Source organism: Niastella vici (assembly GCF_002077945.1).
Classification (GTDB): domain Bacteria; phylum Bacteroidota; class Bacteroidia; order Chitinophagales; family Chitinophagaceae; genus Niastella; species Niastella vici.
Map to the genome: position 1 here is coordinate 1 of NZ_LVYD01000044.1, position 230686 is coordinate 230686.

At 44.1% G+C, this 230686-nt stretch carries 170 protein-coding genes and 2 pseudogenes (1 of these 172 cut by a window edge); 101 read left to right on the forward strand and 71 right to left on the reverse strand.

What is annotated here, in order from left to right; genetic code table 11:
- Nucleotides 1–68 precede the first annotated feature (68 nt).
- The 3 genes from A3860_RS14180 to A3860_RS14190 all read right to left on the reverse strand — a co-directional run bounded on the left by A3860_RS14180 (nucleotide 69) and on the right by A3860_RS14190 (nucleotide 7242).
- Nucleotides 69–1883, reverse strand: a complete 1815-nt coding sequence (locus tag A3860_RS14180) for a RagB/SusD family nutrient uptake outer membrane protein (RefSeq protein ID WP_081147375.1) — start codon at nucleotides 1881–1883, stop codon at nucleotides 69–71.
- Nucleotides 1884–1901: 18 nt separating this feature from the next.
- Nucleotides 1902–5120, reverse strand: coding sequence for a SusC/RagA family TonB-linked outer membrane protein (locus tag A3860_RS14185; RefSeq protein WP_081147376.1), 3219 nt, complete (start codon nucleotides 5118–5120; stop codon nucleotides 1902–1904).
- Between the two features lie 154 nt (nucleotides 5121–5274).
- Complete coding sequence (locus A3860_RS14190) at nucleotides 5275–7242, reverse strand: sialate O-acetylesterase (protein ID WP_081147377.1); 1968 nt, start codon at nucleotides 7240–7242, stop codon at nucleotides 5275–5277.
- 400 nt (nucleotides 7243–7642) lie between these two features.
- Between A3860_RS14190 and A3860_RS14195 the strand changes: the two genes are divergently transcribed.
- Nucleotides 7643–11710: a hybrid sensor histidine kinase/response regulator transcription factor gene (locus A3860_RS14195; protein WP_158085247.1), complete on the forward strand. Its 4068-nt coding sequence runs from the start codon at nucleotides 7643–7645 to the stop codon at nucleotides 11708–11710.
- Between the two features lie 71 nt (nucleotides 11711–11781).
- Here the strand turns inward: A3860_RS14195 and A3860_RS42440 are convergent, their stop codons facing one another.
- Together A3860_RS42440 and A3860_RS42445 are read right to left on the reverse strand one after the other, a co-directional pair.
- Entirely contained in the window at nucleotides 11782–11913 is a 132-nt protein-coding gene (locus tag A3860_RS42440) for an alpha-L-fucosidase (protein ID WP_143774114.1), read from the reverse strand.
- Nucleotides 11882–12025 (reverse strand): annotated as a pseudogene (locus A3860_RS42445) (alpha-L-fucosidase); the annotation flags it as partial. The gene A3860_RS42440 and the pseudogene A3860_RS42445, both read right to left, overlap by 32 nt.
- A gap of 219 nt (nucleotides 12026–12244) precedes the next feature.
- On the opposite strand from A3860_RS42445, the gene A3860_RS14210 reads away from it, so the two are divergent.
- The 6 genes from A3860_RS14210 to A3860_RS14235 all read left to right on the forward strand — a co-directional run bounded on the left by A3860_RS14210 (nucleotide 12245) and on the right by A3860_RS14235 (nucleotide 26223).
- Nucleotides 12245–14401 (forward strand): glycoside hydrolase family 44 protein, encoded by a 2157-nt coding sequence (locus A3860_RS14210; RefSeq protein WP_081147380.1) that lies wholly within the window; start codon nucleotides 12245–12247, stop codon nucleotides 14399–14401.
- A 119-nt stretch (nucleotides 14402–14520) separates the two neighbouring features.
- The gene (locus tag A3860_RS14215; protein WP_081147381.1) at nucleotides 14521–17742 is read left to right on the forward strand and encodes a T9SS type A sorting domain-containing protein; all 3222 of its coding nucleotides are present in this window, start codon (nucleotides 14521–14523) and stop codon (nucleotides 17740–17742) included.
- A gap of 167 nt (nucleotides 17743–17909) precedes the next feature.
- Complete coding sequence (locus A3860_RS14220; protein ID WP_143774098.1) at nucleotides 17910–21137, forward strand: T9SS type A sorting domain-containing protein; 3228 nt, start codon at nucleotides 17910–17912, stop codon at nucleotides 21135–21137.
- Nucleotides 21138–21428: 291 nt separating this feature from the next.
- On the forward strand, nucleotides 21429–22706 hold the full coding sequence (fucP, locus tag A3860_RS14225; protein ID WP_081147383.1) for an L-fucose:H+ symporter permease: 1278 nt from the start codon (nucleotides 21429–21431) through the stop codon (nucleotides 22704–22706).
- 2 nt (nucleotides 22707–22708) lie between these two features.
- Nucleotides 22709–23053 carry an L-rhamnose mutarotase gene (locus A3860_RS14230; protein WP_081147384.1) on the forward strand — a complete coding sequence of 115 codons (345 nt, stop codon included), beginning with the start codon at nucleotides 22709–22711 and terminating at the stop codon, nucleotides 23051–23053.
- An 8-nt stretch (nucleotides 23054–23061) separates the two neighbouring features.
- Nucleotides 23062–26223, forward strand: coding sequence for a glycoside hydrolase family 2 TIM barrel-domain containing protein (locus tag A3860_RS14235; RefSeq protein ID WP_216823443.1), 3162 nt, complete (start codon nucleotides 23062–23064; stop codon nucleotides 26221–26223).
- Nucleotides 26224–26239: 16 nt separating this feature from the next.
- Here A3860_RS14235 and A3860_RS14240 read toward each other — a convergent pair whose 3' ends face one another.
- Nucleotides 26240–27124: a helix-turn-helix domain-containing protein gene (locus A3860_RS14240; protein ID WP_081147385.1), complete on the reverse strand. Its 885-nt coding sequence runs from the start codon at nucleotides 27122–27124 to the stop codon at nucleotides 26240–26242.
- Between the two features lie 274 nt (nucleotides 27125–27398).
- Between A3860_RS14240 and A3860_RS14245 the strand changes: the two genes are divergently transcribed.
- The 3 genes from A3860_RS14245 (at nucleotide 27399) to A3860_RS14255 (ending at nucleotide 33088) form a co-directional block, all read left to right on the forward strand.
- Nucleotides 27399–27836 carry a helix-turn-helix domain-containing protein gene (locus A3860_RS14245; RefSeq protein ID WP_081147386.1) on the forward strand — a complete coding sequence of 146 codons (438 nt, stop codon included), beginning with the start codon at nucleotides 27399–27401 and terminating at the stop codon, nucleotides 27834–27836.
- 442 nt (nucleotides 27837–28278) lie between these two features.
- Nucleotides 28279–31575: a SusC/RagA family TonB-linked outer membrane protein gene (locus A3860_RS14250; protein WP_081147387.1), complete on the forward strand. Its 3297-nt coding sequence runs from the start codon at nucleotides 28279–28281 to the stop codon at nucleotides 31573–31575.
- 31 nt (nucleotides 31576–31606) lie between these two features.
- Nucleotides 31607–33088 carry a RagB/SusD family nutrient uptake outer membrane protein gene (locus A3860_RS14255; protein ID WP_158085249.1) on the forward strand — a complete coding sequence of 494 codons (1482 nt, stop codon included), beginning with the start codon at nucleotides 31607–31609 and terminating at the stop codon, nucleotides 33086–33088.
- 87 nt (nucleotides 33089–33175) lie between these two features.
- Here A3860_RS14255 and A3860_RS14260 read toward each other — a convergent pair whose 3' ends face one another.
- The gene (locus A3860_RS14260; RefSeq protein WP_081147389.1) at nucleotides 33176–33751 is read right to left on the reverse strand and encodes an RteC domain-containing protein; all 576 of its coding nucleotides are present in this window, start codon (nucleotides 33749–33751) and stop codon (nucleotides 33176–33178) included.
- 359 nt (nucleotides 33752–34110) lie between these two features.
- On the opposite strand from A3860_RS14260, the gene A3860_RS14265 reads away from it, so the two are divergent.
- The 8 genes from A3860_RS14265 (at nucleotide 34111) to A3860_RS14295 (ending at nucleotide 44119) form a co-directional block, all read left to right on the forward strand.
- The gene (locus A3860_RS14265) at nucleotides 34111–34839 is read left to right on the forward strand and encodes an RNA polymerase sigma factor (RefSeq protein ID WP_081147390.1); all 729 of its coding nucleotides are present in this window, start codon (nucleotides 34111–34113) and stop codon (nucleotides 34837–34839) included.
- Nucleotides 34790–35998 (forward strand): FecR family protein, encoded by a 1209-nt coding sequence (locus tag A3860_RS14270; RefSeq protein WP_081147391.1) that lies wholly within the window; start codon nucleotides 34790–34792, stop codon nucleotides 35996–35998. Before A3860_RS14265 ends, A3860_RS14270 begins: the two co-directional genes overlap by 50 nt.
- A 245-nt stretch (nucleotides 35999–36243) precedes the next feature.
- Nucleotides 36244–37179 carry a carboxypeptidase-like regulatory domain-containing protein gene (locus A3860_RS41640; protein ID WP_216823444.1) on the forward strand — a complete coding sequence of 312 codons (936 nt, stop codon included), beginning with the start codon at nucleotides 36244–36246 and terminating at the stop codon, nucleotides 37177–37179.
- Complete coding sequence (locus A3860_RS14275) at nucleotides 37076–39658, forward strand: SusC/RagA family TonB-linked outer membrane protein (protein ID WP_262497304.1); 2583 nt, start codon at nucleotides 37076–37078, stop codon at nucleotides 39656–39658. Before A3860_RS41640 ends, A3860_RS14275 begins: the two co-directional genes overlap by 104 nt.
- Nucleotides 39659–39680: 22 nt before the next feature.
- The gene (locus A3860_RS14280) at nucleotides 39681–41264 is read left to right on the forward strand and encodes a RagB/SusD family nutrient uptake outer membrane protein (RefSeq protein ID WP_081147392.1); all 1584 of its coding nucleotides are present in this window, start codon (nucleotides 39681–39683) and stop codon (nucleotides 41262–41264) included.
- A gap of 17 nt (nucleotides 41265–41281) precedes the next feature.
- Nucleotides 41282–42445, forward strand: a complete 1164-nt coding sequence (locus A3860_RS14285; RefSeq protein WP_158085250.1) for an IPT/TIG domain-containing protein — start codon at nucleotides 41282–41284, stop codon at nucleotides 42443–42445.
- 19 nt (nucleotides 42446–42464) lie between these two features.
- On the forward strand, nucleotides 42465–43529 hold the full coding sequence (locus A3860_RS14290) for an endo-1,4-beta-xylanase (RefSeq protein ID WP_158085251.1): 1065 nt from the start codon (nucleotides 42465–42467) through the stop codon (nucleotides 43527–43529).
- 11 nt (nucleotides 43530–43540) lie between these two features.
- Nucleotides 43541–44119, forward strand: coding sequence for a carbohydrate binding domain-containing protein (locus tag A3860_RS14295; RefSeq protein ID WP_081147394.1), 579 nt, complete (start codon nucleotides 43541–43543; stop codon nucleotides 44117–44119).
- Nucleotides 44120–44236: 117 nt separating this feature from the next.
- On the opposite strand, the gene A3860_RS14300 is transcribed toward A3860_RS14295, so the two are convergent.
- Together A3860_RS14300 and A3860_RS14305 are read right to left on the reverse strand one after the other, a co-directional pair.
- Complete coding sequence (locus A3860_RS14300) at nucleotides 44237–45535, reverse strand: MFS transporter (RefSeq protein WP_081147395.1); 1299 nt, start codon at nucleotides 45533–45535, stop codon at nucleotides 44237–44239.
- A gap of 64 nt (nucleotides 45536–45599) precedes the next feature.
- A complete protein-coding gene (locus tag A3860_RS14305) occupies nucleotides 45600–46124 on the reverse strand; it encodes a DUF3859 domain-containing protein (protein WP_081147396.1) in 525 nt (174 codons plus the stop codon).
- A gap of 249 nt (nucleotides 46125–46373) precedes the next feature.
- On the opposite strand from A3860_RS14305, the gene ppnP reads away from it, so the two are divergent.
- The 8 genes from ppnP to A3860_RS14345 all read left to right on the forward strand — a co-directional run bounded on the left by ppnP (nucleotide 46374) and on the right by A3860_RS14345 (nucleotide 63242).
- Nucleotides 46374–46670: a pyrimidine/purine nucleoside phosphorylase gene (ppnP, locus tag A3860_RS14310; protein ID WP_081147397.1), complete on the forward strand. Its 297-nt coding sequence runs from the start codon at nucleotides 46374–46376 to the stop codon at nucleotides 46668–46670.
- A gap of 251 nt (nucleotides 46671–46921) precedes the next feature.
- Nucleotides 46922–50269: a VCBS repeat-containing protein gene (locus A3860_RS14315; protein WP_081147398.1), complete on the forward strand. Its 3348-nt coding sequence runs from the start codon at nucleotides 46922–46924 to the stop codon at nucleotides 50267–50269.
- A gap of 128 nt (nucleotides 50270–50397) precedes the next feature.
- Nucleotides 50398–51003 carry an RNA polymerase sigma factor gene (locus A3860_RS14320; protein ID WP_081147399.1) on the forward strand — a complete coding sequence of 202 codons (606 nt, stop codon included), beginning with the start codon at nucleotides 50398–50400 and terminating at the stop codon, nucleotides 51001–51003.
- 80 nt (nucleotides 51004–51083) lie between these two features.
- A complete protein-coding gene (locus A3860_RS14325) occupies nucleotides 51084–52334 on the forward strand; it encodes a FecR family protein (protein ID WP_081147400.1) in 1251 nt (416 codons plus the stop codon).
- A gap of 177 nt (nucleotides 52335–52511) precedes the next feature.
- On the forward strand, nucleotides 52512–56075 hold the full coding sequence (locus A3860_RS14330; protein ID WP_081147401.1) for a SusC/RagA family TonB-linked outer membrane protein: 3564 nt from the start codon (nucleotides 52512–52514) through the stop codon (nucleotides 56073–56075).
- Between the two features lie 18 nt (nucleotides 56076–56093).
- A complete protein-coding gene (locus tag A3860_RS14335; protein ID WP_081147402.1) occupies nucleotides 56094–57650 on the forward strand; it encodes a RagB/SusD family nutrient uptake outer membrane protein in 1557 nt (518 codons plus the stop codon).
- A 152-nt stretch (nucleotides 57651–57802) separates the two neighbouring features.
- Nucleotides 57803–59989 carry an alpha-N-acetylglucosaminidase gene (locus A3860_RS14340; RefSeq protein ID WP_081147403.1) on the forward strand — a complete coding sequence of 729 codons (2187 nt, stop codon included), beginning with the start codon at nucleotides 57803–57805 and terminating at the stop codon, nucleotides 59987–59989.
- 10 nt (nucleotides 59990–59999) lie between these two features.
- Nucleotides 60000–63242: a GH92 family glycosyl hydrolase gene (locus tag A3860_RS14345; RefSeq protein WP_158085252.1), complete on the forward strand. Its 3243-nt coding sequence runs from the start codon at nucleotides 60000–60002 to the stop codon at nucleotides 63240–63242.
- 116 nt (nucleotides 63243–63358) lie between these two features.
- On the opposite strand, the gene A3860_RS14350 is transcribed toward A3860_RS14345, so the two are convergent.
- From A3860_RS14350 to A3860_RS14365, 4 genes are all read right to left on the reverse strand, one after another.
- A complete protein-coding gene (locus A3860_RS14350; RefSeq protein WP_081147405.1) occupies nucleotides 63359–65302 on the reverse strand; it encodes an SPFH domain-containing protein in 1944 nt (647 codons plus the stop codon).
- Between the two features lie 151 nt (nucleotides 65303–65453).
- Nucleotides 65454–67043, reverse strand: a complete 1590-nt coding sequence (locus A3860_RS14355) for a T9SS type A sorting domain-containing protein (protein WP_081147406.1) — start codon at nucleotides 67041–67043, stop codon at nucleotides 65454–65456.
- Nucleotides 67044–67291: 248 nt separating this feature from the next.
- On the reverse strand, nucleotides 67292–68011 hold the full coding sequence (locus A3860_RS14360) for an SDR family oxidoreductase (RefSeq protein ID WP_081147407.1): 720 nt from the start codon (nucleotides 68009–68011) through the stop codon (nucleotides 67292–67294).
- Between the two features lie 67 nt (nucleotides 68012–68078).
- Nucleotides 68079–68468 (reverse strand): helix-turn-helix domain-containing protein, encoded by a 390-nt coding sequence (locus tag A3860_RS14365; RefSeq protein ID WP_081147408.1) that lies wholly within the window; start codon nucleotides 68466–68468, stop codon nucleotides 68079–68081.
- Between the two features lie 194 nt (nucleotides 68469–68662).
- Here A3860_RS14365 and A3860_RS14370 point away from each other — a divergent pair, with 194 nt between their 5' ends.
- A complete protein-coding gene (locus tag A3860_RS14370) occupies nucleotides 68663–69682 on the forward strand; it encodes a glycosyltransferase family 4 protein (protein WP_081147409.1) in 1020 nt (339 codons plus the stop codon).
- 1 nt (nucleotide 69683) lies between these two features.
- Here A3860_RS14370 and A3860_RS14375 read toward each other — a convergent pair whose 3' ends face one another.
- Nucleotides 69684–70433, reverse strand: a complete 750-nt coding sequence (locus tag A3860_RS14375; RefSeq protein ID WP_081147410.1) for a class I SAM-dependent methyltransferase — start codon at nucleotides 70431–70433, stop codon at nucleotides 69684–69686.
- A gap of 28 nt (nucleotides 70434–70461) precedes the next feature.
- Nucleotides 70462–71244, reverse strand: coding sequence for an MBL fold metallo-hydrolase (locus A3860_RS14380; protein ID WP_081147411.1), 783 nt, complete (start codon nucleotides 71242–71244; stop codon nucleotides 70462–70464).
- 231 nt (nucleotides 71245–71475) lie between these two features.
- Here A3860_RS14380 and A3860_RS14385 point away from each other — a divergent pair, with 231 nt between their 5' ends.
- Together A3860_RS14385 and A3860_RS14390 are read left to right on the forward strand one after the other, a co-directional pair.
- Entirely contained in the window at nucleotides 71476–71757 is a 282-nt protein-coding gene (locus A3860_RS14385) for an HPF/RaiA family ribosome-associated protein (RefSeq protein WP_081147412.1), read from the forward strand.
- A 322-nt stretch (nucleotides 71758–72079) separates the two neighbouring features.
- Nucleotides 72080–73117 (forward strand): response regulator, encoded by a 1038-nt coding sequence (locus A3860_RS14390; protein WP_081147413.1) that lies wholly within the window; start codon nucleotides 72080–72082, stop codon nucleotides 73115–73117.
- Between the two features lie 77 nt (nucleotides 73118–73194).
- Here the strand turns inward: A3860_RS14390 and groL are convergent, their stop codons facing one another.
- The 5 genes from groL to A3860_RS14415 form a co-directional block, all read right to left on the reverse strand.
- A complete protein-coding gene (gene groL, locus A3860_RS14395) occupies nucleotides 73195–74817 on the reverse strand; it encodes a chaperonin GroEL (RefSeq protein WP_081147414.1) in 1623 nt (540 codons plus the stop codon).
- A 99-nt stretch (nucleotides 74818–74916) separates the two neighbouring features.
- Nucleotides 74917–76071 carry a hypothetical protein gene (locus tag A3860_RS14400; RefSeq protein WP_143774100.1) on the reverse strand — a complete coding sequence of 385 codons (1155 nt, stop codon included), beginning with the start codon at nucleotides 76069–76071 and terminating at the stop codon, nucleotides 74917–74919.
- 25 nt (nucleotides 76072–76096) lie between these two features.
- Nucleotides 76097–76912: a porin family protein gene (locus tag A3860_RS14405; RefSeq protein ID WP_081147416.1), complete on the reverse strand. Its 816-nt coding sequence runs from the start codon at nucleotides 76910–76912 to the stop codon at nucleotides 76097–76099.
- 149 nt (nucleotides 76913–77061) lie between these two features.
- Nucleotides 77062–77727, reverse strand: coding sequence for a hypothetical protein (locus A3860_RS14410; protein WP_081147417.1), 666 nt, complete (start codon nucleotides 77725–77727; stop codon nucleotides 77062–77064).
- Nucleotides 77728–77891: 164 nt separating this feature from the next.
- Complete coding sequence (locus tag A3860_RS14415) at nucleotides 77892–78602, reverse strand: polysaccharide deacetylase family protein (protein WP_158085253.1); 711 nt, start codon at nucleotides 78600–78602, stop codon at nucleotides 77892–77894.
- A gap of 233 nt (nucleotides 78603–78835) precedes the next feature.
- Between A3860_RS14415 and A3860_RS14420 the strand changes: the two genes are divergently transcribed.
- The 8 genes from A3860_RS14420 (at nucleotide 78836) to A3860_RS14455 (ending at nucleotide 86946) form a co-directional block, all read left to right on the forward strand.
- Nucleotides 78836–79108 (forward strand): zinc ribbon domain-containing protein, encoded by a 273-nt coding sequence (locus tag A3860_RS14420; RefSeq protein ID WP_081147419.1) that lies wholly within the window; start codon nucleotides 78836–78838, stop codon nucleotides 79106–79108.
- A gap of 52 nt (nucleotides 79109–79160) precedes the next feature.
- Complete coding sequence (locus A3860_RS14425; RefSeq protein WP_081147420.1) at nucleotides 79161–80000, forward strand: universal stress protein; 840 nt, start codon at nucleotides 79161–79163, stop codon at nucleotides 79998–80000.
- Between the two features lie 106 nt (nucleotides 80001–80106).
- Nucleotides 80107–80775, forward strand: a complete 669-nt coding sequence (locus tag A3860_RS14430; RefSeq protein WP_081147421.1) for a BON domain-containing protein — start codon at nucleotides 80107–80109, stop codon at nucleotides 80773–80775.
- Nucleotides 80776–80960: 185 nt separating this feature from the next.
- The gene (locus tag A3860_RS14435; RefSeq protein WP_158085254.1) at nucleotides 80961–82292 is read left to right on the forward strand and encodes an amidohydrolase family protein; all 1332 of its coding nucleotides are present in this window, start codon (nucleotides 80961–80963) and stop codon (nucleotides 82290–82292) included.
- 152 nt (nucleotides 82293–82444) lie between these two features.
- Nucleotides 82445–83569, forward strand: coding sequence for an efflux RND transporter periplasmic adaptor subunit (locus A3860_RS14440; protein WP_081147423.1), 1125 nt, complete (start codon nucleotides 82445–82447; stop codon nucleotides 83567–83569).
- Entirely contained in the window at nucleotides 83566–84828 is a 1263-nt protein-coding gene (locus tag A3860_RS14445) for an ABC transporter permease (RefSeq protein ID WP_081147424.1), read from the forward strand. The genes A3860_RS14440 and A3860_RS14445 overlap by 4 nt, the downstream gene beginning before the upstream one ends.
- A 9-nt stretch (nucleotides 84829–84837) precedes the next feature.
- On the forward strand, nucleotides 84838–85512 hold the full coding sequence (locus tag A3860_RS14450) for an ABC transporter ATP-binding protein (RefSeq protein ID WP_081147425.1): 675 nt from the start codon (nucleotides 84838–84840) through the stop codon (nucleotides 85510–85512).
- Nucleotides 85513–85629: 117 nt separating this feature from the next.
- Entirely contained in the window at nucleotides 85630–86946 is a 1317-nt protein-coding gene (locus tag A3860_RS14455) for a hypothetical protein (protein WP_081147426.1), read from the forward strand.
- 114 nt (nucleotides 86947–87060) lie between these two features.
- On the opposite strand, the gene A3860_RS14460 is transcribed toward A3860_RS14455, so the two are convergent.
- The gene (locus A3860_RS14460) at nucleotides 87061–88170 is read right to left on the reverse strand and encodes an AI-2E family transporter (protein WP_081147427.1); all 1110 of its coding nucleotides are present in this window, start codon (nucleotides 88168–88170) and stop codon (nucleotides 87061–87063) included.
- Between the two features lie 174 nt (nucleotides 88171–88344).
- Between A3860_RS14460 and A3860_RS14465 the strand changes: the two genes are divergently transcribed.
- The 8 genes from A3860_RS14465 (at nucleotide 88345) to ppsA (ending at nucleotide 96881) form a co-directional block, all read left to right on the forward strand.
- Nucleotides 88345–89115: an MlaE family ABC transporter permease gene (locus tag A3860_RS14465; RefSeq protein ID WP_081147428.1), complete on the forward strand. Its 771-nt coding sequence runs from the start codon at nucleotides 88345–88347 to the stop codon at nucleotides 89113–89115.
- 9 nt (nucleotides 89116–89124) lie between these two features.
- Nucleotides 89125–89898 (forward strand): ABC transporter ATP-binding protein, encoded by a 774-nt coding sequence (locus A3860_RS14470; protein ID WP_081147429.1) that lies wholly within the window; start codon nucleotides 89125–89127, stop codon nucleotides 89896–89898.
- Between the two features lie 8 nt (nucleotides 89899–89906).
- Complete coding sequence (locus A3860_RS14475; protein ID WP_081147430.1) at nucleotides 89907–90911, forward strand: MlaD family protein; 1005 nt, start codon at nucleotides 89907–89909, stop codon at nucleotides 90909–90911.
- A gap of 86 nt (nucleotides 90912–90997) precedes the next feature.
- On the forward strand, nucleotides 90998–91816 hold the full coding sequence (locus tag A3860_RS14480) for a universal stress protein (RefSeq protein WP_081147431.1): 819 nt from the start codon (nucleotides 90998–91000) through the stop codon (nucleotides 91814–91816).
- Nucleotides 91817–91823: 7 nt separating this feature from the next.
- On the forward strand, nucleotides 91824–92666 hold the full coding sequence (locus tag A3860_RS14485; RefSeq protein ID WP_081147432.1) for a universal stress protein: 843 nt from the start codon (nucleotides 91824–91826) through the stop codon (nucleotides 92664–92666).
- Between the two features lie 23 nt (nucleotides 92667–92689).
- Nucleotides 92690–93253, forward strand: coding sequence for a GyrI-like domain-containing protein (locus A3860_RS14490; RefSeq protein ID WP_158085255.1), 564 nt, complete (start codon nucleotides 92690–92692; stop codon nucleotides 93251–93253).
- Nucleotides 93254–93262: 9 nt separating this feature from the next.
- Nucleotides 93263–94444 (forward strand): bactofilin family protein, encoded by a 1182-nt coding sequence (locus tag A3860_RS14495; RefSeq protein WP_081147434.1) that lies wholly within the window; start codon nucleotides 93263–93265, stop codon nucleotides 94442–94444.
- A gap of 40 nt (nucleotides 94445–94484) precedes the next feature.
- Complete coding sequence (gene ppsA, locus A3860_RS14500; RefSeq protein WP_081147435.1) at nucleotides 94485–96881, forward strand: phosphoenolpyruvate synthase; 2397 nt, start codon at nucleotides 94485–94487, stop codon at nucleotides 96879–96881.
- A gap of 27 nt (nucleotides 96882–96908) precedes the next feature.
- Here the strand turns inward: ppsA and glgP are convergent, their stop codons facing one another.
- From glgP to A3860_RS14515, 3 genes are read right to left on the reverse strand one after another with little or no spacing between them, the layout of a single operon-like run.
- Complete coding sequence (glgP, locus tag A3860_RS14505; protein ID WP_081147436.1) at nucleotides 96909–98609, reverse strand: alpha-glucan family phosphorylase; 1701 nt, start codon at nucleotides 98607–98609, stop codon at nucleotides 96909–96911.
- Between the two features lie 25 nt (nucleotides 98610–98634).
- Nucleotides 98635–99066, reverse strand: coding sequence for an Hsp20/alpha crystallin family protein (locus A3860_RS14510; protein ID WP_143774101.1), 432 nt, complete (start codon nucleotides 99064–99066; stop codon nucleotides 98635–98637).
- Between the two features lie 57 nt (nucleotides 99067–99123).
- Nucleotides 99124–100710, reverse strand: a complete 1587-nt coding sequence (locus A3860_RS14515) for a sensor histidine kinase (protein ID WP_081147438.1) — start codon at nucleotides 100708–100710, stop codon at nucleotides 99124–99126.
- A gap of 518 nt (nucleotides 100711–101228) precedes the next feature.
- On the opposite strand from A3860_RS14515, the gene A3860_RS14525 reads away from it, so the two are divergent.
- From A3860_RS14525 to A3860_RS14575, 11 genes are all read left to right on the forward strand, one after another.
- Nucleotides 101229–105356 (forward strand): hybrid sensor histidine kinase/response regulator, encoded by a 4128-nt coding sequence (locus A3860_RS14525; protein WP_158085256.1) that lies wholly within the window; start codon nucleotides 101229–101231, stop codon nucleotides 105354–105356.
- A 127-nt stretch (nucleotides 105357–105483) separates the two neighbouring features.
- Nucleotides 105484–108666, forward strand: a complete 3183-nt coding sequence (locus A3860_RS14530) for a SusC/RagA family TonB-linked outer membrane protein (protein ID WP_081147441.1) — start codon at nucleotides 105484–105486, stop codon at nucleotides 108664–108666.
- A gap of 27 nt (nucleotides 108667–108693) precedes the next feature.
- Nucleotides 108694–110529: a RagB/SusD family nutrient uptake outer membrane protein gene (locus A3860_RS14535; RefSeq protein WP_081147442.1), complete on the forward strand. Its 1836-nt coding sequence runs from the start codon at nucleotides 108694–108696 to the stop codon at nucleotides 110527–110529.
- Between the two features lie 44 nt (nucleotides 110530–110573).
- Nucleotides 110574–113933 carry a family 43 glycosylhydrolase gene (locus A3860_RS14540; RefSeq protein ID WP_081147443.1) on the forward strand — a complete coding sequence of 1120 codons (3360 nt, stop codon included), beginning with the start codon at nucleotides 110574–110576 and terminating at the stop codon, nucleotides 113931–113933.
- A gap of 16 nt (nucleotides 113934–113949) precedes the next feature.
- The gene (locus tag A3860_RS14545; protein ID WP_081147444.1) at nucleotides 113950–115434 is read left to right on the forward strand and encodes a glycosyl hydrolase family 28 protein; all 1485 of its coding nucleotides are present in this window, start codon (nucleotides 113950–113952) and stop codon (nucleotides 115432–115434) included.
- A gap of 57 nt (nucleotides 115435–115491) precedes the next feature.
- On the forward strand, nucleotides 115492–124299 hold the full coding sequence (locus A3860_RS14550) for a LamG-like jellyroll fold domain-containing protein (RefSeq protein WP_158085257.1): 8808 nt from the start codon (nucleotides 115492–115494) through the stop codon (nucleotides 124297–124299).
- Nucleotides 124300–124530: 231 nt separating this feature from the next.
- Nucleotides 124531–127617: a glycoside hydrolase family 2 TIM barrel-domain containing protein gene (locus tag A3860_RS14555; protein ID WP_216823446.1), complete on the forward strand. Its 3087-nt coding sequence runs from the start codon at nucleotides 124531–124533 to the stop codon at nucleotides 127615–127617.
- 158 nt (nucleotides 127618–127775) lie between these two features.
- Nucleotides 127776–128843 (forward strand): sensor histidine kinase, encoded by a 1068-nt coding sequence (locus A3860_RS14560; RefSeq protein ID WP_158085258.1) that lies wholly within the window; start codon nucleotides 127776–127778, stop codon nucleotides 128841–128843.
- On the forward strand, nucleotides 128840–129541 hold the full coding sequence (locus A3860_RS14565; protein ID WP_081147447.1) for a LytR/AlgR family response regulator transcription factor: 702 nt from the start codon (nucleotides 128840–128842) through the stop codon (nucleotides 129539–129541). Before A3860_RS14560 ends, A3860_RS14565 begins: the two co-directional genes overlap by 4 nt.
- Nucleotides 129542–129685: 144 nt before the next feature.
- Nucleotides 129686–131098 carry a DUF3500 domain-containing protein gene (locus A3860_RS14570; RefSeq protein WP_081147448.1) on the forward strand — a complete coding sequence of 471 codons (1413 nt, stop codon included), beginning with the start codon at nucleotides 129686–129688 and terminating at the stop codon, nucleotides 131096–131098.
- 151 nt (nucleotides 131099–131249) lie between these two features.
- Entirely contained in the window at nucleotides 131250–132458 is a 1209-nt protein-coding gene (locus A3860_RS14575) for a HupE/UreJ family protein (protein ID WP_216823447.1), read from the forward strand.
- Between the two features lie 143 nt (nucleotides 132459–132601).
- Here A3860_RS14575 and A3860_RS14580 read toward each other — a convergent pair whose 3' ends face one another.
- The 4 genes from A3860_RS14580 to A3860_RS14595 all read right to left on the reverse strand — a co-directional run bounded on the left by A3860_RS14580 (nucleotide 132602) and on the right by A3860_RS14595 (nucleotide 135951).
- Complete coding sequence (locus A3860_RS14580; RefSeq protein ID WP_081147450.1) at nucleotides 132602–133168, reverse strand: peptidoglycan recognition protein family protein; 567 nt, start codon at nucleotides 133166–133168, stop codon at nucleotides 132602–132604.
- 96 nt (nucleotides 133169–133264) lie between these two features.
- Nucleotides 133265–133480: a hypothetical protein gene (locus A3860_RS14585; protein WP_081147451.1), complete on the reverse strand. Its 216-nt coding sequence runs from the start codon at nucleotides 133478–133480 to the stop codon at nucleotides 133265–133267.
- Nucleotides 133481–133884: 404 nt separating this feature from the next.
- Nucleotides 133885–134874 carry a hypothetical protein gene (locus tag A3860_RS14590; protein ID WP_081147452.1) on the reverse strand — a complete coding sequence of 330 codons (990 nt, stop codon included), beginning with the start codon at nucleotides 134872–134874 and terminating at the stop codon, nucleotides 133885–133887.
- Between the two features lie 210 nt (nucleotides 134875–135084).
- Complete coding sequence (locus tag A3860_RS14595; protein ID WP_081147453.1) at nucleotides 135085–135951, reverse strand: RteC domain-containing protein; 867 nt, start codon at nucleotides 135949–135951, stop codon at nucleotides 135085–135087.
- A gap of 310 nt (nucleotides 135952–136261) precedes the next feature.
- Here A3860_RS14595 and A3860_RS14605 point away from each other — a divergent pair, with 310 nt between their 5' ends.
- The 3 genes from A3860_RS14605 (at nucleotide 136262) to A3860_RS14615 (ending at nucleotide 140004) form a co-directional block, all read left to right on the forward strand.
- Nucleotides 136262–137014: a LytR/AlgR family response regulator transcription factor gene (locus tag A3860_RS14605; protein WP_081147455.1), complete on the forward strand. Its 753-nt coding sequence runs from the start codon at nucleotides 136262–136264 to the stop codon at nucleotides 137012–137014.
- A gap of 5 nt (nucleotides 137015–137019) precedes the next feature.
- Nucleotides 137020–138879, forward strand: a complete 1860-nt coding sequence (locus tag A3860_RS14610; protein WP_081147456.1) for a histidine kinase — start codon at nucleotides 137020–137022, stop codon at nucleotides 138877–138879.
- Between the two features lie 228 nt (nucleotides 138880–139107).
- On the forward strand, nucleotides 139108–140004 hold the full coding sequence (locus A3860_RS14615; protein ID WP_081147457.1) for a hypothetical protein: 897 nt from the start codon (nucleotides 139108–139110) through the stop codon (nucleotides 140002–140004).
- Nucleotides 140005–140044: 40 nt separating this feature from the next.
- Here A3860_RS14615 and A3860_RS14620 read toward each other — a convergent pair whose 3' ends face one another.
- The 6 genes from A3860_RS14620 to mgtA all read right to left on the reverse strand — a co-directional run bounded on the left by A3860_RS14620 (nucleotide 140045) and on the right by mgtA (nucleotide 146945).
- On the reverse strand, nucleotides 140045–140347 hold the full coding sequence (locus A3860_RS14620; RefSeq protein ID WP_081147458.1) for an HPF/RaiA family ribosome-associated protein: 303 nt from the start codon (nucleotides 140345–140347) through the stop codon (nucleotides 140045–140047).
- Nucleotides 140348–140371: 24 nt separating this feature from the next.
- Nucleotides 140372–141502, reverse strand: coding sequence for a baeRF3 domain-containing protein (locus A3860_RS14625; RefSeq protein ID WP_081147459.1), 1131 nt, complete (start codon nucleotides 141500–141502; stop codon nucleotides 140372–140374).
- 170 nt (nucleotides 141503–141672) lie between these two features.
- Nucleotides 141673–142668, reverse strand: coding sequence for an MlaD family protein (locus A3860_RS14630; RefSeq protein ID WP_081147460.1), 996 nt, complete (start codon nucleotides 142666–142668; stop codon nucleotides 141673–141675).
- Complete coding sequence (locus tag A3860_RS14635) at nucleotides 142665–143441, reverse strand: ABC transporter ATP-binding protein (RefSeq protein ID WP_081147461.1); 777 nt, start codon at nucleotides 143439–143441, stop codon at nucleotides 142665–142667. The genes A3860_RS14630 and A3860_RS14635 overlap by 4 nt, the downstream gene beginning before the upstream one ends.
- Before the next feature lie 3 nt (nucleotides 143442–143444).
- Nucleotides 143445–144254: an MlaE family ABC transporter permease gene (locus A3860_RS14640; RefSeq protein ID WP_081147462.1), complete on the reverse strand. Its 810-nt coding sequence runs from the start codon at nucleotides 144252–144254 to the stop codon at nucleotides 143445–143447.
- Between the two features lie 168 nt (nucleotides 144255–144422).
- Complete coding sequence (mgtA, locus tag A3860_RS14645; RefSeq protein ID WP_216823448.1) at nucleotides 144423–146945, reverse strand: magnesium-translocating P-type ATPase; 2523 nt, start codon at nucleotides 146943–146945, stop codon at nucleotides 144423–144425.
- 723 nt (nucleotides 146946–147668) lie between these two features.
- On the opposite strand from mgtA, the gene A3860_RS42280 reads away from it, so the two are divergent.
- From A3860_RS42280 to A3860_RS14710, 12 genes and pseudogenes are all read left to right on the forward strand, one after another.
- Nucleotides 147669–147881 (forward strand): LytR/AlgR family response regulator transcription factor, encoded by a 213-nt coding sequence (locus tag A3860_RS42280; protein WP_081147463.1) that lies wholly within the window; start codon nucleotides 147669–147671, stop codon nucleotides 147879–147881.
- A 349-nt stretch (nucleotides 147882–148230) separates the two neighbouring features.
- Complete coding sequence (locus A3860_RS14655; RefSeq protein ID WP_081147464.1) at nucleotides 148231–149304, forward strand: TIGR03032 family protein; 1074 nt, start codon at nucleotides 148231–148233, stop codon at nucleotides 149302–149304.
- A gap of 45 nt (nucleotides 149305–149349) precedes the next feature.
- Nucleotides 149350–150954 carry a T9SS type A sorting domain-containing protein gene (locus A3860_RS14660; RefSeq protein WP_081147465.1) on the forward strand — a complete coding sequence of 535 codons (1605 nt, stop codon included), beginning with the start codon at nucleotides 149350–149352 and terminating at the stop codon, nucleotides 150952–150954.
- A gap of 520 nt (nucleotides 150955–151474) precedes the next feature.
- Nucleotides 151475–151876, forward strand: a complete 402-nt coding sequence (locus tag A3860_RS14665; RefSeq protein WP_081147466.1) for a hypothetical protein — start codon at nucleotides 151475–151477, stop codon at nucleotides 151874–151876.
- A gap of 52 nt (nucleotides 151877–151928) precedes the next feature.
- Nucleotides 151929–152462, forward strand: coding sequence for an AAA family ATPase (locus A3860_RS14670; RefSeq protein ID WP_081147467.1), 534 nt, complete (start codon nucleotides 151929–151931; stop codon nucleotides 152460–152462).
- A 216-nt stretch (nucleotides 152463–152678) separates the two neighbouring features.
- Nucleotides 152679–152972: an ArsR/SmtB family transcription factor gene (locus tag A3860_RS14675; protein WP_081147468.1), complete on the forward strand. Its 294-nt coding sequence runs from the start codon at nucleotides 152679–152681 to the stop codon at nucleotides 152970–152972.
- 50 nt (nucleotides 152973–153022) lie between these two features.
- Nucleotides 153023–156253 (forward strand): annotated as a pseudogene (locus A3860_RS41870) (efflux RND transporter permease subunit).
- A gap of 13 nt (nucleotides 156254–156266) precedes the next feature.
- Entirely contained in the window at nucleotides 156267–157529 is a 1263-nt protein-coding gene (locus A3860_RS14690) for a TolC family protein (RefSeq protein WP_081147470.1), read from the forward strand.
- A 59-nt stretch (nucleotides 157530–157588) separates the two neighbouring features.
- Nucleotides 157589–158806 carry an efflux RND transporter periplasmic adaptor subunit gene (locus A3860_RS14695; protein WP_158085260.1) on the forward strand — a complete coding sequence of 406 codons (1218 nt, stop codon included), beginning with the start codon at nucleotides 157589–157591 and terminating at the stop codon, nucleotides 158804–158806.
- A 66-nt stretch (nucleotides 158807–158872) separates the two neighbouring features.
- Nucleotides 158873–159961 (forward strand): efflux RND transporter periplasmic adaptor subunit, encoded by a 1089-nt coding sequence (locus tag A3860_RS14700; RefSeq protein ID WP_158085261.1) that lies wholly within the window; start codon nucleotides 158873–158875, stop codon nucleotides 159959–159961.
- Nucleotides 159962–160010: 49 nt separating this feature from the next.
- Nucleotides 160011–162713 (forward strand): cation-translocating P-type ATPase, encoded by a 2703-nt coding sequence (locus tag A3860_RS14705; RefSeq protein ID WP_143774104.1) that lies wholly within the window; start codon nucleotides 160011–160013, stop codon nucleotides 162711–162713.
- Between the two features lie 350 nt (nucleotides 162714–163063).
- The gene (locus A3860_RS14710; protein ID WP_081147474.1) at nucleotides 163064–163363 is read left to right on the forward strand and encodes a hypothetical protein; all 300 of its coding nucleotides are present in this window, start codon (nucleotides 163064–163066) and stop codon (nucleotides 163361–163363) included.
- A 241-nt stretch (nucleotides 163364–163604) separates the two neighbouring features.
- Here A3860_RS14710 and A3860_RS14715 read toward each other — a convergent pair whose 3' ends face one another.
- The 4 genes from A3860_RS14715 to A3860_RS14735 form a co-directional block, all read right to left on the reverse strand.
- Nucleotides 163605–163940 (reverse strand): nuclear transport factor 2 family protein, encoded by a 336-nt coding sequence (locus A3860_RS14715; protein ID WP_081147475.1) that lies wholly within the window; start codon nucleotides 163938–163940, stop codon nucleotides 163605–163607.
- 8 nt (nucleotides 163941–163948) lie between these two features.
- Nucleotides 163949–164866 (reverse strand): helix-turn-helix domain-containing protein, encoded by a 918-nt coding sequence (locus A3860_RS14720; protein ID WP_081147476.1) that lies wholly within the window; start codon nucleotides 164864–164866, stop codon nucleotides 163949–163951.
- A gap of 238 nt (nucleotides 164867–165104) precedes the next feature.
- Entirely contained in the window at nucleotides 165105–165911 is an 807-nt protein-coding gene (locus A3860_RS14730; RefSeq protein ID WP_081147478.1) for an SDR family oxidoreductase, read from the reverse strand.
- A 128-nt stretch (nucleotides 165912–166039) separates the two neighbouring features.
- Complete coding sequence (locus tag A3860_RS14735; RefSeq protein WP_081147479.1) at nucleotides 166040–166471, reverse strand: hypothetical protein; 432 nt, start codon at nucleotides 166469–166471, stop codon at nucleotides 166040–166042.
- Nucleotides 166472–166667: 196 nt separating this feature from the next.
- Here A3860_RS14735 and A3860_RS14740 point away from each other — a divergent pair, with 196 nt between their 5' ends.
- Nucleotides 166668–167261, forward strand: a complete 594-nt coding sequence (locus tag A3860_RS14740) for a T9SS type A sorting domain-containing protein (protein WP_081147480.1) — start codon at nucleotides 166668–166670, stop codon at nucleotides 167259–167261.
- A gap of 60 nt (nucleotides 167262–167321) precedes the next feature.
- Here A3860_RS14740 and A3860_RS14745 read toward each other — a convergent pair whose 3' ends face one another.
- Both A3860_RS14745 and A3860_RS14750 read right to left on the reverse strand, forming a co-directional pair.
- Complete coding sequence (locus A3860_RS14745; protein WP_081147481.1) at nucleotides 167322–167798, reverse strand: pyridoxamine 5'-phosphate oxidase family protein; 477 nt, start codon at nucleotides 167796–167798, stop codon at nucleotides 167322–167324.
- A 411-nt stretch (nucleotides 167799–168209) separates the two neighbouring features.
- On the reverse strand, nucleotides 168210–168845 hold the full coding sequence (locus A3860_RS14750; protein WP_081147482.1) for a phosphoribosyltransferase: 636 nt from the start codon (nucleotides 168843–168845) through the stop codon (nucleotides 168210–168212).
- Between the two features lie 546 nt (nucleotides 168846–169391).
- On the opposite strand from A3860_RS14750, the gene A3860_RS14760 reads away from it, so the two are divergent.
- Genes A3860_RS14760 through cysQ form a run of 3 tightly spaced genes read left to right on the forward strand, consistent with a single transcriptional unit; the run spans nucleotide 169392 to nucleotide 173372 of the window.
- Nucleotides 169392–170429, forward strand: coding sequence for a response regulator (locus A3860_RS14760; RefSeq protein WP_081147484.1), 1038 nt, complete (start codon nucleotides 169392–169394; stop codon nucleotides 170427–170429).
- Between the two features lie 29 nt (nucleotides 170430–170458).
- A complete protein-coding gene (gene ligA / locus A3860_RS14765) occupies nucleotides 170459–172540 on the forward strand; it encodes an NAD-dependent DNA ligase LigA (RefSeq protein ID WP_081147485.1) in 2082 nt (693 codons plus the stop codon).
- A 52-nt stretch (nucleotides 172541–172592) separates the two neighbouring features.
- Nucleotides 172593–173372 carry a 3'(2'),5'-bisphosphate nucleotidase CysQ gene (gene cysQ, locus A3860_RS14770; protein ID WP_081147486.1) on the forward strand — a complete coding sequence of 260 codons (780 nt, stop codon included), beginning with the start codon at nucleotides 172593–172595 and terminating at the stop codon, nucleotides 173370–173372.
- A gap of 153 nt (nucleotides 173373–173525) precedes the next feature.
- On the opposite strand, the gene A3860_RS14775 is transcribed toward cysQ, so the two are convergent.
- The gene (locus tag A3860_RS14775) at nucleotides 173526–173909 is read right to left on the reverse strand and encodes a hypothetical protein (protein WP_081147487.1); all 384 of its coding nucleotides are present in this window, start codon (nucleotides 173907–173909) and stop codon (nucleotides 173526–173528) included.
- A gap of 144 nt (nucleotides 173910–174053) precedes the next feature.
- Here A3860_RS14775 and A3860_RS14780 point away from each other — a divergent pair, with 144 nt between their 5' ends.
- From A3860_RS14780 to A3860_RS14810, 7 genes are all read left to right on the forward strand, one after another.
- Nucleotides 174054–175841 (forward strand): DNA polymerase III, encoded by a 1788-nt coding sequence (locus A3860_RS14780; RefSeq protein WP_081147488.1) that lies wholly within the window; start codon nucleotides 174054–174056, stop codon nucleotides 175839–175841.
- 117 nt (nucleotides 175842–175958) lie between these two features.
- Nucleotides 175959–177698 (forward strand): acetate--CoA ligase, encoded by a 1740-nt coding sequence (gene acsA / locus A3860_RS14785; RefSeq protein ID WP_081147489.1) that lies wholly within the window; start codon nucleotides 175959–175961, stop codon nucleotides 177696–177698.
- A gap of 10 nt (nucleotides 177699–177708) precedes the next feature.
- Complete coding sequence (gene pdhA / locus A3860_RS14790; protein WP_081147490.1) at nucleotides 177709–178716, forward strand: pyruvate dehydrogenase (acetyl-transferring) E1 component subunit alpha; 1008 nt, start codon at nucleotides 177709–177711, stop codon at nucleotides 178714–178716.
- A 52-nt stretch (nucleotides 178717–178768) separates the two neighbouring features.
- On the forward strand, nucleotides 178769–179764 hold the full coding sequence (locus tag A3860_RS14795) for an alpha-ketoacid dehydrogenase subunit beta (RefSeq protein ID WP_081147491.1): 996 nt from the start codon (nucleotides 178769–178771) through the stop codon (nucleotides 179762–179764).
- A complete protein-coding gene (locus A3860_RS14800; protein ID WP_081147492.1) occupies nucleotides 179757–180902 on the forward strand; it encodes a dihydrolipoamide acetyltransferase family protein in 1146 nt (381 codons plus the stop codon). The genes A3860_RS14795 and A3860_RS14800 overlap by 8 nt, the downstream gene beginning before the upstream one ends.
- Nucleotides 180899–181156, forward strand: coding sequence for an acyl carrier protein (locus tag A3860_RS14805; RefSeq protein ID WP_081147493.1), 258 nt, complete (start codon nucleotides 180899–180901; stop codon nucleotides 181154–181156). The genes A3860_RS14800 and A3860_RS14805 overlap by 4 nt, the downstream gene beginning before the upstream one ends.
- A 35-nt stretch (nucleotides 181157–181191) precedes the next feature.
- Nucleotides 181192–182031: a universal stress protein gene (locus tag A3860_RS14810; protein ID WP_081147494.1), complete on the forward strand. Its 840-nt coding sequence runs from the start codon at nucleotides 181192–181194 to the stop codon at nucleotides 182029–182031.
- A 39-nt stretch (nucleotides 182032–182070) separates the two neighbouring features.
- On the opposite strand, the gene A3860_RS14815 is transcribed toward A3860_RS14810, so the two are convergent.
- The 3 genes from A3860_RS14815 to A3860_RS41485 are packed head-to-tail and all read right to left on the reverse strand — an operon-like array spanning nucleotide 182071 to nucleotide 183779.
- Entirely contained in the window at nucleotides 182071–183087 is a 1017-nt protein-coding gene (locus A3860_RS14815) for a hypothetical protein (protein ID WP_081147495.1), read from the reverse strand.
- Nucleotides 183068–183577, reverse strand: a complete 510-nt coding sequence (locus A3860_RS14820) for an AAA family ATPase (protein ID WP_081147496.1) — start codon at nucleotides 183575–183577, stop codon at nucleotides 183068–183070. The genes A3860_RS14815 and A3860_RS14820 overlap by 20 nt, the downstream gene beginning before the upstream one ends.
- A gap of 25 nt (nucleotides 183578–183602) precedes the next feature.
- Entirely contained in the window at nucleotides 183603–183779 is a 177-nt protein-coding gene (locus A3860_RS41485; RefSeq protein WP_173820220.1) for a hypothetical protein, read from the reverse strand.
- A gap of 147 nt (nucleotides 183780–183926) precedes the next feature.
- On the opposite strand from A3860_RS41485, the gene A3860_RS14825 reads away from it, so the two are divergent.
- The 5 genes from A3860_RS14825 to polX all read left to right on the forward strand — a co-directional run bounded on the left by A3860_RS14825 (nucleotide 183927) and on the right by polX (nucleotide 189577).
- Nucleotides 183927–184751, forward strand: a complete 825-nt coding sequence (locus A3860_RS14825) for a phosphatidate cytidylyltransferase (protein WP_081147497.1) — start codon at nucleotides 183927–183929, stop codon at nucleotides 184749–184751.
- Nucleotides 184744–185355 carry a CDP-alcohol phosphatidyltransferase family protein gene (locus A3860_RS14830; protein ID WP_081147498.1) on the forward strand — a complete coding sequence of 204 codons (612 nt, stop codon included), beginning with the start codon at nucleotides 184744–184746 and terminating at the stop codon, nucleotides 185353–185355. The genes A3860_RS14825 and A3860_RS14830 overlap by 8 nt, the downstream gene beginning before the upstream one ends.
- 267 nt (nucleotides 185356–185622) lie before the next feature.
- Nucleotides 185623–186597 (forward strand): ribose-phosphate diphosphokinase, encoded by a 975-nt coding sequence (locus tag A3860_RS14835; protein ID WP_143774107.1) that lies wholly within the window; start codon nucleotides 185623–185625, stop codon nucleotides 186595–186597.
- Nucleotides 186598–186606: 9 nt separating this feature from the next.
- Nucleotides 186607–187653: a hypothetical protein gene (locus A3860_RS14840; RefSeq protein ID WP_081147500.1), complete on the forward strand. Its 1047-nt coding sequence runs from the start codon at nucleotides 186607–186609 to the stop codon at nucleotides 187651–187653.
- A gap of 133 nt (nucleotides 187654–187786) precedes the next feature.
- On the forward strand, nucleotides 187787–189577 hold the full coding sequence (polX, locus tag A3860_RS14845) for a DNA polymerase/3'-5' exonuclease PolX (RefSeq protein ID WP_081147501.1): 1791 nt from the start codon (nucleotides 187787–187789) through the stop codon (nucleotides 189575–189577).
- Nucleotides 189578–189604: 27 nt separating this feature from the next.
- Here the strand turns inward: polX and A3860_RS14850 are convergent, their stop codons facing one another.
- Both A3860_RS14850 and A3860_RS14855 read right to left on the reverse strand, forming a co-directional pair.
- Nucleotides 189605–190111 (reverse strand): DUF892 family protein, encoded by a 507-nt coding sequence (locus tag A3860_RS14850; protein WP_081147502.1) that lies wholly within the window; start codon nucleotides 190109–190111, stop codon nucleotides 189605–189607.
- A 45-nt stretch (nucleotides 190112–190156) separates the two neighbouring features.
- Nucleotides 190157–191029 carry a universal stress protein gene (locus A3860_RS14855; RefSeq protein WP_081147503.1) on the reverse strand — a complete coding sequence of 291 codons (873 nt, stop codon included), beginning with the start codon at nucleotides 191027–191029 and terminating at the stop codon, nucleotides 190157–190159.
- 289 nt (nucleotides 191030–191318) lie between these two features.
- On the opposite strand from A3860_RS14855, the gene A3860_RS14860 reads away from it, so the two are divergent.
- The 5 genes from A3860_RS14860 to A3860_RS14880 all read left to right on the forward strand — a co-directional run bounded on the left by A3860_RS14860 (nucleotide 191319) and on the right by A3860_RS14880 (nucleotide 196817).
- The gene (locus A3860_RS14860; RefSeq protein WP_081147504.1) at nucleotides 191319–191987 is read left to right on the forward strand and encodes a BON domain-containing protein; all 669 of its coding nucleotides are present in this window, start codon (nucleotides 191319–191321) and stop codon (nucleotides 191985–191987) included.
- A 77-nt stretch (nucleotides 191988–192064) separates the two neighbouring features.
- Nucleotides 192065–192703: a class I SAM-dependent methyltransferase gene (locus A3860_RS14865; protein ID WP_081147505.1), complete on the forward strand. Its 639-nt coding sequence runs from the start codon at nucleotides 192065–192067 to the stop codon at nucleotides 192701–192703.
- A gap of 15 nt (nucleotides 192704–192718) precedes the next feature.
- Nucleotides 192719–193231, forward strand: coding sequence for a hypothetical protein (locus A3860_RS14870; protein ID WP_081147506.1), 513 nt, complete (start codon nucleotides 192719–192721; stop codon nucleotides 193229–193231).
- Between the two features lie 509 nt (nucleotides 193232–193740).
- Nucleotides 193741–195993, forward strand: a complete 2253-nt coding sequence (locus tag A3860_RS14875) for a hypothetical protein (protein WP_081147507.1) — start codon at nucleotides 193741–193743, stop codon at nucleotides 195991–195993.
- Between the two features lie 167 nt (nucleotides 195994–196160).
- On the forward strand, nucleotides 196161–196817 hold the full coding sequence (locus tag A3860_RS14880) for a dienelactone hydrolase family protein (RefSeq protein ID WP_081147508.1): 657 nt from the start codon (nucleotides 196161–196163) through the stop codon (nucleotides 196815–196817).
- Between the two features lie 22 nt (nucleotides 196818–196839).
- Here A3860_RS14880 and A3860_RS14885 read toward each other — a convergent pair whose 3' ends face one another.
- Complete coding sequence (locus A3860_RS14885) at nucleotides 196840–197487, reverse strand: phosphoribosyltransferase (RefSeq protein WP_081147509.1); 648 nt, start codon at nucleotides 197485–197487, stop codon at nucleotides 196840–196842.
- A 328-nt stretch (nucleotides 197488–197815) separates the two neighbouring features.
- Here A3860_RS14885 and glk point away from each other — a divergent pair, with 328 nt between their 5' ends.
- Nucleotides 197816–198835: a glucokinase gene (glk, locus tag A3860_RS14890; protein ID WP_081147510.1), complete on the forward strand. Its 1020-nt coding sequence runs from the start codon at nucleotides 197816–197818 to the stop codon at nucleotides 198833–198835.
- Nucleotides 198836–198950: 115 nt separating this feature from the next.
- Here glk and A3860_RS14895 read toward each other — a convergent pair whose 3' ends face one another.
- From A3860_RS14895 to A3860_RS14935, 9 genes are all read right to left on the reverse strand, one after another.
- A complete protein-coding gene (locus tag A3860_RS14895; RefSeq protein WP_081147511.1) occupies nucleotides 198951–199670 on the reverse strand; it encodes a ZIP family metal transporter in 720 nt (239 codons plus the stop codon).
- 95 nt (nucleotides 199671–199765) lie between these two features.
- On the reverse strand, nucleotides 199766–200911 hold the full coding sequence (locus A3860_RS14900; RefSeq protein ID WP_081147512.1) for an XdhC family protein: 1146 nt from the start codon (nucleotides 200909–200911) through the stop codon (nucleotides 199766–199768).
- A 45-nt stretch (nucleotides 200912–200956) separates the two neighbouring features.
- Nucleotides 200957–201955: an XdhC family protein gene (locus tag A3860_RS14905; protein ID WP_158085262.1), complete on the reverse strand. Its 999-nt coding sequence runs from the start codon at nucleotides 201953–201955 to the stop codon at nucleotides 200957–200959.
- A complete protein-coding gene (locus A3860_RS14910) occupies nucleotides 201948–203087 on the reverse strand; it encodes a vWA domain-containing protein (RefSeq protein ID WP_081147514.1) in 1140 nt (379 codons plus the stop codon). The genes A3860_RS14905 and A3860_RS14910 overlap by 8 nt, the downstream gene beginning before the upstream one ends.
- A 42-nt stretch (nucleotides 203088–203129) precedes the next feature.
- Nucleotides 203130–203999, reverse strand: a complete 870-nt coding sequence (locus A3860_RS14915) for an AAA family ATPase (RefSeq protein WP_081147515.1) — start codon at nucleotides 203997–203999, stop codon at nucleotides 203130–203132.
- Nucleotides 204000–204003: 4 nt separating this feature from the next.
- Nucleotides 204004–204534 carry an SRPBCC family protein gene (locus A3860_RS14920; RefSeq protein ID WP_081147603.1) on the reverse strand — a complete coding sequence of 177 codons (531 nt, stop codon included), beginning with the start codon at nucleotides 204532–204534 and terminating at the stop codon, nucleotides 204004–204006.
- A gap of 13 nt (nucleotides 204535–204547) precedes the next feature.
- Entirely contained in the window at nucleotides 204548–206920 is a 2373-nt protein-coding gene (locus A3860_RS14925; RefSeq protein WP_081147516.1) for an aerobic carbon-monoxide dehydrogenase large subunit, read from the reverse strand.
- 35 nt (nucleotides 206921–206955) lie between these two features.
- The gene (locus A3860_RS14930; RefSeq protein ID WP_081147517.1) at nucleotides 206956–207462 is read right to left on the reverse strand and encodes a (2Fe-2S)-binding protein; all 507 of its coding nucleotides are present in this window, start codon (nucleotides 207460–207462) and stop codon (nucleotides 206956–206958) included.
- A 50-nt stretch (nucleotides 207463–207512) separates the two neighbouring features.
- A complete protein-coding gene (locus A3860_RS14935) occupies nucleotides 207513–208382 on the reverse strand; it encodes an FAD binding domain-containing protein (protein ID WP_081147518.1) in 870 nt (289 codons plus the stop codon).
- A 355-nt stretch (nucleotides 208383–208737) separates the two neighbouring features.
- Here A3860_RS14935 and A3860_RS40555 point away from each other — a divergent pair, with 355 nt between their 5' ends.
- Nucleotides 208738–209016, forward strand: coding sequence for a hypothetical protein (locus A3860_RS40555; RefSeq protein ID WP_143774108.1), 279 nt, complete (start codon nucleotides 208738–208740; stop codon nucleotides 209014–209016).
- 131 nt (nucleotides 209017–209147) lie between these two features.
- Here A3860_RS40555 and pstB read toward each other — a convergent pair whose 3' ends face one another.
- From pstB to A3860_RS14965, 5 genes are all read right to left on the reverse strand, one after another.
- Entirely contained in the window at nucleotides 209148–209906 is a 759-nt protein-coding gene (gene pstB / locus A3860_RS14945) for a phosphate ABC transporter ATP-binding protein PstB (protein ID WP_081147520.1), read from the reverse strand.
- Nucleotides 209899–210741, reverse strand: a complete 843-nt coding sequence (gene pstA / locus A3860_RS14950) for a phosphate ABC transporter permease PstA (protein ID WP_081147521.1) — start codon at nucleotides 210739–210741, stop codon at nucleotides 209899–209901. Before pstA ends, pstB begins: the two co-directional genes overlap by 8 nt.
- 41 nt (nucleotides 210742–210782) lie before the next feature.
- Nucleotides 210783–211670, reverse strand: coding sequence for a phosphate ABC transporter permease subunit PstC (gene pstC, locus A3860_RS14955; protein WP_081147522.1), 888 nt, complete (start codon nucleotides 211668–211670; stop codon nucleotides 210783–210785).
- Between the two features lie 12 nt (nucleotides 211671–211682).
- Nucleotides 211683–212522, reverse strand: a complete 840-nt coding sequence (locus A3860_RS14960) for a substrate-binding domain-containing protein (protein ID WP_081147523.1) — start codon at nucleotides 212520–212522, stop codon at nucleotides 211683–211685.
- Between the two features lie 215 nt (nucleotides 212523–212737).
- Complete coding sequence (locus A3860_RS14965; RefSeq protein WP_081147524.1) at nucleotides 212738–213037, reverse strand: thioredoxin family protein; 300 nt, start codon at nucleotides 213035–213037, stop codon at nucleotides 212738–212740.
- Between the two features lie 290 nt (nucleotides 213038–213327).
- Between A3860_RS14965 and A3860_RS14970 the strand changes: the two genes are divergently transcribed.
- Complete coding sequence (locus tag A3860_RS14970; RefSeq protein ID WP_081147604.1) at nucleotides 213328–213693, forward strand: response regulator; 366 nt, start codon at nucleotides 213328–213330, stop codon at nucleotides 213691–213693.
- Nucleotides 213694–213810: 117 nt separating this feature from the next.
- On the opposite strand, the gene A3860_RS14975 is transcribed toward A3860_RS14970, so the two are convergent.
- Nucleotides 213811–214407 (reverse strand): hypothetical protein, encoded by a 597-nt coding sequence (locus tag A3860_RS14975; RefSeq protein ID WP_081147525.1) that lies wholly within the window; start codon nucleotides 214405–214407, stop codon nucleotides 213811–213813.
- 285 nt (nucleotides 214408–214692) lie between these two features.
- Between A3860_RS14975 and A3860_RS14980 the strand changes: the two genes are divergently transcribed.
- On the forward strand, nucleotides 214693–215454 hold the full coding sequence (locus tag A3860_RS14980; protein WP_081147605.1) for an SDR family oxidoreductase: 762 nt from the start codon (nucleotides 214693–214695) through the stop codon (nucleotides 215452–215454).
- 178 nt (nucleotides 215455–215632) lie between these two features.
- On the opposite strand, the gene A3860_RS14985 is transcribed toward A3860_RS14980, so the two are convergent.
- From A3860_RS14985 to A3860_RS15005, 5 genes are all read right to left on the reverse strand, one after another.
- Nucleotides 215633–217171 carry a L,D-transpeptidase family protein gene (locus A3860_RS14985; protein WP_081147526.1) on the reverse strand — a complete coding sequence of 513 codons (1539 nt, stop codon included), beginning with the start codon at nucleotides 217169–217171 and terminating at the stop codon, nucleotides 215633–215635.
- Nucleotides 217172–217193: 22 nt separating this feature from the next.
- Nucleotides 217194–218315 (reverse strand): site-2 protease family protein, encoded by a 1122-nt coding sequence (locus A3860_RS14990; protein WP_081147527.1) that lies wholly within the window; start codon nucleotides 218313–218315, stop codon nucleotides 217194–217196.
- A gap of 72 nt (nucleotides 218316–218387) precedes the next feature.
- Nucleotides 218388–218828 (reverse strand): Hsp20/alpha crystallin family protein, encoded by a 441-nt coding sequence (locus A3860_RS14995; RefSeq protein WP_081147528.1) that lies wholly within the window; start codon nucleotides 218826–218828, stop codon nucleotides 218388–218390.
- 116 nt (nucleotides 218829–218944) lie between these two features.
- The gene (locus A3860_RS15000) at nucleotides 218945–221470 is read right to left on the reverse strand and encodes a cation-translocating P-type ATPase (RefSeq protein WP_081147529.1); all 2526 of its coding nucleotides are present in this window, start codon (nucleotides 221468–221470) and stop codon (nucleotides 218945–218947) included.
- 92 nt (nucleotides 221471–221562) lie between these two features.
- Complete coding sequence (locus tag A3860_RS15005) at nucleotides 221563–222285, reverse strand: hypothetical protein (protein ID WP_081147530.1); 723 nt, start codon at nucleotides 222283–222285, stop codon at nucleotides 221563–221565.
- A 230-nt stretch (nucleotides 222286–222515) separates the two neighbouring features.
- On the opposite strand from A3860_RS15005, the gene ftsH reads away from it, so the two are divergent.
- From ftsH to A3860_RS15030, 5 genes are all read left to right on the forward strand, one after another.
- The gene (gene ftsH, locus A3860_RS15010) at nucleotides 222516–224468 is read left to right on the forward strand and encodes an ATP-dependent zinc metalloprotease FtsH (protein WP_081147531.1); all 1953 of its coding nucleotides are present in this window, start codon (nucleotides 222516–222518) and stop codon (nucleotides 224466–224468) included.
- 28 nt (nucleotides 224469–224496) lie between these two features.
- Complete coding sequence (locus tag A3860_RS15015) at nucleotides 224497–225504, forward strand: zinc-dependent alcohol dehydrogenase family protein (protein WP_216823449.1); 1008 nt, start codon at nucleotides 224497–224499, stop codon at nucleotides 225502–225504.
- Between the two features lie 128 nt (nucleotides 225505–225632).
- The gene (locus tag A3860_RS15020; protein WP_081147532.1) at nucleotides 225633–226457 is read left to right on the forward strand and encodes a hypothetical protein; all 825 of its coding nucleotides are present in this window, start codon (nucleotides 225633–225635) and stop codon (nucleotides 226455–226457) included.
- A gap of 29 nt (nucleotides 226458–226486) precedes the next feature.
- Nucleotides 226487–226993 carry a nicotinate-nucleotide adenylyltransferase gene (locus A3860_RS15025; RefSeq protein WP_081147533.1) on the forward strand — a complete coding sequence of 169 codons (507 nt, stop codon included), beginning with the start codon at nucleotides 226487–226489 and terminating at the stop codon, nucleotides 226991–226993.
- 124 nt (nucleotides 226994–227117) lie between these two features.
- Complete coding sequence (locus A3860_RS15030) at nucleotides 227118–227942, forward strand: hypothetical protein (protein ID WP_081147534.1); 825 nt, start codon at nucleotides 227118–227120, stop codon at nucleotides 227940–227942.
- Between the two features lie 31 nt (nucleotides 227943–227973).
- On the opposite strand, the gene A3860_RS15035 is transcribed toward A3860_RS15030, so the two are convergent.
- The 4 genes from A3860_RS15035 to A3860_RS15050 form a co-directional block, all read right to left on the reverse strand.
- Entirely contained in the window at nucleotides 227974–228924 is a 951-nt protein-coding gene (locus tag A3860_RS15035) for a 1-phosphofructokinase family hexose kinase (RefSeq protein ID WP_081147535.1), read from the reverse strand.
- A 101-nt stretch (nucleotides 228925–229025) separates the two neighbouring features.
- Nucleotides 229026–229910 (reverse strand): DUF5777 family beta-barrel protein, encoded by an 885-nt coding sequence (locus tag A3860_RS15040; protein WP_081147536.1) that lies wholly within the window; start codon nucleotides 229908–229910, stop codon nucleotides 229026–229028.
- Between the two features lie 15 nt (nucleotides 229911–229925).
- Entirely contained in the window at nucleotides 229926–230480 is a 555-nt protein-coding gene (locus A3860_RS15045; protein WP_081147537.1) for a YceI family protein, read from the reverse strand.
- A 28-nt stretch (nucleotides 230481–230508) separates the two neighbouring features.
- Nucleotides 230509–230686, reverse strand: the 3' end of a protein-coding gene (locus A3860_RS15050) for an OB-fold protein (RefSeq protein WP_081147538.1). 245 nt of this gene lie beyond the right edge of the window; 178 of the gene's 423 nt are visible here — the last part of the coding sequence; its start codon lies off the right edge, out of view — the gene reads right to left on this strand; the stop codon is at nucleotides 230509–230511.

The window sequence follows — 230686 nt, forward strand, 5'->3', positions numbered from 1 at the left end:
GCCTCAAATTACTTTTGAGACAGCCTCTTCTCAATAACAGCTGCTTATAAGAAAAAACGAGAGACGGTTTAGTAACCCTGGTTTTGCGGGAAAGCTGGTCCTTCCGTAACCCGGTCGATCTGTGACTGCGGTATCGGGCGCAGTTTATGAAAGTCCTGGATATTGGGCGACGCTTCGGGATTCCAGGCTTTCACCCTTCTTACCAGCGATTGCGTGCGCACCAGGTCGAGCCAGCGTTGCCATTCGCCAAAGTACTCACGGCTGCGCTCATCCAGTATAAAATCCAGCGTTACATCAGTGCTTGTAATGGTCACCGCAGCTACGGCCGCCGCATTCTGTGCAACCGTGTTGGTTTTGCGATAGGCCGCCCGCTGTCTTACCACATTCAGCATGGCCGCTGCATTGGTCAAATCGCCAGCCTTGAAAGCGGCTTCGGCTGCAACCAGGTATACATCAGAGAAGCGGTAGATCACTACAGGCCGGGTGCTCGGGTCGTTGAAATTCGATCCCCGGGTTGGGTCCATGAATTTCTTCACCACGGGGAAATAAGCGTTCGACCACATGCTGGGCGGAATAATGATGCCCTTGAAAGGCGTAGTGCCATTGAATTGCGGGGCGCCGGTGATCTCACGGTCGGGCACCCATATGGCGGTATCAACACCTACGGTCATAGAGTAACCAATGCCACGCGAGTTATTGGCAGCCGAAGCAGTGTTTGTTACAGCCGTATTGGAGATCCATACTGTTTGAAAGGTGTTGTCGTAGCGGGAATCGTTCAGCCGGTCGGCAAATGCCTGCTCGAGCAGGTAACGCTTGCCGCTGGTAGGGCCAACCGAGTTGTTGGGCCGGGTGCGGGTATAAGGACGTCCGTTGGCGGCATCGCGCACCATGAGGCTGGTGCCGTTGTTCACAAGCGCGCCCGAACTGTTCTTGTACGAGTTAACACCGCTGTTCGATGGATAGTTCCAGATATAGAACCAGGGCGTAAGGTTTTGCGCCGCGCCGCCAGAGGCAGCGCCGCCTACCGTATACTGGCCATATTTTGGATCATTGCTGTGGTCGCTTACGAACATGGTTTCCTTGCCATAATCATTCGCCATATTAAAAGCATCGCCATAATCCTGCCACAGGTCGAGGCCGTACGCTGCTTTATTGGCAATGATCGATTGACAAATAGTATAGGCCTGTTGAAAATCAGCCTGGTTGTTGTTTAGCCAGCCGCGGGTGAGATACGCTTTTGCCAGTAAATACTGCGCCACCGGTTTGCAGGCCGCTTTACCCAGAAAGGGTGCCGTGGGTTTATTGGGCAATTCGTTGGAGGCCTCGGTAAGATCTTTCAGGATCTGTTCATATACCTGCGCTACGGATTGACGTGAGTCGGCCTGCGATGCCGTGGTATTGAAAGTGGTATGCAACGGTACATCGCCAAAGGTTTGCACCAGGTAAAAATACCAGAAGCCGCGCAGGAATTTGGCCTGGGCCAGGTATTGCTTTCTCACTGAATCCACGAGGTCGATGGTTTGTCCGTATTGCAACACCCCGTTCAGGGTATTGATATCGGTGTAGGCGGTGCCCCAGGCGGCGCCGAAATTACTTCCGTTCAAACCATTATAGGTATACAATTGAATGCCGCTGGCAGAGGCGCCCGATAAATGTTCGTCGGTACCGGCTACCATTTCGGCACTGAAGCCTTCGGTGCCCCAGGCGCTTCGAATGTCGTTGTAAACACCCGCAATACCGCCCAGTACGCCGGAAGGACTATTAAAGAAGGAGGGAACCACGCCCGACTGCGGGTGTTCCTCCAGTATTTTATTACAGCTGTTGGTAAGCAGGGCGGCTGCGCTCAGGATCAATGCTCCGCTTATTATTTTTCGATAGTTCATATTCTAATTTTTTTTGGGTTAGAATTTCATGTTAACTCCAAGTGTGTACTGGCGAATAGGCGGATTGTTCAGGTTCACACTGATCTGCCTGGCAGGCGCGCTCACATCTGAAGAACCGGTGGGGTTTACCGCATTTCCATAGCCGTTGCCTTCAGGATCGATGCCTAAACCCGATCTTACAAAGGGAGAATAAATAATGAACGGATTGGTAGCATTGATGTAGAGCCGCACTGAGCTGATGGAATATTTTTTCAACAACGACGTGGGCAGTTCATAGCCCAGGTTTATACTGCGGCATTTGATGAACGACCCATCCTGGTAGGCCAGGGTAGAACCGAAATTCAACCGGTCGGTACCTGCATCAGGTGCCGGGAAATCGTTGGTAGGGTTGCCGCGCGTCCAGTAATTGGTCTTGATCTGGTTCACACGGCCCTGGTTGAAGAAGGGAAACCCATTGCCACCACCATCGGCGGTAAGATATGGCGCCAGTACCTTCATACCCATACGTGCTACGATCACGAAAGAAAGATCAAATCCTTTATAAGAGAAACGGTTGGTTAAACCGCCTTCCCAGTTAGGCTGGAAGTTACCGATGATCTGACGGTCGGTAGCATCGATCTTGCCATCGCCATTCACATCTTCAACGCGTATTTGTCCGGGATAGGCCTTGGGCGATGTCTGCGCTGTGGTCAATCCTTTAACAGAATCCTCCGTTTGCCAGATGCCCACTTTTTTATAATCATAGATCACGCTCAGTGGTTGTCCTACGAACCAGGCATTCCCCGTGTTCGATTTTTCAGCAGGCGTGGTGAGCATGGTGATCTTTTCCCGGTTGAAGAAGAAGTTCAGATCAGTGCTCCAGGTGAAACCGCCTTTTTCTTTCGAGATAAAATTCTGGCTGCTGAGACTTACTTCAATACCATGTCCTTCGGTTTTACCCAGGTTTTTCAGCGTTGAGTTGGCGCCGTTACTGATGGGCAGGTTTACCGTTAACAGGATGTCTTTGGTTTGTTGTTTATACCAGTCTACGCTACCGGAAATGCGGTTATTGAGCACCCCGAAATCAACACCCACGTTTACCTGTGAAGTAGATTGCCAGCCCAGGGCGGGCGCCGGCAGGGTGGTCACTGTATAAGCGAGTGCCTGTCCCTGTGCAGAAGTACCGTAGTTATAAGTAGAAGCGCTCAGCAATCCCAATGTGGCATAGGGCGCTACGTTGCGGTTACCCGATACGCCCCATCCGCCTCTTACTTTCAGGTTCGATACCTGGGGTATCGATTTCATGAATTCCTCTTCCATCACATTCCAACCCACACCAAAAGCAGGATAGGTAAAATACTGATGGCCGGGCGCCAGGGTAGAGGAGCCGTCTACACGCAGGGTAGCCGTTAACAGGTAACGGTTGTCGTAACCATAATTCAACCGGCCCATGTACGATACAAGCCCCGATTCAGTAAAATAGTTAGCGGCAGGATTCGTATTCGGATCAGCCACTACCGAACCGCTCGCCAGTGAAAAGTTGGTATAGTTGATATAGTCGGCCGGTACGCCCGTTACAGTAAAACGGTTGGCCAGCGTATGATCTTTGTTGATCTCATACAGGGCTGTGAAACCAATTCTATGTTTTTCTGCAACGGTTTTGTCGTAATACAACAGGTTTTGAATATTATACGACCAGGCCTCGGCATTGCTTAAGCTGGCATTCGAGGAAGATTGTACAACAGCGGTGTTCGTATAGGTAAGCGGCCCATTGTATCCATATCCGGCTTCCTGCCGGTAATCGAGGCCTATGTTCACCCGGTATTTTAAACCCGGCATGATCTGCACTTCACCATACACGCTGTTGAAAGTTCTTAAGCGCCTGGTTTTGCTCAGGATGGCATCTTTCCTGGTCTTGAGGGTAAGCGGGCTTATAATGGCGGCATCGATAGAACCGATAGCCGGGTTAAGATTTACCGTACCGTCTGCATTATAAGGCTCTGCCAGGGGTGTTAACCGAACCAACCCGCTGGGCACGCCGCCGCCGCCCGGTGTATTGATATAGCTCAAAGTGTTCATCGAGTTGATGCCCACTTTCACATATTTGCTGATGCGGTGATCGAGCGTAGTACGTATATTGTACCGTTCAAATTTCTGGTTGGGAATAATACCGGTTTCATTATAGTAACCCAGGCCCATTCCATATTGCGTGTTTTCGCTTCCACCCGAAATACCAATTTGGTGGTTGGTAGTAAATCCATTTTGATAAATGAGGCTTTGCCAGTCGGTTGAAACACCTTTTGCCAGGGCCGCCTGTTCAGCAGCGGTAAGCGCATACGAAGTGGTTCCGGGCGAAGTGCGGTTATACGTGGCCGCATCAGCTTTGAACTGTGCATATTCCGGTCCGTTGAACACGGTGTATTTTTTGGTGATCTGCGAAATACCATAGTACCCATCGTAACTGATCACGGCTTTTCCTGTTCTTCCGCGTTTGGTGGTGATCAAAATCACACCTCCTGCGCCCCGCGATCCGTAAATGGCGGTGGCAGAAGCGTCTTTCAGGATCTCGATACCGGAAATATTATCGGGATCGAGGTCATTGATACTTCCGCCAAAGGGAATACCGTCCAGTACCAGCAGGGGGCCATCGAGCGCATCGCTGCTTCCCTGTGAATTGGTTATCGTACGGTTACCACGAATGCGGATCGACCCGCCTGCACCGGGGGTTGACCCATTGCTTACGATCGATACGCCGGGCGTACGTCCCTTTAACTGGGCAATCAGGTTAGGCGCGGGTACTTCCTTCAATGTTTTTTCATTTACCGAAGCCACGGCGCCGGTCACATCTCTTTTCTTTTGTGTACCATAACCTACTACCACTACCTGGTCAAGGTCGATAGCTACGCTGTTCAAAGTAATGTTAAGCGTGGTTTGGTTGTTAACGGCTACCTCTTTTACCGGAAACCCCACCGATGTGACCACCAATGTGCCATCGGGTGGCGTGGTGATCTTGAATTCGCCATTCTTATCGGTAGCAGTACCTGCATTAAGGCCTTTGACTTCCACCGAAGCACCGGCAACAGGCTGGTGCTTTTCATCGGCGACACGGCCTTTTACCGTGATCATATTTTGCGCCATAGCGGGCGCAGCAAGCAAAACAGTCAGTAACAAAAGCAGCGCGCCTGCTTTTGCATTTTTGAAATGCAAGGCAGGGTGGAACCCCTTTTTGTTTTGGTTTTTTGAAATCGGGATTTTCATAACGTTTTTTTAATTGTTTTGAACAATCAATTCCGGATTGTTCCTTACGAAAGTGTTACAGTTTCTCGTGTAGCAGTTTGCTGTTTGATAGTAGATACAGTTTTTACATGTATTGTTGATTTTAAAGGTTACTAATGAATGGTTGCTTAACAGATCAATGATCGGTTCGGAAAGGTGAGGCCGGCAGGCCTTCCTTGTTATATAGATTCGGATTATCGGGATTGTCGGCCCAGGCATAACGCACATACAGTGGTGAAGCAATGGCTTCATTCCACACCTTTACTTTGTTGCCTTCGATTGTTGCTTTGGCCCACACAAATTTTTTATCGGCGCCTGCAATGGCAAACTCGCCCGGCGCTTCGCCATCGTTGGTGATCAGTCCGCCGCCGGTATTGGTGAATGATACTACTATTGTATCTCCGGTTACTTTGGCGCTTTCAAACAGTGGGCCGCTGGCTACGAGCATTGTTTCGCCATACGCTATTTTTTGTGCCAGCAATGCCAGGCGGTCGCCAACTTCTTTTTTATGGTCGGGATGAATGTCGTTCCACTCGCCCAGGTCAATGGTTACGGCCATACCGGTATTGCGCACCTTCAAGGCGTGCAACTGCGCTTCGCGGGTAGCGGCCCACTGGCTTTCGGCAGGCAGGTACTGTACATCGCTGAAATTGGGCAGTTGCACATACAGAAAAGGAAGTTCGCCTTCGCCCCATTTACTGCGCCAGTCTTTGATGAGTGCCGGTATCAGTTTCCCATATTCGGCTGGGTTGCCTGTATTGCTTTCGCCCTGGTACCACAATATTCCTTTTATGGTATACTTCGTTTCGGGGGCCAGCATGGCGTTGTACAATGCGGAAGGGCTGTTTTGCGCCGAAAAACCACTAAACCTGTTCATTTGTGCAGGAACAGCTACTTCGCCCACCTTGTACCACCAGGTGCCTTTAAGATCTATGGTGTCGTTCCCGGTGGTAATGCAATAAGGTTTATCGGGCACAAAGCCGCCCTTTCCTCCATTATTGGTAATACGCACCACCAGCAGGTTCTTCCCCGGCTTCAGGGCGCCTGCGGGCAACACATATCTTCGCTGGGGGTACATATAAGTGGTATTCCCCACCTGTTTTCCGTTCAGGTATACCACATCGGCATCTACAATGCGGCCCAGTACCAGCCTGGCGGGCATGCCGGTCATGGAAGCAGGGATCTCCACTTCCTTCCGGTACCACACGGCGCCATCGAGGTCCCGAACGCCCTGGTCTTCCCAGTAGCCGGGTACTGTTATCGGGCGCCAGTGTGTGGGCACATAGGTGGTATCGTACCATTGGGGAATAGCTGAAAATCCTTTATCTACCGGTTTTGAATAACTATTTGCGCTGGCGCCGCCATGCCGGTTAAAACTGCTGGTATAGGAACTGTCTTTGTTCTTTTGAATGGTGGCCGTAATGTTGGGAAAGGCTGCCAGCCCTTCTTCGCTCGTCCATGCCTGTATGGGTGAACCACCTACCGAGGCATTGATGAGGCCGATGGGAACATGGTATTTATCATAGATGGCTTTGGCAAAAAAATATGCGACGGCAGAAAAATCCCGTACATCCTGCGGGTTGGCGCTCTTCCACGAACCTGCCGGCAGGTCATCGTGGGGTTGTTGCAGATCGGTCATGGTAGGGATCCAGAAGTGACGGATCTGCGGGTTATTGGCGCTGGCAATTTCAGCTGCATACCGTTCGCTGTGCAATGCCATTTGGTGCACCATATTACTTTGCCCCGAACAGATCCAGACATCGCCCACCAGCACATCGTTCAGCCTGAGATGATTGCTGGCATCGATATCCATAGTGTACGGCCCTCCGGCTTTCATGGGCGGCAGCCATACCTGCCATTTGCCGTCGGCCGATGCTTTCGTTTTGTAAGTTTTGCCATTGAAGCGGATGCTCACCTTTTCACCGGGCGCCGACCAGCCCCAGCAGCGCACCCGGGCATCGCGTTGCAATACCATGCTGTCGCGGATCACGCGGGGTAAACGAACCTGGGCAGGAACGTCTATATAAACAAAAAAGGTAACAACGGCATATAATGCATATTTCGCCAGCAGCCTGGCGGGCAGGTATCGTTTTTCTCGTTTCATTTGGCAAAGCAGGCTGTAGTGGAACGCTACAACCCTCTCGTTTTTTCAGAATAAAAGTACCTGACTGCTTTTACTCACTAAGCGTACTTTGTTGCAAACAATAGCAATAATGTTCAAAAGGTGCTTTTTTTAAGGCCTTGAAAACCAGTTACCTGAACATTTTTGCTATAATTCAATAAATTTCTTCCATACCGGTGCCCGGAGCTTTATTATCTTTGGCGCCTTTATTTACCCGCTTAAAAGTTGTACCTTAAGATCATTGCGGAAAAGGTGACTGAGAGCACCTCCGGATAAATAAAGGCTGTTTTATTTCAAACGGGGAATGATGGCATTGGGTAGCACCAGGTTTCGGCCACTTATAATATTGTGTATATGTATTGCTTGCAGAACGCCCTATTCAATGGCGCAATCTGATCCCATTTATTTTACCTCCCTTACTTCCAGGAACGGACTATCATCAAATATCGTCAACGCCATTTTAAAAGATCGCTATGGATTGATCTGGATCGCCACCGAAGATGGGTTGAACCGCTTCGACGGCAACCGCTTTACCGTGTACCGGCATCACGATGACGATACCAACAGTTTACCCGGCAACGACATTACCTGTATTCATGAAGATAAGGCAGGCCGCTTGTGGGTGGGCGCCAACGGCGGATTTTTAAGCCTGTACGACCGTACAAGAGATGCGTTTATAAAAGTGAGTAGTTTCAAAGGCGGCGATACCCTGTCGGCCATTACTGTCAGATACATCTCCAGCGATCATACTGGCATGGTATGGGCGGGCTCGTACAACGGGTTGTACTATATTGACCCCGCAGCCAAAAAGATACTGGCGTTGCCGGCAGCGCTGGAACAAACGCACCAGTTCAATGGCCCCCTTGTGACCAGTATTTTTGAAGATAGTAAAAACCAGATATGGTTTGGCACAACCCGCAACCTTGTTTTGTATGACCCGGAGAAAAAACAGGTATACAATTATGCCCATGATGATGCCGACCCTGCCAGTCTGTGCGATAACAACATTAAAGTGATCACCGAAGACAAAAAAGGCCGGATCTGGATCGGTACTAATAATGGATTGAGCCTGGCTTTACCCAACGGACATTTTAAAAATTTCCTGCACCGGGATAATGATTCCCGGTCGCTCAGCAACAATCTTATTTATGCCATTGAACCCGATGCCAACGGACAGCTTTGGGTGGGCACCGAAGAAGGGCTGAATATCCTGGATAGCACCAACGAAAATTTTACGCGAATTTTGCCCAATAAATGGAATACATACAGTCTTGCCCGTAAATCGGTGCGCACCATTTACATTGACCCGCAGGGCATTTACTGGCTGGGCACTTACCAGGGCGGCATCAGCAAATACGACAGGAACCTGAACCTTTTTCAACTAAAGCAAAGCAATGCGTTTGATGATAACGGACTCAGCTCGCCCGTGGTCACCTCTTTTGCCGAAGGAAAGAACGGGGCGGTGTACATAGGTACCGATGGGGGCGGAGTGAACCTGTTCAACCCGAAAACCGGTTTGTTCTCGCATGTACCACTCGCCTGCAATACCAAAACGCCTTCCGGTTCCCTGCCTGTTCTTGCCTTGCATATGGACCGGGAAGGTCTTTTATGGATCGGCACCTATTCGAATGGGTTATTAAGCTATGCCCCTTCTGCTGGAAATTGCCGGTTGTTCAAACAGGGACCGGGCTCTATCAACAACAATGATATTTTTTGCATTACTGAGGATCATAACGGTAATTTATGGATCGGCACCAATGGCAGCGGCGTCAACCTCTACGATCGCAAAACCGGCGTTTTTCATGTATACAACAACCGCCGCGATGGTAGTAGATATATTCCGATTAACGGGTACATCAGGGCCATTACAGAAGACAGGAATGGTAATATATGGATCGCATCGCATGGGACCGGTATTGTGATGCTAAACCCCGTGACCAATAAAACACGGCTGTTTGACAAGATCAATAGCAATTTGCCGGTAAATACCGTGCTTACCCTTTTATGCGATGGCCGCAATAATATCTGGGTAGGCACCGCCGGAGGTGGACTGAGCCTGTTGAACAAAAAAGACAGCACTTTCACTTCCTATTCAGAGAAAGAAGGATTGCAAAACGCCAATGTATACAAGATCCTTGAAGACGAAAGCGGGCAGATCTGGGTGAGCACCAATGCAGGCATCAGCCAGTTCGACCCCGGCAGCAGCCATTTTACCAATTATACGCGCTATAACGGCGTTCAGAACAACAACTTTGTGCTGGGCTCAGGAGTAAGATCGCAAAGCGGCGAGTTGTACTTTGGCGGACTGGATGGTTTCAATTACTTCAATCCGCGCAGCTTTGTAAAGAACAGGAACGTACCTGCTGTAATGCTTACTGATCTGCGGGTAGCCAACCAGTCGGTAGTTCCCTCGGCCAATGGCCCGCTCAGGGAACAGATCTCCATTGCCCGCGAGATCAGTCTGGATTACAAACAAAATTTTTCGCTGAGTTACGGCGCCATCGATTATACATCGCCCGAACAAAATAATTACTCGTACAAGCTGGAAGGATTTGATAAGGACTGGAACTATGTAGGGCATGGCAAAACGGCTTCCTATACCAATATCGACCCCGGTGATTATGTATTTCATGTGCGGGTACGCAACAGCGATGGTGTATGGAATAACAAGGGCGCTTCAATTGTGATACACATTACACCACCTTTCTGGCGCACGAAATATGCGTATTTTTTCTATGTGGTATTCTTTATCGGCGTGTTCCTGTTTTACCGGTACAAGACTTTGCAGAAATTGCGGAGGAAGTTCGAGGCCGAGCAGGAAAAGCGGCGGGTAGAACAGTTGATGGAACAGCAGAAAAAAGAAGTGGAAGTAGCCCGCGAGCTCGACCAGTTGAAAATAAAATTCCTTACCAATTTAAGTCATGAGTTCCGCACGCCCATATCGCTTATCATGGGTCCGGTAGATAACCTGCTGAACCATATTCACGATAAGGGACCGTTGGGCCAGCTGCAAATGATCAGGCGCAATGCCCGTCGGCTGTTAAACCTGGTAAACCAGTTGCTCGATTTCAGGAAAATGGAGGAGAATGAGCTCACGTTGCATGCTTCGGAAGGTGAGGTGATCGGCTTTATGAAAGAAGTGTTTGATTCGTTCATTGATTTGTCGGAAAGAAAACGCATCCATTATACATTCAACAGTGATATTAAGACGCTGTTCACCCATTTTGACCATGACAAACTGGAGCGCATCCTGTTCAATTTGTTGTCAAATGCCTTCAAGTTCACGCCTGTTAATGGCTCCATAAGTATGGAGGTAAAGCGGGCTGAAGCCACCTCCGATGCGGCTAACACCTGGCTCGGCATCCGGGTATCGGATACGGGGATTGGTATTCCCGATGAACAGCGGCAAAAGATCTTCGAGCGCTTTTTCCAGATCAATTCCACCTCAATATTGAACCAGGGAAGCGGTATTGGCTTATCGATCACCAATGAGTTTGTAAAGATGCAGGGCGGAACGATCGATGTGAACAGCACGCCCGGAACGGGCACTGAATTCGTAGTACAGTTGCCTTTCTGCAATGCCCGGGCGCAAGAGCCCATCGCCACGCCTGCCGCTATTGAAAAGGAACCGGTTGTTGAAGAACCGGCGCCGCTCAATGGCACGAACGGGCATGGTGGCGACATCACGCTGCCCGCTATTTTGCTGGTAGAAGATGATGACGATTTCAGGTTTTACCTGAAGGATAATCTGAAGCACTATTATACCGTGATAGAAGCCGCTAACGGCAAGGAAGGCTGGCAGAAAGCACTCGCGAACCATCCACTGTTGGTGGTGAGCGATATCAATATGCCGATGATGGATGGCATACAACTCATCAATAAAATAAAGCACGACAAACGCACCAGTCATATTCCCGTGATATTGCTCACGGCGCTTACGGGGGAAGAAGAGCAGTTAAAAGGCCTGGCCACAGGGGCGAACGATTACATGACCAAGCCCTTTAATTTCCAGATATTGAACTCGAAGATCAGGAACCTGCTGGTGCTGAACCATTCGCTCAAGACCACGTACAGCAAACAGATCCAGGTGAACGTACCACAGCGCGAGATGGAGTCGCCCGATGCGGTGCTGATGAAAGAGATACGGTTGTACATTGAAGAACATCTTATCGATCCGCGGTTATCGGTTGATCATTTAAGCAAGCACCTGAACATGAGCCGCAGCTCGCTGTACAGCAAAATGCTGCACCTTACCGGTCAAACCCCCATTGAATACATCCGTGCAATAAAGCTCGACAAAGCGGCCATTTTACTGGAAAAAAACAATTTCAATATAGCCCAGGTCGCCTATGCTGCCGGGTTTGCCACGCCCAATTATTTCGCCAGAGCGTTCAAAGCGAAGTTTAACATGTCGCCGTCGGACTATGCGAATAAGAAGAGGAAGGGGTAGGGGCTACTGACTTAGCGGGCGACCGAAGCTATTTCAAACTTAGCTTCACAATCAGATCCGTTTTGTTTTCTTTATTGGCGATTACCAAAACTGGTATTAAACAAACTAAAACCGTCGTGATGTCTTGAAGTTACCACCATGTACCTGCATCCAGCCTGCTTTGCAATAGCTACCCAATTTTTCCCCCGGGAATTTTGAAACAGTGAAAGAGTCTTTTAGTTTTCCATATTCACTCGTGTCCATCCTTTTGTAGAACATAGCCCATTCGCCCTGGCCTAAAACGGAGTACAATCCAAAGTGAATGAACAATCCAAACTTGGAATCTTTCTACCATTGCATGTCATTTTCCGAAAGCAACAGTGAGGAATCTACTACTACCTGGGTGTGCCCATTCGACCGCTGGAATGCCCCCATGCGCATCAAATGTTGCTTTAAATGGTAATAAATGTTGCAGTGACCTTTGCCTGCCCCACCTGGATGTTATTTGGCACTTTACTTGTGTCTGCTACACTTTTATAATCCTCTTACCATACTATGAAACAATTCTCCTTAACAAGTTTGTTGCTTTGCCTGTATATCGCACTCAATGCTCAGAATGTGCAGGTTAGCGTGAAGATCTTCAATAACAGAAAAGCGGTTTCTCCGTATATCTATGGCCGAAACAATTCTATTACAGACTTTGTAGGAAATCCTGTTTCAGCAAGTAACTGGCAGCTGTATAAAGATGCAGGTCTTAATTTCTTCCGGGAAAATGGCGGCAACAACCTTACCAAACACAATTGGAGGCTAAATATCAGCAGTCACCCCGACTGGTATAATAATGTATATACTTCCAATTGGGATTATGCCGCACAAACCCTTCTTCAGAATATTCCAGCTGCCCAGGGTATGTGGGGGTTTCAACTGGTTGGCAAGGCTGCCAGCACAAATGCCAACAATTTCAATGATTGGGCCTATAATAATTCACAATGGTGGTCGGGCGTAAATCAAAACCTTGCAGGAGGCGGTGTTATCAATACCGCGGGCGGCAGCCAGGCCCTGGTGAATGGAGATCCCAGCCTGTACCTGCAGAACTGGAACGAAGATTCTACCACTGGTATCCTGAACCATTGGTTTGGCAATGGTGGTTTGGGCCTTGATTCTACAAAGATCAGGTACTGGAATATGGATAATGAACCGGAAATTTGGTCGGGCACGCACGACGATATAATGCCCGTACAACCCAGTGCAGAAGCATTCATGCAATCTTATTTTGCAGTAGCCAAAAAAGCAAGGGCGCTTTTCCCCGGCATCAAGTTAACAGGACCGGTAAGCCCGAATGAATGGCAATGGTTTAACTGGGGCGCTGCACCGGTTACCGGCTCCGACGGCAAACGGTATCCCTGGCTGCAGTATTTTATTAAACGGGTGGCCGAAGAAGAACAAAGCACGGGCATCAGGTTGTTAGATGTTATCGATCTTCATTTCTATCCTTCAAGCACCTCACCTTCGGATGTAGTTCAATATCACCGGGTGTTTTTTGACAGTACGTATATTTACCCTGAGGCCAACGGCGTACATGTGGTGAATGGCGGATGGGATAACACCATACAGATAGAAAATGTTTTTGGCAGATGCCAGAAATGGCTGAACCAATATATGGGACCTAATAACGGTGTCACTTTTGCGGTATCTGAAACCGCTACGCAGCTTCAAAATAATCCAAATGCCGTAGCCGTTTGGTATGCGTCCATGTTGGGCGAGTTCATGAACCATGGTGTAGAATACTTCACTCCCTGGAATTGGGAAACAGGCATGTGGGAAACCCTGCACCTGTTTAGCCGGTATAACAAAACTAACAGTGTGAAGGCTACTTCCAGCGATGAAACGAATGTATCTGCCTATACAACCGTTAATAACAATAATGATTCAGTAACAATAGCACTGGTGAACAGATCTCAAAGCCTGTCAAAGACAGTTGTCATAAACTTTTCCGATTTCCTTGCTGCAAACCAGGCAGCAAAAACATTAACGCTTAGTAACCTGCCGGTTGGCACAGAAACCTTTTTATCGCATAGCAGCAATGCCCTGCAAACTGCAACCATTTCGCCGCAAAACAATACGTTGCAGGTTACACTGGCGCCCATGTCAATTACTTCTGTGATAGTTACTGGCGCTGCAGCTATACTTCCTCAAAACCTGCTCTCTTTCACCGCATCGAAGGGCGATAATAAAGTGATTTTGAATTTTACAACCACCAACCAATTGAACCTTGCTTCATTTGATGTGGAAAGAAGCGCCGATGGTTCGTCCTTTACTACAATTGGTACGGTAACAGGTGAAGGCGCCAATGGCCAGTATGCGTTCATTGATGCACAACCGCTGCCATCCATAAATTATTACAGGCTTAAACTGATTGACCATACCGGTGGTTATTCGTATAGCAAAATTTTACCGGTGCGCTACGATAAAAATGCTGCTATTACCGTTTTCCCCAACCCGGCTAAAGAGGTGCTAACTGTTCAGTTGCATTTGCCGGCTGGTGCCATATCGCTTCAGATAATTGACGGAATGGGACGCATGATGAAAACGATGTTGTTGCAATCATCGGGTAGCACTTTATCAACAACAATAGATCTCAGTGGGCTTGCTGCAGGGCAGTATTATATTCATGCAGGCAGTGAGATCATAAGTTTTGTAATACAAAAATAAGAAAGGCTGGAATGATCAGGTCTGCAACATTTTTTGCCATGATCTGCAACATTTGAGGCCCTGTTTCAAAAAGCATCAGGGTAGATTTACAGCATTCAATAAACTTAAAGATTGCTTTTATGAAAAAACTTCTATTACCGCCAGCCCTGGCGGGTGTTTTCCTATGTAAAGTATGCTCACATTCCAGGCAAAAGATATTTGCCGTGGCTTTTTCGCTGATTCTTTTTTGCTTTTCACAAACAAAACTAAGTGCGCAAACCTATGGGAATGTAGCCTTTGGAGGAGGTGGTTTTATAACAGGGATCATAGGTCATAAAACATCAGGCGATGTTTACTGTCGCACAGATGTTGGAGGCGCTTACCGTTGGGATGCCGCCAATTCAAAATGGATTCCTTTGCTCGATTGGAATTCTGAGGATGAAACAACCTACCAGGGAGTGGAAGCGCTGGCGCTGGATCCTCAGAACGCAAATAATCTATATTTATTTGCCGGGACTGATTACTTTAATAGTGGAAAAACAGCAATTTTAAAATCCACAGATAAGGGAAATACATTTACTATAATAGATGTAACTTCAAAATTTAAGACTCACGGAAATGCTTTGGGAAGGGGTAATGGCGAACGTCTGGCTGTGGATCCTAATAACGGCAACGTCCTTTTTTGTGGAACAAGAGCCAACGGATTATGGAAGAGTACAGATGCCGGCCTTACCTGGAACCTGGCCTGGAATGGAGTAACAACTACAACTAATGGGAACGGGATCTGCTTTGTATTGTTTGATCCTTCCAGTGTTTCGGGAGGAGTTACCCAAACTATCTATATAGGAGTTTCCCGCACGGGAGCCGGTAACATATACAAAAGTACGGACGGTGGCAGCACTTTCACTGCAATTCAGCCTGATAATTCATTTATGCCCCACAGGGCTGTTTTATCTTCCGATAATTCTACTTTATATGTATCCATGGCGAATAGTGAAGGTCCATCGAACGGTACCAGCGGAAGAGTTTACAAATTGGCTACTGCTACCGGAACCTGGACCAACATTACTCCCAATGGGAATAATTTCCCTTATGGAGGAGTGAGTGTTGATCCGGCAAATAAAAACAGGGTTATTGTTTCGACGGTTAACGTCTGGAGTAACAACCAGTTTGGCGACACATGGGCGGATTTTATTTACTTATCTACCGACGGAGGAAGTACCTGGACCTCAAAGTTGACGCCCACAAGCACCCTGAACACGAATGGCATTGGCTGGATCGCTCCCTATGGGATACATTGGGCAGATTGCATTGACTTTGATCCGTCAAATACGGCAAAAGTAAGGGTTATGTCGGGGAATGGACTTTTTACCTGCGATGATGTCAATGCATCCACCACCTCCTGGAAATTTGATGTAAAAGGACTGGAAGAAACGGTACCCCTTGACGCTATAAGCATTTCCGGTGGTCCTCTAATTATAGGAGTAGGAGACCAACACGGAGCGGTGTATTCTGATATTTATGCCTATCCGGCTCAGATAATTAACCCCTCTCCCAATGCAATCAGTGGCGTAGCCTATGCCGCGAACAACACGAGTAAAGTGGTAATGGTTACAGATAATAAAATAAATTACTCTACCGATCAGGGAGCAACCTTTCCAACATCGGCTACTGTAAATGGTACCTATGGGAAAGTCGCATTGTCGGCAGATGGAAATACAACGCTTCATTGTCCCGGCGGCTCAAGTACCACGTATTATTCAACAAATAATGGCACAACATGGACAAGCACAGGAGTTACTAATGTGCAGGATGCTTGTCCAATAGCAGACTACGTTAATACCAATAAATTCTACATTTATAATCCTGGTACAGGGCAACTTTTAGTCAGTACCAATAAAGGTGTAAGTTTTACCGCTTCATCATCCAATCCCGGTTCAGGTGGTTCAATTCGGGCAAGGGCCGTTCCCGGTAACGAAGGACATGTATGGGTAGCGCTGCCGAATGGATTAACATATACTACAAATAATGGAACTTCATGGACAACTGTTGCCAATGTTACTTATTGCAAAGCTGTTGGATTTGGTAAAGCTGCAACGGGCGCTACTTATCCCGCTATCTATATTTGGGGAACTGTTAGCGGAGTTAAAGGGATGTTCCGTTCTACAGACCAGGGCGCTTCCTGGACACGAATAAATGACGATGCCCATGAGTGGGGAGGTGTGGGGAACGGTAATTTTGTAATGGGCGATATGAACGTATATGGCCGGGCATATATGGGTACAGTAGGACGAGGTCTGGTTGTTATCGAATCAGGAGGTTGTACGCCTACTGCCATCACCCCGTACGTACAGCTTAATGGCGGAAGCTGGCAGCAGACAGCCAGTGGTACTTTAGCTTCAGGTGGCAGCGTGCTGTTCGGCCCTCAGCCGGTAACGGGCGGATCGTGGAGCTGGACCGGTCCGAATAATTTTAGTGCTACTACACGTGAAGCAGGCATTTCAAATATCCAGGTGAGCCAGGCAGGAAATTACGTGGCCACCTATACCAATAGCAGCGGATGCCAAAGCACGCAGACCTTTAACCTCACCGTTACGGGCTCAATACTTAGAGAATACTGGACAGGGATCAGCGGAACTGCTATCAGCAACCTCACCTCCAATGCCAATTATCCAAACAATCCTACGGGTAGCGGGCAGCTCACCAGTCTGGAGGGACCCACAAACTGGGCCGATAACTACGGCGCCAGGATCCGTGGATATATCCATCCTACAGCAACAGGAAGCTACACCTTCTGGGTGGCCGGAGACGACAACACGGAGTTATACCTGAGCACCAGCGCTGACCCGGCCAATGCATCAAGGATAGCTTACGTGAGTGGATGGACGAATTCCAGGGAATGGACTAAGTACAGCACCCAACAGTCTGCTACCATTAACCTGGTGGCCGGTCAGAAATACTACGTTGAAGTGCTACACAAAGAAGGTAGTGGTGGAGATAATGTAGCAGTGGCCTGGCAGGGTCCCGGCATTACACAACAGGTGATCGCCGGAAACTATCTCTCTCCGTTCATTCCCGGTTCTTCAGGCGCCAGAATAGCATCGCAGGTGAACATAATTAATGAGGATGCTGTTAGCCTGTATCCGAACCCGGCCAGTGGCGGACGGTTTACGATCCTTCTTCCGGAAGCTACTGAAAATGCGGTCGTAAGTATTTATGATAACCAGGGCAGAATGGTTTACAAAAAGAATGCTCAGGGCGGTAACAGGATACAGATCAATTCGCGGCTCAGCACAGGGCTTTACATCGTTAAAATAAATTCGAAAGCACGTAGTTTCACTAGGAAGCTCATCGTTAAATAACAAATTTTCTCACAATTATAGGGAATGCTTCGCCGGAAGCATTCCCTTTTTTTATGGCCGTTCGGATCTGCAACATATTTTGCCATGATCTGCAACATTTGAGGCCCATGTTTCAAAGATCATGAGGGTAGATTTACAGCATTCTATTACCAGAAAGATTGCTTTTTATGAAAAAACATTTACTACCGCCGACCTCGCAGGTCAGGCAAAAAACACTTGCTTTTCTATGTTTATTTACCGTATTTAATTTGTTTTCCGGCTATGAAGGGAGGGCCCAAAGCTCCGGCTATGTCTTGAAGAATGCACCTATTGGCGGTGGCGGATTTGTAACCGGCATCGTTACCCACAAAACATCGGGCGACAGGTATTGCCGCACGGATGTGGGCGGCGCTTACCGCTGGGATGCCACGAACAATAAATGGGTGCAGTTGCTCGACTGGCTTGGCGATTCACAAGGTGACCTTTATGGCGTTGAGGCCCTGGCGCTTGATCCGCAGAATGCCAATAATGTTTATCTGCTCTGCGGAACCAATTATAATGGCAATGGAAAGTCGGCTATATTAAAGTCAACCGATAAAGGAAATACTTTTACTTATACCGACCTTACCAATACGTTTAAAGTGCATGGAAATGGAAATGGGCGCGGTAACGGTGAACGATTGGCAGTTGACCCCAAAAATAGTAATATATTATTCTGTGGCACAAGGGCGAACGGCTTGTGGAAGAGTACAGATGCCGGCGTAACCTGGAGCCAGACCTGGAGCGGTGTAACTACCACAACCAACGGCAACGGTATTTGTTTCGTGCTTTTTGACCCTTCAGGCAGCGTAGTGAATGGAGCCAGTCAAACCATTTACATCGGTGTTTCCCGCACCGGGGGGGCGACTATCTACAAGAGTACAAACGGGGGCGCCAGCTTTACCGATATTTCCCCGACCACCAGTTTTATGCCGCACCGGGCTGCCCTGCAGGGAACTACCATGTATGTTACCTATTCAGACAATGAAGGTCCGCAATCAACTAACGGCGATGGAAAGGTATATAAGCTTAACACTGCTACCGGTGTGTGGACAAACGTTACCCCTGCTAGTTGGAAGGACCATGCATACGGTGGCGTAAGTATAGACCCAACTAATGTAAACCGCGTAATAGTTTCTTCCTGTGGCAGTTATACTAACAACCAGTTTGGTACCGGCTGGGGCGACTACGTTTTCCTCACTACCGATGGCGGAGCTACCTGGACGCTTAAAAACGGCACCAATGCCACCTATGATGCTAACGGCATGGGCTGGTCTTGCTGTGGCGCAGTTAACTGGATGGATTGTATCGAGTTTGACCAGGCCAATGTAAACCGCGTGCGGGTTGTAGGCGGAGGCGGCGTATATACCTGTCCTGATATTACCGCCACGAATACCAGCTGGAAATATGATGTGGTCGGCATTGAAGAAACCGCCTTGCTCGACGTAACAAGCGTTCCCGGCGGTTCGGTTATTACCTCTTTCGGCGACGTAACAGGCTTTGTGCATGAGCCGTTGACTTCTATTCCGCAGGTAAAATTGTCTCCTACAGACGGGAATAATCAGAGCATTGCTTATGCGGCCGGCAACACAAACAGGGTGGTAAGAGCTTCTAACGGGGGAAGCGTTATTTACTATTCCAACGATAAGGGCGCTACATGGACGGGAGCCTCTTCCAATATGGGTACTGACGGAAAGGTTTCCATCAGTGCTGATGGAGGCACCATCCTGCACTGCCCCGGAAGTTCTACTACAACCTACTATACCACCAACAACGGAGCAAGCTGGACGGCCTGTTCGGGTGTATCCGTACAATACGCTGCTCCGGTGGCTGACCAGGTAAATGCAAATTATTTCTACATATTCTCGCCGAGAACCGGGGAGTTATTCAGAAGTACCAATAAGGGAGTCAGTTTCTCAGTAGCAGGCACGCCGGGCGCATCAAACGCGAATTATCCATGGGAACCAGACCAGATAAGGACAGTGCCGGGGTTTGAAGGGCATGTGTGGGTGCCGCTTTTCGGCAATGGATTAAAGTATACAACCAACGCCGGAGTATCTTTTACAACTGTTTCCAATGTTACTTATTGCAAAGCGCTGGGGGTAGGAAAAGCGATGCCCGGGGCCAGCTATCCTACTGTTTTCATTTGGGGAACAGTGTCAGGCGTAACAGGCCTTTTCAGATCAACAGATCAGGGTGCTACCTGGCTCAGGTTAAATGATGACGCCCATCAGTTCGCTGGCGCCCCATTGCTCGTAGGTGACATGAACGTTGCCGGAAGGGTATTTATGAGTGCCGGTGGCGGAAGAGGTTTAGTTTACTGGGAGCCTGCTACCTGTACACCTTCTACCATTACACCGTATGTACAGCTTAATGGCGGAAGCTGGCAGCAGACAGCCACTGCCACTGTAAATACAGGTGGCAGCGTGTTGTTTGGCCCTCAGCCCGTCACAGGAGGTTCCTGGAGCTGGAGTGGTCCGAATAATTTCAGTGCTGCTACCCGTGAAGCAGGCATTTCAAATATCCAGGTAACCCAGGCCGGAAATTACGTGGCCACGTATACCAATAGTGGCGGATGCCAAAGCACACAGACCTTTAACCTTACGGTTACCGGCTCCATACTGAGGGAATACTGGACGGGGATCAGCGGAACTGCTATCAGCAACCTCACCTCGAATGCCAATTATCCAAACAATCCTACGGGTAGCGGGCAGCTCACCAGCCTGGAGGGCCCCACAAACTGGGCCGATAACTATGGCACCAGGATCCGTGGATATATCCATCCTACAGCAACCGGAAGCTACACCTTCTGGGTAGCGGGAGACGACAACACGGAATTATACCTGAGCACCAGCGAAAACCCGGCTAACGCATCAAGGATAGCTTACGTGAGTGGATGGACGAATTCGAGAGAATGGAATAAGTACAGTACACAGCAATCCACTACTATTAACCTCACTGCCGGGCAGAAATACTACATCGAAGTGCTTCAGAAAGAAGGTGCTGGCGGCGACAATGTAGCGGTAGCCTGGCAGGGGCCCGGCATTACACAACAGGTGATCGCCGGAAATTATCTCTCGCCGTTTGTTCCGGGTTCTTCGGGTGGCAGAATAGCAACGCAAGTGAACATAATTAATGAGGATGCTATTAGCTTATATCCTAACCCGGCCAATGGCGGACGGTTTACGGTCCTTCTTCCGGAAGCTTCCGAAAATGCGGTCATAAGTATTTATGATAACCAGGGCAGAATGGTTTACAAAAAGAATGCGCTGGGCGGTAACAGAATACAGATCAATTCGCGGCTTAAGGCAGGGCTCTACCTTGTGAAGATAAATTCGAAAGCAGGTAGTTTCACCAGGAAGCTCATCGTTAATTGACAAATCTTTCATTAGTTCCTGGGAATGCTTCGCTGGAAGCATTCCCAGTTTTTTTTGTTAGATGGTTCTCCATGTTTTTTTGAATGGATAAAATTATAAGTTCATAATAGTTTTTGGAAATGAGTTGTAAAAATGCAATGCTGGTTTTACCGCATGATATGCTTTTTTAATAGAAGGTCGGATTTGTATAAAACAAAGTCTAATTCGGGGTACTGTAAAAAAAATGCCATAAGTAAATTTGTCTGGATATTAAGATTGCTGTAATGCTGTTTGGCAATAATACAAGGCTATATGAATAAAAAGCAGAGTACCGTATTTGCGTTCTCTTTGATCACGTCCCTGTTCTTCTTATGGGGTTTTGCACATAATCTTGATCCTGTCCTGATCCCGCATTTGAAAAGATCGTTTACATTGACCATTACTCAGGCTACGCTTGTAGATTCGGCGGTTTTTGCAGCTTACTTTTTAATGGCGCTGCCTGCAGGTATGTTGATGAAAAAATTAGGCTATAAGGCTGGTATTATAACCGGGCTGCTGTTTTTTGCCACCGGCTGTTTTCTTTTTGTGCCGGCGGCCAATATGCAATCGTATAATTTTTTTTTGATAGCCCTGTTTGTAATTGCATGCGGCCTTACAATCCTTGAAACGGCAGCCAATCCTTACGCAACTGTTTTAGGTAATCCCGAAACCGGTGCGCAGCGGCTCAACTTTGCACAGTCCTTTAACGGCCTTGCTGCGGCGCTGGCGCCGGCGATCGGTGTAAGGCTCATCTTAACAAAGGGGGTTACCGATGAAGAATTAAATTCGATGACGGCAACTGCACGAAAACTGGCGCTGGCTGCTGAAGCCTCAACTGTTAAACTGCCCTATATTGTATTGGGCTGCGTGCTCATAGGCATTGCCTTGTTGTTTGCCCGTACCAAATTACCGTCCATAGAAGCTGCTTCCCATGGCACGGCAAGTAAAAACGTTTTTCATGCATTCAGGCACAGGCATCTTGCCTGGGGAGTGGTAGCGCAATTCTTTTATGTAGGCGCGCAGGTATCTGTGTTTAGCCTCTTTATTCTGTATGCTCCAAAGTCTTCCGGTATTTCTGAGATCAAAGCGGGTGATTACCTGAGTATCTGCGGTGTTGCATTTCTGGTAGGACGGTTCGTTGGTACGGCCCTTATGCAAAAGATCAGGCCGAACACGTTACTTGCCTGGTATGCTATTATCAACCTGTTGCTTTGCCTGGTAGCCATATTTGCCACTGGCATTATTACGGTATATGCGGTTATTGGCATCTGCTTCTTTATGTCTGTAATGTTCCCAACCATTTTTGCCCTGGGAATAAATAAGCTCGGCGCCGATACGGAATATGGCAGCAGCCTCATTATCATGTCGATTGTAGGCGGCGCCATTCTGCCCCGTATCTTTGGTTATATCAGCGATGCCACCGGTAATATACAATATGGTTATATAGTACCCTTCTGTTGCTTTGTGGTCATTGCTTTGTTTGGCTACAAAGGTTACGAAGTAAAAACTGAAACAGATAAACCCTCATATAATCCTTCATCTATAGTATAGTTATGAAAAGATTTACCCTTGCGCTGGACCTTGTAGATGATCCCGCGCTTATTACAGAATATGAGCATTGGCACCGGGCCGGGAACGGCTGGCCCGAGATAAAAAAAAGCATAGAAGATGCGGGCATTGCCAATATGGAGATCTATCGTACCGGCAATCGCTTATTCATGATCATGGAAACGGAAGAAAACTTCTCTTTTGAGCAAAAATCAAAAATGGATGCCTCCAATGCTAAGGTGCAGGAATGGGAGCAGTTGATGTGGAAATTTCAGCAACCGCTTCCCTGGGCAAAAGAAGGGGAGAAATGGGTCATGATGAATAAAATATTTGACTTACACCACAAATAACAACAGAAATGAACAGGCAAGCGGTATGTACTATACTTTGTGCTGTATTCGGCATGTTTCAGTCATCTGCGCAGAGTGGCAAAACCCAAAACATAAACGACTGGGAAAATCCTGCTGTTAATGGCATAAACAAAGAGAAACCGCACGCTTACAATTTCCTGTTTGAAGAGAAAGCTGCCAATGCAATGATCCGGTCACTCAATGGAGTATGGAAATTCAAATGGTCCCCCGATCCGCAATCCCGTCCGGTCGATTTTTACCAAAAGAATTATTCAACAGAAAACTGGACTAATATTCTGGTGCCGGGAAACTGGGAGCTCCAGGGTTTTGGCACGCCCATTTATACCAACTTTATCTATCCGTTCAAAAGAGATCCGCCAAAAGTTACAGGCGAACCGGAAAAACACTTCACAAGCTTTCAGGAAAGAGATCCTGTAGGCAGCTATTGTACAACTTTTACGGTTCCCGAAAGCTGGAACAATAAACAGGTGTTTTTAAACTTTGGGGGCGTGCTCTCGGCCATGTATGTGTGGGTAAACGGACAAAAAGTTGGCTACAGTGAAAACTCCATGTCGCCTGCAGAATTCGATATCACAAAATATCTTCAGAAAGGAGAAAATAAACTGGCAGTGGAAGTATATCGTTGGTGCGATGGCAGCTATCTCGAAGATCAGGACATCTGGCGTATGAGTGGTATTTTCAGGGATGTTGATCTAATTGCCCGCCCCAAAACTTTTATCAGCGACTTTTTTGTAAAAGCGGTACCCGACAAAATATTTGAAAACGCTAACCTCTCTGTAGCCCTTACTATTGATAACCGCTCTGCGCAAAATGTTTCGGAGTTGCACGCAGAAGGGGAAGTAACCGGCTATTCAGCACAGGGCAACATCGTTGATCTTGTTTTTAGCGGGAAAGTGCCCATGGTTCAGGCCGCAAAACAGGCATCACTTGATGTAAGATCATTCATATCGCATCCCAGGCTATGGTCGGCCGAAACTCCCGACTTATATCACCTTACCATAAAACTCAAAAACAATAAGAATGAGCTTGTAGACAGGGCTGAATGCTACTTCGGTGTTCGTAAAATAGAAGTGCGGGGCGATGTGTTTTATGTCAATGGAAAAGCGGTTAAACTCAAAGGAGTGAATCGCCATGAGCAACACCCGCGAACAGGAAAACATGTAAGCAGGGCAACCATGGTCCGCGACCTGGAGCTCATGAAACAGGCCAATATCAATATGATCCGCACCTGCCATTATCCTGACGATCCCCTGTTCTATGAGCTTTGCGACAGGTATGGCATCTATGTAATGGACGAAGCGAACCAGGAATCACATGGATTTGGTATTGGAAATAAAGAGATGGGAGATAACCCGGTGTGGAAGACCTCGCATGTTGAAAGAGCTGTTGCATTGGTACAGCGTGATAAAAACCATCCCTGTGTTATTTTCTGGTCTTTGGGAAATGAAGGCGGTCGTGGGCAGAATCTGGTAGCCATGGCCGATACCATAAGAAAGCTTGATACAAGCCGGTTGGTATATTCCGATTCGCAACGTGATGTTGCCGATTTGTACGACGAAGGATATTTGCATCCTGCCGATCTGAAGAATTTAGGTGAAAAAATAAAAGATAAACCGGTATTCATGCGCGAATACCTGCACGTTATGGGGAATTCGGGCGGGAACCTCCAGGAATACTGGGATGTAATTTATGCCGATCCGGGCCTTACCGGCGCTGCCATCTGGGAGTGGGTCGATCAGGGGCTGGCCCGGAAAAAAGATGGTTCCCCGCTGAAACTTACAGAACATCCTGATGATTATCAGCTGAAGGATGATGAATACTGGGCTTATGGGGGCGATTTTGGTGATCAGCCAAACGATGGGAATTTCTGTATTAAAGGGCTGGTTTCATCTGACAGAAAACCATATCCGCATTATTTTGAAGTGCAGAAAGTTTATCAGCCGGTTGTATTTCAGCTGTTAAACGATAAGGACATGACCATCCGGGTTACCAACCATTTCGATTTCCTGCCGCTTCGCAATTTCGATTTTGAATACGAGTATACTTTGAACGGCAAACAGCTGCAAAAAGGGATGCTTCGCTGCGATAACATTTTGCCGGGAACCTCTGCTGATATCGCAATTCCTTCCCTAAAAGTGGCCGATGGAGTGGCTGCTGAAATATGTTTGAATGTTTATGCAAGGCTCAGGAGCGCAACCCCATGGGCCGAAGCGGGTTTTTGTATTGCCCGCGAACAGTTTGTAGTTAAGCCTTTTACCTGTAAAAGAATAACGCCTGCCGGCGGCATGGTTACTGTAACCGGATCAGACACCCACATTGAATTGAAAACAGGGGCCATGTCCTTTACCCTGGATAAGAAAAATGGCTCGTTGGTTAGCTGGAAGGTTGATCAGCAGGAACTGTTGAAAGGAAAGCTGGAGCCCTTTTTCTGGAAAACGCCAAACGATAATCAAAAGTATAGTGGTTATGTGAAAGCGTTGGGTATCTGGAAGAAGGCGGCAGAAAACCTGGTAGTTAAGAATGTTGAATTGTCAAAGCAGGATAATCTGGTAGCTGTAAAATTCGAAATGAATATACCAGCCATTGGTGCAAATTATACGCTGAACTATCAATTAAACGGCCAGGGGAAGTTACAGGTGGAAGCCGCCTATACACCGCTGAGCGATACCATTCCGCTGATCCCGAAATTTGGGATGCGGGTTCGCATTCCGGAAAACTATAGTACTATTGACTGGTATGGCCGCGGCCCCTATGAAAATTACCCCGATAGGAAAACAGGTTCCCTGATCGATCTGTATCGTTCCCAATTAGCCAATTTCATTACAGCCTATCCGGCGCCGCAGGATAATGCAAACCGTTGCGACGTGCGCTGGTTGGCAATGAGTGCACAAAGTAAAGGATCGATAAAAATAACAGGCCTGCAGCCGCTTTGTTTCCGGGCGTGGCCTTATACAGAAGAGGATCTGGAAGTCACAAAGCATGATTACGAACTTCCAATCCGGGATTTTATAAATCTGAATATTGATTTGAATATACATGGAGTTGGCGGCGATGACACCTGGGGCGCAAAAACCATGGATAAATACACCAATGCCGGCAACAGGCCTTATCAGTATGGATTTATACTTGAATATTCAGCCGCAAATTGAAATAAGCCACATTGGTTCAGTGAATGCCTATTGTGTGATTTTGCTCCCGGTATTTCCCGGGGGCAAGACTTGTTTTCTTTTTAAACACCTTTGAAAAATGTTGCAGATTATCGAATCCTGTTGCCTCGGCAATTTGGGAAAGTGATAGTTGGGTGGTCACCATCAGGTATTGGGCCCTTTCAATACGTTTTGTATGAATATAAGACAAAGGCCTTTCGCCGGTGAGCTTTAAGAAAATTCTTGACAAATAATCGGGATGTTGGTTAACAATGTTCGCCAGGTGCTTTACCGTTAAAGGTTGGCCCAGGTTGAGTTGTATAAATCCTAACAGGTCTACCACCTTTGATGGTATTCCTGTTGGTTCGCTCTGTTGAATTTGTTTGGGGTCTATAAACTTTGAAATGAGTTGCAGCAGAATACCTTTCGTTTCAAGAAATAGTTCATAACTCTGCTTGTTGTTAAGTTCTTCATACTCCTGGTAATAGATGTTTTTTTCATAGACCTTTGGGTTGTCTGAACGGTTGATCTTTCTGCCGGGGTTTATCTCGAGTAATCTTTTAAAATTGGCAATGTCTAACTCCGTTGCTTTGATCTTGAAAACAGTACGGCAATGGTGAAATAAGGAAATACCATCCAGTGTATCTTCAAAAAAATGAATAAAATATTGTCCCAGGTGACCCGAACATTGAAGATTACACAAAGTGAAGCTGGGTATAAGATACATATATCCCGGCTCCAGAACCCATGAACCCTTATCGTTGGAAATGCTTCCTTTTCCTTCATCGATATAATACATTCGAAAGTACGGGCTTAGTACATTCTTATAATTCCATTTATTACCAAGCCGAACGTAATCAACGTTTAATAAAGTAAATGAATGTTTAAGTGCTCTCCTGGTCATTTTTAAAGTGTGAATACAACGTCGAATCTATGCATTTTTTTGTAATGTCGGATTTGTATAAAATAAAGTCTTATTCGTATTAATGTAGGTGTTTCCCTTTAGTTAAATTTGTTTAATAGCTTAATTAGCCGCCTGGCACCATTAGGGGGCATCTCATTATCCGTACTATACTATAAGAGCATCATTCCCTGGAGTTATTATGCAGCGCGTGTAAAATGGCGTCGAAATCAATTCAAAGCGCGACCTGCCATCATAAAAAATTTACAGCGGAATTATGTTTAATAAAAATGATCCCCAAATATCAAAGGAGCACAAAGAGTTTTTGGAGAAATGTATTGCTGTCGTGGAAAAGCATTTGAACGACGAAGTGTTTAATGTACAGATCTTACAAAAAGAAATGGGAATGAGCCATTCCACGCTTTACAGACGGATTAAGTCAGTTTCAGGATTGTCAATAAATGCATTTGTGCGATTGATCAGGTTGCAGAAAGCAGCGGAGATCTTGATCAATACCAACTGCAATGCTACCGAAGCCTCATTAATGGCAGGGTTCAATGGGGCGAAATATTTCCGGCAGCAGTTTCAAAAAGTGTTTGGTATGCTCCCCTCTGAGTATATCAAAAAATACCGGACAACTTTCGATAGTCCGCATGCAATTAAAAAAGAAGCCGCTGAAAGTGGTGGGCCAACGAACGATGCCTCAATATTGTAAGTACTGCTGAACCGGTTTTCTCCAATTTATTGGATTTTTATCCTATTCCCTAATTTGACAGATTTGTTCCCCTCGTACTGTTGCATAAAAGTTAATTTTATGATGCAAGGTGTAACCATGCTATTTTACCGGTTACCAACATCCCAAATGCTTTTCGACGCTAAATACACGCTTTAATAACGACACTTTAAAAACCAACACACTATGAACAACAACTTACAACCACCGTAAAACCCTTGTGCCGGACCTGCTAATTATATGCATCATGCTGCTTATGCAGCATGTAACCTTCTGCTGTCCGGTCATTACCCAATATTTTTTTTTAATAAGCAACGCCTCAGTGAAGACGGGAGGCGGTTGCATAGTCCATTTCTATCCCTTTACTGCAGGATGGGAAGCGGGATTTTTTTAAACAAATACCTCATTTAAAACATTCAATCCTATGATTTTTTCTGCATTTTTTGCAGGAACCGGCCATGCCATGCTCACAAGGAGGCGGAACCTGCAAAGACCTGATCCTAATCAATTGGCCTTTTATATACGCACAGGAACATATTGCCTGTTACTATTGGTATGCAGCAACCGGTTACTGGCCCACAACGTAGGCGGGCAGGGCACCAGGGCTATTGAACAAACTATTACTGAAAATGTAAAAACAGATACGGCTATCACTGTACGTGGTGTGGTAACCAATGCCAATGGCCAGCCTGTGGCGGGGGCTAATATCTTAGTGAAAGGGTCGACTCAGGGAACTACCACCAACGAACAGGGCATTTATATAATTAGAAATGTATCGCCCAAAGCCGTATTAACGGTCAGTGCTATAGGCTATGCCGATGAAGTGGTTGGCATAGTGTACCGCACTGCTATTGATATAAAAATGGAAAGATCAGGATCGAATGGCCTGGATGAAGTGGTGGTGGTAGCATACGGTACAGCCCGCAAAAGAGATCTCACGGGGCCTGTAAGCCATATAGGCCCTATTGAAATGCAGGACCGGCCTATTGTTTCTATTGACCAGGCCATGGCAGCCCAGTTACCCGGCGTACAGGTTCAGGCAGTTACCGGATCACCTGGCACGCCGCTGCAGTTAAGGATCCGTGGCGCCGCCTCGGTTTCTGCCAGCAATGATCCACTGTATATAGTTGACGGCGTTCCGGCTGAAAATTTACAGGACATCGATCCTACGACCATTGCCTCGGTCGATGTATTAAAAGACGCTTCTACCGCTGCTATTTACGGGGCCCGGGGGTCGAACGGGGTTGTAATAATAACTACCAAAAAAGGAACAAAGGGTAAATCCCGTATAACCGCCAGTGTGAATTTCGGCAGGCAAACACCGGAACAACTGGTGCCTATGTTGAGCCCGGAAGAATGGATCCAATTTAAAAAAGATCTGATCGATTCAAGCTGGGTGGCTCGTGGCCGCAGCCTTGGTTTGCCCTATAGCGCAACTGATGATATGAATTACCGGGCAAGCCAGCTCACATCCCCTTCAACACCTGTTGCCAATACCCATGCGCTGGCGAATACTAATTATATGTATGACCCTTATTGGAATTATGGAACAGACAGCCTTGATTATGTTGACTGGCAGAAGGCATTTTACCGGCCGGCTTATATGCAACGGTATAATTTGTCGGCATCGGGCGGCAATGATAATGTGTTGCATATGGTTGCAGGCGAATACCTGAACCAGGATGGTATCATTCCTGCGTCGAATTACAAACGGTATAGCTTCCGTTCAAATATAGAAGTTAAACTCACCAATTCAACTAAGATCGGCATGGAGCTGGCGCCTTCTGTTTCTATAACCAACGGCGCCAATGTAGATGGTAAAAATGGGGTAGGTGCGGCTGTTGCAGGTACAGCCCCCGTACAGGAAAAAGGTATGGGTAGCAATTCTGGTACGGTTGGCAGCACGCCTTACCGTTGGGTGGCCGACCAGTTAAGCCCAATATTTCAAATGGAAAATACCTATAACAATACCCAGCTCACTAAAGTGTTAAGCAATGCGTATATCGATACCAGGCTGGCAAAGGGATTAAACCTGCGGGTAACCGGCGGCTGGAACACCAGCAGCAGCGATTATAAAAATTATACGCCCACTTCGGTTGCCAGCTCGCGCAGAACCGATAAGCCCGGAAGTAAAAGCACTTCTATCCGTAACACCGCACGCAATCAGTACTACCTGTTTCAGTCGGTTGCTACTTATAACCTGGCCGTGGCGCAACATGATCTTAAATTAGTGGGTGGTTATTCTGTTGAACAGAATTTCCTGGCCCAAACTTCTCAACGGAACAGCGGTTTTCCGAACGATAACCTGTACACCTTTGATCAGAACTCATCAACCGTAACCACTTCTTCTGCATTTGAAAGCAAAAGAAGGCAATTGTCTTTCTTCGGTCGCATGAATTATGCCTATAATGGTAAGTACCTTGTTTCGGCCACCTTCAGAAGAGACGGTATCTCAAGGTTCATCGGAAAAAATCAATGGGGCTTTTTCCCTGCCGCTTCCGCCGCATGGCGTATCAGCCAGGAGTCGTTTATGGCGCCGCTTTCGAATATTGTTAATGATCTAAAGATCCGGTATAGCTGGGGTATTGCCGGGAACGACCGCATACCTGGCGGCGATTATCCTGCAGTTGGTTTAGTGAATCCAACAAGCTACAATTATAACGGCGCCTTATATACAGGATACTCAGCCACTTCAATTTCCAGTCCCGACCTGAGGTGGGAAAAAACAACCAGCCAGAATATAGGCCTGGATGCATCCTTGTTGAAAAACCGGATCAATGTAACACTTGATGTTTATACCAAAACCACCAATGACATTTTGTTAGCGGCTCCTGTTACAGCCGCCACCGGCTTTAGCACTGAGAACAAGAACATTGGTTCTGTTCGCAATTACGGATTCGAAGTGATGATCGGTACTACAAACATTTCCGGTAAGGATTTCAGCTGGACCACCACCGGTAATTTCTCGTATAATAAGAACAGGGTAATAAAGCTTGCGAATGACAACACACCTATATATAAGGGTTGGGACAATACCGTTAAAATAGGGGTAGATCAGTCACTGTACAGCTATTTTATTTACGATGCTATTGGCGTTTATACCAGCCCCGATATGCTGAACAAGCTTCCTGTTATGAGCACTAACAAACTGGGCGACCCCATTTATCGCGATGTAAATGGCGATGGCAAGATCGATGCCAGCGATATCACCAACATGGGGCATGCCGACCCTAACTTTGTATGGGGGTTAACCAACCGGTTCACTTATAAGAACTTCGACCTGTCGTTCCTGTTGCAGGGACAATGGGGCAACCAGATCTTCAGCTTATTCGGCCGCAATATCGACCGGCCCACTACCGGTTTGGGTAATTATAATGCTAAAAAAGTATGGGCAAACCGTTTCCGTTCCGAGGCGTTCCCCGGCGATGGAAAAACACCCCGCATTGATGCCAGCACTTCCAATTTGTATGATACCCGTTGGTTGTATAATGGTGCGTTCTATAAGGTCAAGAACCTGATGCTGGGGTACACGCTCAACAAACCTGCTTTTTTACGCGGGCTGAACAGCATACGTATGTATTTCAGTGCTGAAAATATCTGGATGCATGATAAGTATGATGGCGGTTTTTCACCGGAAGCATTTCAGTACGATAACCTGGCCGATTGGTCGAGTTACCCTACCACAAAAACATTCAGTGCAGGTATTAACCTTGGACTATAGTGCATTATCCAACTATAAAATCGCAAGCAAAATGAAACTATACTATAAATTATTTACCTTAATTATTTTGAGCACAGCTTTGGGCTCATGTAAAAGGTATCTCGACATAGCCCCAATCTCGAACCAGTCAACAAATAACTTTTTTAAAAGTGAATCAGATATTGACCAGGCGTTGGCAGGTGTATATAATGCGTTACTTCCTTTTCCTGACGTAAACAACTACAATTTATCTGAATGTCATACTAATAATTACATAATTGCAAGTGTAGATGCACAGCGCGACTATTTTACCATCAATCATTTTGACGTTACGCCCCTAATGGGAACAATTGAAGCGTCATGGACAAACTCTTACAAGTTAGTAGGGAGAGCCAATCAGATCCTCGACGTGATAGATAATATTACTTTCCTGGATGATACGAAACGGTTGCGCGAAAAATCGGAAGCCAGGTTTTTAAGAGCGTATGCATATTTCGAACTGGTGAAATTATTTGGCGCCGTTCCTTTGATCGATCATATGGTGACTTCTGCCGAAAGTTTAAATTATGGAAGAACATCAGCCGATAGTATCTACAATTTTATCATAGCCGAATTGCAGGATGCGGCCGACGGATTGCCATACAAGTATGCCAATGCCGCAGATGCAGGAAGGGTTACCAAACTGGCCGCATGGGGATTGCTTGGTAAAGCGCATATGTTTTTAGCGGGGTACCCCTATAAAAAAAGCGACCATTACCAAACAGCGCAGACAATATTAAAAAAAGTGCTGGACCAGGAAAATGTAAACTGGAAGTTTGCACCAACCTATGCCGAGTTGTTTAAAGCAGCCAATGATAATAAGTATCATTTATTTGAAGTGCAATACATTGTGGGCGGCCAGGGCTATGGCAGCCCCATACCTGGTGAAGTGGTGCCCAACGATTTAACAACCAGTTTGCTGCCTTACGGAGTTTATTATATTCAGGGCGCTCCTTCCCGCGATCTCATCAATAGTTATGAGCCCGGCGATAAGCGCATGTTTGCAACCATCGATACATTATACCGGAATAAAACTAATGTATGGACCCGGCGTGACTGGGTTCGCAAATTTTTAGATTCATCGGTTGCGGCTACCACGAAAACGAATTCCGACTGGCCGGTTAATTTTCCGTTGCTTCGGTCTGAAGAGGTAATGTTGCTGTATGCCGAAGCGGTGAATGAAACAAGTGGCCCTACAACGGAGGCGGTTGCCATTCTTAACCGCATTCGCTCAAGGGCTGGTTTACCTGCTGTTACGCCTGCTAACGCGACTGATTTCCGTTTGGCAATGGAAAAGGAAAGAAGACATGAATTTGCCTGGGAGGGTTTATACTGGTTCGACCTGGTGAGGACCAACCGGTTTTTAGATGTGTTAAATCCATTTCTAACAACAAACTATCAAAAAAGCATTGATGCCAACAAATGCCTGTATCCGGTGCCACAGCCCGAGATAAATATAAAACCAGGCTTATACGGTCAAAATAATGGTTATTAAGCGTGTTTTAACAATAAAACTGTTCAGCGACAGTTGTTTAATAGAGGCCTCCTGTATCTACAGGGGGCTTTTCTATAATTCGCCTGCTTAACCGGTTTGCCTTAAAGGGATCTCATTATAGAGCTTCTCCTGTATATACTTTTTATATTTTTTCAGGGCAATCAGCCGGCCGAGCAAACAACTGTAAGAAGTACTTTTTAAGTCGAGCATGCCTGCATTGTTACCGAAAAGTAAAGGTCCCTGGTTATTACATTGCAGAAAACAGGTATCAGTATCAGATTGCAGCAGCTGATAGTTGAGGCAGGCTGTTTTGAAACTGGAAATACAGGTAATGCAGGTGTCTAATTCACGTTTCCAGTATACTTCCCTTTTTGTATAATCTTCCGGCTGAAATAAAACCGATTTGTAGAGTAAGGTGAAATAATCGATCAGGCCGGTGAAACGTGGTTTCTGGCTCTTATAAAAGCAAACTTCCTCCTGTTTATTCATGAACTGGTAATCATTTGCTACCTTTTCAATGTTTAACCATGCCTGCGTTGTAAGAACAAATGCACACTCTATCCATTTCTTTTCATCAGCTGATTGAGATTCACTGGATTGAATTTTCTGCCAGATTATTTTATATAATAACCGGCTTTGTTGCAATAAGAATGAATTTTTCATATGCCCGCGTTTAATAGGAGTTCGACAATCATTTTTCTATAAGTATCGGAAATGAAAGGGGAGGGGATATAAACCCCTGGATTCAATGCACAGGGGCTCGTCAGCAATGTTATAAGGTACCTGGTCTTTCGAAGGATATATTGAACACAAGTTACAACCTGTATACAGCGAAACAGGGGAGCAAATCGTTCAAAATAGGGGTGAAAATGATGCAAAGAATAGTTTTAGAATTACAGGGAGATCGAAATTATCTAATTTGAATTCTCTTCTTCATTTGGAGGTTTTCAGACAGTATTCTCGCTACAGAAAAAAGGTTTTTACAGAAAATTTATTGGATTTAAAATTTATTGTAACCCCTTATGTCAATACCCGAAAGTGTTGCTGAAAAAGAATTGCTGCTACAGGTTGCGCGCGGTAGTGAACAGGCTTTCCGGCAATTGTTTATGTGCTATCACCAGTGGATTATTTCCCATATATTCCGGTTGACCGGTTCCATGGCGCAGGCTGAAGAAGTGGCCCAGGATGTATTTCTCAGGTTATGGCAGAACCGGGAAGTGCTGGCTGGCATCCAAAGGTTTAAACCCTATCTGTTTGTGTTGTCGCGCAACCATGCGGTGAATGTTTTAAAGAAAACAATTAAAGAACGAATGCGGCGCCAGGAGTGGGAGCAGGAGCATGACCTCAATCCCCTGAACAACGAAGAAGATCCAATAGTTACGCGGTACACGCTGCTCGATGAGGCCATTGACCAATTGCCGGCACAGCAGCGGAAAGTATACCTGCTGAGCCGGTACGAACAGTTAACCTATACAGAAATAGGCGAAAGAATGAATATCTCACGCGAAACGGTTAAAAAATACATTCAAATAGCCATTGCATCCATCACCGCTTTTATTAAAAAGAAAATGGCAGAATTAAAATTGCTGCTGATTTTTTTGTTTTTCCTTAAATGCATACCCCCTCTTTTCCTCTTTTTTTTGTCCTATAGCGGGGAGGCTGTAGTGCAACGATTTAGCGATACTCATTTCAAACAGTTGTATGAAAAAAAACAGCGAAAGGCTCAGCCATTTGTTTCAGGGATATTATGAAAAGACCTTAAGCCCTGAAGAAACAGATGAATTATTTCAATTGCTCAATCGCGAAAGCGATGATGAGCAGCTGAATGCCCTTATTCAGCAGGCCTGGCTACAACTCCGGGAAGAAAGGCCTTATTATACAACGGCCAACAGCGACATCATTCTCAATTCCATTATCGAAGACATTCATCACAGAAGAGATGACCGGGTAGAAGAACGCTTGCCGGCAAAACTGTTTACGCTGAAACGCGTAGCTGCCGCAGCCATCGTTGTTCTTTTGGCCGGAGCGGTTTATTTTATATCCCGGCGAACACCGGCCCCGGCCGGCACCGCTTCCACTTCGCCGGCTGTACTTCAAAATGATACCCTGTCTGCTGAAAGTAAGGCCATACTGCGGCTGGCCAATGGTTCGGTTATCGTGTTGGATACATTAAAGAGCGGTGCTACTTCCCGCCAGGGAAACATGCAGATCAGCAAAGCAAAAGATGGGCAGGTCCTTTATAAAGTGGTAGATAGTGCCGCAGGCTTTGCGCCTAATGCCATCAATACCATTTCAACGTTCAACGGCGGTTTATACCAGGTGCAGTTGCAGGATGGTACTAAGGTGTGGCTGAATGCGGCGTCTACCCTGCGTTTTCCTGTTACATTCAGTGGAAGCGCCCGCCAGGTGGAACTCGAAGGCGAAGCCTATTTTGAAGTTGCTAAAAATACCCGTAAGCCATTTATCGTACTATCAAAAAGACAGCAGATCACGGTTTTGGGAACACACTTTAATGTAATGGCCTATGGCGATGAACGCATTTTAAAAACAACCCTGCTGCAGGGCTCCCTACGTGTAAGCAATAACAACGCCGCAGTGCTCCTGAAGCCCGGTGAAATGGCCGTGCTCAACGGCAGTGAACAATTGGCCGTAAACCACGATGCAGATACCGGTGAAGAGATCGCCTGGAAAGAGAACCTCTTTAATTTCAGGGATGCGGGTATAGAAGAGGTCATGCGCCAGGCAGCCCGCTGGTACAACATCAGGGTGCATTACCAGGGCAAAATACCTCAAAATGAATTTAATGGTAAGATCTCACGTACTATAAAGTTGCCGGAATTCCTGAACATTCTCCGCTATAAGGGAATCAATATCAGCGTGGCCGGCCAGGACATTACGATCAGCAATTAAAGTATATCAATTAAAATAATTCGCCACCACAAAATCACAATGCCTATGTAAAAAATTAACTCCGGCATGCATGCCCATAAAAAACCGGGAAGTGTTTGCAGCACGTTCCCGGCACATATCGGGGTACTGCTTATTACCATTGACGATAGCAATTTTAAGTTTAACCCAGACATTTCAAAGTTATGAAATTAACCGCTCCCGTATTATCCGTGCCCAAAACCAAACTATCCAAAGTTTTGACCGCCATGAAATTGATTGTCTTTCTCCTGATTGCTTCACTTTCCCGGGTTAGCGCTGAAGGTTTTGCCCAAAGCATTACCATTCATGAAAAGAACGCCTCCATTCAGGCCGTTTTGCGCAGTATTGAAAAGCAGAGTAATTATTATTTTTTTTACGAAAAGGCCGACTTTCCGCCATCAGTAAAAGTTACCATTCATTTTGATCATGTTCCAATTGAAACCGTGCTTGATGAATGTTTTAAGGACCAGCCGGTAACCTACCGTATTTTCCAGCAAACCGTTGTCATTAAAAAAAATGTCCCGGCCAGTCCTGAGAACACTGGTCTCTCCCCCGATACCACCATCACCATTGTCGGCGTCGTTCAGGATGAAAAAGGCCGCGGGCTCCCTGGCGTAACGGTAACGGTTAAAAATTCTAAGGTCAGCGTAAATACTGATATCAATGGCCGGTACCACATTCCCGCGTCTACCGGCGGCATCCTGGTATTTACGTTTGTAGGTATGCAAAAACAGGAAATAGCCATTGCCGGTAAAACAACCATCAACATCACCCTGAAACTGGCCGCTGAGGAATTGGGCGATGTTGTTGTGATAGGCTATGGTACGCAAAAACGTGGCGATATTAACGGCTCCATATCTTCGGTAAAAGGGGTCAATTTTGCCAATATTCCCCAACCCAGCATAGACCAGTTGTTGCAGGGTAAAGCATCGGGACTTACCATTACGCAAAACTCCGGCGCTCCGGGCAGCAATACCTCTGTGCGCATCCGGGGCGTTACTTCCTTAAGCGGTACCAACGAACCCCTGTATGTCATCGACGGCGTACCCATATCAGGTGATGCCAATAATTCAAGTACCAGCGGACGGTCGCCCCCAAACCGCTGCCGGCTATACTTACACGCAAAGCTCGGTAAGTCCCCTGGCTATGATCAATCCCAATGACATCGAATCTATCGATGTGCTGAAAGATGCTTCTGCTACCGCCATCTATGGCAACAGGGCGTCGAACGGGGTTATCATCATCACCACCAAACACGGCAAAAACGGCAATGCAAAAATAAATTACAATGGCTATGTGGGGCAACAGCAGGTGTCGAAAACCATTCACATGATGGACCTGAAGCAATATGCCAAACTCGAAAACGCGATAAGCGATATTTACAACATCGGCCGCAGGCCTGAATTTGCTGATTCCAGTTTACTCGGAGCCGGTACCGACTGGCAGAGCCATGTGTTCAGAAAGGCTATGCAGCAAAGTCACCAGCTTTCTGTTTCTGGCGGCAAGGACGGATTGAACTACTATGTGTCTGGCGGCATGCTGCAGCAAGACGGGATCGTTGTTGGCTCCGGGTTCAAACGGTATTCGTTCCGCTCCAATCTCGACGCACAGGTAAAGGAATGGTTTAAGCTGGGGCTTACCCTGGCGGGTAACCGTACCTCGGAAGATATGGTGCAGGGCGATAACATTGGTGTCGTTTACAATGCCCTCCTGCAGGCCCCCGATCTTACCGTCTACAACGCTGATGGTTCGTATGCCGGTCCGCCCGCCAGCGACCCGCTTTCCGTGAGCGGCGTCATCAATCCCGTAGCGCAGGCAAAGCAGATCAGCAATCACCTCACGCGAACAAATTTGAACGCCAACCTCTATAATGACATTCGATTCACCAAAGACTTAACCCTCCGGTCTGAATTCGGTGGAGATTTTAACTATTCCGATAACAATCTTTTCACGCCAACGTATACCTGGGGCCGGTTCGTGAATCCCACGGCCTCACTCAACGAACGGTCGCAACAAAGTACTTACCAGATCTGGAAGGAATACCTTACCTACCAGCATACCTTTGCCGGAAAGCATATAGTGACCGCCCTCGCCGGCCATGAAGTACAGGAAGTAAACTGGCGCGGTATGCAAGGTTATCGCCAGGGTTTTTATAGCAACACCGTACAGTCGCTCAACCTGGGACAGGCATCTACCGCCACCAATGATGAATATAAAGGCAGCCAGAGCCAGGAATCTTTTTACGGCCGTGTCATCTATAATTACAGCAACCGGTACAGCTTTACGGCAACCCTCCGCAAGGACAAATCATCCAAATTCGCCCCTGAACACCAGACCGGTTATTTTCCTGCATTCGCCGCATCGTGGAAACTGTCGGATGAAGCATTTATGGAAAACATAAAGACGGTAGCTGATAATATTAAATTAAGGCTGGGCTACGGCCAGGTAGGTAACCAGGAAATTCCCAATTACCTCTATGGCTCGCCGTTGAATGCCTCGGTAACGGGCCTGGGTACGGGCTTTTTACTGAACCAGATCGCCAATCCGAATCTGAAATGGCAAACCTCTATTCAATACAATGCCGGTCTCGACTTCAGTCTGTTTAACAAACGAATTGAAACCAGCGTGGATGTATACAAAAAAACATCGCGGAATTTCTTATTCCAGCTGCCGCTGCCGGCCTACCTGATAGGCAATTTTACTTACCTCGGCGGTATTAACCCGCCTTATGTTAATCTCGGAAGGGTAGAGAACCAGGGCATCGACATCACGCTCAACACGCATAATATCGTAAGTGAAAAGGTAAAATGGAATACGGCTGTTATCTTCTCACACTATAACAATACGGTAAAAGAACTAACCACCGGGCTCGATGAACTGATCGGGAAGGTCACCAACGGCTTTCTCGATGTGGCGGCTACCCGCACCGTGGTTGGCGGCCCTATTGGAGAGTTTTATGGCTACAAAGTGAAAGGCTTATTTAAAACAGACGATCAATTAAGCAAAGCGCCGCAGCAGTTCAATCGCCCCATCGGTAATTCCAGCGCAGGCACCTGGCTGGGCGATGTACAGTACCAGGACCTTGACAATAACAAGGTGATCGATGCCAACGACCGCACTGCGCTTGGTAACCCCAATCCTAAATTCACCTATGGCATTACCAATAACTTTTCCTTTGGTGATTTTGATTTGAGCATTTTCCTGTATGGTTCCTACGGTGCCAAAATTCTGAACCTCCTCGATCGTTCAATGGGGGGCCTTTCAGGACCTTACCAGAATCAATACGCTTCTGTTGCCGGTTACTGGACGCCTGATAACGCCAACTCGAATATTCCAGCCCCGAAAATGGGTACAGACAATCCCAACATCTTTGTCTCTGACCGGTTTATTCACAATGGGTCGTTCCTCCGTATTCAGAACATCAACCTGGCCTGGAACATACCTTCCGGCTGGCTCCGCAAAGCAAAAGTGAGTAGCATGAAGATCTATACCAGTGTTCAAAACCTGCATACGTTTTCCAGTTACAACGGGTATGATCCGGAAGTGGGTTCCACCAACCAAAGCGCTATCCTCACGAATATCGACAACGGCAGGTACCCGCTGGCCCGCACCATCACATTGGGCATGAACGTACAGCTTTAATCACTTAATCACGTAACGCAACATGAAAAAATATAACCATTATTTTAAAATAAGCCTGCTGCTAATTGGTATTTCGGCTGCCGGTTGCAAAAAGGATTTCTTCAACCGCCCGCCTGCCGACACGCTGACCCTTGATAATTTTTACCAGACTACCGAGCAGGTTCAGGCCAGTACCAATGCCCTGTACAATTCACCCTGGTTCGACTGGAACAATAAAGCCTCCTGGAGTATTGCCGAAATGCTTGGCGGCAATGCCCGCACCTATTCACCCGATGTGGTCAATTTCAGTAATTTTTCCGTAACAGGCGACAACATACAGCTGGCAGCGGCATGGAGTGCCCTGTATTCAGTGGTGGCCCAGTCAAATGCGGTTATCAACAACCTGCCCTCGCATGTGGCCGCCACCATACCTGCCGCAGTTGTCAACAACGCACTGGGCGAAGCGCATTTCATGCGGGCCGTGGCTTATTTTTACCTGGTACGTACCTGGGGAAATGTGCCCATCATTACAAACTCGCTCGACAATATCAACAATTACCAGGTCAATACCAACCCGGTAACGGATATCTATAAGTTTATTTTGAACGATTTGAAGTTTGCGGAAGCCAATTGCACCGCAATGATCAGGAATGGCAGCAAAGCGCAGGGACATGTATCAAGCGGTTCCGCCTCGGCCTTTCTCGCAAACGTATATTTATACATGCGCGATTATACCAATGCACGCGCCGAAGCGGAAAAGGTCATCAATAGTGGTGAGTTTAAACTGTACGGCGTCGACATTCCCGGCAAAACCTACGCCGACCTGTTTAAGACTGCCAATAATAACAACGAAGAATCGGTTGCCGCCCTGCAATGGCAGGGGGGAAGCTCTTACGGCCACGGAAATTCGCAGCAGGCTTTTTTTGCCTGGACGTCGCAAATAACAGGCACCGGTGATGGCTATGGTTCGGTTGCTGCTTCCATCGATCTTACCAGTTCTTATGAAGCCGGCGATCTACGGCGCAAACCGACCATCATGTACCCGGGTGATGTGTATCCCGAATTAGACCAGGCTCACGGCGGGTATACCGTACCGTCAAACGCACAGGCGCAGGCCTCTTCGGCATTGTTAAAAAAATATGTGGTGGGCACACCCGCCGACAACGGAGGTTTGGGCGCCGCTTTCTCTACCGGCATCAATACTTACCTCATGCGGTATGCTGAAGTGCTGCTCATTGAAGCCGAGGCGGTGCTGGCCGGTAATGCCTCCACTACCGATGCGGCTGCAGTTGGCCCGGTCAATAAAGTGAGGCAGCGTGCCGGATTAAGCCCGCTTACCTCCGTTACCCAAAGCAATATTATGCACGAGCGCAGGATTGAGCTGGCCATGGAATGCGATTACTGGTTCGATCTTGGGCGGCTCGATGGATTTAATGTAACCTCACATCCCAAAGCCATCGCTATAATCGACAACCAGGAAAGAGGCATTTACAGTACCACTACCCCGGTAGTGGTGTGGTCGCAGAAATACAACATCAGCGATGCCAATTTTGTGCTGCCTTATCCCACCACGGAATCAACGCTTAACCCCAAATTATTACAGGCGCCAGTGCCGTATCATTTTTAATTGTAAACCCTATGCATATGAATTCAGGATATAAATTATTGATGGGCGCTGCGGTAATGTTCGTTTTGCTGATCACAGGCGCCGTGTCCTGTAAGAAAAACAGCGATGCAGCTCCTTCCCTTACCCGCGTTCGTACAGTAACCAAATACGATACCGTGTTAGTAACGCACCGGCAAGACCTTGGCACGTCCTACACCTCGAATGACGTGATACCGGTGCCGTTCGATTCTACGGTAACCTCGGGCCCGCTGGGTGGCCTGTTTGCCATCATAGGTACTAACCTGCAAACCACCACCAGCGTATCCTTCAACGGGTACCCCGTTTATTTCAATCCAACACTGGTTACCAATACATCGATCATTGTCAGAATTCCCGCCGAAACGCCCTGGCAGAACGGCAGCAGTAATAAGCTGGTCGTGACTACGAAATACGGTTCGGCAACGCTCGATTTTACCGTGCTGCAACCTGCGCCCGCCATTACCGGCCTCAGCCAGTTTGCCGGTAACCCCGGCGATACGGTGACCATCACCGGTACGGTGTTCGATAACGCCTCGGTAGTAAAATTCGGGGCTGCTGTTGCAAAAATTGTGTCCACAACCTCCACCGCCATTAAAGTGATCGTACCGGCCAATGCGCGGGGCGTAACAACTGTAACCACGCCTGGGGGCACTTCATCGGGACCTTACGCTTCTTATAACGGGGTGGTGCCACCGATGGCCGTCCCCTTCGGGTTCAAAAGCCTGCTCTACGAGGATGCTGTTCCTTCAAATGGCTACACCTTTGGGTTTATTGGCTGGAATGCTAATACCCAAAGTACCGAACAGGTCAAACGCGGCCAATATTCCATCCGGCTCGATTATACCGGTAATTATGCGGGGTATGCCGTCGGCAGCGGGCCCGGCATCGATTTAACCGGCGCTACCTATATTAAGTTTTCCATTTATGGAGGCTCTACCGGTACGGAAGGAAAAGTAATAAAAGTGGCCCTGAACGATTTCGACCATCGCCAGGTAAGCGTCATCCTGCATGAAAAAACATGGTCTACCTATGTTATTCCTTTGAACCTGTTCCAGGATGCATCGGCGCCGGGCACCCCAACATCACTCAGCTACCTGGGCTTCCAGGAACTGAGCGCCAATGCGCCGGAAACCATTTTCCTCGATGATCTTGGCGTATATTAATAAAATTAAATCCTCCTATATGAAAATGTATTTTAAACTAGCCGTGTGCAGTACACTCATGCTGGCCTGTTCCAAAAAGGAACAGGCCGGTACTCCGGAACCCGGCGGCACAACACCCGACACCACCGGGCTGTATGCACATGCCGGTTTCCCGGTTGGCGCCTCCATTAATATAAACCTGTTAAAGAACAATGCGACTTACTCCGCCCTGGTCGCAAAAGAGTTTAATAGCGTAACGCCCGAAAACGTGATGAAGATGGACGCCATTCAGCCAACGCAGGGCAATTTTACGTTCGGTGAGGCCGACTACCTGGTCAGCTTCGCGAAGCAGCATGGCATGCGGGTACATGGGCATGCCCTGGTTTGGTACCAGGCAGTGCCTGGTTGGGTGACCAATTTCACGGGCGATTCCAGCGCCTGGGAAAACATGCTGAAAACGCATATACAAACCGAAGTCGCGCATTTCAAAGGCAAAGTCGTTTCCTGGGATGTTGTGAACGAAGCGATTGATGAGGACGGCACCCTCCGCAAGAATCTTTGGTTGCAGCACCTGGGCCCCGATTACATTGCCCGCAGCTTTCAATATGCGCACCAGGCAGATCCTGATGCACTGTTGTTTTACAACGATTACGGCCATGAATATTCGTCGGTAAAACGGGCAGCCATTATTACCCTGGTCACGGGGATGAAAAACCGGGGGATCCCGGTTGACGGATTCGGTATGCAAATGCACACCAATACCAGCGTGCCCGATAATGCTATTTCCGCTGCCATAACCGCGGTGGCCAATACAGGCCTGAAAGTACATATCTCTGAGTTGGATATTTCACTGAATCCCAACAACGATCAGAATATGACCTATACGGCCGCGTTAGCATCAGTGCAATCGCAGAAATACCAGGCCCTGGTAAAGGCGTACAATGCATTGCCGGCTGCCCAAAAGTTTGGTATTACCACCTGGGACGTCAGTGACGCTGATTCCTGGATACCGCCCTATTATCACCGCCCCGACTGGCCTCTGCCGTTTGATGCTTCCTATAAACGCAAAGCAGCCTGGCAGGGAATTGTAAATGGATTGAAATAAATAGACCGGTTATGAGTAATAATTTAATTATCCCATTGTTTGCCCTGCTGTTTATACACCTGACAGCAAAGGCGCAAAAGAACCTTGTTACCAATGGCGGTTTTGAAGATGAGCTGTATGGCTGGACGGAATACAGTGCCCGAACAACGCCTTATGTAGTAAAAACAGGGAAAGCCTGCGCCGTTATCATTTCAGCAGATACCAGTAAATGGACCGGTATGCACCAGGTAGTAGCCCTGCCTAAGAACACGCAGTATGTTTTAATAAGCGCCTGGATAAAAGCCGATAACATTGTGCAGGGTATGCCAGCCTGGAGTGGAGGCCTGTTTAATATAGAATTCCTGGATAGAAATGAAGCAAAAGTAAACGGTTCAACAACGCTTATTACCGTTACCGGCGACGAATACTGGAAATTTACAGAAAAGGCTATGCCAGTGCCGCCCGGTGTATCGAAGATCAAGCTCCTGTTTGCGCTGGGGTATGCCACAGGAACCCTTTTCGTAGACGAGGTAAGCGTAAAAGTGATTACTGTAGAGGACTATCAAAAGCATGTTACTGCAATGAACCGGCCAACCGGAACCCGTTTTTAGATCACGTACCCTGCTCTGAGGTGTTTAGAAGAAAAAAAGGCCTGCAGCGAAAGCTGCGGGTTTTTTCGTTATGTGCCCGTGCCAGGCGCACAACGAAATATTTGCGCGGCTTTTTCATCACTGTATTTCTTTATCGATATAAGAAGTGTGTTTTGTATCTCTTACAACTGCATATACGGCAAGGGAGATGAGGATGCATCCTGTAACATACCAGTAAAACAGTGACTCATGGCCGGTTTGCTTGAAGTATAACGCAATATATTCAGCCGTGCCCCCAAAGATCGCAACGGTAAGTGCGTAAGGTAAGCCTACCCCCAGGGCCCTTACTTCAGCAGGAAACAGTTCTGCCTTAACAACGGCATTGATGGAAGTATAACCGCTAATGATGATCAGCGCAGCCAGTATCAGGAAAAACGCACCCCATTCGGTAGTCGTTTTACTGATCGCCGTAAGAATAGGCACGGTATATAAACTGCCCAATATACCGAAGCCCAGCAGGAGCGGTTTGCGGCCTGTTTTATCGCTCAGCATACCGAATAGTGGCTGCATACACGCATAGATGAGCATTAACCAGAAAGTTAGCTGTGTTGAACGTTCCTTGCTGAGGTGTACTGTATTTACCAGGAATTTCTGCATGTAGGTAGTATAGGTATAAAAAGCCAGTGTTCCACCCATGGTAAGCCCTACCACGGTGAGCACTGCACGCGGATGTTCCTTTAATAACGTGATAACAGATCCACGTTTTACATCCTTTTTCTCCACCACAATTGTCTCCTGCATATGCCGGCGGATGATAAGCGCAAACAATGAAAGCGCCGCACCAATTACAAAAGGGATCCGCCAGCCCCAGTCGTGTAACTGTTCAGCAGTCAGGAAAACCTTTTGCAGCAACATTTGTACACCCAGCGCAATAAGCTGACCTCCTATAAGGGTAACATACTGAAAGCTGGAATAGAAACCACGTTTTCCCGCCGTAGCAATTTCGCTTAGATAGGTGGCGGAAGTACCGTATTCTCCGCCCACGCTAAGACCCTGTAATAACCGGGCCGTAAGCAGGATAATGGGCGACAGAACACCGGCAGCAGCAAAGGAAGGAGCCAGGGCTATCATCAGACTGCCTGCCGACATCAGCAAAACAGACAGCGTCATAGCTGTTCTACGTCCGGCCCGGTCTGCAATACTGCCAAAGAGCCAGCCACCGACAGGCCGCATCAAAAAACCTACCGCAAAGATGGCTGCTGTATCAAGCAGCTGGGCGGTTGAATTACCTTTAGGAAAGAATATGGGCGCGAAGTATAAAGCAAAGGCTGCATAGGCGTACCAGTCGTACCATTCAACCAGGTTACCAATGGAACCTGTAAAGATCGCTTTCAGCCGTTTTGCCGTATCGGGTTGCTCAATATTTGTGGTCTTCATATTTTGTAGAGGACCAAAAGTAGCTTAAATCGCTTTTAATTTAAAACACGGCAAAATGAACTGGTCAATATAAAACAAACACCTTGCTGCATACCCGTTTATTCTCAATGTAAATATTCATTTTCCATTCACCTTTTACCATTTCATACGGTTCATCCAAACTATAAGAAGAAGCTGATGGTATATTAGTGGGTCTTTTCGTTTTATATTTAATGCTTTTGAATTTTTCGCCCTTATCATTGGTGATTTTCTCCGGATAGATCCATTCAATTTCAACTTCAATGTCAACAGTATCCTTTGCATTTACAATATAAACAACGCCGAAATTAGCTTTTGGTAAAACCTTGATTGAATCCGACTGGTTAACGATCTCGAAATCTTCTAACCAACGATGATTTCCTGTTGGGGTATTTTTATCTTTTTCGGTTATTCCTTCTTTTACTTTGGCAAGTCCATGGTCAAGCTCTTTAAATTCAAGGGAACCGTAAGATCTGGAATTGACAATAGTTTGCGAAAATGTTGACTGGAAGGTGAGTAGTGTTAGCAATGTAACAACAACTTTCATACAAAAGATCAGGCGTAACCGCATATGGCTGTTTTAGGTTAATGGTTCGGTTTAGCACTTTAAAGATATAGACATAATTGTTTTATTTTTTTAAAAATCTAACCTGTTTTATAAGTGTGTCGTTTTGGCCAATAACCGTGTCGTTTTCAGGAAAATCCGTGCTTTTCCCTGCTGCCAGTTTGAGGCGCGATCCTTGTTTTTTTTACCATCTCATATCATGGAATTAATTAATTTAGCGCATCAAAAAATAAGGACGTTTAATAAATCAATTGTATGAGCAGCTCAGCAGACAAAGTTTCGCATAATGTATATTTTGATGGAAAAGTTCAAAGCCTGGGTATCGAAACAGAGAAGGGGCCGGCAACCGTTGGCGTGATGAAAAAGGGAACGTATGTATTTAACACCAGTTCGTTGGAGACTATGGTAGTTATTTCAGGCAACATGAGTACAAAGGTGAGCGGTGGCGACTGGCTTACGCACAAGAAGGGTGAACCTTTTGAAGTAGCCGCACACACGTCATTTGAAGTAATGTGCGCTACAGATGTAGCATATATCTGTTACTATAGCTAGAAAAATTATTGTTACTGATACCAAGCCTTGTTAGTCGATTGATTTACAAGGCTTTTTTATTGGGTAACCTCCCCAAAGGGTGACACGCCCATTCTCCAGACACCTACAGCGAAACCGTTTTCGTAAATAAAAAACAATTACTTAATATGTAGGCGCATTAAAAATGCGCAACTTCAGTGCTCGGCACAAAAATGCACACAAATACCTGCTTGTAAGATTTTTAAACCGGTTACATTGTTATAACTAACTGCATGAGGCCTAAAAAGATCTGGATTGCGCTACAGATGCTGTATTTGCTTGCACTTTCCTGCAAACAGGAACCCAACACTTTATTTACCGAAGTAGACCCATCCCATTCGCACATCAATTTCACCAACACCATTAAGGAAGATAAAGACTACAACGTTCTTACGTATGAGTATATCTATAATGGGGCAGGAGTGGCGGTTGGCGACCTCAACAACGACGGCTTGCCCGAGGTGATGCTTACCGGTAACATGACGCCCAATAAACTCTATTTGAACAAAGGCAACCTGCAGTTTGAAGATATTACCGGAAAAGCCGGCGTGCCCGGCCGGGCTAAATGGAAAACCGGCGTTGTTATGGCCGATGTAAATGGCGATGGACTGCTCGACATCTATGTTTGCTACTCAGGCCCCGGTACCGACGAGGAGAGGGCCAATGAATTATACATCAATACCGGTGTACAAAACGGCATTCCGGTTTTTAAAGAACAGGCCAAACAATACGGACTGGATGCGCCCGGCACCTATACCACCACCGCTTCGTTTTTTGATATGGATAACGACGGCGACCTGGATATGTTTATGGTAAATCATGCCGACCTGTTCTTTAACCCGTTCTTTAACTCAACCAAACTGCGCAGCACCCGCCACCCTAAATTCGGCAACCGGCTGTACCGGAACGACAACGGCGTATTTTCCGATATCAGCGAACTGGCCGGCATCGACGGCAGCGGTTTGAACTTTGGCCTGAGTGTGGCAGTGAGCGATCTCAATGACGACGGCTGGCCCGACATTTATGTAACCAATGATTACGATGAACGCGACTTCCTGTACCTGAACAACCACAACGGCACATTTCGCGAAGTGCTTACCAAAGCAGCCGGTCATTTGTCGGAATTTGCCATGGGTTCAGATATAGCTGACTTTAACAATGATTACCTGCCCGATATTATGGTGCTCGATATGTTGCCCGAAGACAACCACCGCCAGAAATTGTTAAAAGGCCCCGATGCATACGACCGGTACTCCATGCGCGTACAAAACGGCTACCATTATCAGCAAATGCGCAATACCTTACAACTGAACAATGGTAACGACACCAACGGTATTCCCATCTTCAGCGAAATAGCGCAAATGGCAGGCGTATCGAATACCGACTGGAGCTGGGCGCCCCTGTTTGCCGATTTTGATAACGATGGCTGGAAAGACCTTTTTATCTCCAACGGTATCTTTAAAGATATCAATGACCTCGACTTTGTAAAATTCACTTCAGGCTATTCGCAAAATCCCAATGTTGGCAAAATAAACGATAAAGAGGCCATGTGGCAGCTGATACAACAAATGCCATCAACCAAACTCAACAACTACCTGTATAAAAACAACCAGAACCTGGGGTTCACCAATGTTACAGCCCAATGGGGACTCACCAAAAAAACAGTGAGCAATGGCGCTGCTTATGCCGACCTCGATAACGATGGCGATCTCGACCTCGTTATAAACTCGTTGAACGATAACGTATCGGTATATAAGAACAACAGCCGCGAAACCAGTGGCGGGCATTATATTAAACTGCGCTTAAAAGGAGAAGCTAAAAATACTTATGGGGTAGGGGCCAAGGTGTTTGTTGAAACGGAGCATAACCATCAATTCCAGGAACAATATTTAACACGGGGCTTTCAATCGTCGGTTGACCCGGTAATGCACATTGGTTTGGGCGCCGATAGTATTGTTAAATCGCTACTGATAAAATGGCCGCAGGGTAAAACAACCTTTCTTGGAAATATAAAGGCCGATACTTTATTGGTGATCGATGAAAATTCAAGGCAGGGCTTCAGCGAACCCGAGATCGAATATCCCGGTCCTTTGTTTCAGGATGTTACCCAAACCTGCGGGTTAAATTACATTCATAAACCGTTGGGCTTTGTTGATTTTAAAGTATTTCCCCTGCTTCCCTATCAGTTATCAAAAACGGGCCCCTGTATAGCTAAAGGGGATGTAAACGGCGACGGCCTTGAGGATGTGTTTATAGGTTCATCAAACGGTTCGGCCAGTGAACTGTATCTGCAAACAAAAGCGGGCACTTTTACCATGGCGGCCAGGCAGCCCTGGAACAACAATATAAACATCACCAATACCGATGCCTTGTTCTTTGATGCCGATAATGATAAAGACATGGACCTGTACATCGTAAGCGGCGGCACCGAATACAATCCGGGTAACAAAAATTACCAGGGCCGTTTTTTTGAAAATGACGGCCATGGCAATTTTACCTTGCGCGAAGATGCACTACCGGCCGAAACAGCCAGCGGTGGCTGTGTTCGCGCATCGGATATCGATCACGACGGACGGCCCGACCTGTTCATCGGAAATAAAATTTCACCGGGCGCTTTTCCGCAGTCGCCCGAAAGTTTTATTCTTAAGAACAAAAGCGCCAACGCCCAAATCCAGTTTGTAAAAGACGTACAAAAAGACACCACACTGGCGCATGCCGGTATGGTTACCGATGCTGCCTGGGTCGACCTTAATAAAGACGGTTGGGATGATCTGGTTGCCGTAGGCGAATTTATGCCCATTACCGTTTTTGAAAATCACCAGGGCCAACTGGTAAACGAAACAACCGCCTATGGCCTCGCCAATACCGAAGGCTGGTGGTGCCGCCTGCTGACCGGCGATTTTGATAAAGACGGGAACACTGACCTGGTTATTGGTAACATGGGTAACAACACCCAATTCAAAGCATCGGCTCAGCAGCCGCTAAGCATTGTGTACAAAGACTTTTTCAGCAATGGCAGTATCGATCCGGTCCTCTGCTATTATAATGGCGGTAAACAATGGCCCTATTACTCGCGCGATGAAATGGCTGAACAAATTCCAAGCATCAATAAAAAATTCCTGCATTACAATGACTATGCCGACGCACAATTGACCGACCTGTTTTCGGAAGACCAGTTGCAGGATGCACACACGGTTAATATCAGAATGCTTACCTCGGTATTTGTAAAAAACACCGGTAACAAAAAATTAATAGTACAGCCGCTGCCGCAATATGCACAAATGAGCGCCATAACAGGCATGGTAGCTACCGACATCGACGGTGATGGCAACAAGGATATTATTGCTGCCGGTAATTTTTATCCGTTCAGGGTGCAGTTAGGCCCGCTCGACGCCGGCATTGGCCTTGTATTGAAAAACAACGGAAAAGGTGTGTTCACCCCGTTATTATATGAAAAAACCGGGTTATGCATAAGAGGCGATGTAAGAAACCTGGTGGCAGTGCAGGGCGGGAACAACCATTTTATTGTGGCAGCTAAAAACAACGGACAGTTACAAATATTGAAACTAAAGCACTTTTAAAGTAGGATTTAGGGATTTATAGATTTCGGGATTTTGAGATTTAAAGATTAGGAGATTTATCGGAGATTCTGTCAGGGAAGAAATCTAAAAATCACTAAATCGCAAAATCGAAAAATCGAGAATCAACGATGACGGCCACAAATGACATATTGCCCAACATGTCGGTTAAAGCACTTTTTGAAGCAATCGCTCAAAACGATGAGCAGGCCTTTAAAATGCTTTTTGACCTGTACAGGTCCCGCACCTACGCCGTGGCGTTTAAGTTAACCAAACAGGCCTATGCTTCGGAAGAGATCACGCAGGATGTGTTCATCAGCATTTGGGTAAGCAGGGCGCAACTGACTCATGTAAAAAATGCCGAGGCGTATATTTATACCGTCATATATAATAAAATAAGCAGGTATTTAAAAAAGGAATCCAACCAGGAACGCATACTTCAGTTATTGATCAGGAATGCCAAACCCTATAGCAACGAAACAGAGGAAACGGTTTTTGTGCACGACCAGCAAAAACTGCTAAGAGAAGCAGTGCAGCAGTTATCACCGCAAAAAAAGCTGATGTATGAATTGCACGAGGTGCAGGGAAAAAGCTACGATGAAATTGCCCAAACGTTGCATCTTTCGCCACATACCGTAAAAAGCCATGTATTACAGGCTGTAAAATTTATTCGCAATTGCCTCAAAGACCGCGTGTTGTTCATATTGATGGGGATAGCTTATTTACTTACCCGATAATTTTTTTTATTTCCACTCATCCGTTTTGCGCTAAGCTTACTCTATAGATGTAGGGAGTACAGGAGTGCCCCGAACTATTTATGCACCAGGAAAGAATACAACATTTACTGCAACTGTATGCCGCCAACCAGGCCAGCCGCGAAGAAGTGGAAGAATTATTTGCCTGGCTCAAAAAGCAGGAAGGCGAAGATGCATTAAAGAAATTCATCTTTGATGAGGCGGATAAAGATGTACACAACACAAGGCTTCCCCAAAGTGATTGGGATAGAATATGGCAATCGGTTGAATCGGGTGCAAGGGCAAATACACCTGCTAAAATTGTTCGCCCTTATTGGCTATCACGCGGGCTACGCATGACCGCCGCCGCACTGGTGCTGATAATGGCCGGCTGTGCATGGTTCTATTTTTCACGCTCAAGATCAACTTCAGCGCCCGTAGTTTCCGCTGTTACAATAAAAAAAGATATCTCCCCCGGCGGTAATAAAGCCCTGCTCACGTTGGGCGATGGCACCACCATTGTGCTCGATACCGTACAAACCGGTTTGCTGGCATTGCAGGGGCAAACCAGGATCCTGAAGCAAAATACAGGGCAACTTATTTATAACGCACGTTCCGCATCAGAGCAAAAGGCCGGGGAAGTATTGTACAACACTGTTACTACTCCACATGGCGGTCAGTTTCAGTTGGTATTACCCGACGGTACCAAAGTATGGTTGAACGCAGGTTCGTCACTATGCTTTCCGGCCACTTTTTCAACTCCTGCAAGAAAGGTGCAATTAACCGGTGAAGCCTATTTTGAAGTGGCGCACGCACGCTTAAAGGGAGTAAAAAGACCATTCATCGTTTCGGTGCTTCCGGCAAAAGACGCCGCCCCCCGCGCACAGATCGAAGTATTGGGCACCCACTTTAATGTGAATGCCTATGATGATGAAGAGGCAATAAGAACAACCTTACTCGAAGGCTCGGTGAAGGTATCAAAAGATGCTGCCTCAGTAATTATTAAGCCCGGTCAGCAGGTATCCATATCCCATTCATCCCAAATATCCCATCCCATCCCAGTTAAGACAGAAGGGGTAATTGCCTGGAAGAACGGGTACTTCCGCTTTAAGGAAACCGGCCTTCGTGAACTGATGCGGCAGGTTGAAAGATGGTACAATGTAGAAGTTGAATACAAAACCGATCGCACCGATCAGCATTATACCGGGGTGGTATCGCGTTCGCAAAATATTTCGGCGCTTTTAAAGACCCTTGAGCTAACCGGCACCGTGCATTTTCAGATCGATAACCATATGGCGAAAGGAAAACAAGGAAAAATTATAGTGTTGCCATGATCGGCAACCGGCAATAGTGAAACGGTTAAAAATTAACGACCTATTCACCATTGACCATTGACCATTCACCAAAAAAAACCGGAAGCGTTGGAGCCGCTCCCGGTAACATTAAGGTGTTTCAAAACAAGTCAGACTGTTGGATCGACATTGAATTGTAAACCAAAACTTCACAAAAGTATGAAATTCACAATTTACTGCGCACCATGGCAATTGAACCCGGTGCCATGCAGTAATGAACCTGGATCCGGCGCCACCCGGCCAACCAACCGGTGGCTGCCGGCCAAAATGCTGCTAATTATGAAAATAACTGCTTTTCTGTTACTCGTTGCCTGCCTGCACGTAAGTGCCAGTGGCCTGGCGCAGAAAATCACCATCGTTAAAAAGAACGCCACGCTGGAACAGATCTTTGAACTGATCCAGCAACAGGGGGGATACGATTTTTTATTCAGCAGCCAGGTACTGGCCAAAGCGCACCGGGTAAATATTGAAGCCCGCAATGCTACCGTAAAGGAAGTGCTTGACGTCTGTTTTAAAGATCAGCCACTCATATATATTCTGCACGAAAAGACCATCATCGTAAAAGAAAAAGAAAAGAAGGAAGAAAAAACTACTGCCCTGGCAGTGACCATTGGCACGGCGCCGGAACCAACAGCAGCAGCAACGGGCTCAGGCAATTTAAGGGCAGCCTATGCACCCACTGCACAACCTGTTTCGGGAACGGTGAAGGATGAAAAAGATCAACCTGTTGAAGGCGCGGCTGTTTCTATCAAAAAACTAAACATCGGCACCGTTACCGACCATAAGGGTAAATTTCAGTTCACTGTGCCCAATGGTACGTGGGAACTGGAAATATCTTCGGTAGGATTTCAACCGGTTACAACAACCATCACTGTTGGCGAATCGGCCATCCCCGCCATGAATATTACCATGAAACTGGCTGCTACAGGTTTAACCGATGTAGTAGTAGTGGGGTACGGCACACAACGTAAAAGAGATGTAACAGGGACCATTAGCCGGGTAAAAGGCGAAGATTTTCAAAACCTGCCGGTTACCAATGCAGCGCAGGCGTTACAGGGCCGGGCTTCGGGCGTTGATATAGTAAGCGGCGATGGCGCTCCCAACAGCACACCCGCCATTCGTATTCGTGGTACCGGCACCCTCAACAGCGCCGATCCGCTGGTGGTGATCGATGGCGTACCTGCTGGCAGCCTTACCGATGTAAACCCCAACGACATCGCTTCCATTGAAGTGTTGAAAGATGCTTCTTCATCGGCCATTTATGGTACCAGGGCCGCCAATGGCGTAATACTCGTTACCACCAAAAAAGGAAACTACGAAGAGAAATTAAAGGCAAACATAAACGCCTATACCGGTCAGTCGAAAGTATTGAAGAAACTGGATCTGTTAACAGCACCCGACCTGGTAACATTAAAGAAAGAAGAATTTAACAACGATGGCTCACCTGTTCCCGCCATCTGGAACGATCCCTATTATGCCGTTCAGCGTACCAACTGGCAGGATGCCTTGTTTGGTACAGGTAAAGTAAATAATGTAGATGCATCGCTGAGAGGAGGTAATAAAAACTCGAACTTTAGCTTATCGGGCAATTACTACGATAACAAAGGGATGATCCAAAACTCTTTCTTTCGCCGGTACAGCGCCCGCTTCAATTCAGAACATAAGCTCGGCGGCCGTATTAAAGTAGGTGAAAACTTTTTGTACTCTTCAACCAACGATGCCGGCCCCAATACACGTTCATCACAGGATGGTTTGGTATGGAGCGCCCTTCGTTTTAACCCCGCCATTCCCGTTAAAAAAGACGATGGCACCTGGGGCAGCTCAAAAGCCGATAATGAACTGGGCGACATCAATAACCCGGTGTTCACAGCCGCCAACATTGACCAGTCGAACAGAAATTCACGCATCCTGGCCAATGCCTATGCTGAAATAGAAATTTTAAAGGGCCTGAAGTTCAGGGCCAATTACGGGTTCGACCAAACGCTGAACTACTATTATAATTTTTCCATTGCCACGCCCGATCAAACAAGGGTAAATTCACTCGCTATCTTAACGCAAACGTCTCAAAAAAGAACTTCTTTGCTCGAAGAATATTACCTTACCTGGGATGCTAAGTTGGGTGCAAACCATACCCTTAACGTAACAGGTGGTTATTCGGCCCAGAACCTGAAAAGCAACTGGTTCACAGCCGAACGCCGGGGGTACGACGATGCCAGCTCCGATCAGCGCGTATTGAACAGCGGCAGCAGTGGAAATCAGTTTTCGAGCGGCAATAACAATCCCGACGAAGGGCTGGTCTCTTATTTCGCAAGAGCCAACTATGGTTTTAAAGGAAAGTACCTGCTAACCGCCACCATGCGCGCCGATGGATCGAGCAAATTTCCAACCGGTCAACAATGGGGCTACTTCCCTGCCTTTTCGGCCGGCTGGCGCATTTCGGATGAAAACTTCTTCAAAAACAATATCTCATTTATCAATTCATTAAAGGTTACCGGCGGCTGGGGCCAGTTGGGTAACCAGAATGTTCCCGCCTATCAATACCTCGGTATTATAACACGTGGCGGATCGGGCAGCATTTATGCGTTTGGTACCGGCACCAATGTAGTCGACGGGGCATTTATTACCAGCCTTGCCAATCCTGGTATTACCTGGGAACGGGCCGAAATGACGAATATCAGTCTTGAATTCAGCGCTTTAAGCAATAAGCTAACCGGTACCGTTACCTGGTTCAATAAAAACACCAAAGACATGCTGATCCCTTATCCGCTGGTTGAAACCTATGGCGCCGGAAACGGCTACATACCCGGCGGTGTAGTGATAGTTCCCAACCAAAACATCGGCACCTTAAATAACAGAGGTGTTGAAGTGGAATTGGGCTACCAGGATAAAGTGGGTGAATTGGGGTATTCAGTTAATGTAAATGCCGCCTTCATTAAAAATAAAGTGACCAAACTGTATGGTAATAATAAAGACTATATAGGCGCCGCTTTTTACGGCCGTGAGTCGCTCGAAACTTCGCGTACCTACGAAGGGCAACCGCTTGCTTCGTTCTATGGATTTAAGACCGGTGGTTTGTATCAGAACCAGGGCGACATTGATAAAGATCCCAATATTACCAACGATCCAAACAAAGCGAATATTAAACCCGGTGATGTAAAGTTCATTGATCAAAACGGCGATGGCGTTATTGACGATAAAGACCGCGTAAACCTGGGCGATCCCAATCCACGTGCCACTTATGGCATCAACGGCAGCGCCTGGTACAAAGGTTTTGATTGCAGCTTTTCATTTTCGGGTGTAATGGGTGTTAAGCTGTACAATGCCGATCGCATGGCCGGTTTGGATGCCACGCAGGTATTTAACCTGTACCACGAAGCATTAGGCCGCTGGCATGGCGAAGGCACCAGCAACAGTATTCCACGGGTAAGCCGCACCAATGCCAACTTAAATTACCGCTCGAGCGATCTGTGGATCGAAAAAGGAAATTACCTGGCCTTAAAAAACATTTCATTAGGTTATACTTTTCGTAAACTAAAAATAGCCGACGCATTATTACCCGATACCAGGGTGTATGTAAGCTGCTACAATGTATTCATACTTACTCCGTACAGTGGTTATACACCAGAGTTGGGTTATACCGATGGCAACCGGCAAAGAGGGGTTGATGTGGCGCAATACCCGCCTTCAAGAACACTGATGATAGGCGCCTCTTTTAATTTTTAGTTTTAAAACAACAGCATTATGAAACTTAATCTGGTATATATATACGTTACAGGCTGCATACTATGTATGCTGGTTGCCGGATGTATAAAACATCCGTTGGACAGCGATCCCACGGGCTCCTTTACAACAGCCAACTACTGGCGCAATCAAAACGATGTAATTGCCGGCGTTAATGGTATTTACAATGTGCTTACGCAGGAAGAAGGCGTAGGGCATAACAATTACGCATTCGACGATGCCAGCGACGATATTTCAGTTGACGGCGACCACCCCGATTTTTGGGAAATAGAACGGTTCACCGCAACGCCCACCACTTACCAGCTGCGTCCAACCTGGTCATGGTCGTACGAACAAATAGCCCGTGCCAACAATGCTATTATGTATATCCCCAAAGTGCCCACGATGGATGATGCCATTCGCAACCGGTCGCTGGGCGAAGCTTACTTCTTACGCGCTTACGGGTATTATATCCTGAACCAGATCTTTGGCAGTGTACCATTGATACTCGAAAACAATGTGGCAACCGGTACCTACAACGTTCCCAAGGACAGCATTACTAAAGTGCGCGCACAAATTGAATCAGATCTGTTAAAAGCGGCCGATCTGTTGCCCGAAAAATACGCCGATGAAGATAAAGGCCGCGTGCATAAAGGCGCCGCCTGGGGTATGCTTTGCAAGTTGTATATGATGGAAGATAATGTTGACAAGGCCATTGAATACGGATCAAAAGTGATCACCAGTTCAAACTATGCACTGGCCACCAGTTACCGCGATAACTTTACGCTCGGAAGCCAGGAAAGCAATTCAGAAATTCTGTTTGCCGTATGGAACAAAAACAATTTCAACAACTCTCTTATTAATTATTATTTCACACCACGGGCATGGAACGGTTGGGGTTTTCATCATCCCACGCAAAGTTTTGCCGATGAGTTTGAAACAGGCGATTCGATCCGTAAAAAAACGACGCTGCTCGAGGTGGGTGATTCAATTCCATATCAAACCACACTGATAGAAATAACCGACAAAGATGCCTACCAGATGTTTGCCGGTAAAACAGGTCAGTCAACCGGAAGAATGTTACCCAGCAATTCGCTCACTACCGGGTATAATCTCAGAAAATATACTGCCTATAATCCCGATGGTTCGGGTAGTTTGGATGGCGATCTGAAACAACCCCTGTTACGTACTGCCGATATTTATTTGCTGGTAGCCGAAGCTAAGATCAGAAAAAATGGCGCCGGCGCCGGTGATGCCGAAATTAATGTAGTTAGAAAAAGAGCCGGACTGGCCACTGTAACTGGTGCAGGTATAAATCAACTGATCCATGAAAGGCGTGTTGAACTGGGTGGAGAAAATGTACGTTTTCAGGACCTGTTACGCTGGGATAAAGCAAAACTGATCAACCTCGATACCATTTTCAACAAACCCAAAAAAGCTTCGCCGTTGCAGCCGTATAATGGGGCCGTAGTGGTGCCTGCGCGTGTGTTTCAGCGGCCAAAGAATTACTATGTGCCTGTTCCGCAGGTGGTCATCGATGAAAGCAAAGGCGTAATAACACAGAACCCGAATTATTAACCAATAAGCAATTGGCAATAAGCAACAGGCAATAAGTGAATTCGGTTCCCCTGTCAATTGTCTATTGCCTTTTGGTTTTAAAGTGTTAGTTTGGAGTTTCGGTCCGGTAACCCGGGCCGGAACTTTTTTCACATTGAAATGTTTTTGTAACTATGAAGCATTGGCTTGTTTCTTTCCTGGTAATTTTTCTTTTTGCCCAAACCGCCTTTTCGCAGGTAAACACAGCAGCCCTTACCGCCTTTGTTCAGCGCATAGTAAAAGACAGGTCTTCTTCTTTTATTATTGAAGCTATACCACAGCAGAACGGCAAAGATGTATTTGAACTCGAAAGCCGCAAGGGTAAAATTGTATTGCGGGGAAATAGTGGGTTGTCTGTTGCTGCTGCCCTCAACTATTACCTGCAACAATATTGTAATTGCCAGATAAGCTGGAATGGCATTAACCTGCATTTGCCCGGTCAGTTGCCGGTAGTTACAAAAAAAGTGCACAAAGCCACGCCTTATAAATACAGGTATTATCTCAACTACTGCACCTTTCAATATTCAATGGCCTGGTGGGACTGGGAGCGGTGGCAACAGGAAATTGACTGGATGGCGCTCAATGGTATCAATATGCCGCTGGCGCTTACCGGTGAAGAAGCTATCTGGCAACAGGTATATAAAAAAATGGGCTTTACCGATAATGAGCTGGCAGGTTTTTTCACCGGCCCTGCCTATTTTTCGTGGTTGTGGATGGGTAATATCGACGGGTGGGATGGACCATTGCCACAGCACTGGATGAACCGGCAAAAGGAATTGCAAAAGCAAATACTGGAAAGAGAACGCAGTTTTGGAATGAAACCGGTATTGCCCGCTTTTACCGGTCATGTACCACCCTCGTTCGATCAAAAATTTCCCAATGCAAAAATAAAAAAGACCAATTGGGGCGCCGGTTTTCCGGATGTATATATATTAGATCCGGCCGATGCCCTCTTTGAAAGTGTTGGTAAACAATTTATCGAAGCACAAACACAGGAGTATGGTACCGATCATTTTTACAGTGCCGATACATTTAATGAAAATGTTCCGCCAACAAAGGACTCAGCCTTTTTGGATGCCATGAGTAAAAGGGTTTTTCAGTCCATGGCAGGCGCCGATGCAGCGGCAGTATGGGTGATGCAGGGCTGGATGTTTCATTATAATTCCGATTACTGGCAACCAACACAAATAAAGGCTTTGCTCAATGCGGTGCCTGATGATCACCTGATCATGCTCGATCTCTACAGCGAAAGCCACCCGGTATGGGACCGCACGGAGGCTTATTATGGCAAACCCTGGATCTGGAATATGCTGCATAATTTTGGCGGTAACATCAGTTTATGGGGTAGAATGGCCAACGCCGCAAAGGACCCCTCGGCCGCATTGCACCAGACAGCATCCCGTAAAATGGAAGGTATTGGGTTAACCATGGAAGGCATAGAACAAAATCCGGCGCTTTATCACCTCATGCTCGAAAATGTATGGAATGAAGCGGGTGTCGATCTGGTAAAATGGTTGCCCCAATATGCCACACAGCGATACGGCGTACACAATGAGCTCATTGATTCAGCCTGGCGTATACTCGAAAAAACGGTGTACAATGGCGGCCTGGGTGAAGGCGGGCCCGAATCAATTATAGTTGCCCGGCCTACCATCCATATGTTTGGCGACAGGGTAAGAACAAAACTGGATTACGATCCCAACAAACTGGTTTCGGCCTTAACGCTTTTTATACAAACCATTCCCAGCCTGCAGCAAAGCGACGGCTTTCAATACGATCTTGTTGATATCACCCGCCAGGTACTGGCAAATTATGCTACCCCGCTGCAACAAAAATGGGTGCTTGCTTATTTGCAGAACGATACGGGTTCTTTTACAAAATACACCCGGGAATTTCTGGAGCTCATGGATGATATGGATGAATTGCTGGCTACCCGCAAAGACTTTTTATTGGGAAAATGGATTGCCGATGCCCGCAGTTGTGGCGCCGATGAAAATGAAAAAAAATTATATGAGTTAAATGCAAGGAATGTGATCACCTTATGGGGCAATAAAGAAAGTGAATTGCATGAATATTCCTGCCGGCAATGGGCCGGTTTAATAAAGGGATTTTACAAACCGCGCTGGCAACAGTTCTTCACCTATTTGCAGCAGAAAATGGCCACCGGCGCCAGAATGGAGATGAACGATTTTGAAGCTGCTGTAAAAACATGGGAATGGAATTGGGTTAACAGCAACGATACGTATACAGCCTCACCAACCGGCAATGCCATCGAAGTGTCGAAGCGATTGTATACAAAATATATAAACAGGGTGAAGTGAGATGCTTTTTATGAAACAGTATATCTTATTCTTCACCATGTTAGCTGTTGCCGGTAATGCATGGGCGCAAACCGGTCCTTTACAATACGTAAATACATTTATTGGTACCACTGAGTCGAATGTGCGTACCAAATGGGGCAGTGAAGGCGGAACCTACCCCGGGGCGGTAGCGCCATGGGGTGCAGTACAGTTAACACCCGAAACGCGTACAACCGGCGGCAAAGGCTACGATTATCACGATAGCAGTATCTGTTTTTTCAGCTGTACACAGCATTTGAGCGGCTTCCCGAATGGCTCATCGGGCCGTGTGTATGTTATGCCGGTAAAGGCCGCCGGTAAATTTCGTGTAAATACCTATTCAAGACATTTTTCTCACCAGGCAGAAAAAGCAGCGCCCGGCTATTACCGCGTATCGTTCAGCGATGATCATACGCTTGTTGAAGCCACTGCAGGGGAACGAACAGGCCACTTTCGATTTACTTTTCCGCAAAAGGTAATACCAAAAATATTTATCGGCGATGCCGGTACATTAACCGTAAGGTCAAAACATGAAATAACCGGTACGGTAGGGAATGCATTATTCCGGTTTAATAAAGACTACATAACCCGTGAGGAGGTGCCCGGCGGCTGGTTGCTTACGTTTGCGCCGCAATCGGCGGGGCCCGTTGTAATTGAACTACAGGTAAGCTTTTCTACGGTAAACGTTGAAGGCGCTGTTTTAAATATGGCTGCAGAGAACAGTGGTTTTAATGAACGCCTGGAAGATACCCGCAATAAATGGCGCAAGGCATTGTCGGTAATTACCATTGATGACACCAGTGAAAGCAATAAGACCATTTTTTATACTGCTTTATACCATGCGTTATTAGTTCCCTGGATCGTTAATGACGCAAACGGAAAATACCGGGGCGCCGATGGCCATATTCATCAAACAACAGGCGCCCATCAATACAACACTTTTTCTCCCTGGGATACTTTTAGAACCTTGCATCCATTGCTGTGTTTGTTATTTCCCGGCAGGCAAAAAGATATGGTGGAGTCGATGCTCGATATTTACCGGCAAACCGGCTACCTGCCAACAGAGTCTATGACCGGTAATCATGCCATTGCTATTATTACCGATTCGTGGCTAAAAGGAATAAAAGTGTCGGATGGTTTGCTGGCATTGAATGCCATGAAAAAAAGCATGGCGGTGGGGCCTTTTATTCAATCCGATATGGAAGTTTACCGCAATAGGGGGTACATTCCATTTTCCTATCCCGAATCGGTTACCCGAACCGTTGAATATGCCTACAATGACTGGGCATTGGCTCAGTTTGCACAGGCAATGCAGGATTCGGCCACCTATGATCATTTTAGTAAGGCAGCTTTTAATTATCGCCACCTCTTTAATGCGAAGGAATTATTTTTATTACCACGTAATGGAAATGAATACAAATTACAGCCCGGTACTTTTGGCTATAAAGAAGGCGATGCGTGGGTATATTCCTTTTTTGTACCGCACAACGCAAAAGACCTGGTGAATATAATGGGTGGTGATCAGTCATTTGTTTCCCGGCTCGATTCAGCACTGGGTACTGAGCAGCTGGTGTTCGATAATGAAACCCTGTTCCATGTGCCTTACCTTTTTAATTATACCGATTCTTTCTATAAAACACAGCACTGGGTGCAAAAAATAATACATACCCGCTTTAGTGCAACACCTGGTGGCTTACCGGGTAATGATGATCTCGGCGCTACCAGTAGCTGGTTTGTCTTTAGTGCTTTGGGAATTTATCCGGTATGCCCCGGCCGTGCGGTATATGCTATTGGTACACCACTTTTCAGATCGGTTACTATTCATCTCGATAATGGAAAGCAATATGTGATCAGGGGCGGCAATATTGCTGCGAAAAACAGCTATGTAAAAAATGTATTGCTGAATGGCGTTCCTTACCACCGCTTATGGTTGTCACATGACCTGCTTGAACAGGGAGGCGAAATGGATTTCGTGATGGATGGGGTGCCGCATACCGAATGGGTGACTGATACCACTTTAACCGGCATGTCAGAAACGGTAAGCGATCCCGGCTTTCAGCTGGTCAATTATTGGTTGTCAAAAAACAGGGTGGCGCCGCATGAACCGGTATGGGTACATTTTGAATTGCAAAACACCGGCAGCACAGGTACAAAAAGGGTAACGCTGTTTGTAAATGGAAAAGTAGTTGCGCAAAAGAATTGCCTGGTGCCGGGCAATGCAACAATTACTGACTCTGTAATGTGCCGTTTGTATACGTTTGGAAAAACCAGTGTACAAATTGACGGGGCAACAGCCAAAGAAATTGACGTAAAACGGGCCGCAACCGGGTTCACCGGGCAGCCTGCGATCAGCGCACTGGTAATAAAACCGGTTATCCGTTCCGGTGAATCGCAGTTGATCACTTTCAATGTACAGAATACAGACGGGGAACCCCATACATTTTATCTTCCTGTAAGCATAAACGATTCATTGATTTGTACCGACACCATTTCTTTGCAGCCGGGAGCTATACAGCCTGTTGTACAGCTTGTGCCGGTTAAAAGAACGGGTGTGCTAACGCTTCGTGTTAATAATGCAGCAGCATTATTTAAAGTGTGTAGTGACAATATAGAGACGGCTTTACTTAATTTATCGGCAGTTGCTGCCGGTGACAGTGTAGTGATCGATAGCTCGGGTTTTGGGAATGATGGCGCCATTATGCGAGCCGCCTCGAATAAGCCTTCGACGGCACTCAGTACGCTACGTTTTAACAAAGACTGTTACATACAGGTGCCCAACTCAATACCTGTTGATAGCCTCGGCGAAACAATAACCATGATGTTATGGGTGTTTCCCATTGGAAAGAACGACGGATTGGTTGATCTGTTCACAAAAGGCGATTATCATGTATTGCAGGTAGCCGGTAATAAACAGCTTACTTTTTTTGCAGGCGGCTGGGGCAGGGGAGAATGCGAGGCGCCGTTACCAGCAAACTGGTTCAACAACTGGCATCACCTGGCCGGCGTTTGTGATGGCAATTATTTTAAATTATATATCGACGGCGTATTGAAAGGAACTACCCGTTTGCAGGACCGCATGAATTTATCTGCTCCCAACAAATGGACGATAGGCCGCAATGAAGAATTTCCCGGACAACGGATCTTTGACGGCTACCTGGACCATATAAAAATATTCGCCGCCCCTTTATCGGCAAATGAAATCCTGGCTATTATGAAAAAGGAGCAAATCCACTAGGCGATCTCAGCGGTCCGGGTGTTTCTTCTCAAATTATTTACAAGAAAAGGCCGCCCGGAGAGAGAACTTCGAACGGCCCTTTCGTTTGTGTATGTCGTTTACTGTTTGTTTTGCCGCTATTTATTCTCGATGCTGCCGGTTGTTCCGTCGGTGCCGTTGCCATTGGCTGCACTTTTCCGGAGTTGTTCCAGTAATTGCAGTCCCAGCAGGCCGTTGATCGGTCCGTTGGAGGCGTCACCGCCGCCGCCGATCAGGATATCGGGCATGATCTTGATCTGCTGGGCGCCAATTGCCTCCATCACCTTTAACTGGGTAAAATTGCCGCCACCCATGGCCTCTACCGCCAGTTTATAAGATTCTGCGGAGGACTTACCAATGGCGAGGATCTTCTCGGCCTCGGCATTACCTGTAAGCGAGATCTTTTCCGCATCGGCTTTTGCGATCCATTCTATCTTTTCGGCCTCGGCTTTGGCCAGCAGGCGTGTTTTTTCAGCCTCACCGCTTGCGAGGAGTTTCAGCCGGTCGGCCTCTGCATTGGCCTGCAGGCGAACGCTGTTGGCATCACCGGTGGCCTTTTTCACTGACGCATCGGCGATACGTTCTGCGATCACCACGCCCTGGTCGGCTTTTACGATATCTTTCTGGATCTCGGCAATGGCTGTTTCTTTTTCCAGGCTTTGCCGGGTTTCCTGGGCCTGTTTCTGCGTTTCGAAAGTTACTTTTTGTTCTTCGGCCAGTTTGCGGTCTGTCAGTGTTTTCATCAGGCTTTCTGGCGGAACAATGTCTCCGATCAGGGTGTCAACGCCAAAGACATTGTATTGCTCCAATACGTGGCCGATATGCGTACGGGCCGATTCCTGCCGTTCCTTTCTGGAACCGAGGAATGCGATCACATCGCTGTCCTGTGCAGAGTTACGGAAATAGTTGCCGATGGTGGGTTCCAGCACCTGGCTTACGAGGTTGACCATATTCCCGAACCGGGCGATCACTTTTGGCGCTTCTGTCGTCGGAATATGGATGATCTGTGCTACGTCGAGATTGAACGGGAAACCGTCCTTACTGCGTACAGTGATCGTAGAAAGGTTCTTATCCAGCTGGTGCGCCTCACTTCTGGCGGCGGCCCAGTTCAACACCAGGTTGGTGGTGGGCACCAGTTCCACTTTCAGGATAAAAGGGTTGATCGGGTACTTACCGGGTCCCAGTGGTTCTGCCCAAACACCTTTGCTTCCTTTTGCAACAATATTTCCGTGTTTAAATTCCACGCCACTCAGGTCTACGCCATCGTTGCCTACGTAGCTGATCACCACCCCTACATGCCCAATGGGGATCTCCGTCATCTTTACTGTCTCCATTTTAACAAACCAGGGGTTCAGGAAATAAGAACCGGCGAGAATGACCTGTTCCTGCAGGCCTTTATAACCGCCATTATTGAGAAATCCGTCCACATCCTGGAAGTTGTTGTGTTCGCCGATGATCTTGCCGGCGATCTGTCCTTCGCCCAGGGGTTTCCCTTCGCAGGTCGTTACAATACCAACGGCATTATCGGGTATGCTCACCATATCAGCTATCTCCAGTTCGAACAGCAGCGTATTGATGCGGTAAGAGCCCGGGGTGATGATCGCCGTTTGCCGTCCCTTTCTACCTCCATTCTTCAAAAAAGCTTCCGCATCCTGGAAGGAGTCACAGGCTACTTTTCTGGCAAGGATGTGACCGGTATCCAGCTCGGCGCCATCTTTCGCCAGCACCAGGCCTATTTTTCCGGTGGGAATGATTGTAAAAGGCTGGAAGGTAATGCTGTACTGCCAGAACCATTTGCCAAAGTATACACCGGGCGCCAGGGTCTGGGCCTGAAAACCGGCTTCGCCATCGATGGCAATAATGCGTCCTTCGGGCAGGCTTTGCCGGCCCATCAGAACGAACTTCTTGGTGACCAGGCCGATCCTGTCCTCAGGAACGATCACCAGTCCAAAAAATACCCGAAGGATAAGTCTGTAGAACAATAAGACCAATAAGGGGATACCAATGATCAGGCCCCATTTAACCAGGAAAGGAGTTGCCATGTGCTATTTGTTTTTTAAGGGGTTAAGGCTTTACATTTGTCGTTCATCGCTACCTGTTGACAAATATACGCACCTCCCCGGTTGTTTTATATGGCTTACGCAACCAACCTTAACATTTGTTGATCATTCCTTCCCGGTCGATTGTTATTTTTTACTGAACTATCAATTGCCGCTCGGCTACCTTATCGCCCAATTGATTGGTCAGTTGCAGTAAATAGGTGCCGCTGCGTAAATAACCTGGCAGCGAAACCGAAGTATGCAATGTTTGCTGGCCGGTAATGGACTGGCGCAGCAGGGGATGGCCCATCATATCAAGCAACAGCAAGGTATAGTTACTGTTTGTTAAACCGCCCAGGTCAAGGTTAACCAGTTTGTTTTTAACCGGGTTAGGGTAAACATCCATAACCAGCTCAGGGGTGGTTTTCATAGTTGCCCAGCTTATGGAGCTATACAGCACCGGGCCATTTTTCAGCACCAGTTTAAGCCGGTAATAATTTTTCCCGTTTGCGGGCCGGGTATCTATTGCGGTTTGTTGGGCGGTGGCCTGTATGGCCACCTGTTGCATGAATGTATAGTTTATGCCATCAGTACTTTTTTCCACTACCTGTTCGGCAAGGTCACTGGTGTTCTGCAATGTCCAGCTCAGTTTTACCTGGTCATTTACCACCGTTGATTGCACGCCGTCTATCAATTCAGCCAATACTACAAAGGAGCTATTGATCACCCAAAGGCCGGTTACGGCCAGCGGATCAAGACCGCCGCCACTTAAATTGGTGGTGGTAGGAAAATTGGTGCCATTGGTATAATCTACCAGGTTGGTAACAGGTGTCCTTTTTGTGTCAGGTGCAAATATGGAGTACCCATATATCATTGTATTGCTGGGGACCGACAGATCGCTGAAACGCAAAAACACGCCATCCCGGTTTTGAGCAGCACCTGTATTATTGCCTTCCAGTAACATCCTGGTTTCGCCGTCGTTTTGGCGCATGATCAGGTAATTGGCATTACCAATAATGCCGCTACCATAATAGGATGGACCTACAGAATCGGCCGTATAATAGGATGACGGATTTTGGGATGCATCCAGGGTTTTTATGGCTGCGATAACAAAAGGATCGTGCCCGCCCGCGGTACCCCATTCAAATACGCCAAAACCAGCCTTGGTATTATCTGTTGCTTTTATGCCGTTTGGAAAGATCACATCCATTCTTTCTATATTATTGTTATTGGTGGCAACATCATTCTGGAATAAATTATCTATGCCAACGTTTATGAGCCGTTGGGTATATACCCGTTCAAGACTGTCGTCATAGTCGGGTAACAGGGATGCCGTGCCGCCCGCATTTACGGCGCCTCCGGTTTGCTCTATTCGAAATGATTTCCGGTTCCCCGTTGCCGTGGCATTGTTAACTCTGCGAAATTTAACGTAGGAGGAAGCCGGTTCATAATGATAAACCAGTGAGTTGGCTGTAAATGAATCAATGATAACATTGTTGTTGGTGGTTTGAACGGCCGTACCAAATTTGTAGGTGTAGGAATTGCCGGCAAAACCGCTTGATGCATTGCCTGTGGCGCCTGTACCGGAATAGGTTAATGAAGTGGTGGCATTTACAGTATGCGTACTCACCGCCGTTACCGGGAACTGGGCCCTTGCTTCGTGCGATGAAATAAATAATAATACGGTTATAAAACCGGGCATCTTACAGCAGGCTGTAAGATGCGATGAGCTCAGGGTTTTCATTGAGTAAGGATTGAGTTGCTTTAAATAACGGTCATCCTCACTTAAAATTTTTATTTAAACTGAGCCCTGGTACGTCATTAACTTATGGCCGATTATTCATTTGCTTATATTTCTGATTTAAAGATCTATATACCTGTTAATATATGTAATAGAATTAATTGGAATAGAATTTCCAATTAGTTGGATGCCCGGTTTAATGCCAGGTGATGGTTTTTACGAGGGTTAATTACCTTGTTGGCGGTAGCTTTTTACCAGGCAAATTCGCCTTCTTTCCAGAAGAACTTTCCAGTTGGTGCATCATTGCTTACGGTTGCATATTTTACAATGATACCAACAGCCTGTTCCGGGGTTTGCGTGCCCTGATATTGATTGAGGTTTGTGGCAGTGTAGCCCGGTTCAACGCTGTTTATTTTGAAATTTGTATCCCTTAATTCCTTCGCTAAACTTACAGTAAAAGCATTTAATGCTGTTTTGGAACAACCGTATGCATAGAATGCGAGATCATGAGAAAAACTAAACCCAAGGGAACCTAATCCGCTTGAAACATTTACAATGCGTGGTTCGTTTGACCTTTTTAGCAGATCAATAAATTGTTGTGTTGTTTGCACGGCCCCGTAAAAATTAGTTTCAAATACTTTCCGCAAATTTTCAATATCGTATGTAGACATATTTTGAGTTATTAGTCCCCCTGAGATGCCTGCATTATTGATCAGCACATCCAATCGTTGTGATTTTGCTTCTAATTCCTGCCTGGCCGATTTTATTGAATTGAGGTCAGTTACGTCTATTTCAATAAATTCCACGTTGCTAAACCCTGATTCATTTAATTTTTGTTTTGCGGCAATTCCTTTGGCGCTGTCACGACTTCCCATGTAAACGTAATAACCAAGTTCGGCTAATTGTTTGGCTGTTTCAAAGCCAAGTCCCTGATTTGCGCCTGTGATCAGCACTGTCTTTTTTGTTGTCATTGTTCTATCATTTATTTGATGACAAAACTAGACAGGCCCTGGTGGAAAAAATGGTGAGGTGTTCTGATTAAATGGTGAGGTGTTCTGTTTTTGATTTTCTGTATTGAGAGGGCGTTAATCCTGTATAGTTCTTAAAGAATTTGGTGAAATTAGAAGGATCGTAGTCCAGGGTCCTTGCGATATCGTTGATTGGCTTGTTTGAATTTTCAAGCATCTCTTTTGAAATTTCTATTAATTTGTTCTCATAGATCTCGCAAGGCGATTTACCAAATACTTCGCTTACCGTGTCGCTCATATGGTTAGGAACTATAAATAAGCGTTCCGCAATTTCATTGAGTTCAATTGATTTTGTTACCTGGCCCGTTTTCAGTTCGGTTAAATGTTTGTCAAGCTCAAACAAAAACTGTTTCGCAATTTCTATTTTTCTGGGTGAGCTATTTTTTTCTTTATTTCCCATATGTCTCTAATTTACAGGAGTCGCTACGAAATTACTGGCTTTTATGTTGTTTCAAAAGGTAAATTAGTTCAATTCGTATTTTTCCCGTAACTTATTCAGTTGTGATTTCCTGGAACTCCAATCCCTTCTGTTCTGTATTCTTTCCTGTATCTCTATTTTTCCTGTTCCTGGGTAGTAATTTCAACTTTTTCAAAATGAAAATAGCAGTTCTGGCCCCTATAACCTGGAGAACGCCGCCGTTAAATTATGGACCATGGGAACAGGTTGCTTCGGTATTAACAGAAGCCCTGGTAAAAAATGATCTGGATGTTACTTTATTTGCCACCGGCGATTCTGTTACGAAGGCAAAATTGCAATCGGTTTGTCAAAAACCATTGGGCGAATATCCTGCCGATGCCAAAGTATGGGAATGCCTTCACATCTCCAATCTCATGGAACAGGCTTCGAAGTTTGATATTATACACAATCATTTTGATTTTCTCCCGCTCACCTATTCAGGATTGATCCGGTGCCCGGTTATTACTACGATACATGGATTTTCATCTGAACAAATTATTCCGGTATATAAAAAGTATAACGGTCATGGATGGTATGTATCGATCAGCCATTCCAACAGGCATCCCTCCCTTCGGTACCTCGATACTGTTTACAATGGTATAAATGAAGATCAATTTCAGTTTGGCCGGGGTGAAGGTGATTATTTATTGTATTTTGGAAGATTTCATGCAGATAAAGGCGCTTATGAAGCTATTCAGATAGCCATACAATCCAATAAAAAAATAATTCTTTGCGGTCTTATCCAGGATGAGTTTTATTTTAATGAAAAGGTTGTTCCTTACCTCAATGATGAATCAGTTGTATACAAAGGAAATGTTGGGCCCGTGCAGCGCAATGAGTTACTGGCAAATGCCCTGGCATTATTACACCCGATCAGTTTTGAAGAACCATTCGGGCTAAGTGTGGCCGAAGCAATGATGTGCGGCACACCGGTAATTGCTTTTAACCGGGGTTCTATGCAGGAATTAATTATAAACAGAAGGACCGGTTTTTTAGTTCAGGATATTGCTGAAGCGGTGAAGGCTACTCGTAATATTAAAAAAATAAGCCGGCAGGCATGCCGGGAACATGCCATGGCTAAATTCAGCAGCCAGGCAATGGCCAGGCACTATTTGCAATTGTACCAGAAAGTGGCGCGGAATGCAGGTGGCTTATAATCTACCACCTGCCGGCATAAACCCTGGTGTCGTAGCTAATGGTGATGGCGCCTGCCTGTTGGTATTTATCAAAAAGAGCTTTGAGCCCGGCTATCATTTCATCATGCTTTGGTTCGCCTTGCAGGGGCACGTACGAGGAAGATAATAATCTTCCCTTTAACCCCTCAAAGTTAAATACCTGTTGGTTGTTAAACGTGGCCAGGTCCATTGCCATTGGAGCAAAAAATGCCGCAATGTCATCCTGCTCTATATTGCGGTGTTTTACCTGAACATAATCATTCCCATACCTGTTGATCAATACTTCGTACTCCTGTTCAAATGGGGAATCTATCCGTCGCTCGTTCCATACCAATACCACTAATCCATGCGGTTTTAGTATGCGCATAAATTCCGTCCTGCTTTTTTCGGCATTGAACCAATGAAAAGCCTGACCTGCCATTACCGCATCAACGCTGTTATTGGCAAGCGTTGTATTTTCAGCTGTGCCAGGCATAGCGGTAAAACCGGGATGATCATTTAACAAGACTGTTGCTTTCGCCAGCATGGGCTCATTGGGTTCCACTGCGTACACGGTGTACCCGGCATCAAGGAACAGCTTCGTTAATATACCGGTGCCGGCGCCCACATCGGCAATGGTGCCGGCAGTAAAACCAAACCGTTCCTGCAAATAAGTTACAATGGCGGTGGGGTAGTGTGGACGGTACTTCACATAATTTTCTACCCTGTTACTGAATCGTTGGGTATTGTTCATATTATAAATTTACAAAAGGCTGCCAATTCTAAATGTCAACTGTAGTTGGTGTGCCTGGTTTCAACCAAACCAGTTTCTCTTTAATGTCTGAATGAATTACCTGGTCATACAGCTCTGCAGGCTGTTCATTGAAATGCTGCCAGCCTTCAAAGTGTGTGGGAATAAATTTCTCCATGTTCATCAGCCGAACAGTTCGAATGGCCATTTCGGTAGTAAAGGTCAGCGGCATATAGTTGATTTGTGGAAATCCCGCCTTGCCCACATGCAGTACACCGGTGTGCACTTTGAACCGTTTTGCGATCTCTTCAAGACCATCAAAATATACGGTATCGCCTGAGATATAAAGTGCGCCATGTTGCTGTTCTTCCCATTGGATCATAAATCCAATTACATGTCCGGATATTTTTGTTTGTTCCTGGGTAGGTGCATGCTGGCAGGGGGTGGCAGTGATGCGAAGGCCGGGTATTTTAGTGGTTGCAATATCAATGCTTTCCCATTCGTTGAGTGCTGTTACATTGTCTTGTGCCAGTCGCTCCACAGCTCCCGGTGTAGAGATGACCTGCTTTACTGTTTTAATAAATTCCCGGCCGGCATTGTCAAGGTTGTCTTTATGCTGGTCGTGGCTGAGCAGTACCAGGTCAACGGGGCCTATATCCGCTGGTTGAAGTTTGGGCGAGCCTGTTTTGTAAAGCGTGCGGGGGCCTTCGTATACCGTGCCTTCTTTGTCGAAGGCCGGGTCGGTAACAATAATAAATCCGTTAATGTTGATAACCATGCATGCCGTGTCGACCTGAGTGAAAGAAACTATCATGTATGTATAATGCTTTTTAGAATTTTGTTGTGAAAATAAGAAATATAAATTGAAGACACCGGGGCCGCCGCCACGTTTTTATCCGGACCTCTTCAGAAAGGAACTTGCGATCATGCTTCGTATTGACAAATATCATTGTGGGGTATGTACGGGAAAGATAATTTTGTTCCCAGCTAATAATCTGAATAATATGAAGATCGAAATTTATAATCCCAAAGAAGGGATTAAAGAATGGATAATAAATTATACTATCGACAAATTGATGGAGCTGATAGGATAGATAAAGAGATCGCAGCGGCCCGGGTGCATTTCAAAACGCGGTCATCGGCTCCCGATGAAGACAAAATATGTGAAATTGAGCTCACTATTTACGGCGATTCCCTCTTTATAAACAGTAAAGCCACGAGTTTTGAAAAGGCTGTCAGGGATGCCATGCAGGAGCTTTCGCAACGCATAGATGAACAGCTGAAGAATATGAAAGTGCCACTAAGTACTGTTGAACCAATACTTTGATTGCGCGGAAACTAGCTGGTAACAATGATCAGGAGTACAGTAATTAATGATCCTGATCATTTTTTACGTTTTTACTGAATAAAATCATACATTGACCTGAAGAAGATCAGGTCATACCACGCTGTATTGATAAACCTTTGCGATAGATTGCCTGAACGATTTGTTATATTACACATCATTTCTTCAGAAGAATAATTTTCCAAAGATCCAGGTTTACTGGCAATCCCTTCTCATTCCATGCCCGCATCCCGCATCCCGCAACCCCAAACCCAGGTTTTGGCTATGGGTTAATCTATTTATTCACTTTCAAAACTTTCTTTTAATGAAAAAGATCTTGGTTATTGAAGACAATGAACTGGTGAGGGATAATATTGCAGAGATGCTGGAATTAGCGAATTACCAGGTTTTTATGGCTGAAAACGGAAAAGAAGGCATTGTTTCTGCTATTAAGGAGTTCCCCGATCTGATCCTCTGCGACATCATGATGCCGGTTTTAGATGGTTATGGCGTATTACATATACTGAAAAAAAATGCTGCTTTATGCAACACACCATTCATTTTCCTGACAGCAAAAACCGACCGGACTGAATTACGTAAGGGAATGGACCTGGGAGCTGATGACTATTTAACTAAACCCTTTGATGAAACAGAATTGCTGGGCGTTATCGAAACCCGGTTGAAAAAAGCTGAAATGGCAAATCAACATGGCCAGGATGCGGTACAAACGACTGATTTCGGAAGCAGCATTACTGAGAGTGAGATGTTGCAGGTGCTTATTAATAACAGGGATACTAATATTTATAAAAAGAAACAGGTCATTTATTCAGAAGGAAACCGGCCATTACGGCTTTATTTTATACAAAAGGGAAAGGTGAAAACTTTCAGGACCAATCAGGATGGCAAGCAGTTAATAACGGGTTTATATAAAGAAGGTGATTTTTTAGGCTATACACCCTTAATGGAAGGTACCTCTTATCGTGAAGTGGCAGAAGCCATTGAACAGGTGGAGCTGGCTATTATACCCAAAGAGGATTTTCTGGAATTATTGAATACAAGCCGCGAGGCGGTAAGAAAGTTTACCATGTTGCTTACCCAAAGCATTGCTAAAAGGGAGGAAATGCTGGTAGGCATGGCCTATAATTCATTGCGCAGGAAAGTGGCCGATGCATTGATCGGCGTATACAGTATTTATAAGGAAAATATTGATATGAGCCGTCAGAACCTGGCTGCAATTGCCGGAACTGCAACGGAGTCAATGATCAGGACCCTTAATGAATTTAAGTGTGAACATTTGATCGATATTAAAGATGGGGTTATTACCATTCTCAATGAAAAGAGGCTGGCAAATATGATAAATTGAATGCCCGGGAAAAGCATGGGCAGCTGAAGGGCAGCCTTTTTAAGGAGACCGGCTGATGTAATGTGAAATAGAACAGATCATATTTCTTCCGGATTGGCCGGAATTAAAGTAGTTTCTTTTTTCTCCGGTTTTCTTACGATCACGCATTCGGTGGTTATAAACATGCCTGCTACCGATGCCGCGAATTCCAATGCCAGCCTGGTAACCTTCACCGGATCAATAATGCCGGTTTCAAGCAATTGTTCAAATTTTTCCGATTTTGCATTGAATCCAAAATCATGCTCACCCGATTTCACTTTCTGTACGATCTCTGAAGGTTCCTTGCCTGCATTTATTAATATTCTTTTTAATGGTTCTTCCAGCGCCTTCCGGAGTATTTCCAGCCCCGTACGTTCATCATCGTTACTGCATTCCACGTTGTTCAGTTCAGGCAGGCAACGGAGGAACGCTACCCCGCCTCCGGGAACTATGCCTTCTTCCATAGCAGCGCGGGTAGCGTTTAACGCATCATCTACAATGTCTTTTTTTATATTCAGCTCAATTTCTGAAGAAGCGCCTACATAAACGATGGCAACACCGCCAGCCAGTTTAGCCAGGCGCTCATGCAATTTTTCTTTATCATACTCTGAAGTAGTTGTTTTTAATTGTTCTTTTATTTGCGCTATTGTGGCATCGATATTTTTTTTATCACCTGAACCGCCTACGATCGTGGTCTTGTCTTTCGTTACAATTACTTTGGCGCATCGGCCAAGATGGGGAATATCGGCATTTTCAAGTTTTAATCCTTTTTCTTCTGCGATCACGGTGCCATGGGTGAGCACCGCGATGTCTTCCAGCATCTCTTTACGCCGGTCGCCAAATCCCGGTGCTTTTACCGCCGCTACTTTCAGAATGCCCCGGAGTTTGTTTACAACCAGAACAGCCAGCGCTTCTCCTTCCAGATCTTCGGCTATGATCAATAACGGTTCACTTGTTTGGGTGATCTTATCAAGCAGGGGCAGCATCTCCTTCATGCCCGAGATCTTTTTGTCATAGATGAGAATATAAGGATTGTCAAATACCACATTCATTTTTTCAGAATTGGTAATAAAGTAGGGCGATAGATAGCCACGGTCGAATTGCATACCTTCCACTACTTCAACATAGGTCTCGAATCCCTTTGCTTCTTCAATGGTTATTACGCCTTCCTTACCGGCTTTGCGCATGGCTTCGGCGATCAGTTTACCTATTTCAGGATTATTACCGGCGCTTATGGTGGCAACCTGTTCAATACGGGTACTGTCGGTACTAACGGTGATTGCCATTTGTTTCAATTTTTCTGTTACTGCTTTTACCCCTTTGTCAATACCTTTTTTCATTTCCATGGCATTGATGCCGGCTTCTACTTTTTTTAATCCGCTGTCGATCATGGTTTGGGCCAGTAGCGTAGCTGTTGTGGTGCCATCACCAGCGGCTTCGGCAATGCGTATGGCGGCATCCCTGATCATCTTAACACCCATTTCCTCAATGGGGTCTTCCAGTTCAATTTGTTTGGCAACCGTTACCCCGTCGCACGACATTTGCGGCGATCCATCCATTTTCTCAAACACAACATTCTTGCCACGTGGTCCTAATGTTATGATCACCGCTTTGGCAAGCCGGTCAACACCCGTTTTTAATTTTTTACGGGCGTCGAGTTCATATTCAATCTGTTTGGCCATATGAAAATATTTAAAAGGTAATTTACTTTAAAAGCACTCCCTCTTTTGCTGACCGCCATCAAACAGGCATACGATTATTGTCAGTTAGCGGCGGCCTGCCTAAAATTTCCACTTGAGCCGCAAGAATATAGTCTGCCTGGTTGCCTGCAATTGTTTTTCCAGTTCCAGAAAAAATGATTGATATATGAGGTCTGCATCAAGATGCGGGAGAAGCCTGTATTTTATTGAAGGGTATATAATAAACAAATTTATCCGGGGAGAATACACAAGGGTCAGGTTGCTGCTTAACGCCGGGTTGAATTCTTTTGATATGTTGGAAATAAAGCTCCAGCGGGCCGGCATCGGATTAACAGGGGAGGGGCGGAAAATAATTTTCCCCCAGCTATTGACGGGTTCATCGATGCCGCTCGTATTATGTAAAACGGAACCGCTTATAAACCAGCCTTTATTAAATGTATAACTTAATTCAAGGGAATAATTGAATCGGTTGGCTGAATCTTTTTCGGCAATAAATGCCTGTGCTTCTCCTTTGTATCCTACATTTCCCAGCATCCCTGACCAGCCAAAGCCAGCCGTTAATTTATTCTGGTATATGCCCCCCACCATTTGCAGGTGGTATCCCCGTTTATCAATAGAATACCTGGCTGCTGCAATGGATCTTTTTATGTTTCCATAGGGATTAACAGCTACGTCTATTGTGGATGAATCGGTAAAATTGTATTGGAATGAAACGGCATCAGTACCCGGGCGTTCTTCATAATCGAAATCAAGAAAGTTATAGGTATTGAAAATGTCATTGGGGTTCCAGGCTGTAGTTAAACCCCAGTTGATCCGTTGCCTGCCCAGCCGTATAGCCCATTTACGTTGACGAAATTCAGCCCAGCATCTATCTATATTGCTTTGAAAAACGAAATTGTTCCTGCTTATCCAAAGTGCCGATAAGTTCAGCCATTCGTTTTCATTCCTTAGCAGGCTGGCGAAACCGGGTGTATTGCGTACCTGGTCGCCCCAAAATATCCTGTTCCTTAGCTCAAAGGACCCGGTGATTGATTTATGCGGCTGCCAGGTAACATTGATGCGGTTATGCAGGAGATTGTTAGTGGTAAGGCTGCGGACGTCTTTTTCATAGTTGAACGATTCCATTTCTTTAAAGTATCCGCTGATCGCCAGTTTTTTTTCTGTTATGGCACTGTCCTGCGCGTTTACCATAATTGTGGAAGTGAGCAGGTATAATATGATGTATATTCTTGTCACGTGCCTGAATAGGATTGTTTCAAAGCTAATTTTCCTGCTGTTTGCGGGGAATGACCGGTAATTTTACATGTTGCAGTATAAATTGATACCCGATATTGATCACTGCAGCTCCGGTTTTATTTTTTCCATTGGCCTCATTTTTTTGAATATCAATTAGCCCAAAATTGCCACCTGCTTCTATAAACACGCTCCCTTTTTTCAACATATAATTCATGCCCAGGTGACCGCATATACCGGCATTAAACCGGTGCAGATCGCCTCTTATATTGTCTTTGCTGTCGAACGATTGTGGTTGTGAGCTAACAGGTTGGGTTTGGGCGTTATCGAGGTAAATATAACTGGAGCCCTTTGTGATATTCTTCGCATTTAAAAGGAAACTGACAAATGGCCCGGCTGCTGCATAGGCACTCCAGCGTTTTTTCAGATCAAAGTGATATTTTGCCAGTACTGGCAGCATCAGGTAATTTATCCTGGCTTCACTTTTATAGGTAGCATAGAGAAAGGCCGGCGCTTCACCAGGCGGGAACTGTTGCCGCATTTCATCAGGGATCGTAAATGCTTGTGTGCCGTTCTTTTTACCGCCTTGTGATGAATATTCCAATTGTGGTTGAATGGAAAAACGTTTGGCAAGATGAAACTCTGCATGAATGGCCGCATCGGCATCCAATCGTGAGCTATAACCGCTGCTTATAGCATTGTTTGAGCTGCTGGAAGTTAAGTTTGGAATACTTAATCCTCCTTTTATGCCGATATCGATCTGCGTTTGCGCAAATGAATTGTTTATGCTGGGAACTGATGCCACAAAGAGCAATGCTGCCAACTGTAATACTATTTTTTTCATGTTCAGAATTTAATTTGATGATTCAAAACAGTATACAAATCTACCGTTGCCATTGCAGGCAATTCAATGACTGCAATCAGCAGTGCATATGAAGTTGGTACAGACTCTCTTTCTGCAATACACTTGATGTGATGCAACCACCCAAAGACTTATTGCTGTTCTGCGTTATGTCCATCTTTTGCCACGAGTTCCTTCTTGCTCAGTACCTGGTTTTTAACCATGTCTTTTACGATCAGTTTACCATATTCATGTGCCAGCATCTCTGAGGAGGCCGGATCAAACGATTCGGTTTGTACCGAATAGATCAATTCCTTACTGGATACATCAAAAAGATTGCTTTCCCAGAAATATTTTGTGTTGGTAATATAATAACCAGGAGTATAAACCCGGTCGTAGATAGTAGTATAGTAACCCCAGAAACGATGATAATAGAAGGCATAGGGTGAATAATTCATTCGGCCCGGCACATAATATCTTTCTTTTTCCTTGTCAAGCAGCACAATGGTTATTACGGCATCGAAACCACTATTTTGCAATTTATCGAGAACCGCTTCTTCGTTCATTTGCCTGAATGCCTTTGCTCCAAATTCTTTCAGCGATGAGGTGGCATTATATCCCTGATTACTTAGATCGCCAACCAGGTGGTCTTCCATTTTTTGCCGGGTGAACATATCTGTGCCGCTTAGGGCAATAACCAGTATTTTATTATAATTCTTTGCAGGAAATTCAGATTTCCACGAATGGGTGACCCGTGATGAAGAGCAGGCACCCAGGAAAATCAGCCCAATGACAGGCAATAGTTTTATTGTGTTCATATCCTTTTGTTTTATTAAGGGCAATTTACAGTTGCTGAAACATGGATTCAATGATGAACGTCAATCGTGTATGAAATAATGGTCAGTTAAAGCGGATTATTATGTGCAGGCAAAGTATTATAATGCCGGTGCAATTCCCCGGCTAATGACTTTCGTGTTCATTGTCATTGCGGGAACGCCCTTGCCATTTCTTTCTGCAGGTACTTTTCTGACCAGGTGCCGGGGACTATTATGCGTTTAATTGTATACAGGGGTTCGGTGCTGCTTTTTTTACCGGTTAACCGGAAAGCGGCTTTGATGCCACGTTTTTTTAATTCAATAATGGCCGTTTCATTCCATATGCCGAATGGGTAGGCAAAATATTCCACCCGTTTTCCGGTAATAGCCTCCAGCTTTTTTACAGGGTTATCAAGCTGTTGCTCCCATTGTTCTGCAGTGATGTTTATTACCGGCGGATGATCATAAGTATGACATTCTACCGCGTGCCCCCTTTCTGCCAGCATTTTTATCTGTTGTGCCGAAAGATAGTTCTTCTTACCGATGCAAACGGTCATTATAAAAAAAACGCCCCTGAAGGCATATTTTTCCAAAACTGGGGCTGCAAGGGAAAAATGTGTTTCATGGGAATCGTCAAATGTTAACATAACAGGTTTTGATGGCAGGGGTGTTCCTTTTGTAAGATGATCATAGAGTTGACCGGGTAAAATAGTATGATAACCGCTGTCGTATAAAGCTTTAACCTGTTGCTCAAAATGAAATGCGCTGATCCTTAATTCGTTTTCCCTCGCCGGCTTTATATCAATGTTATGATAACAGAGGACCGGTATTTCCTTAAAATTCGGAATATGCTGGGCAGCAATTGCTGTAACAGCCATTAACAACAGTGTAATTTGTATGAAAGACTTATTTTTTTTCAATGGTTCTTTCTTTAAATCTAGGAGTATGTCCCTAATGGCTGTATGAGACCGGTCAAACCGCATTATGACTGTTCTCATGAAATACATTTACAGATGACAATCAGGTCATGCTATGATGACCATCATTTAAATGGGCCGGTAACGGAGGTATATTCGGTATAAAATATAAGATTACATTAAATTATACAGTTATGGCAAACAAACATTTTTGTCAAAGTTGCAGTATGTCTATGGATTCGCCCGAATTATTCGGAACTGAAAAGGACGGATCAAAAAACAGTGATTATTGTAAATATTGTTATATGAATGGTGAATTCACCAATCCCGGTCTTACACTGGAGGAGATGAAGGAACATATGATGAAGCTTATGGATAAAGATAAATTGCCTGACGATATCGTTGAGGTGGCAATCAACCGCTTGCCTTATTTAAAGCGCTGGAGTAAAAAAGTAACATTGCTTTAAAGCGTATGCGATTAACATCCGCTGCAATTTGATCACTATTAAAATTGTTAATATGAAAAAGATAATTGCCGCTATTGACGGATTGAAGTTTTCCGACAGTGCGCTTCAATATGCTGTTCACCTGGCCCAGGAAACCAATGCGCATTTAGTAGGTGTGTTCCTCGACGATTTTACTTATCATAGTTATAAAATTTATGAACTGGTAAGTAATTCGGGTGGTGTGGATGAGGAAAAACACAAAAGGCTTGAAAGAGCAGACCAACATACCAGGGAAGAAGCGGTAGAACATTTTTTCAAAGCCTGCCGGGAAGCCGGTTTAAATTATTCTGTTCATCATGATAAAAGCATTGCCCTGCATGAATTATTGCATGAAAGCATTTATGCCGACCTGATGGTGATAGAGAATAAAGAAACGCTCACGCATTATGAGGAAACAATACCTACCCGGTTTATCAGGGACCTGTTAAGCGAGGTGCAGTGCCCGGTACTGGTAGTGCCCAGAAAGTATAAACCCCTCGATAAACTTATTTTATTGTACGATGGGCAGCCTTCGTCGGTACACGCTATCAGAACATTCAGTTATCTTTTCCCTGAATTAAAATACCTTGAAACGGAAGTCATTTCTGTAAGGGAATCCCGGAACAACCACCATGTACCTGATAACCACCTGATGAAAGAATTTATGAAACGGCATTTTCCGCAAGCTAATTATACAGTATTAAATGGTTATGCTGATATTAAAATACCCGAAAACCTTAAAGCGCAGAATGGTAATATCATGGTTGTGCTCGGCGCCTATGAAAGAAGCCGGGTTTCACGTTGGTTCAGGGAAAGTTTGGCCGATCTGTTAATGGAACAAATAGATGCACCATTATTTATTGCCCATAGTTAATAGGGGCAATCTGCAAAGTTTATCCCTCCCTGTAAATGCTGACCTGGACATCCGTATCGTAGTATTTTATTGAAATTTAAATTGAGTAAACTAAAAAATTGTCATTATGAAAAGTGATATTCAGATCCAGCAGGATGTAATGGATCAACTTAAATGGGAGCCTGATTTGAATGCTGCCGAAATAGGCGTTGGGGTTAGAAACGGGATTGTTACGCTTTCAGGAATTGTAGATACTTATTCAAAGAAGATCGCCGCGGAAGATGCCGCAAAAAAAATAGCCGGGGTTAGAGCTGTGGCCGAAGATATTCAGGTTGGTATGTCGCCCACTTATAGAAAAACGGATACTGAAATTGCTGATGCGGTCCTGTTCGCATTGAGATGGAATACCAGTATCCCCGATCAAAAAATTAAGGTAAAGGTCGAAGATGGTGTTGTTTCGCTGGAAGGCGAAATGGAATGGGACTATCAACGGAATGAAGCTAAACAGGCCGTTGAAAAGCTGGCTGGTGTTAGCAGGATAAATAATTATATTTCTGTAAGGCCTTCTGTAAAGCCGGTAAATGTAAAAGAGCAGATCACAGCCGCATTGATCAGGTCTGCCACCATTGACTCAGAAAAGATCGCTGTTGAAACAGATGGCGGCAAAGTTATTTTACGTGGCAAGGTTCGGTCAATAGCAGAAAGGGAAGATGCTGAAAATGCTGCCTGGGCAGCCCCGGGTGTAAACAGCGTTGAGAATGATCTTGTAGTAGAAGAAGAAGAGTTTGCCTTTTAGGATGCACAGTTCGAATGTTACGATACCGGTGATACGCTATGTATTTACCGGTATTGTTTTTTACTAAAAAGATTGTTTGATAATTTAGTAAAAAGTATATGGTCATTGAACATTTAAAAGTTAATGCAGATCAATGGCTTTCTTCGGGTATTTTCTGTAGCTTTTCAAATAAAAACGGCAAGGGGATGGCTTTTTTAATTTTTCTGTTCATGGCATTTGTAACGTTTACTGCCAGTGCTCAGGGTACTGATACCATTGTTATTGAGCATGTCAATGTGATCCCTATGACAGCAGAAACTGTGCTGAAAGACCAACGGGTTCTTATTGCGGGCGGTAAAATTATTAAGATTGAAGAGGCCTCCCAAAACAATATACACACAACAGGCCTCAGCATACCGGCCGCAGGTAAATATCTTATCCCCGGCTTATCTGAAATGCATTTCCATTTCAGGAGCAATGACATTGCCAGTGATATTAAACTGCTTCTTGCCAATGGTATTACCATCGTCAGGAACATGGCCGAATTCCCCGGTCAGCATCATATTGAGATCCGGCAGAAAACACAAAGCGGCGGGTTGCCGCACCTCAATTATTTCACAACCGGCCCATACCTTACTTCCAAAGACCTTGGTACTATTGAAAAGGTTGTTGAAGTGGTAAAAATGCATATAGAAGAGGGGTACGACTTCCTGAAGATCGCAGGTAATCTGCCTATGGAGATCTATCTGAAACTACTGGATGAATGTGAAAAGGACCATCTTCCGGTAATTGGTCATGCCCAAAGAGATCAACCGGTAGAATATTCTTTAAGAATGAGTTCGATTGAGCATATTGAGGAATTTTTATACCTGTCAGACAGTGCCCAGCATCCTTCTATTTTCAGGCAGCCGGATGCCAGAATAAAACAACTGGTACAACAAATTAAGGAAAGCGGTATTTATATCGGTACCACACTGGCCGTTTTTCAATTCATCAATAATTGCCTGAACGACACTGCATTCAGGGAATTGCAACAGCACCCGCTTGTAAAGTATCTGGCTAAAAAAGAAAGAGAAAATTTTTTGAGTGAAAAGAACGATTACCGGAAAATGAAAAACCGGGTGTTTGATGGGGTAAAAGCGCCGGAACTTTTCAACGACTATTTTATCTGGATGAAAAAATTTGCCCGGATGCTGAGCGATGCCGGCGTGCCATTGTTAAGTGGCAGTGATACGTATGGCATGGTCATTGTAGGGTTTTCGCTTCATAATGAGTTCAGCTTATTACAGGAGGCTGGCATCAGTCCTTATCGCATCTTATTGGCAAGCACCGTTACGCCTGCCCGGTACCTGGGGCGGTTTGCTTCTGAAGGAACTATCACCGTTGGAAAAAATGCCAATCTGGTATTGCTCGATAAAAACCCACTCGACGATATAAAGAATACCACCTCAATAGCCGGCGTTTTTCTTCGTGGCCAGTGGTTCAACCGCAAAAAGCTCGATCTCATGCTTTCGGAGGTTGAACAGGCTTTTAAATAATGATTACCTGTAATAAAGAGCCTGCCTGTCAATTCATCTACTTTTCCTGCTATCCCCTTTGTGACTTATCTCAGTCCCCCCTTTGACTCCTGTCATCTCTTATAAACAGGCACAGGGCTAATTTACAGCACCATTAACAAAACGGTTATAATATGTCTGCAATAACCCGCCACATTTGGAAAATGGGTGTAGGAGGCTTAATAATGAGCTTCTTAGGTTGTAACAACCCATCGGTGATCTTTCCTGAAAGAAAAGATATAATTGAAACCGTATATGCATCCGGTAAAATAATTTCTGAAAATGAATACAAACTGGCTTCGCTGAGCAACGGCACCATTATTAAAAAACTGGTGAAAGATGGAGATACGGTACAAAAAGGTCAGTTGCTGTATATTGTCAGTAATGAAGCGGCACAGGATAGATTTGATGCTGCATTGAAGAACTATCACACGGTGTCTAAAAACCTTTCAGGCCAGTCTCCCTTATTGAACGACCTGAAATTGTCATTACAGAACGCCGCCGTGAAATGCACCAATGATTCCCTAACTTATTTTCGTTATAAAACACTCTGGGCGCAGCAGATCGGCACCCAAAGCAACCTCGATAATGTGTACGCCAATTACCAGTTATCGGCAAACCAGAAAATGATTGCCGAGCAAAAATATTATGCGGCTATAAACGACCTGGAGGTTTCGCACAGCAATGCACGCAGCCAGTTAACCGCGGCCGGCAAAGACCTGCAGGAATATTTTATCAAAAGCGACCGCAATGGCGTCGTTTATCAAACTTATAAGGAAGCAGGAGAAACCGTGTATACAAATGAAATAGTGGCATTGGTAGGGGCGCCCGGCAATCAGGTGATAAGGCTGGCTGTTGACCAGCAGGACATTAATAAAGTTAAAACCGGGCAGCAGGTATTGCTGCAAACAGATGTTACCGGCAACACAACGTACGAAGCCGTTGTATCATACATCTATCCCGTAATGAATGAGCAGGACCAAACCTTCCGCGTTGATGCACTTTTCAGCAAAGGGGGCGCGCCCGCTTTCATTCACAGTTCCGTAGAAGCGAATATTATTATACAAAAGAAAAACAAAGCGCTTGTATTACCGCGTAATGCCCTGGCTGGTAACGACAGTGTTTGGGTCCAGGTTAAGAAGGGCTCTAAGAAAACGCCCATTCAAACCGGTATTACCACGCTTGATCATGTAGAAATTGTCGCCGGCCTCGATGAAAAGACGCCGGTGCTGCTTACCACACAAAATAATGAGCCATGATCCTTCCGGTGAACCTGAAAATTATGAAGATACACCTGCTGTCGCGCAAACGGCAAACCATTGTAGCTATGCTGGGTGTTACCTTTGGTATCGGCATGTTCATTCTCATGATGAGCTTCATGAAAGGCATGAACGATTTCTTCGAAGACATCATGCTGTCGGTTACGCCCGATATCCGTATTTACAATGATTATAAAACAGACTACTCCTCTTCAATAACCAAACAGTTCCTGGGGCAACAACAGAATAACTGGATCGTTGTTCGCCATCCCCGCCCCAAACAGATCAACCTGAACCTGAAAAACGCACCTGGTATCATTGAAGATCTCAAAAAACATAATGATGTGCAGGTGGTATCGCCATTGGTTTCGGCCCAGGTACTTTTTAATTATGGCCCGGTTCAACTGGCAACCATTCTTGATGGTGTCGACATCAGGGAAGAAGACCGGCTTTTCGGGCTCTCTGATAAAATGGCAAGCGGGCGGCCCGAAGCGCTGCTGACGGCAAACAACGGCATTTTACTGGGCTATAAGCTGGCCGGCAAACTAAATGTAACAACCGGCGATATGGTAACTGCTACAGCGCCTTCAGGAGCGCAGTTACGCTTCAGAGTAGTGGGAATGTTTAAATTCGGAATAGCCACAATGGACGAATACAAGGCATATGTAAGCATTACCAGTATGCAGCAGTTGTTGGGAAAAAGCCGGGACTATATTACCGACATTCGCCTGAAGCTGAAAGATATGGATGAGGCGGCCGCACTGGCGCCCGCTTTAGCCAAAAAATACGGGTACAAAGCCGAGGACTGGGAAACGGTAAATGCATCGGTGAAAGCAGGCAACCTCATCAGGGATACCTTTACTTATGTTTTAAGCTTTACCTTATTACTGATAGCAGGATTTGGCATTTACAATATCATGAATATGGTGATCATCGGCAAAATGAAGGACATTGCCATTCTGAAGGCGGAAGGGTTTGCCCGGAAAGATATTATACAGATCTTTTTGTCGCAATCGCTGGTCATTGGCCTTATAGGCGCCATGGCAGGGTTGTTACTTGGTTTCGTTCTGTCCTACGCGTTATCGAAGGTGCCCTGGCCTGAAGATGAATTCATTGTCATTAAACATTTTCCGGTGAATTTTGATACGCTTTACTATGTGGTAGGCATGATCTTCGGCCTGCTTACCACCGGACTGGCGGGTTTGTTGCCTGCGCTAAAAGCTTCCCGGGTTGATCCGGTAGCCATATTAAGAGGATAAAACAATTATATGCAACAGGAAGTGCTGAAAGCCGAAAAACTGAATAAATATTTTTATGAACCCGCTACCACACAGGTCTTATACGATATTTCCCTGTCGATAGGGGAAGGAGAATTTGTTTCCATCATGGGCAAATCGGGTTGCGGTAAATCCACTTTGTTATACCTGTTGTCAACGTTAGACACCAGCTATGAAGGAACCGTGGATATAACCGGCGTTCGGGTGACCGGATTGAATGAAAATGATTTGGCCGGATTCCGTAACGAACACATCGGTTTTGTATTCCAGTTCCATTATCTGCTTCCTGAATTCACCGTTCTTGAAAATGTTATGTTGCCTGCTTTGAAGCTCGGGAAACTAAACCGCGAGGCAATTGAACAACATGCAATGGACAGGCTCAGGCAAATGGATATGCATGAACATGCCAAAAAGTTATCGGGTAAGTTATCGGGCGGGCAACAACAAAGAGTGGCCATAGCCCGTGCATTGATCAATAATCCCCGGATCATTATGGCCGATGAGCCAACGGGCAATCTTGATTCGGCCAATACAGCCATCGTATTCAGCATTTTTAACCAACTGGTGCAGGAAGGGAATACTATAATTGCCGTTACACACGACCATGACTTCGCCCGCAAATCGACCCGCATTCTTCAAATGGCCGATGGAAGGCTTACTCTCTGATGAGAAAGTTCATACCCATCTCTGATTAAGGGCATCAGCTAAGGGAGATGTATGCGCTAATTTTGTATTTCAATTAAAGCATATAGATCTTTTAATGACAACCAAAATTATGCAAAAATGAAACAATTTTCCTTCCAACAGGTGAAACAGGCTGCCATCCTGGTGCCGCTTTTGCTGCCACTTTTGTTGAAAGCCCAATTCGATAGCTTAACCAACTTCAGATATTATGATAAACGTGGTGTCAACGTATTTGAATCGCCCAAACAGCCGGTAGAAGAATATAACGGGCTTAAAGTACGCGTGGGAGCAGGTTTTACGCAGGGGTTCCAGTCATTGTCACATGCTAATAGCGCCGATGGCAAAGCACCGGATAATCTTTATGCTCTTAGTCCGGGCTTTACCACTGCCATGGCTAACTTGAACATTGATGTGCAACTCGCAGCCGGCATCCGGCTCAATCTTACTTCCTATTTATCTACGCGTCACCACAACGAAACATGGGTAAAAGGCGGTTATTTGCAATTCGACAAACTTCCATTTAAAGGCGCGTTCTGGGACCGGTTGATGAAAACAGTGACCATTAAGGTAGGGCATATGGAGATTAACTATGGTGATGCACATTTCCGCCGTTCAGACGGAGGACAAACCCTATACAATCCTTTTGTTGAAAACTATATTCTTGACGCCTATTCTACAGAGATCGGTGGTGAAGTATATGCCCGCAAAAATGGTTTCTTTGTAATGGGAGGTATTTCAAATGGTATGATCAAAGGAAAAGTTGACTCATTAGTGGCAACCCCGGTTGATGGCAATATTCATAAATCCCCGGCCCTGTACGTGAAAGGCGGTATAGACAAGAGCGTAGATGATCTGTTTAGGATTAGATTGTCGGGTTCTTATTATCACGACGGCAGTTCGGGCGGCAATACATTGTTTAGCGGAGATCGTGCAGGTTCCAACTACTTTATGGTGATGGAAAAAGCCGGTCCGGGTGTTACGTATGCTTCCAATGCTTTCTCGGGCCGGTTAAATCCGGGTTTCAGTAAAAAGGTTGATGCTATTCAGTTGAACGGGTTCATTAAAATTATTGGATTTGAAATATTTGCCACTTATGAAACTGCCCGGGGGCGTACAGCGGAAGAGGAAGCCACCCGTCGTGTGGAGCAATTTGCGTTTGACGGGATCTACAGGTTTGGTTATAATGAAAATATCTTTATTGGCACGCGTTATAACATTGTTACTGTACGCCTGGCAGGGTATACCAATAATGTTACCATTGACCGTGCTGTTATGTCTGTTGGCTGGTTCCTTACCAGGAATATTTTACTGAAAGGGGAAATAGTTGATCAGCTTTACAAAGATTTTCCGGAGACTGACTATAGGAACGGTGGAAAATTCAATGGTTACGTAATTCAGGCTGTTGTTGGTTTTTGAACCTGCCCCGGATTATACCCCCATGAAACCGGTGCGGGCATCTCAGGAATGCTGGCAATCGGGGTGAACTTTTTTATCCGGGAACTACAATGTACCGGTGAATAGTATGTGATATTAATTTTGAGCGATCTCTTTTTCAATGCCTGGCTGGCTGATTGGTTTTTGTGCAGTTTCTTCCTTTTTATCCCTTCCCAGTAAAATATTCAGGGCTTCCCATTCGGGTATAATTTCACTTACGATCTTTAATATGCCTATGAATGGAATAAACAGGATCATGCCCGATACGCCCCATAAAAGCCCGCCGGCTACAATAGCCACCAGGGTGGCCCAGGTGCTTACTTTTAACTGGGTAGCTACTACTTTAGGAAAAATGAGGTTGGCTTCGAGATATTGTACAAAGGTAAAAACCCCAATTACTCCAATGGGGTACCAGATGCTTCCCTTGGTGATCCAGGCAACTGTAATGGGCAATAAGGCGCTTACGAATATGCCTATATAGGGGATGATGGTCATAATGGCTGTGAGCATACCAAAAAGTATGGCATGCGGAATGCCAAGGGCCATCAGTCCGATACTGTTCAGCACACCCACTATGATATATACGATCACCATGCCCTTGATAAAATTAAAATAGGTATGTGTGGTTTCTCTTAAGACCACCTGTAATTGTTTGCTATACCGGCTGCCGGTTAATTTGGCCAGGAATTGAACAAAAACTTCCCGGTTATATAAAAACAAGGCTGCATATACAGGTATAAGGAATAAGGTAAATAAACTGCCTGCAGTAGCTGTAATGGTAGATTGTAAAATACTGCTTGTGCTGTTGCCGATATTATGTACCTGCTGTTGCCACCATTCGTTCTGGGCAGCAAGGGAGATGTTAAAGGCTGATGCGATCCATTGTTGCAACTCGTTTATGGAGGGTTTTATTTTCTCAAGCAGTTGCGGCATGTCCTGCCGCAGTACATTGATCTGAATAAATAACAGACTTATCAGAATGCTAAAAAGAATAGCCACGATGAGTAAGCCTGCGCTTATGGCCAGGCTGCGCGGCCACCGGTGTTGTTCAAGCCACTTGCATACAGGATATAAGACAAGGGAAATGAACAGGCTATAAGCGATCGGCACAAACAGCGGCCTGCCAAAATACAGGATCACCGCAGTGAATACAATGACCTGCAGGTATTTTATTATCTGTTTGTTGTTGTATGTATTGTTGATCATAATTAAAGCTACCCGTATTAAAAGGTTAAGTACAAGACGGTTGTCATTAGGTACGGTGAGTTTTATCAGCTTCTTATGATAATTTTTACAACTTGATCACTATCATTCCCCGCTATGACCGCCTTCATATGGAGGTAATAGTAACTGGTGGAACTTTAACATAACTAAAATGATATGGAACTACCAGTTAAAACAAGCGAGTTTTTGAAGCAAACAGGTGAGGCTTCAGCCTTTGCCGGCCGTTTCTTTAAAGAGGCGTTCAGGCCCCGGTATGAGATAGCGGAATTTACCCGGCAATGTTTTGTAATCGGGTATAAATCATTTCCATTGATCGGCTTAACCGGTTTTATCATGGGATTGGTGTTAACCATTCAGTTGCGGCCATCCCTTATAGAGTATGGGGTAGAATCGCAGTTGCCGGCCATGGTGGGAATAGCTATAGTACGCGAAATAGGCCCCGTGATCACCGCCCTGATCTTTGCCGGAAAAATAGGCAGTAGCATTGGGGCAGAGCTGGGTTCCATGAAAGTGACAGAGCAAATAGATGCCATGGAAGTTTCGGGCACCAACCCTTTCAAATACCTGGTAGTAACGCGGGTGCTGGCGGCTACCCTTATGTTGCCGGTTTTGGTAATGTTGGGGGATGCTATTTCTTTATTTGGTTCCTATTTGGGCGTGAACATCCGCGGTGTAACCAGCTTTAACCTGTTTTACACCCAGGTATTCGACGTGCTGGCATTTGGCGATGTATTGCCTGCATTTATTAAATCATTCTTTTTTGGCTTTGCAGTGGGTATTATCGGTTGCTACAAAGGATATTATTCAGCAAAAGGAACAGAAGGAGTGGGGCAGTCGGCCAACTCTGCAGTGGTGGTTTCTTCTATTGTCATATTTATCATTGATCTGGTGGTTGTGCAAATAACAGATCTGTTAAACCTGAACTGATCCATAACTATGAGAGAGCAAACATTGATACAGGCAGAAAAAGAAAAAGAGACCGGCAGGGATGTGATGGTAGTGAAACATTTGTTTAAATCATTTGGCAGCAATAAAGTATTAAATGATTTTAACCTCACACTCGGTAATGGCGAGAACCTGGTAGTACTGGGTAAATCAGGTTCGGGGAAATCGGTTTTAATAAAATGTATCATTGGTTTGCTAACGCCCGAGAGCGGTATCATAGAAGTGCTCGGGCAGCAAATTACCGACCTTGACCATGATGAGTTGGATAAGGTGCGCGCTAAAATTGGGTTCCTTTTTCAAAGCAATGCATTGTATGACTCAATGACCGTTCGGCAAAACCTGGAATTCCCCCTGCGCCGCCACTGGATGCAGGTAACCCAGCAGGAAGTAGATCAGCTGGTGCAGGAAGCGCTGGAGGATGTTGGGCTGGCCCATACAATTAATATGATGCCGGCTGAATTATCGGGTGGCATGCGTAAACGTATTGCCCTCGCCCGCACCCTGATCCTTAAGCCGGAGATCATTTTATATGATGAACCTACAACGGGCCTTGATCCCATCACCGGAAAGGAGATCATACAATTGATCATGACCATACAGAAAAAATACCGGTCGTCTTCTGTTATCATTTCGCACGACATGAACTGTGTACGCCTGGCTGCCGACAGAATAGTAGTATTGATCGATGGCCGTTGTTATGCACAGGGTACCTATGATGAATTGAAACGGAATGGTGATCCTGTAATACATCAATTTTTTGAATAAACTATTTTATGGCAAAGAAAACAGTCAATACAATAAAATTAGGGGTGTTTGTACTGTCGGGATTGCTTTTTCTTATAGTAATGCTTTATATGATCGGCAAGAACCGGAATTTGTTTGGCCCGGCATTCGTACTAAAGGCGCAATTCGAAAATGTACAGGGCCTTGTTCCTGGTAATAACGTCCGGTTCTCAGGGATCCAGGTTGGAACGGTGAAAAGGATAAATATTATAAATGACACGCTCATTGAAGTCGTTATGCTGGTTGATGATAAAATGCAGCAGATCATGCGGAATAATGCCATTGTTGCTATCGGTTCCGAGGGGTTAATGGGGAATAAAGTGGTCAATATTTCGCCGGCCCGGTCGCCGGCGCCTTTTGTTACAAAAGGAGAATTGTTGAGCAGCAGAAAGGTCCTTAATACGGATGATATGTTGCAAACCCTGTCCAAAACCAACCAGGATATAGCAGTTGTTGCTGCCCAGTTAAAAATAGCGGTGCAACGGGTCAATAACAGTGCCGCTTTGTGGGCGATCCTTAATGATGAAACCCTGCCTCAAAATTTACGTTCCGCGGCTGCCAATGTGCAGCAGGCCACCGCCCGGGCTGCTATAGTGGCCAGTGATCTGCAATCAATAATCGGTTCGGTAAAAAATGGGAAAGGCTCCCTGGGAGCCGTACTAACCGATACCTCTTTTGCGGTTTCCCTGCATGATGCCATTGAAAAAATAAAAGGGGTGGGCGACAAAGCCGATGAACTGGCCGTTTCGCTTAATTCGGTCATCACAGGTGTAAAGCAGGATTATAATACAGGCAGGGGCCCGGTTAATGCCCTGTTCAAAGATTCTTCGATGGTAGTCAGCATCAGTAAGAGCCTTGATAATATACAAAAAGGAACGGATGCGTTCAATCAGAACATGGAAGCCTTAAAACATAATTTCCTTTTCCGGGGTTATTTCAGGAAACTGGAAAAGCAGAAAAGTAAAGAGAACCGGCAGGGCTTTGCGGCACAGTAGCAGTACTTGACTATTATCAGTTCGGGTTATAGCCGGCGTCATGGGTTCTGCCATTATATATAAATAGCTTTACTAAAACACAGATTATGAAAAAGGTTTTAGTTGCTATTGATCCCAAACAGGTAAATACCAATGTATTTGATTTTGCCTGTTTTATAGCCAAACTTACTCATTCAAAGCTTACAGGCATTTTCCTGAAAAAAAATGCTGAAGCCGCAGTACTTACAGAGGAATCATTACGCATACCACATGACGAGTTGGTTGAAGCCGATCCGCTAACGGGCGTGGGAGATAATATTCGCCTTTTTAAAACAATTTGTGAAAACAGGGGAACAAACTGTTCTGTTCACCTCGACCAGGGTGTTCCTGTTGCCGATATTATTAAAGAAAGCCGGTTTGCCGACCTGCTTATTGTTGATCCTGAAATATCGTTCACTGAAAAGAAAGAGGCTGTGCCAACCAGTTTTATAAAAGAGGTACTGGCAAAAAGTGAATGTCCGGTATTGATCGCCCCATTTAGCTTCTCTGGAATTGATGAGATCTTATTTGCTTATGATGGCAGTCCGTCTTCTGTTTTTGCTATAAAACAATTTGCCTATCTGTTCCCTGAATTTGCCGATAAAAAAGTTACTATTCTGCAGGTAAATGAATGGGATGATGAATCAATTATCGAAAAAGACAGGATAGGAGAGTTACTGCAATTACAATATTCCGCTATCGGATTTCAACAGCTGCATGGCATTGCAAGTAACGAACTGTACAAATATCTGCTTGGCAAGAAAAATATTTTTGTGGTAATGGGCGCTTTTGGCAGAAGCATGCTTTCGGGTTTTTTAAGGCATAGCACTGCTGAACTGGTTGTGAAGGCCATTAATCTTCCTGTATTTATTGCTCATCATAAATAGTTTAATTATGAAAAAAATAATAGCTGTATTCGATGGTTTGAAGTATTCCGAAAGCACAGCCAATTATGCTGTTTATATAGCAAAACGAACCGGTTCACACCTGGTGGGCGTTTTTTTGGATGATTTTACTTATCATAGTTATAAGGTATATGAACTGGTAAGTGAACGAGGTTTTATAAACGAGGATAAAATGGCGAGGTTGGATAAACAGGATGAAGAAATGCGTGAAGAAGCAGCCGGTAAATTTAGCACACTCTGCCAGGCAGCCGCATTAAACTATACGGTACATCACGACCGGAATATTGCCATCCATGAACTGCTGCACGAAAGCATCTATGCCGATCTGCTGATAATTGAGAACAAAGAAACTTTTACGCATTACGAAGAAAAAGTGCCCACCCGTTTTGTTCGCGATCTGTTGAGTGAAGTGCAATGCCCGGTGCTGGTGGTGCCAAAAAGGTTTAATCATTTCGATAAGGCCGTTTTATTATATGACGGTGAACCGGCTTCGGTATATGCCATTAAAACATTCAGCTATGTTTTTTCGGGGATTGATGACCTGAAGGTAGAAGTAGTTTCAGTTAAAAATACGAAGGAATCAATGCATGTGCCCGATAACCGGCTGATCAAAGAATTCATGAAACGGCACTTTCCCGAGGCAGCATTCACTGTATTAAGGGGTGATGCAGTAACTGAGATCCTTGACCAGTTAAAAGGCAAAGGAGAGAATATGCTGCTTGTGCTGGGCGCCTATAACAGGGGGATGGTTTCACGCTGGTTCAGGCCCAGTATGGCCGATATACTAATGGAAGAATTAAATAAACCATTGTTCATAGCGCATCATACATAAACTCACCTTTAAAAGACATGGTTATGAAATTATTGCTTGGCCTTATGTTTATGCTCTTGGGCGTATCGCGCTTTTATGCAATTCCGGTTAAAGATAATTATATGTCAACTTACCAGGACTCTGCCAAAACCTTTATACCTGAAAAAACCTCATTGAGTTCTTTTAACGTATTAACAGTCGCCGATACCGCTTTTAAAGTTGAAGATATTGGCCGGTTATTAGGTAAAGGGTATGGAGAGCTGTTTACATACATAGACAAACATAAATTGAAAGCAGGAAAAGTGATGGCGTTTTATAATACCCCGCAATTGCCCTTTGTATTTGACGCAGCTGTTGAAGTGAACAGGTTGCCGGTTGGGCTCACAGGTAAAATCAAGGGAAAGAAGATCAAAGGCGGGGATGCTGTTGTAGTGCATTACCAGGGGCCCTATGATCAAATCGGCGCCGCTTATGCTGCGATCACAAAATGGCTGAAAGAGAATAATAAAAAAGGGGTGGCGCAGCCATTTGAGGTTTATTTGAATGACCCGGTGACCGTAAAAGATCCGCAACAACTCCGTACAGATGTGTATCAGCGAATACAATAAAAGTAATATATGAAACAAATTCTGTTGCTTGTGTTAATGCTGGGAATGGTTTGCTCGGTGCAGGCCATACGCATTCAATCGGGTAAAAACCTGGTTATTGACAAACCGGTTTATGAAGATGTGTATATCACCGGTGGTGAAATAATGATCAATGCGCCCATTTACGGCGATCTCATCATTGCCGGCGGAACCGTTACCATTAACGACACTGTGGCCAATGATATACTTGCTGCCGGTGGAACCATTACTTTCAATGGTTATGTTGGTGACGATATCAGGTGTGCCGGTGGTAAGCTGAATATATTGAAAAATGTTTCAGGAGATGTGGTTGTTACAGGCGGTAAAATTGTTATCAGTAAAGATGCTGTTGTTGGTAACCTGATTGCCGCAGGGGGCGAAATAACCATCGATGGCCTGGTGGCCGGTACCGTAAAAACCGCATCAGGTAAATTATATTTAAATGGCAGTGTGATGAAAGACGCTGATTGCAGGGGAGAGGATATTACAATAAATGGCAGGGTTCGGGGCCGGTCGGTTTTAGTAGCGGGCGACAGGCTTACCATAGGCCGTGCTGCTTCGTTTAATAATGAAGTGCGCTATTGGTCGCCTGCAGATAATGTTGCATTCAATAATTCCCTTAAAAATGGCCAGGCCATTTATGATGATTCGCTGAAAATAAAAAGAGACCAATGGTATTTTCTTGGCTTTTCTTCTGCATTGGGATTGATATGGTATACCGGAATGGTGTTTGTGATGATCATGATCATCCAGTACCTGTTCAGCGACATTATGAAAAAGGCAGGCCAAACTGCTTACGATAAAGCGCTGCGTTCCCTCGGGTTTGGATTTTTATTCTGGATTGGTGTGCCGGTGGCGGCAGTGATAGCCTGTGTAACTATTGTTGGTGTTCCGGTAGGCCTAATCTTATTATTCAGTTATATTATACTCGCCGTGTTTGCCGGTACCATAACCTCCGTGGTGGCAGCTAACTGGTTAAACAACCGGTCTCTCGCAAAATGGTCATACTGGCGAATGGTATTCATTGCATTGGGAATATTTGTTGTATTTAAAATTCTGTCATTGACACCTTTCCTTGGTATGTTCATTTTTGCATTGCTTGCCTGCATTGCATTCGGCTCAATTTTGCTGAATGTGCACTGGCGAAGAAGCCGGCAGGCGCTCCCGGCATAAAAACCTGTATAGTTAGTTAACCTTCTTCAAAATATTACATATGGAATCCCTGATAATGAAATTTGATGACATCAGCATTAATGATGTGGCCCGGGTTGGGGGTAAAAATGCTTCCCTTGGTGAAATGTTCAACCGGCTTTCGGGGCAGGGAGTGCCGGTTCCCAACGGTTTTGCCATCACGGCCGATGCATTCTGGCTTTTTATTGATAAGAATTTCCTGCGCGGCAAGTTAAAAGAGCTGCTGATGAATTTAGATACAAATGAATATTCAAACCTGGCCTATATAGCTAAACAGGCCCGGTCGCTGATGCTGAACGCTACCATGCCCGATGTGTTGAAAAAAGATATAATAAACGCGTATAAGGAACTTTGTGGCGATACTTATTTTGAAGTAGCTGTAAGAAGCAGCGCCACGGCCGAAGACCTGCCCCAGGCCAGTTTTGCCGGTCAGCATGAATCTTATTTAAATGTTTCGGGTGAAGCGGAATTGCTCTCGGCCGTTCAAAAATGTTTCGCCTCTTTATATACCGACAGGGCTATTAAGTACCGGAATGACAATCAATTCGAACATGCCAAAGTAGCATTATCGGTAGGGGTGCAAAAGATGGTCCGGTCCGATAAGGCCTGCGCCGGCGTAGGGTTTACGCTTGAACCGGAATCGGGTTTCAGGGATGTTATTCATTTAAGCGGTGTATGGGGCCTGGGTGAAAATATAGTCCAGGGCACTGTTACACCCGATGAGTTCTTTGTTTTTAAACCTTCGTTGAAGCAGGGTAAAAAAGCGATCGTTCAAAAAGTGCTGGGTGAAAAAACAAAGACCATGGTCTATGGGCTGAATTCGATGAATTTCCATGCAACTATTAATACAGAAACACCTGCCGCTAAAAGAGAACAATTCGTTTTAAGCGATGACGAGGTGATGCTGCTAGCAAAATGGGCCATGGTCATTGAGGAACATTACCAGAAACCAATGGATATAGAATGGGCGAAGGACGGCATTACGAACGAATTGTTCATCGTTCAGGCGCGGCCCGAAACGGTGCATGCGCAAAAAGATCCTTACCTGGTTAAAGAATACCGGTTACAAAATAAAGGCACCTTACTGGCCGAAGGAGAAGCTATAGGTTCAAAAATAGCTATTGGTAAAGCCAGGGTATTACAATCGCCCGGTGATGCCGATGCGCTGCAACCCGGTGAAATTGTGGTTACAGAAATAACCAGTCCCGACTGGGACCCTATTCTAAAAAAAGCGGCCGCTATTATCACCGACAAGGGTGGCCGAACCAGTCATGCTTCCATTGTAGCCCGTGAACTGGGCGTGCCGGCGGTAGTGGGTACTTCCAATGCCACTAAAAATATTCACGATGGCGAAATAATTACGGTTTCATGCTGTGAGGGCAAAACCGGGTTTGTGTACAGGGGAAAATTAAATTACAAAGAAATAGAACATGACTTCAGCAACCTCAAAATGCCTGAAGCAACGCAACCCATGTTGATAGTAGGAGATCCTGAAAATGCATTCCGGTTATCTTTTTATCCCAATAGTGGCGTTGGCTTAATGCGCATCGAGTTTATTATAACGCATTTTGTGCAGGTGCATCCCATGGCATTGGTGAAATTTAACGAGCTCACCAATACGGCCACCAAAGAAAAAATTGAAAAGCTTACCCATCATTATCCCAACAAGGAAGCCTATTTTGTTGATAAACTCGCCCAGGGCATTGCTACCATTGCGGCGGCTTTTTACCCTAAAGACGTAATTGTGCGCATGAGCGATTTTAAGACCAACGAATATGCCAACCTGGTTGGCGGTGCAATGTTTGAACCAAAAGAAGAAAATCCCATGCTGGGTTTCAGAGGGGCTTCCAGGTATTATAACGACCGGTACCGGGAAGGCTTCCGGCTCGAATGCGAAGCCATTAAGACCGTACGTACTGTAATGGGGCTTACCAATGTAAAAGTAATGATCCCATTCTGCAGAACCGTGGAAGAAGGCAAGCAAGTGGTTGAGGTAATGAAGGCCAACGGGTTGAACCGCGAAATGGACCCCTCACTCGAAATATATGTAATGGCCGAGATCCCCAGTAATGTGCTGCTGGCAGAACAATTTGCTGCCATCTTCGACGGGTTTTCAATTGGCTCAAACGACCTTACCCAGCTTACGCTGGGGATAGACCGTGATTCAGCAATTGTAAGCGGGTTGTTCAGCGAGCAAAATGAAGCGGCAAAGTGGATGATCTCCACTGTCATACAGAAAGCCAAAGCTGCCGGAAGAAAAATAGGGCTATGCGGCCAGGCGCCCAGCGATTTCCCTGAATTTGCCCAATTCCTGGTACAACAGGGGATTGATAGTATCTCATTTAACCCCGATGCGTTGCTGAAAGGGATTGAAAACATAATAACAGCCGAAGGGAAAGAGCGGGTAAAAGAGCGTTGAAGTAAAGAGCAGGCTTGTCATGTACGGTTAAATAGTTGAGATCAGTTGTTTGTTCTGTTGCGCTGTATGCTGTGCGATGTTGAATAAATACATCTTTTCATAATATTCCGCTGCCATCCTGTTGCTGTCGAAATAAGGGATAATATCCTGCATGCTGTTTTCTATAATAGACAGCCATCTGTCGGGATAATCGTAATACATGGGGATGATCTCTTTTTCAAGCAGGTCGTATAAGTTATTGGCTTCAATGGCGTCCTGCTCATGGTCCGACAAGCCTGGCGAAGCAGGAGGAATAACAAAACTGTTTATTTTATCTTTTGCAAATTCCGGAAACCATCCGTCGGGTATGCTCACATTAATGGCGCCATTCATGGCCGCAGCCATACCACTGGTGCCCGAAGCCTCATGCGTAAGGCGCGGAACGTTCAGCCAAACATCTGCCCCGTTCTTTAATAATTTTGACAGTTTTATTTCATACCCAATCAGCACCGAACAATTTTTGTATAACTTGGTAATATTTACAATTTTATCAAATATGCCTATCGAGGTGTAGTCCATAGGATAGGGTTTGCCGGCCCAGATGATCTGAACAGGTCTTTCTGTGCTGTTTACAATGCTGTTGAATCGCTCCATATCGTATAAAAGCAGGTCGGCACGCTTATAACCGGTGAACCGTTTTCCAAAAACAATGGTCAATACCTTTTCATCATAGATCTCTCCCGTTTGATCGGCTACTTCGTCAAAAAGGTTGATCTTTCCCTGCCGTTTTTTTTGTTGCAAGCCGGTCATATTGTTATTGGCTACCTCTTTATACATCTCATGGTTGGCCCAGTAAGTAAAGTTCTGGGCATTGGTGATCGGGATCACGGGGCAAAGATCGTTATATGGTTGCCACATTCTATTGAGCGTTTGAAGATGCATTTTAGAAACGCCATTTGCTATACCACATAGCCGTAACGCACTTAAAGTATGGTTCAATGTATGGTCTTCCATTTTAGTGATCATCCGCACTTCTGTAACAGGAATGCCGCAAAAGAATCCCATTTTTTCAAGAAGCCGGAAGTCTGTTTCACGGTTCCCGGCTTCCTCAGGGGTATGGTTGGTGAATACTACGCTGCCTTTTACTTGCTGAATATCTTTAAATTGATCGTACAGGTGAAACAGGAGGGGCACTGCATGTGATTCGTTCAGATGATATATTTCCGGTTTCCAGTTCAGGTGTTCAAAAAGTTTTGCTCCGCCCACACCCAGCAAAATAGCCGCAGCAATGGTAGTTTCGGGATTGGCATCATATAATTTATGAGAAATGGTTTTGGCCAGGTAGTCGTTTTCGGGCAGATCTGTACTTAATAAAAAAACAGGCGCGGTCTTAAATACTTCCGGTGGGAGGTAATAAGCCGTTACCCATACATCGTGGCCAGAGACCGTTATCGTGAATTTAATATCTGTTTTAATTAAAAAGCCGTAAATTTTTTCTTCAAACAGCACATCCATGGTTTGGTCACTTTTTCGTACCTGGTCATAATAACCATACTTCCATAAAATACCTACCCCAACCATGTTCTGTTTTAATTCAAAGGCACTGCGCATATGTGAGCCCGCCAAAAAGCCCAGGCCGCCGGCATATAATTTTAATGGCTGATGAATGGCGTATTCCATGCAGAAATAAGCAACCGGCAATGAATAGGCGGTTGCATACTGATAGGGATGACTAAAGGTGAAGCTCATATGCTATTCTTGTTGTATAACCGGTTTAGTATACGATGATAAAGTTTTGATTGTTTTGCATAGGGCAGCTGGTTTTATACACATAAATGTACAATACCCCATTTTTGTACTCTGCCGTGCCAAATTCCGTATCGGCATCATGTGGCAGATCGATGTTTCTTGTTATATACTGGTAGCGAAAGCCATGAAGGTGGTAATGTGCTTCCTCTATTGCGTTGGAAAATTCTTTCCGGGCAACAATTAACAAAGAACAACCCTGGGTCTTTATAAAGAAATTATTATTTTGAAACCCGGGCACCGGCATTTCAATTTGGTAGTAATCGGGGAATTCGATAATGTTTACCGGAGGTTTGCTGTTTTTTACCTGTATGGGCTCCTGCTCCCGGGTAAAAACCGGTTGATAGATGCCAGGATATATTGAGGCGCCTGTGTAATGATATTTTGGATTTTTAACCACAGTAATAACTTGTAATTGCAAGTTACTTTACAAGCACCCCTGTTTCACTGACCGTGATCAACCACCCATACGATTATAGTCAGCCCAGGCGGGGAAACTGACCGTAAAGGTAGTGCCCTCATTTTCTTTGCTTACAAATGTAATGTCACCGTTCAATAACTCCACATATCTTTTTACAATATTTAAACCAAGCCCGGTGCCCTGGATATTGGTTGCGTTGTTTGCCCGGTAAAATTTTCCGAACATGTTTTTTTGCTCATTTTCCGGTATGCCGATGCCTTCATCCTTCACCTTGATTGATGCCAGGTTGTTTTCTATTTCAACCGACAAATAAATGCTTTTTTGTTCTCCTGAATACTTGATGGCATTGGAAAGAAGATTAAGCAATACATTCCGTAATATCTTTTTATCCTGCACAATATTTCTGTTGCCATTAAATGAAAGATATATTACCTGGCCGGTCTTTAACAGGCAGTTCAATTCTTCAATAATTTCAGCAGAAAGCTCATACAGGTTTATTATTTCCGTACTTGCTTTTACTTTGCCCTGTTCCAGTTTGTCGAGGGAAAGGAAATCATCTAAAATATCGGTGAGGTTTTTAACAGCAGATTTGATGCGTGTTGTATGTTTTTTGCGGTTCTCTTCCTGTTCCTCTTTGTTATATTTGTCAATAAGTGAAGTGCTGGAAAGTATGGTGCTAAGCGGCGTACGGAATTCATGGGAAGCGATCGACAAAAACCTTGATTTTAATTCACTCAATTCTTTTTCCCTTTCCAGTGCTTCGGTAAGTTCGAAAGTTCTTTCAATCACTTTTTTTTCCAGGGCTGCAGCTTCCGATTCAAGAGCCGATTGGCTTTTTCGTAAAGCTTCCTCATCCAGTTTATGCTGGGTTATATCGGTGCTCAGGGTAATTAATTGCCCGGGCTTCAATGAATAGAAGCTACGATCGAACCAGCGGCCAATTGTATCGATATATTGCTGGTGTCTTACATGCTCTCCTTTTTCAACTCTGGAAATAATTTTGATCAGGGTGTCGTCCAGTGGGCCCAAAAACTCACTTCTAAAGTGACCAATTATTTCATTTCGGCCTTTCTGCAGAATGTGTTCGGTAGCCGGGTTTATTTCCAGAAATAGCAGATCAACGATATGTTCATTTTTATCTTTGATGATCTGCTGAAGCATGAACGATTCCTGGATCCCTTCAAAAATGAAATGGTATTCTTTTTCGCTTTGCCGGGCCTGTTCTTCGGTTTTTATTCTTTCGATTATATTAGTGACAAAGGCAACTGCGAGCTGCTCGCCGTAAAATTCATAATGCCCCAAACTGATTTCCACAGGAAATTGGATCCCGTCTTTTCTACGGGCAAATAAATTCAGCCCATAGCCCATTGACCGTACTTTGGGATTGGCAAAATACCCTTCAACGTGTTTTACATGCTTTTTTCGCAACGCTTCGGGTATCAGTATTTCTACTGGTTGGCCAATAAGTTCCTGGTTTTTATAACCGAAAGTTTTTTCTATACAGGGATTGGCCAATTGAATAAGACCTTCGCGATCAATTACTACAATACCAACAGTTGCGTATTGAAACAAGGCCTGGAAGCCGGCTTCGCTTTCGAATAATATAGTTTGAGGATCAGGCATTTGAAAGTCCAGTAAATAGTTTAAAAGATCTTTACTACTGGTACGGGGTGGCTTGAGGGTTTAATATTGGCGCTGCATCTAATATGTATTTGACATGTTGATAATTATATCGCTACTTCCCAACAGGCCTTTACCCTTTTCAAAGATAGGTAGATTATTGAAATATGCTGTCAGCTTGTTCCCGGGAAGGTCAGGAAGCGCATTGACGTGAGCCGGCATTTTTTCTATCCTGGCCCATCTCCTCAATTCTGTTCTTATGGAACATTTTAGCAAAATATGCCGTGATTTTTGAACAATAATACCCTCATATTTGGCCAAAGACACCCTCAACCCCATCTTAGGTTGTTATATTTTTGCATTAGTGAGCAAATCTGGTGGGGTATGAACAATTCTTCCCCCGTGTTGCCCGGGTTTGTTTTTGTTCTGAGCCCGCTTATATAAGGTCAGGATTTGAATTTAAACCTGTAATTTACAAACCGCTATATTGTACGATTTTGCTTAACGCCATGTGCCTGTTAATGAGAAACCAAATACATAGAGCTGTTGCTGTAGTGAGTATGCTGGTATGCATGTTGTGGCCCACCTTATTACAGGCTGAGTCTGTACCACAACTCGTTTTCCTCGATGATGAAAAGGGATTATCAAACAACACGGTACGTAGTATTTTCCAGGACCACAACGGGTTTATCTGGCTGGGTACATTTGATGGGCTCAACCGGTACGATGGCTACGATTGTAAAGTATACCGCCATAAAATGAACGATGCACATTCCCTGGTGCATAACATTATACTATCTATCACAGAAGACAGTCTGCACAATATCTGGGTTGCTACCAGGAAGGGGGTTAGCCGCCTTTCTCCGCTGTGGGATCAATTCAATTCCATATACCTGCGCGGCAACAAAAGCCAGCCACTGAATGCGGTGGTAAAAGACGTACGTGCCGATCGTAGCAATAATATCTTCCTGGCTACCGAGGGCATGGGTTTATTAATGTGTGCGCAGGGCGCGTTAGAGGCAGAGCCGGTGCCGCTGGTGCAGGCTGGCAGCACTATTACCGGCTATACCGTAAAAACAGTACGGATGGATGCAGCCGGAAATATGTGGGCGTTGGTGCAAAAGCACGGACTGGCACGCTATAATTATGCAACCAAACAGCTGGTGTTGGTAAATGCCTCCATACCCGATGCCGTTTGGCAGGAAACACAGGGCAGCAACCTGGTAATTGCCAATGGCTCATCATTATACGGTTATAATCCTGCCACTCCGGCGCCGGCAGTAATTTTTAACTATCAACAGCAGTTTCCGGATGCAGGTGATATTCTTACCTTTTTCATCGATGAAGAAGGCCGTTACTGGATAAGCACTGTATTAGGGAGCCTGCTCGCCTGGAAGCCGGGAGAGCGGGCTGCTACAGTGCTGTACAGAAAGGATGGCAGCCTGTCATTTAGCAGATTGGGGATACATACTATATATATTGATCACCAGAACCGCAAATGGATAGGCACGGCTACCAGTGGGGCTGCGGTGATTGATCCGCACAAAGATCATTTTCAAACAATCACCTGCGAACCCGGCAACAGCAATTCACTGGCCGATAAAGTGGTATCCGCCATATACGAGGCCGGCGATGGCTCTATGTATATTGGTACCGATGGCGGGGGCATATCTATATGGAACAGGAATGAAAACAGGTTTACTATCCTGAAAAGCCGCCCTGGCGATGTGTATTCTCTTTCAGACGCTGTTATTACAGCTATCAAAGCAGATAATAGGGGCTATATATGGGTAGCAACTTTTCGCAAGGGCATTAACCGCTATACACCGGCCACGCAAAAGATAGAGCATTATGCTTTGCCGAACCCTGTATATCATACTGATGACAGAATAGCTTACGCCGTGCTGGAAGATCACAACAAGCAGCTTTGGGTATCTTCCCTGCGCCTGAACAGTGTGTATGGCGCTTTGTATTTCCTGAACCGGGCAACCAATAAATTTGAGGCATTTGATGCATCGCTGTCTGATCTGTTCACTCTCTATGAAGATGGCAATGGCGTACTATGGGGTGGTAATCTTAACCAGTTGGTAAAGATTGACAGGGTTTCAAAAAAGCATAGCTTTTATAACATCGGCTATGCGGTAAGAAGTATTTATGAAGACAGCCATGGTAACCTGTGGCTGGCTACGGAAGGTGGTGGTCTGCAATTGTTCGACAGAATGCGCCAGCGGGTTATAGCCCGATATACAACTGCAGAAGGGTTGAGCAGTGATGTGGTGCTGACGATACTGGAAGATGGCAGCGGACATTTATGGCTAAGCACATTGAACGGACTGGTGCAGTTCGATATTAAAAAACGCGAGAGCCGCAACTTTTACCAGGCCGACGGTTTGCAAAGCAATCAGTTCCATTATAACAGCGCCCTGAGCTTACGAAACGGTCAGCTGGCTTTCGGGGGTATTAAAGGCCTGAACCTGTTTTACCCTGAAGCGATCCGCGGAAACCATACCATGCCACCCTTGCAACTGACAGCTGTTGCAATAAATAACACCCCGGCCCCGGACGACACTACTTTTATAAATCGGGTTTCGAATGGTAGCATTGCGGCTATTACTGTACCCTACAATAAGGCGGTACTTGCGTTTAAATATGCGGCATTGGAATACAGTGTACCGGGTAAGATCACTTACGCCTACTATATGGAAGGGTGGGACCATAATTGGAACTATAACGTTAACATGCGCACCGCCGCTTACACCCACCTCGATGAAGGCCATTATGTGTTCCGGGTAAAAAGCACCAACGGTGAGGGCGAATGGAACCCACAGCAAATTGCCATTCGCATTACCGTATTGCCACCCTGGTACCGTAGCTGGTTGGCTTACATGCTATATGGAATGTGCCTGATTGGGGCTGTATACCTGTTCGTCAGTTATAGAACACGCCAGAACCGCCTGCACTACGAAGTGAAAGCGGCACAACTGCAAGCCATGGAAGCGCAACTAAAAGCACAAAAGGAAAAAGAGGTACATGAAAAACGGCTCACCTTTTTCACCAACCTTTCGCATGAGTTTCGCACACCGCTCACGCTGATCCTGGAGCCCGTAAAGGAAATGATAGTGCAGGAAAAAGAGCCCACGCAAAAGGAAGATCTGCACATGGTTTTTCGCAATGCCCGCCGCCTGTTAAGCCTGGTAGATCAGTTGCTGCTGTTTCGCAAAGCAGAAACAGCCGCCGACACACTGCACCTGACCCGGCTGAATGCATCAGATCTGTGCAGGGAAGTGTTTTATAGTTTTGTTCAACAGGCGCGTATCAAAAAACTGGATTATCGTTTTGAGTGCACGAATGATGATACCGAATTGTGCGCCGACCGCGAGAAACTGGAGATAATGCTGTTTAACCTGTTATCCAATGCTATTAAGTTTACACCTGCGGGCGGTATGGTTATATTCAAACTGGCAGCAACAGATACAGAAGTGAACATCCAGGTGAATGACAGTGGTGGCGGTATTCCTGCGGGGGTAGGGGATAAATTGTTCAATCCTTTTTATCAGGTCAGGGACTCATTTACTGCAGGAAAAACCGGTTTTGGTATCGGTCTCTTCCTGGTAAAGCATTTTACAACCCTGCACCATGGAAAAATTAGCTACGAAAGCCGGGTAAACGAGGGAACTGCTTTTTCCCTTACCTTATTAAAAGGTACCCGCCATCTTGCCGGCTACGAGATCAACTACAGGGAGCAGCCCGCTGCTTCTGTAGCACCACTGCAAATACCAGAACAAACGGTGATCCAGGATAAAGGCAACGAACTGTCGACGCTGGTTACCGAGAAACCCACGCTGTTGATCGTGGACGATGATGAAGAACTGCGCAATTATATAAACAAAGTATTCAGCAGCGAGTATACGGTGTTACAGGCCATAGACGGACAACAAGGTCTTGCATTGGCGCAACAATATCTGCCTGATTTGATTATCAGTGACATCGCAATGGCCGAACTGGGTGGTATTGAGTTGTGCAAACAGGTAAAAGAAAATGCTTCATTATCACATATACCCGTTATTCTGCTAACCGCCAGCACCGCCCCTGAAACCCGGCTTAAAGGTATTGAGGCGGGGGCCGATGATTATATTACCAAACCATTTGAAAAGGAGCTGCTGAAAGCGCGGGTGTTGAGTTTGCTGAAAAAGCGTAACTCCTTACAACAATATTTCTATAACAAAATAACCTTACAACAAAACGATGGCAAGGTATCTGAGGAATACCGCGAATTCCTGGATAAATGTATCAGCATAGTAGAGGAACATCTGTATGATGAAACCTTTTCTGTGAAAACACTCACCACCCAAATGGGAATGAGCCGGTCGAGCCTGTACCGGAAAGTAAACTCTGTATCGGGCCAGTCAATCATCGGGTTTATCAGGTTTATTCGTTTGCGTAAGGCCGCCGAACTGATGATCAATACAGAGAACAATGTATCGGAAATTGCCACCATTACCGGGTTCAATGATATTAAATACTTCCGTGTGCACTTTTCGCAACTATTCGGCATGAATCCTTCAGAGTACATTCGCCGCTTTAGGAAGCCGTTCCATAACAACCTGCACCTCAATAAGAATATTCGCAAGCCAGAAGAGGGGAATTGAACATTTATACCCCTTTTTTTGGATAAAAGCACTACCCTGTTTCCATAATTCTGCTTCTATTTTTGGGTCGTTCAACCATTACGATTGCGATGTTATTCGCTTTCATTCATTCTTTAACAATTGCTGTATGAGAACAATCAGACCCTTCTTGTTGTCCCTGATGGTGCTGCTGCTGAGTAGCGTCTCCTGGGCCCAAAACCGAACTGTGACCGGTCGCATAGTTGATGCCGGCTCCAATGCTCCTGTGGCCGATGTTAACATTACTATTGAAGGTGGCCAAAGCGGTACCATTACCGATTCGGCCGGCCGGTTTACCATTAACCTGCCCAAAGGGCGTAAACTGGTTCTATCGCATATAGGGTATAAGTCCCTGAATCTAAAACCGGATGCTTCCGGAACCCTGACGATCCGGATGGAACAATCAACCGCCACGGAGCTCGACGATGTGATCGTGATCGGCTATGGTGCCCGGAAAAAAGCAACGCTTACCGGATCGATCGTACAGGTGGGGGAGGAAGTATTTAAAGACCGTCCTTTGCCCAACGCGGTAACCGCATTACAGGGCGAGATCCCCGGCTTGCAAATAACCCGTACTTCTGCCCGGCCGGGAAATGAGGGACTGGCTATTACCCTGCGTGGTGCATCGTCCACAGCGAATGTTGACCCCCTGATCATTGTTGACGGAGTTCCGGTGATCGGTACCTGGGAGCTTAACCAGATCAACCCGAACGATATTGAAAGTGTGAGCGTTTTAAAAGACGCTTCTGCCGCCATTTATGGAGCACGGGCGCAAGGTGGCGTGATACTCGTTACTACCAAAAGAGGCAAAGGCGGTAAAATGTCGGTAAGCCTGAATTCTAATTTTAGCCATAACACCATTGGTATTTCTGTGCCCTGGGCCAGCATGCCGCAATGGGCCACCCTTTACCTGCAAACTTCTACCTCCGATAAAAGAGATGTGGCGGGCAACCCCATTGAATGGTTTCCGCAATGGACGAAAGCCAACCTGCAGAAGATGGCTGATGATTCTTCTTTCGATTATACTGATCCCGGTGGTATTGTACACCACTATGCCGATAACAACTGGCAGAATGCGCTGTACGCACCTTCCTGGAGTAACCAGCAAAACCTGACGGTACGCGGCTCCGGCGGTAAAACAGCGTATATGCTTTCGCTGGGTTATGCAGATAATAAGTCTTTATTAAAGACCGCCTACGATGGCGAGAAAAAATATACCGCGCGTTTTAATTACGACTATAACATCAGCGACCGTGTAAAGCTTGAAACAGGCGTATCGTTTGATAACCGGCTGGTAAAAAGTCCGCGCAACGGTATAGGCAATGGTTATTTTGATGCGCCGATTTTCCCGACATACAACAAGTTAGGACAGTATTATGATGATTATGGTTACAGGAACCCGGTAGCCTTTACCCAATCGGGTGGTACCTCCAAAAACAGGGAAGGCATTGTTCGATTGAACAGCAAACTCACTGCAGAAATATTCAAAGGGTTAAAGCTTACCGGCAACGCCGCGATAGTAAAACGCGATGGCTGGAAAACCGAATACAACCAAACCTTTAACTTTTGGAACTGGCAGGGCACAAAGATCAATTCGGTACAATTTGGTGCGCCCAATAACCCTGCCTTAACAGAAACGATAGGCAATACCGTGTACCAGACCTACAGCGCGCAGATGGATTATAACAAAACAATTGCTGCGGATCACAATATTGCCGCCATGGTGGGTGCTTCTGCCGAGTTGTTTGAGGACAAAACCGTAAGCGCCACCCGCTCACAATTACAATACGATGGCCTGTACGATCTCAATTCAGCCATTTCTCCGGCTACGGTTTCCTATACTAACTCCAACTCAGGAGGTTCCTTCCACTGGGGCCTGGTATCCTACTTTACCCGCATCAACTACGATTATAAAAAGAGATACCTGTTGGAGTTTCTGGGCCGCCGCGATGGTTCATCACGCTTTAATGCGGTGAACCGATGGGCAAATTTCTACGGTGTATCCGGCGGATGGCGTATAACAGAAGAAGCCTTTATGCAACACATAAACTGGCTGAACGAGTTAAAAGTGAAAGCAGGGTATGGCGTAACCGGAGGACAGGGTGGTGCAAAACTCCTGGGCTACTACGATTACCTGGCGCAGGTAAATACCGGTACCGCGTTGTTCGGTTCTACCCCCGCTTTACAACCTGCCAATAATACAAATACGATCACTACCAACGAGCGCAGTTGGGAAAGAATGTCTAAGAAGAACATAGCGGTAGAGTTTGCAGTGCTGGCAAACCGGTTGAATGGTACGTTTGAATTGTTCGAGAACAGGAACGTAGGCATGCTTGTAGGTTTGATATACCCGAGCGTTCTTGGCGGATCGGCGCCTACCACCAACAGCGGTAACCTGCGTACCCGCGGATGGGAGCTGACCCTGAACTGGAAAGACAAAGCAGGTGATGTAACGTACAACATAGGTGTTAACCTGTTCAATGCAAAGAATACCGTAATCGCTTTCGCCGGCGCCAATACCTGGGGCGAGGGTAAATATACCAATCCCCGGGAAGGCTATCCTTTAAACAGTATTTATGTATATAAGACCGATGGCTATTTTCAAACCCAGCAGGAGGCCAATGATTATTTTGCCAAATACGGTGCTTCAGGCCGGGTAGCCAGCTATAACGGCGGCGCTGGCGCCACCAACGTATTACGCCCCGGCGATCTGAAAGTGGTTGACCTCGATGGCGATGGAAAAATAACGGCTAACGGAACCGGCGTTAAAGGGAGCGGTGATCTGTATTACTATGGAGATGCCGACCCCCATTACCAATTCGGTGTAAACCTGGGCGCCCAATGGCATGGCTTTGATTTCAGCGCTTTTATACAGGGTGTTTTTAAATGGAATATTCTGCGGGTTGGTAATGCCCGTGCACCGTTCTTCCGCAACTACGCGAACGTAAATACCACCTATATTGGTAAAACATGGACAGCCGATAACCCCAATGCGCAATACCCAAGGCTTTCGTTCGACAGCAATATCAACAACTGGAACTGGCTGTTTAACGATGTGAATGTACAGAACCTTCGCTATGCAAGATTAAAATCACTGGTGATAGGCTACACACTGCCACAGACTGTATCATCACGCATCAGGGCCGACAAGCTCAGGGTATTTTTCTCGGGCAATGATCTGTTTGAGCTCACTTCGGTGCGCGACGGCTTTGATCCCGAACGCGGAGAAAGTGCCGATAACAGTTATCCTTTCTTCAGGACCTGGTCATTCGGCCTCAACCTTACCTTCTGATTTCTTTGATTTTAAAAAACGATAGTTATGCCTACTATAAAAAAATTGATTGCTATAACCGGATCGGCTTTAGTATTGTTGTCATCCTGCACCAAGACCTTCCTTGACCTGGACCCAACTGACAAGGCAACAGAAGCCGTTTATTATAAAACACCCGACCAGTTTAAAGCCGCTGCGAATGACTTCTATAATAAGATGATCGGTTTTAAATCGATTGATAAAAGTAGCATTTATGGTTGGATGGATTGGGGGAGCGATCTGCTGAACCCCGGCTACGGCTGGCCTTCCGGCCTCAACGCCACCGATCTTTACTGGAACAACCCTTACGCGTATATCCGCGCCAACAATATCCTCATCGGTAAAGGGGCGCAGTATGCCGGCGATTATGCAGGTATTAAGCAATACGTGGCCGCTGCCTATTTCTTCCGGGCCTGGCATCATTTCTTCCTGTTAAAACGCTTTGGCGGCGTGCCGATAGATACCGTTGTAACAGATGTAAACAGTGCGTTATTGAAAGCGCCACGCAACAGCCGCTATGAAGTTACCAAACAGATCCTGAGCGATCTGGATGTGGCCATAGATGGCCTGCCGCTGGAAGCCAGCATTGCCGCGGCCGACAAAGGACAGGTGAGCAAACAGGCTGCCATGGCATTTAAAGCAAGGGTATTGTTATATGAAGGCACGTATGAAAAATACGTAGGCAAGGCCACCGATGGCGATGGCGTATCATCAGGCGCCGGCAGTGCCGGCTACGATGCCGGTAGTGTAACCAAATACCTTACCGAAGCAGCTTCGTTAAGCCAACAGGTAATGTCTTATACCGACTATTCCCTGTTCAGCGGTGTTGACTCGCTCAGTTACCGGTATCTTTTTATCCTCGACGATGCCGCCTCTAATCCAAGGGGGTTAACAAAAACAGCCAACAAGGAATATATCCTGAGCAGCCGGTACGATTATACCCTGTTACAGGGGGCAACCAACCTTACCCATACAGGCGGCGGCGGTATTTCAAGAAAGCTGATGGATATGTTCCTGTGTAAGGATGGTTTGCCATTCAGCGTATCGCCCCTGGCACAAGGGTATGCTAACATGACCGACGAGTTCACCAACCGCGAATCGCGCATGACCTGTATTACCGGTGCGCCTAAGCAAAAGTATTGGGGCTTTAGCTCTGCTTACGGCGCCAATTATACGCTGGCCAACTATTTAACCGTGTTTAACTGGCCTGCTTATATCAACGTGTCGTACCCCGACCTGAGCAATGGCGGCAGTGGCTACGGCAACCGAAAATGGAGCAGCGAAAGTGTTAACCGCAACGACAACCAGGAATCGTACGACTACCCGCAGATACGCCTGGCCGAAGTATACCTCACTTATGCTGAAGCCAAATGCGAACTGGGCAATGGTGCTATTTCAGATGCCGACCTGAATATTTCCATCAACAAAATAAGAGCGCGTGCCGGCGCCGCGGCATTAACCAATGCCCTGATTGCGCCCTACCCTTCATTGACCATGCTGGGGGAGATCCGCCGCGAACGTACGCTGGAGCTGCTGAGCGAGAACACCCGTTTTACCGATCTTTTTCGTTGGGGCATAGCCGAGCAGGAGTTGAACCAGGTGCCTATGGGAATGATCGTTAAATATAACGGGCAGCCAACAGAGATAGCAACTTTCACCAATCCTTATACTAAGAACCCTGCTTATAAGGCCAGCACCTATCCTTTTGGGGTAGATGCAACAACGGGCGCAGTAATATTGAGTGGTCCGCCTACAGTGCCTATGACCAAAAAGAATTATCTCACGTCTATTCCGCTCGACCAGATCAATCTTAATACGAACCTGCTGCAAAATCCGCAGTACTAAGACTGGTGTATATAGGTTAATCTGATTATATAAAATAACAAGCATTGAAAAGCGTATTATTTGTTGCTTTGACCGTCCTGGCAGCTGCGTCAGGCTGGTCACAGCAATATCCAAGGCCCGTTTTGTCCGGTGATTACCCCGATCCCTCCATTATCCGGGAGGGGCAGGATTATTACATGACGCATTCGCCTTTTTATTATGCGCCCGGTTTTTTGATCTGGCATTCGAAAGACCTGATGAACTGGGAACCCGTTTGCCGCGCGATCACCGAATATAAAGGCTCCGCCATGGCGCCCGACCTGGTGAAATACAAAGGAAAGTATTACATCTATTACCCCGCAGCCGGTACCAACTGGGTGGTTTGGGCAAGTAATATCAAAGGGCCATGGAGCAAACCCATTGACCTGAAAGTGGAAGGTATCGATCCCGGGCATGTGGCCGATGAACAGGGAAACCGCTATTTGTATTTGAGCGAAGGCGAGGTCATTCAATTGACCGAAGATGGCCTGGCAACCATCGGCAAAAAGAAAAAAGTATATGAAGGCTGGGCATACCCGAAACAATGGGTAACAGAATGTATGTGCCTCGAATCGCCCAAACTCAATTATCATAACGGATATTATTATCTCACTTCTGCCGAAGGCGGTACAGCCGGACCGGCAACCAGCCACATGGCGGTTACGGCACGTTCTAAAAGCATCCTGGGACCCTGGGAGAATTCGCCGTATAACCCCATTGTGCATACGTATAACGAATATGATAACTGGTGGTCGAAAGGACATGCTACGCTTATTGATGATGTGAACGGAAACTGGTGGATGGTATACCATGCCTATGCCAATGGCTATCATACCCTGGGGCGGCAAACGCTGATTGAACCGGTTGAGTGGACGAGTGATGGCTGGTTCCGTACCAAAGCCGGCAACCCTGTTGTAAATTCAACAACGACGATAAAGCATGGGCTTGAATTGAGCGACGATTTCGCTGGAGATAAATTAGGCATTCAATGGACCTTCTGGAAAGAATTTGCGCCGCAGACCCTTGCCTTCAAACAACAGGGCCTTTTTGTTGAAGGGAAAGGAACAGTGCCTGCTGATGCCCGTTTGTTGTTAACCACTGTTGCCGATAAGAATTATGAAACACAGGTAGAAGTAACAACAGGACAGGGGAATACAGCCGGCCTCTTGTTGTATTACAACGAAGATGCTTATGCCGGGCTTGTTTCCAATGGGAACCGGTTTACCATTTATAAAAGCGCCAAAGACTCCCTGGTAGTGCCTGATAAAACGGCAAAACACTTTTTTGTAAAGCTGCAGAACCAGGGAAACAAGGTGAGGATCTGCGTGAGCAAGGATGGAAAGGCATGGACTTCCATGTTAGAGAACCTGGATGTTTCCGGATTGCATCATAATAAATTCGGCGGATTTTATGCCTTGCGCATCGGCCTGGTTTCAGCAGGAAAGGGACAGGCCCGGTTCAACCGGTTCCGGTATAAAAATGCGGTGCCGCAGGAAAAAGACATGAGCGCTTACCTGATGGTCTTTCATAAAGATGAAACGCATGGTTTGTACATGGCGTTGAGCCCTGACGGTTACCATTTTACGGCATTGAACGATGGTAAGCCGGTTATTGCCGGCGATACCATCGCACAGCAGAAGGGTATCCGTGATCCGCATATTTACCGGGGCCCCGATGGCGCCTTTTATTTAGCCATGACCGATCTGCATGTATTTGCAAAAAGGGATGGTTTGCGCGATACGGAATGGGAACGTGACGGTAAACAATATGGCTGGGGAAATAACCGTGGCCTGGTGCTGATGAAATCATGGGACCTCGTTAACTGGAAACGCAGGAATATCAATTTTGATACCCTGTCGGCAGCATTGAGCGAAATAGGTTGTGTGTGGGCGCCCGAAACGCTGTACGATGAAAAGAAAGGGAAACTGATGATCTACTTTACCATGCGTTTCAAAAACGAGGCGAATAAACTATACTACGTATATGTAAATGATGATTTCGATAAAATAGAGACCCTGCCGCAGCAACTGTTCCAGTATCCGAACCCGAAAGTGTCGGCCATTGATGCCGATATAACCAGGGTGGGGGATACTTACCGGATGTTCTATGTTGCCCACGATGGGAAGGCAGGTATCAGACAGGCTGTTTCTTATAACATCAATAGCGATTACCAGTTTGATGCCCGTAAGTATGACCCTGAAAAAGTATCGTGCGAAGCGCCTAATGTATGGAAACGTATAGGTGAGAATAAATGGGTGTTAATGTATGACATATATGGGCTGCAGCCACACAATTTTGGATTCAGCGAAACCAGTGATTTTGTCAACTTCACCGATCTGGGCCATTTCAATGAAGGCGTAATGAAGACAACCAATTTTATTGCTCCCAAACACGGCGCCATTATTCATTTAACAAATGAGGAAGCTATGAAGCTGGCCCGGCATTGGGGGCTTTCGTACGATTCGCTGACAGCGCCTAATAAGAACAATCCCGTATTAAAGGGAAGCTATGCCGATCCGGAGATCATGTATGCTGAAAAAAACAAGAAGTACTATATCTATCCAACGAGCGACGGTTTTAAAAATTGGAGCGGAACTTCTTTTAAGGCTTTTTCATCAAAAGATCTTAAAAGCTGGAAAGAGGAGGGCGTAATACTTGACCTGGAAAAGGATGTTTCATGGACTCACCGGAATGCATGGGCGCCCAGCATCATAGAAAAGAAAAGTAAGTCCGGCGCCTATAAATACTATTATTATTTCTGTGCCGGCCAAAAAATAGGGGTAGCAGTTGCCGATGATCCTGCCGGCCCTTTTAAGGATGCAGGCAAACCTTTGATCGATCAATTACCTGAAGGCGTACAGCGCGGGCAAAATATCGACCCCGATGTATTTACCGATCCGCAAAGCGGCAAAACCTTCCTGTATTGGGGAAACGCTTTTATGGCTGTTGGTGAATTGAATGATGACATGGTTTCTGTAAAACCGAACACAACAAAGATCCTGATTCCCAATGACAGCTTTTACAGCGAAGGTTCTTACGTATTCTACCGCAACGGCTACTATTATTTCATGTGGTCGAAAAACGACACCCGCAGTCCCGAATACCAGGTCCGTTATGTAAGATCGACTTCTCCCACGGGGCCGGTCGATCCTTCAAAAGGAGAAATTATTTTAAGTAAAGATATTGACAAAGGAATTTTTGCTACCGGTCATCATTCAGTGTTGCAGGCCCCTGGTAAAGACGAGTGGTATATAGTATATCATCGGTTTAAACGACCCGGTGGCATTTATATGGGCCAGGAAGCAGGTTACAATCGTGAAGTATGTATAGATAAACTGGAATTTAACGAGGATGGAAGCATTAAGAAAGTAATTCCAACATTGTAAAAAAAGCTATTGAAACATGAGCAAAGGAACAAAAAACAGAAAGGCATCACGTACAGGAAGAATTTTTATTGGCATAGCATGGTATCTCATCAATGTGCTTTCCCCTTTTGAAATGAAGGCGCAGTTGCGCGTCTTTGATGCACCGGCAGGTGTAGACCTCAATAATGACTTTACGGTACAGGTGAGGTTGGCGGGCCAAACGCAATGGCAACGCGTACCAACCTATAATATAAAGGTAGCGAAAATGGAAAACGGGAAGAAAACCGAAGAAAATGCTTCACTGACTTATTTCAGCACCGGCGGGAAAGTGGAAGTAGCAGTGCGGCTGAATAAAAGAGCCTTACAAACTGCCCGTATCAGGCCATTGTCGTATGGCATTCAACCAATGCTCAAAGGTAATACCCTGTATTTTACACTCGATAAGCCGGGCAACCTGTCGGTAGAGGTGAATGGCGATATCTTTCATAACCTGCATCTTTTTGCCAATCCCGTTTATGAATTCGCAGATACCCTGGCTGCAAATGTGATCTGGTTCAGGCCGGGTTTGCATCAATTGAAAGACGGAAAGTTACGGGTGCCTTCCAATACAACCGTATATGTGGCGGGCGGCGCATTTGTGAAAGGACGCATTGTTTTCGATAGCGTTTGCAACTCCAGGTTAGTGGGGTATGGCATCGTGGATCCTTCAGATAAGGGTGGTATAGGCATTGAGAAATCAAAAAATATTGAAGTGGAAGGAGTGATCTCTTCGCAGTGTTTTACCGGTGGTTCCTCTGATATTAAGGTAAAAAATGTAAAAGCCATTTCTGCGCATAGATGGGGCGACGGCATGAATGTGATTTCCAGTAGCAACGTGCTGCTCGATGGTGTTTTCAATCGCAATTCCGATGACTGTACTACGGTATATGGTACCCGCGGCCGTTACAGTGGCGGTTGCAACAATGTAACCATGCAAAATGCAACCCTCTGGGCCGATGTGGCGCATCCTATATTGATCGGCACCCATGGCAGCACGCCCAATAAAGACACGCTGCAAAACCTGAATTATATAAATATTGATATCCTCGATCACAACGAAGCCCAGATCGACTACCAGGGTTGTATGAGCATCGATGCAGGTGATAACAACCTGGTGCGGAATGTACGTTTTGAGAATATCAGGATCGAGGATTTCAGGAAGGGTCAGTTGTTCAACGTGCGGGTGTTCTTCAATTCCAAATATTGCACCTCGCCGGGCAGAGGAGTAGAAGATGTATTGTTTAAAGATATTGTTTACAACGGCCGGCATGCCGTTACGTCTGTGCTGGATGGTTACAGCGATGACCGGAAGGTAAAAAACATTGTGTTTGAGAACCTGTTGCTGAATGGCAGGTTGTACTACGATGGCATGAAAGAAAAACCAGGGTGGTACAAGACGGCCGACCTGGCCGGTATATATGTGGGCAACCATACAGAAGGCATCATTTTTAAAAGATCTGTAGCCGTTACCCCCACAGAGTGATTCCCGTTCACATTCGTTCCTTATTTAGAATTCTTAACCAAAACGATTGTTATGTTCATGAGATCATCTACACATGCAATTTTGCAGAAGACAAAGCTGCTGCGTTATGTATGGGTAACAGGTTTTACCTTTTTACTTGGTATACAGGCAATGGCGCAACACTTTGTGCATCCGGGCATACCTTTTACCAGGTATGACCTCAACCAGCTCAAAGCAAATATTACCAAAGAGCCCTGGCTCTCGGCTTACAATGCCTTTAAAGGCGATTACCGGTCGCAACTTTCATACACGGGAAGCCCCCAGGCCACGGTAACCCGTGCGCCGAATTTGAACAATACCATATGGATCAACGATATGGTCGCCGTTCATCACCTGGCCTTTATGTGGATCTTTACAGGCGACTCGGCATATGCCCGCAGGGCTACCGATCTGCTCGATGCCTGGGCGGTGACCAATACGGTTTGGGGCGGTAATGAATCCATGCTCGATATTGGCGACTATGCCCAATATTGGGCCACAGGCGCCGATATTTTGCGCGGTACCTTTCCAGGGTGGACAGACTCCAACACCATTCACGTCAGGAATTATTTTGCCAATGTACTTTATCCTACCGCCGCGGTGCCTTATCCGCTTCGCGACGCCAACAAAGGCGCCCTTCAGTTGAAAATAGCGCTCGCTGCAGCAGCTTTTCTGGATGATGCTACTAAATTCAACCAGGCCATCGACGTGTATCGCATGGATGCAGGCGGTGGTATGCGCAATTCACTCACCAATGGTGAGGTGGGGGATGCGGGGCGCGATGACCACTGGCGCGTTCAGGCGGCAGCCCTGGTTTGGGGCGCCGAGGTAGCTTACAAGCAGGGAATCGACATGTATGAAGAGCTGGACAAACGGGTGTTGGCTATTGGTGAGTTGTATAACAAATACTCATTTGAAGGCGATACCATGACCTATATTCCCATGGGCGGTTATGCTTCTTTCTGGACCAGCTGGGGAATTACAACAGGAGCCAGGCAGGCTGACTATACCAATATCCTGCATGGAGCCTATAAGCTGCGCAAAGGTATTGCTACCCCTTATAACGATATGATGCGGGCCGCATTAATGCAGGCTGGCACCAGCTATTATACGCCTGCCGGCGGCGATTTTTTATACCTGAAATCTTCCGATACCTCTACGGCTGTAACCCTTCCTCCGATATATTATCCGGCAGAACATGTGCAGCCGGTGAGTAATCTTACCAATGTTGATATTGGCAATCCTGGTATTGCCGGTAATGCCTCTTATAGCAACGGCGTATGGACTGTAAACGCAGCGGGCAATTCAACAAGCAGTGCATTTAATTACACTTTTAAGAAAATGAGTGGTGATGCCGGCCTGGTGGTAAAAGTGAACAGCATGTCGCTTAGTTCGTCGGGTTGCGGCGTAATGATCCGCCAGTCACTGGCGCCTGGCTCCACTTTTTATGACATCTACCTGGCAGCCACGGGTGGTGTTGGCAGGCACTGGCAGCCGAAGGCGCCCTGGTGGCTCAAGATCGAGCGGGTAGGCAACCGCATTTTTACCTACCATTCACCTGATGGTGTCAACTGGACCGGTCTTGGTTGTTGGTACTCCCCTTCGGGCTATACTTCCGATCTGTATTATGGCTTTTATACGCTGTCCAACAATACTTCGGCACTGAATACGGCCGTCTTTACCAATGTAGGTTTCAGCCAGGCTGCTCCGGCGGGTTCTCCGGACATCAGTAGTGCTACTTCGGCTACGGCTACCGTTGGTTCTCTATTTAATTATACGATTACCGCCAACGGAAGCCCCACTATCTACAGTGCCAGCGGGCTTCCTTCGGGTTTGAGCATCGATGCTGCAACAGGAGTTATTTCAGGTACGCCTGCTGCTTTAGGTCAAAGCGAGATAACATTGACGGCCACCAACGGCAGTGGTACCGGTACGGCCACTTTAATGCTTAATGTTATTGGTAATAGCGCTCCCGCCGTTCCGGATTCCCTGATACGCACAGTAGTCAATACCACACAAATTAATCTTACGTGGAAGTCGTCAACCAACGCTACCAGTTATTCGGTAAAGCGTTCGCTCACTGCTGGTGGACCTTATACCACTATTCAAACCGGTATTAATATCACCAGCTTTACCGATGCAGCTCCTGTTCCGGAAGTGAACAACTATTATGTGGTAACAGCTCTTACGGGTACACTGGAAAGCGGTGCATCAAACGAAGTATTTGCTGCTGTGCCGCCGGCAATTCCTGGCAAGCCGGTAGTAATCAGCAAAAACGGGCAAATCGACCTAAGCTGGAGTGCAGCCAACGGTGCGGCTTCCTATAAAGTAAAACGTTCGCTTACAACCGGCGGGCCTTACACGGTCATTGCACAGGTATCTGCTAACAGTTATTCTGATTTAAATGTTGCCAACGGCACCGGGTATTATTACGTGGTTTCATCCATGGGTAGCACTTCAGAAAGTGCTAATTCATTGGAATCATTTGGTGTGCCGGGTTCTAATTCCTCTACATGGAGTTCTGATCCTGATAGCGAAGTATGGAGCGAAGCGGCCAACTGGATGGAGAACAGCGTACCGCAAAGTCCTGCTATCCTAACGTTCAGGAGCACTGCTGATAGTGTTTTGACAAATGACCTGACAAACCTTGAGGTTTCAAGAATGCTGTTCGATACAACAGCCAATGCTTATACCATCAATGGTAACAGCTTTACGTTGAAGACTGATCTGGTCAATGCATCTTCCAATACACAAACAATAACAACTCCAATTACTATAAACAATCAGGTGAATGTAACTGCCGGTTCAACCATCAAATACACAAGTATTCTCAGTGGTTCAGGAGGTTTGACCAAAAATGGCAGTGGCGTTCTTCATTTGTCCGGACAAAATACTTACTCGGGCAATACTATTCTTAATGGAGCTGTTGCTATTGCAGGTACCGGTACGGGAACACCGGGTTCTCCAATTACAGGCCCGCTGGGAACAGGTAAAATTATAATGAACGGAGGCACCATATGGTCTGGTGATAGCGCAGCAACCATATACAACGATATTGAGGTGGCTGCAGGTATCAAAAGTTATCTTCTCCAAACCACCAATGCGATTACGCTCTATGGCCGCCTTACCGGAAGCGGTACCTTGTGGGAAGACGGTAATGATTATCCGGGTATCAATCTTTGGGGCGATAACAGCGGCTTTACGGGGACATTTGTAGCAGCGCTTCGCAGCGGAAAGAACCGGGTTCGCTTTTCGGTTCCGGAATCGGGTAGTGCCAATGCTTTTTGGAATCTTGATGCAAATGGAATTGATTGCATTGGCATAGGTTTCAAAACAGGTACGCTTCACTTTGGTGCGCTAACTGGTCGCGGATATATTCGTAATGATGCCGGTGGCACTCCAACGATAAGTATTGGCGCATTAAATCAGTCCACCTGGTTTGGCGGTACCCTGGCCAATTATTTCGATGTGGTGAAAGTAGGTACAGGAACGCTGTTATTTACCGGTAATCATACCTATGGAGGAACGACAACTATCAAAAACGGTACGTTCCTTTTACTTAATAGTTCAACCAATGGCGCTTTTGCCAGCCCGATCATAGACAGTAGCGGTACATTTGGCGGTACCGGTTTAAGCCAGGCTGCTGCAACCATTGGTACAGGCAGCGCTGCAAATGCTTACCTGGCGCCCGGCGATGGTGGTATTGGTACGCTGACCGTTGCTGGTCTCACCATGAACAGCAATGCAACCTACAACCTCGAAGTAAGCACCAAAAAGGGAACCGCTGATAAAATGAAAGCGTCAGGCGTTAGCCTGGTGGGTAATCCTGTATTGTCTGTTACCGATATAGATACAGGTGCACTGGCATTAGGGACCAACTTTACGATTCTCGAAAACACCGGTGCAAATGCTATATCAGGTGCTTTCAAAAACATGCCTGAAATGAGCATCGTTAAACTGGGTAGTTATGATTTACGGATTACATACAAAGGCGGAGATGGTAATGATGTTGTGTTGATGGACGATCGTGCCACACCAGTGATCATCACCAGCGCCAAAGCTGATACGGCTCTTGTAGGAAGGGCCTATCAATACACAATAACCGGTATTAAGTCGCCTAAGTATTTTCATGCAGCTGCATTGCCTTCCGGATTAGCTGTTGATACAACAACAGGTGTCATCTCCGGTACACCAAATGTATATGGCAATTTCAATGTGGTTTTACAGGCAGCGAATGATACCCTGTCAGGAACCGATACGCTTCGCCTGGTAGTGTTGAACAATGTAACCAGCAATGTGGCAGTGGCTGAAGGTGATGCCAGGGTAGTGGTGGAATGGAATTCCATCCTGAATTTCACCTATAAGGTAAAACGGTCTGTAGCTGCGGCTGGTCCATTTACGGTCATCGCTACTACCAGCACGGCAAAATATACCGATTCACTGCTCTCCAATGGTACTACTTACTATTATACTGTAACCGCTGTCGATAGCAGCAAAGAATATCCTGAAAGTGCTCCGGTGGCCGCTACGCCTAAATTGGGTCAATGGGGGTACTGGAAGTTCAATGAAGCCAGTGGTACAAAAGCTTTTGATGTTTGGGGAGCCAATCATGGTGTATTGCAGGCTGCAGCCGGCCGTGATACAGGTTTTGTTTCCAATGGGTTAAAACTTAATGGTTCGGGCACTTCGTATGCCTTGCTGCCCAATGGTATTTTCAGTTCGCTGAATGATTTTACCGCCATGGCCTGGATAAAACCAAAATCCTTGTCAACATGGATGCGTGTATTCGACTTTGGCAGCAGCACCAACCAGTATTTCTTCTTAACGCCACAGGCAGCAGTGACCTCAGATGGTAAACAGACCATTCGCTATGCGATCAAAAATAACGGGACCGAACAGGGATTGAATTTCATTGCTGCTATACCATTGAATGACTGGACGCATTTGGCTGTAACTCAATCGGGCAATACCTGCACCATTTACATCAATGGTGTAGCGGTTATTTCGGGTACTATTACAATAAAACCATCAAATCTTGGAAGTACTACCCAAAACTACGTGGGTAAATCACAGTGGTCAGACCCATTGTACAACGGGATCATCGATGAATTGAAAGTGTACAACAGGGCCCTGAGCAAAACAGAGCTCAATACTGCGGCCGGGATCTTTGCTGATACGGCAATGAAGGCCAGGTCTTACAAATACACGGTTGTTTCACCCATTTCATCACCCACTCAATTCGTGGCTACAGGATTGCCTTCCGGCTTCACCATTAACGCCGGTTCAGGTGAAATATCAGGTACCACCGACACGGTAGGCCAATTTAAAGTGGTTGTTACTGTTTCCAATGGCGCCACTTCAGGCATTAGCACTATTAATCTTGAAGTATTGGATAATGTGCTGAAAGATGTGCTGGTAGCAGCGGGTGATAGCAAGGCAATAGTTGAATGGAATCCTTTATCCGGTTTGAGCTATTCAATAAAACGTGCTACATCAGCTAACGGTCCATTTACTGTTATAGGCACTACCACTGCTATACAATACACAGACAATAGTGTTACCAATGGCACTACTTACTATTACCAGGTGGTAGCAAAAGACTCTGTTGCAGAATATGCCACAAGCAATATCGTCGAAGCTACTCCGGGACCGGGTCAATGGGATTATTGGAAATTTAATGACAGCACCGGCACAAGAGCCGTTGATTCCTGGGGCGCCCGTCATGGTACGCTTACCGGCGGAATCAGCTCCACAAACGGTCTTCAGGGTAAGGCTATTCAATTAAATGGCAGCAATGGATATGTAACCCTTCCATCAGGGCTAATGTCCGCAGTTACTGACTTCACCATTGCCGGCTGGGTAAAGCTTACTGCAAGTTCAACATGGGCAAGACTCTTCGATTTTGGCACCGGAAGTACCAACTACATGTTCTTATCACCAGTAAGCGGTAGCAATACGGTTCGATATGCTATTAAAGTGAATGGGGGAAGTGAGCAGCAGATCAACAGCGCCGCACCACTGCCGGCAGGTGAATGGCACCATGTAGCAGTTACCTTATCAGGCACGTTAGGTACTCTTTATATTGATGGAGTGGCAGCCGGTACCAACAGTGGTATGAGCAACAAACCATCAGCCCTTGGTACTACTAACCTGAACTATATCGGCAAATCGCAATTCGGTTCCGATGCTTATTTGAATTCGATAGTAGATGAATTCAGGATCTATAACCGGGCGCTCTCTGCAGCAGAAATGAAAACGTTGTACACCCAGTTTGCACCACCGCTGGCGCCAACAAACCTGGTGGTTACTGCCAGCAATAGCAAACCGGCTTTAAGCTGGACTGCATCCAGTGGCGCAACCAGCTATAATGTGAAACGGGCAGGCACATTGGCCGGTCCTTACACAACTATTGCTACTGCTGCCTCCGCAAACTATACCGATACATCCGCTGCAAGCTGCGCCAGTTACTTCTATGTGGTATCAGCCAGCAACAGCAATGGAGAAAGTGCCAATTCTATTATAGCAACGTTAGCAGGTAAGAAGCTGACCGGCACAGTCATTGGAACGGATGGCTCGTTTAACAGCAATGGTAATACAAAAGCCAACGCTTTAGATGGTAACCTGAGTACTTATTTTGATGGCCCCACTGCAAACGGCGTATGGGTAGGCTATGATCTGGGAGCAGACAGTACTCAGGCCGTTTTCAAGATCCGTTATGCTCCGCGCACAGGCTTTGGTTCACGCATGGTAGGTGGCGTTTTCCAGGGTTCTAATGTTGCCAGTTTCAGTACGGCAACCACGCTCTTTACCATTGCTGTAACGCCTGCAGATGGTGTTTATACAGAGAAGACCATTACAAGCACTGCTGCATACCGCTATATTCGTTACCTGGCTCCAAATGCCGGATATGGAAACGTAGCAGAAGCTGAATTCTATGGAATAGCTTCCGCTGCGGTGCCGCAAATAACAAGTAAAGCGGGTACGAAAAACCTTTCGTACGGAACAGCGTTCAGTTATACCATTCCGGCTACCAATACGAACAATTTCAGTGCTACCGGTCTTCCGAACGGATTAAGTTTGGATGCGTGCACCGGAGTGATCTCGGGTACATTGAATGCAGCAGGAACATTCCCTGTTATCCTTACTGCTTCCAGCACGCTTGGCTCAGCAAAGGATACCATGCAGTTGATCATTAAAAAAGATCAAACCATTACGTTCAATGCGTTGCTGCAAAAGAAAATTGGTGATGCTGATTTCAATGCAGGTGCTGTTGCTTCTTCTGGTCTTGCAGTAAGCTATACCAGCTCCGATACGACAGTATCAAAGATTGTTGGCGGCCTTGTTCGTATTACAGGCAGAGGTACAACGATGATCACGGCTTCACAAAGCGGCGACTCTGTTTACAAAGCTGCAACTGCAGTAACACAACTGCTTGTGGTTTATCAATTGCCAACGGTAAAAACAGAGAATATACAGGTGGCCCTTGATGAAAGTGGAAATGCATCCATCACTCCGCAGGAAGTAGATAATGGTTCGGTGAGCTATTCAGGTGCATTGACATTGAGTTTGGATAGAACCAACTTCACCTGTGCTGATATCGGTTCACCAATCACGGTAACACTGACCGCAACAGATGCAGATGGCCACTCTGACACAGGAACGGCGCAGGTAAGCGTTATCGACAATGTTGATCCTGTGATCACAGCGCCGGCAGCTATAATATTGAACGCCGATAATGGCGCTTGTGCTGCAACTAATGTTTCGCCAGGCGTTCCGGTTACTTCCGACAATTGCGGCGTACAATCTGTAACCAATGACGCACCGGCAAGTTTCCCTGTAGGAAGCACGGTTGTGACCTGGACGGTTACTGATATTCATAATAACAAGTCTACTGCTCAGCAAACAGTGACAGTAGCAGACAATCAAAAACCAACGCTTAATGCACCATCAGACCAATCCTTCTGTTATAGCAATGGAGGTACATACACTGTTCCTTCTTTAACTGCAACAGATAATTGTGGAGTTGCTTCGGTAAGTTATGTGGTGAGCGGAGCCACAACAAGGAGCGGTACAGGAGCCAATGCGAGTGGAGCTTTCAATGCCGGTGTGTCGATCATTGTATGGAAAGTGAGCGATGTTCATGGAAACGAATCTACAGACACCACAAAGGTGACGGTAAATGCGGCGCTGAGCGCCACCATACCAGATGTGTATGCGATGAACCCGGCAGTGGATGCGAAGAATACCATTTATATTGGCTATGGACCTGCAGCTCTTACTATTACCGCTGCACCCCAGGGAGGCACATCTCCATACAGTTATTTCTGGAATTCAGGAGCCGCAACCGCGTCTGTTAGCGTGAGTACGGCGGGAACATATTCGGTAACTGTTACAGACAGTAAAGGTTGTACTGCCAACACGGCTATTGTCATGAAGACGCTCGATGTGCGATGTGGTAACGATAATAGCAAAGTGATGATCTGTCACAACAAAAAGACCATTTGTGTTTCGTCAGACGCTGTGCAGGACCATTTGAATCATGGTGATTATTTAGGTGATTGTGCACTGGGCGCCCGCCAGGCAAATACCACAACAGCAGGCAATGGCAATGCGGCTGCCATCACTGTATTTCCCAACCCGGTCAATGAAATGCTCACTATTCAGTTAGGGGCTTTGAACACGGGTGCGGTGATGCAGCTATACAACGGCAGTGGCGTATTGGTTAAAACAGAAAGACTGGTAACCAGCACTACCTTGCTTTCTGTAAAAACTTTGCCCGCAGGTATATACTATATAAGAATAAAGAATGGCGAAACTGTCAGTATGCACAAAATAGTGAAGCTTTAGGTAGTTGTTTTTTAGTGTTCGTTTTAAAAAATCAAGAGGTCGTCTCAGAATATCTGAGGCGGCCTCTTGTTAACTATCTCCGCTATTTTTGCGCTGTCTGGCAATGACGATTGCGAGGTATCCCCTTTAATTCATTCTCCCATAAATAACAAAGAATTGAAAGTCAGATTTATTTTACTTATCGTTCTCCTGCTAGGTAAATTAATTGCATTCCCTCAGTCAGGACAAACTTTGCACCACTATGACACTACTTCTGCCCGTGCCGGTGTGCCCTGGCTCGATGAAACCATCATTGAACAGAACCGCCTGCCAATGCATGCGGGTTTTTATAGTTACGAAAGCGACGCAATAGCAGCGAAAGGCGACTGGCGGCAATCAAAAAACTACCAGAGCCTCGATGGCGCCTGGCGGTTCAAATACGTTGACCGCCCCGCTGATCTTCCCGGAGGATTTGAAACAAACAGCTTCAACGATAGCCAATGGCCCTTATTCAATGTGCCGGCGAACTGGGAAATGAACGGATATGGATTTCCGATATATGCAACCTCCGGCTTTGAATTCAAATACCTCATGCGCCGGTTTGAACCACCGGCCGTTCCGCTCAGCCTTGATCCTACCGCCATTTACCGACGGGAAGTGATCCTTCCGCAGGATTGGAATGGCAAACAGGTGGTGCTGCATATCGGCGCTGCTAAGTCGAACCTCAGTGTATGGGTGAACGGCCAATACGCAGGTTATGGAGAAGACAGTAAGCTGCCTTCTGAATTCGATATCACGCCTTACCTGCAAAAAGGTAAAAACCTTATTGCGCTTAAGGTGATGCGCTGGTGCGACGGTAATTATCTCGAAGATCAGGACATGTGGCGGCTAAGCGGCATTACACGGAGCTGCTTTCTGGTGGCCAGGAACCCTGTGCATTTATACGATATTGAACTGAAACCTGTCCTTGACAGTTTGTATAGAAATGCTGTTCTGCAGGTTAGTTGTTTGCTCAACCATGTACCCGATAAAGGGATGAAGGCAGAAATAACGCTGCTGAAAGATAACCAGGTCATTGCTGCAAAGTCACAGCTTTTTGATTCGGTGCGGCTTTCGTTTGATCTGCCGGTAACTGCGCCTTTGTTATGGACATCAGAAACGCCCACATTATACCAGGCACAGATCAGGATAAAGAATGCCAATAACCAGTTGCTTGAAATGACCACACAACAGGTAGGCTTTCGCAAAATTGAAATAAAGAATGGCCTGCTGCTCGTAAATGGATGCCCGGTCCTCATTAAAGGAGTGAACAGGCATGAAACAGATCCGCAAACAGGTCAGGTTATTTCCCGCGAAGCCATGATCAGAGATATACAGTTGATGAAACAATTTAACATCAACGCGGTGAGAACAAGCCACTATCCCAACAGCGAAACCTGGCTGGAACTGTGCGATCAATATGGTTTGTATGTTGTTGATGAAGCAAACATAGAATCACATGGAATGAGTTTTGACATTACGCGTACCCTGGCCAACCGGCCCGCCTGGCTGAAAGCCCACCTGCTTCGGGTACAAAGGATGATAGAAAGAGATAAGAACCACCCTTCCATCATCATCTGGAGTATGGGTAATGAAGCGGGCAATGGTTATAATTTCTACAATTGTTATCTCTGGATGAAACAACGCGACAACAGCCGTCCGGTTCAATATGAAGGAGCCTGGGCCGATTATCGCCGCTTTGCCTGGCAATGGAATTCAGATGTCATCAATCCGATGTATCCTACACCGGCCGCGATGCTCGACTATGCAAAGAACAACCCGCAGCCTACGCGCCCCTTTATCATGGTTGAGTATGCCCATGCCATGGGTAATTCACTCGGCAATTTTACCGATTACTGGCAGGTGATCCGAAGCAACAAAAATAACTTCCAGGGCGGTTATATATGGGATTTTGTAGACCAATGCTTTCAGCGGGTCAATAGCAAGGGCGATACCGTGTACACCTATGGTGAAGATTACGGGCCCAAAGAGGCCATTATCCCTAATAACTATACAGCCAAGGGAATTTTTTATGCCAACCGTACACCTTATCCGCATGCCTGGGAAATGAAAAAGGTTTACCAGGATATTCATACCAGCCTGGCAGGGGAAGACTCCATCAATATTTACAATGAAAGGTTTTTTACCGACCTTTCCAATGTTACCCTGCAATGGGAACTTGTTCTGGATGGCAAGCAGATACAAACAGGCGAAATAACCCATCTTAATGTGCAGGCACAGCAATCCCGTACAATTTACCTGCCTTATAAAAAGATCAGGAACGGCGAAGCCTTCCTGAACCTGACATATCGCACAAAACAGGCGCAATCGCTTGTTCCTGCAGGCCATATAGTGGCAACAGAGCAACTGCTTGTACATAAGGCGCCACTTCCGGCTGCAGCTATTCAAAATGAAGGCAGTATTTCCAGGAAAGAACTCTCCGGAAAATTACAGTTCACCGGCAGCAAGACTTCCGTCACTTTCGACAAAGCCACGGGGGCAATATGCCAATACAGTTATAATGGTGTTGCCCTATTAGACCCGGCTTACGAAACCAAACCCAATTTCTGGCGGGCGCCCACTGATAATGATTATGGCGCCAAAATGCCACAGAAGCTACAGCCATGGAAAGAAGCCACCGTAAAGCAGGAACTCCTGAATTTCAGGGATACCATCAGCAATGGTCTGGTAACAGTGAACGCAACTTACCGGCTTCCTTCCGTGCAGGCTATCCTCCATATCAGCTACACTATGAATGCAGCGGGTAAGCTCAAAGTGGAGCAACTGATTCAGGTAAGTAAAGATTCTACCGTAAAGATCGGTATTATGCCCCGGTTCGGTATGCAATGGATATTACCGCAGGGCTTCAACCAGGTGGAATACTATGGCAGGGGACCACACGAAAACTATCAGGACAGGAATTTCAGCGCACATGTTGGATTGTATAAGCAAAAAGTAGATGAACAATTCTTTCCCTACGTGATACCGCAGGAAACCGGCAATAAAACCGATATCCGCTGGTATAGGATCAGCAATGCCGAAGGGAAAGGCATTTTCATTCACTCAGACTCGCTGTTAAGCATCAGTGCTCTTCATTATTTCGACAGCGATCTCGATAATGGTATGCCACGTAACCAGCGACACGCCGCTGATCTGGAGAAAAGACCGCAAACCCGGCTCAATATCGACTTTGCGCAAATGGGAGTGGGGGGGATCGATAGCTGGGGAGCAATGCCCATGCAGCGTTATCTGCTTCCTTATGAAGATTACCGCTTTAATTATATGATCGAACCATTTTAATATAATGACAACTAATCCCAAAATAAAAGACTGATAGAGAAATTTATTGGCGGCTTGTCCTGCCGATGAATGCTATTCGCCACATTAAATTTATATTTTACCACAATGTCAGCATAAGTAAAGGAAGAAAACCGACTTTTGCCTTTAAATTAACCAGCATGGTTAAAAAGATGGAGCGTGGTGGTATAACAACCCATATTTTTTACTTTTTGCTTTTTCTTGTAGTGCCGGTGCTTGTATTTCCCCGGTTACCCGGTGAAACTTTTTTTGAGATCAACCGGCCATTTGCACAGGATACCATGGCAAACTGTTTGCTGCTCGTTTTTTTTTACCTTAATTACTACATTTTAATACCCCGTTTCTTTTTCAGTAAACGCTACGCGGCTTATATATCATTCGCATTGCTTTCCCTGCTCATAGCGTTTTCATTGCCGCACCTGATCGTAAACTACCTACTCAGGGTGAAGGATTTTGACCACACTTTATTACCTCAAATCAATAATCATTTTCCGGGCCCCCCAGCTGATAGTTCGTCTCTTTTCTTTTTGGCCGAAGAGTTACGGCGTCACCTTTACCTGTTTTTTGCCGCTACTTTTTTCTCATTTCTTTTGAGAACGCGGGAACATTTATCGAAATTAAAAGAGGAGAAACTCAGTGCGGAGTTATCGTCGCTCAAGGCGCAGATAAACCCTCATTTCCTTTTCAATACACTGAACAGCATTTATGTGTTATCAATAAAGAAAGATAATAAGGCCAGTGAGGCGATCGTTCATCTTTCGGGTTTGATGCGCTATGTAATTAAGGATGCCAATAATTATAAGATCCCTTTACAAAAGGAAATTGAATACATCTCGAATTATATCGAACTGCAAAAGGCCCGGTTGGGAAAAACCACCGATGTTCAATTCGAGTGTTCCGGCGATGCGGGCAATAAAGAAATTGCGCCATTGATATTGATCACCTGGATCGAAAATGCCTTTAAATATGGCATTAACCCCAACATCGATGATTGTATTGTGGAAATAACCCTTCAGGTTACCGACACGGGATTGAGGTTATATGTATTTAATAAAAAAGTACAGCATTCACTGAACACGGAAAGTACAGGGATTGGAATAAGCAATACAGGCGAAAGGCTAAAGCACCTTTATCCTGATAAACATGTTCTGCAAATCAGTGAAAACAAGGAAACATATTCTATCATGCTTTCACTTCAATTAGTATGATCAAAGCAATAACAGTAGATGACGAACCATTGGCGCTTGAATTAATTGAAGCATTCTGCAAAAATTTCGATTTCCTTCAATTTGAAAAGGGATTCACCAATACGGATACAGCATTTAAATATATTGAGAAAAACCCCGTTGATCTGTTATTTCTTGATATTAATATGCCCGCCGAATCGGGCGTAAGTTTTTACAAATCACTGCCGCATAAACCCATGCTGATATTTACCACTTCTTACAGTGAGTACGCATTGGAAAGTTATGAGTTGAACGCTGTTGATTATTTACTAAAACCATTTACTTTAAGCCGGTTCGAAAAGGCAGTTACTAAAGCCTGTGAATTATATAACCTGGTTCATAATGCCACCGCTTCGGAAAGATCAAAGTGTATAATGCTCAAAGTTGAACATGGCACGGTAAAAGTTATCCTCGACAATATATTATTTATTGAAGGACTGGATAATTATATTAAAATACACGTGCACAACCAATCGCCCGTGGTAGTGCGGTTAACAATGAAGGCGTTGCTTGAAAAACTGAATGAGAAAGAATTTATCAGGGTGCACCGTTCGTACATCGTGCCGGTAAACCGCATTGAATCGTTTAAGCAAAAAATCATCACCATCGCCGGTGAAGAAATACCCGTAGGAAAAAATTATGAAGACCAGTTGAAGACTCTTTTCAATCCTAATATTTAAGTGGTTAAAATCATTTCACCCCAAATTCGATATCGTTTGCCACATGGCAACTGCTTTCGTTAAACACGACACCTTTTTTGTACTCTAAGTAATGGTTACTGTTTTTTTTTGAAATCACATTTTTTTTTGACTAAACCAACCATTATGAAGGGAAAGTTCGTATTGTTATTTTCATCGGTATTGCTGACGATAGCAGGTTTTATTGCCTGTAAAAAAGACAGCAGTGATAGCAGTAGTTCCGGCAGCAGCGCCACCGTTACAGCCCTAAACTGTTCTTCTGCAACATTTTCGGCAACTGCCACCATTAATGTGGCATACCAGGCAACAGCCACTGTTCCATATACCGGTGGCAATGGAGTAAGTTACTCAGCAGGGTCGGCCATTTCATCAACAGGGGTTACAGGTTTAACGGCAACACTTGCATCAGGTACCCTGGCAAGCGGTGCAGGCAACCTTACTTACGCCATCAGCGGTACCCCCACTTCGTCGGGCACTGCTGTATTTGCTATTTCGTTCGGCGGTCAGTCATGTTCATTAAGTTTAACAGTAAATGCAGCCGCTACAACTACAGATTGTTCTTCAAAAACGGGCATAGAAAAAATTCTTTGCCTTATTGACAATGTAAAGGCGACACTTAGTTCTTCGCAAATATCTTCAATGCAAATAAGTTACACGCTTGCTTCTGCCGAAAAATGGTCCAACTTCCCTGATGCTATTTATGGTAACAGGATTGGTTTGAAGCTTAGCGGATTAAGCACTACCCAAAAAACAGCCATATTAGCTTTATTGCAGGCAGTATCCGGATCAGGCAGTAATGAGGGGTATGACGAATTAGTACAATTGTTAGCTGCGGATAATTATCTTGGCGGCAGTGACTATGGTGAAAGTAATTACCATATTTGTATCTTAGGTACCCCATCTGCAAGCGGTACTTTCGAGATCTATTTTGGTGGGCATCACACACAACTTTCTAACACGTATATAAATGGTACATTAGTAGGCGGCACACCATCTTTCAGAGGTGTAGAGCCTTGTACATATGGTACCTCTACCTCTTTCTCTGCAGCGGTAAATAGCAGCAGTACTGCAACCAGCATTATACCAATGAATCAGGAAGCAGCGGCACTCTCGGCTTTACTTACCGGCCTTAGCAGCACCAACCTGGCTACAGCAAAACAAAGTACTACATTTAGTGATTTGGTATGCGGACCACAAGTGGATTGGAGTTTCCCTACTACCAAATTGGGTGTAAAAGGCAGCAGTTTATCGTCGTCGGAACAGGCATTATTATTAGCGGCAATTAATACTTATGTAAACGACCTTGATGCTGCCAGTGCATCAACATTCCTCACCCTATACACTAATGAATTAAGTGATACTTATGTTGCTTATTCCGGTACTACGGGGCTTATCACTAAGTACGATTATATAAGAATAGATGGCCCTCACGTATGGATTGAATACTCTGTAGGTAGCGGTGTAGTATTGAGCAACCCGGCCACACACCCGCATTCTGTATGGAGGGATAGGTCTTACGATTATGGTGGAACTAAATAAAGATGAACGCAATTAATGACTTGTTGTAGCATATAACTGCGCCTGTTTACAGGTGCGGTTATATACTTAAAAATTAATTTAGCATTTCATGAACCGTGGTGTTTTAATATTTTTACTTTCGCTTTTGCACTTCTTCTCATCCGCACACCCGATGCCTGGCTCGGTAGTAAGTCTTTCCGTGATGGAGAACAGTATTGCTGGTGAGGCGAAAATGTCCCTGCTTGATTTGGAAGCTGCATTGAAATTGGAGTTGAGTGATACGCTTAACGTCAACACGCCCTTTTTTATGGATTATTTTCGCCAGCATATAAAAGCATACAGTGGGAAGGAATTATGGACTACGTCTGTTGACAGTGTGGGCATCACAACCGAAATGGACGTTAATGTAGGCAAATACCAGGAAGTGCTTATCTGGTTTACAATGACCCCACCACAAACTAAAAGCCTTCGAAATTTTCTATTTAACTACGATGTGATTATACATCAGGTAATAACGCACAAGATATTGGTGTATTTAAAAAGCGATTGGAAGAATGGTATACACTCAGAAGAGGAAAGCAGGCCTTTAGGTACAATATATACCAATTTCATGATTGGAGCCGGTGAGTACCAGCCGCTTAACGTGAGTCTTGAAGATGGAAGCTGGTGGAAGGGTTTTAAAGATATACTGAATTCAGGAATGCAACATATTAAAGAAGGTACAGACCATTTATTGTTTTTAATTGTATTGTTACTGCCGGCCACACTTTTAAAAAACGGAAGGCAATGGGGGAAATATGGCGGACTGAAATATAGTGTTTCCCGTTTATTAAAAATCGTAACTGCTTTTACCATCGGGCATTCCATTACTTTGCTGATCGGTGCATTGGGATGGGTGCATTTGCCATCTCAGCCTGTTGAGATCTTAATTGCCATTTCGATTTTGGTTTCTGCCGTTCATGCTATTTATCCTGTTTTTCCCGGCAAAGAAATGTATGTGGCTGCAGGTTTCGGGCTCATTCACGGGCTTGCTTTTGCGGGCGTTTTATCGGGCATGAACCTCAGCGCCGGCACGCTGGCCGCAAGTATCCTTGGCTTTAATATCGGCATTGAGCTGATGCAACTGTTTATTATTGCCATGATCATTCCCTGGCTGGTATTGTTAAGCCACACATCGATTTATAAGTGGGTGCGTATCACCGGAGCAATATTAGCGGCAATTGCAGCGCTGGCCTGGATCATAGAACGAAGCTCAGGCAAAGGCAACTTTATAACCGGCTTCGTTGAAAGAGGCGCGCAATACAGCCTTTGGGTAATTGTTTCACTGGCTGTTTTTTCCATAATAGTTTATAAAAGAAGAGTTGTAAGTTCTAAGTTTTGAATCTGGGCGGAATCTCGAAAAAAAAGACTGTCAGTAAGGGCTTTTTTTTGTTTGTATGATGGATCTACTTTCTTCAGATCACCTTTAAAAAGGATCCCGCTCCCGGCGAGCCGGGACCTGCAATTCCAGCGTCAACGCTCTGGTCATTTGGCAGTACAATCCTTGTATTCCGCTACAATATCCCTGAGTAGTTTTTTATAAGTGCGGCGGCTATGTGCCAGGCCCGTAACCGGGTCTGTTTTTCGTTTCGGGTCCAGTATGAAATGACCTACAACATCCCGTGAAGGATCGAGCCCGAATGTGAAACAGCATTTGGCCAGCACCCACAGGTACTTTTTATAAGCCAGGCCGGCATCGATATTCCTGCCGAAACAATACTCTATTCCTATGGCCGCATCATTGGCATTTACGCCATAAAGCCCATTGTCTTTGGGAACGTTGTACAGCACATGCCAGGCTTTTTCGGGCTTACCGGTGAGGGCCGGAACGCATTCGATGATCTGCTTATCGTCGACGAAAATATGCGCCGACGCGCTCTCCACATCTTTTGACCGCATGTAATATGCTACATTGTCCAATGCAGTGGAATCGGGATTGCCCGTGTCGTGGGCTACAAGAAACCGGATGGGTGCAGCGATGAGCCCCGGCCTCCTTTTCGAAGGTTGGGGAAGGTAGCGGGGCGTAATGGTATATTTTTCCCTGAAAGGCATAACGTTTGCGATTTATTGTGAAAATTTTTTATCAATCTGCCTGGTGTTTTAAAAGGGGCCCGCCAGAACGGGCCCCTGGGTATCACTATCCCATCCCTATTCCTCTTCATAGAGTACCGCCGATTGGCTAACGGCGCCCATTACGGTACCGGCTACAACCAGGTAACCTGCCACGTCGGTAATGATCGTTGGCAGCACTACATGCGATTCAAACACCGCCGCGCTTACTGCCGCCAGCGTAACACCTATGTTACGAAGTGTTATGAAAAACTTCGGTGTGGAATCCTGCATCCTGTTCATGATCTTCTTCATAATGAAAGGTTGTGGTTAATAAATAACAACACTTTCTACTAACCAGCCGCTATAACCGCGCCTGTGTAACTTACCGGCCGGGGCCTCCCGACGCGTCGGGAGCCCGGGTTGGTAAGGTTTGCCTAAAGGCAGGTATGGAAGCTTCAACATATGCATACCTGCGTTTGGCAAACAGGCGAATAGGATAGGGGGCTTACCGGCAACTGATGAATGCGGGCTTCAGTTGATTGGCTGCTGTAACAACAGGAGCCGTTCCCTTATGGGAGGTAAGCCGTTCATGGTTGCCGCCTGGTTGCCAGTTACCGTGTACCGGTTGCCGGGCCCTTTATGCGGAATGCCGGCCTGTATTCAAGCTGCCATAAATTTGAGCCCTGGGAACAGGAAACTGGTAACCGGTAACTGACCTACGCCGCCTTATCTACCAAAACGATGCTGGTAGCATTGAATTCACCCGATTTCAGCGCATAGCTGCGGGTATTCACCTTTTGATAATACTCGATGCCCAGCACCACCACTACCGTATCCTTGCTATTGGCCGGCAATGCCAGTGTAAGGGTTATAGCTTGCGTGGGATCGGTGTTATATGGTAATTCAGCAGTTCCCTGCATGGCGTACTCGTACTGCTCGGTGTCGAAGTTGACAGTGGCGGCTGCTGTCACGATCCTGAAATGGGTGGTGCCCCTGGCCTGCTGCACCATGTTACGGGGTACAAAAGCTGGAATATTTACGGTTACCTCTCCCGACACACGATTGTAACTCACGGGGCAGCGCACAAACAGGGAATCTGTAATGCCTGCCCGTACATTGAAATGGAAGTTGTGCAGTTGCTGCAGGTCGCCATTGTTCACCGTACGTGCGCCCCTTTCATTTACCGGGTCGGTAGTTATGATGCGGGACGCTACCTTCAACAGGCGCGCCTGGGTGACCTTATCCTTCGCATTGATGGTTACATCGCGGAAGATGGTGCGCAGGAGTTTAGCGGCTTTCCCGGCGCGCGTAAACTCTGCCATATTCTCCCTGGTACGTTCAAAAGCTGAATCATTCTTGATTCTGTCTGCGGATGTTCCGCCAGACGATGTTGTTTTTGCCATTGTTTTAGTTTTTGAATTTGAATTAATAATTGGTTGACCGGTATAACCAAAAGCATTTTTATGAAGGAAGGGCGCACCCTGATAGGTACCGCCCCAGATGTTACTGGAATGGGTGTTAGACTGCCTGGATATTCTCTGGACATGGTCTAAGGATTGTCTGAAGATGCTCATGCAGGAGTAGAGTTCCTGTAGGATCCCTGTAGGGTCCGGGTACAGTATGTAGGCCATCAGGCTACCAGTATCAGACAATACCGGTACCATTACGTTACCATCTGCGCCGGCTATATTGAAAGTGTTTGTCATGGTGATCTGTTTTATGATCACAAAGCTGGGGCGTTTGCGCGGAACGATTTACCAAGGTGTTACCAACTTGGTAAAGATTTATTTTTGCAACAGATCTTTAAAAATTGCAACAAAAAAGGTATGCATGAAGTAGTTTACTACAGCAATGCATACCCGCTCATACAAAATATTTTTGAATTAATTTACCAACTTGGTAAATTAAAATTTCACCTATTTCAGTTGATCTAACTGGTCTAAATACCTGACAAGACCAATCTTCAATTCATCGAGATACTTAGTGACGTTGATTTTTCGTTCCCGAATTTGGAAAAAAGTATGTGAGTGATTCCGGAGGTTTACCTGCAACACATCCGACAAGAGATCCATTATGTCCTTTATAGAAGCTCTGCCATTGTTGAAAAAACCTGCGGCATGCAAGGCATAGCCCAATTCCACCACATCGGTCCTGGAAGCAGTACATTGAAGCGTTTCAGCAGCAGGCCGGGAAGCAGTGACCCCGCATAGCGGGGCTGGCTCAATGAGTTTGGGTGAAGGGTTCAACATCCCATCCACATATTTCATCAACAGCTCATAGGCCATCAGCTCGGCCAGCTTTCCATCGCCGCTGGTAGAGAAGAGGCTATCAAAATGATTAACTTCCGGACAAATTCGCCAATCATATTGCCCCCGTACAAAATACAGTTCATCATGATGGGTTGAACCATTACGGTAGTATGAATAAAAATGATCGTTATCAGTAAAATAACGGGCAATATCATGCAGTTCCTTTTCCAACCGCTCTTTTGCCAATAGTCCGCTGCCATTAAAATAACCAATGTGCAGGCGATAAATTTTTTGATAATAGATATACCGCGCCATCACCACAGGCTTTACCTGCTTGAAAAAATAGATCTCGCAATCCCTGCCGGGAAAGGAACTTTGCATCACCCATTGCCTGAGCTCCAGCAGGCTTTCCTCACAAATACGGATACATGTTTCCAGCCGGGCCGGCCAACCGGTTTCCCGGGCTTCGGCATCCTGTAAACGCAGCTGCCATGATTGCAGCAATTCCTCAAATGTTGATTGAAAGGCGGGCATGGTCTATTGTTTAAGGTTAAAAATTCAGGATTTGAACGTGTGTTGGTTACGGTATGTCTGCTACATCGAAGGCCTTTGCAAAGTCAAAATAAATGAAGATGGAAGTACAAAGTACCGTGGCCCGATAAGTGCTGATATATTTCTGATAACTGCACGGTTTTCGCAGTTATCCGTACCGTTTTGGGAGGAAATTCCCACCGTTTTTCCGGGGTTGACCTAAATCAAAAAAGTAAGAGCAGTTGCATTTCAGGCATCAGCGTGAGCTTAATTAATATTAAATTTAATACAGATTGCTTAACATACATTAACCATGAACCCGCCCGCTCCCCTGAGAGTCATTATCGTCGAAGACCTGCCGGCCATCCGGAAGGATCTGGAATACCTTCTTCACCAACAACCCGGATTTACGCTTATTGGTGCCTGTGCCACGGTACGTGAAGCGCTTGTGCTGATCCAAAGTACCAGGCCCGACCTGCTATTGCTCGATATAGGTCTGCCCGATGGGACCGGTTTTGACATCCTGGAACAAATGCGGCCTGTGCAATCCAAAGTAATATTCCTCACTGCCCACCAGGAATATGCCATCAAAGCGATCCGTTATGGCGCCATTGATTATTTACTGAAGCCCCTTGACCTGGATGAATTTAAAGAAGCGTTGCAAAGAGTATCCCATGCGCAACCCCTGTTAGAAGAACAAATTGCCATTGCCTCGCAAAGTTTCCGGAAGCAGAAGCTGCAGGATAACCTTGCTTTGCGTTCGCAGCAATGTGTACAGATCGTTGGGTTAGAGGACATTTGTTACCTGCAAGCGGATAACGGGTGTACGACTGTTTTCCTGAATGGAGGAAAGAAAATCGTTACGACGAAATTCCTCAAGGATTATGAGGAACTATTGTCCGGCACATCCTTTCTGCGCACGCACCATTCCTACCTTATCAATGGAACTTATATCGATCGTTACCATCCGAAGAAGGGCGTACTTTATTTAAAGGATGGAACAGAGATCCCGGTATCGCTCCGGAAAAAGGAAATAGTCGATCTGCATTTTAAAAAACTATTATAGGCCCTATGCATCGGATCTTCTTCCTGATCATCATCTGCGCCGCCTGTAATTCCACAGGTAAAAGGAGTCAACCGCCTGTCGCTGATTCCATGCTGCCCTTTTTAAAACAGCGCGTTAATCCCTTATTACAAAATCTGGAAACAGGAACCGCGAAAAAAATATTGGACAGCCTTCTGCCTTTCATTGAAAAAAAGGACAACTATGTAGATAGGTGTTCCTGGCTTCGTTGTATGGCTGTAGTGTATCAGCTCGAAGGCAAGCTCGATAGTGCCCGTCTGTACGCTGATAGATCCCTGCAGTTGGCGCTGGAAAAAGATACCACGCAACGGCAGATCATGGCCGGTAAAATTCAAACGGCCGACATCATGGGCGACCAACATTCCCTCGACAGCGCGCTACACTATGGCCGCGAAGCATATTACATAGCCCGCAATATTGATACGCCGGGACTACCTTTGATCTGCCTGAAACTCTATAATATTTACGAGAAGATCGGTGATCTGCCAATGCAAAAAAAATACCTGTTCGAGGGTTTTATGCGCAGCACCAGCCCCAAGCATAAAACAGTTTTTGCGGCGAACATTGCAGAATACTATGATAAAGTGAACGAGGTAGATTCTGCCCTGCTTTTTTTCAAAGCGTTGCTGCAGGATAGCAGTTTTAATAACCCGTATTATGATGCTGTTCGGTATGAAACGCTCGGCGCACTACTGTCTAAAAAAGGGGAGGCAAAAGAAGGGCTTTCGTACCAGGTAAAGGGCATTGCCATTAGCCGTGGGTTGGGGGAGCTGAATGCGCAATCTTACTTTAATTTAGCTGCTACTTATCGAAAGCTGGGGGAATTTAAAACGGATAAAGCGTTGCTCGACACAGCGCTGGCTTATGTTTCGAAGGAAAAGAACTGGGCGCTCCAAAAAAAGATCTGGCGGGCGAAAGCGGAAAACCTGGCGCGGCAGAAAAAGTTTGAGCCGGCCTATACTGCCATGGATTCTGCAGCCTTCTATTATCAAAAAGAGGTCGATTCTTCCATTATCGTTCAGGCAAGGGAGTTAGAAGCAAGATATGGGCTGCTGGAAAGGGACAACCAGATAAAATCACTGGCTTTAGCTAACAAGGCAGGCGAAGAAATGAGGGAAAGGCAACGTAAAGCGATTGTGCGCATTTGTACCGGCATCGTGATACTTGGCTTGTTGCTGTTTGGGATCTGGAGGGGGAAGCATAAAAAAAGGCTCGCACGAGAAGAAAGTTTGCGGCAGCAATTACTGCGGGGACAAATTGAATCCCATTTTTTATCCAATTCTATAAGCGGGCTGCAGGGGATCATCCGGGCAGGAGAAACGGAAGGCGCTATCCTGGTTGTTCAGCAATTAGGCCGGCTCTACCAGCTCAGCCATGCAAATGCACGGGAACCGTTTGTTTCGCTAAACAAAGAACTCGATGCGTTGACAAGTTATTTAAAACTGCAACAGATCTTATTTTATAATGGGTTCGATTACCACATCGATGTGGAAGCCATGCCCGAAGGCATTATGATACCGCCGATGCTGTTGCAACCTTTTGCTGAGAACGCCATACTACATGGTTTTGCCGGCCAACAGGAAAAAGGACAAATTAATATCCATATTAAAAAGGACAATAGCGTCTTGTATTGCATTATTGAAGACAATGGCAGCGGATTCCAGGGCGTTGAAACCAATCATAATCAGAAACGGTCATTATCTACGCTGATTAACCAGGAACGGCTCCAAATATTAAGCCGGCAAACAAAGACGGCTGCCAAATTAACGATTGTCGATAAAAAGGCTACAACAGGTGAATCCGGCGTGCGGGTAGAATTGATCGTGCCTTATCGAATGGAGGGGTGATCCCTTTCCGCCAGATCAGCAAACCAGCTACCAGGCGTAACTCCCGGTAACGGGCAGGGGCGCCGGTACTTCATTTTATCATTGACCGAAGTTGTCCTGAATGGATATTGCGGTCATTGCCATCAGTGAATTGAAGTTAACTGATTAAGCATATTTTATATTTGTATATAAAAATATTGTAAATTGTTGCTCAATTTACCAATACCAACCATTTAACCATAATCCAATATGAAACTAACAGTAAAGAAGATCCCTGTTCTCCGGGTTGTGTTTAATAAATACACTGTCCTTTTCCTGAATGGATTTTTACTGGCTTGTCTTTTCTATTGCAAAATGGAAAATGACTATGAAAATGAGCTGTTCAAAGAAATGGCAGATTATGTTAAGGATAGAGCCGGCACTTCAGCGCCTTCTGAAGAAACGCTTGTATTGCAAAGTTTACATTTCATCCATTTCATGGGACAAACCCGGTCGGGCATTTTCAATAAAAAGGAAATTTCAGCCTTAAAATCGTCTATACATCCGCTTTCTTACGATTTGATGACCTTTAAAGGCGCCTGCACAAGCTATGCCTTCATTTTAAGCCGTTTATTGAACGAATTGCATATTACAACCCGTATTGCTCAAATGAGAGTAAATGGCTTGTATGGGGGGCACATACTGGTAGAAGCAAAAATGGCAAAAGGGTGGGCCGTGTTAGACGGGAACTATGATCTTTGTTTTCGAAAGCGGGATGGCGGTTTGGCAAGCTTTGCAGATGTGCAGGGGCATTGGAATAGTTACCACAACCAGGTTCCTGCTAATTATAATGAAGCATATCGTTATGAGGGGGTACGTTACACCAACTGGAATAAAATACCAATAGTGATGCCGCTTTTAAAAGATGTTTTTTACCTTTTTTTAGGCCATAACAGAACTGAAAGCCTTTCACTGCGAACGATGTTGTTAAATAAATACCGGATACTATTCCGGATCATAATTGGCCTATTCCTGTTTGAAGCGCTGGCAGCTATTTACATTTACTGGCGTAAATATGGGAAACCGGTTACGGCTAATTCGCATGGTTCTTTCCAGATAAAGAACGCACCCATAAATGGCTTTAAATCAAAAATAGACCAGGCATGAATCGCAGGGATCAGGGGTACTCAAAACCAAAAGCCTGATCTTACCTTACCTCTCTGAGTTTATCTTTATACCTGCGTAACTGGCTCTCCAAATCGTTGACCACTTTATCGAGCGCCAGCTCAAATGAAATGGCCCTGTTGCTCGAAAACAAGGTGTTCCGGGGCACTTTCATGCTGGCTTCTATAAAGCAGGCGTTTTTAATATCGCTGTTCTCTTTGTAAAGAACAACGTTGCAATATTCAATATGGTCGTACAATTTATCGAAATGTTCGAACTTTTTTTGAATAAGCGGTTCCGGTATTTGCATGTGGTCCTTATGCGGCGATTCTATATGTAAATTCATATGATCTTGCTTAAATGTCGTTATTTAATACCTGGTGAACAACGCCAGCCGCTTATAATCCTGCAGCACATCATTTTCTACCATTACTACTTCGCCATTCTTTTCAAGCACCATTTCAATAAGCCTGTTTACAACATCGGGCACCAGGTGATTGGGTTGTTTGAATGGAAAAATGTGCAGATCATAATCATCGTTAGGAGGCAGATATCCTGGTATGGAAAAATCTTTTTCAACCAGCAATTTATAACCTCTTCCTTCCTGCACCGCTTTCCAGATGTTTTCTATGCCCGTTACGCCAGGGTCGCCGCCGATCTTTTCTTTAATGTCGCGCACCAGTTTTTCTTTTTTGTTATCCAGGAAAAGTTTCATTGCTTTCCAGGTCAGCATTCCAAGCTCATGGTCGTTGAATGTTGAATAATTGCCTGGAATATTACAGGCAATGTTCTGCACATGCCTGGTTACCTCGGTAAAATAAACCTGGTCTTTGTTTTCTCCTGTAATTATTAAAGGAGTCCCGTTGTGCAGGTAACTATTCAATAAGTCATCTGTTTCCCGGAAAAAGGCTTTAAGCCTGAGCTCTTCAGAGATCGATTTATCCTTTTCAAATTCCTTTACAAAGGCATGACCTACATAAGAGCTTCCCCTGCAGGGCCGGTTATATTCATATTCAGCATCGTTCTTTTTGGGGAAATGAGCGTCACTGATTGCCGTAACGTTATTCAGGCGGCCGTTGTACAGTCTCGCTTCTTTTTGGCTTACCATCAAAACTACATACGGGATATCATAATACAATTCATATAGCAGGTCCCTGATATCAAATGATTGAGCGATAACTATTCGCTCCTTTACCGGAAAGAAAAAGTGAATAAGCTTTTTTACATTTTGGGAAACAAATAATCCGATACCTTCCGCATTGTGCATGAAATCTATTTGGCCATACAATTCATCTACAGCCTGTACGAGGGGGCCGATGACCTTATTGTCGTATTGGCCATATAATTGCTTTTTTGCCTGGCGAATGGTCTTTTCCAGTTGTGCGGGGTCTGTTCTTCTTCCGGGTGAAGTGGGATGGGTGGGCATAATGATGGAAATGCAAATGTCGCTTTTTTCATTTTGCAGTATCTGCAGATCGTTGTTCGTTGTATTCTTGTTCATATAATTAATTTCAGCAATGGTTAGAAGATTTTGAATTTCATTTATTTACAAAAGCCGGGATTGTAGGGCCGAAGCTTTTTCCTATTCAAAGCTACCGGTTGGTGGGGCTGTTTTCAATGATTATTGTCATTGCAGATCATGATCCTGAACAAAATACCTGGGCGAATAGCTTAATAAGATGACTGTTTATTTTTTTGTTTCTTCCTGAAGTATCCGCGCAGCAGAAAGTTGTGTTGTAACGCCTCCAGGTCTTCATCGAGTTTGTGGCTGCTCGTCTTCAGGTTTTTGATCATCTCTTTCAGGTCGCCGGCTGCTTCCTCATCGTGTAAAAGCATGCCTACGGTGTTATTTTTTTCATTCAGCTGTGCGGTAACAGATTGAAGATTATCTATGAAAGCAGCAGCGGAGGATGTGGTGCCCTTTAACTGTGTCATGGTTTGCTTCAGATCTGCAATCGCTTCCGTAAGCTTTATGAAAATAGCTGTGTCGGTAAAAAGTTCATTTACCAGCCCTTTCTGGTTGTTTAAACGCCCGCTGAAGGCTTCGATATTCGTTACTACCCGGTCGCTTTTTTGCGAGGCTATTGTCAGGTTCTTCATGGTAAATTGCAATTCCTTAAATAGGGAAGCATCGTTTACCAGGCCGCCAATAGTGCCTTCTCCATTAGCTATCCTGCCTGTAACCAGTTTAAGGTTGTTCGTGATCTGGAGCAGGTTTTTGTTGTTCTGTTGCAGGGTATCGAGCATATCTTCTGTAGAAGCGCCGGCCTTGTTGCTCCGGAGAAAGTCGCCGTTTTTTACCATGCCGGCAGTGCCGCCATAGATCACTACAATCTTGTTTCCAATAAAACCATCAGTGCTTATTTTAGCTATGGCATCTTTGCAAATCCTGGTTTCAGCCTGTTTGTCAAGGCTGATTGTAGCCTGTACCTGGGTTTGGCCATAAAAGGCGATCTTCTTTACTGTGCCGATCTTAACACCCGATAGCCATACATTGTTTCCCGGTTGCAACCCATTAACGTCGTTAAAGATAATTTTAAGGGTGAATTTTTTATTAAAGAGCTTCCCCTGGCTTCCGATCATAAAAACACCCGACACCAGCATGGCCAGTCCTGCTATGATAAAAATGCCCACAAAGAGCGGACGTTTATAATTTGGCTTGTTCATTGGTTAAGTATGTAATAGTTATAGAAGCTTTTTACCCGTTCGTCATCGGTGTTAAATACTTCTTCAAAACTACCCTGCCTGAAAAATATACCGTCAGACAACATGACGATGCGGTCGCCGGTTGATTTGGCGCAACTGAGGTCATGTGTTATGATTATTGAACTCGTATTATATTGCAGCTGCACTTTATTGATAAGATTATTGATCTCTACACAGGTCACGGGATCAAGGCCGCCGGTTGGTTCGTCATATAATATTATTTCTGGATGAAGTATCAGCATACGGGCAATGCCGATCCGCTTTTTTTGACCCCCCGATAATTCGGCGGGCATCTGATCTATCGTTTGCAACAGGCCAACATCGTTGAGTACCTGTTCAATGGTTTCATTCACTTGTTTTTTTGTTAAATCCCTTCTGTTTCTTACCAGGGGAAATTGAAGGTTTTCCCATACACTCATTCCATCATACAGGGCGCTGCTTTGAAAGGAAAATCCAATCTTTAGGCGTAAAGCAAGAAGTTCTTTTTTGTCGAGGTTGTTTATTTCACTGCCCAGCAGTTTTACCATGCCGCTATCGGGTTTCAACAAGCCTGCGATAATTTTGATGAGCACAGATTTGCCACTGCCCGAACGGCCCAGGATCACCACATTTTCGCCTTTATACAGATCGAGATCGATGCCCCTTAAAACATTCATTTCTCCAAATGATTTTTGCAGGTCTTTTATTGAGATTACGATCGTGTTCCTGTCGATCTTTGGCCCGGCGCTTTTCATATGTTACCTGAAATAATTTACGATTTGAACAATGACCATCTCTTCTATAAATATCAGGAACATGGAAATGACGACCGCCGAATTGGCGGCCCTTCCAACACCAACTGTTCCCTGTTTGGCATTATAGCCCTTAAAGCAGCCGGTAATGCCAATGGTAAATCCATAAACCACTGATCTGAAAAGGGACGAGAACAGGTCGAGAAAAGAGATCTTTACAAAGGCATTCGTCATGAATGTGGTGAAGCTTGTTGATTCATTATGATGAACATTCAGATAGGCGCCGGCGAGCCCCAGAAAAGCAAAATAAGTGACAAGCACCGGAAGGGTAATGGTTATTGCCAGTACCCGCGTGATCACCAGGAATTTAAATGGATTGGTGGAAGATACCTCCATGGCGTCAATTTGCTCTGTTACCCGCATGGAAGCCAGTTCTGCGCCCATGTTGGAGCCTACCTTGCCTGCAATGACCAGGGCAGTCATAAGTGGCGCAAGGGCCCTGACGATCGCTATGGCAATTAACGAAGGCAGCCACGAAGTGGCCCCAAATTCAGATAGGGACGGACGTGATTGTTTGGTAAAAACAATTCCTGTTATAAAAGCGGTGAGCGTAATGATGGCAAGTGATTTGCAGCCGATCTCATAACATTGCCGAACGATCTCTTTGAATTCGTATGGTCCTGTAAACACTTCTTTAAAAAAGCCGGCGATAAATTTGTAAACATCATACACGCTCACAAAAAAGCTCGCGATCTTTTTACGCTGAAGCGTACCGCTTTTTTGATGTGGTTGGCTATTTTTCAAGGCGGTGTCCATCTTCTGTATGATTGAGTGGAAGTATTAAACTACTATTTAAAACTCCGACTGTTTATTGTTAACTTAAATGACCGGCATCAAGTGGTGCAATGATGTTACTCATTTAAATAAGCCGGTAATATATACACAATAGCCCTAAAAATACCGGCAGTAAGAGTTGAGGTCATTCTATTTTTTCGTCAAATGGTTCTTCATCAGTTGGGTAAGCAGGATATAAAAAATCAGAATTACGGCCAGAAAGATCCAGTACAGGGTTGGCAGCGGCACAAATCCCAGTACCCTGGCCAACGGGGAAACCGTTAACCACGCTCCGGCTATAACAATAATTATTGAGCTGGTGAGCAATTGCCAGGATGCCCGGCTTTCGATAAAAGGGATCTTATTGGTTCTGATCACATGAATGATGAGGGTTTGAGTAAAGAGGGATTCTATAAACCAGCCGGTATGAAACAACGCAGGGTTGTGGTTTGCATGAAACACAAACCACAGGATAAAAAATGTTATATAATCAAAGATTGAACTGATGGGCCCGATGTACAATATAAAGCGTTGCAGTTCATCAATGGTCCATTTACGCGGTTTTATCTGCCAGTCCTCATCCACTTTATCGGTGGGGATAGTTGTTTGCGAAAAATCATACAACAAATTATTGGTGAGTACCTGAATCGGAAGCATGGGCAGAAAGGGTAAAAAGGCGCTGGCTCCTACTACACTGAACATATTACCGAAATTGGAGCTGGCTGCCATCTTGATATATTTAATGATATTGCCAAATACACTGCGTCCTTCCGCTACACCCTGCTCCAGTACCAGTAAATTATTTTCCATTAAAATGATATCGGAAGATTCTTTGGCTACATCCACTGCACTGTTAACAGATATTCCGATATCGGCTATTTTCAATGCAGGCGCATCGTTGATGCCATCGCCCAGGAATCCCGTTACATGTCCGTTACGCTGCAGCGCCTGAATGATCCTTTTTTTATGGGAAGGAATAAGCCTGGCAAAAATGTTGTAACTGGTTACCACAGCATCCAGTTTTTTATCGTCCATCTTTTCAATGTCGTGGCCCAGCAATATTTTATCGTAAGGCATTCGCACCTGTTCGCAAATGTAACGGGTGATAGCTTCATTGTCGCCAGTTAATATCTTTACGTCTACATGAAGGCGCTGCAGCCGCTCCAGGGCTTCTGCAGCTGTTTCTTTTGGCGGATCAAAGAAAGACAGAAACCCAAGCAGCACCAGTTCTTTTTCATCGGATATGTGATAGCCGGTTCCTTCAGCGCCAGGTTCTATCTGCCTGTAAGCCAGGGCAACCACCCGGAATCCTTTTTTATTCATACTATGCACCAGCTCAAGACACCCGTTTTTTTCTATGGCCGACAGTTCCTTTATTTCTCTATTCATTTCTATCCTTGTGCAGATGTCGAGAATTCCTTCAACCGCACCCTTGCAAATAAGTAAATGCTGTGCATTCTTTTCTGCTACCACTACCGACATCCGCTTTCGCTCGAAGTCGAACGGGATCTCGTCGATCTTTTGGTAGGTTTCTTTGATCTTTAAAGCTGTTTCCAGTTCTTCATGCTCAAGCACCGCATCATCCATAATGTTTTTAAGTCCTGTATGATAATAGCTGTTAAGATAACCGTAGTCCAACACCGTTTGACTGTCTTTTCCGGAAACGTCAAGATGTTGTTGCAGTACAATTTTTCCCCTGGTGATGGTACCTGTTTTATCGGTGCACAGGATATCCATTGCGCCAAAATTCTGAATAGCGTTAAGGCGTTTGACAATCACTTTTTTACGGGCCATGGCCAAGGCGCCCTTCGACAGGTTCACCGTTACGATCATAGGTAACATTTCAGGTGTAAGGCCAACGGCTACTGCCATGGCAAACAGAAATGCTTCAAGCCAGTTGTGACGGGTAAGCCCATTGATCAAAAAAACAGCCGGCACCATAATGAACATGAACCGGATCATCAGCCACGTAAAGCGATTGATACCCTTATCAAAACTGGTGAGTTCCCGTTCCCCGGCAATGCTATGGGCCACGCCGCCAAAATAAGTTTGATCCCCTGTGTGCATCACTACGGCTGTTGCTGAACCGCTAATTACATTGGTGCCTAAAAAACAATAACATATTTGTTCCAGCGGATTGTCTATTGTATCATCAACATCCTTTGCCTCTTTTTCAACGGGTAAAGCCTCTCCTGTAAGGGCTGCCTGGTTTACATGCAGGTCTTTTGCTGTCAATAACCTGATATCAGCCGGCACCATATCGCCGGCGCTTAAGATCACCAGGTCGCCGGGGACCAGTAGTTTCAACGGGAGCTCCCTTTGATTTCCGTCCCTGATCACCGTGGCATGGGTGCTCACCATAGCTTTGAGCTTTTGGGCGGCTTTATCTGCCTTCATTTCCTGAAAATACCGCAGCACAATTCCCAGCAGCACCATCACAAAAATGACGATCGTTGCCCTTATATCACCGGTAAGCCATGACAGGGTTCCCAATACAAACAATAAAATCACTAAGGGGTTCTTCACATGATTCCACATGCGCCGGAGTGGCGATAAGGTTTTTTCCCTGGCAATTTCATTAAAGCCATATTGCTGAAGTCTTGCGGTAGCCTCAGCTGTAGTCAGGCATTCCTGGGAAAAGGGCGGCATTGCTGCCGGTTTTTCTGTTTGCATTACACACTGAACTATTTAATTATGAGCGAATTCCTTTTCAGCTTGTGTTCTTTTTACCCCGGCCCGATAAAATAGTCAGGGCCTCCATTCGGGTATGTTTTCCTGCTGATCATCATTAAAACTACCTGAATTAACAGGTAAATTACAAGACGGTTGTCATTGAGCGCGGTGAGTTTTGTCAGCTGCTTGCAAACTGAAATAAAAAAAGCCTCCCGGAGGGGAGGCTGCACTAATCAAATACCATTAACCATTAAACCTTATCCTATGAATGCAAAATAATAAAAGTATTCTTAATTGTATTTTTTCATGATCAAAATCAATTTTCAATTAAGAAATGTCCTGGTATGAGCGCTTTGATGGTTGGCTTCAAAAAAGAAAGACGGTGCAGGCCGTTGCTGGTTAAATTCGAAGAAGGAAGCGAAATATAAGAATGGCAGTAAGAGCCCCTATAAGAAAAAAAAGTATAAGTTTGATTGTTGATGAGTACCTGCTATTACCCTTCCAATTATGATCTTTTTTGCCGTTCATATGATGTTAAGAAAACGGCAAAACCTTTAACACCCCTATATTCAACTAATTGAAAATTACCTCTTGATAAACTTATGATGTTGAATATTAAATACAGAAGCAATATTTCTAATGTTCATTAGATTATATGGCCTAACCATAGGAGTCAATTAAATAGCAGGGAGAGAAAAATAAAAGGTAGCGCCCTCGTTAAAAATTTGCTGTATAAAAGATAAACTGTTAACGTCTGAAACCTTCGGTGAGCTGGAGGAACGTTTACCTTCTTCTGTATTTTGCAGAGTTCATAAATCATTTATAGTGTCGCTATCCGGGATAGAAGCCGTAGAGGGCGATCGTATTCTTATAGGCAAGGAAAGAATTCCAGTTTCTGAAACCTATCGGAAAGCTTTTTATAAGGCGCTTTTATAGTGTTGCGCTAACACAGTAAATAATAAAGAGCTTAACAAGAATATTTCGAACCAAAAAGGGCCTGCAAATAAAAAGACTTGAAGGCCCTTTTAAATTTCTGTAGCGACAAACGACAAATTGGAACCTGTTTACATAATCATGTGAGCTTCCCCGCTCAAAAAAAAGTATTCTAATTGTGGTTCAATTATAAAAGATAATACATTATTAAATATCTTTAGGTTAGGCATTTGCGAAACCTAACCCTAACGTATGTGACTCGTTTCACCGAAACCCCTGAGCAATCTGCCCAAAGGTTGATCGATTTTATCCTTCAAAACATTCAGGAATAAAAGGAGTAATTACACACAACATGAATACGATGACGCCGCCACCACCATTTACCTGTACCTATACACCCAATGTGGCCGAGCTGCTTATACAGCTCAATTGTTCACTTGCCATTACTACCTACCAGGCGGGTAAACTAATTTTCCTAAGTCCCGATGGTCAAAATGCCATGCGCCAGTTGCCACGGGATTTTGACAAAGCCATGGGGCTTGCTTTACGTGATAACCGCATGGCGCTGGCCACCAAAAATGAAGTAACCGTTTTTGGCAATGCGCCTGGCCTGGCTGCCAGCTATGCCACCAAACCCAATTTTTACGATGCCTTTTATGTGCCACGTGCTACCTATTACACCGGGGCGGTAGACATCCACGATATGGATTGGGATAACGAAGGAAGACTATGGGCTGTAAACACTGCATTTTCCTGCCTGGCCACCATCGACAACAACTTTAGTTTTACCCCGCAATGGCGGCCGCCTTTTATAGCACAGTTAGAAGCTGGCGACCAATGCCATTTAAATGGAATGGCTATGGTGAACGGAAAGCCAAAATACGTAAGCCTGTTTGCACAAACCAATACCCCAAAGGGCTGGCGGCCCGGCGTGGAAACAAGCGGACTGATAATGGATATAGAAACCAATAATGTGGTGGCGGCTAACCTGCCCATGCCACACTCGCCACGATGGCTGGATGGGCAATTGTTTTGCCTGTTATCAGCTACAGGACAATTGGTAAAAATTGACCTGAGCACGGGTAAATATGATGTAGTGGCAAGCCTGAAAGGCTTTGTAAGGGGTATGGCAAAGCAGGGCGATTACCTGTTTATTGGCCTGTCTAAACTGCGGAAAAACGCCAGCACCTTCAGGGACCTTGCCATTACTAAAGATGCTATTTACTGTGGCGTGGAAATAATACACCTGCCTACAGGCGCCAATGTGGGCCATATACGCTACCAGCAAACTGTGGAAGAAATATATGATGTACAGATATTACCCAACACATTCCGGCCAGGTATACTGAACCACACTACCCAAACACACCGCCAAGCCTTGCACACACCTGATGCCACTTATTGGGCGCAGGCAACCGGGGAATAAGTTGTAAGGGGGAATGAACCATTAACTATTAACCCAAAAAACTATATGAAAAGAAATTACATTTACAAACCTGCTGACAATTATGCCAAAGCACTGGAAAGGCTACAGAACAACCTGCGTACAGGGCGTTTTGCCAGTTTTACACAGCAAAAAAAGCAGGAAATATGGCGTCGCCTGTGCCGCTATGCCCGTCAGTTAGGTATTGAAATAAAAGCATCACTGGCAGCCGCCTGCGTAGCCGCAGGGCTTTGCCTGACAACGCCCGCACAGGCACAAACCATTACGTTTGCGCAACAAACAGGGGCATCCAACCCTTTTAACGGGGTAAATTTGATCTATTATTCTAATCCCACTTTTGAAGATATTGATAACGATGGCGACAAGGATGCATTTATTGGTAGGGGTTATGGTGAAATCTTTTATTATAAAAATACCGGCACGGCAACAGCGCCTGTATTTACCTCCACCACGGGTGCCGCCAACCCTTTTAACGGGGTAGATGTGGGTGATGGTTCCGCTCCAACCTTTGTAGATATAGATAACGATGGCGATAAAGATGCATTTATTGGAGCGGGCTCTGGTCAGATCCTTTATTATAAAAACACCGGTACGGCAACAGCGCCTGTGTTTACCTCTACCACGGGCGCCGGCAACCCTTTTAACGGGGTGACAATAAGTATTTATACTACCATCAACTTTGTAGATATTGATAACGATGGTGATAAGGATGCATTTATTGGCGCCAATGATGGTACAATTTATTATTATAAAAACACCGGCACGGCATCAGCACCGGTATTTACTTCTACCACCGGCGCCAGCAACCCTTTTAATGGCGTGGATGTTGGTTTTGCGTCTGATCCCAACTTTGTAGATATTGATGGCGATGGCGATATGGATGCATTTATCGGAGCCTATGATGGCACGCTCAGATACTATAAAAACACCGGCACGGCATCAGCACCGGTGTTTACCCTCACTACCGGGGCCAGCAACCCTTTAAATGGGGTGGACATTGGCGCTAATTCTACCCCTGCTTTTGTAGATGTTGATAACGATGGCGATAAGGATGTTTTTATTGGGAATCTTAATGGCGCCATTTCTTATTATAAAAACACTTCTGCGCCATTGCCGCTTACCCTGCTCAATTTTAACGGCAGCAAACAAACAGGCTACAATACACTGGCATGGAATACGGCAAGTGAAGAAAACACGAAAGCATTTAATGTGCAATTGAGCATGGATAATGGTGAGTGGAAAACAATTGGTACTGTGGCGGCAAGGGGCAGCGGAAGCGGTTCGTATTCTTTCAACCACAACAACCCGGCAACAGACAAAAACTTTTACCGGTTAAAAATGGTGGATGTGGATGGTACGTTTACGTATTCCAATATCATTTTGCTCAATAACACTGCTGCGGGTGATGTACGTGTAAGCATTTATCCGAACCCGGGTGCAGATATGATCAATATTTCTGTTGGTAATAATTTACTAAACACAAAAGTGAATGTATACAGTGTGGAAGGAAAACTATTGCAAAGCCAATTGATAACCTCTTCCAGTATTCAACTTTCAATGCTCAATTGCCCAAAAGGAATTTATTTGTTGAAATTTGAAAACGGAATGGTTGAGCGGGTGATGAAAAATTAGAATGCTGCCATTATAAGTTACCGCCACCAGGTAGGGACCCGGTGCCAGGGCCCCGGTTCGATTTAATATTCAGAATTTTATTAGCCAGGAAGGAGCAGGAATTCCCCTGCGGGTCTTTTGATAGCATATTGTAAAGCCCCTAAACTAATCACGCAGTTTTTGCAATTTTTTCCATGATCATATGGCTATCGCCAAATTTACACAAGGCATCACAATGTGTGCGGAGTTCAGAATAATACAGATACTTATATACTTACATACTTCTTCGAACAAATTTATTTTATGTGATTCTGCGGCCAGGTGATTAATATCATATCCGCTTCTAATAAGGATCATATTCTAACGAGAACAGATAAAATAGTTTTACCTCAGAATAAAAGTGCCAGGCACTAGCCAAATGGATAATAAATAAATCCTATAATACGCTACAACAAGGAAGTGTAGCACTTTACATCCGCTCCTTTTGAAACGGTAAAATATAAATGAACTCTCACACTCACTAATCATAAAATAAAAAACAATGAAAAAGATGTATTTCTTACTTATGCTTGTAGGAAGCCTGCTGATATTTTCTCAAACTTCAATTGCACAGAAAAGTGAAAAATTAACATCCAAAACAGCTACTGTTAATAAAGGGTATTCAATTATTAACGCAGGAGAAGCCATTACCATTTATAAATATGTACACCGGGCACACTCACCTAAAGAGGCTGAGAAATATGAACCGAAGTATTTTTTTACTACCAGCGCCTCCGAGATATTGCAACCTCTTACTTTGGAGAACCTAAAAAAGGCATTTCCAAATAATCATCCTTTTCACGATGCGTTGGATGCTACCTTTAAGGGAGATAAAGAACTGACCAGCTACGACAATTTTCATAAAATGTATAAAGTTAATTGGCTGCTGAAGCAGCATCCATAACATATAGCCTTGTTTGTATATAGCAACAGGGCTATCTTTTAATATAACGAAGATGTCAGGAAAAAATACCAATTGGTATGTAATTACAGGTGGACCTGGGGCCGGCAAAACTACCACTGTTAATTTATTGAAGGCAAGAGGGTATAAAACAACTATCGAACATGCGCGACATTACCTCGATACGCAACTCATCAACGGCAAAACGGTAGAGGAGGTCAGGAAACATCAAAAGGAATTTCAATTAGGCGTTTTAGATATGCAGATTGAACAGGAAAGATCTATGTCGCCGGATGATATTATTTTTCTTGATAGGGCAATTCCGGATGCACTTGCTTACTACCGTTTTCTAAACATTCCCGAAGATGAAGAACTGGTAAACGTAGTAAGTAACGCATCGTATAAAAAGGTGTTTATTCTTGATTGTCTGCCAATCGTACAGGACTATGCCCGAAAGGAAGATGAAGCCGCACAAAAAAAGATTCACGAATTGCTTATCGACGTCTATAGTTCTCTTCATTTTCCAATTGTTCATGTTCCCGTACTTCCTCCTGAACAGCGCGTTGAGTTTATCCTGAAGAATCTTTAGCGTTATGAAAGCTCCTGTCTGTTTTGTTAACGTGATAAATGAAGTATGGGAATTAAATATATAACATTCACATTGAGTTGTTTAAGCGTACCCTTGCGCTGTTCAATAATTGGTATATACATAGTTGTATACCTATATCCAATTGATTAAAATCATCGCTCATTATAATGGAAATCATCGCTTTTCGCCATAAGAAAAGTGATCTTTAGTTATATCATGGCACAAACAACCAAAAAGAAAATAATACAGGAATTAGCGGAGATGTTGAAAGCTATTGCTCATCCCGACCGGCTTGCCATTTTACAATTATTATCGAGCAGCCGGGACCGGTGGCTTACCGTAAAAGTCATTTATGAGAAACTGAAACTACAACAGCCGGTTGCTTCCCGTCATTTGAATATTCTTAAGAGCGCGGGTGTAGTTAGCCGCAAGCAGGAAGGACAGAAAATTTATTACTGTATTTGTAAGGAAAAGAAAACTGTTGATTCACTCACAAAATGTTTGTGTTAAATATATAGGTGCCGCAGGATTTAAGATTAATAATGAAAACTGCAATTACCATGATCGAAAAAATTGTTTCCTGGTCAATTCATAATCGCTTCTTTGTGTGGATCGGGATCATCCTGATCGCCTTGGGTGGTTTTTATGCCATTAAGAAAACACCGGTGGACGCACTACCCGATCTTTCTGAAAACCAGGTGATCATTTTTACCGAATACATGGGACGTAATCCTAAGATTATTGAAGATCAGATAACCTATCCGTTGGTTTCAAATATGCAGGGAATACCTAAGATCAAGTCCATTCGCGCTACATCCATGTTCGGCATGAGTTTCATTTTTGTAGTATTTAAAGATGATGTGGATGTGTATTGGGCACGTACAAGAGTGCTGGAACGGCTGAATTATGCGCAAAAATTTTTGCCGCAGGGGGTAACACCCAGCCTGGGCCCTGATGGAACAGGATTAGGCCATATTTTCTGGTACACACTGAATGCAAAGGATTATAGCCTGGGCGAACTGCGGGCGCTTCAGGATTGGTATGTAAAGTTTGCTTTACAGAATGTAGAAGGAGTGAGTGAGGTCGCATCCTTCGGTGGTTTTCAAAAAGGCTACCAGGTTACTATTGACCCGCATAAGCTGGTGTATTATGGAGTGCCTTTGATGGATGTTACCCGTGCTGTGGCGGCTAACAATCGCGACGTAGGCGGAAGTTTATATGAAATGAATGCTACAGGTTATCTCATTCGGGGTATGGGGTATATCACCGGCCTGGAGGATATTAAAGAGATCCCAATCGGAACATATAAATCTATCCCGATCACATTGAGTGATATTTCAGAAGTGCAGATGAGCCCGGATTTACGCCTGGGTATAGTAGATGAAAATGGAGAGGGCGAAGTAGTTGGCGGCATTGTAGTGATGCGCTTTGGAGAAAATGCCAAAAATGTAATTGAAAAGGTTAAAGCAAAAATGAAGGATGTTGAAAAAGGATTGCCATCTGGTGTTAAATTCAAAACAGCTTATGACAGAAGTGATCTTATATCAGCCGCTATTGGTACATTAAAAGAAGCATTGTGGCAGGAAGTGCTGATTGTTTGTATCATTGTCATTCTTTTCCTGTTCAGCATCCGCAGTGGCCTGGTAGCTATTTTTTGCATACTTCTTTCTGTGCTGATCGGTTTTATCCTGATGAGATTATTTGGTGTTTCGGCCAATATTCTATCATTAGGCGGCATTGCCCTTGCCATAGGTGATGTAGTTGACCCCGGCATTGTAATGGCAGAAAACGCCTACAGATCGCTGACCAACCGCATGCTCAAAAAACAAAAAACTTAACCGGGTATGGAAAAGGAAAATTCAATAAAAGTGAAAGAACGTATCGGTCATACCAGGGAAATTCCCGAAGAAGAAAGGGTGGCCATTATTGAAGATTCTTCCAGAACAATTGGCCGGTCTGTTTTCTTCTCGGTCATAATCATGATCATCTCGTTTGCCCCCATTCTTTTCCTTACCGGACAGGAAAAAAAATTGTTCTCTCCCCTTGTACTTACAAAAACATTTTCACTGATCGGTGCTGCTATTCTTGCTATTACTGTTTCTCCGATGCTCACCCGTGTGTTTATGAAATGTAAACTGATTCCTGAAAGTAGAAACCCGGTGTCAAATTTCTTTATCACTATTTACAAACCCGTAGCAAGGCTTTGTCTCACATGGCGAAAAACAGTGTTGGCATTGTGTTTTGTTTTAATAGCAGCCAGCGTGCCATTGGTAATTAACCTGGGCACTGAATTTATGCCGCCATTGGATGAAGGTTCGTTGCTGTTGATGCCGGTTACCTTACCGGATGTTTCCAACTCAGAGGCTAAACGAATAACCCAATTGCAGGATAAGATTATCAAAGGATTTCCCGAAGTAGAGAATGTGCTGGGCAAAGCAGGCAGGGCATACACGGCGACTGATAATGCACCCATCAGCATGATTGAAACGATTATCGTATTAAAGCAGAAAAAGTATTGGCGAAAGGGAATGACAAAAGAAAAATTAATTAAAGAGATGAATGATAAAGTGCAGATACCTGGTGTGGTGACCGGATGGACACAACCTATTATCAACCGGATCAATATGCTTTCAACCGGTATCCGAACAGATGTGGGGGTAAAGATCTATGGCACTAACCTTGACAGCATTTATGCCATTTCAAGAAAGGTGGAAGGCTCGTTGAAAGGTATAAAAGGGCTGGAGGACCTGTATGTAGAACAGCTTACCGGCGGCAAGTATCTCGATATAAAAATCCGTCGCCGGGATGCTGCACGATATGGGTTAAACATTGATGACGTAAATATGGTAATTGAAAGTGCATTAGGCGGAATGATCCTGACCACAACAGTTGAAGGGCGTGAACGCTTTAGCGTAAACCTGCGGCTCGCACAGGAATACCGCAATGACATTGATGAAATAAAACGCATTCCCATACAAACGATGAAGTATGGAGTTTTACCGATTTCGTCAGTAGCAGATGTAAAAGTTACAGAAGGCCCGCCCATGATCAATTCTGAAAATGCCATGCTGCGGGGTACTGTTCTTTTCAATGTTCGTGGCAGGGATATGGGGAGTGTGGTGAATGAGGCCAAAAGAAAAATAGACGAAACATTTAAACAGCTTCCGCAGGGTTATTACATTGATTGGAGCGGACAGTATGAAAATCAGGTGCGGGCGCAACAACGATTGAAGATAATTATTCCAATCGTTTTGTTGGTTATTGGATTCATTCTTTATATCACGTTTCATTCTTTTAAAGCGGTTGCTGTTGTATTTATCAGTGTGCCGGTAGCCCTGATGGGCGGCGTGTATTCACTCTATTATTACAACGTGAATTTTTCTGTAGCAGTAGCAGTAGGCTTTATAGCGCTGTTTGGAGTAGCTGTGGAAACAGGGGTACTGATGATTGCTTACATGAACGATACGATCCGTAAAATGGTAGCTCAAAGCGGCAATGGTCTTGAAAATATAAGTCTGCCTGCGCTGAAAGAAACAATTCTTTTTGGAGCTACCCAGCGTGTTCGCCCTTTGTTGATGACTGTGCTGGCCAACATCCTCGGATTGATTCCGGTATTGGCTTCCACAGGTACAGGTAGCGATGTGATGAAGCCTATTGCTATTCCATTTGTATTTGGATTGATTACATCAACCTTATTTGTTTTGATTGTGCTACCTGTAATTTACAACCTGTTAAAAGAGTGGGAGCTAAAGAAACATGGCAGGCTGGTAGTGCTCGACATTGAAGAATAGAACCCAAAAGGTTATGAAAGTAAAACGCATTATATTATTTGTTATTCTGCAATCTTATTTGGTAACTGCCAATTCGCAGGATACGGTAAGGTTTACACTTCGGCATATTTTTACCGAAATTGATACCGCTTATCCGCAACTGCAATATTATGAATCAAAAATCGGCTCTATCCGTTCATCGGCAGAAGGAGCCAGAGCCTGGATGCCTCCAACTGTATCGCTGGCCTTAGACCGTTTTCCCTACCAGTTACCTATGATAAAAGAAAAGACGCCGGATAACCAGGCTGGCATTATGCTTTCGGTACAACAAATGATTACGAATCCTGCCAAATTAAATGCTAAAAGAGATTACCTGGCATCTTTGGAAAATGTGCAACGCAACGATATGGAATGGCAAAAAAATGTTCTGCATTTTACAGCGAGGCTTTATTATTACCGCCGCTATACTGCTGAACAAAAGCTGAAGTTGGTAAAGGAATACCGGGAACTGCTGAATATGCTTATCAAAACAGCCAGGGATAAATACGCTTATAACCAGGCAGATCTGGCAACTATCTTCAAGGCAGAGGCTTCGCTGAGTGAACTGGCCAATATGGAAACCATGCTGTTTGCACAAATTGCAGAAAGCAATATTGGTCTTAATACGTTAATGAACCGGAATGTGGATGCCCCGTTTTTTATTGATACGCTGTTAACCCCGAAAGATTACGGCAGCGATTATTTATCTGCTGTAGATAGCGCACAATTGCTGAGAAATGATATTCTATCTATGCAAAGCCGTATTCAATCCATGAAATTAAATACCCGTTGGGCGGCCACCGGTTCTAAACCCGATTTTGGTGTGCAGGTTGCGCATGGACAAATGTTTGGTATGGGTAATCAATTTTCCATCATGGGCATGATAACAGTTCCTATCGTTCCCTGGTCATCCAAAATGTATAAATCGGAAGTGAAATCTATGAGTTATGAAATTGAAGCCATGCAGAAAGAAAAGAATACTATGCAACTAATGGCTGCGCAGATGACCCGTGAAAAAATTACTATGCTGCTATTTGAAAAAAAGCAATTGGACAATTACGATAAAAATATTTTGCCTTCATACCGCAGGAATCTTGAAAGCAACCTGCTGGCCTGGCGCCAGAATACCGGAAACTTTTTTGTGTTGCTGGATGCCTGGAATATGCTGTTAATGAAAGAAATGGAACGTATTGATAAACTGGGGCAGGTTTTTATTGTGCAATCGGAATATGAATATCAAAGGGAGATAAAACAATAATGACAAAAAGAATAACATATATAGATAATAAGCGGTTTTTGGCAAATGCCTGGTTAGTTATGTTATTAGTTATGGCATCAGCGGCCTGCAGGCAGGGAGAACAAAAACATATTGGCCATCAACCCGGTTCGGATACCGGCATGAAAAGCGGTATGCAGCATGATTCAATGTCGGACATGAATAATACTGCCAAAGAAACAAACTGGCATGCCCTGCCAACTAACCGCACTGTAATTGCCAGGCAAAAGGTAATAGCGCCTGTTTATAGTGATATGAATTTTAATATTCCCGGCAATGGATATATAGCCTTTGATACACGGCGCAATCGCAAAGTGTCGGTTCGTGTGGGCGGAAGAATTGACCGATTGTATGTAAAATACAATTATCAGTATGTGCGTAAGGGAGAAAAAATTCTTGAACTGTACAGTCCCGAACTAAATACTTACATAGAAGAATATCTCTATGTTCTACGGCAAACAAATGATACCATACTGCAAAACAGGGCAAGGCAAAAGCTACAGTTATTGGGCCTTACGCCGGTACAGCTACAACATATTGATCAAACAGGCAGTGCATCGCTCACCATACCACTGTATAGTCCGTTTGAGGGTTATGTATTGTTCAATCCCTCAGCCTCATCGGGAATGGGCACTGCCGGTAATGCTTCCGGCAGCATGGGTAGTGGTGGTATGAGTGGTACAAGCAATTCATCCCCTTCTATTCAGGGTTCTGTATTATCCGATAACAGTATTCGGGAAGGAATGTATGTGAGCAACAATCAAACACTGTTTTGGATCAATGATTTCAAACAAGCCTGGGGCATTATTGCTTTCACCAAAGAAAATGAAAAATACATTCGTAAGGGGCAACCAATAGTGATAACCAGTGAGCTACTTCCGGATAGACCGATTCAAACTTCTATACAACTAATTGAACAGGTGTATGAGGGCGAACAAAAATTCACACAGGCAAGAGTGTATATTCCCAATGCGACAGGGATAATGAAGCAAAATTCATTGATCACCGCTACAGTGTCTGTTCCGGCAAGATCATTAGTGGTTCCCGCCGTCAGTGTGTATTATCTCGGGAAAGTAGCCATTGTGTGGGTGCAGGTGGGAACAACCAAAGAAGGCAATGCAGTTTTTCAATCAAGGGTGGTGAAAATTGGTCACCGCGGTAATGATAAAGTAGAAATACTGGAAGGTTTAGCACAAAATGAAAAAATAGCCAGGGATGCCGGTTACCTCGCCGATGGCGAAACGATTATTCAATATTAAACCGGGTAAATAATGAAATATAAAATTATTATAATTATTGTTTGTTGCTGCTCCTTAATATTTGGCATGGCAGCCTGCACTGATAAAAAAGCAGCAAACCAAATGTTGGAACATGACAGTCATGTTGTTGCTACTAAGATTGATTCTGCTATAGACATGGAGGACATGATTATGCTTACCAAACGGGATGAGCAATACGCCAACATTCTGGTAGATACCGTGAAAATAAAAACAATTGCTGAATACACCACGCTACCGGGTACTACCCGTTTTGACGAAAGAAAAATAACGGTAGTCACATCCCGCATACGGGGCAGGCTGGACAAATTGTTTGTTCGAAATCCGCAGCAATGGGTTGCAACCGGTCAACCATTGTATGCTATTTACAGCGAGGAATTATTATCATATGAAAACGAATTGCTGAATGCTTTACAACAACAGGCACAATTCAGCAGTATGAAACAGGTAGTAGATCAAATGGTGGAAGGAGCCAAAAAAAAATTATTGTTGTGGGGGCTTACCAGCGAACAAATATCAGTATTACAAAAGAGCCGTGAAACTTCACCCCTTGTCACTTTTTACAGTCCGGTGTCTGGAACACTCGTTGAGCTTTCTGCCAGTGAAGGGCAATATGTAGAAACAGGCACTCCTCTGTTCAGGCTGGCCGATTTATCGCAACTGTGGATTGAAGCCCGGATATACACCAGTGAATTAAGATGGCTGCATGAAAAACCTTCTATAACTGCTGAGTTTGACGCTTATCCCGGTGAATCCTTTACGGTAGTTCCGGTATTTGACAATCCTACAGTGGAAGCCGATCAGAAGATCAGTCTCGTGCGGTTTATGCTTACCAACCGAAGTCATCAACTGAAGCCAGGTATGATGGTCTATGTCAATATTAAACGCAACGAAAAGAAAACCGTTGTCATACCTAAGTCAGCCATCCTGGTAGGCAATATGATCACTGCCTGGGTAAAAACCGGAGATGGCATGTATGAGAGCCGGATAATTCAATTAGGGGTACAAAATAAAAAAGAAGTGGAAGTGATCAGTGGGTTAAAAGAAGGAGAACTCATCGTTACCAGCGGTGCGTATTTGCTGAATAGCGCTTTGGTATTGAAAAAAGGCGCAGGCATGGAAGGGATGAAAATGTAATAGAAGTACGGTGAATTTATTTACGGCCTTTATAAATAATTATTTCATTATGTTGCCATCGAATTTAGAAGATGTAAAAACAGCATGGGCCATTGATCACCTCGATGTGATAGAAAAATTACGCACTGATTCAGAAGGCGGACTGTCCTCAGCAGAATCTGCACGAAGACTGAATATTGCGGGGCCGAACAAAATAGAGTCCGGAAAAAAAATAAGTCCGCTGGTTATTTTGATTAATCAGTTTGTTAGCCCTTTTGTATTGTTATTGGCCATTGCTGCCGGACTTTCTTTTTTCTTCAAAGAATGGTTGGATGGAATTGCCATTATAGTCGTAATAGTTATAAATGCCGTTGTTGGTTTTTTGATGGAATTCCAGGCTGAACGTTCAATGGACGCACTGAGAAAACTTACCACGGTTCCGGCAAGAGTGATGCGTAACGGAAAGCTGGTTGAAGTGCCTTCGGAAGACCTTGTTCCCGGCGATATATTATTTGTAGAAGGTGGGGATATGATTACCGCCGATGCGAGGTTAATTAAAACTTCACAATTGCAAACGGATGAATCAGCTCTTACCGGTGAATCGCTGCCGGTCGAAAAAAATATAACATCTTTGCCATCCGATATACAATTGGCTGAACGCACAAACATGCTATACAAAGGAACATTTGTAGCAAAAGGTAATGGTTATGCAGTGGTGGTCAATACCGGCATGTCAACAGAATTGGGTTCTATAGCCAAAATGGTGCAACAGGCTAAACAAGCTGCGACACCGCTGGAGAAAAAGATCCAGTCATTCAGTAAAAAACTGATATGGATTACGGTAGCACTGGTAATCATCGTTTTTATTGCAGGGGTATTAAACGGCCATGAATTGGTAGCTATGCTGGAAACATCCATTGCGCTGGCAGTTGCAGCAATACCCGAGGGTTTGCCAATTGTAGCTACGTTGGCACTTGCCTTTGGGATGCTGCGTATGGCCCGTCATCATGTGATCGTAAAGAAGTTATCATCAGTTGAAACGCTTGGCGGAACGAATGTAATTTGTACTGATAAAACCGGTACGCTCACACAAAATAAAATTCAAACTTCATTTATCCAGGTAAACAGCAGTGCTTCAAGAATTGATGTAGATATACCCAATATCTCCATCCGGTGGCATGATGATGAAAGCATTACCGGCCATGAGGCTTTTGAGCATCTGCTTCGGGTAGCTGCATTATGTAATACTGCTTCTTACCAATATGAGAATAATATTGAGAAAGAATCAGGCGATCCACTGGAAGTGGGTTTATTGAAAATGGTATATGCTTCAGGGAAATCAGTTGAAGAATACCGTCATCAATTTACTAAAGCGGATGAAATTCCATTTTCATCCGAAACAAAGGTAATGGCCACGTTGCATCTAAACAGTGATCAGAACTATTATATCGCTGCTAAAGGTGCGGTAGAAGAATTGCTGGCACACTGCACATCGGTGCTGGAAGGCAATGATATTATTCCATTTACTGAAGAAAAAAAGAAACAATGGCTTATGTCGGCGGAAAACCGGGCACAATCGGGATTACGAATGCTTGCTTTTGCATTCAGGAACACCAATGAAAAAGAAAAAGATCTTCTGCATCACTTAACATTGGCGGGGGTGATAGGATTTATTGACCCGCTAAGACCTGAAATATCGGCTGCTATTGAAGAATGTAAATCAGCCGGTATTAAAGTCGTTATGATTACCGGTGATCATCCTGCTACTGCAAAAAATATTGCACAGCAATTAGGTTTGGCTAATCAGGATGATGAAGTAATTCATGGCCGCTCTATGAAACCCTATAAAGACCTTTCAGAAGAAGATAAAAATGAATGGTTGAAAGCTTCGGTTTTTGCCCGGGTAAATCCGGGACAGAAATTAGACCTGGTTACTTTGTTCCAGGAAAAGAAAATGGTGGTGGGCATGACCGGCGATGGAGTAAATGATGCACCGGCATTAAAAAAAGCAGATATAGGAATAGCTATGGGGCTTAGAGGGACCCAGGTAGCACAGGAAGTAGCGGATATGATATTAAAAGATGACGCATTTTCCTCCATAGTACTGGCCATTAAACAAGGAAGGACGATTTTTGATAATATCCGGAAGTTTGTGATCTTTTTGTTGTCGTGCAACCTGAGTGAATTATTAATAATTGCAACAGCTTCCATTATGAATTTGCATTTCCAGCTTTTCCCATTGCAAATTTTGTTTATTAACCTGGTTACAGATGTACTACCTGCATTGGCACTCGGTGTAACCAAATCTGCACCGCACATAATGCAACGACGACCTTATTCATCCAATATTGCTATTATTGACAAAAAAAGATGGACAGCGATCTTTGTTTATTCAGCAATTATTTCTATTACAACTATAAGTGCGGTACTATCCAGTCACGAATGGTTGCATAGTGCAGAAAGGTGGAATTCTGAACTTTGCAATAATATACTTTTCTATACCCTGATTTTTTCCCAGATCCTACATGTGTTTAACATGTCGTTTGAAAAAGGAGTATCTTTTTTTAAAACTGAAATATTCCGTAACAAATATGTATGGATTGCAGTGGCTGCTTGTATTTTACTAACAATGTTTTCATATTGGATTATTCCTGTCAGGAAGGTGCTGGTGGTAACAATGTATAGCTGGCTGGACTGGGCAATTGTGATCACTGCTTCATTTATTTCACTTATCCTTATACAACTATCTAAGAAAATGAATTGGATGATTTAAGTGGCGCAATTTATTCTTTATAATGGGTTCTCTTGTGCCCTCGAAGATTTTCTTTGCGCACGCCTGTCAGGTAATGAAATATCTTCTCCTATCAGAAGCCCCCAGGGAGGCTGGATTTCAGCTGCATCAAAAATCAATTTAAGGATGGACAACAGTGGAATGGCAAGAAACATTCCGGTAATACCCCAAATGGCTCCCGATGACCGCAAAGGTGTAAATGTTATAACTTATTTATTAAATAATATAATAGCTACCTTAGATAAATGATGCAGTTTTGTACCGCGTTGCCTGCGGAATAGAAAAATTGTTCAGACATAATAAATCACAGTAACAACTCAAAATTTAAAAGTATGAAAAAGTTTATAATTATTTTCCTCCTCGCTAGCCTGGTAGGATTTTATTCAGCCAATGCGCAAGATTCAACAAAAAAAATAACTACAAAAGTCAAAGAAGGTGCAAAGAAAGTTGGCCATAAAACAGCCGAAGTGGCTTCAAAAGGAAAAAATGCTATTACCGACAAAATTTATAAGGATAAGGAAGGCCCTAATGGAGAAACTATATATATTGACAAGCATTCAAAATATTACTGGATCGATAAAAAAGGACATAAGGTACCAATTAGCAAGGACAAATTGAGAAACAAACAATAGGATGATAAAGGGCAAACTAAAGGGGACAACGGCTCAAAATTCGCAAAGTATAGTTTTCATGCAGTGATAATTCTTATTTGAATTATCGACATGTTTTTAATTCCTTCCTGTGCCCGAAAATGAAGATAGTCAATTTTAAGAATGACATAACAGGATACAACATTTCGCTGGCTGAAATACTTCTATAACCTTCAGGTTATGAGATTTTGATTTCGTAAGCTGCATTTGTCTCTGTATGATGTTATGTAAGGTCGGCCTTTGCCATTGCTATCTTTCCGTCTTTAAAAGTAAGCTCAAATAAACCTCCAATTTTTCCTTCGGGAAATTTCCCTGTGAATTCTACATCCAGGTGGGCAGTATTGTCATTGATGATTATTAACCTGATGAGCCGTGTTTTTGTTTTGTAGCCAATAAAATAATCTTCAAAATATTGCCGGATGCCCGTATGTCCTTTGAAAATCCGCCCTACCGATGGATCGTTAAGAATGGCATCCTGATGCCACATTTTTAAATAATTGTCTGTGTCGTAGGCATTACTTACTGAAAGAAGATTCTGTACAAATTTTTCGATATCCATTTTCCAATTTAGTTGAAAGACCGTTTAAATGCTATGGGTGTCAGGTTGGTTTTTTTCCTGAATAACTTGTTGAATGATTGCGGATGCTCGAAACCTAATAAATAGGCAACTTCAGCCACTGTTAAATTGCCTGCAGTTAAATATTCTTTGGCTTTTTCAATCAACTTTTCGTGGATGTGCTGTTGGGCATTTTGCCCTGTGAGTGAACGTAGCATATCACTTAAGTAACGGGGCGAAAAATTGAGTTGTCCTGCCAGGTACTCTACGGTTGGAAGTCCTTTTTGCAAACCTTCTTCCTGTTCAAAATAAACATTTAACAATTGTTCAAACTTTATAAGCAGGTCATGACTGGCTGCTTTTCTTGTGATGAATTGACGTTTGTAAAAACGGTTGCTGTAGTTGAGTAAAACCTCGATGTGTGATATCACTAATTCCTGACTGACATCATCAATGGGATTACTCAGTTCTTCTTTGATGTTCTCAAAAACAGAAATGATAATTTGTTTTTCTTTGTCTGATAAAAACAAGGCTTCGTTTGCTGAATAAGAAAAGAATCCATAAGTTTTAATCTTATGGTCTAACGTGTATCCCCTGATAAAATCTGGATGAATAAGTAGTGTGCAACCTGAATAATCCTGTTCGTCATCAGCACATGAAATTACCTGGTTGGGTGAAATAAAAGACAACCCACCCTCATCAAAATCATAAAAACCCTGCCCATATTTTATTTTTCCTGTTAAACTTTTTTTGTAGGAGATTTTGTAAAAGTTTGGTGAAATGGATTTTGGCCATTCTTCATATGGAATTTTAATATCCGCATAATTTACCAGGCTGATCAATGGATGCAGGGGTTTTGGAAATCCCAGCACTTTGTGCATTTCAGAAATAGAATTCAACTTAAGCGGTATGTTTTTTTCTTTTTCCATTTGATGGGAGTTTGAAGAGGTAAATGCTTATTTTCCGGGGAATGCAAAAGTGAGGTCATGGTAAATTCTATGGGTAGTAATTTTCCATTCTCCGTTTATTTTTTTAAGAGAAGGTTTGTAATAGCCTGATCCAGTCGGTATTACCGTGCCTTTTAAACTAATATCGGCAATGTTATTATATAAATGAGCAACGAACGGGCAGTTCAGCATATTTTGTTCCATTTGATGAAATTGTCTTTTAGAAAGTGAACATTTTTTTAAGGTTGCGGTACTGAGCTTCAGCACCCAGTTGCAATCTTTCGTTATACAATGTATTGGCGTCATTTCCAGCAATATAACGAAGTTGATCTTTGTTATCAATAGCCGCTTCAAAGATTATGGAAGCAATCTGATCAGCTGTAGCAAACCGGCTGATGCTTTCAGCATTGTAGCCTTCACTTACTTTTTCAACCAGGTTTTTATAAGCATCGTGCAAGCTGCCATCCATTGACCGGCCTGCAAAGTCTGTTTGTATGCCTCCAGGGGCAATGGTTTTTACAGCAATACCCAGGTGAGCAAGTTCATACGCCAGGCTTTCTGAAAACCCATCCAGGGCAAACTTGGTGGCTGAATAAACAGAACAGGTTGGATAGCCCATTAGCCCAAACATCGATGTAATATTGATGAACATCCCACTTTTTTTCTCACGGAAATGCGGTGTAAACGCCTTTGTTACCCTTATCACGCCCATAAGGTTTGTATTTATCTGCCGGGTAATTTGTTCATCATTCAATGCCTCCAAAGCTCCGATTAAGCCATAACCTGCATTGTTTACTACGATGTCCACTGAATACTCCTGTGTCACTTTTTTAATGGTGTCTTCCATCTGTGCTTTGTCTGTTACATCTAATTTTAAAACGGTAAGGTTTTCAAGCTTAGTCAGTTCCGTTTCATTTTCGGGGTTGCGCATGCTGGCAATAGTATACCAGCCTTTCGATTGAAATAATTTTGCGGTTGCCTTTCCTAAACCGGATGAAGCACCGGTGATAAAGATTGTCTTTTGCATAATGTAGTATTACTATGCAAAAGTCAGCAGCAATTAAGAGTTTGCTGTTGCCAAACTGAGTTAAGTTGTAGCCAGAATGACGTGGGTATAGGTTTTTGCTTCCAAAACCACATTATTGTGCAATATTTTCAATTAAAGGGTAAGAAATAATAGCGCTTTTCATAAGAAAAGAGGCTGGTAAAAAAATCCCTCATTGGGGTGAATGTTTTTGCTTTTTTGCTATAATGATAGGAGGCGTTTATAATACGGAACCTTAGTAATGCTTCTTTCATCCATAAATCTTTTCCGTCAATAATGGTGGCATTGCCATAGAGGATAATGTAATAATCAAAACGCTTGTTATAAAAATGTAACTGCCCCGCAAAAGAGTTGTCAAAATCTGATATATCCCGATAAGGTTTTTGCATAGAAAACAAAAGATGGCCCTCTTTATCAATTCTATCTACATGTATAATGCAGGCTGGAAACTTAAGTATTGATTGACTAAAATTATAAAAGATGGCTGTTTGCAGCTTCTCAATATGGTTATTGATAAAATGTAAATAATAAGAGGAAATCATTGCTCAAAATTATTTAAAAGGCATGCAGGTTTTCAATGACCGGTGTCATGCTGAGTGATGATAGAAATCCAGTTATATAGCCGCTGCAATTCAAAATCCTTGAATGCTTTAAATAACGGGAATCATAATCCATATTGCCTGAAATCATTTTTTATCTTTTTAAGTAGATGTAATATTAGTATTCAAAAGCAGGTTTATGTTTTCGATTAAAATACTAACAATGGCAGCATTTGTCCTTTTATTGCTATTGCCATTTAAGCATATTCCGCTGCAAACTCCATCATTTGTTTCATTCAATTTTCAGGTAAATGCAGGCGGAACGGTAGACCTTCAATGGAGCGCATCCAATGATGTAGCAAGCATTCGTTTTGAAATAGAGCGAAGCAGAGATAAGACAGCATGGGAAAAAATCGGGGAGATAACAGCCGGTTCAATGCAACATTATGCTTTTACTGATAACCAGCCATATGATGGTATCAACTGCTACAGGATTAAACGAATAAACAATGCCGGGAATTATGTATATACCCCGGTTAAGGCAGTACACATCAGTAAAGCTGCTTTATTATATATTTGGCCCGATCCTGTTAAAGATATACTTCATATTAGGTGTGGCTATCGGAGTGGTTCCGTTGAAGTTATAGATGCATCAGGAAAAATACTTCAAGAATTGACAATTACGGCTTTTACTACTAATATATCTGTATTGCAGTTGAAAGGGGGAGTTTATTTTTTGCGCGTAAAGGATAATAATAACAAACAAACGGTACAGAAATTTATAAAAGAATAAATCGGATTGTGCTATGAGCTGCCGCAGACAAAAAAAAGCCAAAAATCATGTTTCATGGGCTCAACCAAAACCCATAAAGGAAATTACCACATTTGTTTCAAAGCGGCCGGTTTTCTTTTCCAACCTGATGCGGAAAACAATGCCTTTGATGGTATTAATATCGCTCATAGGAAAGGGCCATTGTGGCGAAAGATGAGTGGTTTCACTACTGATCAGCGGCAACACACGGTCTACCAATTTCTGCAAACCTATTGTACGTTGCGTTTGATCCGTCAATTCTTCAAACTTTCCCCAGGCAATCACGCTCTTCCAATTCGCCATATCTTTCATTTCTTCCACTTCAAAGCACACGTCGGTATTTTGTCTCAGAATGTCAATCTTCATTCCTTCGGTGGTATGCCCATATACATATACGCCATCATACGCATAGCTTATCGGCACTATATAAGTAATGCCATCTCCACAACAGCCAATACGGCCCATTATCTGCTGCATCAGCACATCTTCAATTTGTTTATTATCTAACGAACCCAACATAGGTTTAAAATATATTCTACAAGTTATTTAAAAATAGCTTTTCGGCAATGATTTAGTTTTTTGGTTGGTCAAATTGTTGAATAAGGTAAAAGTAACCGTTGTTGTATCCAGGTCGCACTTATCCTCAAACAGTTTTCCAATGTTACGCTTACAAAATTGGGCAGTTCACTAAAGTTTATGTTGCTTTTGGAAAGCAAGGTGGATATTTATGCCTGCCTGAGCCGCTTTCAAGAGAACGATCTTGTATTGGAAGAAGAGTTTGCTTTTTAGTTGTGGCTGTATAGGTTATAGTTTCAATCAACATGGCAACCGGCAATACACAAAATGTATTTGCCGGTTTTTTTTATTCGTTATGCTAGTTAAATAAACCTTTTTTTATAGCACATCATTCGTAAGCCTGCATTTGATCTGCTAAATTGTTTTCTTTTCCCATTTTTCCAGGAATTCCAATGCTTCCTGATCGCTTAAATTTTGGAATGATTCATAAGCCTGTGATACTGCAGAGAAATGTTCCGGCTTTTCAAGCATCACCACTTCATCGGCTTCATGCAGCAGGTCGTTTTCAGTTCTTTGTGAACATACCGGAGCCGCCACCACAATTTTTGCGGCGCCTCTTTTTTTGCACATTCTTGTGGCTGCAAAAATGGTTGCACCTGTAGCAACTCCATCGTCAACAATAATGACGGTCTTGTCTTTAATATCAGGGAATACCTGGCTTTCACGAAAAATGCGTTTTCTGTGTTCAATTTCCCTTTGCTGATCTTCTTCGATATTGTCGATCATTTCCTGCGAAAGGTTTATTTTATGATAGGGGTTATAATAAACAGTTCCATCCTCGGCCATAGCTCCAAATGCAAATTCCGGATCTCCCGGATATCCCAGTTTATGAACAATAAGTGTAGACAATTTTGCGTTAAGTTCTCGCGCTAGATAATAAGCCGTTTCAATACCGCCCCGTGGTATACCTAGTACGATAACGTTTTCGCCCTTATATTTTTCAAGCTCCCGGGCCAATAACAAGGCAGCTTGTTTCCTATTATAAAACATAAAATATATTTTTATGGATTACCCTGGATGCTGACAATAATTAATTGTACCGTACCAAAACTAAGATCATACAGCATCCGTTTTCAATGATGGTGATCAACATTTACTTTGATAAATTTCATAATTCATAAACCTGAAAAACAACATAAGCGTTTGTGTTAAAGTGTCTTTTGAAAATCGCTTTCGGTTAGAAATGCCATCCTGGAACTGTCGCAAAAGGAAAACAATTAGTTACAAATTATTCAGGTAATTTTGATCGAAATTACCAGAATACCTGATTTTCATCATTGTTATTATCGCTCAGCTGAAAAAAATCAGGCGGATGCCTGAAAAAAGTCAGGTTCTGTAACTGCATATTTATAAATCTTTACAAAAGATTGCCTGGACGATCATTCTAATATAGCTCATCATTCCTTTAGCACTGGTTATCTGATTTCCCACAAATCCCAATTTAAGGCGGCAATTGTTATCATCCGTTTCCAGAGAAAATCTCATTGCCTGTAAACCCTTTACGGTTCTTTTATTATTCACTTTCAAATCTTTAAAATGAAAAAGATTTTGGTTATTGAAGATAATGAACAGGTCAGGGACAATATCGCAGAGATCCTGATGCTGGCAAACTACCAGGTTCACAGGGCTGAAAATGGAAAAGACGGTATCGTTGCCGCTATTAGAGAACTTCCCGATCTGATCCTGTGCGATATTACGATGCCTTTCCTGGACGGTTATGGAGTATTGCATCTGCTGAAAAAAAATGCTGCCTTATGTAATACGCCGTTCATTTTCATGACAGCAAAAGCAGACCGGAAGGAGGTACGTAAAGGAATGGACCTGGGTGCTGATGACTATTTAACCAAGCCGTTTGAGGAAACAGAATTGTTAAACGCCATTGAAACCAGGCTGAAAAAAGCTGAAATGGCAAACCAGGTTAACCGGCCCGAAATTCAACCAAATGATTTTGGACGTGGTATCAGGGAAAATGAAATGATGCAAATGCTGGTTGACAACAGGGATATTAACATTTACAAAAAGAAACAAATCATTTATTCAGAAGGCGCCCGGCCATTACGTTTATATTATATACAAAAAGGAAAAGTGAAAACTTTTAAAACCAATGAAGATGGTAAGCAACTGATAACCGGCTTGTATAAAGAAGGAGATTTTTTAGGGTATGTGCCAATAATGGAAGGAACGTCTTATCGTGAGGTAGCTGAAGCGCTTGATCAGGTAGAACTGGCGGCGATACCTAAAGAAGACTTTCTTGAATTAATGAATACCAGCCGCGAGGCGGTAAGAAAATTCACCCTGTTGCTTGCGCATAGTATTGGTAAAAAGGAAGACATGCTGGTAGGAATGGCCTATAATTCACTGCGCAAGAAAGTGGCCGAAACATTGATTGGAGTGCATGGTATTTATAAAACAGCTATTGATATGAGCCGTCAGAACCTTGCAGCCATCGCCGGAACGGCAACCGAATCAATGATAAGAACACTTAATGAATTCAAAGGCGAACAAATAATCGATATTAAAGAGGGTATTATCACCATACTTAATGAAAAAAGGCTGGCGAATATGGTGAATTAAAATGAAGTGCTTGCTATAAATCATATTATGTGAAAAATATTCTTAAGGATACAAAACAGCTTTTAAAAATTGCACTTACTGATATCAGGCTTAAAAATGATGGAAAGAAATATGTTGATCGATTATGTGAGGCTATTGCCTATCATGACCATCGTTACTATGTGCTGAACGATCCGGTAATTTCAGATGCTGAGTATGACAGACTTTTCGATCTGTTGAAAAAAATAGAAAAGAAGTGGCCGGAATTGGTTTTCCCAACATCGCCCACACAGCGTATTGGCGAAAAGTTAACAGGAGCTTTTAAGGAAGTAGCCCATTTAACTCCGATGCTTTCGCTTGACAGTTCTTATGATATGAAGGCATTCAAAGATTTTGATGCAAGGGTTAAGAAAAATGCGCGAAGAACAAACATCATGTATACCATTGAACCGAAGCTGGATGGGGCTGGTATCTCTTTAGTATATGAGGGCGATTACCTGGTAAAAGGTGCAACCAGAGGGGATGGTATAAGGGGAGAGGATATTACCAATAATCTTCGGACACTACGATCCATCCCTTTAAAAGCCGCATTTTCCACTTATAATATCCATAAGGTGGAGATCAGGGGTGAAGTAGTTATCAAAAAGGAAAGCTTCAAAAAACTTAACCGTCATAGAAAAGAGGCGGGGCTTCAATTATTTGCCAATCCAAGGAATGCGGCAGCAGGTTCCTTGCGCTTGCAGAATCCTGAAGAAGTGTCGGGGCGGAATTTAACTGCCTGGCTGTATCAGATCAGTTATGCAGTAAATAAAGAAGGGATGGATGTGCTGGCAAACCAGATTTGTAGCCATGAAAGCGCCATCCATTTGCTACAATCGCTTGGTTTTAAAACACCTGATATACAAAAAGCCAGTTCTGTAAAAGATATTTTGGCAATTTGTGATCAATGGAATGCTGTAAGAGATGAATATCCCTATGAAATTGATGGATTGGTTATTAAAGTAAATGACTTTGCTGAATATAAAAAACTTGGTTTTACTGCACACCATCCGCGATGGGCAATGGCCATTAAATTTGCGGCGAGGCAGGCTACAACAACACTCACCGGCATCGATTTTCAGGTGGGCAGAACCGGCGCTATAACACCGGTGGCCGTGCTTGAACCGGTTTATGTAGGTGGCGTTACGATCACTTCAGCTTCTTTGCATAATGAAGACTTTATCCATAATAAAGACATTCGATTGCAAGATATGGTTATAGTACAAAGGGCAGGCGATGTTATCCCTTATATAGTAAAGCCTGTTAAGGAAAGCCGGTCTGGTAAATCCCAACCAATTAAATTCCCCAAAAAATGTCCATCATGCCATGCCAGGATAATAAGACAGGAAGGAGAAAGCGTTTGGCGATGTATAAATGTAAATTGCCCGGCCCAGGTTAAGCGACGTATTCAGCATTTTGCATCCAAACATGGAATGGATATAGCAGGATTAGGTGTGAAGACCGTGGATCGCCTCTTTAGCGCTAATCTTATTCGCTGTATACCAGACATTTATCATATGGATCTTCATAGAATTAAAGCTGTAGCCGGTTTCGGGGATCAATCTGCCAGCAATCTGCTGAATGTTGTGGAAGCGTCTAAAAGCCGTTCTTTGTGGCGTTTGATCAATAGTCTCGGAATCCACTATGTTGGAGAACGAACCGCTCATACCCTGGCAGATGCAGTCGCTTGTGTAACTGATATTGGCAATATGAAAAAGAAAGAATTAGAGGCATTGCCAGATATTGGTGATAAAGTAGCGGCTAGTATATATGCTTTTTTTAAACAGCGGGAGAATGTAAAAATGATCCGGGAATTAAAAAAAGCCGGCGTTAAGGTGTGCAATAAGCAAAGTAGAAGCAATGCCAAATTTTCCGGTCTCACATTTGCGTTTACGGGTGTGTTGAAAAAATATACGCGTGAAAAGGCAAGAGACACCGTTGAGCAGTTTGGTGGAAGAACTGTTGACAATATATCATCCAAAGTAAACTATTTGGTGGCGGGTAAAAATCCGGGTTCAAAACTTAAAGAAGCCCGTAAAGAAGGCCGGCTGAAGATCATTGATGAAAATAAATTTCAGAAAATGATCAGGTAAAGAATGATAAACAATTAAGAGTGCAATTAACTATTTGTACAAATTTTAAACCTTGAAAGTTATTTCACATTTACTTGAAACAGCAAAATATGCGGTGCTGGAGGCTGGCAAAGTAATCATGGAAGTTTATGGGTCGGCCGAATATAGAACAGAAATAAAACCAGATGAAACGCCGGTAACAACAGCAGACAGGCTTTCGCATGCGGTTATCACCAAATATCTTGAAACAACAGATCTGCCTGTATTATCTGAAGAAGGAATGCATATCGATTTCCGGGAAAGGTGCAACTGGGAATATTTCTGGCTGATAGATCCGCTTGATGGCACCAAAGAATTCATAAATAAAAATGGTGAGTTTACTATAAATATTGCATTAGTATCAAAAAATAAACCGGTAGCAGGTGTGATTTATGCGCCCTGCAGGGATGCTTTGTTTTTAGGTTGTGAAGAAACCGGTGTGTCTAAGTATGAAAATGGCAATCAAATTGAATTTGAACCATTAAAAGAAAGGCGCCGGTTCCAGGACCTGTTGAATAAGGGTGAAATAACCGTTGTTGTATCCAGATCGCACTTTTCGGCTGAAACAAAAGAGTTCCTCAAACAGTTTTCCAATGTTACGCTTACAACATTGGGCAGCTCACTAAAGTTTATGTTGCTTTTGGAAAGCAACGCGGATATTTATCCCCGGTTAGGACGAACTATGGAATGGGACACCGCGGCAGCTCATGCCATTTTAAATGCTTCAAACAGAGGCATATACCATATGGATTTAAAGTCGGAACTAAGCTATAATAAACCTGATCTTACAAATTCGTTCTTTGTTGCATTTTAGATTTGCGTGAAAAAAACGTAGATGTTTTGTGTCTCGTGGGGCTTGCCGGCGATGTATGCGTTTATGCAACGGCGATGGACAGGAAGGGTGATCCGGAGCTCGGAATTCCATAAAATCGCCCACCTTTAAGATCGCGTTTATATAGTCACTAAACTATACTGCCCATTTCCCTTTTAATTGCCAGGAGAGCAATACTATAAGTAAACTGCAAATCAAATAAGTGAGATATAACCAGGGCATTGCCTGTAAAATGATCGAATGGATAACAACCCATGTGATCATCAATAGTCCGCTCACCAATGACCAGCTATATTGTGTTCTGCTATGTTGCTTACTATTAAGAAGGGCGGCCAGGTTTGTGCTGCCGGTTATGATAAATATTACGCCTGGTACTACAAAGATCTTTGAATGAGCAGGCTGAAAAAAATCTATTGGCAAATCATAAACAGTCAGTACAGGATATGCTATCAATAGCAAACCGATAAAAGTGGAAGTCAGGCCGGTAAATGCCAGGAGTATAATAAGCAATGTGCGCATAAAAATATAGATTTTGATAACGAATTGTATCCAAATCTATGTTTATTAATATACCTGAATCAATGATCACTGTCATGAACCATTTTGATTATTCTCAATAGCAGGAAGGGATATTTACTGTTAATTTGGTTAAACTAAAGATGTATGGGCACAATCAGTAACCAGGCGTACATGAGTTCCAACCTTACATTGGGAGACATGCTGCATGAAATTGCCTCCTGTTACCGTTATCTGGGCAGCGACTACCGTTTCAAGGTGATGGCTTATACGGCTGCTGCCCGAACATTACACGGGCTGAATATAGATATTGCATCGTATGTAAAGAGAGGTGCTGAGTTGAGGAAATTAAGAGGTATTGATGAAGATATAGCCCTGGAAATAATGCAGTACCTGAGGACCGGAAAGATCAAAACTTACGAAAGGCTTAAAAAAAAGGTTCCTTTGGGTTTGCTTGAATTAATGGATGTTAAGGGATTTGGTCCGGTAACAATAAAAACTATACATGAAAAATTGCATGTTAACACCCGGAATGAAATGAAAATAGCCTTGTTGTCGGGTAGACTGGAATCTTTTGAAGGAATGGGCCAGAGAAAGATCGAAAACATGAAACGTGGTTTAAAATTATTCAAGGAGGTCCATTCACAATTACAATTATGGGATGCTATTTCTATTGGGTCGGATGTATTGAAACAGTTGCTGGCATTACCCGGTGTGAAGAATGCGGTCATATGTGGCAGCCTTCGAAGGAATAAAGAAACCATAGCAGACATTGACATAATAGTTATGGCCCGCAGAAAATACTGGGAAAAGATCAGTCAAACATTTTGTGATCTTCCATTTGTGCATAGAGTGATTGTTGCCGGAGGAAAAAGAATAAGTGTGTTATTAAAGAACCATAATACCCAGGTGGATATTCAATTGGTGCATGAGCATGAATATGGCGCAGCCCTGTTATTATTAACCGGTTCAAAAGAACATAGCATTGCCTTGAAAAAATGGGCTGATAATAAAGGGTTTTTGTTAAATGAAAATGGCGTTTTTGATGCGGGAACAGGTAAATGGCTTGCCGGAACGAACGAAGAAGAAATTTACCGGCTATTGGGATTGCAGTTTATTCCTCCTGAGCTCAGAGAGGATAAGGGTGAAATTGAAAAAGCTGCCAAGCACCGGTTGCCATTGCTGGTTGAAGAAAATGATATCAGAGGTGATATGCAGGTACATAGTTCCTGGAGTAACAATGAAGAAGAAATTGAGACAATAGCCCGTCATGTGCGCAGGGTATACCCGCAATATGAATATATTGTTATTACTGATTGCTTATCCGGCCAGCTTGGGACAGGCGGCTTGCAACCGGAAGAGTTTATTAACCAGTTTGCGGAAATTGACATGGTGAATAAAGCCCTGGGACAGCAATTTGTGAAGAAAGGCGTGGATGTACATATTCTTGAAGATGGTTCACTGAATTTGCAGGACAATATATTGCAACAATTTGAATGGGTAACGGCTTCCATTGTCAGTGGTTTTGATAAAGATAACACCGGGCGGTTGATAAAAGCCTGTGAAAATCCTAATGTGCATTGCCTGAATCATCCCAGTGGCAGGTTGATTGGAAAAAGGGATGCCTGGACCGTGAATTGGAAAAAATTAATTGAAAAGGCTGCTTCTACAGGCACCTGCATGGCGATAAACGCTCAGCCTGACCGGCTTGATTTGAAAGATGAGTTGGTAAAGGCTGCCATTGACAAAGGGGTAAAAATTTGTATCGGTACCGGTGCCCGCGATCTTAATCAATTTGATCTTATGTCAACAGGAGTCGCTGTGGCAAGAAGAGGATGGTGTACTAAAGAGAATATATTGAATACCTGTTCCTGGAAAGAGGTGGAATATTTTAAGCAATATAAGCAAAGCATTATGTGCAATACTGGTATTTAACGGTATGTTTTTCCTGTTCATTTTTCATTGTTAATAGGTAAAGATCAGTTCGTTCTATGATGCCCATCATTTTAAAACGCCTGTAATACTTGTATTTTAGGGATATAAATATTTATAATGGCCGGAAGTTTTGAAATACAGCAACGCGCTGTTTTGCATAATCTGCAGCAATACGAATCGGTGTACAAGGCCTTCAGCTGGGAACAGGCAAGAGCTGAATTGGTCGGACTGCCCATGAATAATGGATTAAATATAGCTTTTGAAGCGATAGATCGCCATGCTGTGGGAGAGGAAGGTAATACAGTGGCTATTAGATGGATACGGAAAGACCGGAGTATAAAGGATTTCTCATACATCAGTTTGCAGCATCTTAGTTCACGGTTTGCGAATGTACTGGTTAGTCTGGGTATAAAAAAGGGGGACAGGATATTCTCATTGGCAGGGCGGATCCCTGAATTGTACATAACTGCACTCGGCACCCTGAAAACAACGGCAGTATTTTGTCCTTTGTTCTCCGTATTTGGACCAGAGCCCGTATTTCAACGGTTAAACCGGGGCGATGCCAAAGTATTGGTTACAACCCGTTCATTATATGAAAAAAAAGTAAGGCAACTGCTTGACAGGCTGCCTATGCTTCAGTTTGTTTTACTAATTGATGCAGACGCTCATATTGATAGTAAAGTTTTATCATTTCCCCGGTTGTTGGAAGACGCGTATGAGGAATTCTTCATTCCGCCTACCGGGCCGGAGGACCCTGCGTTATTACATTTTACCAGCGGCACAACCGGCATGCCTAAAGGGGCGCTGCATGTGCATAATGCAGTATTAATGCATTATATAACTGCCAAATACGTGCTGGATTTGCAAAAAGGAGATACTTTCTGGTGTACAGCAGATCCCGGTTGGGTAACCGGAACATCGTATGGCATTATTGCTCCATTGGTATGCGGGGTAACGAATGTCATAGATGAAGAAGAGTTTGACGCTGTGAGATGGTATTCAATCCTGGAGGAGCATAAAGTGAATGTATGGTATACGGCGCCCACTGCCATCCGGCGGCTGATGCGAATGAATATCAAGCCTCGTTCTGTTTATAACCTCGACCGGCTTCGGCTGATATGCAGTGTGGGCGAACCGTTGCATGCAGAAGCAGTGATCTGGGGCGGGGAAACGTTTGGGATGCCCATACTGGATAACTGGTGGCAAACGGAAACGGGAGGCATCATGATCGCTAATTATCCTTCAATGAAAGTAAAGCCTGGTTCAATGGGAAAACCGTTACCTGGCGTTGAAGCCGCCATTGCCGCTGTGAGCGGCTCGTCTATTGAGTTGATCACAGAGCCCGGGAAACAGGGGCAGCTTGTATTAAAGAAAGGATGGCCTTCCATGTTCCGTTCGTATTTGCATGATGAAGAAAGGTATAATAAGTGTTTCCGGGGCGATTGGTATGTCACCGGCGATCTGGCAAAAAAGGATGCAGACGGGTATTACTGGTTTGTGGGACGGGCCGATGATATTATAAAAACATCGGGCCATATGGTAGGCCCTTTTGAAGTGGAAAGTACATTGATGCAGCATGTGAGTGTGGCCGAAGCTGCTGTTATCGGGAAACCCGATCCGGTGATCGGTGAAATGGTGAAAGCATTCATTGTATTAAAACCGGGATTCACCGGAAATGAAAAAGTAATGCTGGATATAATGGGTTTTGCCCGGCAGAAACTGGGGCCGGCAGTAGCTCCTAAAGAAATTGATTTTGTAAACGAACTGCCTAAAACGAAAAGCGGAAAAATATTAAGACGGTTGCTAAAAGCCCGTGAGCTTGGATTGCCGGAAGGAGATATTTCAACACTTGAATAACAATGTAAAAATGTCGAACATAATAGAAATAAAACCTGTGCATACAATTGACCAGGTGCATGGTATGCAGCTGTTATACCAGATGATGCGGATCAGGCGGTTTGAAGAAAAATCGGCCGAAATGTATACCAAAACCCGGATTCGCGGGTTCCTTCATTTGTACATTGGAGAAGAAGCTGTTGCTGTGGGAGTGATGCAGGCCCTGGTTGCAGATGACAATATTTTAAGTACTTACCGCGAACATGGTCATGCACTGGCCCGCGGAATTGATGCACCGGTTATCATGGCTGAAATGTATGGGAAAATGCAGGGCTGCTGCCGGGGCCGGGGCGGATCGATGCATTTATTTGATGCAGGTAAAAAGTTTTATGGAGGCAACGCCATTGTTGCCGGCCATTTGCCCATTGCGGTAGGAATGGCGCTGGCTTCCAAAAAGCAAAATAAACAAAATATTACCTGTTGCTTTTTTGGTGATGGCGCCGTGGCTGAAGGCGCTTTTCATGAGTCAATGAACCTGGCAGCATTATGGAGTGTACCCCTGCTAATGGTTTGTGAAAATAATTTATATGCTATGGGAACAGCGATCCGGTATTCGCATGCTGTACAGGAACTGGAGAAGAAAGGAGCGGCTTATGGAATAGGATCTGTTGCAGTGAATGGCATGGATGTATTGGAAGTGGAAAGAGCTGCCCGTGAGGCAGTGGAAAGAATACACACGACCGGCCGGCCCTTTTTTCTTGTTTGCAATACCTACCGGTTCCGGGCACACTCCATGTTTGACGCCGAATTGTACAGGGATAAAAGCGAGGTGGAGGAGTGGAAAAAGAAAGATCCCATTCAGGCCTTGCAAAAACAATTGCTGAACGAACAGCTGGTGACCGATGAAGATGTTCAAAGATTAAGTCATGAAATTGAACAGGAGGTGCAGGCGGCCGTTGATTTTGCTGAAGCCGGTACCTGGGAACCGGTGGAAGAGCTTTCCAGGTTTGTGTACAGCGACCAGCGAAAACCAGCATGAAGATAAATCGTCAGTGAAAACAGGGACTACCAGCTACTGTTGTTAATGTAATATGAATAGTAACGATACCATACTGATCACTTACCGCGAAGCTTTGAAACAGGCTGTGAGAGAGGCATTGCATAAAGATGAAAAGGTGTTTTTAATGGGAGAGGATGTGGGCCGCTATGGCGGTGCTTTTGCAGTAAGTAAGGGCTTGTTGCAGGAATTTGGCCCTGAGCGGATCATGGATGTGCCATTATCGGAGAACGGATTTGTGGGCGCCGGTATTGGCGCCGCCCTGGGTGGCATGCGGCCCATTGTAGAAATAATGACCGTGAATTTCAGTCTCCTGGCCATGGATCAACTGGTGAATAATGCAGCAACGCTGTTACACATGTCGGGCGGACAGCTAAATGTACCTGTTGTAATTCGAATGAGCTGCGGAACAGGCAGGCAACTGGCAGCACAACATTCCCATAGCTGGGAACCCTTATTTGCTCACATACCCGGGTTGATCGTATTGTCGGCCGGTACCCATGAGGATGCCCGCCATATGCTGCCTATGGCTTTGCAAAGTGCTGATCCGGTCATCATCTTTGAATATACGGCCATGTTGAATATGGAAAAGGATATGCCCGGTAACACGAGTGATTTCAATATTAATAAGGCAATGGTCAGAAAACCGGGGAAAGATATTTCCATCATTACATACGGCGCCGGTGTATACAAAGCACTGGATGCGGCAGCTGCATTGGCAACCATGGGCGTTGAAGCAGAAGTGGTAGACCTGCGCATATTGCGCCCGCTCGATAAAGACACTGCTTTTGAATCAGTAAGAAAAACACACCGGGCGCTACTGGTAGAAGAAGCCTGGGCTACTGTAAACATCTCTGCAGAGATCAGCGCCTGTATCATGGAAAATGTTTTTTATGAATTGGATCTGCCGGTACAGCGATTAGGTGGAGTAGAAGTGCCAATGCCTTATGCAAAACACCTGGAAGACGCTTCCCTTCCCCAAAAAGAAGATATTGTTGAACGGGTGAAAAAGATGTTACAGCATGATTGAGTTTAATATGCCCAGTCTTGGCGCCGATATGGAGGCAGGAACGCTTCGCGAATGGCTGGTAAAACCTGGTGATAAAGTGAAGCGGGGAGATATTATTGCGATTGTAGAAACGCAGAAGGGGCTTATTGACATTGAAGTATTTGACGAAGGGGTTGTTAACCAGCTATTGATCAGGGAAGATGAAAAAGTTCCGGTAGGAACGGTCATGGCTTTGATCGCAAACGGAGAAAAAGGCACCGGGAAAACTTTGCAGCGGTTGGGTAAGGAAACGGAAACAGGAAAACCGGTTGAAGAATGGCAACCTGTTATAGCGCCACACCTCGTAAAAGCATCGCCGCTGGCAAAACGGATTGCTGCCGAAAAGAACATTGACCTGCAAACTGTAAAAGGAACAGGAGAAGGAGGCGCTATTACAAAAGAGGATGTTGAAAAAGCCGCCGCACAAAAGGCAGTGATGAACGAGATAAAACCTCCTGCTACAGAAAGCATCAGGATGGCCGTAGCAGCCGCTATGAGCAAGTCGAACCGCGAAATACCACATTACTATTTGCAACAGAAGATTGATATGCGTAAAGCCCTTGCGTGGCTGGTTGAAGCTAATAAACTAAGAGGTGTTAAACAACGGTTGCTGCCGGTTGTGCTCCTGATAAAAGCGGTTGCAAAAGCATTGACAGCCGTACCTGAATTAAATGGTTATTGGGAAAATGGTTTTCGGCATAAGGACGAAATAAATATTGGTTTTGCCATTTCACTGCGCTCAGGAGGTGTAATGATACCGGCTATTCATAATGCAGACAAAAAAACGTTAGATGAATTAATGACAGCCTTAAATTATATTATACCCCGGGCAAGGGCCATGAAATTGAAAAGCTCTGAGTTAAGTACGTCAACTATTACCATAACGAGCCTTGGTGAAGCCAATGCAGAACTTGTATATGGAGTGATCTATCCGCCACAGGTAGCACTGGTTGGATTTGGAAGCATTATAGAACAACCCTGGGCCGAGCAGGGCATGCTGGATGTTCGGCCGGTAATTACAGCTACACTCGCCGCTGATCACCGGGCAACTGATGGAGCAACGGGTAGCAGATTGCTCATGTATATCAATAATTATCTACAAAAGCCTGAATTGCTATGACTGATGAAGAAATAAAACATGTGGTTGTTGAATTATTTAAAAAAATAGCTCCGGATACGGAACCGGAAAAGCTTGCTCCCGATGACGATATCCGCCATACGCTGGAAATTGATTCATTCGATGCATTGCAGTTTGTAGTGGCATTGGACGAACATTTTGGAATTGAGACACCGGAAGAAGACTATGGAAAAATTGCTACAATGAAAAACCTGATCTATTATATACAACAAAAGAAAACCAGGCTGCCCACATGAATAATTGAATTATTTACTATTTAAAAATTGTTCATATGAAAAAGATCATTGCCGCCATTGACGGATTGAAATTCTCTGACAGTGCTGTGCACTATGCTGTTCATCTGGCTCAGGAAACCAATGCGCATCTGGTTGGAGTGTTTCTTGACGATTTCACTTATCATAGTTATAAAATATACGAACTGGTAAGTAAAACAGGCGGCGTGGATGAGGAAAAACACAAAAGGCTTGAAAGAGCAGATGAAAGAACAAGGGAAGAGGCTGTGAATCATTTTACCAAAGCGTGCAGGGAAGCCGGTTTAAATTATACCATTCATCATGATAAAAGTATTGCTTTGCATGAATTGCTGCACGAAAGTATTTATGCCGATCTCCTGGTTATTGAGAATAAAGAAACGCTTACTCATTATGAGGAAACCATACCTACCCAATTTATCAGGGATCTGTTAAGCGAGGTTCAGTGTCCGGTGCTGGTAGTGCCGAAAAAATATAAACCACTTGATAAGCTCATCTTGCTTTATGATGGACAGCCTTCATCAGTACATGCTATCAGAACTTTCAGCTATCTTTTTCCTGAATTAAAATACCTCGAAACTGAAGTTGTTTCTGTAAGGGAATCAAGGGGTAACCGGCATATTCCTGATGACCGGTTGATGAAGGAGTTTATGAAACGCCATTTTCCACAGGCTAATTATACAGTCTTAAATGGCTATGCAGATACCGAAATACCCGAAAACCTGAAAGCGCAGAACAATAATATCCTGGTTGTGCTCGGAGCTTATGAAAGAAGCAGGGTTTCACGCTGGTTCAGGGAAAGCCTTGCAGATGTACTAATGGAACAAATTGATGCGCCATTGTTCATTGCCCCCAGGTAGGTAATCGATGTGGCTCAATTCAGGAATGAGCTGCTATTTTTATTCAATCGTCAACAGTTTAATATAATGATCCATTAACCCAAGGTATTTATTCACTTCGTCCAGGTATATGATTCTTGCCATTTCGTTGCCAGCACTACGGGCTCTGAGACTATTTACTTTTGCCCTGACATTGGCACGGTAACTTTTATAATAAACAAAAAGCTGATGATCTTTATTTGTCTCCACAGAAGGAAAAAAGTCATTATAATATTTGAGGAACAGATTCGATAGATCCTGCCTTTCAAAAGCGTCCAGGTCCATACATAGAAAAGCAACTTCATTCAGTATATCAATTTGCCGGTAATCATCATTAAATTCTATACAGTCAAATGGTTGCGGGTCGGGCAACAAAAAAATATTCCTGGAGTGTAAATCTCCATGACAATCCCTAAAAAAACCGGCATTAAGCCTGTTGGCCAGTAAAGCCGTGTTCTTTTGCATAAAGACATCGGAAATATCAATGGCATTATTAATGATTGTGCTACTATCTACAGTCAAATGTTCCTGCAAAAACAATTTCTCTTCTCCCAGGTCATTAAATTTATTTCGAATATCCAACAGGTCTTTTTGATAAATGATAGTTGTTTTTTTATGGAAATCCGCTATTTTTTTTGCCAGATTGCGCATGTCTGAATGGATAACTTTGTTATTCGATAAAAGCACATCCATTTGCAGATTCCTGTCTTGCTTTCGCATACGAACTGCATAATCTATTATTTCGCCCTCTTTTTTACCAATGAAGAACAGATCCGATATCTCTGTAACAGGCTGCACATCAAGATATATATGCTCAGTAAGCCTTTTGTTGAGTTCGATCTCTCTCTCGCAATAATATTTGCGTTTTTCCAAAGTAGAAAAATCAAGAAAAGAATAGCAGACCGGCTTTTTAATTTTAAATACAAACCGGTCACATAATATCACCCAGGAAATATGTGTTTCTATAAGCTCCGGCCGGCCATTATGTTCCGGGAATTCTCCAGCTGAAATCAACTTATCAATTTGTTCTTTTGTCATTTTTTATACGCAGATAATCAATAGCTGTTTGCAACATATCGTTTATGTTATCATTAGTTGATTGTAATATCAAATGTTTTTCCTGTAATGGTTCCCATTGCGCCTGTATGATTTTATATACCGTATAATCAGCTTCGCTGTCCGCTCTGTTTTGCTTTAATCTTTCCCGGATGAGCGATTCTGATGCCCTTACTTCAATAAAAAAAATACAGGTAGCATTTCTGGCTTCATCAATAAATTTTTTCCTGATCGAATGTTTGTAAAACGTTCCATCCAGCACGATATCTTTTTTTTGTATTACAGCCAGCTTCATTAGTTCAAGCATTTTATTATATACCAACTGTTTTTCTTTTGATGAATACGTTCTTTGGGTAATCATCTTTTTTCTTACCCTGTCACTATTAATATATTCTACCTCAATGGCCTTTGCCAGCCTTGAAGCGAAATAGCTTTTTCCTGAGCCAGGCAAACCCATTACTATTATCACCATAGTTGCCATGTTTGGTTTAAATACGTTATTCTGGTTTTGGCCATTCAGGCGGTGGCGAAGGTTCATCCGGATCTTTTTCGGGTGTTATCTCAGGTTCTTCTTCCGGAGATACAGGCTCCTCTGGTATACTTTCGGGCACTAATTCAGGATTGGCTGGGAGAGGAATTTCTGACGGCTCTTTAATTTTCTTTTTTTTAGCCATAAAAGAACTTTTTCCAAATAACGGTCATTTGGTAATTAAATTGAATGAGGGACATCACAGAGGCTATTGATATGCATCATAATATGGCGAACAACAGGAAGATAATTTTGAATAGCAATATGCAACTCAATGTAAGTGTAAATGACGATGAATAATTTAGCCCAACGGGCGATCACTGGTCTGATATTGACCGCAATTATTATTGCCGCAATCAGCTTAAGTGTTTATAGCTTCATATTGTTGATGCTGGTCATTAACGTGCTGACTTTGTTGGAGTTTTACCGTTTATTTCAGACAGTCGGGCTTCTGCCCAGGAAAACAGCCGGCATATTATTGTCTATATGCATAGTTATTTCGTACACGCTGGTTATAAGTGGTTTACTTGAGGGGAAAGCTATATTGATCAATATCCCTTTTGCATTCAGTATCTTTGTTTTTGAACTATATTCGAAAGCTACTAATCCATTTGTAAACCTCGCCTTCACCTTTTTAGGTGTCTTTAGTATAACTATTCCATATTGCTTTTTTATTAGTATTGCCTTTTGGCCAGTTTCGTCGGGGATTTATGATTACAAAATGGTTCTTGGGTATTTTTTCATTCTCTGGGCAAGCGATACTTGCGCTTATTTTGTTGGGAAATATATTGGCAGTCATCATTTATTTGAACGCATTTCGCCCAAAAAAACCTGGGAAGGTAGCCTTGGAGGAATGGTTGGTGCAGTTATAGTTGCCTATGTTGTTTCCTATTTCTTTAAGGACATATACATGATTCACTGGATAGCCATAGCGCTTATTATTGTGGTTTTTGGCTCCTATGGCGATTTAATTAAATCGCTTATGAAACGCAGCCTCAACCTGAAAGATTCCGGTACTATTTTGCCCGGACATGGCGGTATGCTCGACCGGTTTGATTCCCTGCTGGGTTCTGCTCCATTTGTATTTAGCTATTTAATGCTTTGCAGCCATGAATAAGTTCCGTTATTATTTTGTGAATGGTATTACGCTTTACCGTATGATGGTTGCACCGCTGCTTGTTTTCCTGATTTTCAGCCGGCAGCTGGATTTATTTAAGTGGTTATTTGGATTTAGTTTTTTTACCGATGTATTGGATGGATGGCTGGCCCGCAAATACAAGGTAGCCAGCAAACTGGGCGCCAGGCTTGATTCTATTGCCGATGATCTTACTATTGTTGCAGGTATTACAGGAGTTATTGTATTAAAGCCCGATTTCTTTAAACAGGAAATGGCTCTAATAGTTTTTTTGCTGATTTTATTTCTCATACAAACTATCCTCGCTTTCATCCGGTATGGTAAAATCAGTAGTTTCCATACATATGCGGCTAAACTTTCAGCGCTGTTTCAGGGCTTCTTCCTTATTCTGCTTTTCTTTCTTCATGAACCTGTTTATATTTTGTTTTATACAGCTGTTTTTGTTACAACTGTAGATCTTATTGAAGAGATAATTCTGGTGTTGCTCTTGCCTGAATGGGAAACCAACGTTAAAAGTTTGTACTGGGTGATGAAAAGGAAAAAAAATGCCGGCACGACAGTTGATTATAAACAGCAATCACAATGACCAGCATCATCTTTTTCGGTATGTCATAATTACTACCTTTATACAAGATTTAACCCGAAGAGGGATCGGTTAATCAGGAGGATAGATATAGCTGTTCAAACGACAGTAAACTATCTGACCGAAATGCAGAATAAAAACTGCTACTTTAACCAGGAAATTTTCGGGTTAAGCAGACGCTGATAGAATAAAGGTTGCAAAAGACCATAAGCTATCAACGTCGTTCTGAGGCGGGCTGCAAAGCCCGCCTTTTTAAATATCAAGAGCATTATGAAAATATTTGCATTACACAACAGCCGTGGTTTTGGTGAACTGGTGGCCAACGAGTTAGGTGTGGCACTTGGTGAACATGAAGAAAGGGAATTCGAAGATGGGGAGCATAAAAGCCGGCCTCTTGAAAATGTACGTAATCAGGATGTATTTGTGATTCAATCATTGTACAGCGATTACGAAAAAAGTGTGAATGATAAACTGTGCCGCCTTTTATTTTTTTTATCTGCATTAAAGGATGCTTCGGCCCGGCGGGTTACGGCCGTAGTACCCTACCTGTGTTATGCGCGAAAAGACCGGAAAACCAAGCCGCGTGACCCCGTAACTACCCGTTACATCGCCCGGCTATTCGAAGCAGCAGGGGCAGATTGTATACTTACTATTGATGTACATAATATTCAGGCTTTCCAAAATGCGTTTCGTTGTACTACAGAACATCTCGAAGCAAAAAAAATATTTGCCGATTTTCTTATTCCTCAACTGACAACTGATGATGCCATTGTCATAATGTCGCCGGATATTGGGGGCATTAAGCGGGCTGAGCAATTTCAACAATCAATAAGCAAACGACTGAATCAGGAGTTGCCGGTAGCGTTTATGGAAAAATACCGCAGCAGCGGTGAAGTGTGGGGTGAAAAAGTAGCAGGGGATGTAAAAGGAAAAACGGTTGTAATTATCGACGACCTGGTAAGCAGCGGGGGAACATTAGCGCGGGCAGGGGTAGCCTGTAAACGGGCAGGCGCAAAAAAAGTGCTGGCTGTTGCCACTCATGGCATCTTTACCGGTGAACCTGACAAAACATTGCAGGAGGAAAGTTTACAACAAATTATAGTAACCAACACGATTCCGCCTTTCAGGTTGGAGCACACACAGGTAAAAGAAAAAGTAAAAATTTTGAATGCGGCGCCACTTTTTGCGGAAGCCATTAAACGAATGTATGAAGGTGGTTCGGTTGCTGAGTTGTTACAGGATTAATATAGATCAATGGCTAAAATTTTCATAGAACAGCCACTTAAAGAAACCAGAATATCTGCTGGTGAAAAGGTTGCTTTTTTAAAACAACCTGGTGCTTATCCATTCGAGGTAAGCCAGGTAGAAGCAAAAGAAACCCATATGTCATGGGTGTTTTTGGCAGATGGCTTTGCATATAAACTTAAAAAGCCCGTTAAATACCGTTTCCTGGATTTCAGCATACTAGAAGCAAGATTTAGGGATTGTCGTGATGAAGTTCGCTTGAACAGGAGACTGGCAAAGAATATTTATCTTGGCATAATACCCCTTACTGTTGATGAAAAAGGTACGATGACTTTAGAGGGCAAAGGAACGATCATAGACTGGCTTGTGAAGATGAAAAGATTACCGGAGGAAAACATGCTGGATTATGTAATCAGGCATCATATTGTTAATAAAACCATGGTACAGCCGGCTGCTATATTGCTAACGGAATTTTATAAAGGCGCGCAGTCTGCTGATACAAAGCCAGGCCTATACAGGGAAAAACTTAAAGGCGAGGTGCATGCCGTTTACAGAGAACTGGTTAATCCCATGTTTCAGTTGCCAATTGCAATGATCGAACTGCTTACAGCCGGATTGCTGCACTTTCTTAATGATCATGCATCCATGTTCGATAAACGGGTTACAGATGGAAAGATCATAGAAGCCCATGGCGACTTGCGGCCGGAACATATTTGCATTGCTCAGGAACCAGCTATCATTGACTGCCTGGAATTTAACCGTGACCTGAGGATACTGGATACGGCGGAAGAATTATCCTTTCTTGCCATGGAATGTGACATACTGGGCAATTTTCTGGTGGGGGACTTGTTTTTAGATACATATGCTTCTTTTACTTCTGATCACATACCGTCGTCTCTCATTTTATTTTATAAAATAAAACGAGCCTGTTTGCGGACCTTTCTTGTTATAAGACATATACTGGAGCCAATGTATAAAGAGGACCCCAAATGGCTGGCAAAAGCCAATGGCTACCTGCAACTGGCGGCGCAATACCATAAAAAACTTATAGCCTGATACAATGACTGTTATCATTTAGTTCACTAATTGTAATCAACCGGTATTTTAACTGATCATTGTCATTCCGCGTTTTGATCGGCCTCATTGTAACTGGCATCTTATTGTGTGTTAATTTGAATAAAATATTTATATGGGTTTGTCAAATGTTAAAAAGGCCGGTGAACGACATAATGCTGATTTGGCTGCTATTTTTCATCAGATGGCATCATGTTACCGGTATCTGGGTGCAAAACACCGCTTCAGAGTTATGGCTTATGATGGAGCGACCCGCACGTTAAGTAATTTGAAAAATGATATTTCGGTATATGCAAAAGATGAAGATGCCTTACATGAATTACATGGCATTGGTGAAAGTATAGGTGAAAAAATAGTTGAATACCTGAATACCGGTAAAATTAAAACCTTTGAACAGCTGAAAAAAAAGGTGCCGCAGGGGTTGCTTGAGCTTATGGATATTGCCGGGTTTGGGCCTGCCACTGTAAAAGCCCTGCATCAGAAAATACATATCAATAACCGCGATGAATTAATTCGGGCTATTGAGACCGGTAAGCTGAAAGGGCTGCGGGGCTTTGGGCCCAAAAAGATCGACAACATGAAAAGGGGATTAAAACTTTTTAAAGAAGCACATGCCCGGATGTTGTTGTGGGATGCCATGAATATTGGCGAAGATATTTTGCAGGAAGTACTGGCTTTTCCAGGTATAAAAAAAGCTGAACTGGCCGGCAGTTTGCGCAGAAAAAAAGAAACCATTGGAGATATTGATATTATTGCAACAGCAGATAAAAAGGACTGGAAAAAAATAGTGAGTAAATTTATTGCACTGCCTCAATCAGAAAGGATACTTGCTAAAGGGGAAACAAGGGCCAGTATTGTTTTAAAAAAGACCAATATACAGGTAGACCTGCGTCTGGTGCACGAATATGAATATGGCTCTGCCTTATTATATTTTACGGGGTCAAAAGAGCATAATATCAAATTACGTACCTGGGCAAAAGGTAAAGGGTGGAAGCTAAATGAATATGGGGTATTTGATGCAGAAAGTGATAAACAGCTGGCTGGCGCCACCGAGGAAGAAATTTACCGGTTGTTTGGAATGCAGTTTATACCGCCTGAATTGCGCGAAGAAAGAGGTGAAATTGAAAATGCAAGAAAACACCTGTTGCCAAGGCTGGTTAATTTAAAAGATATCAGGGGCGACATGCAAATGCATAGCGTATGGAGCGACGGTGCAGATGAAATTGAAACCATAGCCCGTTATGTTTGTAAAGAGTTCCCGCACTACGAATATATTGTGCTTACAGACCATTCTCCAAGCGAAAGGATAGCTGGTGGATTGCAGCCTGCAGATTTTATTAAACAATTTAAAGAGATTGACAGGATTAATAAAAAGTTGGGCAAAGACTTTATAAGGAAAGGGGTGGAAGTAGACATATTGGCCGATGGTTCGCTTGATTTGCCAGAAGATCTTTTGCAACAATTCGATTGGGTTGTTGCTTCTATTCACAGCGGTTTTACAAAAGACAATACCCAACGGCTGCTTAAAGTCTGTGAACGCAGGGATGTGCATTGCATTGGACATCCAGGCGGTCGATTGATCGGTAAAAGGGAAGGATATACCCTTGACTGGAATAAACTATTTGAAAAAGCAGCCGCTACCGGTACCGCTATTGAGATCAATGCACAGCCTAACAGGCTCGATTTACGCGACGACCTGGTTAAGGAGGCAATTGAAAAAGGGGTTATGATTACCATCAGTACCGATTCACATGCTTTGAGCCAGTTTGATTTTATGCAACTGGGTGTGGCAGTGGCCCGCAGAGGCTGGTGTAAAATAGAAAATGTATTAAATACCTGCTCATGGAAAGCTGTTGAACAATTCAAACGTCATAAACAACATGCGCTTAAGCAAGCTGTTAAGTAATCAATTTCGCAACGCTGGTGTTTCCTGTTAAACTATTAATGCTGTTTTTGCCTTAGCATTAATTTTTTCTTCTGCCAGGCGCGACAATTCTTCATCGATTTCTTTTTCTTCTTCCATAATTTCATGCAATGCACTGGCAATATGCTCTTGTAGCAATAGCCGGGCATAAGAGGCGACAGTTCCGTACTTGGCAATCATATAATGACTCATGCACTGATGAATAACGATCTGGCCCGCATGCAGCACTTCGGGATCAGCTGCGCTGTTTTGCAGGTCATTCATTTCTTTAACCAGGTCTTTTGCAACAACATTCTTTTTTGATAATGTACTTATTTGCGTTTGCATAAAAATATCTTTCAGTTTTTGGACATGAGTTGATGCCTTTATGCCGCTTGACTTAAAAATCTTTTTAAGGTCTTTTGCCGCCATAGTGCCGGAAATCTCTTTTAGCGCCTCTGACCATTGCAGTTCTGCGTCATACAGGGAAAGAAGGTGAAAAACCATCAGGTCTTTCAATGTTGTAATTTCTTTCATGATTGAAGAAATTAATTGTTAATAATTATTACTATTTCCGGTATCTTATAACAAAGCTCCCTTTTCCGAAATTGGATTTTGTGTTTTATCCGTATACCTATCGGGTAAAATTAAAAGTGGGACGGGCGTTTCAAAGATCATGGTCCGTGTAGTGCTTTTCATAAACAATCTTTCCCAAAGACCTTGTTTATGTGTCAGTAGTGCCAGCAAATTGATCTTGTATCCTGAGATAAAGTCCTTTAATGCTCCTGGTACATCTTTTCCCACAATACACTCATATATTGGGTCGAGCGTTCTTACCATTCTGCTAATTTTAAATGGCCGGTTTAACATTTCATATGCTTCCTGGAACCGGTTTTCCGCTACCCGCACAAGGTATAGCTTTGAATGAAACCTTTCACCAAGGAGGCGGAGGGTATCAAGTAGGCGAACATCGCTATCAGGCGCTACATCGCTTTCATTCGCAAGAGCAATGGTAGATATACTCGTATAAGTTGTGTCTTCAGGTACAACGATCATGGGAACAACCAGATTTTTGACTAATTGTGAAACCGTACTGCCAAAAATATGGCGTAGTGTTGTATTGTCTTTTTTCATCCCGGTAATGATAATATCGGCCTTCTTTTCCTTTATAGCTATGGGAATGATCCTGTTTGCTACGCCCGGTTTAAAGAAAAGTTCAATCGGCACGTCATTCCCTTCACCAAGCAGTTTTTTTTCTTCTTCCAATTGGCGTTCTACCCGCACTGCCATTTCTTCCATAGTAAGAACCGGTATTTCAGAAACAGGAACTGGCACCTGTTGAAAAGCATTAAACAGTATTATTCGGGCATTAAATGCCTTCGCTAATTCAACCGCATATAAGGAAGCACTATGTGCAGCATCTGAAAAATCGGTAGCAACCAGAATGGTTTTCATAATCTGTTTTTATCAAAGCTACCTGCTATTGCAAGGCGTTTTCAATGACAGGCATCATTGCCATATATGATTGACCTCATTATGGGGTGATGCATGAAGCTTTTTTCGTTATTAGAGCATTATCACCCCTTATACTGATCATGGTCATTGTTACCCGATACCCTTAGCAATAAATTTGTTTCGGCTAATCCCTTTTATAACTTACTCTATCGATAATTAACATGAATATCCGTTTTCCTGAATGATAGAGGATTATTATCTATTTTCTAACCTGCTAAAAAAGTGAATTATGAAAAGCGATATTCAGATTCAACAGGATGTGATAGATCAGCTAAAATGGGAACCTTTTTTGAATGCTGCTGAAATAGGTGTAATTGTTAAAAATGGCATTGTCACCCTGTCGGGCATTGTAGATATTTATTATAAGAAAACTGCTGCGGAAGATGCTGCTAAAAAAGTGGCTGGAGTAAAAGCGGTGGTAGAAGAAATACAAGTGGGTATTTCACCCAGTTATCGCAAAACGGATACAGAAATTGCTGAAGCAGTATTAAATGCTTTGAGATGGAATACGTTGGTGCCGGATGAAAAAATTACAATAAAGATTGAGGATGGTATTGTGTCTCTGAATGGTGAAGTTGATTGGGATTATCAGCGTAATGCCGCTAAAAACGCGGTTGAAAAACTGGCAGGGGTTCGCAGAATTAATAACTATATAACTTTAAAACCGGCGATAACGGCTACAGATGTAAAGCAAAAAATAACTGCTGCTTTTCACCGGTGTGCAACAATTGATGCCGGAAAAATTACTGTCAACATTATAGATAACAGAGTAATATTAACCGGAAAAGTTCGCTCATTTGCAGAAAGGGAAGATGCTGAAAATGCTGCATGGTCGGCCCCCGGTGTTACCGGTGTAGAAAACAGACTCGAAATGCAGGAAGAAGAATTAGCTTTTTAGAAAGTTCTGAACCTTTATAATCTGAATAGTTCTGTAAAAAATCGTTAACCAGTTCGTTATTACCTAAAACCAAACATATGTTAAAAACATTGCCTTTTAATGAACATGTGGCGGAATATGAAGATTGGTTCGAAAGATATCCTTTTGTATTTCAGTCAGAAGTAGAAGCTATTCGTGAATTATTACCTTTTGGAAAGACTATTTACGGAATTGAAATAGCCCTGGGTACAGGAAAATTTTCTGAAGCTTTAGGAATAAAGGAAGGGGTTGAACCAGCTGCCAATATGCGTACCCTGGCTATTAAATGGGGTATTGAAGTAATGGATGCTGAAGCAGAAGCGCTTCCATATAAAGACAATAAATATGATTTTGTACTGATGGTTTTTTGCGTCAGCTATTTTGATGATTTGCACGGGGCATTTAAAGAAGCCCATCGTGTTTTGAAAAACGGCGGTTCTCTTATTTTGGGGTTCATTGAGAAAAATAGTCCAATAGGTAAATTCTATGAAGCAAGAAAACCAGTGAGCGTTTTTTACAAGGATGCTAATTTTTATTCTGTTGAACGAATTTTAAATGAACTGAAACGCGCTGGTTTCAGAAATCTTTCCTTTTCACAGACATTATTTCACAACCTGGATGATATTAAAATGCTGGAACCCTCAATGCCGGGTTATGGGAAAGGTTCTTTTGTGATCATTAAATCTAATAAGAAATAAAAACCAAAGCCATCCATGCGAAATCGGTCCATTATTGCTGCAATGAACTTCTTCAGATTTTTTGCTCTTTTAATGGGCATTTGTATTGTCATGATACCCGTTAAAGCGCATTCCTCACTGGAATCTGCAGCTATAAAGGAACGATCGGATTGGGCTAACGTGACTGCATCTTCTCTGCACGCCAACAGGCCTGGATTTTTAAGGGTATTCTTCCGGATGTACTTGAAAAAATTATCCAGGCGGCACCTCTTACAAGACAACACGGTCAATGCCGACAAAAACGCCACAGCTTCTTTATGGTTGGGGATTGCTTCCATTGTTTTCCTGTTCATTCCAACCTATACGCTGTTACTGGTAATTCCACTGGGCATTTTAGCCATTGTTTTTGGAAAGCATGCACTATCAGGGGGAACGAAAAAGGAACTTTCTGCAAAAGTTGGGAAAGCACTGGGGTTAGGAGCTTTGATCACATTCGCTGTGTTAGTGATTGTCGCCCTTATTTTCCTGGCAAATTTTCATTTAAATTAATTATTCACTGCATTCTTTAAAAACGGCGTTTTTGATGGGTTGAAGGATAAGTTGACAGTTATCAAACCCTTTATTGAAGGATGTGATAAGATATGAGATTTTCACAACCATGCGTATTCGTGTAGTCCTATCTAATTGGCAATTCATTACAAAGGTAAATGAAGGAGCAGATAATGGAAGGAGCTGCTAAAACTATATCATTATAGCTGGTGAAATAAATTAAAAGGAGAAAGAAATTCTACACTTATTTTTTGCTTTTGGTTTTGTTCTGTTATTACCTTTGCCGAAATCATTTTTATTCATTCCTGTAATCCGAAAAATTTCCCTCTTTCATACCTGCATTGTAGTAAGGCTTTATCATTAATGTGTTGCGTTTTATTATAAGCCCTTGGTTTGTTTTCAGTGATCCTGGTTCAGCGATAAAACGCGGTTCTTCATTTTCCTGAAATGAAGCGTAAACCTCACCTGCGAAGTGGTGTACAGTTTTGTTCAGTTTTAAAACAATATTTATGAGTTATCTTCAAACCAATGGGCATACCAATGCACTGGCCGAACCGAATTCTCCCACGCAGTCATCCGTCGCTGCATCTATTGCCGAAACTATTGCTGCCCCCTCAACCCAAAAGTCCAGAACGCCATTAAAGGAAAAGAAAGAACTGACTGAAAAAAAAGAAAGGCTATTTACCCGCGAACCGGAAGAGGTTCTGTTAACAACTTTGGCTGAAGAAGAAACGAGGATGGCTGAAGCCGCAGAAGCGGCAGAGATAATGGTTGAAAAAGAGATTCCCTTCCGTATCGAAAAGAACAAAGTGTTTGGACGCTATACCGGTCAGTTTGGTCCATTCGAAATGATGTTGAGAATTGATATTGACGGATTTAATCCGTTGCTAAAAGTAAGCGGTGAATATTTTCTGATTTCCGGGCAAACCAAATCTTATTTTGGTTCTTTCCTGGCCGATGGTATTACCGCCTCCATTGCTAATGGAATGATCATGATCAATGGTACAGCAAAAACCTCCTGGTCAACCTCGTACACCCGGCTGAAAATTACCATTAAACAAACATCCGTTTTCCAGGCCCTTTCACCGGCTATGTTGCAATGGTACCATGCAAGCACCAATACACCGGGTGCCATGTATGTATGCAATAATACTGGCAGGGCTTTTCGCACAGCGCAACTGGAACAGGATTGTGTCGAAGGCGTAACACCTTTTATTTCGTTCAATACAGGGGTATTGCCATCGGGAGGTCCCGACAGGGTGCTTTCTATTAATACTGCTTACCAGGAAGCCGGCGTTGATATGATTACTGCCGGCATAACGAATACTATGCAGCTGAGTGTATCCGGTCTTGAAGCCAGGTGGAGCAATGCCGAGCTGCATTGTGCCATGATGAATCATTTTAGTACGTACGAAGAAAAGCCGGAATGGGCCATTTGGTTGCTGCATGCCGGTGAGCATAGCTATGGTCCTGGTTTACATGGAATCATGTTCAACCAGCCCGGTTTTCAACAACAGGCTTGTGCCATATTTTACAAAAGTTTAGCCGGAACTTCCCCCGAAAAACAGCGACAGCAGTTGTATACCTGCATTCACGAATTGGGGCACTGCTTTAACCTGGCGCATACCTGGCAAAAAAGTTATGCAACACCACCCAAGCCTAATATTCCTGATTCACTTTCCTGGATGAATTATCCACAGTTATATCCGGGTGGGCCATCGGCATTCTGGAATGAGTTCTCCTTCCAGTTCGATCCGGTAGAAGTAACTCATTTACGGCACGGTTTCAGGCCAAATCTTATCAGGAGCAGAAATCCATTTACAATGGCAGCGGCTTCATCTGATATTGGTGTACTGTTTGAAGACAATGTTGAAAACAAATCGAGCCTGGTGCTGAAACTGGAAGCCAGGCGGTCGTATTTGCTGGGCGAACCGGTTTTCCTGGAAACACAGTTGAGAACCACCAGTATGATAAATCAACAGGTAAACAGTCTCCTGCATGCAGATTTTGGTTTCATTACAATTGGTATTAAGAAACCAGGTGGTGAAATATTGGTGTATGAACCGGTTGCTGAAATGGACAGTGAACCCAGTTATTCCATTTTAAATGCTACCCAACCTGCTGTTTATCAAAGCTCCTATATTGGATTTGGCAGAAACGGATTTATTTTTGATCAGGTGGGTACCTACCAGTTGAGGGCTGTTTATTATCATCGCGATGGCTCACGCATTATTTCAGATACATTGGCTATACGCGTAAACAACCCGGTAACTGCTGACGATAATGAATTGGCCAATTTAATGTTGAATAATGATGTAGGGTATCTTTTAGCCTTTATGGGGTCTGATGCCCCTTATTTGCAAAAGGCCAATGATTCGCTTGATGTATTATTAACTGAAAAGTTCAAAGATCATCCGCTGGCGGTATATGTACAATACATAAAAGGGGTCAATGCCCAGCGAACATTCAAAACCATTACGGCAGATAAGAAAATATATATTCGCAAGCCCGATTTTGAATGGGGCCAGGCATTGCTGAAAACAGTAATTAATAAATCCAAAGCAGGTCGGGGTTTGGATAATATCGCTCTACAGCATTGCATGCACAAGCTGGCAAAATCTTACCAGCGGGCAGGAAATCATGAATTAGCTGAAGAATCTGTAAGGGATATTACGACGCATTTTAACAGTTTGCCGTTAAAACAGCATGTAAAAGATAATATAAACCGTCAGTCTGCTACTATTTTGTCAGCTGACAGGTGATTGGGCAAATCGTTTTTTTTTATTCTGGCAGGGGGTGTTCTTTTCGGGCATCCCTTGCATTTATTACACTATTTCTGTAATCAAAAACTTTGCTTTTAATGACATGTGGCGGAAAATGAGGATTGTTTCTGGAAATTATTAAAGAATGAACCGGTTATAAACTTTTTATGGATTTTATATATAACAACGACGTAACTATTCCTTTGGGCAACATCAAGCTGGATGGTAAACTGATTATCCCTGTGACTGCAAATGGAATAGTGATTTTTTCACATGGTAGTGGAAGTAGTCATTTAAGTCCACGCAATATCATGGTGGCCGAGTATCTGCATAAGCAACATTTTGGTACACTTTTGTTCGACCTGCTTACCCCTTTAGAAGATCAGTATTATCAAAATCGTTTTAATATTGAATTGCTGACCGACCGATTAATTGGCGCTACAGAATGGCTGGAAAAACAACCATTTGTAAAAGGACACAGGTTAGGATATTTTGGCGCAAGTACCGGAGCTGCTTCAGCCTTACATGCAGCCGCTTATCTCACGCGGTTAACCGCCATTGTAAGTCGTGGTGGCAGGCCCGATCTTGCTATGAATGTATTGGAAAAAATAGAATCGCCTACATTACTGATTGTAGGAAGCCTTGATTTTGAAGTGCTCGAATTAAATCGGAAGGCATATATGCAACTTACCTGTGAAAAAAAGCTTGCAGTAATACCTGGCGCTACTCATCTGTTTGAAGAAAAGGGAAAGATGGAACAGGTATGTGAAGAGGCCGGCTTGTGGTTTAATAAATATTTACAACCTGCAGTTATCGAGGGATAGTTGTCTATTCATGAGTTTAGTTTTAGGGTTTTACAATATTTTTTTCTTTCTCCCATCTTTCCATAAATGCCAGCGCCTGTTGATCGGTAAGATTACAAAATGATTCGTAAGCCTGCGATACTGCGTGAAAAAAAGCAGGTGTTTCAAGGATAACTACTTCGTCTGCCTCTTTCAACAATTCTTTTTCTATTCTTTCGGATGCAACCGGTGCTGCCACTACAATTTTTCCGGCTTCCTTTTTTTGGCACATTTTTATGGCAGCAATAATAGTAGCGCCGGTAGCAATGCCATCATCAACAATAATTACTGTTTTATTTTTTATTTCCGGCAGCGGTTGGCCTTTGCGGAAAATTTGTTTTCTTCGCTCGATTTCCTTTTGTTGTTGCTCCTCCACTGTATCGATCGCTTCCTGCGACAATTCTATTTCGGCAAAAGGATTATAGTAAACAGTTCCATCTTCAGCCATTGCTCCAAATGCATATTCCGGATCACGCGGATGTCCCAGTTTTCGCACAATTAAAAGGGAAAATTCGGCGTTGAGGAAGTGGGCAGCATAATAAGCGGTTTCAGCGCCTCCCCGTGGAATACCTAATACAATTACCTTTTCTCCCTTGTATTTTTCAAGTGCATTAGCTAACAGCAAAGCAGCTTCTTTTCGGTCGGCAAACATGATACAATGGTTTAATGTGTTTAAGTGTCAATAGATTGAATATTTATAACCTGATTTTAAAAATGTATACATAACCCCGCATACTAATCAAATTTAATATTCAGGATATAGAAGATAAATGATGGCCGTCAGAACAGGTAATGATAATAATTGCAGAATTTTTCATCTACATTAAATATCCGTAAGCCTGAATAACATGAACCTGATTTGGCCAATTGTCATAATTGATTTAATTGTTAAGAAAGTGATATTAAACAGGCAGGGCATTGATGATCATCATTGAATTACATCAGAGGTAATAATATTTTAGATATATTATTGTTGTTATATGCTTATTCCTGTAGCTTTTCCCCGGTTTACTCCCCGGCCTGCCCAATTTGCCATACTAGCTGGGGACGTTGGTGCAACAAAAACCAATCTGGCTGTTTATTATTGCAGCGGTGAAGATCTGTTCGCGTCTAAAAAGGCACATTACAAAACAAAAGATTATCCTGATCTAAAAAAAATGATTACCTATTTTTTAAATTCGGAGAAAATGCCTGACATAATTTCATTAGGCGTAGCCGGACCTGTTCGTGACGGGAATGTTAGCATTACCAATATTCCTTTGGATGTGAATGGTTCGGAAATATCGGATCATTTCAACCATGTTCCGGTTGTGTTGATTAATGATCTTGAAGCTACAGCCTATGGGCTGTCTGTCCTGAATCCAAAAGATATTTCGGTAATAAATGAAGGCAAAAAAGATACTGCAGGAAACATTGCGATTATAGCACCGGGCACCGGTCTAGGTGAGGCCGGCTTATATTGGGATAGGAACACATGGCATCCGTTTGCAACAGAAGGTGGCCATTGTGATTTTTCTCCACGTACTGAAATGGATACAGAAATCTACAATTATTTGCATAAAAAGTTTGGCCATGTAAGCTGGGAGCGGTTGATCAGCGGCCCCGGAATTTGTAACATATATGATTTCCTGGTTAAAGTAAAGGAAAGAGAAGTACCTCCCTGGCTAACGGAAAAAATGCTAATTCATGACCATGCAATAGTGATTTCTGAAAATGCAGACAGTTGTTCAATATGCAAAGAGGCTATCGATCTGTTTATAAGATACCTGGCTGAAGAATCGGCCAATCTTGTGCTAAAACTAAAAGCTACCGGCGGTTTATTCATTGGTGGTGGCATTTTACCTAAAATCCTGCACCTGGTGCAAAAGGATATATTTCTGAAATATTTTTGTGACAGTGGACGACTTAAAACTTTATTGCAGGATGTTGCTGTAAAAGTAATTTTAAACGAAGAAACTGCTTTGCTGGGAGCTGCCTGGTATGGAGCTTATTCGAAATAAAACAGAGTTGTAGGATTTATGCCTCAAACTTCAACATAGCCATTTTCATATTGCTGAACAACAACATTAGAGATACGCCTACTTTGCACCAGCTGTGCTGAATCATTGGGGTTGCTCATAATGCCCCTAATTTAAGAACAGCATATATTACTGCAGCTCCAAATATTGTCATACCGGTAGTCCACATTGAGGGATATTTATGCTGGCTTTCAGGCAATAGATCACTGGCGCCGATATAAAAAAAGAAGCCGCTGAAAATCGATAATACTACTGCAAACATGGCGTCTGAGAGTGTGAAAAAAAATGTTGAGGTGATTCCGAGCACAGGGGCAATGGAGTCAGCAAGCAGCCATTTAAATGCATGCCTGCGCCTGTTCAGGTTGTCATTTTTCAATACAACGCTTACTGTATTCAGTCCATCGGAAAAATCGTGCACAATAACTGCCATTGCAACAGCTATTCCAACCGAATTGGAAGTTTGAAATGCAATTCCGATAGCAATGCCATCAAAAAAACTGTGCACAGATAAACTACCTGCACCCAGGTTTCCGCGATTATTTGTTTGTATTCCTTTATAATGGAAATGCAGCAATGTCAATCTGTCCATGATCATATAGAAAAAAAAGCCAAGCGCTGCCAAAGCTGTAATGAAACCGGGTGTATAATACCTGTTTCCAAGCGATAATGATTCAGGTAATAGATCAAAAAAACTCACTCCTATAACAGCTCCTGCGCTGAATCCGGAAATGAGCCCGGGTTTATCTTTATGCCGAAAGGCAAACAGGCCGCCGGCCAGCGTTGAAAAGAAAGTTAAAATGGTGAATAATAAAATCATTGCCTATTTATTGCTAAAGCCGCTTTTCAATGACAGGCGGTCACAGTGATAAACACCTTTTGGAAAGACTATAACAAACCGGCTCAATATAATCGCTATTCTCCAATGAAAGAATCCGTTCTTGAATGAATTACATCCTGCTTGTTGCGTAATGATCCGCCGGGTTTTCCGGTAAGCACAGCTTTAATTTCTGCAATGATGCTGAGTGCGATCTCTTCTGCTGTTTCGGCACCAATTTCCAAACCTACCGGTCCATAAATCGTATTCAATTGCTCCCCGCTTAACTGTATTCCTTCATTATGCAAATCGTCCAGCATACGATCAAGCTTTTTCTTTGGTCCCAGGATACCAATGTACTTCACTTTCCGCTGTAACAATGCTTTCAGCATGGCAAGATCGTAATTATAATTGTGCGTCATCATTACAAAAACAGTTTGTTCATCAATAGGTATTTGGTCCAAAACCTTTTCCGGTTTGCTTACTAACACCTGGCAGGCACTGGCAAAACGTTCAGGCCTGGCATGCGTACTTCGGCCATCAACCACCCTTACTTCCCATCCTATGGTGTCGGCGATTTGCATCATGGGTATGGCATCATTTCCTGCTCCTACCACCACCAGTGAAACCGCAGGCTGCAAAAACTCAATGAACGCAGTAACCGAAAATTTCTTATCAACATAATTTTTAAAAGAAGAAGCCTGCTGTTGCATAGCCCCATGAACATCTTCCATAATGGCGTCGTGCAAGTGGGGATATGGAATTGTTCCTGAGATATTTCCATTTTCTTCCAGGAGCAGGCAGGTACCGGGTTGTTCGTTTTTTTTATCTTCCATTGAGAATAATGTTACCATTACCGCATTTTGCCGGAGCGCAATCACTTTGCGTAAAAGCTGGATGGGATTGTTGTGATTATTTGGATCGATAGGTTCAAACAACACCTGGATAATACCAGCGCATCCAAGTTGAATACCAATAGTAGCATCGTCTTCGTCGCTGGTATCGTAAGTTACCAGTTTCGATTGCTGTTGAGCCAAAACCAACATGGCCTTGTGCAAAGCATCTCCTTCCAGGCAGCCTCCACTGATAGCACCGGTCAGCTCTCCGTCATCAGTTACCAACATGCGTGCACCAGGACGACGATAAGAGGACCCATTCAAATGCACTACTGCTGCTAATGCTGTTTTTTTGCCGGTGTGAACGGCGGAATCATAAGCCTTTATTATTTCACGAAGTTCTTTCATATACAATTCTCCTTCTCTTTTGTGAAGGGTAGTTTTTAATTATTATTAAGTAGTATTTTTTTCTTTTTTCATATATTTTTCAGGGTCAGCTTCAAACTTCACCTTGCATCCATCGCAGCAGAAATACACTTTTCCTCCTTTGTAGTCAATGATATGCATAGGATTATTTATGTCTACCGGAATTCCACAAACCGGGTTGATATAATATTGGGGCGAGGTTCCTGTTTCAGCTTTCGATTCATCAAACCGCTCAAACGAACCCAGGTGAGGTGTACTATGCTGCACCTGTATCATTTCCGCCAGTATACTGATTGCCACTTCTTCAGGACTTTTGGCGCTAATATCAATACCAGCCGGAGATTTGATGGTCGCAATAGTATTCTTATCTATTCCTGCATCAGCAAGATAATTTGCAAGAAAAGCCATTTTTTTTCTGCTGGCGACAAACCCCACATAAGTGTTTGCTTTTTTTAATGCTTCTTCCAATGCCTTTTCGTCCTGTTCACCTTGTGTAGCCACTACGATGAAAGAACCCGGTGTTGTTTTCACGTTCGCCAGGCTGATTTGTGTAATTAATTCATCCACTTTTTCATAAGTTTGAAGATTTGCACCCTCTGCCACACCTGTTATGCGATAACCGGCAGCATGTGCCAGTTTCACCAGTGACTTTGCAATGGCAGATTTTCCCAACACTACCAGGTGTGGTTGCGGCATCACCGGTTCAATAAATATTTCTACCGTTCCTTCGCTCTGACAAGTCATTTCATATTCCTTAACGCCATCCTGTTTCAATGGCAGAATTGATCTTCCGATTTTTACGGTCCTCGGCTTGCCACTTTTCATAGCATCTTCAGCTTCTTTGATAACGATCCCTTGCACACAACCGCCACCCACCCAGCCAAGCATTTCACCAAATTTGTTTATCACAGCTTTATCGCCTGCTTTGCCGCTGCTGGGCGCTTCACGCCTTACAACAATGGCCATAGCAAACGGCTCATTCTTCTTTTTCAGCTCAAGTGCATATTCTAAAAAATTGTCAGGCATTTGCCAAAATATTTTCAAGATCCAATAAACTTTCCAGGTTATGTGCCGACCGAAAATCATCTATTGCAGGGAGTGCCGCTTTCATACCCCTCGCTTCGGGAGCATATCCCTTCATTCCTTTTAATGGGTTCATCCAGATTATTTTTCTCGCTCGTTTGTGCATTTTAATCATTTCCCGTTCAAGCAGGGCAGGGTCGCCGGTATCTAATCCATCACTTAAAATAAGTATGGAAGGCGATCCGTTCAACAGCAGTTTGCCATATTTGTTATTGAACGCTGCGAAACATTCACCTATTCGTGTGCCGCTGCTCCAATTATCAGCCTGTTCGCTAATAGTGGCCAAAACAACATCAAGCTGGTTCGGTTGCAACGCTTTGGTGATCCTTATCAGCGACGTACTAAACACAAATGCTTCCAGTTGCCGGAAATAGGTACGCAAGGCATAAATAAAGCGAAGCAGCAAATAACTGTATTTATCCATTGAGCCACTTACATCCAGCAAAACGATCAGCCGTTGTTTTTTGGGCTTCTGTGCTCTTCTGAATAATTCGATCGGTTCACCGCCATAACCAATACTTCGCCTGATCGTACGCCGCAAACTGATCTGTCCTTTATTTCGGTCTTCCTTCATACGCCTGCGTAACCGCAATGCCATTTGCATAAACAGTTTCATGGCTATCTCTTCAAGCAAAGCAGCATCCATCTCATTCAGTTTAGAAAGATCTGTCCGCTTCAATCGCTCGGTTTCATTGGCTCCTGAAACATTCCTGCCTTCATCTTCAGGAGCTGCTGTTTTTCCGAAACCGAGCATGACCAGCGATGCACTGGCCTTTTTATTAAATGATCCCTGCACTGAAGTTTTATTCTTTTTTTCCTGCATATCTACAGGATTCGTATCCCAATAGCGAAGAAACAATTTCTCAAACAACTCTCTTTCTTCCGGCGTAGTACAGAAAATCGTTTTCAATGCATATCTAAAACTATTCTTGTCGCTGATCAACCCTTCTTTTAAACAACGTAGTGCATCCTGCGTTTCCTGTATGCCCACATTGAGGCCATGACTTCTGACATACTGTCCAAATGCCACTACGCTTTCAGCAATACTGTTAGTTTGAAATGCCTGTTGTTTCATTTGAAATGCAATTACGCTTTTATTATGATGACCTTCTGAATACTAAAGAGGAGCAACAAAATCCTTTTTTACCTGGTTAATATCATCCACCGATTTCAATACAGTTCCCAGCGTTTGTACAAATGCTTTCGCATTCATATCCCTGTACCCAAGCGCCATCAGGCTTTCTGCCCAGTCGATGGTTTCACTTACCCCGGGCGTTTTTTCCAGTTTTCGTTGCCTGAAGTCCTGTACATGTCGAACTATCTGCTGTAATAAAAGTTGCTCAATACCCGGCAATCTTTTTTTTACGATCAGCATTTCCTTTTCAAGATCCGGATAATCTATCCAGTGATACAGGCACCGGCGTTTCAAAGCGTCGCTCAATTCTCGGGTCCGGTTTGATGTAAGAATTACGTATGGTTTGTATTTCGCTTTAATGGTACCTAACTCTGGTATGGTGATCTGGAATACAGATAACAGTTCCAGCAAAAAAGCTTCAAATTCTTCGTCACTTCTGTCGATTTCGTCTATTAATAGAACAGGTGCTTTACTTTCTTCCATGATGCTTTGCAGTAATGGCCGCATCAGTAAATACTCATGGCTGAAAATGTGATGCTCTTTTTCTTCCACAGAAAGATTGGTGCCTTCCTGCAGCTTAATGCCAAGCAATTGTTTTTGATAATTCCATTCGTAAACAGCAGCATTGATATCTAATCCTTCGTAGCACTGTAGCCGGATGAGCCTGGTTTCAAGCAATTGCGACAGCACCAGGGCAATCTCGGTTTTTCCCACACCAGGTGGACCTTCCAGCAGCAGTGGCTTTTGAAGCTTCAGTAACAGAAACAGGGCTGTGGCAAATTCTTCATCAGCCACATACTGGTGTTTTTCCAACGCTTCCACTATTTCTGATGGACTATTAAGTGTTTGCACTGGTTTACGATTTTTTACCTCCAATTATTCCTTTGATCATGCTTCCTGCTATAGAGCCTGCATGCAACGAGCTATCTACCTCTTTCCCGGCAAGTTGTGCTTTGAAGTTGTTTACAAACTGGTCAAACACCTGGTTGCTTACATCATTGATCAACCTGCTTCCAAGTTGTGCCAGCATACCTGTGATGCTCATCTCCATGGAAACATTAACATCAGTGCCGCCATCCTTTTCTGCCAGTTTTCCATTCATTACCATTTCGGCGCCTCCTTTTCCTTTGGTATCTGTGCCGGTTCCCTTTAGCGTCATTTTATGCGTAGCTGCATCTCTTTCCGTGAACGTGACCAGGCCGCCATAGCTGGCTTTTACAGGTCCGAATTTCAGTTGCACTGCTCCTTTGAAATTGTTGTCGTCTACTTTTTCAGTAAGTGAAGCGCCGGGCACACATGCCACTACCTTTTCGGGATTGGTAAGATTGGCCCACACATCTTCAATACTATGCTCTACGTGGAATGATTTTGTGATTGTTGTATTCATAATTACAAACATTTTATTTATCGTATGCACCATGCTCCTTCAGGGCCTTCCACACTTTGTAAGGTGTGATAGGAATATCGATGTGCGTGATGCCAAAAGGCGACAAAGCATCGATGATGGCATTGGCAATGGCCGGCGGCCCTCCTACAGTAGGCGATTCACCCACACCTTTTGCACCAATAGGGTGATGGGGGGAAGGTGTACAGGTGTGACCCGTTTCCCACTTCGGCGATTCAACTGCTGTTGGCACCAGGTAATCCATCAGCGTACCATTAAGAATATTGCCTTCCCCGTCATAAATCAGCTCTTCATACATAGCAGGAGCAACGGCTTGTGTAAGCCCGCCGTGCACCTGTCCCTGTACAATCATGGGGTTGATAATATTACCGCAATCATCAATAGCAACAAACCGCCGGATATGAATGGCGCCGGTTTCCTTATCAATATCCACCACACAGATGTAAGCGCCGGAAGGGAAAGTAAGATTTGGCGGATCGTAATAATGGGTTGCTTCGAAGCCGGCTTCCATACCTTGCGGGTGATTGGTATAAGCTGCGAAAACAATTTCCTGGATGGTCTTTGATTTTTCAGGAGCGCCTTTTACAAAGAACTTTCCTGTTTCCCATTCAAGATCATTTTCACTTACTTCGAGCAGGTAGGCAGCAATTTTGCGTGCCTTATCGCGAAGCTTGCGGGAAGCCACGGCAGCGGCCGCCCCGGCAGTGGGTGTACTGCGGCTGGCATAGGTACCGAGACCGTAAGGCGCTGTATCGGTATCGCCTTCTTCTACCTGGATGTTTTCTGCAGGGATACCTAATTCTTCTGCGATGATCTGGGCATAAGTAGTTTCATGGCCCTGGCCCTGTGATTTTGTACCAAACCGTGCAATAGCCTTTCCGGTCGGGTGTACCCTTATCTCGGCACTATCGAACATTTTTATACCAAGGATATCAAAGTCTTTGGAAGGGCCGGCGCCCACTATTTCTGTGAATGTAGAAATGCCTATACCCATCAATTCACCACGGGCCTGTTTCTCCGCCTGTTCTTTGCGCAAGGCAGCATATCCCACTACATCCATGGCTTTTTGCAAACCTGCCTGATAATTGCCGCTGTCATAAATCCAGCCGGTGGGGGAATGCCATGGAAAATCTTCCTTTTTTATAAAATTCTGCATACGAAGTTCGGCCGGGTCTTTACCTATTTTCTTGGCAAACATATCAGTGAGGCGTTCAATTGCCTGAACTGCTTCTGTAACGCGGAATGAACATCGGTAAGCCACGCCGCCTGGAGGTTTATTGGTATATACTGCATCGGCTTCCACGAAAGCAGCGTTATAATCATATGAACCTGTACAAATAGAGAACAAACCAAGCGGGAATTTTGATGGGTTGGCAGCCGCATCTGTATAACCATGGTCGGCGAGCACTTTAAAGCGGGTGGCTAGTATCTTACCTTCCTTTGTACCGGCCAATTCAGCGGTGATGTGGTAATCCCGGGCAAATGAGTCGGCCTGCAGATTTTCACTGCGGTCTTCAATCCATTTCACGGGCTTACCCACCAGGAACGAAACTGCAATTGCAATAACATAGCCGGGGTATACAGGTACTTTACCACCAAAGCCCCCGCCGATATCCGGGCTCACCACACGGATCCTTTCTTCACTTAAGCCCACATGGCCTGCCACCAATGCAATCACCGTTCTTATAGCATGAGGCGCCTGTGTAGTCATATACATGGTAAGGTGATGATTTACCTTATCATAATCGGCAACGCAGCCACAGGTTTCAATAGATACAACGTGAATGCGTGGAATATGCATCTGTTGTTTTATCACCACATCGGCATTGGCAAAAACCTGCGCTGTTTTTTCTTTATCACCTGCCTGCCAGTGCCAGATGTGATTGTCTTTTTTGCCCGGTTTGTCAGTACGCAGCACCGGTGCAGCAGGATCCAGTGATTTGAACGGGTCCATAACGGGTTTCATGGGCTCGTACTCTACCTTTACTGCTTCACGACCATCACGGGCAGCATACTTGCTGGTAGCAATTACTGCACAAACTTCCTGCGCCTGGTACATCACCGTATCGGTGGGCAATACCATTTGTGTATCGCTCATCAGCGTGGGCATCCAGTGAAGTTTGTATTTTTCGAGGTCTTTACCTGTAACAACGGTAATAACGCCTGGCACTTTCATAGCCTCTTCTATGTTGATGCTTTTGATCTTTGCATAAGCATACGGACTTCTTACAATATCCATATACAACATGCCTGGTAGCTTGATGTCATCAACGTAATGTCCTTTACCCTGGATGAACCTTGCATCCTCTTTTCTTTTCAGGGAATGCCCCATGCCACCGATTTCCTTTGATGTTTTGCATTGAGTCATATATACAGGAATTAATTCGTTAATTATTAAAGTTGTTATACAAATTCCGGTTCGGTAGATGGAAGCGCCTCTCCCCGCATTTTGGCGCTGGCATACAGAATGGCTTTTACAATATTATTGTAACCCGTGCAACGGCAAAGGTTGCCGCTAATACCCCAGCGAATTTCTTCCTCTGTAGGATTGTTGTTGCGTGCCAGCAATTCAGTGGCGCGCAGGATCATTCCCGGGGTGCAGAAGCCGCAATGCAATCCATGGTTTTCTTTAAAGCCTTCCTGCAGGGGGGTGAGCGGGCCACCTTCGGGCGCCAGTCCTTCAATAGTGGTGATCGATTTGCCATTGGCCTGAACGGCCAGAATAGTGCAGGACTTTACGCTTTTCCCATTCAACAAAATAGTGCAGGCGCCACAACTGGTGGTATCGCAACCTATGTGTGTACCTGTAAGGTTCAGTAACTCCCTTATCATATGCACCAGCAACAGGCGGGGTTCCACCTCCAGGTGATGCGGTGTTTCATTTACAGTGACTGTTATTTTCTTTAGCATTTTTCAAAATATTTTTTTTAGATGAAATCAGTTTCACTTCAGGATATGATTTATTTCCTGGCTCTTTCAGCTGCTTTACGGATCATACGCTTTACCAGCACAGCAACTAAATGGCGTTTGTATTCTTCACTGCCGCGTAGGTCAGAAGAGGGGCTACAATCTTCAGAAGCATACCTGGCCGCTTCTTCAATGGTTTCATCTGTAAGCCGCTTGCCTGTTAACGCCTGCTCGCTTCGTGATGCGCGCAGGGGTATTGGATTTACATTGGTAAGGCCAATACCTGCGGAATTACAAACATCATTTCCATCAAGCGTTAGCTGAACGGCAACGCCGGCAGTAGCATAGTCGCCCACCTTTCTTTCGAGTTTGTGATAGGCGCTTCCGGTTCCTGCAGAAGGCACAGGAATTTGAATTTCTGTAAGAATTTCTCCGTGTTGTAAAGCTGTCATGTAAAAGCCTTGAAAAAATTCATCAATAGGAATGCTGCGTTTGCCACCAGATCCTGTTGCAATAATGGTCGCATGCAGAGCCAGCATTACCGCGGGATGGTCGTTGGCCGCATCACCATGAGCGAGGTTTCCGCCAATGGTGGCAACATTGCGAACCTGGGGGTCGGCAATCAGTTTGGTAACATCGGCAAACAGGGGAAAATGTTTTTTCAGCAGGTCTGAGTGTTCAATGTCGGCTTCGGTAGTAAGCGCGCCAATTTTTATTACATCACCCTCTTTTTTAATGTCTGAAAGACCGGGTATGCCATTAATATCAATGAGCCATTCAGGAGTTGCAAGCCGCAGTTTCATCATTGGTATCAGGCTATGGCCACCTGAAAGAATCTTGGCTTCCTCGCCATACTTGTTTAGCATCGAAATGGCCTCGGCTAATGTCCCCGGCGATTCGTACTGAAACGACTGAGCAATCATAAAATATAGTTTGTTTATTTACAATGAAGACCTGAAAACAATGAATAAAGCATTGAGAAGGTACAGAATAGCATACTGCAAAACAATGATCTTAATCGGTCCCTTTCCTGTTTGCGATCATTTAAATTCAACCGGTTTATTGCCGCTGTTCTGACTAAAAAAAGCCCTGATTTTAGCAATAAAAAAAAGTAAGCTTCCATTCAACCAAACGCCTGTAAAAATAAAAAGTACACCGCTGTAATACAAAGCAAGTCCGCCTCCGCTGGTTACACTGAATAAGATGCATAACGATCCTGCCAAAGCCAGCAGTATTGCATATTTTGTTCTGATATCACGGTAATTAAAAATTAATCCAATGAGGGTGATTCCACAAAATAAAAGGGTAAGTAAAAAAGTGGTTGAAGATGTGTATGTATGTGCGGTTGTGAAAGTTCCTGCTTCGCCACATAGAATGAACGTACTGGAAAAGGCCATCACACAAAAAGGGCATTTAGGCAACAGTACCAGTAAAAGACCCGCTATAAAACCGAGTTTCTTTTTTGTGCGGGTGAAAGTGAATTCATTAGACGCCGTACATTGTTTTTTTTCACATCGCATTACCGTATCGAAAAGACCTGTTTCTAAAGTTACATAAAAAAAAGGGCAAAAATAATTATTTCATAACCGGACAAGTATCTCTCTGTCTTTGTTCAGGTGAACTTCTAAATTCAGCCAGGGTGTTTTGTTTTTAAAAACGACTATTGCACGCTGGGAAATAACTAAATACTAACCAAAATGCCCTGTTACATAATTTTTGGTAAGATCGTGTTGCGGATTATTAAAAATCTCTTTAGTTGTACCGAATTCAATGAGCTGCCCAAGGTACATAAAAGCGGTGTAATCAGAAAGCCGTTGCGCCTGTTGCATATTGTGGGTTACAATGACTACCGTATAAGATTTCCTGAGCTCCCTTATAAGGTCTTCAATTTTAAGAGAACTGAAAGGATCTAATGCTGAACATGGCTCATCCATCAGTATTACTTCAGGCCGTAATGCCACAGCCCTTGCAATACACAACCGCTGTTGCTGCCCGCCCGACAACTGAATGGCCGGTTTTTTTAGTTCATCTTTTACTTCATCCCACAAAAAACTCTCCCGTAATGATTGCTCTACAAGCTGAGGTATTCGATACGGATCAGTATTGTTAACCTTTAAGCCGTAAGCAATATTATCATATATGTTTTTTGGAAAAGGATTCGGTTTTTGAAAAACCATACCTATCCGCTTTCTTATTTCAACGGCTGAGATTTTGGGGTCATATATATTGGTATCATCTATCATTACTTTACCGGTAATTTTTACATAATCTAATAAATCGTGCAAACGGTTAAAGGTGCGTAGCAGGGTGGTTTTGCCACAACCTGAAGGCCCGATAAGGGCAGTTATTTTATTTTGCGGAATACCAATGGCAACATCCTTCAGTATATGCTTTTCGCTGAAATAAAGGTTAAGCCCCTCTGTAGATAATTTTTTGTTATTAGTCATATCTTCTACGCTTATACCGCATATAAAATGCCACAAGGTTTAAAATAAATACAACCGAAATAAGCACTACCGCAGTTCCATAGGCTAATGGCCTTACCTGTTCTACAGACTGATGTTGTGTTGATAAAATATATAGATGATAGGGTAGCGCCATAAATTCCTGCGTCACTGAGCCGGGCAAACCACTGGTATAAAAAGTAACTCCGGTAAAAAGAATAGGGGCGGTTTCTCCTGCTGCTCTCGACAAGGTAAGTACTATTCCCGTTAAAATATCCGGTAGCGCTACCGGAAGTACAACATCTTTGATCATTTCAAATTGTGTGGCGCCTACCGCTAAAGCAGCTTCCCGGGTTGTGGTGGGAACACGTTTTAAAGATTCTTCAGTAGTGGTAATGATGTAGGGTAGTGAAAGAAGCCCTAATGTTAAGCCTGCCGAAAACAAAGATGTTCCCAGGCGCATGGCCTGTACAAATAATGCCAGGCCAAATAACCCGTATATAATGGATGGAATCCCGGAAAGATTTCTGATGGCAGCACGTATCAGTCTTGTTGTGCGGGAATTCCCGGCATATTCACCCAGGTAAATGGCACAGGCGATACCAAAAGGAACGGCAAAAGCCGTTGTTAACAAGGTTACTAAAACAGTGCCTATGATCGCCGGAAATATACCTCCTTTTGTCATTCCTTCTGAAGGATATTTGAAAATAAAATCAATTGTAATAGCGGGCAATCCTTTTGAAAAAAGCTCAATTAGTATCACAATAAGAAACAGGCAAACTATAATTGTACTGCCAGCCAGCATGCTCCAATTCAAATAATTAATGAACTTTTTCATCTATGCATAAAATTTACATTTCGCGGGTGAACTATTCATGGCTATTGAAACTTTCTCACCTTGTTTATTGCCGATTCGCCCAAAAGATTAACTGCCAGGGTTATAATGAACAATACCGCAGCAATGGCAAACAAAGCAAAATAATGTGTGGTTTGATAAGGAACTTCACCCATTTCAATAGCAATGGTAGCGGTTATCGTTTTAACGGAATTAAGAAAACCTTTTGGAAAAGCTGCCACATTTCCGGTTGCCATTAATACCGTCATTGTTTCTCCAAGCGCCCTTCCCATGCCCAGCATGATGGCGGCAATTAAACCGGGCAAAGCGGCGGGTAGCGTAATTTTAAACAGGGTAGCCCATCGATTGGCCCCCAAAGCATAGGATCCCTCCCTATATGACAGGGGAACGGCGTGAATGGCGTCTTCGGCCACGGTGATAATTGTAGGCAATGACATAATAGCCAGCAATACAGAACCGTTCAGGGCATTCAAACCGCTTTGGATACCAAATAATTTTGCAATGCCGGGTCCCACAATTACAATTCCCAAAAAACCTATAGCTACGGAAGGAATGGCCGCCAGCATTTCAATAATTGGTTTTAAAATAGTTTGTAATCGCTTACTGGCAAACTCCGACAAAAACGCGGCCGTACAAATCCCTAATGGAATCGCCAGTATCATAGCACCTGCCGTAACCAGGCAAGTGCTCACCAGCAACGGTAAAATGCCAAACTCGGCATGGCTGGTATTCCCTGGGTTCCATTGTGTATCGGTTAAAAAATCTGCCGGCTTAAAATGAAGAAAGAATGCTATACTATTGTACATAAGCATCAGGAATATGCCGCCAAGAATACCTATAATAAGTAAACCGGCTATTTTAAAAATCTTCCTGAATATGTTGTCTGTTTTTTGTCTTTGATGAAAATCCATAGTAAAAGATGGTTAATGTGAACTGACGGGAAAATAACCAGCCGAACGGATGATCGCCCGCCCTGTGTCGCTTTTTTCAAATGCAAGAAAGGCTGCCGCCTTTTCTCTCGCTTCTTTTTTAATAAACTGATATAAGGGTCTTTTAAAATAGTAGGAATTTTTAATGACAGCTTCTGGGGCCGATGGTAATTGAGCAAGGGCATTCTTTGAAGTAACGATCTTTAATACTTTTATTTTTTGATTGCTTTTTCCGGCCTCCATAACATACCCTGCACCTACATATCCGATACCTGATCGGTCTGCTTTTACAGCTTCAATGATCTGGGCGTTGCCATTCATTTCTTTTGCATAGGGACTAAAATCAATGGCTAATTTTTGCTTTACAAAATCATGGGTACCCGAATTACTTTGCCTTCCATAAATGTTTATGGGTAAATTTTTGCCTGTTAGTGTAACCCAGTTATTGTATTCACCACTTAAGATTTTGCCCAGGTCTTGTATAGAAATTGAATCGAGTGACAGGTATTTCGATACTATAAAAGAAATTACATCTTCCGCAAATACAAAAGTATCTACTTCAATGCCGCTTTTTTGAAACAATGTATTTTCGTACGCATTCATAGTACGGGAAGAGTTGGCTATATCTGCCTGGCCATTCAACAAAGAAGCAATGCCTAAACCTGAGCCCCCGCCCGAAATAGAAACATGGAAGTCGGGGTTTGTTTTATGAAACTCTTCTGCCAACCGTACCACAAGATTTACTTCTGTGTCAGATCCCTTTATTTTTATATAATGAATATTGGGTTTGCAGGAGAGAAACATTGTTAAAAGAAAAATCAGCATGAGTTTCATATACTGCTTTTTAAACCTGGCCCCAGAGAAGAGCATGCGTTTGATTGTGTATAATGGCTCTTTCGGGCTCTTTTTACCTGTTTGCTGAAAAGCGGCCTTTACTCCGCAGTTCCTTAATTCAATGATGGCTGCTTCGGTTCACACGCCAAAAGGATTGGCAAAATAGGCAACGGGTTTCCTGTCGATATTCTTCCATTCATTGAAATATTTGTGCATTATTCTATTTCAAGCAACAAATGATCCAGTATTTCATGAGCTGCTGTTATGCCGTTCTTGTGCCATATCATATAACCTTCTTTAAATATGGCAACACTTGGCACTGTATAGATTTGGTATTGTTCAGCTATTTCATGATTTTTATCAACATCAATTCTTACTGTTATCGCCCTTTCTCCAGCTATTTCCTTTACCTCCTGTAGTATAGGTTCCATAAGTTTGCATGACTCGCTCCAATCGGCATAAAATTCAACTACAACCGGTATTGTTCCTTGTATATAAGATTCAAAATTATTCATAAAGCAATTTTTAATATGAACTTTTCTCAAAGAACGGCCATTTGGCCATTAAATGAAATGAGGGCCATCACAGGTTGTATTGATGTGCATCACATTCAATATAACCTGGCATAATAATTTTCATAAGGTGGACGCTAATTATAGTTATTTTTGATTGGTTCTGAGCCTTTTGCCCATTACATGAGATTTGATGCGGATCAATCCTGGTTTTTAAAACCTTATAGGTAACTTTGTGGTTCTCCGTTTCTGTTTATGAAAACGTTTCAATGGTAATCACTAAAGCAGTAATAATGAAACGGATATTATTGGTTGAGGATAATACCGAAATTCGCGAAAACACTTCTGAATTGCTTGAGCTGGAGCATTATAGGGTATTCCCGGCCTGTAATGGACAGGAAGGACTGGAAATAGCGCTTAAAGAAAAACCTGATCTTATCATCTGCGATATTATGATGCCTGAAATAGACGGATACCATTTTCTGGAAATACTTCGACGGGAATCATTTTTTGAAAATACTCCTTTTCTTTTTTTTACTGCATCTGCTGAAAAATCAGAAATCCAAAAAGGACTTGACGCCGGCGCCAATGACTACATTATAAAGCCATTTGATGCTGATGAACTGCTACAGCTAATGGAAAAATATCTGGGGGAATAGTGCAATTTCTATTGCAACGGCCATTTTCGTAACCGAATAAAAAAGTTCTTTTTCAAAAGCAAACCCAGACTGAAAAGTTTGGGTTTTGCTTTTAAGGCACTTCCGCCAGTCATGTTATTATTTCCAAATGTTAAAATGGACAGTGAATTTTTTCTCTTGCAGTAATTTTTTCCAATCAATGAACAAAAAAAGACCTATCAGCAATAATCCAATAATCGTTCCCACTAAAAGATTCCAGGACAAAAGACCATGAACAATGCTATCAATATTATACGCAACATAATTACCAGTAAAGACCATAACGGCATCGCTAATAAATTTGCCCAAAAAAAATGCGGGAATAAGATATAAAGTTTTTATTCTGGAGCACCCGGCCGCAGTGAATAACGGGGTAGAGGGAAGGGGTATGAGTGTATAAAGTATAACAAAAAGCTGAACCTTCCAGCTATTAGTAGAAAGTTTTCCGCCAATAAATTGCAGATCGTCGTTTTTTTGAGATTTAATGAATCGTTTGGATAGTAAATATATATAAGTACTATACAAGTATCTTCCTGCAGCAGATCCCACAACGCCGAAAATGAGTACAATCCAGATGTTTAATCCAAATTTTATCTGAAAGAAAACCATTACTATCCATGCAGGTGGGCCAATGAAAGGAACAATGTCAACAGCAAGTGACGATACAAAAACTAATATATAAATCAGGATGTTCATCGTTTAGTACCGGATATTTTCTATATGTTCATATGTTATAAAGCTAGAAGTATTGTCCCCACTTTGGCCAAACAATTGTCATAGAATGTGGTGAGTTTAGTCAGGCAGGTATAATTAATGAAAGCGGCCAAATAAGAACTATAATTGATATCCGGGAAGCAGCGGACCCGGGCAGCGCTGGTTTCCTTTCCGTATAAAATCACCTTACACTATGATGGCTATCATTTTTCTACGGCCCGTTATGCCGGTATATTCGAATATAATTTCCGAAATAAAAAAATAACCATGGAAAAAATATTTGAAGGAAAAGTAGCTATTGTTACCGGTGGCAGCTTTGGTATTGGACGCGCAGCCGCTGTTGCCTTTGCCGCCAGAGGGGCCAAAGTGATTGTGGCCGACTGGCTCGAAGATAAAGAGCAAACTACCTTAAACCAGATAAAAGCTGCAGGTGGGCAGGCCATCTTTATTATCTGTGATGTATCGAAAAGCAAAGATGTACAGGCAATGGTTGAAAAAACTATTTCAACATATGGCCGGCTTGATTATGCGTTTAACAATGCCGGCATCGAAGGCGCTACGGCCAGTACCAACGAATGCACAGAAGAGAACTGGGATAAAACGATCAACATTAACCTGAAGGGCACCTGGCTTTGCATGAAGCATGAGATCCCTTATATGTTGCAGCAGGGGAAGGGCGCCATTGTGAATTGCGCCTCGGTAGCTGGCCTCATTGGCTTTCCCGGGCTTCCTGCTTATGTAGTAAGTAAACACGGAGTAGTGGGTTTAACTAAAACGGCGGCATTGGAAAACGCCAAACAGCATATCCGCATAAATGCAGTTTGTCCCGGCGTAATTCATACCGCAATGATCGATCGTATAACGGGTATGAATAAGGAAGCTGAAAAGCAGTTTGTAAGCATGGAACCGGTAGGCAGAATGGGTGATCCTGAGGAAGTGGCTGAAGCCGTAATATGGTTGTGTTCCGACGCGGCTTCCTTTGTTACTGGGCATGCGATGCCGGTTGACGGTGGCTGGATCGCCGGGTGATCACCGGGGCTCAGCAAATAAAAAGATTATATGAAAAACCTCGCCAGAAATTTGTAACAGGAAATGTGTGGAAGATAAAAGGGCTGGCGGAACTGCTATAACAGGCTTTTATATTTGAATGGATAGATTGGTTTTTCAATTGTAATACCGGTGATACGTTATGTATTGCCGGTATTTTTTATTTAATTTTCCTGTATACATCCTCGTTGAATTGTACTACGCCTGCAGAATCGATCCAGGCGGTATTATACAGTACAAACACAGGGATGTGTTCGGTAATGGGTATGGGAAGCGGCGCCTGATTACTTACACAGCCTTTTTCTTCAAGCGTGTCGATGGCGATCGTATTTTCCTTCAACAGGAAATGGGCCAGTTCTATCGCCTTTTCAACACGCATACAGCCATGGCTGAAATAGCGTCTGTTAAAACTGAATAATATTTTCCAGGGCGTGTCGTGCAAATAAACGTCGTATGGACTGTAGAAGTTGAGCTTCACAATGCCCAATGAATTATCACAGCCGGTTGATTGTCGTATCGTATATGGAAAGTTTGATGGTGAAAGACTAAGCCAGTTAATTGCACCCGGGTCAACTATTTTGCCGGCTTTATTGATCACCTGCATATTGTTAGCCGCCAGGTAACCGGGATTATGCTGTATCAGGGGCAATAACTCCCGGGTAGCTATTTTGTTTGGTACCATCCAATACGGGTATAGCACTACTTCTGTGATCATACTGGCGAGGGTAGGTGTTGGCGTTGATTTTTTGCCTACAATTACTTTTGATTGCAATAATACTTTCCCTTTATGCAACACCAGCAGGTTGGCGGAAGGTATGTTCACCACAAAAACCGGTGATTGCATGCTGGCGCATTGCAGCCACCGCAACGTATTCATCGCTGCTTTCATTTCTTCTATCCGTATCGTTAATGGCGTGTTCAGCGCTTCCAGCGTACCTTTGTTTAAAACACCCATATCCAGTAAATTAAACAGCCGTTGGGCCGATCTTATTTTCGCTTTTAGTGCTGCATCTGTCAATGGGGTATTCAATGAATCAATAATGCCCAGGTAATAGAGCCTGTTCACCAATGGCTTGTTGGAACCGCTGACACTTGCTGAAGTAATTTTGATTTCCCTGTATGAAGGGTCGTGTATGCTTTGATTGAACACGGCAAGCCAGTTTTTAAAAATTTCATAGCCGGCTATATCGGGTTCCAGGTCTTTAACAAGATCTGATAACCGGTTTCCTGCAATAGCTGCGACCAGTAATGCCGGGATATTAAAACAATCGGGTAAATAATTTATTCCATTGTAGCCAATGACCGGTTTTCGGTTGCCATAAGCTACGTCTCTGAAGAAATGGATCGCTGCATCTGTGAGGCGGATCTCTGTCATCAGCGAATCGCGATGTTGGGGCCGTATAAAGTAATTATTCCGGAACGATTGAATGAGATCAAACTGATAGTCTTCTTCCTGTAATCCAAGGCCGGCAGCAGTTTGCAATAGTTGTAGCAGGATTTGTGAGCTGCGGTTGTTATTTAACCACAGATAATTGTAATCGTTTGCTTTGTATGCCGCTTTAATATATTCAGGGTATTGCAGCGGAACTTCGGTTTGGCTGGCCTTTATGATCAGTTGTATGTCATCTGTGTTTACCTGGGCGTTTACAGTTATTGCAATGAATGCCTGGATAAGTATTAAAAGTCTTTTTATATGCATTATTGCTTTTTTAAAATTGGTGTCAGTGTAGTAACCCGGCCAAAGACCTTATCCTGGGATATTCTTTTGTGTTGACCCGGTTCAACAACAGGTATTCAATAATATGATTCAGATTTACAACGCCAATGATATGGCTGTTATCCATTACCGGAAATAACCGTTCATCATTACCGGCCAGCTTTTCCAGTACTGTATCAATTTCTTTATCGCCATTCAGGCTTTCCAGTTTTTCCCTGACCAGGTTTTTGAGAGGGATATTATACTTCATCTCGGCGATCGCTTTAATGATCTCCATTCTGTTAATAGTGCCAACCGGAGTAGCGCCATCCATAAGGATGAAAAATTTACTATGGTTGCTGTTTAATACATTGGAGGCTTCCTGCACGGGCATGTTTGCCTGCAGGCTGTTATAATCGTACATCAATACTTCATTCAACTTTATTCCTTTTACCAAAGATTTCAAACGCAGGTAATATTCCTCGGCGCCGGCAGAAAAAATAATGAATATGCCTATGGCCGGCAATATAGGATTGATGAGTACAATCCCTGCTGCTATGAAGAGAATGGCAATTACCCTGCCCACCGTTGCTGCTATTGTAGTGGCCTGAATATAATTCATTTTTAACCCCAGCAGCGCACGCAATATTCTTCCCCCATCCATGGGAAAGGCGGGTATTAAATTAAATACGGCGAGCGTAATATTTACAATGCACAGGTTGTAGATAAGGTCATGCCCATGCATTATAGTCATATGAGATTGGTTTTCGGTAAAATAATAATTGGGTATCAGTAACCGTAATAAACCGGCAATAATAATATTTACCAGGGGGCCGGCAACGCTGATTGCCAGTTCCTGGCGGGGATTGTCGGGGAATTTTTCTATACTGGCTATGCCGCCAATGGGCAGCAGTACGATCTGTTTTGCCTGAATGCCAAAACGGGCAGCCACCAGCGCATGTCCCAGTTCATGCAGGGCAATGCAGGCAAAAACTGCTACAAGAAAGATAAGCGACCAGCTGATCTGCTCAACATTATTTCCTGCGTTTGCATTTACCAGTATTACCCAGCCTATCAGTAGCAGAAAGGTCCAGTGTATATCAATGCTTATTCCCCGGATGGTTAGTATTTTATAAGATCCACGCATAAGATATTTTTTAAAAAATTAAAAAGGCCCCGCCCAACCACCAGGCGGGACCATAAACAAACGACCAATTGCCTATTTAACTGCGATATGTTTTGCCAAAGCAGCTTTTTTAGTTTGTTCAGTTTTAGGCAATGTTATCCGTAACACGCCATCCTGATATACTGCTTCAATTTTTTCTTTAATAACTTCTTCAGGCAATGTAAAACTGCGGCTGAAAGACGTATAGTTATATTCCTTGCGGGTATAGCGTTCGTCCTTTTCTTCCTTCTTTTCTTCTTTTTCGCAACTGATGGTGAGCATATTTTCTTCAACATCAATATTGAAGTCATCTTTTTTTAGTCCGGGCGCTGCCACCGATATTTCAAAATGATCTTTGGTTTCTGAAATATTCACGGCTGGTGTGGTTAATGATTTACCTTTACCCATGCCCATCCAATCGTTCCAGGGCCTGAAAAAATCATCAAAGAATGCAGGGAACATTTCGCTTCTTTTTGCTAATTCTTTAGTTGACATATGACCTCCATGTTTTTAGGTTATTAAAAATGGTACATCGAATTTAGCAATGGTTTGGCTTATAAAATATGAACCGTGATCATATCCCGGGGTGAGTGTTATCAGTAACCGGGGTTTTATTCCTGCTTATGCCTGATCAATGGCTTTTCTGGTTTATATTGATGCGTTTTATACATTTCAAACCAGGCAACACTTATAAATGCCACACCTGTGCATAATAAGAACCTGGTTGCAGTGAGCGGCGCCAACCCGAATATTTCCTGAACTGGAGTTACAAGCTGGAGCACCGTCAAAAATGCTATCGAGATAAATATTACCCAGGGAGCCAGGTTGTTTTTATAAAGAATGGTGCGGGTAATATTTTCTGTGAATGACCGGTTGGTGAATGTGAGAATGATGTTGCTGATTATAAGCGTATTAAAAACCATGGTCCTGGTTTCAGGAAGTGTGTCGCCCAGGTACATGGAAAAATAATAGGTCCATAATACGCCTGTTGTAATGAGCAAGCCCTGAATGATGCTGATGAATAGCTCATCCTGTTGAAACAGGCCCGGGCTCCGTTTTCGTGGTGGCCGCAACATAAGCTGTTCTTCAACCGGCTCCCGCTCAAAGAATACAGAGCAGGTGGGCCCCATGATCAGCTCCAAAAAGATGACGTGAACGGGGGTGAAAATATTGGGATACTTCCAACCCAGCAACAGGGGCACAGAGGCCGTTAGGATAATAGGTATATGAATAGAGATAATATACCGGATGGCTTTTTTCAGATTATTGAAGATCTTCCGGCCCTGTTTTATGGCTTCCACCACTTTTGCAGGATCGTCGTCTGTTATGATGAGGTCGGCAGCCTGCCTGGCCATTTCGGTGCCTTTTTTACCGAGGGCGATACCAATATCTGAAGCTTTCAGGGCGGGCGCATCGTTAACGCCATCACCCGTCATGGCTACAATATGATCATTTGATTTTAAAGCGTTAACCACTTTTTGTTTGGCCTCAGGAAACATCCTGACGTACAAACTGATCTCTTCAACCGCCTTCTTTAATTCATTTTCATGCATTTGCAATACCTGATCACCGGTAACATATTTCAGATAGCCTGTTATGCCCACCTGCTGGCAAATATTTACAGCTGTTTCAGCAAAATCACCGGTCAGTAGTTTGATGTGCAACCCGGCGTCGTAAAATTGTTTAATTACCTGTGAAATATTCTTTCGTGGGGGATCATATAAACATAACAAGCCTTCAAATTTCCAGTTGAAATCATCCTGTTCCGGTGGAAATTCTTTTTCCTTATGTACGGCGCTGGCTACGCCGATGACCCGGTAGCCTTTTTGCGCCTGCGCGCTCGCTTGTTTTAGTATTTGGGTTGCCTCACCTGCATTTAATTTGCAGGCCCGTATTATTCTTTCCGGGGCGCCTTTGGCTGCTGCTACGTGTGTATTGTTCTCATAAAAAATATGTGTCATCATGGGCGGAATTCCCTGCAGGGGGTATTCATACACCTGTTTTGGCAATTCGTGCATTTGATAGCCGGAATATAATTGGTATGCTTCGTGGATGGCTTTTTCCATGGGATCGAAAGGCGCTCGTTCACTGGCCATCACCCCAAAACGCAATACATTTGAATCCTTTAATCTTTCGCCGGCTTCGATGAACGTATCTTTTTCAAAATCATAAATGGTTTTTACGCTCATTTTGTTTTCTGTAATAGTGCCTGTTTTATCGAGGCAAATTACATCTACCGCACCGAGGTTTTCAATGGTTTGCGGTTGACGGGTAATGATGCCCAGCCGGCTCATTTGCCAGGCGCCCAAAGCCAGAAAGGAGGAGAATGCCACCGGTATTTCTTCCGGAATGGCCGCCATGGCCAGGGTTAAGGCAAACAGCAGGCTTTGTATCGCCAATCCGATCTTGAGGTAATTTACCAGCCAGATGATCAGGAAGGCGGTTATCCCAAAGATCGCCAGTTGACGTACAAAGCGGTTTACCTGGTTTTGCAACAGCGTTTTGGGGGCTGTTATAGTGCTAACGGTTTTTCCCACTTTACCCAATAAAGTATTATTGCCGGTGGCCGTTATTATGGCGTAACACTTTCCTGTATTAACAGTAGTGCCCTGATACAGACTATTTTTTCCGGAGGTTTCATCTTTCTCTGCAGGCATCGATTCGCCGGTGATAGCGGATTCATTTACCGAAAGGTCGTTTTGCTGTATAATAGTGGCATCTGCGGGAACTTTGTTGCCTTCTTCCAAAATGATCACATCGCCGGGCACCAATTCTTCAGTGCGGATCTCTTTTTCAATTCCATCCCTGATCACTCTCACTTCAGGCGCTGTATATTGTTTTAAAGCTTCCAGGGCGCGGGTGCTGCGTACATCCTGGTATAATGAGATAGCTGCTACAAAACAGATGGCTACCAGCATCATGATGCCTTCTGTTGACTGACCGAGTATAAAGTATATGGCACAGGCGATCATCAGCAGGATAAACATGGGCTCCCTGACTATATCGGCCAGTATATGCAATAATTGCCTGGGTTTCTCTAACTGAAAGCTGTTTTTTCCATGCTCCTGTTGCAAGACAGGAATATCAGATTCTGAAAGTCCCCGTACATTTCCTATGGTTAATACTTTGCCAGGCATGTGATATATAAAGTCAAGGTATATATGTTAATGACCAAACACAATGACAATTATCATGATTGATCAAAATAGCAGTCAACGTTTTTGCCGCGTTAATTATATAATTCCTGTTCTTCTGTGATCTGAATTTGAGCTATCCAGCAAAGCATCAATGACCGTATGTTGTCGATGCTGTCAATTAAGTTTTCAGTATAGGCCATAAGTTCCTGTAACTGGTCGGCTATATAACTGGTAAGCTGAACCCCTTTATCGGACCTGCTGTTACTGGCTTCAAATTGCCAGGCTGTAACAATATAATTGTAATAAGCTAAGATGTTTTTCATGTAAAATTCTGTCATGTCAATTATCGGGGCTATCGAAGAACTTTCAACAGCTGCGATATTGGCTGATTCTGTCAAATGAGTATAATATTGTTCCAATGGGTCATACACCTGATCCTGGAAATCATTTATTAAAGCATTCATGAGTTCTGAAAAGGATAATAACATGGCTATGTGATCTTTGTAAAAACGGGCTGTATAAGGTTCCCGCTGTTGGCAGGTTTCACATTCATTTTTAAACCATTTTATCTTGTTTAACAGCTGCCGGTCAATTGGGAGATTTTCATTTTTCAGGGAGTGAAGAAGTTGCGCTATAAAACGGGTATTAAAGAATGTATCAATTAGCTTTTCTCCGATTGCACTCAATTCTCCATTATCGCCTGCATATTGCCTTATAAGAAGGTTGCCAAATGGGAATTCTTCGGTAGCTGTATATAGTTCGCTTTCGCTCCTGAATTGCTTTGCAAAGTCTTTGCTGAAATTGTTGTGTAACATATGTAAAGATTTTAAGATGACCGGTGAAAACAACAATACAATATTACCCTTCACACAGCCTGATTCATATGAGCAGCCTCAAAACACTGACTGATTAATGGCTGATAGGCGCGCTGAAGCTAATCAGGCAGGCGCATGACATGGATCAGCATTTTTTCTGATCGAAAGATCCAATTTTATGAAATGGGATAAGTGGCTAACAATTAAACAATACAATAAAACAGGCTACTATGCAGCCAGATAAAGAAAATAAAAAACGATCTGAACAAACACCCTCGCCCAAGATGGTGCCGCTAATTTGGCCGGTGCTTATACTGTTGGGTATGTTTATATTTCCGTTGGTTTCGAAATGGATCAGCAATCCCGTTACGGAAATTACCTGGACCGAATTTGAAGGGAATATTTTAAATAAAGGAGCTGTTGAGAAATTAACCGTTATAAACCAGGATTATGTTGAGATCTATCTGAAACCGGCATTTAAAACCGATACTGCGTTTGCAAAAGTTTTCAAGCCCCTGATAGGGAATGAACCCAATCCCGGCCCACATTATATGATGACCATCGGGACAATTGAAAGTTTTGAGCGCAAACTGGATGCCGCCGAAGAAAAGCGCTTTGGGAAGGAAATAATCCCCATAACCTATATGAAAAGAACAAATGGTTTTTGGGGCCTTGCCGGCTGGATAATCCCTTTTATTATCCTGTTCATCTTATGGCAGTACGTATACAGGAAAAATGCCGGCGGCTCTTCCGCTTTCAATTTTGGCAAATCAACTGCCACACTGCTCGATAAGGAAAATAAAAGCACCATAACCTTCGATGAGGTGGCCGGTCTTGATGAAGCTGAACTGGAAGTAAAAGAGATTGTTGATTTCCTGAAGAATCCTCAGCATTTCACGAAGTTGGGGGCAAAGATCCCGAAGGGGGTGATCCTGGTTGGCCCGCCCGGCACCGGAAAAACATTGCTGGCCAAAGCAGTGGCAGGGGAGGCCCAGGTTCCCTTTTTCAGCATTTCCGGGTCGGAGTTCGTTGAAATGTTTGTGGGCGTGGGGGCCTCACGGGTGCGCGACCTGTTTAAAAATGCCAAGGAAAAAGCACCCTGTATAGTTTTTATAGACGAGATCGATGCTATAGGAAGATCGAGAAGCCGGAATGCTTTTTTCACCGGCGCCAATGATGAACGGGAGAGTACATTGAACCAGTTGCTCACCGAAATGGATGGGTTTGGAACCAATACCGGTGTCATAGTACTGGCGGCCACCAACCGGGCCGATATGCTGGACCCTGCCTTGCTGCGTCCCGGCCGGTTCGACAGGCATATATATCTTGAGTTGCCTAATTTAAAAGAACGGGCAGCTATATTCAAAGTACATATTCGATCGCTTGTGCTCGATGATACCATTGATCTGCAATTCCTGGCTGCGCAAACCCCGGGTTTTTCAGGCGCAGATATTGCCAATATTTGTAACGAGGCTGCACTCATTGCCGCCCGCAGAAAAAAAGAGCAGGTTGGCAAACCCGATTTTATGGATGCCATTGATCGCATTGTGGCCGGGCTTGAAAGAAAAAGCAAGATCATTTCCAGTGATGAAAAGAAAATGATCGCTTATCACGAAGCCGGACATGCGCTTGCAAGCTGGTTGTTGCCCATGGTAGATCCGCTGGTAAAGGTTTCCATTATACCAAGAGGTAAATCACTGGGCGCTGCGTGGTACCTTCCTGAAGAAAAGAACCTGAGAACAAAGACAGCCTTTAATGAACATCTGTGTGCCACATTAGGCGGGCGTGCTGCCGAGGAGGTGATTTTTGGCGAAGTATCCAGTGGGGCGCTTGACGACCTGGAAAAAGTAACCAAAGAAGCTTATATGATGATTGCCTGGTATGGATTTAATGAAAAAGTGGGGAACGTCAGTTTTTATGACTCTTCCGGTCAACGGGATGCCGCATTTCAAAAGCCTTACAGCGAGGAAACCGGAAAACTTATTGATGAAGAAGTGCGCAAGCTGGTAGATAATGCCTATCAGCAAACGAAATCACTTCTTTTGCAAAACAAACAATACCTTATTAAGGTAGCTGAATTATTGTTACAGAAAGAAGTGATCTTTAAAGAGGACCTCGAAAATATATTAGGCCGCCGGGTGGTTGGTAATGAAGCCAGCCCCCAGGCTGCAACAGCTGTTTAATTTTTATTATGCCATAAAATGGTTGTTTATGCACTTGCCACCTTCCATGTACGCGATGGTACTTGAAAAGGCCGGTCAACCACTGGTATATAAGTCATTGCCACTGCCTGTTCCTTCACCCCGTCAGGTGTTGGTTAAGGTGATAGCCTGTGGCGTTTGCCGAACCGATCTGCATATTATAGATGGTGAATTAGCATCGCCCAAATTGCCGCTTATTCCCGGGCATGAGATTGTTGGAACCGTTGTACAAACAGGCAGCGAAGTAACGAAATGTAAAGTAGGGGATTCAGTAGGCATTCCCTGGTTGGGTTATACCTGCGGAAAATGCCAGTATTGCCTCAAAGGGCAGGAAAACCTGTGCACGCAGGCCGGTTTTACAGGTTATACCATCGATGGAGGTTACGCAGAATATACGGTAGCTGATCACCGTTTTTGTTTTCCTCTTTCGCAACAATATGCAAATGCGCAAAGTGCTCCCCTGCTGTGTGCCGGGTTAATTGGTTACCGGTCTTATGCAATGATAAAAGAACAGGCAGAAAAAATCGGTATTTATGGATTTGGTGCAGCTGCACACATACTTATACAACTTGCCACATCGCAGGGAAAAAGAATTTATGCATTTACCCGCGCTGGTGATGTGGCCGCGCAACAATTTGCCGGGCGGTTGGGTGCCCAATGGGTGGGCGATTCAAACCAGTTGGCTCCCGAGCCGTTGGATGCTGCTATCATTTTTGCGCCTGCAGGCGAACTGGTGCCCAAAGCTTTGCAGGATGTTGATAAAGGCGGTATAGTCGTTTGTGGCGGTATTCATATGAGCGATATCCCTTCGTTTCCCTATAAATGGCTCTGGCAGGAACGGGTGATAAGGTCGGTGGCGAATCTTACCCGTAAAGATGGTGAAGCGTTTTTTGAACAAATAGCAAAAACTACCATACAAACAGAAACGCATTTATATCCTTTATCCCAGGCAAATAAAGCGTTAGACGATCTCAGGCATGGAAGCTTCCAGGGCGCGGCAGTGCTGATTATGGAATAAAGCGGGTAGCGCCTGTTTAATTTTGATCAATATCATTCCCCATGCTGTTTAACGTCATCGGTTTTGCCTTGCTTTCGAAATAACTTCATAGGGATATTTTATACGCCATTTCTTCAATATTAATTCACATGAAAAAGATAATTCTTGCCTTTGATGGAGCAAATTTTAGTGAGGGCGCTTTCAATTTTGCCCGTAAACTGAATCAAATGTCGCCCATATTACTCACTGGTGTTTTTCTGCCGCAAATAGATTATGCAGCTTTGTGGAGTTATTCCGCGGTAGCCAGCGCAGGCGCATTTATACCATTATTAGAAGAGGATGATGCTGCAACTATTGAACAGAATATTGAGCGCTTTAAATCGCTATGTCAATCAAATGGTATTGAATACCGGGTGCATAAGGAATTCGTTGATTTTGCATTACCCGGATTGAAAAATGAAACCCGGTTTACAGATCTGTTGATATTAGGTAGTGAATCGTTTTATTTGAATATAGGCATTAACGAACCTAATAACTATCTGAAAGATGCCATTCATCATGCTGAATGCCCGGTGTTGGTGGTGCCTGAGCAATTTGAGTTTCCCGAAAAGAACATCCTGGCCTACGATGGCAGCGAATCTTCAGTATATGCGATCAAACAATTTGCATACCTGTTCCCTGAATTCAAAGATAACAAAACGGTATTGTTATATGCCGGCGAAAAAGAGGAGGACTCATTTCCTGATGAACAGAATATAGAAGAACTGGTAAGCCGCCATTTTACAGATCTCACTTTGTTTAAACTGGGTGTTGATCCTAAAAAGTATTTCGCTTCGTGGAGCAGTGAAAAAAAAGGAAGCATTTTAGTGAGCGGAGCATATGGCCGGTCTTCATTTTCCATGATGTTCAAAAAAAGCTTCGTTTCAGACGTTATTCGTGATCATAAGCTGCCAGTGTTTATTGCAAATAGATAACGATTATTATATACTTTAAAATTAAGATTATGAAACACTCAATTTCAATGCTTGTTGCAGCAATATTTGCATTAGGTTATGCTGTTCCTGTACTTGCACAGGAAGTTTTACCAGAGGTTACTGTAGTGGCAACAAACTATAAGTACCTGAAGTCAGTCGGCGGAAAGGAAGTGGCTCAGCCGGTACAAACGCTTCAACGCACCGCTGCCGCTTATGACGTAAAGAAATCCGAGTATTATGAAGATGATTATGAAACCTATTTTGTTTCGTTTTACATTCCCGACGGAGAAATTCTGGCTGCCTATGATAAAAACGGAAAATTGATTCGTACTGCTGAAAAGTATAAAAATGTAAAACTGCCGGCTGCCGTTACCAATGCTGTTGCTAAAAGGTTCCCGAACTGGAAAATTTCAAATGACACGTATCAGGTAATCTATTACGATGAAAAGGGCTCCAATAAGAAATATAAATTGCTGTTGGAAAACGGGGACAAACGAATGAAGGTAAAAGTTAATGAAGCGGGTGAATTCTTTTAATGGCTTTTAATCCATCTCCTGGGTGTTTATCTTAAACCGGTTCTTATTCCTTACCCTTTCTCTCCCGGCCCCTGATGGAACATAAATGATTTGTTTTAAACCCCATCATAAATCTTAAAATTAAATGAAAAAGATAATTCTTGCTTTTGATGGAGCTCATTTTAGTGAGGGCGCTTTTGAATTTGCGCGTAAAATGAATGAATTATCGCCTATTCTTCTTACCGGAGTTTTTTTGCCTCAGATAGATTATTCCGGTTTATGGGGTAGTTCAGCGGGCGTTCATGGTGGTATCCTTATGCCACTGGTTGAAGATGACGATGTTGAAACGGTAGAACGGAGTATAGGGCGATTTATATCATTGTGCCAGGCGAACGGTATTGATTACCGGTTGCATAAAGATTTTTCTGATTTTGCATTGCCTGGTTTAAAAAAAGAAACCCGTTTTGCAGATCTGTTAATATTAGGTAGCGAGTCGTTTTATATGAATATTGGCATTAATGAACCCAATAGTTATTTGACAGAGGCTATTCATGATGCAGAATGTCCTGTGATGGTAGTGCCGGAACAATTTGAATTTCCGGAAAAAAATATACTGACATATGATGGCAGCGAGTCGGCGGTTTACGCCATTAAGCAATTCGCGTACCTGTTCCCTGAACTTGCTAACAATAAAACAGTGTTAGTATATGCAAAGAATAATGATGAAATAGCCTTTCCTGACGAACAGTACATAGAAGAGTTGTGCGCCAGGCATTTTCCTGAGCTAACTTTGTTTAAACTGGGTCTCGATCCGGATAAATATTTTGGATTATGGAGTGGTGAAAAGCAGGGCGCAATGATTGTAAGCGGCGCATATGGCCGTTCCTCATTTTCAATGGTGTTTAAAAAAAGTTTTATTTCAGACGTTATCCGGGATCATAAGCTGCCGGTGTTTATTGCAAACAGGTGACGCTTTTGTAATCATTACTGACATTAAATTGTCATGGTTTCGTTTTATACGTGTCTGCATTTTGATTGATCCAGTTGTAAAGGCGGTAAACATCGTCTTTTACAAACAACCGGGTGCCGGGGTTCATAGTGGCGGCGGTTCCACAGGCTACGCCAAAACGAACGGTTTCACGTAATGATCTTCCCTGCGAAAGCATCCATATCATGCCGGCAACCATACTGTCGCCTGCTCCAACTGTGCTTTGTTTTTTTACGGCAGGTACCGGTACATGTTCGCATCCATCGCGCGTAACCAGTAATGCGCCTGATGGCCCCATAGATACTACCATTACTTCGCACTGCCCCCTTTTGATCACTTCCATGGCTGCGTCATTTACTTCATTTATTTCGAGGTAATTCGTACCTGCCAGCGCGCATAATTCGCTTAAATTGGGTTTTAAGAGATACACCCCTTCCTGTACCGCCAGTTGCAGGGGAGTGCCTGATGTATCAATAATAAACCGGGCGTTTATCTGTTTAGCCAGTTTTGCCAGTTGGGCAAAAAAGTTTTCCGGCAAACCGGGTGGTAAACTGCCGCTGGCAACAATGTATGCAGGCGCCGGCTGCAATTGCTGCAATATATGATAGCATGCCTGGGCTTCCAGTTCGGTAAGCGAGGCGCCCGGCATTACAAAACGATATTGTAAGTTGGTGTCGTTTTCGCGCACAACTATATTTTCACGGGTTTCCTGCTCAATAGGAATGGTTTTATAGTTGATGTTACGGTCTTTAAGGTAGTTTTCGATCAGCTTACCATTGATGCCACCCGATGGAAAAATGGCCAGCGAGTCGCCGCCCAGCTCTTTCAGGGCCTTACTGATATTAATACCACCACCACCTGCTTCGGTGATCATTTCACTGCACCGCATTTTTTTCTCGGCTACCAGTTTATTCACTGAAGTGCTTTTATCAACTGCCGGATTCATAGTAATGGTTATGACCATATTGCTGATTTTGTAATAAGATACAAATATGAATGAAGAAGATGACGGCAATTATGATGTGGCTCAGCCGGGATATTGATTTATAACAGTAAAAGATGATTTTAATGATTACGCCTTTTGCCTACCGTAAATATCCTCGATAAATTGAACCCGAAGCGGATGCTTCCCTTGCCCCAGTTGCTGGTTGTATTTGTAATGAATGATTTTTCGTTCATACCTGTAGCATTGGTGAACAGCAACTGAAATACATGACCGCCTGTTTCAATATCAAATCCCAGCGAAAACGGGTCTTTGTATACATTTTTGTCGAGCCCTTTGGCAATATAATGATAATCGGCCACAACGGCCACCCGTTTCGATAGTTTCAACCTGGCGCCAATACCAAGCGCATATACATCATTTTCCTCGCTTGCCAGCGCTACCAGGTTGCGATGCACAAAAACAGGTGATAGTTGCAGACTGAAATGTTCATTGAATTTGCGGCCAATAATGAGCTCATTGTAGAATGCCAGCCGGTTACTGAAATAATTTTTTTTGGCCGTGTCGGTCCAGGGTTGTGTTTGAGCGGTTATACCGGTAACCAGTACAATAGATACAGGAAAGGAGCCCGGGCCGGTCGATTGCCAAACGGGGCGGAACTTGATAAAGCCATCCAGTTCTTTTCCCACATTGCTGCGGCCTATTCCTATTGTAAGGCTGTTGAGTAAACCATAATCAAATCCCAATCTCATGTTCGCCTGGTCGAGCCCGAACAGGTTATTCGGGCCTGAATTAATTTCTCCAAAGCGATGCAGGATCCTGACATCGAGCTCCCCTTTACCGATCATCTCCATGGAATGGCCGTTCAATACCCGGGATGATTTAAAGGCATTGGTAACGTGCTCTATTTTCTTAGGTTCGTTTTTGTCAACCAGGGAAAGCAGGTCCTGTGCCAATGAAACATGGTATAGTACTATACACAATAAAGCAATTATTGATTTTTTCATGTATTACGGACTGGTTTATTTAAGTACGTTGTAATTACAGTTTACTTTGATGGTAACCGTTTTAGAGATCTTGTCTTTTACCAGTGAAGGGATCTCTATATTGTAATCGGCTAATAAAACCGTAAATTCAGCATTGGTGCTAACTGTTTCGCCTGTTACTTTCAATGTGCCGGCGGCTTGCAGTTCTTTTTTTATCCCGTGCATATCCAGTACGCCTTTTACAGTAACCGGGTACAGGCCGTCTTTTTTAAAATTCACTGTGTTAATATTCGAAATCGTTCCTTTGAATATTGATTTTGGGTACTTTTCACTCTCCATATAGTTTTCGTTAAAATGCGCCTGCATCAACGATCGTTTAAATTCGAAACCTTTTACCAGCACGGCAAATTCTATCTGGCCGGAGGTAGCATCAAATATGCTGGTGGTGGTTTTATTTACTCCGTCTATGTCTTCGCCTGAACCGGCTGCGAACGAGATATTACCGTTTTTTGTAAAATACCGCTGTTGCGAATACGATAGGGTGGTGAGTGAAAAGCAAATAAAAAATAAGAAGGGTGTTTTAATGGTCATAATTTTATGATTTTAAAAGCAGGATGATTTATTTTACCAGGCTGCACCTGTTCAGTATTACATCTGTGAGTATTCCAGTGCAAATGCCTTTGACCCTGATGGCTGATCCAACCGGTATACGCTTCACCGTTTCCGCTTCTTCATTGTAAAAACTGCAGGTAACTGCTGCAAGCGGGTCGCCGGTATCCAGGAATACGGTTGCGTGG

What these genes read in the sequence shown, in the direction of transcription:
- A3860_RS14180 (WP_081147375.1), bottom strand. Translation starts at nt 1,883, where the DNA reads ATGAACTATCGAAAAATAATAAGCGGAGCATTGATCCTGAGCGCAGCC.
- A3860_RS14855 (WP_081147503.1), bottom strand. Translation starts at nt 191,029, where the DNA reads ATGAAAACCATTCTGGTTGCTACCGATTTTTCAGATGCTGCACATAGT.
- A3860_RS14720 (WP_081147476.1), bottom strand. Translation starts at nt 164,866, where the DNA reads ATGGAAAAAGAAAAAAACATACCGCTTAAGTTGAATTCTATTTCTGAA.
- A3860_RS14745 (WP_081147481.1), bottom strand. Translation starts at nt 167,798, where the DNA reads ATGTTGGGTTCGTTAGATAATAAACAAATTGAAGATGTGCTGATGCAG.
- A3860_RS40555 (WP_143774108.1), top strand. Translation starts at nt 208,738, where the DNA reads ATGAGGGTGATTCCACAAAATAAAAGGGTAAGTAAAAAAGTGGTTGAA.
- A3860_RS14920 (WP_081147603.1), bottom strand. Translation starts at nt 204,534, where the DNA reads ATGAATACAACAATCACAAAATCATTCCACGTAGAGCATAGTATTGAA.
- A3860_RS14365 (WP_081147408.1), bottom strand. Translation starts at nt 68,468, where the DNA reads ATGGGAAATAAAGAAAAAAATAGCTCACCCAGAAAAATAGAAATTGCG.
- polX (WP_081147501.1), top strand. Translation starts at nt 187,787, where the DNA reads ATGGGTTTGTCAAATGTTAAAAAGGCCGGTGAACGACATAATGCTGAT.
- acsA (WP_081147489.1), top strand. Translation starts at nt 175,959, where the DNA reads ATGGCCGGAAGTTTTGAAATACAGCAACGCGCTGTTTTGCATAATCTG.
- A3860_RS14440 (WP_081147423.1), top strand. Translation starts at nt 82,445, where the DNA reads ATGTCTGCAATAACCCGCCACATTTGGAAAATGGGTGTAGGAGGCTTA.
- A3860_RS14295 (WP_081147394.1), top strand. Translation starts at nt 43,541, where the DNA reads ATGAGTAATAATTTAATTATCCCATTGTTTGCCCTGCTGTTTATACAC.
- ftsH (WP_081147531.1), top strand. Translation starts at nt 222,516, where the DNA reads ATGCAGCCAGATAAAGAAAATAAAAAACGATCTGAACAAACACCCTCG.
- A3860_RS14965 (WP_081147524.1), bottom strand. Translation starts at nt 213,037, where the DNA reads ATGAATAATTTTGAATCTTATATACAAGGAACAATACCGGTTGTAGTT.
- A3860_RS14560 (WP_158085258.1), top strand. Translation starts at nt 127,776, where the DNA reads ATGGTTAAAAAGATGGAGCGTGGTGGTATAACAACCCATATTTTTTAC.
- A3860_RS14355 (WP_081147406.1), bottom strand. Translation starts at nt 67,043, where the DNA reads ATGAAAACCCTGAGCTCATCGCATCTTACAGCCTGCTGTAAGATGCCC.
- A3860_RS14240 (WP_081147385.1), bottom strand. Translation starts at nt 27,124, where the DNA reads ATGACCAGGAGAGCACTTAAACATTCATTTACTTTATTAAACGTTGAT.
- A3860_RS14260 (WP_081147389.1), bottom strand. Translation starts at nt 33,751, where the DNA reads ATGAAAAATTCATTCTTATTGCAACAAAGCCGGTTATTATATAAAATA.
- A3860_RS14370 (WP_081147409.1), top strand. Translation starts at nt 68,663, where the DNA reads ATGAAAATAGCAGTTCTGGCCCCTATAACCTGGAGAACGCCGCCGTTA.
- A3860_RS14570 (WP_081147448.1), top strand. Translation starts at nt 129,686, where the DNA reads ATGAAGGGAAAGTTCGTATTGTTATTTTCATCGGTATTGCTGACGATA.
- A3860_RS14865 (WP_081147505.1), top strand. Translation starts at nt 192,065, where the DNA reads ATGTTAAAAACATTGCCTTTTAATGAACATGTGGCGGAATATGAAGAT.
- A3860_RS14875 (WP_081147507.1), top strand. Translation starts at nt 193,741, where the DNA reads ATGAGTTATCTTCAAACCAATGGGCATACCAATGCACTGGCCGAACCG.
- A3860_RS14470 (WP_081147429.1), top strand. Translation starts at nt 89,125, where the DNA reads ATGAGAGAGCAAACATTGATACAGGCAGAAAAAGAAAAAGAGACCGGC.
- A3860_RS14635 (WP_081147461.1), bottom strand. Translation starts at nt 143,441, where the DNA reads ATGAAAAGCGCCGGGCCAAAGATCGACAGGAACACGATCGTAATCTCA.
- A3860_RS14930 (WP_081147517.1), bottom strand. Translation starts at nt 207,462, where the DNA reads ATGCTAAAGAAAATAACAGTCACTGTAAATGAAACACCGCATCACCTG.
- A3860_RS14655 (WP_081147464.1), top strand. Translation starts at nt 148,231, where the DNA reads ATGAATACGATGACGCCGCCACCACCATTTACCTGTACCTATACACCC.
- A3860_RS14840 (WP_081147500.1), top strand. Translation starts at nt 186,607, where the DNA reads ATGGCTAAAATTTTCATAGAACAGCCACTTAAAGAAACCAGAATATCT.
- A3860_RS14900 (WP_081147512.1), bottom strand. Translation starts at nt 200,911, where the DNA reads ATGAAAGAACTTCGTGAAATAATAAAGGCTTATGATTCCGCCGTTCAC.
- A3860_RS14265 (WP_081147390.1), top strand. Translation starts at nt 34,111, where the DNA reads ATGTCAATACCCGAAAGTGTTGCTGAAAAAGAATTGCTGCTACAGGTT.
- A3860_RS14250 (WP_081147387.1), top strand. Translation starts at nt 28,279, where the DNA reads ATGATTTTTTCTGCATTTTTTGCAGGAACCGGCCATGCCATGCTCACA.
- A3860_RS14975 (WP_081147525.1), bottom strand. Translation starts at nt 214,407, where the DNA reads ATGAACATCCTGATTTATATATTAGTTTTTGTATCGTCACTTGCTGTT.
- A3860_RS14545 (WP_081147444.1), top strand. Translation starts at nt 113,950, where the DNA reads ATGAGCAAAGGAACAAAAAACAGAAAGGCATCACGTACAGGAAGAATT.
- A3860_RS14285 (WP_158085250.1), top strand. Translation starts at nt 41,282, where the DNA reads ATGAATTCAGGATATAAATTATTGATGGGCGCTGCGGTAATGTTCGTT.
- A3860_RS14335 (WP_081147402.1), top strand. Translation starts at nt 56,094, where the DNA reads ATGAAACTTAATCTGGTATATATATACGTTACAGGCTGCATACTATGT.
- A3860_RS14450 (WP_081147425.1), top strand. Translation starts at nt 84,838, where the DNA reads ATGCAACAGGAAGTGCTGAAAGCCGAAAAACTGAATAAATATTTTTAT.
- A3860_RS14580 (WP_081147450.1), bottom strand. Translation starts at nt 133,168, where the DNA reads ATGCCTTTCAGGGAAAAATATACCATTACGCCCCGCTACCTTCCCCAA.
- A3860_RS14525 (WP_158085256.1), top strand. Translation starts at nt 101,229, where the DNA reads ATGAGAAACCAAATACATAGAGCTGTTGCTGTAGTGAGTATGCTGGTA.
- A3860_RS14740 (WP_081147480.1), top strand. Translation starts at nt 166,668, where the DNA reads ATGTTTTCGATTAAAATACTAACAATGGCAGCATTTGTCCTTTTATTG.
- A3860_RS14905 (WP_158085262.1), bottom strand. Translation starts at nt 201,955, where the DNA reads ATGCCTGACAATTTTTTAGAATATGCACTTGAGCTGAAAAAGAAGAAT.
- A3860_RS14980 (WP_081147605.1), top strand. Translation starts at nt 214,693, where the DNA reads ATGGAAAAAATATTTGAAGGAAAAGTAGCTATTGTTACCGGTGGCAGC.
- A3860_RS14985 (WP_081147526.1), bottom strand. Translation starts at nt 217,171, where the DNA reads ATGCATATAAAAAGACTTTTAATACTTATCCAGGCATTCATTGCAATA.
- mgtA (WP_216823448.1), bottom strand. Translation starts at nt 146,945, where the DNA reads ATGCAAACAGAAAAACCGGCAGCAATGCCGCCCTTTTCCCAGGAATGC.
- A3860_RS14575 (WP_216823447.1), top strand. Translation starts at nt 131,250, where the DNA reads ATGCCTGGCTCGGTAGTAAGTCTTTCCGTGATGGAGAACAGTATTGCT.
- A3860_RS14640 (WP_081147462.1), bottom strand. Translation starts at nt 144,254, where the DNA reads ATGGACACCGCCTTGAAAAATAGCCAACCACATCAAAAAAGCGGTACG.
- A3860_RS14210 (WP_081147380.1), top strand. Translation starts at nt 12,245, where the DNA reads ATGAAACAATTCTCCTTAACAAGTTTGTTGCTTTGCCTGTATATCGCA.
- A3860_RS14495 (WP_081147434.1), top strand. Translation starts at nt 93,263, where the DNA reads ATGAAACAAATTCTGTTGCTTGTGTTAATGCTGGGAATGGTTTGCTCG.
- A3860_RS14760 (WP_081147484.1), top strand. Translation starts at nt 169,392, where the DNA reads ATGAAAAAGATTTTGGTTATTGAAGATAATGAACAGGTCAGGGACAAT.
- A3860_RS14730 (WP_081147478.1), bottom strand. Translation starts at nt 165,911, where the DNA reads ATGCAAAAGACAATCTTTATCACCGGTGCTTCATCCGGTTTAGGAAAG.
- A3860_RS14360 (WP_081147407.1), bottom strand. Translation starts at nt 68,011, where the DNA reads ATGACAACAAAAAAGACAGTGCTGATCACAGGCGCAAATCAGGGACTT.
- A3860_RS14825 (WP_081147497.1), top strand. Translation starts at nt 183,927, where the DNA reads ATGAATAATTTAGCCCAACGGGCGATCACTGGTCTGATATTGACCGCA.
- fucP (WP_081147383.1), top strand. Translation starts at nt 21,429, where the DNA reads ATGAATAAAAAGCAGAGTACCGTATTTGCGTTCTCTTTGATCACGTCC.
- A3860_RS14700 (WP_158085261.1), top strand. Translation starts at nt 158,873, where the DNA reads ATGGCAGCCTGCACTGATAAAAAAGCAGCAAACCAAATGTTGGAACAT.
- A3860_RS15000 (WP_081147529.1), bottom strand. Translation starts at nt 221,470, where the DNA reads ATGCCTGGCAAAGTATTAACCATAGGAAATGTACGGGGACTTTCAGAA.
- A3860_RS14885 (WP_081147509.1), bottom strand. Translation starts at nt 197,487, where the DNA reads ATGTTTGCCGACCGAAAAGAAGCTGCTTTGCTGTTAGCTAATGCACTT.
- A3860_RS14695 (WP_158085260.1), top strand. Translation starts at nt 157,589, where the DNA reads ATGTTATTAGTTATGGCATCAGCGGCCTGCAGGCAGGGAGAACAAAAA.
- A3860_RS14190 (WP_081147377.1), bottom strand. Translation starts at nt 7,242, where the DNA reads ATGAAACGAGAAAAACGATACCTGCCCGCCAGGCTGCTGGCGAAATAT.
- A3860_RS14995 (WP_081147528.1), bottom strand. Translation starts at nt 218,828, where the DNA reads ATGTCAACTAAAGAATTAGCAAAAAGAAGCGAAATGTTCCCTGCATTC.
- A3860_RS14715 (WP_081147475.1), bottom strand. Translation starts at nt 163,940, where the DNA reads ATGGATATCGAAAAATTTGTACAGAATCTTCTTTCAGTAAGTAATGCC.
- A3860_RS14430 (WP_081147421.1), top strand. Translation starts at nt 80,107, where the DNA reads ATGAAAAGTGATATTCAGATCCAGCAGGATGTAATGGATCAACTTAAA.
- A3860_RS14275 (WP_262497304.1), top strand. Translation starts at nt 37,076, where the DNA reads ATGCCAATAATTCAAGTACCAGCGGACGGTCGCCCCCAAACCGCTGCC.
- A3860_RS14245 (WP_081147386.1), top strand. Translation starts at nt 27,399, where the DNA reads ATGTTTAATAAAAATGATCCCCAAATATCAAAGGAGCACAAAGAGTTT.
- A3860_RS14405 (WP_081147416.1), bottom strand. Translation starts at nt 76,912, where the DNA reads ATGAAAAAAATAGTATTACAGTTGGCAGCATTGCTCTTTGTGGCATCA.
- A3860_RS14675 (WP_081147468.1), top strand. Translation starts at nt 152,679, where the DNA reads ATGGCACAAACAACCAAAAAGAAAATAATACAGGAATTAGCGGAGATG.
- A3860_RS14665 (WP_081147466.1), top strand. Translation starts at nt 151,475, where the DNA reads ATGAAAAAGATGTATTTCTTACTTATGCTTGTAGGAAGCCTGCTGATA.
- A3860_RS14605 (WP_081147455.1), top strand. Translation starts at nt 136,262, where the DNA reads ATGAACCCGCCCGCTCCCCTGAGAGTCATTATCGTCGAAGACCTGCCG.
- A3860_RS14535 (WP_081147442.1), top strand. Translation starts at nt 108,694, where the DNA reads ATGCCTACTATAAAAAAATTGATTGCTATAACCGGATCGGCTTTAGTA.
- A3860_RS14490 (WP_158085255.1), top strand. Translation starts at nt 92,690, where the DNA reads ATGAAATTATTGCTTGGCCTTATGTTTATGCTCTTGGGCGTATCGCGC.
- A3860_RS14625 (WP_081147459.1), bottom strand. Translation starts at nt 141,502, where the DNA reads ATGAACAAGAATACAACGAACAACGATCTGCAGATACTGCAAAATGAA.
- A3860_RS41485 (WP_173820220.1), bottom strand. Translation starts at nt 183,779, where the DNA reads ATGGCTAAAAAAAAGAAAATTAAAGAGCCGTCAGAAATTCCTCTCCCA.
- A3860_RS15040 (WP_081147536.1), bottom strand. Translation starts at nt 229,910, where the DNA reads ATGAAAAAATCAATAATTGCTTTATTGTGTATAGTACTATACCATGTT.
- pstA (WP_081147521.1), bottom strand. Translation starts at nt 210,741, where the DNA reads ATGAAAAAGTTCATTAATTATTTGAATTGGAGCATGCTGGCTGGCAGT.
- A3860_RS14390 (WP_081147413.1), top strand. Translation starts at nt 72,080, where the DNA reads ATGAAAAAGATCTTGGTTATTGAAGACAATGAACTGGTGAGGGATAAT.
- A3860_RS14595 (WP_081147453.1), bottom strand. Translation starts at nt 135,951, where the DNA reads ATGCCCGCCTTTCAATCAACATTTGAGGAATTGCTGCAATCATGGCAG.
- A3860_RS14350 (WP_081147405.1), bottom strand. Translation starts at nt 65,302, where the DNA reads ATGGCAACTCCTTTCCTGGTTAAATGGGGCCTGATCATTGGTATCCCC.
- A3860_RS15025 (WP_081147533.1), top strand. Translation starts at nt 226,487, where the DNA reads ATGAAACACTCAATTTCAATGCTTGTTGCAGCAATATTTGCATTAGGT.
- A3860_RS14445 (WP_081147424.1), top strand. Translation starts at nt 83,566, where the DNA reads ATGATCCTTCCGGTGAACCTGAAAATTATGAAGATACACCTGCTGTCG.
- A3860_RS14815 (WP_081147495.1), bottom strand. Translation starts at nt 183,087, where the DNA reads ATGACAAAAGAACAAATTGATAAGTTGATTTCAGCTGGAGAATTCCCG.
- A3860_RS15030 (WP_081147534.1), top strand. Translation starts at nt 227,118, where the DNA reads ATGAAAAAGATAATTCTTGCTTTTGATGGAGCTCATTTTAGTGAGGGC.
- glk (WP_081147510.1), top strand. Translation starts at nt 197,816, where the DNA reads ATGCTTATTCCTGTAGCTTTTCCCCGGTTTACTCCCCGGCCTGCCCAA.
- A3860_RS14305 (WP_081147396.1), bottom strand. Translation starts at nt 46,124, where the DNA reads ATGCGGTTACGCCTGATCTTTTGTATGAAAGTTGTTGTTACATTGCTA.
- A3860_RS14330 (WP_081147401.1), top strand. Translation starts at nt 52,512, where the DNA reads ATGAAATTCACAATTTACTGCGCACCATGGCAATTGAACCCGGTGCCA.
- A3860_RS14425 (WP_081147420.1), top strand. Translation starts at nt 79,161, where the DNA reads ATGAAAAAGATAATTGCCGCTATTGACGGATTGAAGTTTTCCGACAGT.
- A3860_RS14805 (WP_081147493.1), top strand. Translation starts at nt 180,899, where the DNA reads ATGACTGATGAAGAAATAAAACATGTGGTTGTTGAATTATTTAAAAAA.
- A3860_RS14420 (WP_081147419.1), top strand. Translation starts at nt 78,836, where the DNA reads ATGGCAAACAAACATTTTTGTCAAAGTTGCAGTATGTCTATGGATTCG.
- groL (WP_081147414.1), bottom strand. Translation starts at nt 74,817, where the DNA reads ATGGCCAAACAGATTGAATATGAACTCGACGCCCGTAAAAAATTAAAA.
- A3860_RS14585 (WP_081147451.1), bottom strand. Translation starts at nt 133,480, where the DNA reads ATGAAGAAGATCATGAACAGGATGCAGGATTCCACACCGAAGTTTTTC.
- A3860_RS14775 (WP_081147487.1), bottom strand. Translation starts at nt 173,909, where the DNA reads ATGCGCACATTGCTTATTATACTCCTGGCATTTACCGGCCTGACTTCC.
- A3860_RS15005 (WP_081147530.1), bottom strand. Translation starts at nt 222,285, where the DNA reads ATGTTACACAACAATTTCAGCAAAGACTTTGCAAAGCAATTCAGGAGC.
- A3860_RS15015 (WP_216823449.1), top strand. Translation starts at nt 224,497, where the DNA reads ATGCACTTGCCACCTTCCATGTACGCGATGGTACTTGAAAAGGCCGGT.
- A3860_RS14710 (WP_081147474.1), top strand. Translation starts at nt 163,064, where the DNA reads ATGAAAAAGTTTATAATTATTTTCCTCCTCGCTAGCCTGGTAGGATTT.
- A3860_RS14270 (WP_081147391.1), top strand. Translation starts at nt 34,790, where the DNA reads ATGAAAAAAAACAGCGAAAGGCTCAGCCATTTGTTTCAGGGATATTAT.
- ppsA (WP_081147435.1), top strand. Translation starts at nt 94,485, where the DNA reads ATGGAATCCCTGATAATGAAATTTGATGACATCAGCATTAATGATGTG.
- A3860_RS14475 (WP_081147430.1), top strand. Translation starts at nt 89,907, where the DNA reads ATGGCAAAGAAAACAGTCAATACAATAAAATTAGGGGTGTTTGTACTG.
- A3860_RS14410 (WP_081147417.1), bottom strand. Translation starts at nt 77,727, where the DNA reads ATGAACACAATAAAACTATTGCCTGTCATTGGGCTGATTTTCCTGGGT.
- A3860_RS14960 (WP_081147523.1), bottom strand. Translation starts at nt 212,522, where the DNA reads ATGAAACTCATGCTGATTTTTCTTTTAACAATGTTTCTCTCCTGCAAA.
- A3860_RS14925 (WP_081147516.1), bottom strand. Translation starts at nt 206,920, where the DNA reads ATGACTCAATGCAAAACATCAAAGGAAATCGGTGGCATGGGGCATTCC.
- A3860_RS14550 (WP_158085257.1), top strand. Translation starts at nt 115,492, where the DNA reads ATGAGATCATCTACACATGCAATTTTGCAGAAGACAAAGCTGCTGCGT.
- A3860_RS14660 (WP_081147465.1), top strand. Translation starts at nt 149,350, where the DNA reads ATGAAAAGAAATTACATTTACAAACCTGCTGACAATTATGCCAAAGCA.
- A3860_RS14290 (WP_158085251.1), top strand. Translation starts at nt 42,465, where the DNA reads ATGAAAATGTATTTTAAACTAGCCGTGTGCAGTACACTCATGCTGGCC.
- A3860_RS14810 (WP_081147494.1), top strand. Translation starts at nt 181,192, where the DNA reads ATGAAAAAGATCATTGCCGCCATTGACGGATTGAAATTCTCTGACAGT.
- A3860_RS14830 (WP_081147498.1), top strand. Translation starts at nt 184,744, where the DNA reads ATGAATAAGTTCCGTTATTATTTTGTGAATGGTATTACGCTTTACCGT.
- A3860_RS14705 (WP_143774104.1), top strand. Translation starts at nt 160,011, where the DNA reads ATGTTGCCATCGAATTTAGAAGATGTAAAAACAGCATGGGCCATTGAT.
- A3860_RS14230 (WP_081147384.1), top strand. Translation starts at nt 22,709, where the DNA reads ATGAAAAGATTTACCCTTGCGCTGGACCTTGTAGATGATCCCGCGCTT.
- A3860_RS14415 (WP_158085253.1), bottom strand. Translation starts at nt 78,602, where the DNA reads ATGGCTGTTACAGCAATTGCTGCCCAGCATATTCCGAATTTTAAGGAA.
- A3860_RS14970 (WP_081147604.1), top strand. Translation starts at nt 213,328, where the DNA reads ATGAAACGGATATTATTGGTTGAGGATAATACCGAAATTCGCGAAAAC.
- A3860_RS14870 (WP_081147506.1), top strand. Translation starts at nt 192,719, where the DNA reads ATGCGAAATCGGTCCATTATTGCTGCAATGAACTTCTTCAGATTTTTT.
- A3860_RS14895 (WP_081147511.1), bottom strand. Translation starts at nt 199,670, where the DNA reads ATGATTTTATTATTCACCATTTTAACTTTCTTTTCAACGCTGGCCGGC.
- A3860_RS14750 (WP_081147482.1), bottom strand. Translation starts at nt 168,845, where the DNA reads ATGTTTTATAATAGGAAACAAGCTGCCTTGTTATTGGCCCGGGAGCTT.
- A3860_RS14195 (WP_158085247.1), top strand. Translation starts at nt 7,643, where the DNA reads ATGGCGCAATCTGATCCCATTTATTTTACCTCCCTTACTTCCAGGAAC.
- A3860_RS41640 (WP_216823444.1), top strand. Translation starts at nt 36,244, where the DNA reads ATGAAATTGATTGTCTTTCTCCTGATTGCTTCACTTTCCCGGGTTAGC.
- A3860_RS14255 (WP_158085249.1), top strand. Translation starts at nt 31,607, where the DNA reads ATGAAACTATACTATAAATTATTTACCTTAATTATTTTGAGCACAGCT.
- A3860_RS14385 (WP_081147412.1), top strand. Translation starts at nt 71,476, where the DNA reads ATGGATAATAAATTATACTATCGACAAATTGATGGAGCTGATAGGATA.
- A3860_RS14735 (WP_081147479.1), bottom strand. Translation starts at nt 166,471, where the DNA reads ATGATTTCCTCTTATTATTTACATTTTATCAATAACCATATTGAGAAG.
- glgP (WP_081147436.1), bottom strand. Translation starts at nt 98,609, where the DNA reads ATGAGCTTCACCTTTAGTCATCCCTATCAGTATGCAACCGCCTATTCA.
- A3860_RS14455 (WP_081147426.1), top strand. Translation starts at nt 85,630, where the DNA reads ATGAAACAATTTTCCTTCCAACAGGTGAAACAGGCTGCCATCCTGGTG.
- A3860_RS14630 (WP_081147460.1), bottom strand. Translation starts at nt 142,668, where the DNA reads ATGAACAAGCCAAATTATAAACGTCCGCTCTTTGTGGGCATTTTTATC.
- A3860_RS14435 (WP_158085254.1), top strand. Translation starts at nt 80,961, where the DNA reads ATGGCTTTTTTAATTTTTCTGTTCATGGCATTTGTAACGTTTACTGCC.
- A3860_RS14615 (WP_081147457.1), top strand. Translation starts at nt 139,108, where the DNA reads ATGAAACTAACAGTAAAGAAGATCCCTGTTCTCCGGGTTGTGTTTAAT.
- A3860_RS14235 (WP_216823443.1), top strand. Translation starts at nt 23,062, where the DNA reads ATGAACAGGCAAGCGGTATGTACTATACTTTGTGCTGTATTCGGCATG.
- A3860_RS14880 (WP_081147508.1), top strand. Translation starts at nt 196,161, where the DNA reads ATGGATTTTATATATAACAACGACGTAACTATTCCTTTGGGCAACATC.
- A3860_RS14860 (WP_081147504.1), top strand. Translation starts at nt 191,319, where the DNA reads ATGAAAAGCGATATTCAGATTCAACAGGATGTGATAGATCAGCTAAAA.
- A3860_RS14480 (WP_081147431.1), top strand. Translation starts at nt 90,998, where the DNA reads ATGAAAAAGGTTTTAGTTGCTATTGATCCCAAACAGGTAAATACCAAT.
- A3860_RS14380 (WP_081147411.1), bottom strand. Translation starts at nt 71,244, where the DNA reads ATGATAGTTTCTTTCACTCAGGTCGACACGGCATGCATGGTTATCAAC.
- A3860_RS14610 (WP_081147456.1), top strand. Translation starts at nt 137,020, where the DNA reads ATGCATCGGATCTTCTTCCTGATCATCATCTGCGCCGCCTGTAATTCC.
- A3860_RS14935 (WP_081147518.1), bottom strand. Translation starts at nt 208,382, where the DNA reads ATGATTGCTCAGTCGTTTCAGTACGAATCGCCGGGGACATTAGCCGAG.
- A3860_RS14320 (WP_081147399.1), top strand. Translation starts at nt 50,398, where the DNA reads ATGACGGCCACAAATGACATATTGCCCAACATGTCGGTTAAAGCACTT.
- A3860_RS14300 (WP_081147395.1), bottom strand. Translation starts at nt 45,535, where the DNA reads ATGAAGACCACAAATATTGAGCAACCCGATACGGCAAAACGGCTGAAA.
- A3860_RS14910 (WP_081147514.1), bottom strand. Translation starts at nt 203,087, where the DNA reads ATGAAACAACAGGCATTTCAAACTAACAGTATTGCTGAAAGCGTAGTG.
- A3860_RS15035 (WP_081147535.1), bottom strand. Translation starts at nt 228,924, where the DNA reads ATGGTCATAACCATTACTATGAATCCGGCAGTTGATAAAAGCACTTCA.
- A3860_RS14325 (WP_081147400.1), top strand. Translation starts at nt 51,084, where the DNA reads ATGCACCAGGAAAGAATACAACATTTACTGCAACTGTATGCCGCCAAC.
- A3860_RS14375 (WP_081147410.1), bottom strand. Translation starts at nt 70,433, where the DNA reads ATGAACAATACCCAACGATTCAGTAACAGGGTAGAAAATTATGTGAAG.
- pstB (WP_081147520.1), bottom strand. Translation starts at nt 209,906, where the DNA reads ATGACTAATAACAAAAAATTATCTACAGAGGGGCTTAACCTTTATTTC.
- A3860_RS14795 (WP_081147491.1), top strand. Translation starts at nt 178,769, where the DNA reads ATGAATAGTAACGATACCATACTGATCACTTACCGCGAAGCTTTGAAA.
- A3860_RS14315 (WP_081147398.1), top strand. Translation starts at nt 46,922, where the DNA reads ATGAGGCCTAAAAAGATCTGGATTGCGCTACAGATGCTGTATTTGCTT.
- A3860_RS14780 (WP_081147488.1), top strand. Translation starts at nt 174,054, where the DNA reads ATGGGCACAATCAGTAACCAGGCGTACATGAGTTCCAACCTTACATTG.
- A3860_RS14460 (WP_081147427.1), bottom strand. Translation starts at nt 88,170, where the DNA reads ATGATCAACAATACATACAACAACAAACAGATAATAAAATACCTGCAG.
- A3860_RS14215 (WP_081147381.1), top strand. Translation starts at nt 14,521, where the DNA reads ATGAAAAAACTTCTATTACCGCCAGCCCTGGCGGGTGTTTTCCTATGT.
- A3860_RS14990 (WP_081147527.1), bottom strand. Translation starts at nt 218,315, where the DNA reads ATGCGTGGATCTTATAAAATACTAACCATCCGGGGAATAAGCATTGAT.
- A3860_RS14835 (WP_143774107.1), top strand. Translation starts at nt 185,623, where the DNA reads ATGAAAATATTTGCATTACACAACAGCCGTGGTTTTGGTGAACTGGTG.
- A3860_RS14465 (WP_081147428.1), top strand. Translation starts at nt 88,345, where the DNA reads ATGGAACTACCAGTTAAAACAAGCGAGTTTTTGAAGCAAACAGGTGAG.
- A3860_RS14690 (WP_081147470.1), top strand. Translation starts at nt 156,267, where the DNA reads ATGAAAGTAAAACGCATTATATTATTTGTTATTCTGCAATCTTATTTG.
- pstC (WP_081147522.1), bottom strand. Translation starts at nt 211,670, where the DNA reads ATGGATTTTCATCAAAGACAAAAAACAGACAACATATTCAGGAAGATT.
- A3860_RS14590 (WP_081147452.1), bottom strand. Translation starts at nt 134,874, where the DNA reads ATGACAAACACTTTCAATATAGCCGGCGCAGATGGTAACGTAATGGTA.
- A3860_RS14345 (WP_158085252.1), top strand. Translation starts at nt 60,000, where the DNA reads ATGAAACAGTATATCTTATTCTTCACCATGTTAGCTGTTGCCGGTAAT.
- A3860_RS14800 (WP_081147492.1), top strand. Translation starts at nt 179,757, where the DNA reads ATGATTGAGTTTAATATGCCCAGTCTTGGCGCCGATATGGAGGCAGGA.
- A3860_RS14220 (WP_143774098.1), top strand. Translation starts at nt 17,910, where the DNA reads ATGAAAAAACATTTACTACCGCCGACCTCGCAGGTCAGGCAAAAAACA.
- A3860_RS14515 (WP_081147438.1), bottom strand. Translation starts at nt 100,710, where the DNA reads ATGCCTGATCCTCAAACTATATTATTCGAAAGCGAAGCCGGCTTCCAG.
- A3860_RS14340 (WP_081147403.1), top strand. Translation starts at nt 57,803, where the DNA reads ATGAAGCATTGGCTTGTTTCTTTCCTGGTAATTTTTCTTTTTGCCCAA.
- A3860_RS15020 (WP_081147532.1), top strand. Translation starts at nt 225,633, where the DNA reads ATGAAAAAGATAATTCTTGCCTTTGATGGAGCAAATTTTAGTGAGGGC.
- A3860_RS14620 (WP_081147458.1), bottom strand. Translation starts at nt 140,347, where the DNA reads ATGAATTTACATATAGAATCGCCGCATAAGGACCACATGCAAATACCG.
- A3860_RS14185 (WP_081147376.1), bottom strand. Translation starts at nt 5,120, where the DNA reads ATGAAAATCCCGATTTCAAAAAACCAAAACAAAAAGGGGTTCCACCCT.
- A3860_RS14820 (WP_081147496.1), bottom strand. Translation starts at nt 183,577, where the DNA reads ATGGTGATAATAGTAATGGGTTTGCCTGGCTCAGGAAAAAGCTATTTC.
- A3860_RS15045 (WP_081147537.1), bottom strand. Translation starts at nt 230,480, where the DNA reads ATGACCATTAAAACACCCTTCTTATTTTTTATTTGCTTTTCACTCACC.
- A3860_RS14850 (WP_081147502.1), bottom strand. Translation starts at nt 190,111, where the DNA reads ATGAAAGAAATTACAACATTGAAAGACCTGATGGTTTTTCACCTTCTT.
- A3860_RS14530 (WP_081147441.1), top strand. Translation starts at nt 105,484, where the DNA reads ATGAGAACAATCAGACCCTTCTTGTTGTCCCTGATGGTGCTGCTGCTG.
- A3860_RS14565 (WP_081147447.1), top strand. Translation starts at nt 128,840, where the DNA reads ATGATCAAAGCAATAACAGTAGATGACGAACCATTGGCGCTTGAATTA.
- A3860_RS14670 (WP_081147467.1), top strand. Translation starts at nt 151,929, where the DNA reads ATGTCAGGAAAAAATACCAATTGGTATGTAATTACAGGTGGACCTGGG.
- A3860_RS14280 (WP_081147392.1), top strand. Translation starts at nt 39,681, where the DNA reads ATGAAAAAATATAACCATTATTTTAAAATAAGCCTGCTGCTAATTGGT.
- pdhA (WP_081147490.1), top strand. Translation starts at nt 177,709, where the DNA reads ATGTCGAACATAATAGAAATAAAACCTGTGCATACAATTGACCAGGTG.
- ppnP (WP_081147397.1), top strand. Translation starts at nt 46,374, where the DNA reads ATGAGCAGCTCAGCAGACAAAGTTTCGCATAATGTATATTTTGATGGA.
- A3860_RS14485 (WP_081147432.1), top strand. Translation starts at nt 91,824, where the DNA reads ATGAAAAAAATAATAGCTGTATTCGATGGTTTGAAGTATTCCGAAAGC.